The organism is Streptomyces sp. NPDC047061, from assembly GCF_040643955.1.
Lineage (GTDB): Bacteria > Actinomycetota > Actinomycetes > Streptomycetales > Streptomycetaceae > Streptomyces.
Map to the genome: position 1 here is coordinate 1 of NZ_JBEYVI010000020.1, position 188,028 is coordinate 188,028.

Annotated in this window: 162 protein-coding genes, 2 pseudogenes and 1 riboswitch; of the genes and pseudogenes, 70 read left to right on the forward strand and 94 right to left on the reverse strand. The window is 71.9% G+C overall.

Going from position 1 to position 188,028, the window contains the following annotated elements:
• The first annotated feature begins 107 nt into the window (after positions 1–107).
• Positions 108–821, forward strand: coding sequence for a hypothetical protein (locus ABZ887_RS26405; protein ID WP_361293735.1), 714 nt, complete (start codon positions 108–110; stop codon positions 819–821).
• A 190-nt stretch (positions 822–1,011) separates the two neighbouring features.
• On the opposite strand, the gene ABZ887_RS26410 is transcribed toward ABZ887_RS26405, so the two are convergent.
• Positions 1,012–2,400 carry a glycoside hydrolase family 43 protein gene (locus tag ABZ887_RS26410; RefSeq protein WP_361293738.1) on the reverse strand — a complete coding sequence of 463 codons (1,389 nt, stop codon included), beginning with the start codon at positions 2,398–2,400 and terminating at the stop codon, positions 1,012–1,014.
• Positions 2,401–2,624: 224 nt separating this feature from the next.
• On the opposite strand from ABZ887_RS26410, the gene ABZ887_RS26415 reads away from it, so the two are divergent.
• The 3 genes from ABZ887_RS26415 to ABZ887_RS26425 all read left to right on the forward strand — a co-directional run bounded on the left by ABZ887_RS26415 (position 2,625) and on the right by ABZ887_RS26425 (position 5,939).
• Positions 2,625–4,049 (forward strand): amidase, encoded by a 1,425-nt coding sequence (locus tag ABZ887_RS26415; RefSeq protein WP_361293741.1) that lies wholly within the window; start codon positions 2,625–2,627, stop codon positions 4,047–4,049.
• A 47-nt stretch (positions 4,050–4,096) separates the two neighbouring features.
• Positions 4,097–4,315, forward strand: a complete 219-nt coding sequence (locus ABZ887_RS26420) for a hypothetical protein (protein ID WP_189268410.1) — start codon at positions 4,097–4,099, stop codon at positions 4,313–4,315.
• Positions 4,316–4,448: 133 nt separating this feature from the next.
• Positions 4,449–5,939: an SPFH domain-containing protein gene (locus ABZ887_RS26425; RefSeq protein ID WP_361293745.1), complete on the forward strand. Its 1,491-nt coding sequence runs from the start codon at positions 4,449–4,451 to the stop codon at positions 5,937–5,939.
• A 51-nt stretch (positions 5,940–5,990) separates the two neighbouring features.
• On the opposite strand, the gene ABZ887_RS26430 is transcribed toward ABZ887_RS26425, so the two are convergent.
• Positions 5,991–6,404 carry a MarR family winged helix-turn-helix transcriptional regulator gene (locus ABZ887_RS26430; RefSeq protein WP_361293748.1) on the reverse strand — a complete coding sequence of 138 codons (414 nt, stop codon included), beginning with the start codon at positions 6,402–6,404 and terminating at the stop codon, positions 5,991–5,993.
• Positions 6,405–6,465: 61 nt separating this feature from the next.
• On the opposite strand from ABZ887_RS26430, the gene ABZ887_RS26435 reads away from it, so the two are divergent.
• Together ABZ887_RS26435 and ABZ887_RS26440 are read left to right on the forward strand one after the other, a co-directional pair.
• Positions 6,466–7,266 carry an alpha/beta hydrolase gene (locus ABZ887_RS26435; RefSeq protein ID WP_361293751.1) on the forward strand — a complete coding sequence of 267 codons (801 nt, stop codon included), beginning with the start codon at positions 6,466–6,468 and terminating at the stop codon, positions 7,264–7,266.
• Between the two features lie 19 nt (positions 7,267–7,285).
• Positions 7,286–7,735 (forward strand): type II toxin-antitoxin system PemK/MazF family toxin, encoded by a 450-nt coding sequence (locus tag ABZ887_RS26440; protein ID WP_361293754.1) that lies wholly within the window; start codon positions 7,286–7,288, stop codon positions 7,733–7,735.
• A gap of 85 nt (positions 7,736–7,820) precedes the next feature.
• Here ABZ887_RS26440 and ABZ887_RS26445 read toward each other — a convergent pair whose 3' ends face one another.
• On the reverse strand, positions 7,821–8,651 hold the full coding sequence (locus ABZ887_RS26445) for a TIGR02452 family protein (protein ID WP_361293757.1): 831 nt from the start codon (positions 8,649–8,651) through the stop codon (positions 7,821–7,823).
• A 278-nt stretch (positions 8,652–8,929) separates the two neighbouring features.
• On the opposite strand from ABZ887_RS26445, the gene egtA reads away from it, so the two are divergent.
• From egtA to egtD, 4 genes are read left to right on the forward strand one after another with little or no spacing between them, the layout of a single operon-like run.
• The gene (gene egtA / locus ABZ887_RS26450) at positions 8,930–10,267 is read left to right on the forward strand and encodes an ergothioneine biosynthesis glutamate--cysteine ligase EgtA (RefSeq protein ID WP_361293760.1); all 1,338 of its coding nucleotides are present in this window, start codon (positions 8,930–8,932) and stop codon (positions 10,265–10,267) included.
• A complete protein-coding gene (egtB, locus tag ABZ887_RS26455) occupies positions 10,264–11,589 on the forward strand; it encodes an ergothioneine biosynthesis protein EgtB (protein ID WP_361293763.1) in 1,326 nt (441 codons plus the stop codon). The genes egtA and egtB overlap by 4 nt, the downstream gene beginning before the upstream one ends.
• The gene (egtC, locus tag ABZ887_RS26460; protein WP_361293766.1) at positions 11,589–12,380 is read left to right on the forward strand and encodes an ergothioneine biosynthesis protein EgtC; all 792 of its coding nucleotides are present in this window, start codon (positions 11,589–11,591) and stop codon (positions 12,378–12,380) included. Before egtB ends, egtC begins: the two co-directional genes overlap by 1 nt.
• Positions 12,377–13,339 (forward strand): L-histidine N(alpha)-methyltransferase, encoded by a 963-nt coding sequence (gene egtD, locus ABZ887_RS26465; protein ID WP_361293769.1) that lies wholly within the window; start codon positions 12,377–12,379, stop codon positions 13,337–13,339. The genes egtC and egtD overlap by 4 nt, the downstream gene beginning before the upstream one ends.
• A gap of 47 nt (positions 13,340–13,386) precedes the next feature.
• On the opposite strand, the gene ABZ887_RS26470 is transcribed toward egtD, so the two are convergent.
• On the reverse strand, positions 13,387–14,616 hold the full coding sequence (locus ABZ887_RS26470; protein WP_361294168.1) for an extracellular solute-binding protein: 1,230 nt from the start codon (positions 14,614–14,616) through the stop codon (positions 13,387–13,389).
• Between the two features lie 231 nt (positions 14,617–14,847).
• Here ABZ887_RS26470 and ABZ887_RS26475 point away from each other — a divergent pair, with 231 nt between their 5' ends.
• Positions 14,848–15,063: a dodecin gene (locus ABZ887_RS26475; RefSeq protein ID WP_361293772.1), complete on the forward strand. Its 216-nt coding sequence runs from the start codon at positions 14,848–14,850 to the stop codon at positions 15,061–15,063.
• 23 nt (positions 15,064–15,086) lie between these two features.
• Here the strand turns inward: ABZ887_RS26475 and ABZ887_RS26480 are convergent, their stop codons facing one another.
• On the reverse strand, positions 15,087–15,578 hold the full coding sequence (locus ABZ887_RS26480; protein ID WP_361293775.1) for a hypothetical protein: 492 nt from the start codon (positions 15,576–15,578) through the stop codon (positions 15,087–15,089).
• Between the two features lie 88 nt (positions 15,579–15,666).
• On the opposite strand from ABZ887_RS26480, the gene ABZ887_RS26485 reads away from it, so the two are divergent.
• Positions 15,667–16,665, forward strand: a complete 999-nt coding sequence (locus ABZ887_RS26485; RefSeq protein ID WP_361293778.1) for an LLM class flavin-dependent oxidoreductase — start codon at positions 15,667–15,669, stop codon at positions 16,663–16,665.
• Between the two features lie 27 nt (positions 16,666–16,692).
• Here ABZ887_RS26485 and ABZ887_RS26490 read toward each other — a convergent pair whose 3' ends face one another.
• Positions 16,693–19,164 (reverse strand): ATP-dependent Clp protease ATP-binding subunit, encoded by a 2,472-nt coding sequence (locus ABZ887_RS26490; RefSeq protein WP_361293781.1) that lies wholly within the window; start codon positions 19,162–19,164, stop codon positions 16,693–16,695.
• A 210-nt stretch (positions 19,165–19,374) separates the two neighbouring features.
• On the opposite strand from ABZ887_RS26490, the gene ABZ887_RS26495 reads away from it, so the two are divergent.
• Both ABZ887_RS26495 and ABZ887_RS26500 read left to right on the forward strand, forming a co-directional pair.
• Entirely contained in the window at positions 19,375–19,566 is a 192-nt protein-coding gene (locus ABZ887_RS26495; protein WP_361293784.1) for an antitoxin, read from the forward strand.
• Between the two features lie 230 nt (positions 19,567–19,796).
• Positions 19,797–21,188 (forward strand): DUF3500 domain-containing protein, encoded by a 1,392-nt coding sequence (locus ABZ887_RS26500; protein ID WP_361293787.1) that lies wholly within the window; start codon positions 19,797–19,799, stop codon positions 21,186–21,188.
• Here ABZ887_RS26500 and ABZ887_RS26505 read toward each other — a convergent pair.
• The 5 genes from ABZ887_RS26505 to ABZ887_RS26525 form a co-directional block, all read right to left on the reverse strand.
• The gene (locus tag ABZ887_RS26505) at positions 21,143–22,006 is read right to left on the reverse strand and encodes a lysophospholipid acyltransferase family protein (protein WP_361293790.1); all 864 of its coding nucleotides are present in this window, start codon (positions 22,004–22,006) and stop codon (positions 21,143–21,145) included. The genes ABZ887_RS26500 and ABZ887_RS26505 overlap by 46 nt on opposite strands.
• Positions 22,006–22,779 carry a GNAT family N-acyltransferase gene (locus tag ABZ887_RS26510; RefSeq protein WP_361293793.1) on the reverse strand — a complete coding sequence of 258 codons (774 nt, stop codon included), beginning with the start codon at positions 22,777–22,779 and terminating at the stop codon, positions 22,006–22,008. Before ABZ887_RS26510 ends, ABZ887_RS26505 begins: the two co-directional genes overlap by 1 nt.
• A gap of 368 nt (positions 22,780–23,147) precedes the next feature.
• The gene (locus tag ABZ887_RS26515) at positions 23,148–23,897 is read right to left on the reverse strand and encodes a succinate dehydrogenase/fumarate reductase iron-sulfur subunit (protein WP_361293796.1); all 750 of its coding nucleotides are present in this window, start codon (positions 23,895–23,897) and stop codon (positions 23,148–23,150) included.
• Positions 23,894–25,843, reverse strand: coding sequence for a fumarate reductase/succinate dehydrogenase flavoprotein subunit (locus ABZ887_RS26520; RefSeq protein WP_361293799.1), 1,950 nt, complete (start codon positions 25,841–25,843; stop codon positions 23,894–23,896). The genes ABZ887_RS26515 and ABZ887_RS26520 overlap by 4 nt, the downstream gene beginning before the upstream one ends.
• Before the next feature lies 1 nt (position 25,844).
• The gene (locus tag ABZ887_RS26525) at positions 25,845–26,516 is read right to left on the reverse strand and encodes a succinate dehydrogenase (protein WP_361294171.1); all 672 of its coding nucleotides are present in this window, start codon (positions 26,514–26,516) and stop codon (positions 25,845–25,847) included.
• Positions 26,517–26,635: 119 nt separating this feature from the next.
• On the opposite strand from ABZ887_RS26525, the gene ABZ887_RS26530 reads away from it, so the two are divergent.
• Positions 26,636–27,520 (forward strand): LysR substrate-binding domain-containing protein, encoded by an 885-nt coding sequence (locus tag ABZ887_RS26530; RefSeq protein WP_361293802.1) that lies wholly within the window; start codon positions 26,636–26,638, stop codon positions 27,518–27,520.
• A 75-nt stretch (positions 27,521–27,595) separates the two neighbouring features.
• On the opposite strand, the gene ABZ887_RS26535 is transcribed toward ABZ887_RS26530, so the two are convergent.
• From ABZ887_RS26535 to ABZ887_RS26560, 6 genes are all read right to left on the reverse strand, one after another.
• Positions 27,596–28,516 (reverse strand): carbohydrate ABC transporter permease, encoded by a 921-nt coding sequence (locus tag ABZ887_RS26535; RefSeq protein ID WP_361293805.1) that lies wholly within the window; start codon positions 28,514–28,516, stop codon positions 27,596–27,598.
• Positions 28,513–29,445, reverse strand: a complete 933-nt coding sequence (locus ABZ887_RS26540; protein WP_361293808.1) for a sugar ABC transporter permease — start codon at positions 29,443–29,445, stop codon at positions 28,513–28,515. Before ABZ887_RS26540 ends, ABZ887_RS26535 begins: the two co-directional genes overlap by 4 nt.
• A complete protein-coding gene (locus ABZ887_RS26545; RefSeq protein WP_361293811.1) occupies positions 29,442–29,606 on the reverse strand; it encodes a hypothetical protein in 165 nt (54 codons plus the stop codon). The genes ABZ887_RS26540 and ABZ887_RS26545 overlap by 4 nt, the downstream gene beginning before the upstream one ends.
• Positions 29,537–30,262: a hypothetical protein gene (locus ABZ887_RS26550; RefSeq protein WP_361293814.1), complete on the reverse strand. Its 726-nt coding sequence runs from the start codon at positions 30,260–30,262 to the stop codon at positions 29,537–29,539. Before ABZ887_RS26550 ends, ABZ887_RS26545 begins: the two co-directional genes overlap by 70 nt.
• Positions 30,156–31,466, reverse strand: coding sequence for a hypothetical protein (locus tag ABZ887_RS26555; protein ID WP_361293817.1), 1,311 nt, complete (start codon positions 31,464–31,466; stop codon positions 30,156–30,158). The genes ABZ887_RS26550 and ABZ887_RS26555 overlap by 107 nt, the downstream gene beginning before the upstream one ends.
• A 242-nt stretch (positions 31,467–31,708) precedes the next feature.
• Positions 31,709–32,527, reverse strand: coding sequence for an FCD domain-containing protein (locus ABZ887_RS26560; protein WP_361293820.1), 819 nt, complete (start codon positions 32,525–32,527; stop codon positions 31,709–31,711).
• 247 nt (positions 32,528–32,774) lie between these two features.
• On the opposite strand from ABZ887_RS26560, the gene ABZ887_RS26565 reads away from it, so the two are divergent.
• Positions 32,775–33,098, forward strand: a complete 324-nt coding sequence (locus tag ABZ887_RS26565; RefSeq protein ID WP_361294174.1) for an L-rhamnose mutarotase — start codon at positions 32,775–32,777, stop codon at positions 33,096–33,098.
• Positions 33,099–33,119: 21 nt separating this feature from the next.
• On the opposite strand, the gene ABZ887_RS26570 is transcribed toward ABZ887_RS26565, so the two are convergent.
• From ABZ887_RS26570 to ABZ887_RS26580, 3 genes are all read right to left on the reverse strand, one after another.
• Positions 33,120–35,264, reverse strand: a complete 2,145-nt coding sequence (locus ABZ887_RS26570) for an EAL domain-containing protein (RefSeq protein ID WP_361293823.1) — start codon at positions 35,262–35,264, stop codon at positions 33,120–33,122.
• The gene (locus tag ABZ887_RS26575; RefSeq protein WP_361293826.1) at positions 35,261–36,073 is read right to left on the reverse strand and encodes an SAM-dependent methyltransferase; all 813 of its coding nucleotides are present in this window, start codon (positions 36,071–36,073) and stop codon (positions 35,261–35,263) included. The genes ABZ887_RS26570 and ABZ887_RS26575 overlap by 4 nt, the downstream gene beginning before the upstream one ends.
• Before the next feature lie 333 nt (positions 36,074–36,406).
• Positions 36,407–37,375 carry an SCO0930 family lipoprotein gene (locus tag ABZ887_RS26580; RefSeq protein WP_361293829.1) on the reverse strand — a complete coding sequence of 323 codons (969 nt, stop codon included), beginning with the start codon at positions 37,373–37,375 and terminating at the stop codon, positions 36,407–36,409.
• A gap of 757 nt (positions 37,376–38,132) precedes the next feature.
• On the opposite strand from ABZ887_RS26580, the gene ABZ887_RS26585 reads away from it, so the two are divergent.
• The 3 genes from ABZ887_RS26585 to ABZ887_RS26595 all read left to right on the forward strand — a co-directional run bounded on the left by ABZ887_RS26585 (position 38,133) and on the right by ABZ887_RS26595 (position 40,032).
• Entirely contained in the window at positions 38,133–38,261 is a 129-nt protein-coding gene (locus tag ABZ887_RS26585; protein ID WP_361293832.1) for a hypothetical protein, read from the forward strand.
• 31 nt (positions 38,262–38,292) lie between these two features.
• Positions 38,293–39,057, forward strand: a complete 765-nt coding sequence (locus ABZ887_RS26590) for a DUF4239 domain-containing protein (protein ID WP_361293835.1) — start codon at positions 38,293–38,295, stop codon at positions 39,055–39,057.
• Positions 39,058–39,264: 207 nt separating this feature from the next.
• Positions 39,265–40,032 carry a hypothetical protein gene (locus ABZ887_RS26595; RefSeq protein ID WP_361293837.1) on the forward strand — a complete coding sequence of 256 codons (768 nt, stop codon included), beginning with the start codon at positions 39,265–39,267 and terminating at the stop codon, positions 40,030–40,032.
• A gap of 65 nt (positions 40,033–40,097) precedes the next feature.
• Here ABZ887_RS26595 and ABZ887_RS26600 read toward each other — a convergent pair whose 3' ends face one another.
• Positions 40,098–40,925, reverse strand: coding sequence for a hypothetical protein (locus ABZ887_RS26600; protein WP_361293840.1), 828 nt, complete (start codon positions 40,923–40,925; stop codon positions 40,098–40,100).
• A 335-nt stretch (positions 40,926–41,260) separates the two neighbouring features.
• On the opposite strand from ABZ887_RS26600, the gene ABZ887_RS26605 reads away from it, so the two are divergent.
• Complete coding sequence (locus ABZ887_RS26605; RefSeq protein ID WP_361293843.1) at positions 41,261–41,935, forward strand: class F sortase; 675 nt, start codon at positions 41,261–41,263, stop codon at positions 41,933–41,935.
• A 28-nt stretch (positions 41,936–41,963) separates the two neighbouring features.
• Here the strand turns inward: ABZ887_RS26605 and ABZ887_RS26610 are convergent, their stop codons facing one another.
• Together ABZ887_RS26610 and lysX are read right to left on the reverse strand one after the other, a co-directional pair.
• Entirely contained in the window at positions 41,964–42,797 is an 834-nt protein-coding gene (locus ABZ887_RS26610) for a polysaccharide deacetylase family protein (protein WP_361293846.1), read from the reverse strand.
• Positions 42,798–42,913: 116 nt separating this feature from the next.
• On the reverse strand, positions 42,914–46,189 hold the full coding sequence (lysX, locus tag ABZ887_RS26615; protein ID WP_361293849.1) for a bifunctional lysylphosphatidylglycerol synthetase/lysine--tRNA ligase LysX: 3,276 nt from the start codon (positions 46,187–46,189) through the stop codon (positions 42,914–42,916).
• A gap of 241 nt (positions 46,190–46,430) precedes the next feature.
• Here lysX and ABZ887_RS26620 point away from each other — a divergent pair, with 241 nt between their 5' ends.
• The gene (locus ABZ887_RS26620) at positions 46,431–46,886 is read left to right on the forward strand and encodes a universal stress protein (RefSeq protein ID WP_361293852.1); all 456 of its coding nucleotides are present in this window, start codon (positions 46,431–46,433) and stop codon (positions 46,884–46,886) included.
• On the opposite strand, the gene ABZ887_RS26625 is transcribed toward ABZ887_RS26620, so the two are convergent.
• Positions 46,822–48,069 (reverse strand): MFS transporter, encoded by a 1,248-nt coding sequence (locus tag ABZ887_RS26625; protein WP_361293855.1) that lies wholly within the window; start codon positions 48,067–48,069, stop codon positions 46,822–46,824. The genes ABZ887_RS26620 and ABZ887_RS26625 overlap by 65 nt on opposite strands.
• A 102-nt stretch (positions 48,070–48,171) precedes the next feature.
• On the opposite strand from ABZ887_RS26625, the gene ABZ887_RS26630 reads away from it, so the two are divergent.
• Both ABZ887_RS26630 and ABZ887_RS26635 read left to right on the forward strand, forming a co-directional pair.
• Positions 48,172–49,122, forward strand: a complete 951-nt coding sequence (locus tag ABZ887_RS26630; protein WP_361294177.1) for a LysR family transcriptional regulator — start codon at positions 48,172–48,174, stop codon at positions 49,120–49,122.
• Between the two features lie 60 nt (positions 49,123–49,182).
• Positions 49,183–50,595, forward strand: a complete 1,413-nt coding sequence (locus tag ABZ887_RS26635) for an amino acid permease (protein ID WP_361293858.1) — start codon at positions 49,183–49,185, stop codon at positions 50,593–50,595.
• Here the strand turns inward: ABZ887_RS26635 and ABZ887_RS26640 are convergent.
• On the reverse strand, positions 50,592–51,407 hold the full coding sequence (locus tag ABZ887_RS26640; protein ID WP_361293861.1) for an alpha/beta hydrolase: 816 nt from the start codon (positions 51,405–51,407) through the stop codon (positions 50,592–50,594). The genes ABZ887_RS26635 and ABZ887_RS26640 overlap by 4 nt on opposite strands.
• 98 nt (positions 51,408–51,505) lie before the next feature.
• On the opposite strand from ABZ887_RS26640, the gene ABZ887_RS26645 reads away from it, so the two are divergent.
• A complete protein-coding gene (locus ABZ887_RS26645) occupies positions 51,506–51,979 on the forward strand; it encodes a MarR family transcriptional regulator (RefSeq protein ID WP_361293864.1) in 474 nt (157 codons plus the stop codon).
• Positions 51,980–52,001: 22 nt separating this feature from the next.
• Here the strand turns inward: ABZ887_RS26645 and ABZ887_RS26650 are convergent, their stop codons facing one another.
• The gene (locus ABZ887_RS26650; RefSeq protein ID WP_361293867.1) at positions 52,002–53,156 is read right to left on the reverse strand and encodes a CapA family protein; all 1,155 of its coding nucleotides are present in this window, start codon (positions 53,154–53,156) and stop codon (positions 52,002–52,004) included.
• Between the two features lie 221 nt (positions 53,157–53,377).
• On the opposite strand from ABZ887_RS26650, the gene ABZ887_RS26655 reads away from it, so the two are divergent.
• The 3 genes from ABZ887_RS26655 (at position 53,378) to ABZ887_RS26665 (ending at position 55,392) form a co-directional block, all read left to right on the forward strand.
• The gene (locus tag ABZ887_RS26655; RefSeq protein ID WP_361293870.1) at positions 53,378–53,926 is read left to right on the forward strand and encodes a sigma-70 family RNA polymerase sigma factor; all 549 of its coding nucleotides are present in this window, start codon (positions 53,378–53,380) and stop codon (positions 53,924–53,926) included.
• Positions 53,927–54,070: 144 nt separating this feature from the next.
• Positions 54,071–54,586, forward strand: a complete 516-nt coding sequence (locus ABZ887_RS26660; protein WP_361293873.1) for a hypothetical protein — start codon at positions 54,071–54,073, stop codon at positions 54,584–54,586.
• 149 nt (positions 54,587–54,735) lie between these two features.
• Complete coding sequence (locus tag ABZ887_RS26665) at positions 54,736–55,392, forward strand: zf-HC2 domain-containing protein (protein WP_361293876.1); 657 nt, start codon at positions 54,736–54,738, stop codon at positions 55,390–55,392.
• Between the two features lie 7 nt (positions 55,393–55,399).
• Here ABZ887_RS26665 and ABZ887_RS26670 read toward each other — a convergent pair whose 3' ends face one another.
• Both ABZ887_RS26670 and ABZ887_RS26675 read right to left on the reverse strand, forming a co-directional pair.
• The gene (locus ABZ887_RS26670) at positions 55,400–56,263 is read right to left on the reverse strand and encodes a DNA-formamidopyrimidine glycosylase family protein (RefSeq protein ID WP_361293879.1); all 864 of its coding nucleotides are present in this window, start codon (positions 56,261–56,263) and stop codon (positions 55,400–55,402) included.
• A gap of 105 nt (positions 56,264–56,368) precedes the next feature.
• Entirely contained in the window at positions 56,369–58,474 is a 2,106-nt protein-coding gene (locus tag ABZ887_RS26675; protein WP_361293882.1) for a SpoIIE family protein phosphatase, read from the reverse strand.
• Positions 58,475–58,631: 157 nt separating this feature from the next.
• Between ABZ887_RS26675 and ABZ887_RS26680 the strand changes: the two genes are divergently transcribed.
• On the forward strand, positions 58,632–60,053 hold the full coding sequence (locus ABZ887_RS26680; protein ID WP_361293885.1) for a lipase maturation factor family protein: 1,422 nt from the start codon (positions 58,632–58,634) through the stop codon (positions 60,051–60,053).
• On the opposite strand, the gene ABZ887_RS26685 is transcribed toward ABZ887_RS26680, so the two are convergent.
• The 8 genes from ABZ887_RS26685 to ABZ887_RS26720 are packed head-to-tail and all read right to left on the reverse strand — an operon-like array spanning position 60,041 to position 67,895.
• On the reverse strand, positions 60,041–60,871 hold the full coding sequence (locus ABZ887_RS26685) for an amidohydrolase family protein (protein WP_361293888.1): 831 nt from the start codon (positions 60,869–60,871) through the stop codon (positions 60,041–60,043). The two genes, ABZ887_RS26680 and ABZ887_RS26685, sit on opposite strands and share 13 nt — an antisense overlap.
• Positions 60,868–61,182 (reverse strand): L-rhamnose mutarotase, encoded by a 315-nt coding sequence (locus tag ABZ887_RS26690; RefSeq protein ID WP_361293891.1) that lies wholly within the window; start codon positions 61,180–61,182, stop codon positions 60,868–60,870. The genes ABZ887_RS26685 and ABZ887_RS26690 overlap by 4 nt, the downstream gene beginning before the upstream one ends.
• Positions 61,179–62,165, reverse strand: a complete 987-nt coding sequence (locus ABZ887_RS26695; RefSeq protein ID WP_361293894.1) for an aldo/keto reductase — start codon at positions 62,163–62,165, stop codon at positions 61,179–61,181. The genes ABZ887_RS26690 and ABZ887_RS26695 overlap by 4 nt, the downstream gene beginning before the upstream one ends.
• Positions 62,162–62,917: an SDR family oxidoreductase gene (locus ABZ887_RS26700; RefSeq protein ID WP_361293897.1), complete on the reverse strand. Its 756-nt coding sequence runs from the start codon at positions 62,915–62,917 to the stop codon at positions 62,162–62,164. Before ABZ887_RS26700 ends, ABZ887_RS26695 begins: the two co-directional genes overlap by 4 nt.
• Positions 62,914–64,254: an L-fuconate dehydratase gene (locus ABZ887_RS26705; protein ID WP_361293900.1), complete on the reverse strand. Its 1,341-nt coding sequence runs from the start codon at positions 64,252–64,254 to the stop codon at positions 62,914–62,916. Before ABZ887_RS26705 ends, ABZ887_RS26700 begins: the two co-directional genes overlap by 4 nt.
• A 41-nt stretch (positions 64,255–64,295) precedes the next feature.
• Positions 64,296–65,321, reverse strand: coding sequence for an ABC transporter permease (locus ABZ887_RS26710; RefSeq protein WP_361293903.1), 1,026 nt, complete (start codon positions 65,319–65,321; stop codon positions 64,296–64,298).
• Positions 65,314–66,828 (reverse strand): sugar ABC transporter ATP-binding protein, encoded by a 1,515-nt coding sequence (locus tag ABZ887_RS26715; protein WP_361293906.1) that lies wholly within the window; start codon positions 66,826–66,828, stop codon positions 65,314–65,316. The genes ABZ887_RS26710 and ABZ887_RS26715 overlap by 8 nt, the downstream gene beginning before the upstream one ends.
• The gene (locus tag ABZ887_RS26720; protein WP_361293909.1) at positions 66,825–67,895 is read right to left on the reverse strand and encodes a sugar ABC transporter substrate-binding protein; all 1,071 of its coding nucleotides are present in this window, start codon (positions 67,893–67,895) and stop codon (positions 66,825–66,827) included. The genes ABZ887_RS26715 and ABZ887_RS26720 overlap by 4 nt, the downstream gene beginning before the upstream one ends.
• Positions 67,896–68,070: 175 nt before the next feature.
• Between ABZ887_RS26720 and ABZ887_RS26725 the strand changes: the two genes are divergently transcribed.
• The 4 genes from ABZ887_RS26725 to ABZ887_RS26740 all read left to right on the forward strand — a co-directional run bounded on the left by ABZ887_RS26725 (position 68,071) and on the right by ABZ887_RS26740 (position 72,746).
• Positions 68,071–68,796 carry a FadR/GntR family transcriptional regulator gene (locus ABZ887_RS26725; RefSeq protein WP_361293912.1) on the forward strand — a complete coding sequence of 242 codons (726 nt, stop codon included), beginning with the start codon at positions 68,071–68,073 and terminating at the stop codon, positions 68,794–68,796.
• 254 nt (positions 68,797–69,050) lie between these two features.
• On the forward strand, positions 69,051–70,166 hold the full coding sequence (locus ABZ887_RS26730; RefSeq protein ID WP_361293915.1) for an NAD(P)-dependent alcohol dehydrogenase: 1,116 nt from the start codon (positions 69,051–69,053) through the stop codon (positions 70,164–70,166).
• Between the two features lie 105 nt (positions 70,167–70,271).
• Complete coding sequence (locus ABZ887_RS26735) at positions 70,272–71,255, forward strand: macro domain-containing protein (RefSeq protein ID WP_361293918.1); 984 nt, start codon at positions 70,272–70,274, stop codon at positions 71,253–71,255.
• Positions 71,256–71,285: 30 nt separating this feature from the next.
• Positions 71,286–72,746 carry an aldehyde dehydrogenase family protein gene (locus ABZ887_RS26740; protein WP_361293921.1) on the forward strand — a complete coding sequence of 487 codons (1,461 nt, stop codon included), beginning with the start codon at positions 71,286–71,288 and terminating at the stop codon, positions 72,744–72,746.
• On the opposite strand, the gene ABZ887_RS26745 is transcribed toward ABZ887_RS26740, so the two are convergent.
• Entirely contained in the window at positions 72,734–73,660 is a 927-nt protein-coding gene (locus ABZ887_RS26745; protein ID WP_361293924.1) for an AraC family transcriptional regulator, read from the reverse strand. The two genes, ABZ887_RS26740 and ABZ887_RS26745, sit on opposite strands and share 13 nt — an antisense overlap.
• A 35-nt stretch (positions 73,661–73,695) precedes the next feature.
• Here ABZ887_RS26745 and ABZ887_RS26750 point away from each other — a divergent pair, with 35 nt between their 5' ends.
• The gene (locus ABZ887_RS26750) at positions 73,696–74,562 is read left to right on the forward strand and encodes an NAD-dependent protein deacetylase of SIR2 family (protein ID WP_361293927.1); all 867 of its coding nucleotides are present in this window, start codon (positions 73,696–73,698) and stop codon (positions 74,560–74,562) included.
• A 16-nt stretch (positions 74,563–74,578) separates the two neighbouring features.
• Here ABZ887_RS26750 and ABZ887_RS26755 read toward each other — a convergent pair whose 3' ends face one another.
• Genes ABZ887_RS26755 through ABZ887_RS26780 form a run of 6 tightly spaced genes read right to left on the reverse strand, consistent with a single transcriptional unit; the run spans position 74,579 to position 84,015 of the window.
• Positions 74,579–77,596 carry a glycoside hydrolase family 38 C-terminal domain-containing protein gene (locus ABZ887_RS26755; protein WP_361293930.1) on the reverse strand — a complete coding sequence of 1,006 codons (3,018 nt, stop codon included), beginning with the start codon at positions 77,594–77,596 and terminating at the stop codon, positions 74,579–74,581.
• Positions 77,597–77,624: 28 nt separating this feature from the next.
• The gene (locus tag ABZ887_RS26760; protein WP_361293933.1) at positions 77,625–79,634 is read right to left on the reverse strand and encodes an endo-beta-N-acetylglucosaminidase; all 2,010 of its coding nucleotides are present in this window, start codon (positions 79,632–79,634) and stop codon (positions 77,625–77,627) included.
• The gene (locus ABZ887_RS26765) at positions 79,631–80,878 is read right to left on the reverse strand and encodes a glycosyl hydrolase (protein WP_361293936.1); all 1,248 of its coding nucleotides are present in this window, start codon (positions 80,876–80,878) and stop codon (positions 79,631–79,633) included. The genes ABZ887_RS26760 and ABZ887_RS26765 overlap by 4 nt, the downstream gene beginning before the upstream one ends.
• A 29-nt stretch (positions 80,879–80,907) precedes the next feature.
• A complete protein-coding gene (locus tag ABZ887_RS26770) occupies positions 80,908–81,813 on the reverse strand; it encodes a carbohydrate ABC transporter permease (RefSeq protein ID WP_361294180.1) in 906 nt (301 codons plus the stop codon).
• A gap of 14 nt (positions 81,814–81,827) precedes the next feature.
• Positions 81,828–82,715 (reverse strand): sugar ABC transporter permease, encoded by an 888-nt coding sequence (locus tag ABZ887_RS26775; protein WP_361293939.1) that lies wholly within the window; start codon positions 82,713–82,715, stop codon positions 81,828–81,830.
• A 7-nt stretch (positions 82,716–82,722) separates the two neighbouring features.
• Complete coding sequence (locus tag ABZ887_RS26780; protein ID WP_361293942.1) at positions 82,723–84,015, reverse strand: extracellular solute-binding protein; 1,293 nt, start codon at positions 84,013–84,015, stop codon at positions 82,723–82,725.
• 264 nt (positions 84,016–84,279) lie between these two features.
• Between ABZ887_RS26780 and ABZ887_RS26785 the strand changes: the two genes are divergently transcribed.
• Positions 84,280–85,287 (forward strand): LacI family DNA-binding transcriptional regulator, encoded by a 1,008-nt coding sequence (locus ABZ887_RS26785; RefSeq protein WP_361294183.1) that lies wholly within the window; start codon positions 84,280–84,282, stop codon positions 85,285–85,287.
• Positions 85,288–85,399: 112 nt separating this feature from the next.
• Here the strand turns inward: ABZ887_RS26785 and ABZ887_RS26790 are convergent, their stop codons facing one another.
• Genes ABZ887_RS26790 through ABZ887_RS26800 form a run of 3 tightly spaced genes read right to left on the reverse strand, consistent with a single transcriptional unit; the run spans position 85,400 to position 91,212 of the window.
• Positions 85,400–86,944 (reverse strand): alpha-L-fucosidase, encoded by a 1,545-nt coding sequence (locus ABZ887_RS26790; protein ID WP_361293944.1) that lies wholly within the window; start codon positions 86,942–86,944, stop codon positions 85,400–85,402.
• 16 nt (positions 86,945–86,960) lie between these two features.
• Positions 86,961–88,832 carry a beta-N-acetylhexosaminidase gene (locus ABZ887_RS26795; RefSeq protein ID WP_361293947.1) on the reverse strand — a complete coding sequence of 624 codons (1,872 nt, stop codon included), beginning with the start codon at positions 88,830–88,832 and terminating at the stop codon, positions 86,961–86,963.
• Positions 88,825–91,212: an alpha-L-fucosidase gene (locus ABZ887_RS26800; protein WP_361294186.1), complete on the reverse strand. Its 2,388-nt coding sequence runs from the start codon at positions 91,210–91,212 to the stop codon at positions 88,825–88,827. Before ABZ887_RS26800 ends, ABZ887_RS26795 begins: the two co-directional genes overlap by 8 nt.
• Positions 91,213–91,467: 255 nt before the next feature.
• Between ABZ887_RS26800 and ABZ887_RS26805 the strand changes: the two genes are divergently transcribed.
• Positions 91,468–92,811 carry an amidase family protein gene (locus ABZ887_RS26805; protein WP_361293950.1) on the forward strand — a complete coding sequence of 448 codons (1,344 nt, stop codon included), beginning with the start codon at positions 91,468–91,470 and terminating at the stop codon, positions 92,809–92,811.
• A 79-nt stretch (positions 92,812–92,890) separates the two neighbouring features.
• Here ABZ887_RS26805 and ABZ887_RS26810 read toward each other — a convergent pair whose 3' ends face one another.
• Together ABZ887_RS26810 and ABZ887_RS26815 are read right to left on the reverse strand one after the other, a co-directional pair.
• Entirely contained in the window at positions 92,891–93,049 is a 159-nt protein-coding gene (locus tag ABZ887_RS26810) for a hypothetical protein (RefSeq protein WP_361293953.1), read from the reverse strand.
• A gap of 16 nt (positions 93,050–93,065) precedes the next feature.
• Positions 93,066–93,647, reverse strand: coding sequence for a TetR family transcriptional regulator (locus tag ABZ887_RS26815; protein WP_361293956.1), 582 nt, complete (start codon positions 93,645–93,647; stop codon positions 93,066–93,068).
• Between the two features lie 127 nt (positions 93,648–93,774).
• Here ABZ887_RS26815 and ABZ887_RS26820 point away from each other — a divergent pair, with 127 nt between their 5' ends.
• Complete coding sequence (locus ABZ887_RS26820) at positions 93,775–94,758, forward strand: aldo/keto reductase (RefSeq protein ID WP_361293959.1); 984 nt, start codon at positions 93,775–93,777, stop codon at positions 94,756–94,758.
• Between the two features lie 88 nt (positions 94,759–94,846).
• A complete protein-coding gene (locus ABZ887_RS26825; RefSeq protein ID WP_361293962.1) occupies positions 94,847–95,803 on the forward strand; it encodes an SDR family NAD(P)-dependent oxidoreductase in 957 nt (318 codons plus the stop codon).
• A 22-nt stretch (positions 95,804–95,825) separates the two neighbouring features.
• Here the strand turns inward: ABZ887_RS26825 and ABZ887_RS26830 are convergent, their stop codons facing one another.
• Both ABZ887_RS26830 and ABZ887_RS26835 read right to left on the reverse strand, forming a co-directional pair.
• Entirely contained in the window at positions 95,826–96,308 is a 483-nt protein-coding gene (locus tag ABZ887_RS26830; protein WP_361293965.1) for a GNAT family N-acetyltransferase, read from the reverse strand.
• A 58-nt stretch (positions 96,309–96,366) separates the two neighbouring features.
• The gene (locus tag ABZ887_RS26835; RefSeq protein ID WP_107436349.1) at positions 96,367–96,540 is read right to left on the reverse strand and encodes a hypothetical protein; all 174 of its coding nucleotides are present in this window, start codon (positions 96,538–96,540) and stop codon (positions 96,367–96,369) included.
• A 485-nt stretch (positions 96,541–97,025) separates the two neighbouring features.
• Between ABZ887_RS26835 and ABZ887_RS26840 the strand changes: the two genes are divergently transcribed.
• Both ABZ887_RS26840 and ABZ887_RS26845 read left to right on the forward strand, forming a co-directional pair.
• A complete protein-coding gene (locus tag ABZ887_RS26840) occupies positions 97,026–97,403 on the forward strand; it encodes a hypothetical protein (RefSeq protein WP_361293969.1) in 378 nt (125 codons plus the stop codon).
• 25 nt (positions 97,404–97,428) lie between these two features.
• Positions 97,429–98,199, forward strand: coding sequence for an SDR family oxidoreductase (locus ABZ887_RS26845; protein WP_361293972.1), 771 nt, complete (start codon positions 97,429–97,431; stop codon positions 98,197–98,199).
• Positions 98,200–98,323: 124 nt separating this feature from the next.
• Here the strand turns inward: ABZ887_RS26845 and ABZ887_RS26850 are convergent, their stop codons facing one another.
• The 8 genes from ABZ887_RS26850 to ABZ887_RS26885 all read right to left on the reverse strand — a co-directional run bounded on the left by ABZ887_RS26850 (position 98,324) and on the right by ABZ887_RS26885 (position 109,070).
• Positions 98,324–99,850 carry an SDR family NAD(P)-dependent oxidoreductase gene (locus tag ABZ887_RS26850; RefSeq protein WP_361294189.1) on the reverse strand — a complete coding sequence of 509 codons (1,527 nt, stop codon included), beginning with the start codon at positions 99,848–99,850 and terminating at the stop codon, positions 98,324–98,326.
• 103 nt (positions 99,851–99,953) lie between these two features.
• Positions 99,954–101,279 carry a wax ester/triacylglycerol synthase family O-acyltransferase gene (locus tag ABZ887_RS26855; RefSeq protein WP_361294192.1) on the reverse strand — a complete coding sequence of 442 codons (1,326 nt, stop codon included), beginning with the start codon at positions 101,277–101,279 and terminating at the stop codon, positions 99,954–99,956.
• A gap of 155 nt (positions 101,280–101,434) precedes the next feature.
• Positions 101,435–103,768 (reverse strand): GH92 family glycosyl hydrolase, encoded by a 2,334-nt coding sequence (locus tag ABZ887_RS26860; RefSeq protein ID WP_361293975.1) that lies wholly within the window; start codon positions 103,766–103,768, stop codon positions 101,435–101,437.
• 198 nt (positions 103,769–103,966) lie between these two features.
• Positions 103,967–104,731, reverse strand: a complete 765-nt coding sequence (locus tag ABZ887_RS26865) for an SDR family oxidoreductase (RefSeq protein WP_361293978.1) — start codon at positions 104,729–104,731, stop codon at positions 103,967–103,969.
• Positions 104,732–104,744: 13 nt separating this feature from the next.
• Entirely contained in the window at positions 104,745–105,656 is a 912-nt protein-coding gene (locus ABZ887_RS26870) for an aminoglycoside phosphotransferase family protein (protein WP_361293981.1), read from the reverse strand.
• A gap of 89 nt (positions 105,657–105,745) precedes the next feature.
• On the reverse strand, positions 105,746–106,966 hold the full coding sequence (gene glgC / locus ABZ887_RS26875; RefSeq protein ID WP_361293984.1) for a glucose-1-phosphate adenylyltransferase: 1,221 nt from the start codon (positions 106,964–106,966) through the stop codon (positions 105,746–105,748).
• 104 nt (positions 106,967–107,070) lie between these two features.
• On the reverse strand, positions 107,071–108,222 hold the full coding sequence (gene glgA / locus ABZ887_RS26880; RefSeq protein ID WP_361294195.1) for a glycogen synthase: 1,152 nt from the start codon (positions 108,220–108,222) through the stop codon (positions 107,071–107,073).
• Positions 108,223–108,260: 38 nt separating this feature from the next.
• Positions 108,261–109,070 carry a (2Fe-2S)-binding protein gene (locus ABZ887_RS26885; RefSeq protein ID WP_361294198.1) on the reverse strand — a complete coding sequence of 270 codons (810 nt, stop codon included), beginning with the start codon at positions 109,068–109,070 and terminating at the stop codon, positions 108,261–108,263.
• A gap of 210 nt (positions 109,071–109,280) precedes the next feature.
• Between ABZ887_RS26885 and ABZ887_RS26890 the strand changes: the two genes are divergently transcribed.
• Positions 109,281–110,468: a DMT family transporter gene (locus tag ABZ887_RS26890; protein WP_361293987.1), complete on the forward strand. Its 1,188-nt coding sequence runs from the start codon at positions 109,281–109,283 to the stop codon at positions 110,466–110,468.
• Here ABZ887_RS26890 and ABZ887_RS26895 read toward each other — a convergent pair.
• Positions 110,458–111,675, reverse strand: coding sequence for a transglycosylase family protein (locus ABZ887_RS26895; protein WP_361293990.1), 1,218 nt, complete (start codon positions 111,673–111,675; stop codon positions 110,458–110,460). The two genes, ABZ887_RS26890 and ABZ887_RS26895, sit on opposite strands and share 11 nt — an antisense overlap.
• 328 nt (positions 111,676–112,003) lie before the next feature.
• Here ABZ887_RS26895 and gndA point away from each other — a divergent pair, with 328 nt between their 5' ends.
• Entirely contained in the window at positions 112,004–113,443 is a 1,440-nt protein-coding gene (gndA, locus tag ABZ887_RS26900; protein WP_361293993.1) for an NADP-dependent phosphogluconate dehydrogenase, read from the forward strand.
• 396 nt (positions 113,444–113,839) lie between these two features.
• Here the strand turns inward: gndA and ABZ887_RS26905 are convergent, their stop codons facing one another.
• The 3 genes from ABZ887_RS26905 to panD are packed head-to-tail and all read right to left on the reverse strand — an operon-like array spanning position 113,840 to position 115,307.
• A complete protein-coding gene (locus ABZ887_RS26905) occupies positions 113,840–114,511 on the reverse strand; it encodes an aspartate/glutamate racemase family protein (protein WP_361293996.1) in 672 nt (223 codons plus the stop codon).
• Positions 114,512–114,521: 10 nt separating this feature from the next.
• Positions 114,522–114,866, reverse strand: a complete 345-nt coding sequence (locus ABZ887_RS26910; RefSeq protein ID WP_361293999.1) for an N-acetyltransferase — start codon at positions 114,864–114,866, stop codon at positions 114,522–114,524.
• Positions 114,867–114,887: 21 nt separating this feature from the next.
• Positions 114,888–115,307 (reverse strand): aspartate 1-decarboxylase, encoded by a 420-nt coding sequence (panD, locus tag ABZ887_RS26915; RefSeq protein ID WP_093506059.1) that lies wholly within the window; start codon positions 115,305–115,307, stop codon positions 114,888–114,890.
• 172 nt (positions 115,308–115,479) lie between these two features.
• Between panD and ABZ887_RS26920 the strand changes: the two genes are divergently transcribed.
• Entirely contained in the window at positions 115,480–115,947 is a 468-nt protein-coding gene (locus ABZ887_RS26920) for a MarR family transcriptional regulator (protein WP_361294003.1), read from the forward strand.
• A 23-nt stretch (positions 115,948–115,970) separates the two neighbouring features.
• The gene (locus ABZ887_RS26925) at positions 115,971–117,722 is read left to right on the forward strand and encodes an MFS transporter (RefSeq protein ID WP_361294201.1); all 1,752 of its coding nucleotides are present in this window, start codon (positions 115,971–115,973) and stop codon (positions 117,720–117,722) included.
• A gap of 87 nt (positions 117,723–117,809) precedes the next feature.
• Here ABZ887_RS26925 and ABZ887_RS26930 read toward each other — a convergent pair whose 3' ends face one another.
• The 3 genes from ABZ887_RS26930 to ABZ887_RS26940 form a co-directional block, all read right to left on the reverse strand.
• The gene (locus ABZ887_RS26930) at positions 117,810–119,996 is read right to left on the reverse strand and encodes an RICIN domain-containing protein (RefSeq protein ID WP_361294006.1); all 2,187 of its coding nucleotides are present in this window, start codon (positions 119,994–119,996) and stop codon (positions 117,810–117,812) included.
• Positions 119,997–120,028: 32 nt separating this feature from the next.
• Entirely contained in the window at positions 120,029–121,390 is a 1,362-nt protein-coding gene (locus tag ABZ887_RS26935; protein WP_361294009.1) for a ricin-type beta-trefoil lectin domain protein, read from the reverse strand.
• A 194-nt stretch (positions 121,391–121,584) separates the two neighbouring features.
• The gene (locus tag ABZ887_RS26940; protein WP_361294012.1) at positions 121,585–123,456 is read right to left on the reverse strand and encodes an ABC transporter ATP-binding protein; all 1,872 of its coding nucleotides are present in this window, start codon (positions 123,454–123,456) and stop codon (positions 121,585–121,587) included.
• Between the two features lie 207 nt (positions 123,457–123,663).
• Here ABZ887_RS26940 and ABZ887_RS26945 point away from each other — a divergent pair, with 207 nt between their 5' ends.
• Positions 123,664–124,647: a lysylphosphatidylglycerol synthase transmembrane domain-containing protein gene (locus ABZ887_RS26945; protein ID WP_361294015.1), complete on the forward strand. Its 984-nt coding sequence runs from the start codon at positions 123,664–123,666 to the stop codon at positions 124,645–124,647.
• A gap of 46 nt (positions 124,648–124,693) precedes the next feature.
• Positions 124,694–125,458, forward strand: a complete 765-nt coding sequence (locus ABZ887_RS26950; protein WP_361294018.1) for a crotonase/enoyl-CoA hydratase family protein — start codon at positions 124,694–124,696, stop codon at positions 125,456–125,458.
• On the opposite strand, the pseudogene ABZ887_RS26955 reads toward ABZ887_RS26950, so the two are convergent.
• The 3 genes and pseudogenes from ABZ887_RS26955 to ABZ887_RS26965 form a co-directional block, all read right to left on the reverse strand.
• Positions 125,445–125,786: pseudogene (locus ABZ887_RS26955) on the reverse strand (oxidoreductase); the annotation flags it as partial. The gene ABZ887_RS26950 and the pseudogene ABZ887_RS26955 overlap by 14 nt on opposite strands.
• A gap of 78 nt (positions 125,787–125,864) precedes the next feature.
• On the reverse strand, positions 125,865–127,247 hold the full coding sequence (locus ABZ887_RS26960) for an FAD-dependent oxidoreductase (protein ID WP_361294021.1): 1,383 nt from the start codon (positions 127,245–127,247) through the stop codon (positions 125,865–125,867).
• A complete protein-coding gene (locus tag ABZ887_RS26965; RefSeq protein ID WP_361294024.1) occupies positions 127,244–128,689 on the reverse strand; it encodes an FGGY family carbohydrate kinase in 1,446 nt (481 codons plus the stop codon). The genes ABZ887_RS26960 and ABZ887_RS26965 overlap by 4 nt, the downstream gene beginning before the upstream one ends.
• 141 nt (positions 128,690–128,830) lie before the next feature.
• Here ABZ887_RS26965 and ABZ887_RS26970 point away from each other — a divergent pair, with 141 nt between their 5' ends.
• Positions 128,831–129,907 carry a mechanosensitive ion channel family protein gene (locus ABZ887_RS26970; RefSeq protein WP_361294027.1) on the forward strand — a complete coding sequence of 359 codons (1,077 nt, stop codon included), beginning with the start codon at positions 128,831–128,833 and terminating at the stop codon, positions 129,905–129,907.
• 17 nt (positions 129,908–129,924) lie between these two features.
• On the opposite strand, the gene ABZ887_RS26975 is transcribed toward ABZ887_RS26970, so the two are convergent.
• Both ABZ887_RS26975 and ABZ887_RS26980 read right to left on the reverse strand, forming a co-directional pair.
• Entirely contained in the window at positions 129,925–130,461 is a 537-nt protein-coding gene (locus ABZ887_RS26975; protein WP_361294204.1) for a M1 family aminopeptidase, read from the reverse strand.
• 174 nt (positions 130,462–130,635) lie between these two features.
• The gene (locus ABZ887_RS26980) at positions 130,636–131,463 is read right to left on the reverse strand and encodes a hypothetical protein (protein ID WP_361294030.1); all 828 of its coding nucleotides are present in this window, start codon (positions 131,461–131,463) and stop codon (positions 130,636–130,638) included.
• A 255-nt stretch (positions 131,464–131,718) separates the two neighbouring features.
• Here ABZ887_RS26980 and ABZ887_RS26985 point away from each other — a divergent pair, with 255 nt between their 5' ends.
• Positions 131,719–133,935 carry an NADP-dependent isocitrate dehydrogenase gene (locus ABZ887_RS26985; RefSeq protein ID WP_361294033.1) on the forward strand — a complete coding sequence of 739 codons (2,217 nt, stop codon included), beginning with the start codon at positions 131,719–131,721 and terminating at the stop codon, positions 133,933–133,935.
• Positions 133,936–134,014: 79 nt separating this feature from the next.
• Here the strand turns inward: ABZ887_RS26985 and ABZ887_RS26990 are convergent, their stop codons facing one another.
• Together ABZ887_RS26990 and ABZ887_RS26995 are read right to left on the reverse strand one after the other, a co-directional pair.
• Positions 134,015–134,227: a hypothetical protein gene (locus ABZ887_RS26990; protein WP_361294036.1), complete on the reverse strand. Its 213-nt coding sequence runs from the start codon at positions 134,225–134,227 to the stop codon at positions 134,015–134,017.
• A 109-nt stretch (positions 134,228–134,336) separates the two neighbouring features.
• Positions 134,337–135,218 (reverse strand): SDR family oxidoreductase, encoded by an 882-nt coding sequence (locus tag ABZ887_RS26995; RefSeq protein ID WP_361294039.1) that lies wholly within the window; start codon positions 135,216–135,218, stop codon positions 134,337–134,339.
• A gap of 194 nt (positions 135,219–135,412) precedes the next feature.
• Here ABZ887_RS26995 and ABZ887_RS27000 point away from each other — a divergent pair, with 194 nt between their 5' ends.
• A complete protein-coding gene (locus ABZ887_RS27000; RefSeq protein WP_361294042.1) occupies positions 135,413–135,973 on the forward strand; it encodes a helix-turn-helix domain-containing protein in 561 nt (186 codons plus the stop codon).
• Between the two features lie 91 nt (positions 135,974–136,064).
• Positions 136,065–136,364: a hypothetical protein gene (locus tag ABZ887_RS27005; protein ID WP_361294045.1), complete on the forward strand. Its 300-nt coding sequence runs from the start codon at positions 136,065–136,067 to the stop codon at positions 136,362–136,364.
• On the opposite strand, the gene ABZ887_RS27010 is transcribed toward ABZ887_RS27005, so the two are convergent.
• Positions 136,337–136,831: a hypothetical protein gene (locus tag ABZ887_RS27010; RefSeq protein ID WP_361294048.1), complete on the reverse strand. Its 495-nt coding sequence runs from the start codon at positions 136,829–136,831 to the stop codon at positions 136,337–136,339. The genes ABZ887_RS27005 and ABZ887_RS27010 overlap by 28 nt on opposite strands.
• 491 nt (positions 136,832–137,322) lie before the next feature.
• Here ABZ887_RS27010 and ABZ887_RS27015 point away from each other — a divergent pair, with 491 nt between their 5' ends.
• The 4 genes from ABZ887_RS27015 (at position 137,323) to ABZ887_RS27030 (ending at position 142,041) form a co-directional block, all read left to right on the forward strand.
• Positions 137,323–138,687, forward strand: coding sequence for a bifunctional o-acetylhomoserine/o-acetylserine sulfhydrylase (locus ABZ887_RS27015; protein WP_361294051.1), 1,365 nt, complete (start codon positions 137,323–137,325; stop codon positions 138,685–138,687).
• Complete coding sequence (locus ABZ887_RS27020; RefSeq protein WP_361294207.1) at positions 138,684–139,841, forward strand: homoserine O-acetyltransferase; 1,158 nt, start codon at positions 138,684–138,686, stop codon at positions 139,839–139,841. Before ABZ887_RS27015 ends, ABZ887_RS27020 begins: the two co-directional genes overlap by 4 nt.
• Positions 139,842–139,916: 75 nt before the next feature.
• The gene (locus ABZ887_RS27025; protein WP_361294054.1) at positions 139,917–140,708 is read left to right on the forward strand and encodes an N-formylglutamate amidohydrolase; all 792 of its coding nucleotides are present in this window, start codon (positions 139,917–139,919) and stop codon (positions 140,706–140,708) included.
• A gap of 58 nt (positions 140,709–140,766) precedes the next feature.
• On the forward strand, positions 140,767–142,041 hold the full coding sequence (locus ABZ887_RS27030; RefSeq protein WP_361294056.1) for a cytochrome P450: 1,275 nt from the start codon (positions 140,767–140,769) through the stop codon (positions 142,039–142,041).
• Between the two features lie 53 nt (positions 142,042–142,094).
• On the opposite strand, the gene ABZ887_RS27035 is transcribed toward ABZ887_RS27030, so the two are convergent.
• The 3 genes from ABZ887_RS27035 to ABZ887_RS27045 are packed head-to-tail and all read right to left on the reverse strand — an operon-like array spanning position 142,095 to position 144,672.
• A complete protein-coding gene (locus ABZ887_RS27035) occupies positions 142,095–142,586 on the reverse strand; it encodes a hypothetical protein (protein WP_361294059.1) in 492 nt (163 codons plus the stop codon).
• Positions 142,583–143,182 (reverse strand): sigma-70 family RNA polymerase sigma factor, encoded by a 600-nt coding sequence (locus ABZ887_RS27040; protein ID WP_361294062.1) that lies wholly within the window; start codon positions 143,180–143,182, stop codon positions 142,583–142,585. The genes ABZ887_RS27035 and ABZ887_RS27040 overlap by 4 nt, the downstream gene beginning before the upstream one ends.
• 47 nt (positions 143,183–143,229) lie before the next feature.
• Positions 143,230–144,672: a S8/S53 family peptidase gene (locus ABZ887_RS27045; RefSeq protein ID WP_361294065.1), complete on the reverse strand. Its 1,443-nt coding sequence runs from the start codon at positions 144,670–144,672 to the stop codon at positions 143,230–143,232.
• Positions 144,673–144,821: 149 nt separating this feature from the next.
• Between ABZ887_RS27045 and ABZ887_RS27050 the strand changes: the two genes are divergently transcribed.
• Positions 144,822–147,392, forward strand: a complete 2,571-nt coding sequence (locus ABZ887_RS27050) for a CHAT domain-containing tetratricopeptide repeat protein (RefSeq protein ID WP_361294210.1) — start codon at positions 144,822–144,824, stop codon at positions 147,390–147,392.
• 128 nt (positions 147,393–147,520) lie between these two features.
• Here the strand turns inward: ABZ887_RS27050 and ABZ887_RS27055 are convergent, their stop codons facing one another.
• On the reverse strand, positions 147,521–149,257 hold the full coding sequence (locus tag ABZ887_RS27055) for a LuxR C-terminal-related transcriptional regulator (RefSeq protein WP_361294068.1): 1,737 nt from the start codon (positions 149,255–149,257) through the stop codon (positions 147,521–147,523).
• 94 nt (positions 149,258–149,351) lie between these two features.
• Between ABZ887_RS27055 and ABZ887_RS27060 the strand changes: the two genes are divergently transcribed.
• Positions 149,352–150,431: a hypothetical protein gene (locus ABZ887_RS27060; RefSeq protein ID WP_361294071.1), complete on the forward strand. Its 1,080-nt coding sequence runs from the start codon at positions 149,352–149,354 to the stop codon at positions 150,429–150,431.
• Between the two features lie 225 nt (positions 150,432–150,656).
• On the opposite strand, the gene ABZ887_RS27065 is transcribed toward ABZ887_RS27060, so the two are convergent.
• Positions 150,657–151,505 (reverse strand): rhodanese-like domain-containing protein, encoded by an 849-nt coding sequence (locus tag ABZ887_RS27065; protein WP_361294074.1) that lies wholly within the window; start codon positions 151,503–151,505, stop codon positions 150,657–150,659.
• A gap of 403 nt (positions 151,506–151,908) precedes the next feature.
• On the opposite strand from ABZ887_RS27065, the gene ABZ887_RS27070 reads away from it, so the two are divergent.
• The 5 genes from ABZ887_RS27070 to ABZ887_RS27090 all read left to right on the forward strand — a co-directional run bounded on the left by ABZ887_RS27070 (position 151,909) and on the right by ABZ887_RS27090 (position 156,567).
• On the forward strand, positions 151,909–152,829 hold the full coding sequence (locus tag ABZ887_RS27070; RefSeq protein WP_361294077.1) for an ABC transporter substrate-binding protein: 921 nt from the start codon (positions 151,909–151,911) through the stop codon (positions 152,827–152,829).
• A 117-nt stretch (positions 152,830–152,946) separates the two neighbouring features.
• A complete protein-coding gene (locus tag ABZ887_RS27075) occupies positions 152,947–153,984 on the forward strand; it encodes an ABC transporter substrate-binding protein (RefSeq protein WP_361294080.1) in 1,038 nt (345 codons plus the stop codon).
• Complete coding sequence (locus tag ABZ887_RS27080; protein WP_361294083.1) at positions 153,981–154,742, forward strand: ABC transporter permease; 762 nt, start codon at positions 153,981–153,983, stop codon at positions 154,740–154,742. The genes ABZ887_RS27075 and ABZ887_RS27080 overlap by 4 nt, the downstream gene beginning before the upstream one ends.
• Positions 154,739–155,500 carry an ABC transporter ATP-binding protein gene (locus ABZ887_RS27085; RefSeq protein ID WP_361294086.1) on the forward strand — a complete coding sequence of 254 codons (762 nt, stop codon included), beginning with the start codon at positions 154,739–154,741 and terminating at the stop codon, positions 155,498–155,500. Before ABZ887_RS27080 ends, ABZ887_RS27085 begins: the two co-directional genes overlap by 4 nt.
• On the forward strand, positions 155,497–156,567 hold the full coding sequence (locus ABZ887_RS27090) for a phosphotransferase (RefSeq protein ID WP_361294089.1): 1,071 nt from the start codon (positions 155,497–155,499) through the stop codon (positions 156,565–156,567). The genes ABZ887_RS27085 and ABZ887_RS27090 overlap by 4 nt, the downstream gene beginning before the upstream one ends.
• 3 nt (positions 156,568–156,570) lie before the next feature.
• Here ABZ887_RS27090 and ABZ887_RS27095 read toward each other — a convergent pair whose 3' ends face one another.
• The 11 genes and pseudogenes from ABZ887_RS27095 to ABZ887_RS27145 all read right to left on the reverse strand — a co-directional run bounded on the left by ABZ887_RS27095 (position 156,571) and on the right by ABZ887_RS27145 (position 166,647).
• On the reverse strand, positions 156,571–157,695 hold the full coding sequence (locus tag ABZ887_RS27095; RefSeq protein ID WP_361294092.1) for an MsnO8 family LLM class oxidoreductase: 1,125 nt from the start codon (positions 157,693–157,695) through the stop codon (positions 156,571–156,573).
• Positions 157,688–158,770 carry an LLM class flavin-dependent oxidoreductase gene (locus tag ABZ887_RS27100; protein ID WP_361294095.1) on the reverse strand — a complete coding sequence of 361 codons (1,083 nt, stop codon included), beginning with the start codon at positions 158,768–158,770 and terminating at the stop codon, positions 157,688–157,690. Before ABZ887_RS27100 ends, ABZ887_RS27095 begins: the two co-directional genes overlap by 8 nt.
• Positions 158,767–160,140 (reverse strand): NtaA/DmoA family FMN-dependent monooxygenase, encoded by a 1,374-nt coding sequence (locus ABZ887_RS27105; protein WP_361294098.1) that lies wholly within the window; start codon positions 160,138–160,140, stop codon positions 158,767–158,769. The genes ABZ887_RS27100 and ABZ887_RS27105 overlap by 4 nt, the downstream gene beginning before the upstream one ends.
• A gap of 21 nt (positions 160,141–160,161) precedes the next feature.
• On the reverse strand, positions 160,162–161,379 hold the full coding sequence (locus ABZ887_RS27110; protein WP_361294101.1) for an LLM class flavin-dependent oxidoreductase: 1,218 nt from the start codon (positions 161,377–161,379) through the stop codon (positions 160,162–160,164).
• 66 nt (positions 161,380–161,445) lie between these two features.
• Complete coding sequence (locus tag ABZ887_RS27115) at positions 161,446–161,550, reverse strand: putative leader peptide (protein ID WP_361294104.1); 105 nt, start codon at positions 161,548–161,550, stop codon at positions 161,446–161,448.
• Between the two features lie 43 nt (positions 161,551–161,593).
• Positions 161,594–161,854: pseudogene (locus tag ABZ887_RS27120) on the reverse strand (GNAT family N-acetyltransferase); the annotation flags it as partial.
• Between the two features lie 200 nt (positions 161,855–162,054).
• A complete protein-coding gene (locus ABZ887_RS27125; protein ID WP_361294107.1) occupies positions 162,055–163,080 on the reverse strand; it encodes an ABC transporter substrate-binding protein in 1,026 nt (341 codons plus the stop codon).
• Between the two features lie 63 nt (positions 163,081–163,143).
• Entirely contained in the window at positions 163,144–163,932 is a 789-nt protein-coding gene (locus ABZ887_RS27130; protein WP_361294110.1) for an amino acid ABC transporter ATP-binding protein, read from the reverse strand.
• Positions 163,929–164,912 (reverse strand): amino acid ABC transporter permease, encoded by a 984-nt coding sequence (locus ABZ887_RS27135; RefSeq protein WP_361294113.1) that lies wholly within the window; start codon positions 164,910–164,912, stop codon positions 163,929–163,931. Before ABZ887_RS27135 ends, ABZ887_RS27130 begins: the two co-directional genes overlap by 4 nt.
• Positions 164,913–165,299: 387 nt before the next feature.
• A riboswitch (SAM riboswitch) is annotated at positions 165,300–165,423 on the reverse strand.
• 77 nt (positions 165,424–165,500) lie between these two features.
• Complete coding sequence (locus tag ABZ887_RS27140; RefSeq protein ID WP_361294116.1) at positions 165,501–166,373, reverse strand: glutathione S-transferase C-terminal domain-containing protein; 873 nt, start codon at positions 166,371–166,373, stop codon at positions 165,501–165,503.
• Between the two features lie 142 nt (positions 166,374–166,515).
• The gene (locus tag ABZ887_RS27145; protein WP_361294119.1) at positions 166,516–166,647 is read right to left on the reverse strand and encodes a hypothetical protein; all 132 of its coding nucleotides are present in this window, start codon (positions 166,645–166,647) and stop codon (positions 166,516–166,518) included.
• A 171-nt stretch (positions 166,648–166,818) separates the two neighbouring features.
• On the opposite strand from ABZ887_RS27145, the gene ABZ887_RS27150 reads away from it, so the two are divergent.
• Both ABZ887_RS27150 and ABZ887_RS27155 read left to right on the forward strand, forming a co-directional pair.
• Entirely contained in the window at positions 166,819–167,070 is a 252-nt protein-coding gene (locus tag ABZ887_RS27150) for a hypothetical protein (RefSeq protein WP_361294122.1), read from the forward strand.
• 96 nt (positions 167,071–167,166) lie between these two features.
• Positions 167,167–167,979 carry a hypothetical protein gene (locus ABZ887_RS27155; RefSeq protein WP_361294125.1) on the forward strand — a complete coding sequence of 271 codons (813 nt, stop codon included), beginning with the start codon at positions 167,167–167,169 and terminating at the stop codon, positions 167,977–167,979.
• Between the two features lie 13 nt (positions 167,980–167,992).
• Here ABZ887_RS27155 and ABZ887_RS27160 read toward each other — a convergent pair whose 3' ends face one another.
• Positions 167,993–168,892 carry an aminoglycoside phosphotransferase family protein gene (locus tag ABZ887_RS27160; RefSeq protein ID WP_361294128.1) on the reverse strand — a complete coding sequence of 300 codons (900 nt, stop codon included), beginning with the start codon at positions 168,890–168,892 and terminating at the stop codon, positions 167,993–167,995.
• 54 nt (positions 168,893–168,946) lie between these two features.
• A complete protein-coding gene (locus ABZ887_RS27165) occupies positions 168,947–169,285 on the reverse strand; it encodes a DUF2218 domain-containing protein (protein WP_361294131.1) in 339 nt (112 codons plus the stop codon).
• Between the two features lie 272 nt (positions 169,286–169,557).
• Here ABZ887_RS27165 and ABZ887_RS27170 point away from each other — a divergent pair, with 272 nt between their 5' ends.
• From ABZ887_RS27170 to ABZ887_RS27180, 3 genes are read left to right on the forward strand one after another with little or no spacing between them, the layout of a single operon-like run.
• Positions 169,558–173,340 (forward strand): hypothetical protein, encoded by a 3,783-nt coding sequence (locus tag ABZ887_RS27170; RefSeq protein ID WP_361294134.1) that lies wholly within the window; start codon positions 169,558–169,560, stop codon positions 173,338–173,340.
• Positions 173,337–177,542, forward strand: a complete 4,206-nt coding sequence (locus ABZ887_RS27175) for a hypothetical protein (RefSeq protein WP_361294137.1) — start codon at positions 173,337–173,339, stop codon at positions 177,540–177,542. Before ABZ887_RS27170 ends, ABZ887_RS27175 begins: the two co-directional genes overlap by 4 nt.
• A gap of 14 nt (positions 177,543–177,556) precedes the next feature.
• The gene (locus ABZ887_RS27180; RefSeq protein ID WP_361294140.1) at positions 177,557–178,405 is read left to right on the forward strand and encodes a trypsin-like serine protease; all 849 of its coding nucleotides are present in this window, start codon (positions 177,557–177,559) and stop codon (positions 178,403–178,405) included.
• 20 nt (positions 178,406–178,425) lie between these two features.
• Here the strand turns inward: ABZ887_RS27180 and ABZ887_RS27185 are convergent, their stop codons facing one another.
• From ABZ887_RS27185 to ABZ887_RS27195, 3 genes are all read right to left on the reverse strand, one after another.
• Positions 178,426–179,793 carry an MFS transporter gene (locus ABZ887_RS27185; RefSeq protein ID WP_361294143.1) on the reverse strand — a complete coding sequence of 456 codons (1,368 nt, stop codon included), beginning with the start codon at positions 179,791–179,793 and terminating at the stop codon, positions 178,426–178,428.
• Between the two features lie 93 nt (positions 179,794–179,886).
• The gene (locus tag ABZ887_RS27190; RefSeq protein ID WP_361294146.1) at positions 179,887–181,362 is read right to left on the reverse strand and encodes an NAD-dependent succinate-semialdehyde dehydrogenase; all 1,476 of its coding nucleotides are present in this window, start codon (positions 181,360–181,362) and stop codon (positions 179,887–179,889) included.
• A gap of 189 nt (positions 181,363–181,551) precedes the next feature.
• Positions 181,552–182,340 carry an IclR family transcriptional regulator gene (locus ABZ887_RS27195; protein WP_361294149.1) on the reverse strand — a complete coding sequence of 263 codons (789 nt, stop codon included), beginning with the start codon at positions 182,338–182,340 and terminating at the stop codon, positions 181,552–181,554.
• Between the two features lie 228 nt (positions 182,341–182,568).
• On the opposite strand from ABZ887_RS27195, the gene fae reads away from it, so the two are divergent.
• The 5 genes from fae to ABZ887_RS27220 are packed head-to-tail and all read left to right on the forward strand — an operon-like array spanning position 182,569 to position 187,937.
• The gene (gene fae / locus ABZ887_RS27200) at positions 182,569–183,132 is read left to right on the forward strand and encodes a formaldehyde-activating enzyme (protein WP_361294153.1); all 564 of its coding nucleotides are present in this window, start codon (positions 182,569–182,571) and stop codon (positions 183,130–183,132) included.
• Positions 183,129–184,241: a mandelate racemase/muconate lactonizing enzyme family protein gene (locus tag ABZ887_RS27205; protein WP_361294156.1), complete on the forward strand. Its 1,113-nt coding sequence runs from the start codon at positions 183,129–183,131 to the stop codon at positions 184,239–184,241. The genes fae and ABZ887_RS27205 overlap by 4 nt, the downstream gene beginning before the upstream one ends.
• A complete protein-coding gene (locus ABZ887_RS27210) occupies positions 184,238–185,758 on the forward strand; it encodes an aldehyde dehydrogenase (RefSeq protein WP_361294159.1) in 1,521 nt (506 codons plus the stop codon). Before ABZ887_RS27205 ends, ABZ887_RS27210 begins: the two co-directional genes overlap by 4 nt.
• A gap of 43 nt (positions 185,759–185,801) precedes the next feature.
• Positions 185,802–186,731, forward strand: a complete 930-nt coding sequence (locus tag ABZ887_RS27215) for an NAD(P)-dependent oxidoreductase (protein ID WP_361294162.1) — start codon at positions 185,802–185,804, stop codon at positions 186,729–186,731.
• Positions 186,732–186,776: 45 nt separating this feature from the next.
• The gene (locus tag ABZ887_RS27220) at positions 186,777–187,937 is read left to right on the forward strand and encodes an iron-containing alcohol dehydrogenase (protein ID WP_361294165.1); all 1,161 of its coding nucleotides are present in this window, start codon (positions 186,777–186,779) and stop codon (positions 187,935–187,937) included.
• Positions 187,938–188,028: the final 91 nt, after the last annotated feature.

A 188,028-nucleotide genomic window follows, 5' to 3' on the forward strand; every position in this document is an offset into this window, starting at 1 on the left:
GTGAACAGGGATGGTCCACAAGGGGAAGGTCACCGGACGGACCGGTTAACGAACGGGGGTCGGGGCTGCTTCCGGGCCGGTGACCAGCGACGTACCGGGTGTACAGCGTGCTGGCCGAGCCCACCAAGCTGCTCGCCTCGGTCTCGGGAGCGGCGCAGGCCCCGGCGCCGTGGACCGCGCTGGCCCCGACCCGCTGGGAGCGCACGAACCTGCCGTCGGTCGTCGAGGGCGACCCCTCTGCCGACCTGGGCCTGGCCATGCCGCACCTGGCCCGGGTCGGGGTGGGCGAGCGGGATGCGCAGGTCATGGTCGACCTCGGGCAGATCAACGGCGCGCTGAGCGTCTGCGGTGACCTCACGGTCGCCCAGGACACCGTGGCCGCACTGGTCAGGGGGCTGCTGGAACTGCCCCGGCAGCGCACCGTGGTGGTCTCGGTGGACCCGAGCGCGAGCGCCCTGCCGGGGCTCAACGGTCTGGTGCGGGTGCGTTCGGTGACGGATGTGAAGGGCAAGGCGCCCGACGAAGTCCTGAACTCCGCCCAGGAGTTGGGCGTCGGTCTGGTGCGGGGTGCGGCCCGCACCGGCGAGGTCACCGGGTTCGTCGTCCTGCTGGACGCGCCGACGGCCGAGGAGGCGCGGGTGCTGACGGACCTGTCGGCACCCGACGGCGGCGGCTGGATCGTGCTCACGGTCGGCGATGTGCCCGGGGCGCACTGGCGGTGGTACGCCGAGTCCGACGGCAGCGTCGATCTGGGCGTGCTGGGTCTGAGCGTGATCGTGCCGACGCAGACTCTCGCCGGAGCCGGCACAGGACGCGTCTGACGCCCATGGCGTGGAGCCTCCCAAGTCCCCGAGCACCTCGGCGAATCGGGAGGCCCCACGACGACAGCCCGGTCGAACACGGGCCCTGCTCTCCGCCCCGGCAGCCGGCCGGCCTCCTCCCCGGCGGCCGGGGCGGACCCGGCACCGGTCCCGAACGACTCGGGTGTCCGGCCCGCCACCGCACTGCAGATCAGGCCCAGGCCGTCACCGGCACGAACGAGCTGTCCTGCCGGAACAGGTCGGTGCCGTTCGAGATGTCCACGCGGAGTTGGTAGTTGTAGTGGCGCAGGTAGTAACCGGGATAGTTGTACGACTCGAAGCGGACCGAGCCGGTGGTCGTGCCCGTGCGGGCGATGAACGTGGCGTCCTGGGCGAACGTCGTCGTGCCGTCGTTGGCGTCGAAGCGGCCCCGGAAGTCGTAGTGGCGCAGGTAGTTGCCGGCGGCGTCACGGAAGGAGTAGCCGTTGGAGTCGGCGAGCCCCGCCACCACCGTGAAGGTGGCCGCCTGCTTGTCGGCGGTGGCGCTGGAGCTGGTCACCACCGGGAGGTTGAGGAGGGAGGACACCTCCTCCCAGTACCTCGTCGTGTAGTTGACCGACTGGAAGGAGCGGGTCGCGTTCTTCGTCACCGAGGCGCCGCCGGACACCGTCTCCTTGATCACCGTGAAGTGCCGGGCCGTGCCGGAGAGCGTGGCCAGGGCGGTGGGGGTGCTCCAGGTCGCGAACGTGTCGTAGCTGTCGCTGTAGTAGTAGTTGCCGTCGCCGTAGCCGTCGAAGAAGATCCGCCAGCCGCCGTTGTCGAGCTGGATCACCGAGGGGCCCTCGCGGTAGCTCCCCCAGCCGGCCCAGTCGCCGGTCCTGGAGATCGTGTAGGGGCCCTTGAGGCTGGTGGCCGTGCCGTACTCGATGTACTTCGCCGTCTCGTTCTTCGTGAACGCGTGGTACGTCGAGCCGACCTTCACGATGTACGTGTCGATGTGGTTGGAGCCGATGCCGGAGAGAGCGGTCGGTGAAGTCCACGCCGTCAGGGCCGAGTTGGTCGCGGTCAGGACGTACGGGGTGAAGATCCACTCGTCGTCCGTCGTCGAGCAGGACACGATGACGTTGACGCTGCCGTCGCTGTCAACGAACCACTCGGGCGCCCAGGCCCGGGACAGGTCGGTGATGGGGATCGTGTAGTCGTACAGAAACGTCCAGTTGACCCGGTCTGCGCTGCGGGCGAAGCCGATCGTGGTGCTCTCGTCCTCCCAGGTGTGGGTGGTGTAGGTGATGTAGTAGTAGCCGTCCGTGTGCTTGAAGATGCTCGCGTCGCGGATGCGGTTGCTGGGCGGGGTGTAGGCCGAGGACTGGAGGAGGCGGAAGTCCGTGGCGTCGTCGGACTGGTAGACGTTCACCGTCCCGTCGTCGCTGTTGAGGAACGGCACGATGGTGTAGCGGGTGGCGTAGCCGCTCGCGGGGGCGGCGGCCTCGGCCGCGCCGAGCAGGCCGGGCAGTTCGCCCAGGGCCAGGGCCGTCGCGGGCAGGGCGGCCAGCGCGCGCAGCAGGGTTCGGCGGGAGGGGGTGGGGGGACGTGTGGTCACGGCGGCTCTCCGGGTGCTCGTGCAGACGCGGACGCAGCGGCGCGTCCGGTATTTCGAACTGGGTTCGACAAGTCGCGCAGAAACTAAGAGTCGCGACAGGTTCACGTCAATGCTTTCTGCAGGACTGGGGCACAGCTGGACGCCGGCTGTGCGAAACCTGTCCGCCAAGGCCCGGATCGACGTTACTCTCCGGTAAACGCTGTGCCCCGGAGGTGGGTCCCCGTATGCCGTACGACCGTTCCGCAGGCCTCGCCGAGTCCGTACGCGCCCTGGCCGCTGGCACGTTGACGTCCCGTCAACTCACAGAGGAGTGTCTCGCGCGCATCGAGGCCACCCAGGACTCCCTCAACGCCTTCCGGATCGTGCGCCGTACGGCGGCCCTCGCCGAAGCGGACGCCGCCGACCGGGAGTTGGCCGACGGAGTGCGCCGGCCGCTGCTCGGGGTGCCGGTCGCGGTGAAGGACGACACGGACGTGGCCGGCGAGCCGACCGCCTTCGGCTGCCGGGGCGAGTTCCCGGCAGCGCAGGAGGACTCGGAGGCGGTACGGCGGCTGCGCGCGGCCGGGGCCGTGATCATCGGCAAGACCAACACCTGCGAGCTGGGGCAGTGGCCGTTCACCGAGGGTCCGGCCTTCGGCGCCACCCGCAACCCGTGGCAGCCCCGGCACACTCCGGGCGGGTCCTCGGGCGGGTCGGCGGCCGCCGTCGCGGCGGGCCTGGTGCCGGCCGCGCTCGGCTCGGACGGCGCCGGCTCGGTACGGATCCCGGCCGCCTGGACCCACCTCGTCGGCATCAAACCGCAGCGCGGCCGCATCTCCACCTGGCCGCGCGGCGAGGCGTTCCAGGGCATCACGGTGAACGGCACGCTGGCCCGCACGGTCGCCGACGCGGCCCTGCTGCTGGACGCGGCGAGCGGGAACCATCCGCAGGACCCGCATCGGCCGGGCCAGTTGACACTCACGGATGCGGTCGGCCGCGACCCCGGGCGGCTGCGCATCGCGCTCTCCCTCAAGCCGCCGTTCACCGCACTGCCGGCCCGGCTGCAGCCGGAGGTACGCACCCGCGTCCTCGAACTCGCCCAGCACCTGGCCGCGTCGGGGCACACCGTCGAGGAGGCCGACCCGCCCTACGGGCAGATCGGGCTCACCTTCGTCCCACGCGCCACGGTCGGGATAGCCGAACGCGTCCGCGAGGCACCGCATCCGGACCTCCTCGACCGGCGCACCCTGGAGGCGGCCCGCCTGGGCCGCCTGCTGGACGGGGCCCCGCTGCGGGCCGCCCGGCGCGCGGAGGCCACCCTGCGGGGCCGGATCGGCTCCTTCCTCACGTCGTACGACCTGATCCTCGCGCCGACCACCGCCGCTCCCCCGCCCCGCGTCGGAGCTCTGCTCGGGCTCGGTCAGTTCGCCACCGACCGGGCGATGATCGCCGCCTGCCCCTACGCGTGGCCGTGGAACGTGCTGGGGTGGCCGGGGGTGAACGTGCCCGCCGGGTTCACCGGGGACGGGCTGCCCGTGGGTGCCCAGTTGCTCGGACCGGCGGACAGCGAGCCGCTGCTGGTCTCCGTCGCCGCCCAGCTGGAGTCCGAACTGCGCTGGCACGAGCTCTGGCCGCCGCACGCCGTGGCCGCGGACTCCCCCGCTGCGTGACGGCCCGCTGCTTCTCTGCCGCCTTCGCCTCCCCGTACCCTCTGGCCATGGACGATGCGTCGATGGTGGGGCTGATGGGTCGGGTCACCGGAACGATCGGGCCCGGGCTCGTCGGCGAGGTGATCGTCCGGGTGCGCGGGGGCGCCGAGCACTTCCTCGCGTACGCCGCCGACGGCACGGGCCGCTTCGAGCGGGGAACGGTGGTCATGGTGGTCGAGTACCTGGCGCCGCGGACGGTCTACGTCACGCCCGCGTACGAGAGTTGAGTCCCCTCAGCCCCAGGTGAGGGGCTTGTGCGCCAAGATGGCAACAAGGGTCCGCCGATGTCTTCAATCGGGGCCCCCGCGAGCGCACACTCCCCTCGTTCGGTGCCGAAAGGGCACCATTCAAAGGGGGCGAATGCCGATGATTGTCGGCGTCGTTGCGGGGGCGGCGGTTGCCGCCGTACTCGCGCTGATCGGTGTGTTCAAGATGATGTGGCGGGTCGCCGAGCCGAACGAGGCGCTCATCATCTCCGGTTCGAATCATCGGACCGAGGGGCTCGAAGAGGGCATGGGCTTCCGGATCGTCACGGGGCGCGGCACGCTGGTGATGCCGGGCGTGCAGGCGGTGCGCAAGCTCTCCCTCGACCTCAAGGAGACCGAGCTGTCGGTGGACTGCGTGACCTTCCAGGGCATTCCGCTGAAGGTGCGGGGTGTGGTCATCTTCAAGGTCGGCGACGACTTCGTGTCGATCGCCAACGCGGGCCGCCGTTTCCTGGACCAGCAGAAGCTGGTGTCCGAGCGGGTGCACAACGTGTTCGCCGGTCATCTGCGATCCATTGTGGGCGGGTTGACGGTCGAGGACATGATCCGCGACCGCGACAAGCTCACCGGGCAGACCCGGGCCGCCTGCGGCACGGAGATGGAGAAGCTGGGGCTCATCGTGGACTCCCTGCAGATCCATGAGATCGACGACCCGACCGGGTACATCAAGAACCTGGCCATGCCGCACGCGGCCGCCGTCCAGCGGGACGCGCGGATCGCCCAGGCGGAGGCCAACCGTCTCGCCACCGAGGCGGAACAGCAGTCGCTCGCCCGGATGGCGGAGGCCACCCGGGACAGCGAGATCCTGCAGGCCGGTTACCAGGCCGAGCGCGACAAGGCGGGGGCCGAGGCACGCCAGGCCGGTCCGCTCGCCGACGCGGCCGCCCGGCAGGAGGTCGTCGTCCAGGAGACGCGGGTCGCCGAACTGGAGGCGTACCGGCGCGAACAGCAGCTCCAGGCGGACGTCCGCAAGCCGGCCGACGCCATGGCCTACGAGAAGCGCACGCTGGCCGAGGGCGAGCGTGACGCACGCATCTCGGCGGCCGAGGCCCAGGCGAGGGAGACGGAGCTGGCGGCGGTGGCCGAGGCGACCCGGGTCAAGACGGCCGCGGGTGCCGAGGCCGAGGCGACCAGGGCCCGGGGTGAGGCGAACGCGGCCGCGACCCGGGCCACCGGCGAGGCCGAGGCGGCGGCCGCCCAGGCCAGGGGGCTGGCGGCGGCCGAGGCGGCCAGGGCCAAGGGACTCGCCGAGGCCGCGGCCATCCAGGCCCGTGCGGCCGCGCTCGCCGAGAACCAGGAGGCGGTCGTCGCCCAGCAACTCGCCGAGAACTGGCCGGAGATCGTCCAGGCCGGCGCGTCCGCCTTCGGCAACGTCGACAACATGGTGCTGCTCAACGGCGCCGACGGCATGGCCGAGCTGTTCGCGAAGGCGCTGACGATGGGCGGCACGGGGCTGGGTCTGGCCCGCCAGCTCCTTGCCTCGATGAACCAGAACGGGCAGGCACCGGGCGGGACTTCACCGGCCCTCGACGGGACCGCGGCCCCGAAGACGGAGAAGGTGCCGGTGGAGCAGGACGGCGGGTGACGGAGAACAGAGCGAAGGTGCCTCCGGTCCGGCCGGGGGCGCCCGTTCGGTTCACTCCTGCGCGTTGAGCCGCCGCAGCAGCTCCAGCAGCGTCGCCCGCTCCGCCGCCGTCAGCCCGGCGAAGCAGTCGGCGAGCACCTCGCCGGCCACCCCGTGTCCCGCCGCCAGCGTCCGCTCCCCGTCGGGGGTCAGATGGTGCTCGATGCGCCGGCCGCGGCCCGGCCGCCGTTCCACCAGGCCCTGCGCGGCCAGCCGGCCGACCAGCGTGCCGAAGGCCTGCTCGCTCTGGAAGGTGGCCGCGGCCAGCTCCCGCGCCGAGGCGCCCGGCGACCGGTCGACGGCGCGCAGCGCGTCCCACTGCGCGAGGGTGGTGCCGACGGCGGCAAGCGCGCTGTCCAGCGCCCGGTGCTGCCGGTACTGGGCCTGTTTCACCGCTCTTCCGAGAACCTGCAGGTCATCGTGCATGGCTCCACTGTAACCGATGACTAAGCTTGTTTATATAAACATCCTTAGTTAGATTGTCGGCATGACGACGAACCGCATCGCCCAGGTGTATCCGGACCTCTCCATCGCGCTGACCGAGGCCGGTTCCGGCCGCCCGGTGCTCGTACTCCACGGAGGCGGCGGCCCGGCCACGGTCGCCGGCCTCGCCGCCCGCCTCGCCGGGTCGGCCCGCACCCTCACCCCCGTCCACCCCGGCTGGGACGGCACACCCCGCCCCGGCTGGCTGACGAGCGTCGACGACCTCGCCGTCGCCTACCTCCACCTGCTCCAGGACGCCGAGTCGAGCGACGTCCTGGTCATCGGCTCCTCGCTGGGCGGCCAACTCGCCGCCGAGATGGCCGTACGCGACACGGCGGGGCTGATCACCGGGCTGGTCCTGGTCAACGCGGTCGGCGCGGACATCGAGGGCGAGCCGGTCACGGACTTCTTCGCGCTGGATCCGCGCGCCCAGGCCGAGCACTCCTGGCACGACCCGGACCGCTTCTACGTCGACCCGGCCACCCTGCCCGCCGCCGAACTCGCCCGCCGCCAGGCCAACATGGCGACCATGCGGGCGCTCACCGACGGCGGCCGGATGACCGACCCGAAGCTGCTGCCCCGGCTGGGGCGGGTGCGGCAGCCCGCGCTGCTGATCTGGGGAGAGAGCGACCGTATCGTCACGCCCGCGTACGGAGCCGCCTACGCGAAGGCGTTCCCGCAGGGCCGGTTCGCGCCGGTCCCCGAGGCCGGCCACCTTCCGCACCTCGAACGCCCCGACGTGACGGCCGCGTTGATCGAGGCCGAGCTGCACCGCACCGCCACCCCGCCTGTCCTCGCAGGCTGAGGCCCCTTAGGGTGCCCTCGTGACTGCGTATATCGACGACGAGAACATCCCCGGCCGGTTCGGCCCCACCGCGACCACCGAGGCCGACCCGCACGAGGTCGGCAAGGTGCGCACCGAGTACTCCCCCGCCCACGACGGCGACCCGGACCCCGGTGAGATCGTGTGGACCTGGGTGCCCTTCGAGGAGAACGACGGGCGCGGCAAGGACCGGCCGGTGCTGGTCGTCGCCCGGGAGCCGGCCGGCACCCTGCTCGCCGTCCAGCTGTCCAGCAAGCGGCACGACAACGACCGCGAGTGGGTGGCGATCGGCAGCGGGCCGTGGGACCGCTCCGGGCGCGACTCCTGGGTGGACGTGGACCGCGTGCTGCGGCTGCACGAGGACGGCATGCGCCGCGAGGCCTGCGCCCTCGACCGGGGCCGCTTCAACCTCGTCCGCAACCGGCTGCACGAGCGGTACGGCTGGAACTGAGCGGGGCGCTCCGCTGGAATTGCCGGCGATATGCCGTCTGCCGTCCGCGGCTCCGTCGTGGCTGGTCGCGCAGTTCCCCGCGCCCCTACGGGGCGCACTCCTCGGCGGTTCTGAACGTCTCCGCGAAGGCGGCCCGGACCACGGATCCCGGCGTGCGGTCCAGGATCCCGAACACCACGTGTTCGAAGGTCCGCTCGAATCGTCCGCCGGGGCCGAGGAGCCCCCGGAAGGCGCCCGCGACCTGTGCGGGGTCGTTCTGGAACACCCCGCAGCCCCAGGCGCCGAGGACCAGCCGCCGGTAGCCGTGCGCGGCGGCGACCTCCAGCACCCGTTCGGCCCGTACGGCGAGGGCGCCGGGCAGTTCGCCGGCCCGCTCCGGAGCCGTACGGCGGATCACGCCGGCGTTGGGCGCGGCGGCCGTGAGGAACCCGGCGAGGTAGGGCTCGGCGAGGAGGCTGCCGCGGTCGTCGCGGAAGACCGGGACGGCCGGGGAGTGGATCACACGGTCCGTGTAGAACGTGTCGCGGTGGGCGCGGTGGTGGTCGTAGTACGCGGCGGCCTCACGCACACACGTGTACAGCGCGGAGGCGCGGCACAGGGCCTCCTCCTGTGCCTGGGCGCCGTTCAGGTAGCCGCCGCCCGGGTTGCGGGCCGAGGCGAAGTTCAGGACGGCCATCGGGGCGTCGGCGAGGCGGCGGGCGGCCTCCAGGCTGCTCTCCCCGGTGACCTCGAAGACGGTGTCCAGGTCCGGGGCGGGCGGGACCGGCACCGGCTCCGGCCCGTACAGCCGCGTCCCCGCTCGTGCGGCGGCGATGTCGGCCGCCAGGACGACCTCCCGGCCGTCGGGCGCACGGTAGCTCCCCGTCGCCACGATCTGTTCGGTCTGCTGGGCGACACCGCGCAGGCGCGCGCTCATGGCGCCACCCCCGTGGACGCCATGACCGCGGCCCGCGCGGCCTCCCCCGTCGTGCTCATGCAGGCATCCTGGGCGATGCTGGTGATGCCGTGCAACGGAGTTTCCATGGCCCGAAACAGTCGGAAACTCGCAAGGAAGCAGAGGTTACCGATCTCGAACGTCCCCATAGGTGCCCTTGTGCGAATGGACGCGACGGTCTTGGGTGGAACGGACGATGCCGCCCCGGACGCATCCGCGGCCGGGGCGGTGGCATGGTGGAATCTCAGGAGGATCCCGACATGTCCGACTCGATATCCGACGGCGGCGACTGTACCGAGGGGTCTGTGAAGACCGACTTCTCGGACGACCGCACCGCTGTCACCGAGGCGGAGGTAGAAGCCCTGGTCAAGGGCATCTGCTTCAAGACCGGCCCACCCTGCACCCTCGGGGTCGAAGTGGAATGGCTGGTCCACGAGCTGCGCAGACCGCAGCTCCCCGTAACACCCGAACGGCTCGAAGCGGCCTACGCCGCACTGCGAACGGTGCCCCTGGGCTCGGCGCTCACCGTCGAACCCGGCGGCCAGCTGGAGCTCAGCTCGCCGCCCGCCGCCTCCCTGATGGAGTGCATCGGCACCGTCTCCGCCGACCTGGACGCCGTCCGCAAGGTCCTCGCCGAACAGGACCTCGGACTCGTGGGCGTCGGTCACGATCCCTGGCACGCACCCCGCCGCTTCCTGCGCGAACCGCGCTACGACGCGATGGAGAGCTGCCTGGACCGTACCGGCACGGCCGGCCGCCACATGATGTGCTCCTCGGCCTCCGTACAGGTCTGCCTGGACGCCGGCCACGAGGAGCCCGGCCCGCTCGGCTACACCCGGCGCTGGTGGCTGGCCCATCAGCTGGGCCCGGTGCTGGTGGCCGCGTTCGCGAACTCCCCGCTGGTCGGGCACCGGCCCACCGGCTGGGTCTCCACCCGGCAGCTGCTCTGGATGGAGATCGGCGCGGGCCGCGCGGGCGCGCCCGCGCTGGACGGCGACCCGCGCACCGCCTGGGCCCGGCACGTCCTCGACGCGCCGGTGATGTGCGTACGGCGGGACGGCGGCCCCTGGGAGGTCCCCGAGGGCCTGACCTTCCGGACCTGGACCCGGTCGGGGACGCCCACCCCGCCCACCGGCGCGGATCTGGCGTACCACCTCACCACGCTGTTCCCGCCGGTCAGGCCGCGCGGCCATCTGGAGCTGCGGATGATCGACGCACAGCCCGGCGACGACGGCTGGATCGTGCCGCTGGCGGTGACAACGGCACTGTTCGACGACCCGGAGGCCGCCGAGACCGCGTACCGGACGGTGAAACCGCTGGCCGAGCGCGCGGGCCCGCAGCCCGCCCCGCACAACCCGCTCTGGCTCGACGCGGCCCGCACCGGGCTCCGCGACCCGGAGCTGCACGAGGCCGCCGTCGCCTGCTTCACGGCGGCGCTGGAGGCTCTGCCGAGGATCGGCGCGGCCCCCGAAGTCATGGACGCTGTGGCGACGTACCGGGACCGGTACGTGCTGCGGGGCCGCTGCCCGGCCGACGACCTGCTGGACCGACTGCGCGGCACGGCCGTTCGCGCCCCTGGGAAGGACATCAGCGCATGACCGAGACCGACGTCGACATCGATATCGAGACCCTGCGGGACCGGGCGCTGAAGTCCCTGACCACCGCCCGGGACCGCACCACGCTGCTGACCAGCTGCGTGGAAGGGCCCGACCTCACCGCCCAGCACTCCCCGCTGATGTCCCCGCTGGTCTGGGACCTGGCGCACATCGGCAACCAGGAGGAGCTCTGGCTGCTGCGCAACGTCGGCGGCCGGGAGGCGATGCGCCCCGAGATCGACAGTCTCTACGACGCCTTCGAGCATCCGCGCTCCGAGCGGCCCTCGCTGCCGCTGCTGCCGCCCGCCGAGGCCCGGCAGTACGCGGCGGAGGTGCGCGGCCGGGCGCTGGACCTGCTGGACAGCGCGGCGTTCAGCGGCACCCGGCTGACCGAGGCGGGGTTCGCGTTCGGGATGATCGCGCAGCACGAACAGCAGCACGACGAGACGATGCTGATCACCCATCAGCTCCGCAGGGGCCCGCAGGCCCTGACCGCCCCGGACCCGGACCCGGCGCCGCCGTTCACCGGCCCGTCCGAAGTCCTGGTCCCCGGCGGCCCGTTCACCATGGGCACCTCCACCGAGCCCTGGGCGCTGGACAACGAACGGCCCGCACACCGGCGGGAGGTGGCGCCCTACTGGATCGACACCACCCCGGTGACCAACGGCCGGTACCTGGCGTTCATCGAGGACGGCGGCTACGAACAGGAGCGCTGGTGGACGCCGGAGGGCTGGGCGCACATCCGGCAGCACTCCATCGTCGCCCCGCAGTTCTGGCACCGGGACGGCGGCCAGTGGCTGCGGCGCCGGTTCGGGATCACGGAGGTGGTCCCGCCCGAGGAGCCGGTGCTGCACGTGTGCTGGTACGAGGCGGACGCCTACGCCCGCTGGGCCGGGCGCCGGCTGCCGACCGAGGCCGAATGGGAGAAGGCCGCCCGGCACCACCCCGGTGAGAACCGGTCCCGGCGCTACCCGTGGGGCGACGCCGACCCGGCCCCCGCCCACGCCAACCTGGGCCAGCGGCACCTGCGCCCGGCCCCGGCGGGCAGCTACCCGGAGGGCGAGTCCCCGCTGGGCGTACGGCAGTTGATCGGTGACGTGTGGGAGTGGACGTCCAGCGACCTCGAGCCGTACCCGGGCTTCGCCGCCTTCCCGTACAAGGAGTACTCGGAGGTGTTCTTCGGCCCCGAGTACAAGGTGCTGCGCGGCGGTTCGTTCGCCGTGGACCAGGTGGCCTGCCGGGGGACGTTCCGCAACTGGGACTACCCGATCCGGCGGCAGATCTTCTCCGGCTTCCGCACCGCGCGCTCGGCGGAGACCGCCTGATGTGCCGTCACCTGGCCTTTCTGGGACCCGAGGAGCCGCTCGGCCGGCTCCTCGTGGAGCCCGAGCACTCCCTCTACCGGCAGTCGTGGGCACCCCGGCGGCAGCGGTACGGGACGGTCAACGCGGACGGGTTCGGGGTGGGCTGGTACGCCCCGGACGATCCGCAGCCGGCCCGCTACCGGCGGGCCGGGCCGATCTGGGCCGACCCGTCCTTCGCCGACCTGGCCCGGGTCGTGCGCACCGGCGCGCTGCTGGCCGCCGTACGGGACGCGACCCTGGCGGGCGCGGACGGGGAGGCCGCGGCGGCGCCGTTCGCCGCGGGCCGCTGGCTGTTCAGCCACAACGGGGCGATCCCGGGCTGGCCGGGGTCCATGGCACCCCTGGTCCCGCTGCTGCCCCCGGCCGACCTGCTGTCGATGGAGGCCCGCACCGACTCGGCGTTCGTCTGGGCGCTGGCCCTGCACCGGCTGCGGTCCGGTACGGAGCCGGGCCCGGCCCTTGCCGAAACGGTTCGGCAGGTGGCCGAGGCGGCCCCCGCGGCCCGGCTCAACCTCCTCCTCACCGACGGCGAGACCATCACCGCCACCGCCTGGGGCGACAGCCTCCACTACCTCGCGGAACCCGGCCTGCGCACCGTCGTCGCCTCCGAGCCGTACGACGACGACCCGCGCTGGCGCGAGGTCCCCGACCGCACGCTGCTCACCGTTAGCCGCGCGGGCGTCGTACTCACGCCCGTCGAGAACCCGGTCGAGGACCTGGCGTCGGTACCCCCTAAGGAGCCCTGTACGTGAGTCCCTTCCGTGTCACCCGCACCCTTCCCGAGGACGCGACGGACGCCGCGCTGCGCGCCGACGTCCTGACCGGCCTCACCGCCACCCCCAAGACGCTGCCGCCGAAGTGGTTCTACGACGCCCGGGGCAGCGAGCTGTTCGAGCAGATCACCGAGCTGCCCGAGTACTACCCGACCCGGGCCGAGCGGGAGATCCTGCGCACCCGGTCCGGCGAGATCGCCGCCGCCTGCGGCGCCCGCACCCTGGTGGAGCTGGGCTCGGGCTCCTCCGAGAAGACCCGCCTGCTCATCGACGCGCTCACCGGTCTCGAGGTGTACGTCCCGGTCGACGTCAGCGAGAGCGCGCTCACACAGGCCGGCCAGGCGCTCGTCGCGGAGCGGCCGGGGCTGACCGTGCACGCCCTGATCGCCGACTTCACCGGCCAGCTGGAGCTGCCCGAGACGCCGGAGCCGCGGCTGGTGGCGTTCCTCGGCGGCACGATCGGCAACCTGCTGCCCGCCGAGCGGGCCGGGTTCCTGGCCTCGGTGCGGCGGCTGCTCGCGCCCGGTGACGCGCTGCTGCTCGGCACCGACCTGGTCAAGGACGAGGGGGTACTGGTCCGGGCGTACGACGACGCGGCCGGGGTGACGGCCGAGTTCAACAAGAACGTCCTCGCCGTCGTCGACCGCGAACTGGACGCCGACTTCGACCCGGAGGCCTTCGACCACGTCGCCCTGTGGGACGCGGAGAACGAGTGGATCGAGATGCGGCTGCGCTCCCGCGTGGCGCAGACCGTGAAGGTGCCCGCGCTCGATCTGGCCGTGGACTTCACGGCGGGCGAGGAGCTGCGCACGGAGGTTTCGGCGAAGTTCCGGCGGGACGGCGTGACCGCGGAACTGGCCCGCGCCGGGCTTGAGTTGACCGACTGGTGGACCGACTCGGAAGGACGCTTCGCGCTGTCCCTGAGCTTCGCGCGCTGAGCGTTCGGCGGACCTGTCGTGTGTCGTCCGCGCCCCTATAGGGGCGCTCACCCGAAGTCCGGTGCGAGGAGTTCGGTGATCCGTCGGGAGGCGCGGCGGGCCTCGGTCGCGGGGTCCGCTCCGCCGAGCACCTTGGTCATGTAGCCCTTGATCGGGTTGTCGGCCTCGACGGCCGGCCAGTCCGGGGAGTGGGGCGTCGCCCGCCCTCGCGCGGCACCCGCCGCCATCGCGGCGACCCCCTCCTCCCCGGCCACGGCGCCCGCCAGCGTGGTCTTGTTGGGCACGTAGTTCATGGTGCGGGCCAGCTCGGTGTCCCACTTGGCGCCGGCCAGCGCGCCGACGACGGCGGTCGCGTCGTAGGGCCGGTCGGTGTTCTGCGGTACGACGAGGTCGGAGCCGCCGGTGAAGACGGCGCCGGGGTGGGCCGCGGTGAGACCCGGCACCGGGAAGTAGCCGATCTCGTCCTTGAGTTCGGGGTTCTCCTGCACGATGGACTGGGCCAGGCCGGGCACGGCGATGATCTGCGCGACCTGTCCGCCCGCGAACACCTGTGCCTGGGGCGGGTGTTCCTCGTCGGCGTCGACGGGCCCCTTGCCGAGGGCCTGGAGTTGCCGGTAGAAGTCCATCCCGCGCAGCGCGGCCGGGCTGTCGAGGGTGCCCTTCCAGCCGGCGTCCGTCTCCTCGGCGAGGTCGCCGCCCTCGTCCCAGACGAACCCGGAGAGGGTGTACCAGTCCTGTCCGGCGAGGTAGATCCCTTGGTTCCCGCCGGAGTTGAGCTTGCCGGTGTCGGCCAGCCACTCCTCGCGGGTCTTCGGCGGGGAGGTGATCCCGGCCTTCCTGAACAGGTCCTTGCGGTAGATGACGACCCGGTTGGCGGCGTACCAGGGGATGCCGTACTGGCGGGAGTCGTCCCGGCCGGGCTCGGCGAGGCCGGGCAGCCAGTGCTCCTTGCCCCAGTCGCGCATCGACTCCAGGGTGAGGTCGGTGAGGCGGCCGCCCTCGACGTACTGCGGGACCTGGGTGTTGCCGACCTCGATGACGTCGGGCGCGTCGGCGGAGTCGCTCTTCAGGGCCGTCTGCACCTTGTCCACGATGCCGGTCCACTCCTGGATGCGGATGTCCAGGCGGATGTCCTTGTGGGTGCGCTCGAAGTCCGCGGTGAAGCGGCGCAGGAAGTCCGCGGAGGCGCTGTTGCGCATCAGCCACACCGTCACCGTGTGCCGGTCGCCGCCTTGGCCCGGCAGGACTCCACAGGCGCTCAGCAGGGCGGCGGACACACAGACGAGGGCGAGCGGGCGGCGATGTCTCACGAGGGGGTCCTGTTCTGTCTGGCGGACAGCCGAAGAGGCCCGACGTGGGGGAACGAGCACCAGGGGCTCGTGCGGGTGTAGGGGATTTTGGTATGGACCAATACGGAGGGTCAAGGGCTGTCGGCATTTCGGAACCGACGCCTCGCGCTCCGCTTCCGGATACGGCACGGTGGAGTGACGACGAGAGGAGCTCCCCCGATGGCGAATCACACCTACCGCGTCACCGAGATCGTCGGCACCTCGCACGAGGGCATCGACCAGGCCATCCGCAACGGTGTCGCACGCGCCAACCAGACCCTGCGCAACCTGGACTGGTTCGAGGTGACGCAGGTCAGGGGCCAGATCGAGAACGGGCAGATCGAGCACTACCAGGTCGGCCTGAAGGTGGGCTTCCGCATCGACGACGAAGGCTGAGACGAGGGCCGACGGTCCTGCCGTCAGGTCCGTCCCTCCCCCTCCTGGGCCTGCTCCAGGGCCGCCGAGCGCTCGGCCCAGCGGGCCCGCACGACGGTGAACCCGGCCCGTTCGGCGGCGTCGCACACCAGCTCGTCGTCGTCGGCCAGGAAGCGGACCTGACGTCCTTCCGCGAGCCGCCGCAGGATCTCCAGCTTGGTGTGCCGGGCGGGCCTGCGGTCGGCGTTGCGCCGCATGTGCACCCGTCCCTCGGGCAGCCCGTGGGCGGCGAGCCAGTCCAGCGTGTCGCGCCGGCAGCGCTCGGGCCGCCCGGTGAGATAGACGATCTCGCACTCCTCGGCGGTCGCCACGGCCAGCGCGATCCCCTCGGCGATCGGCGGATCGTGCGGCGCCGCCGCGAAGAACGCGTCCCAGTCCCTCGGCTTGCGCTCCAGGAACCGCTGCCGGTGCGCGGTGTCCGCGAGCGTGTTGTCGATGTCGAACACGGCGATCGGACGCTTGCTGCTCTCTGTCACGCGGCAACCCTAGAGCGGCAGCCCCGGAACAGGCGGCGGCCGCGTGTGACGGCGGGAATCCTGGGGCCGCCCGGCTGTTGAACCCCTTGTGAACGCAACCATCGCCCGGACCCGGTTCTCCGTCCTCGACCGCTCGCGCACCCGGGAGGGGCATGCGCCGGGCGAGGCGCTGCGGGACACCGTGGCGCTGGCGCGGGAGGTGGAGGCGCTCGGGTACCACCGCTTCTGGTTGTCGGAGCACCACGGGGTGCCCGGCGTCGCCGGTTCCGCGCCGACCGTGCTGGCCGCCGCCGTGGCCGCCGCCACCCGGAGCATCCGGGTCGGGACGGGCGGGGTCATGCTGCCCAACCACCGGCCGCTGGTCGTGGCCGAGCAGTTCGGGGTGCTGGAGTCCCTGTATCCGGGGCGGATCGACATGGGGCTCGGCCGGTCGGTGGGCTTCACCGACGGCGTGCGCAGGGCCCTGGGACGGGACAAGGACGACGCCGAGGACTTCGCGGCGCAGCTCGGCGAGCTGCTGGGCTGGTTCGAGGGCACCTCGCCGACGGGGGTGCGGGCCCGCCCGGCGGAGGGGCTGGGTGTGCCGCCGTTCGTGCTGGCGATGGGTGAGGGCGCGGACATCGCGGCCCGCGCCGGGCTGCCGATGGTCATCGGCGACCTGCGCAACCGCGAGAAGATGCGGCGCGGCATCGACCACTACCGCGACCGGTTCCGCCCCTCCCCCTGGGCCGCCGAACCGTACGTCGTGATCTCCGGGACGATCGCCGTCGCCGACACCCCGGAGGCGGCGCGCCGGCTGCTCGTCCCGGAGGCCTGGTCGATGGCGTACTCCCGCACCCACGGCACGTTCCCGCCGCTGCCCCCGGCCGAGGCCGTCGAGGCCCGGACGATGACCGCGAAGGAACGCGGCTTCTACGAGTCCGGGCTCACCGGACACCTCGCCGGCACCGAGGACCAGGTGGCCCACGAACTGGAGACGGTCCTGAAGGAGACCGCCGCCGACGAGGTGCTGGTCACCACGAGCACGTACGACCGCACGGCCCTGCTGGACTCGTACCGGCGGCTGGCCGGGATCGTGACCTCCTGATCAGACCGGTCGGACCGGTCAGACCGGTCAGACCGTGGCCGGCTTGTCGGACCTGATCACGATCTCGCCGTTCGCCGCGTCCACCACCGCCCGCTCGCCTGCCACCAGCTGGCCGGAGAGGAGCAGGTCGGCGAGGCGGTCGTCGACCTCGCGCTGGATGGTGCGGCGCAGGGGGCGGGCGCCGAAGTCGGGCTCGTGGCCGAGGTTGGCGAGCAGCTCCGCGGCCGTGTCGGTGACTTCGAGGCTGACGTCCTGGGCGTGCAGGCGGCGCCGGGTGTGCTCCAGCAACAGGTCGACGATCTCACGCAGTTGGGTGCGGTCCAGGCCGCGGAAGACGATGATCTCGTCGATGCGGTTGAGGAACTCCGGCCGGAAGTGCTGCTGGAGGGCCGGCATGACCGCCTCGCGGACCTTGGTGTAGTCCTCGGTGCCGGCGGCCAGGATGCGGTCGGCACCGATGTTCGACGTCATGATGACGACGGTGTTCTTGAAGTCGACGGTACGGCCCTGGGCGTCGGTGAGGCGGCCGTCGTCCAGCAGCTGGAGCAGGGTGTTGAAGACGTCCGGGTGCGCCTTCTCCACCTCGTCGAGGAGCAGCACGGCGTACGGCTGCCTGCGCACCGCCTCGGTGAGCTGGCCGGCCTCCTCGTGGCCGACGTATCCGGGCGGGGCGCCGACCAGCCGGGAGACCGTGTGGCGCTCCTGGAACTCGCTCATGTCGAGACGGATCATCCGGGTCTCGTCCCCGAAGAGGGCGGCGGCCAGGGCGCGGGCCAGTTCGGTCTTGCCGACGCCGGTCGGGCCGAGGAAGAGGAAGCTGCCGACCGGACGGTTGGGGTCGCTCATGCCGGCGCGGGCGCGGCGGACCGCGCGGGCGACGGCGGTGATCGCCTCGTCCTGGCCGACGACCCGCTCGTGCAGGTGCTCCTCCAGCTTCATCAGCCGTTCCCGCTCCTCCTCGGTGAGCTCGGCGACCGGGATGCCGGTGGTGCGGGAGACGACCTCGGCGATGTCCTCGGCGGTGACCTTGGGCGCGTGTTCCTCGGCGGTGCCGGCCCGCGCCAGCTCGGCCTCGGTCTCCTTGATGCGGTCGCGGACCTCCTTGGCCCGCTCGTACTCCTCGTCGGCGACGGCCTGGTCCTTCTCGCGGTTCAGGGCGGCGATCCGGTCCTCGATGTCCCGGGTGTCGGTGGGCGGGGTCTTCGAGCGCAGCCGCACCCGCGCGGCCGCCTGGTCCATCAGGTCGATCGCCTTGTCGGGCAGGAACCGGGAGGTGATGTACCGGTCGGACAGCTCGGCCGCGGCCACCACCGCCTCGTCGGTGATGCGGACCTGGTGGTGGGCCTCGTAGCGGTCGCGCAGGCCGCGCAGGATCTCGATGGTGTCGTCGACGGTGGGCTCGCCGACCAGGATGGGCGCGAACCGGCGCTCCAGGGCCGCGTCCTTCTCGATGTGCTTGCGGTACTCGTCGATGGTGGTCGCGCCGATGAGGTGCAACTCGCCGCGGGCGAGGGCGGGTTTGAGGATGTTGCCGGCGTCGAGGGCGCCGTCGCCCCCGCCGCCCGCGCCCACCACGGTGTGCAACTCGTCCAGGAACAGCACCAGTCCGTCGCTGTGCTCGCGGACCTCGTCGAGGAGCTTCTTCAGGCGTTCCTCGAACTCGCCCCGGTACTTGGTGCCGGCCACCATCCCGGCCAGGTCGAGGGAGACCAGCCGCTTGCCTTCGAGGGTCCTGGGCACGTCACCGGCGACGATCCGCTGCGCGATGCCCTCCACGATGGCGGTCTTCCCGACGCCGGGGTCACCGATCAGGACCGGGTTGTTCTTGCTGCGCCGGGAGAGCACCTCGATGGTCTGTTCGACCTCCTCGTCCCGCCCGATCACCGGGTCCAGGCGCCCGGCCCGGGCGTCCTCGGTGAGATCACGGCCGTACTCGTCGACGGTCGGCGTGGTGCTGGGCTTCTTGCGCTCCGCCGCGCCCTCGGCCGGCATCCTGGTCGGCTCCCAGCCGCTGTCGCCGAGCACCCGCCCGGCCGCCGACTCCGGGTTCGCGGCGAGCGCGCGCAGCAGGTGCTCGGGGCCGATGTAGGAGGCGCCCTCGGCGCGGGAGATCTGGTAGGCGTCGAGCAGGGCGCGCTTGGCGGCCGGGGTGAGGGCGGTGGGCTCGGTCTTCTCGCCGCCGCCGTGGCCCGCGGTGAGCCGCGCGCGGAGCTGGTCGGGGTCCGCGCCCGCCTCGGTGAGCAGCCGCCGGGTGGAGTCATGGGTGGTGGCGGCGGCCAGCAGGTGCCGGGCGTCCAGTTCCTCGCTGCCCTCGAAGGCGGCGAGGTCCCGGGCCTCGGCGACCAGTTCCCGGGCCCGCTCGGACAGCAGGCTGCCGATGTCCACGCGCTGCGGGCGACGGGGCTGGGCGCCCGCACCCGCGCCGCCGAAGAAGCGGGACATCAGCTCGTCGAACTCCTCGAAGGGACTGCGTCCGAATCCGAAACCGGGAGTGCTCATGGGGCCGGGCCTTTCTGCGGACGGCTGTGCGGGCGGCGCTGCGGGGCGGCTGCGCGAGAGCCCCTGCCCAGGGCTCCGCGATCGGCGGCATTCCGCGCCTTCCAAGCTCGCACAGGCTCGCCGGGCCCGCACGGGGACGCCCGCCGAGATGCGGACGGCGCCCCGGCCGGTGACGCTGGGGGTGGAACGCAACCAGCGAGGAGGGCTGCCATGTCCATGCTGGACAAGCTCAAGGGGATGCTCAAGGGCCACGAGGACCAGGCCAAGAAGGGCGTCGAAAAGGGCGGCGACATGATCGACCAGCGGACCGGGAACAAGTACCAGTCCCAGGTCGACATGGCCCAGAAGCAGGCCGACGACTACATCGAGCGGGAGCGGAGGCAGGGCAACCCTCCGCAGTAGCGAACGTCCGCACAGTAACGAACTACCGCGCAGGAGCGAACGACCGCGCACCAGCAAACGACTGCGCCGGCCGGCCTCGCGGGGTCTGTCCCTGCCCCGCGAGCCGCCCGTCGCGGGGTGTCCGCCCGCGGCACACCCGCCCACGCCCCGGACGTCGGTGTCCGCGGGCGCGTTCCCCTGTCCTCCGGGGTCTTCAGGAACGCTTCAGGTTGCCCCGGGACCTTGGGCCCATGCACGGACACCACCCCCGCACCCCCGAAGCCGAGCGCAGCCGCCGCTGGTTCATGAACAAGGCGCTGCTCGCCGGCGGTGTCGCCGCGCTGGCGACCATGACCGGCTGCTCCAACGGCTTGTCCAACGCGTCGAGTTCACCCTCCTCCGGGGCTCCGAACGGCGGCATGCCCTCGGGCGGCCCCGGCGGAGCCGGCGGCATGGGTCCCGGCCAGACCGAGGTCAAGTACAAGGACTTCACGGGCCTCACCACGGACGGCAAGGTCGTCGACGACCTGTACTCGATCCACTCCACGGACGTCTCCACGGACAAGGTCGTCAAGGCCGCGCAGACGTTCCTGGACGGGCTCAGCGCGAAGGAGCGCACGTCCTGCACGTTCGACGTGGACGACGACGAGTGGCTGGCCTGGAGCAACGTCGACGGCTACGAGCGCAAGGGCGTCCGGATGGGTGACATCACGGACAAGAAGCGGGAGCTGGGCTTCGCGCTGCTCGGCACCGCGCTCTCCGCGAAGGGTCTCACCCAGACCCGCAACATCATGAAGCTCAACCAGTTCCTGGGCGACTACAACGGCGGCAACCGGGACACCCTGACCGAGGGCGCCTACTTCTTCACCTTCATGGGCACCCCGTCCACCACCAAGCCGTGGGGCTTCCAGTACGAGGGCCACCATGTGGCGATCAACTACTTCGTGCTCGGCGACCAGGTCGTGATGACGCCCACCTTCATGGGCTCCGAGCCGACGTCGGCCACCTACAACGGCGAGAAGATCACCCTCTTCAAGCCGGAGACCAAGGCCGGTCTGGCGCTGCTGCGCTCGCTCACCTCGGCCCAGCGCGCCAAGGTGATCGACTCCAAGGTGAGCAAGTCCGGCACCGACATGAAGGCGGGCGCCGGCTCCGACAACCTGAAGCTCGCCTACCAGGGCCTGCCCGGCTCCGAGCTCACCTCGGCCCAGCAGGACAAGCTCCTCGACCTGGTCCGGGTGTACGTCGGCTACATGGACGACGGGCACGCGGGGGTGAAGATGACCGAGGTGGAGAAGCACCTGGACCAGACGTACTTCTACTGGCTGGGCGGGACCAAGGACACCTCGGCCTTCTACTACCGGGTGCACAGCCCGGTCGTCCTCATCGAGTACGACGCCCAGTCGCCGCTCGCCTACGGGACGAAGACCGGCACCGGCGGCGGCCAGCCCTCGGGCCAGCCCACCGGTCAGACGACCGGTCAGCCCACCGGCGGTATGCCCTCCGGCGGGCCGGGCGGCGGTGGCATGGGCGGCCCCAACGGCACGCCCACCCAGCAGCACATCCACACCATCATCCGCACGCCCAACGGCGGCGACTACGGGGTGGACCTGCTCAAGCTCCACTTGGAGACCGACCACTGAGCAGCCCGCTCGGGGCTCACCAGAGCCGCGTGCGTCCAGGCGGGTTCGTGGGTCCCCGGCTGGGCGGCGCGGGCGAGGGTACGACGGTCCGCGTGGCTGCCGGCCGCTATCAGCGGCCGCACGTCCACCTCGGCCACCAGGCCGCGGGTCGTCACCACTCGCCAGAGGGAGGCCAGCAGCGTGTCCTCGCCGACATAGGCGGGCACGGTGCTGGCCGCCCCCGCTTCCAGCCGGTAGTGCAGCCGCACCGGCTGGACGGGTGCGCCGGCGTCCAGCGCGGCCTGGAACACGGCCCGCCTGAAGCGTCCCTGGGCCCGGCCGCACCAGGTGCTGCCCTCCGGGAAGGCGACCACCGCGGCCCCCTCCCGCAGTGCCCCCGCGATCCGGCCGACGGTGTCGGGCAGCGCGCGCAGCCGGTCCCGGTCGATGAACAGCGCCCCGGCCCCGGCCACCAGCGCGCCGGCCACCGGCCACTCGCGGATCTCCTTCTTGGCGAGCATCCGCGCCGGCCGTACGGCGGCCAGCAGCGGGATGTCCATCCAGGAGATGTGGTTCGCGACGAGGAGCACCCCGCCGGTGCTCGGCGCACTGCCGGTGATCCGGACCTGGACCCCGGCGGCCCGGACGAGCGTCCGGGAGAACCGCCGCACCCACTCGGCGGGGATCCGCCCGCCGAGCGGCAGCAGCGCGATGGCGACGAGCATCAGGGCCACGACCGCGGCGAACCGCAGCACGGCCCGGGGCAGGGCCGTGACGGACCCGGCGCGCTCCACACAGGCGCCCGGAGTGCAGGGCGCGCTGGGCAGCCAGACGCTCATCAGGCCGGGACGAGCGAGAGGAAGTGCCGCAGATAGCGCGCGTTGACCCGGCGCATCGACAGCAGCACGTACATGTCGGCGACCCCGAAGTCCGGGTCGTGCGCGGGCTCGCCGCACACCCAGGCGCCGAGGCGGAGGTAGCCGCGCAGCAGGGCGGGCAGCTCGGTGCGTCCCTCGGGGGCGGGTCCGGTGGGCACCCAGGGGTTGAGGGGCCGTACCCGGAACTCCTCCGGCGCGAGGTGCTTGGCCTGGACCTTGTCCCAGGTGGCGGTGGCGAGGGCACCGCCGTCGGCGAGCGGGACGGAGCAGCAGCCGGCCAGCCACTCGTGGCCGCGGTCCACCATGTACCGGGCTATGCCGGCCCAGATCAGACCGATCACGGCGCCGTCGCGGTGGGCGGGGTGCACGCAGGAGCGGCCGACCTCGACCAGGCCGGAGCGGATCCCGGCCAGCGGGCCGAGGTCGAACTCGCCCTCGGAGTACAGGCGGCCGGCGATCGTGGCGCGCTCCGGCGGCAGCAGCCGGTAGGTGCCGACGACCTCGCCGGTGAGGGCCTCGCGGATGAGGAGGTGGTCGCAGTACGCGTCGAGGGCGTCCACGTCCAGACCCGGCTCCGGCCCGTCGAGCCGGGCGCCCATCTCTCCGGCGAACACCTGGTAGCGCAGCCGCTGTGCGGCCCGGACGTCGTCCTCGTCACGGGCGAGCTGCACCAGATAGCCGGAGTCCCCGGGCGGGGCGGCGAGAGCGGGGGGTGAGGCGGGCATGGCGGTCATGGAGGTCTCCTGCGCCGAGCGGAAGCTGAGGAAATCTGCACCTGCTTTCTTCCGTGGCAGGCTGGACTCGGCGTGACGTGCGCGGGACCCGTGGATGTGGGACTGCTGAATGCCGGGGGTCGAAGGGCGCACGGTCACTGAGGGACGCGCCGGGGTAACGCTACCGTGATCCCACGGCCACCCTAAAACGCGAGACGGGGCCGGTGAGCACCACACCGACCCCGCCCGTCCGCACCTTTCGGCGAACGTCTTTCACTTGTCAGCGCCCTCGCAGGAGCGCCCCTTCAGGGGCGCGGGGCTGCATTTGATTTGCGGCTACCGCCGCGCGGGCGCGACCAGCCCCCACGGCGCCGCACCCCGCAACGGCGCTACCGCTTCCCCGCCTTCCGGGTAGCCCGCAACCACTCCCTGTTCATGCTCGTAATGGAGACCAGCGGAATCCCCTTGGGGCAAGCAGTCGCGCACTCCCCCGTCAGCGTGCAGCCACCGAACCCCTCCTCGTCCATCTGCGCCACCATGTCCAGCACCCGCGTCTCCCGCTCGGGCGCCCCCTGCGGCAGGACGTTCAGGTGATTCACCTTGGCGGAGGTGAACAGCATCGCCGCCCCGTTCGGGCAGGCGGCGACACACGCCCCGCACCCGATGCACTCCGCGTGCTCGAACGCGAAGTCGGCGTCGGGCTTCGGCACCGCCGTGGCATGCGCCTCCGGCGCGGCCCCGGTCGGCGCCGTGATGTATCCGCCGGCCTGGATGATCCGGTCGAACGCCGACCGGTCCACCACCAGGTCCTTGATCACCGGGAACGCCGACGCCCGCCACGGCTCGATGTCGATCGTGTCGCCGTCCTTGAAGGACCGCATGTGCAGCTGGCAGGTGGTGGTGCGCTCCGGCCCGTGCGCGGCCCCGTTGATCACGAGGGAACACGCGCCGCAGATGCCCTCGCGGCAGTCGTGGTCGAAGGCGACGGGGTCCTCGCCGCGCAGGATGAGTTCCTCGTTGAGGGTGTCGAGCATCTCCAGGAAGGACATGTCGGAGGAGATGCCGTCCACCTCGTACGTGGACATCGCACCGTCGGCGTCGGCGTTCCGCTGCCGCCAGACGCGCAGGGTGAGCTTCATGCGTAGCTCCGCTGGGTGGGGTGGACGTACTCGAAGACCAGGTCTTCCTTGTGCAGGACCGGGGCGTCCCCGGTGCCGGTGAACTCCCAGGCGGCCGCGTACGCGAACGCGTCGTCCTTGCGGGCGGCCTCGCCGTCCGGCGTCTGGGACTCCTCCCGGAAGTGGCCGCCGCAGGACTCGGCGCGGTGCAGCGCGTCGAGGCACATCAGCTCGGCCAGTTCCAGGTAGTCGACGATGCGGTTGGCCTTCTCCAGGGACTGGTTGAACTCCTCGCCGGTCCCCGGCACCTTGATCCGCCGCCAGAACTCCTCACGGATCTGCGGGATGCGCTCAAGTGCCTTGCGAAGCCCGGCGTCCGTGCGGGCCATCCCGCAGAACTCCCACATCAGTTCGCCGAGTTCGCGGTGGAAGGAGTCGGGGGTACGGTCGCCGTCGACGGACAGCAGCAGGTTCAGCCGGTCCTCCGTCTCGGCCAGCACCTCCTGGACCACCGGGTGTTCGACCGTGACCGCCTCCTGGTGGGGGTTGCGGGCGAGGTAGTCGTTGATGGTGGCGGGGAGCACGAAGTAGCCGTCGGCCAGGCCCTGCATCAGCGCGCTCGCGCCCAGCCGGTTGGCGCCGTGGTCGGAGAAGTTGGCCTCGCCGACCGCGAACAGGCCGGGGACGGTGGTCTGGAGGTCGTAGTCGACCCACAGCCCGCCCATCGTGTAGTGCACGGCGGGATAGATCCGCATCGGCACCTGGTACGGATCCTCGTCGGTGATCCGCTGGTACATGTCGAAGAGGTTGCCGTACTTGGCCTCGACGGCCGCCCGACCCATCCGCCTGACGGCGTCGGCGAAGTCGAGGTAGACGCCCTGCCCGCCGGGACCGACGCCCCGCCCCTCGTCGCAGACGTTCTTCGCGGCGCGGGAGGCGATGTCGCGCGGGACCAGGTTGCCGAAGGACGGGTAGATGCGCTCCAGGTAGTAGTCGCGCTCGTCCTCGGGGATCTGGTTGGCGGGCCGGGTGTCGCCCTTGGCCTTGGGCACCCAGATCCGGCCGTCGTTGCGCAGCGACTCGCTCATCAGGGTGAGCTTGGACTGGTGGTCGCCGGTGCGCGGGATGCAGGTGGGGTGGATCTGCGTGAAGCACGGGTTGGCGAAGTAGGCGCCGCGCCGGTGCGCCCGCCAGACGGCGGTGGCGTTGGAGTTCATGGCGTTCGTCGACAGGTAGAAGACGTTGCCGTAGCCGCCGCTGGCGAGGACGACGGCGTCCGCGAAGTACGTGTCGATCTTCCCGGTGATCAGGTCCCGGGCGACGATCCCGCGCGCCCGCCCGTCGACGACGATCACGTCGAGCATCTCGGTGCGCGGGTGCATCTCCACGTTCCCGGCGGCGATCTGCCGGCTCAGCGCCTGGTAGGCGCCGAGGAGCAGCTGCTGCCCGGTCTGACCGCGGGCGTAGAAGGTCCGCGACACCTGCACGCCGCCGAAGGACCGGGTGTCGAGCAGACCGCCGTACTCGCGCGCGAACGGCACGCCCTGCGCCACGCACTGGTCGATGATCTCGACGGAGATCTGCGCGAGGCGGTGGACGTTGGACTCCCGCGCCCGGAAGTCGCCGCCCTTGACGGTGTCGTAGAACAGCCGGTGGACGGAGTCGCCGTCGTTGCGGTAGTTCTTCGCCGCGTTGATCCCGCCCTGTGCGGCGATGGAGTGGGCCCGGCGGGGGGAGTCCTGGTAGCAGAACTGGACGACGTGGTACCCCTGTTCGGCGAGGGTGGCGCCGGCGGAGCCGCCGGCGAGGCCGGTGCCGACGACGATCACCGTGTGCTTGCGCCGGTTGGCCGGGTTGACCAGCTTGGCCTCGAAACGGCGCCTGTCCCAGCGTTCGTTGATCGGGCCGTCGGGGGCCTTGCCGTCGGAGACGGGTGCGCCGGTCGGGTAGTTCACGTAGTCGGTCATGTCAGCTCACCACTCCGGTCATGACGCCCACGGGTACGGCGATGAAGCCGGCCGTGAGCAGCAGCGCGAGAACGTCGGCCGTGATCTTGAGGGCGCGGTCGCGGGTGCGGCTGCCGGCGCCGAGGGTCTGGGCGGCGCTCCAGAAGCCGTGCCGGACGTGCAGGCCGAGCGCGAGCATCGCGACGATGTAGATCACGTCGCCGTACCATGTGGAGAAGGTGTCCACGACGTTCTGGTACGGGTGGCCCTCCTGGAAGCCGCCGGAGTGCACGGTGCCGGTGGTCAGGTCGAGGATGTGCCAGACGATGAAGAGGCCGAGGATGATCCCGCCCCAGCGCATCGTGCGGGTGGCGTAGGAGGCCCGCGGCTTCCTGTGCACGTACTTGCTCGGGCGTGCCCGGATGTCGCGGCGGCTGAGCTGGTACGCGGACGTGGCGTGCGCGACCACCGCGACGACCAGGACGATCCGGATGAGCCAGAGCGTCCACTCGTAGTGCATGAACGGTTCGCCGACGGTGCGCAGCCAGTGGGCGTAGTGGTTGAACTCGCCCGCCCCGAAGTAGATCTTCAGGTTCCCGATCATGTGCGCCACCAGGTAGAGCAGCATGATCAGGCCGCTGACGGCCATCACGGTCTTCTTGCCGACGGAGCTGTCCCACATCGTGCGCGCCATGGACGGCCGTCGGTCCGTCCGCGTTGCCAGAGCCATGTGCAGGACGGTAGAGCCGAACGGCCCCATCGGTCCAAGACATGGTCCGGCTTGATTCGATAGGCTGACGCTATCGTGTCACCATGCAGTTCCAGCAGCTTCAGTACTTCGTCGCCGTGGCGGAGACCCGGCACTTCACCCGGGCCGCCGAGCTGGTGCATGTCGCCCAGCCGTCGCTGTCCCAGCAGATCAGGGCGCTGGAGCGGGAGCTGGGGGCGGACCTGTTCCTGCGGGCGCGGGGCAACATCACCCTCACCGACGCGGGCGAGGCGCTGCTGCCGCTGGCCCGGCGGATCCTCGCCGACGCGGACACCGCCCGGTACGAGGTGCAGGAGCTGGTGCAGCTGCGCAGCGGCCGGGTGCGGCTGGGGGCGACGCCGAGTCTGTGCACGGGGTTGCTGCCGGACGTGCTGCGGGCGTTCCACGACCGGTATCCGGGGATCCAGCTGCTGATCGAGGAGAGCGGGTCCCATGATCTCGTACGGGAGCTGGCGCGCGGGGCGCTGGACCTGGCACTGATCGTGCTGCCGCTGCCGCCGGGATCACCTGCCCTGACCACCGTGGAGCTGCTGCGGGAGGACCTGGTGGTGGTCTCCTCGCCCGAGGCGACGGTGCCCGGGCGCGGGCGGGGTGGAGTCAAGATCTCTGATCTGGAGGGGGAGCGGCTGGTGATGTTCCGGCACGGGTACGACCTGCGGGAGCTGACCGTCGCGGCGTGTCGCTCCGCCGGGTTCGAGCCGGGGTTCGCTGTCGAGGGGGGCGAGATGGACGCGGTGCTGGGGTTTGTGCGGGCGGGGTTGGGGGTGGCCGTGGTGCCGCGGATGGTGGCGGCGCGGTCGGGGCGGGGGCTGCGGGTCACTCCGTTGGCTCGGCCGGGGTTGCACCGGACGATCGCGTTGGCGCACCGGAGTGATGTGGCGCCGCCTCGGGCTGCTCGGGAGTTGCAGAGGATGCTTTTGGAGAGGTGACGGAGCGTGATTGGGTGCGGGCCGGTGGGGGCTGGTCGCGCAGTTCCCCGCGCCCCTAAAGGGGCGCTGCATGGCTCACTCCTTCGTCGATCCCGCCAGCATCCCCGACACCAACGTTCGCTGGGAGAAGAGGAACAGGACCAGGACCGGCAGGATCGCGATGATGATCGCCAATGCCAGTTCGGGGATGGTGATGTTCAGGCCTGCGCCTGCCACGGGGTTGAAGGACGGGGTGGAGGTGAGGAGTTGGTTGAGGCCCACCTGGACCGGGAACTCGTTGCTGTTCGGGAGGACCAGGTAGGGGAGGAAGAAGTTGTTCCAGTTGCCCACGAAGCTGAAGAAGGCGACCAGGCCGATCACCGGCTTGGCCAGGGGCAGGGCGATGCGGGAGAAGAGCTGCCATTCGGTGCAGCCGTCGATACGGGCCGCCGACAGCAGGTCCCTGGGCAGGCTGCTGCCGAAGTAGATGTACACGAGGTACACGCCGAACGGGTAGAAGGAGAAGGGCAGGATCACCGACCAGACCGTGCCGATCAGGTGGAAGCGGTTGAGCTCCAGGAAGACCGGCAGGACGAGGGTGGCCTGCGGCATGATCATGGTGACCAGGGTGATCACGAGGAGCGTCTTGCGGCCTTTGAACTTCGTCAGGGCGAGGGCGTAGCCGGCCGGGACGCTGACGGCGAGGGTCAGGACGAGGGAACCGCCGGAGTAGATCGCCGAGTTCTTCAGCCAGGTGAGCATCGCGCCGTCCTGGAAGGCGAAGAGATGCCGCCAGGCCGCGCCGATCTGGCCGAACGAGCCGAAGGAGAGCGGGTTGTCGCGGACCACCTCGCCGGCCGTCTTGGAGGGGGCGAGCAGCAGCCAGATCACCGGCAGGACGAAGAACACCAGCAGGAAGGCCAGGAGGAGGGCCACGATCAGGAAGGAGAGGGCCCTCGATGCCGACGGCCTGACGCGTCGGATCGGCGCTGCCGGAGCGAGAGTTGATTGCGTCATGACTCATCCAACCTGAACAGGTTCGAGCGGGCGACGAGCAGGCCCGCGGCCAGGAGTCCCACGGCGAGCAGGACGACGGAGATGGCGGCGGCGCCGTTGAAGTCGCCCTGCTGGAAGGCGTACACGTACGCGAGCTGGTTGGGCGACCAGGTGGGACTGACCCGGCCGAGGCTGGCCGTCTGGAGCAGCTGGGGCTCGACGAACAGCTGGGTGCCGGTCGCGAACGCCATGATGGTCATGTAGACGATCCACTGCCGGATCATCGGGATCTGGATGTGCCAGGCGGTCCGCCAGGGGCCCGCCCCGTCCATCCGGGCGGCTTCGATGACCTCGTCGGGGATGTTGTTGAGCGCCCCGTACATCACCACCATCCAGCCGCCGGCGCCGGTCCAGAAGGCGATGAGCATGAGGATCAGCGGGAGGTTGGAGGGGGCGAGGACGGCCGCGAAGGTCTGCATGCCCATGCTCTTCAGCAGCCAGGACACCGGGCTGACGTCGGGATCCAGCATGAACAGCCAGACCAGGACGCTGGCCACGCCGGCCAGGGCGCCGGGGATGTAGTAGAGGAAGCGGAAGAGGGCGGAGGTGCCGGGGCGGACCCGGCTGCGCAGGATCACCGCGACCAGGACGACCAGGACCACCAGGGCGGCCAGCCACAGCAGCAGGTAGACCAGCATGTGACCGAAGGCGGGCCCGAAGCGGTAGTCCCGGACCACCTTGACGAACTGGTTCAGGCCGGTGAACTGCCCCTGGTCGTTGGTGAACGCCAGGTAGAAGGAGTACGCGGTCGGGACGATGCCGAACGCGAGCAGGAGCAGTGCGTAGGCGGCGACGAACCAGTAGCCCGCACGGCCGCGGGCCCTGCGCCGCGGCGGGGTGCCGCGGCGCAGGGCGGAGACGGCGACGTGCTCGGTCTCCAGCAGGGTCACTTGTTCTCCACCTGGTATCCGTGCGCCTTCGCCTCGTTGCTGATCTCCTTCTGCCAGGCGGGCAGCGTGTCGGTCAGGCTCTTCCCGGCGGTCAGCGCGGGCAGGACGACACTGGACCAGGCGGTGGAGTCGGAGAACTGGTGTTCGACCAGCCGGTCCACACCTCGTTCGCGGCCTGCTGGAACGCGGTGCTGACGTCATTGGCGAAGTAGCCGCTGTTGGCAGGGTTCTTGAGCCAGGCCTGCGCGGCCTTGGTGTAGGCGGGGTAAGTGGGCGCGGTCGCCTGGTTCTCGTCGGACGTGGTCAGCCAGGTGACCAGGTCCGTGGAGGCCTTGAGGTTGGCGCTGTGCGAGGACACCATCCAGACCCCGCCGCCGACGTTGCCCGTGGCCGCCTTCGACTCGCCCTCCCAGGTGAGCGGGGGTGCCGCGGCGATCTGCTTGGCCGGGGCGTTGAAGGCCGCCTTGAAGAGGTACTGGCCGTACCAGGACGGGCCGTACGCCATCAGGACCTTGTTGCCGCTCTCCTTGGCGAAGCCCTGGCTGAAGAAGCCCTTGGTGGTGACGGCCTTGGCGTCGATCAGGCCGTCCAGGAGCTTCGCCGTGCGGGTGCAGTTCTGGTCCTGCAGGTCGGTGCGCAGGGTGTCCGGCTTGACCAGGTCGAAGGCCGGGCACTGGCCGGACCAGAAGTACGACTCGTGGGAGTTGGTGTCACCGACCGAGCCGACGAGGTAGCCGGGGTGTTCCTTGGCGACCTGCTTGCCGAGCGCCTCGTACTGCTCCCAGGTGGTGGGGACCTGGTAACCCCACTTGTCCATCAGGGACTTGTTGTACCAGAGGACGACCTGCGCGATGTCGTTGGCGGAAGACGTTGCCGGTGATGGTGGTGTGCTGGGTGCCGGTGTTCAGGTTCAGGCCGACGGCGCCGAGGTGGGTGAAGGTGTTGCCGGTGAACTCGACGCCCTGCCCGTGGCTGACGTTGACGGCTCCCGGGGTCTTCTTCCAGTTCAGGCGCGTGGAGTCGAAGGTCGGGTTGTCCTCGCCGACCATCCGGAAGCCGGCCTGGCCCTCGATGAGGCCGTCGGACGAACTCGGTTCCAGCCAGGTGGAGTAGGAGAAGGTGATGCCCTGGAAGGACACGTTCGCGACGGGGTGGTCACGGGTGCCGTTCAGGTCGACCAGGTCCTGGACGACGGGCACGGTGACGTCCGCGGTCCTCATGTTCTCGCCCGGCTCGGGCATGTAGTAGACCTCGCCGGCGCTCTTGTCGAGGTACCACTCCCCCGGGCTGTCCAGCAGCTCGCGGGCGTTCTCCAGCCAGGTCGGGTTCTGGATCTCCTGCCCCTGCTGGAGGTTGGCGTTGTGCCAGCACGGCTGCTGCATCGTCATCGTGTTGCCGGAGACCGACTCGACCGGGCAGCGCATCAGCTTCCAGCCCCAGGAGCTGACGACTTCGAGGTCCGAGGGGTTCTTGTAGCCGCTGATGCTGCTGTCGGTGAAGGTGTAGCCGGTGGACGTCTTGCTGAAGCCCGAGGGGTTCTTCCCGCTGCGGGCCCGGGTCCTCAACTCGCCGTTCACGTACAGCTGGCGGGTGTCGAGGCCGGTCAACCTGGCCTTGTAGACCTTGCCGTCGGCGTCGGCCTTCGTCCAGCCGGTGACCTGCCTGCCGCCGCTGATCACCGGGTGCGCGCCGGGTGCGGCCTCGTAGACGATCCGCTGCCCGGCCCTGCCGGAGTCCTCGGCGGTGAGGGCGAAGGTGCGGCTGAGCCGGTAGGTGCCGGACAGCAGCCGGACGTGGACGTCGCCGTCGGCCTTGCTCTTGGCGTCGCGCACGTAGTCCCGTGCGTGTTCCAGGGTCCTGAAGGGGTGGTCGGCGGTGCCGCGGCCGGTGTCCTTGCCGGTCGGGGAGACGTAGACGGTGAGACCGGAGGCCTTCGGGGCCGCCTGGGCCGGGGTGACGGCCAGCGTGGCCGTCGCGAGGGCGAGGGGCAGGGCGGCTATGAGGGTTCTCGGCAGGGGCACGGCTCTGCCCCTGCGCACAGACAGAAGAGACACGGAGATCCAATCGCCTGATGGGATGAAGCATCGGAACCGGGTCGTCCGCCCGGTTCCCGGGGTGCCGGTCTGCGGTGTACGGGTGCGGGTCGTGGGTGGTTGCTCGCGCAGTTCCCCGCGCCCCTGAAGGGGCGCCAAGTGCACGCCCCTGAAAGGGGCACGGGGAACTGCGCGACCAGCCCCCACCGGCCCGCACCGTGCCGACCGGCCTACGACACCGACGTCTGCGGCGGAAGGCCGGAGTCCCCGGGACCGCTGTCCGTCGTCGGCCGCGCGGGCGCAGCCCGTTCGCCGAGGTTGAACAGCCGGTCGCGGATCTTCCGCTCGAACTGGCTCTGCGTGGTGGCGATGTGCTCCACCATCAGCTCGCTCGCGAGATCGGCCTCCCCCGCGGCGACCGCCTCTGCGATGGCGAGATGCTGCCGTGCGGCGACCTCCAGCGAGCCGGGGGCGTCGCCGTGGAAGAGCAGCACGTCGGACTGGGACGCGAGGCGCCGTACGCCGGCGACGCTCGACCGCAGGAACACGTTGTGCGAGGCCGCGCCCACCGCGTCGTGGAAGGCCTCGTCGGCCCGTGCGAAGGCGTGCGCGTCGTTCTGCTGGGCAGCCGTCAGGGAACCCTGCGCGCCCTCCCGGATGGTGCGGACCTGGATCGGGGTGGCGAGGCCCGCGGCCCGGCGGGCCGTCTCCGACTCGATCACCGTGCGGTAGTCCAGCAGCATCAGGACGTCTTCCATGCTCGTCGGCCGGAAGTGCGCCAGGTGGTCGTCCACCAGCCCGCCGGACGCCTCCGCGACGAAGATTCCGGCACCCCGGCGCACGCTCAGCCGGCCGATGGCGGCCAGCACCTTGACGGCCTCACGCGTGACGTTGCGGGACGCCCCCAGGATCTCGGCCAGACCCGCCTCCGTGGGGAGCCGGTCGCCCGGCCGCAGGTTCTGCTCGGCGATGTACTCCAGCAGCTGTTCGGCGACCAGCTCGTACCCCGGCCGGTAGGGACCGCCGGATGCCGCTGACGGATCGGCCACGGTGTACCCCCTCCTCCACGTTCGGATTAATCAGGTTCATCGGCGGTGGTCACTATGACACCCGCGTTACGGGGAGGGAAGTCGTCGAACGGATCTGGTTTCAAGTGCCCGATGACGCCGGGCAGATCCCTCCCGTAAGCGACATCCCTCCGGGCCATTGCGCAGGAAGGATCTGATCCTTAGTGTCCTGCCCGTCGGATGAAACAGATTCTTTGCCGTTCGTCCCTGAGAGGGAGAGGTGAGCAAGGTGCAGCGCTTCGCCGCCGTCATCCGGCTGCGCCCGGAGAAGGAGTCCGAGTACCGCGCACTGCACGCGGCCGCCTGGCCGGGTGTGCTGGCGGCCCTCAAGCGGGCCCGCATCGGCAACTACTCGATCTTCCTGCGGGACGGGCTGCTGTTCAGCTACCTCGAGTACTCGGGGAGCGACTACGCCGCCGACACCGCGGAGATCGCGGCCGACCCGGTGACCCGCGCGTGGTGGGCCCTCACGGACCCCTGCCAGCAGCCGCTGGACACCGCCGCCGAGAACGAGCGGTGGGCCCCCGCCGAGGAGGTCTTCCACCTCGACTGAGGGCCCCGAGGGGACGCCGGGTCAGCCCGTGGCGTCCACCAGCGCCAGCTCGTGCAGGCGCTCCGGCGGGCCCGGACGGGCGTAGTACCAGCCCTGGGCCGTGTCGCAGCCCAGTATCCGGAGTTGTTCCGCCTGGGCGCCCGTCTCCACGCCCTCCACCGTGACCGCCAGGTCCAGGCTGTGGGCCAGGGTGACGATGCCCTCCACGATCTTGAGGTCGACCGGGTCCGCCGGGAACTGCTGCATGCTCTGGGTGAAGGAGCGGTCCAGCTTGAGGATGCTCACCGGCAGGCGGCGCAGGTTCGCGAGGTTCGAGTAACCGGTGCCGAAGTCGTCCAGCGCGATGTCCACGCCCATCTCGGCGAGGCGCCGCAGGGGCTTGAGGAGGTCGTCGTCGGCGCCGATGAGCGCCGACTCGGTGACCTCCAGGCAGAGGGCGTCCGGGGCCACCCCGGTGCGCTCCAGGATGTCCACCGTGTCCTGGACCAGGCCGGGGTGGCTGAGCTGGCACGGGGAGAGGTTCACGTTGATCCGCAGCGGACCGGCCTCCGTGTCCTCGCCGTAGCGTTCTCGCCACTCGCGGGCCTGACGGATCGACTCCTCCAGGACCCAGCGGCCCAACGGGACGATGAGACCCGTGTGTTCGGCGAGCGGGATGAACCGGTCGGGGCCGAGGACGCCGTGCTGCGGGTGCAGCCAGCGGACCAGGGCCTCGGCACCGCGGACGCTGCCGTCACCGAGGTGGACCAGCGGCTGGTACTCGATGAAGAACTCGTTCCGGTCCAGGGCGGCGGGCAGTGCCGTGGTCAGGCCGTGGCGGGTGATCGCGCGGGCGTCCGCCTCCGGGTCGGCGAGTTCGGAGCGGTTGCCGCCCGCCGACTTGGCCCGGTACATCGTGATGTCGGCGCTGCGCAGCACCTCGGCCGGGGTGCGCTCGCCCGCCGGGCCCTCGACGATGCCGATGGAGCCGCGGACCATGAGGTCACGGCCGTCGATGCTGATCGGGGTGACCAGGGCGTTCATGATGCGGTCGGCCAGGTCGTCGACCTCGCGCTGGGTGGCCGGGCCGGTGGTCAGCGCCACGAACTCGTCGCCGCCGAGCCGGGCGACCATCTCGCCGGGCGCGGTCGCGCAGGACTGCAGCCGGTCGGCGACCTCGACGAGCAGCCGGTCGCCGGCCGAGTGGCCGAGGCTGTCGTTGACGGTCTTGAAGCCGTCCAGGTCGAGGTAGCACAGCCCGAACCGCTGGCCCTCGCCGGCCGCCAGGGCCTTCTCCAGGCGCTCGAAGAACAGCGTGCGGTTGGGCAGGCCGGTGAGCGCGTCGTGGGTGGCCTCGTAGCGCAGCCGGAGGTTGAGCAGGCGGCGCTCGGTGGTGTCCTCCATGAGGGCCAGCTGGTACTGCGGTTCGCCGTCCGCGTCCCGCAGCAGGGAGACGGTCAGGTTGGTCCACAGGACCGTTCCGTCGGAGCGGTTGAAGGCCTTCTCGACGTGGTAGTGCTCGCGTTCGCCGCGGACCAGTTCCTCGTAGAGCCGCCAGGTCTGGGGCGCGTCCTCGGGGTGCGCCCACTCCAGGACGTTGCGGCTGCGCAGGGTCTGCTCGGAGCCGCCGAACATGCGCAGCAGCGCGCCGTTGACCTGGAGGACGTTGCCTTCGAGGTCGGCGATGCCGATTCCTATCGCCGCGCCCTCGAAGACGGCCCGGAAGCGGGCCTCGCTGGCGTGCAGCGCCTGGGCGACCACGCCCTGGGCACGCAACGCGGCCTGGGCGATGGCCTCCTGCTCGGCCAGCGTGCGTTCGCGCAGCGCCTGGGCGAACCCGGCGGCCATCGCGTGCTGGATCCGCGAGGAGCGCATCCGCAGCTCCTCCTGGGGGCCGTCCTCGCCGCAGTACAGGACCAGGTAGGCGTCGACGCAGTCGAGGGTGCGGGTCAGCGCCTCGGGGTCGGTGCAGTGCGCGTCGATCAGCGCGGCGCCCACCTGCCGGGCCTCGTCGGCGTCGAAGCCGTGCGCCAGCAGGATCTCGCTCAGCCGGCGGGCCAGCGGCAGCAGTTGCTCCTCGAACTCCGGGCGGGTCAGGGACGTCGAGGTGACCGGGAAGACCGCCCGGCTCCAGATCGTCGCGAACCTGTGCAGTCTGTCCTCCGGGCCGCCCGGCTCCGCGGTCACGCCGCGATCCCCACGCCGGCGAATCCGGAGAAGGCGTACGGATCCTCGTCCTCCGGTGCCGACTCCGGCCGCCAGTGAGGCATCGGCACCAGTCCGGGTTCCACCATGTCGTACCCCTCGAAGAACCGCGCGACCTCGTCGCGCGAGCGCATGATCAGCGGGTTGCGAATGTCCTTGTATACGTCCACCGCGCCCTCGGCCCGCTCGGCCGGCAACGGGATTCCCTCGTACGAGGCATGCGTGAGAACAAGCAGGCTGCCGGGCGCGAGTGCGTCGCGCAGCTGTGCCACTGCCCCGTACGGGTCGTCCGCGTCTTCCACGAAGTGCAGTATGGCAACGAGAAGCAACGCCACTGGCCGATTCAGGTCGATGAGGCGCTCCACCTGAGGGCTGGAGAGGATCTCCTGGGGCTTGCGGAGGTCGGCCGCCACGACGTCCGCGTCCTCGTTGCCGTCGAGGACGGCGTTGCTGTGGGCCACGGCCACCGGGTCGTGGTCGACGTACACCACGCGGGCGCCGGGGTGCGCCGCCTGCGCGACCTCGTGGACGTTGCCGAAGGTGGGGATGCCGGAACCGATGTCCAGGAACTGGTCGATGCCGGTGCCCACCGCGTGGCGTACGGCGCGGCGCATGAAGGCGCGGTTGGCCTGCATGATCTTCGGCAGGCCGGGCAGGTGCGTCATCGCCTTGCGGGCCGCTTCCCGGTCGACCTCGAAATTGTGCGAACCGCCCAGGTAGTAGTCGTAGATACGCGAAACGCTCGGCACCGTGATGTCGATGCTTCGTGGGGCCCAGGCGGGACGCTCCATGTATCTCTCCAAGGCTGAGGCGATCCGGTGTTCGAGCAGAGGCTACTGATCGTCTGCGAACAGGGCGAGCCGAAACGGAAATTGACCGTCCGTTCCCGGTCATGACCTGCGGAATGACCGTTGCAATTTGGGGGCGTTCGGGCTTTCCGTCGGGTGCGGGTCGTTCGTGGTTGCTCGCGCAGTTCCCCGCGCCCCTTTGGGGCGCGTCGCGGCGGGCGCCAATAGAACCTGGAGACGCCAAGAAGCCCGCCCCCTCCGTGCGGTGTGGAGGGGGCGGGCGGTCGTGCGCCGTTGTGTTGTCGTGCGGGGCGGTCGACCCTGGGGAGGTGATCCCTAGCTGGCCGGCGCGCCGACCAGCTTTCCTTCGGGCGAGACGGCGTACCACGTGCCGCCGACGCCCTGGCCGTTGGTGTCACCGGCCTTCGCGTCGCCGGAGAAGGTGTAGATCGGCCAGCAGTTGACCGTCTGCTGCTTCTCGCCGTTGTCGGGCCGGGTGAAGCCCATCAGGCCCTTCTTCACGACGCCCTTGGTGTCGCTGGAGGCGACCTCCGCGACGGCCGGCCACTTCGCCAGGCAGTCACCGGTGCAGTTCGAGACGACCTTGGGCCACGCCTTGTCCTTGATGAAGCGGTAGACCGTCATGCCGTTCTTGTCGACGATGATGTCGCCGAGCTTGGCGTCCTTGCGGACCGAAAGGCCGGGCAGCGAGGCCAGCGTGGCCTTCTTGCCGTCGGGGGCCAGCGCGAACCACTTGCCGCCCACACCCTGGCCGTTGACGTCACCGGCGTTGACGTCCTTGGCGTAGCGGTACACCGGCCAGCCGGCGACGGTCAGCTGCTTGGTGCCGTCGGAGCGGGTGACCTCGCCGAGCAGGGACTTGTCGATGCCCTCACCGGCCGTGGCGTCGTTGGCGGGCACCGGCGGCCAGGTGGTGGCGCAGTCGCCGTCGCAGTTCGACTTGGGGGGATTGGCGGTGTCGGCATCGAAACGGTAGAGGGTGAGGCCGCTGCCGTCGGTCAGCACCTTGCCCAGGTCGGGGTTGCTGGCCACGGTCAGCTTGCCGGCGGGCGCGACCGCGGCCGGGGAGCTGGAGGCCTGGCTGCCGTCGGCGCCGTAGCCGTTGCCCGCGCCGGTCGAAGCGGAGGGGTCGGTGATGCTGCCGATGCCGGCCGGGGCCGTGGCACCGACGTTCTGGGCCGCCGAGGACGGAGTGGTCGTGTTGTCCTGACCGCACGCCGTCGCGAACACCATCACCCCCGCGGCCGTGGCCACCAGCGAGGCGCTCCTCCACGAGGTCTTCATCGTCAACTCCATATAATCGCCTGGTTATTGCAGCGCCTCTGCGCCGCCGCACGACACCAGGTACGGATGCCGGGGGCCGGAGTGTTCAACGGGCGCAGAAATTTCTTTCGGCGCACTGTGACCGCGGACCGCGTCCCGCACGGGCGTACGCTTCGAGCCATTCGCGGGACGGTGTGATTCAAACCGGTTTACGGCGCATGTCCCCCGTTCGGGCCAATCGCCCGGTACTCCGGCGTGCGACGGCGCCCGACGCTCCATGATCTCCGTCGTGCATGCACCCGATGCGACCAGACTCGCGCCCGTCCCAAGGGTGTTGGCCCTGCTGACGCTGACGTGGACCCTGGTGGGCTGCCCGGTCGGCACGGCGTCGGCCGACGCCTGCGCCTCCGCCTCGACGGGCCCCGACGGCATCCACGCGGTGGCCGTCGCCGGGGGCTCCTGGCCCACTCCCCCACCGTGTCCGGAGCCCACCCCGCCGCCCTGTCCCACGCCCACCCCGACGCCCAGTCCGACGCCCACCCCCACCCCGAAGCCGACGCCGAAGCCAACACCGAAGCCCTCACCGACGCCGAAGCCGACGCACAGCAAGCCGCCGGCACCGCGCCCGGCCCCACCGCCACCACCCCGGCGGGCGCCGGCCCCGAAACCCACGCCCACGCCCACTCCCACCCCGCCACCGGCTCCCCGGCCCCGGCCGAAGCCGACCCCGACCCCGACCCCGTCGCCGAAGCCCACCCCGCGGCCCTCGCCGACCCCGGTGACCTATCCGCCCTACCACGTCCGGTCGACCGGCGCCGCGGCCCCGAACCGCACCTCCCCGGTCACCTACGTCCTGCTCATCGCCGTACCCGCGATCATCGCCGTCGCCGCGTTCCGCGCGCGCTGACGGCCGGCCCACCGAATCCTGGAGGCTTCCGTTGCCGGATTGGCTTGTTCTCGTCCTCGCGATGCTCGCGGCCGTCGCCGTGGTCGTGATCATCACCCTCGTCCGCGACAAGAGGGCGGCGGAGGACGAGGATCCCTCCGAGACGCCGGACGTCATCGAGTACATGACCATGTGGATCGGCGTCATCTACGCCATCGTCCTCGGTCTGGCGGTGGCCGGGGTGTGGGAGGCCCGCAGCGCCGCCCAGGACCATGTGCAGGCGGAGGCGCAGGCGCTGCACGAGATCTACGAACGGGTGCGGGTGTACCCGCCCGACGCGCGTGACCGGATCCGGGCGGACGTGGACGCCTACGCGGCCCAGGTCGTCGACAAGGAGTGGAAGGAGATGGCCGACCACGGCCGGCTCTCGCAGCGCGGTGCCGACCTGCTCGCGCAGATCCGCCAGGACGTCACCGACTACGAGCCGAAGACCGACTTCCAGGCGCAGGCCTACCAGCCGCTGGTGGACCAGGTGGCCGCTCTGGACCAGGCGCGCAGCGCCCGGGCCGACTCGACCGGGGCGACCATGCCGAACGTGGTGTGGATCGGGCTGCTGGCCGGGGCGGCGATCACCATCGGCATGGTCTTCGCGCTGCAGATCAGGCGCACCCCGCGCGAGCTGGTCCTCGCCGGCCTGTTCTCCGCGACCATCACCTTCATGCTGTTCCTGATCTGGGACTTCGACGAACCGTACAGCCGCGGGATCACGGCGACGGCACAGCCGTTCCTGAACCTCTTCCCGCACATCAAGGGGTAGCAAGGGGGAGCAAGGTTCAGGAGGTGCCCCCGGGGGACGCCGCGCCACGCCGCCGGCGTCCCTCGTACGGCCCAGGCATCTCCCCCGTTCGCGCTACTGCGTTCGCGCGCGTGTGCGGATGTTCCTAGCGTTCCGATCATCGAGGTGCATTCCCGGCACTGGCGGAACAGGTCCGCATGCTGCTCCTCGGGGACCGGAGGAACCACCATGCGCGCGATACGCGTTGCTTCGGCCGCACTGCTGGGTGTCGGTGCTCTCGCCCTCTCCGCTCCGGCCATCCTGGCGAGCGACAGCGGTGACGGGGGCGGGGACGGCACGCCCTTCGGCTTCCGGGTGACGCCCTCCACCGTGACGGCGGGCGGCCGGGTGAGTCTGCGCCTGGACCGCGACAGCGGCTGCCGGGGCGCCGCGACGGTCACTTCGGGTGTGTTCGACACGGTCCGCATCCCGTCGGAGCGGGACTCGGTGACGGCCACGGTCGACCGGAACGCGAAGTCGCAGGCGTCGTACCGGGTGACGTTCACCTGCGACGGGGCCAGCGCGACGACGGAACTGGCCATCGCGAGCGGCACCTCGGCCGGGCACGGCGACGGACACACGGACGGACGCACCGACGGGGACGGCAACGGGCGCGCCGACGACGAGAGCGGCGCGAGCGACGGCGGACGCACGGACGGGGGCACCGCCGGCACCACGGGCGGGCACGGCGACGACGCCACCCACGTGAGCACGGGCGCCGCCACGGACGGCCGCGCCGACGCCGGTACCGACGGGCGCGCGGACGGGGGTTCCGGCAGCGGCGAGTCGCTCAACCCGCAGCCCATTCCGCCCGGGCGAGGTGTCCAGGCCGGTGAGGGCGGCAGCATCGGGGGGCTCGACCTCGAGGAGATCGGCCTCGGCGCGGCGCTCGTCCTGGGCTCGGTCGGTACGGCGTACCGGCTCTCGCGCAGGCCCGCCGGCGAGGACGGCGCCTGATCGTGACGCGGCCGTCCCTGCCCGTGCCCCGGTCCGCCGAGGGACCGGGGCGCAGGCCCGCCGGGTCAGATCCGCTTCTCGCTCCGACGGCGCACCCAGATCCCGCAGCCGGCGAGCACGGCCGCGCCCACCAGGCCGCCGCCGATCGCCATGTCGGTCGGGGTGGCCCCGGTGGAGACACTGCCGCCGAGTCCGCCGCGCACCCCGCCGAGCACGAAGAACGCGGCCGGCCGGAGCAGGGTGCGTCCGTCGCAGCGGACGGTGAGGTCGTAGGGGCCCGGGCTGGCGTTCCGGTCGATGGTGGCGACACCGCGCGCCATGTCGCCGCCGAACGGGAAGAGCGGCGTCGTACGGAAGGCACGGGAGGTCATGACTCCGCTGCGGCAGTTGTTGACGGTGACGGTGAGCCGCTGGCCGGTGGCGATCGACCGGGGCTGGGCGACGATGTCGCGCGCACCGTCGAAGTTGTCGAAACGCCCGTCACCCCGGCCGTCGAAGTCGTCGAACCGCCCGTCCCCGCCCCGCCCGTCTCCGCCCCGCCCGTCGCGCCCGCCGAAGCCGTTGTTGAAACGCCCGTCTCCGAACCCGCCCACCCCGTATCCGGGGACCACGACTCCGGGGACCGCGATCCCGGGAGCCACTCCGACACTGCCGACACCGGGGGCCACACCGACACCGCCGACACCGGTCCCCGGGGCGACGCCCACCCCTCCGACTCCTCCGACCCCGCCGACTCCGGTCCCGGGGGCGACGCCCGTCCCCCCGACGACCGGGGCCTGGGTGTTGGCCGGGCCGCCGGGGTTGCCCAGGCCGTCGGCGACGGCCACGGGGGCGGCGGCGCCGAGAACGGCGACCACAGTGCACGCGGCCGCCAGCGCACGTGAGTTTCGCATCTCTTCCTCCGCGGAAGGCGCCCCGGGAACGGTCCCCGGTGGATCGGCGAGAAAGCACCTCCCGAATAGACCCTCAGATGCCCGGAACACGCCCGCATTTCGAGAATGGGCCGTCCTGGTGAGGAGACACGCCGAACGAAAAGCGCACAATCGGATATTGCCGCAGGTCACGGACTGTCAGAAAAATCCTGAGAACGGCAACTCGGATGGCTCACCGGAATACCCGCGGGCCACCCGTTCGCCCGTCGCCCCGTCGCCGCACGTGCGCGGGGGACTTAGCTTTTTCCCATGCGCGATACGGACCTGAAGGCGGCCGCGTCGAGAGGGGTTGGCGAATGTCTGCGTCCGAACTTTCCGAGCTGGCCGAAGAGGAGGAGCGGCGGAGGAAGCGTGCCCCCTGGGGCGTGATAGCGCTTGTTCTGCTGACCGGTCTGGCACTCATTCGGAACGGTTCGGGAGAGTTCGACGTCGGTCCGCCGCAACCGGCCTCGGCCGCCGCCCCCGACACCCGTACCACGGTCCCTGGCACCTTCGCCACGGCGCCCGCCCCGCTGCCGTTCGCCACGGCGGACCGCATCAGGATCCCGGCGATCCGGGTCGACGCACCGGTGATGCCGGTGGGTCTGGACACGGACGGCTGGATCGCGGCACCGCCGCCGGACGACCCGAATCTGGCCGGGTGGTTCACCGGGGGTGTCTCGCCCGGGGAGAACGGCACGTCCGTCGTCGTGGGCCATGTCGACAACACGAAGGGCCCGGCGGTCTTCTACGGACTCGGCTCCCTGAAGAAGGGAAACCGGATCGAGGTCGACCGCCAGGACGGCAGGACGGCTGTGTTCGAGATCTACGGAATCGAGGTGTTCGCGAAGGCCGGTTTCCCGGGCGACCGGGTCTACGGCTCCAAGGGCACCCCGGAGCTGCGGGTCATCACCTGCGGCGGCGGTTTCTCGAAGCAGAACGGCTACGACGGGAACGTCGTGGTCTTCGCCCGCCTGGTCGAGGCCCGCTGAGGCCACCACCGGGCGGGCGCGGGCCCGTTCACGTACGGCGGCGCGGCACGGTCAGGTGGTAGCCGTTGTCCAGCAGATAGGGCAGGTACTCGCGCAGGGCCTGGACACTCTGCGAGCGGTCGCCCCCGGCGTCGTGGGAGAGGACCACGACACCGGGGGCGGCGCCGTTCTCGATCGTGTCGACGATGGTGCGGGTGCCCGGGACGGTCCAGTCGGTGCTGTCCACGGTCCAGGCCATCGGCTCCATGCCCATCTCGGCGCCTAGCTGGAAGGCCGCGCGGTTCCAGGCGCCGTAGGGTGCGCGGAACCACTGCGGGCGTTCGCCGTAGGTGTCCTCGATGGCGTCGCTGGTGCTCGTCATCTCGTCGCGGATCTCACTGCGGTTCAGGGTGGTCAGCAGCGGATGCGTCCAGGTGTGGTTGCCCACGACATGCCCCTCGTCGGCCATCCGCGCGACCAGTTCCCTGTTCACGACGATGCACTCCCCGCACAGGAAGAACATCGCCCGCACGTCGTACTTGGCGAGGGTGTCCAGGATGTGCGGGGTGTAGTTCGGGTTGGGGCCGTCGTCGAAGGTGAGCATCATGCGTCTGCCGCTGCGGGAGATCTCCGTGATGGGTTCCTTGCGGACCTTCAGCCTGCCCGGCCGGTTGGGCGGCGGGCCGTATCCGGTGAGCGGCTGGAGCCGGAAGGCGGAGGACTTGAGCGCCGGGCGGGCCTGCGCCCCCGCGGCCGGGGCGACCCCGCCGGCCGCCTCCTCGGCGCTGCTCGCCAGCACGATTCCCGCGGTCCCCGCGGCTCCCAGAGCAGCGCCGCCGGCGAGCAGCAGCCGGCGTCGGGTGAACAACTGATCCTTCTCCATGACTCATCAGTCGCCCGGCGGGGCTCCGGCGCACCACTACGACACCGGTGCGGCGGCGGGAAAGCACCCGCACGGACCAGCAGCTGGAGGTTTCGGTAAGAAAAGACCAAAAAACATCAACGATGGCGGACCAGCGGGAAAGGAAGCGTCTCGCGGATGGTCAGGCCGGTGAGGAACATGACCAGCCGGTCGACGCCGATGCCGAGCCCGCCGGTGGGCGGCATCGCGTATTCGAGGGCGTCCAGGAAGTCCTCGTCGAGTTCCATCGCCTCGGGGTCGCCGCCGGCGGCGAGCAGCGACTGGGCGGTGAGCCGGCGGCGCTGTTCGAGGGGGTCGGTCAGTTCGGAGTAGGCGGTGCCGAGTTCGGTGCCGAAGGCGACCAGGTCCCAGCGCTCGGCGAGCCGCGGGTCGGTGCGGTGCTGCCGGGTGAGCGGGGAGACCTCGGTCGGGAAGTCCTTGTAGAAGGTGGGCAGCTGGGTGCGTTCCTCCACCAGGCGCTCGTACATCTCGAGGACCACGTCGGCGGGCCCGTCGTCGGCGGTGTACGGCACGCCGAGGCGGTCGCAGTGCCGGTGCAGCCGCAGCAGCTCGGTGCCGGGGCCGATCTCCTCCCCCAGCACCTCCGAGATCGCCCCGTACACGGTCCTGACGGGCCAGCTGCCCGAGATGTCGTACTCCTGCCCGTCCCTGCGGGCCACGGGTGCGCCGTGGGCGGCGGTCGCGGCGCCCTGGACCAGTTCGCGGGCGAGGTCGAGCATCACGTCGTAGTCGGCGTACGCCTGGTAGGCCTCCAGCATCGTGAACTCGGGGTTGTGCTTGTGGGAGACGCCCTCGTTGCGGAAGGTCCGGCCGAGTTCGAAGACCTTCTCCAGACCGCCGACGCAGAGCCGCTTGAGGTACAGCTCGGGGGCGATGCGCAGGTACAGGTCGAGGTCGTAGGCGTTGATGTGGGTGGTGAAGGGGCGGGCGTTGGCGCCGCCGTGGATCTGCTGGAGGATCGGGGTCTCGACCTCCAGGTAGCCGCGGTCCAGGAGGCCCTGGCGCAGTGCCTGCACGGCGGTGGAGCGGGTGCGGACCACGGCGCGGGCGGCGGGGCCGGTGGCGAGGTCGAGGTAGCGGCGGCGCACCCTGGCCTCGGGGTCGGCGAGGCCGCGGTGTTTGTCGGGCAGCGGGCGCAGGCACTTGGCGGTGAGCTGCCAGTCGGTGGTGAAGAGGGTCGGTTCGCCCGTGTCGCTGACGCCTATGCGGCCGGTGGCGGTGATCTGGTCGCCGATGTCGGTGTCGGCGGTGAAGCGGTCCAGGGCGGGTCCCGACCCGTCGCGGGTGAGTGCCAGTTGGCGGTCGCCGGACCAGTCGCGCAGCGTCACGAAGACGAGGCCGCCGAAGTCGCGGACCAGCATGATCCGCCCGGCGACGGTGACCGTCTCGCCGTCGCGGACGCCCGCGAGGGCGCGGGGCGGTGGGCCGGTGGCCACCGGGTAGGGGTCGACGCCCGCCGCCCGCAGCCGGTCCAGCTTGCGGCGCCGGACCCGGAACTGGTCCGGCAGGCCGGCGTCGGGTGCGGCGGGCCCGGCCTCGTCCGCTCCGACTGCACCGGGCACCGGCGCGGACGGCGGCGCCGCCTCGACGAGCGGCGGTCCGGTCCGCGGGTGCCCCTTTCCCCAGAGTGTGCGCAGGGACGGTACGGAGACGAAGCCTTCGGCGATTCCGGAGGCGAGGCCGATCCGGGCCAGGGAACCGGCGTCGCCGTAGCAGAGGAAGCGCGGGTACCACTCGGGGCGGTACTTGGCGTTGGAGCGGTACAGGGCCTCCAGCTGCCACCAGCGGGAGAGGAACAGCAGCAGCCGGCGCCACAGCCGCAGCACCGGTCCGGCGCCGATCCGGGCGCCCTCCTCGAAGACCGAGCGGAAGACGGCGAAGTTCAGCGAGATGCGGTGCACGCCGAGTTTGGGGGCGGCCGCGCACAGGTCGGCGACCATGAACTCCATGACGCCGTTGGGGGCGGTACGGTCACGGCGCATCAGGTCGAGGGAGATGCCGTCGGCGCCCCAGGGCACGAAGGAGAGCAGGGCGAGCAGTCTGCCGTCCTCGGCCATGGCCTCGACGAGCAGGCAGTCGCCGTCGGCGGGGTCGCCGAGCCGGTCCAGGGCCATGGAGAAGCCGCGCTCGGTCTCGGTGTCGCGCCAGGCGTCGGCCCGGTCGACGACCTCTTCCATCTCGGTCTCGGTGAGGTCGGCGTGGCGGTGGATGCGGCAGCCGGCGCCGGTGCGCCGGACGCGGTTGACGGCCTGCCGGGTGACCCGCATCTCCCGGCCGCCCAGGTCGAAGTCGGCCACGTGCAGGATCGCCTCGTCGCCGAGCTGGAGGGCGCCGAGGCCGGCGCGGACGTAGGCTCTGGCGCCGTCCTCGGAGGCGCCCATCACCGCGGGCGCCCAGGCGTGCCGGCGGGCCGTGTCCAGCCAGGCGGCGATGGCGTGCGGCCAGGCCTCGGGATCGCCGACGGGGTCGCCGCTGGCCAGGCAGACGCCGGCCTCGACCCGGTAGGTGACGGCGGCCTTGCCGCTGGGCGAGAAGACGACGGCCTTGTCCCGGCGGGTGGCGAAGTAGCCGAGGGAGTCCCGGTCGCCGTAGGCCTTGAGGAGGGCGCGGATGCGGGTCTCCTCGTCGCCGTGCAGGGCCGCTTCCAGGCGCTGCGAACGGAACAGGGTGGCGGCGGCGTTGAGCAGGGCGAGGGCACCGAAGAGACCGAGCAGGAAGGCGACGAAGCGGGGCGGGCGGCCGCCGTAGCTGCGGACGGAGACCAGGCCGCCGCAGACCCGGTCGGCCGCCCAGGCCAGGTGCTGGCCGTGCGGGAGCGAGCCGGGGAAGAGCGAGACCAGGCCCCAGCCGGCCAGGATCGCCACCAGCAGGCCGATCAGCAGGACGCCGAGGGCCCGGCGTACGGCGGCTCTTCGGGAGGCGGCGTAGAACTCCCGGCGGGCCACGATCAGCAGGGCCAGGGCGAGTCCGCAGACCACCAGTGAGCTGAACGAGTACCAGTCGAAGCCGAAGGCGACGGTGAGGACGTCGGCCAGCACCAGCAGGCCGAGGTAGATCACCACCAGCCACCAGGCGACCTTCTTGCGGGCGGCGGTGGCGCCGCCGAGCAGGAACAGGAAGACCGCGTAGGCCAGGTTGGGGCTGACGGGCACCACGACGGCGTCGACGAAGTGCACGACCGGGTGGAGCAGTACGCGCAGCGGGGCGACGAAGGAGAGCAGGGCGCACAGCAGGGCGAGGGTGCCGAAGAAGGTCCCGAAGGCCTCCGGCACCCAGGTCAGCCGCCCGCCGCCGGGCGGGCGTATCGGCCCCGCCGGATCCCTGCCCGCGGCGGGCTCCACGGCGGCACTCATGTCTCCGACTGTAGGAAGCGTCCGCCCGGCCCGCCCGTCGAGCGACCTCGGACCGGCCGACGTTCGGCTGCGGGCCGGTGGGGGCTGGTCGCGCAGTTCCCCGCGCCCCTTACGGGGCGCCGTGCAGCCCCCTGCTTTCAGGGGCGCGGGGAACTGCGCGAGCAACCACCCACGGCCCGCAGCCGAACGTCGGCCCGTCCCGGACCCTCACCGGACCTGCGGATTCCGATAGCCTCGGATCGTGGCGGAACAACATCAGTTCGAGCGGGGCACGGACGGCCCCAAGGTCATCGTCGTCGGCATGGACGGCTCGGACTCCTCGTGGCGTGCGACCTCCTATGCGGCGGGTCTGGCCCGGCGGCAGCACGCGCTGCTCGCTGTCGTGTACGTCCAGCCCGTCCTGGCGGCCGGCGCGGCGCTCGGGGCACCGGTGGCGGAGACCACCGACGAGATCGCGGAGGACCTGATCACGCAGATCCGGGACGCGGCCGAGCGGCTCAAGGGGATATTCGAGGTGCGCTGGGAGTTCCACACCTTCCGCGGCGACGCCTACGGCGGACTGGTGAAGGCGGCCGACGAGCTGAAGGCCGACGCGGTCGTGGTGGGCGCCTCCGAGCAGGCCGGCCACCGGTTCATCGGCTCGGTCGCGATCCGTCTGGTGAAGGCGGGACGGTGGCCGGTGACGGTCGTGCCGTAGCGGTCTCCCGCAGGAGCAGCAGCGGGGTCGCCAGGAGCAGGATCCCGGCGAGGGCGATCGCGGTGCGCGGGCCGGTGAGGCTCGCCAGCAGGCCCCACAGGGCGGTCATGGCGGCCGTGGTGGCCTTGCCGGTGACCGACCAGGCGGACAGGGTGCGGGCGACCCGGTCGTCGGGGGTGTGCTCCAGACGGCGGGTGGCGTACATGGGGCTGTAGACGGCCGAGCAGGTGATCACCCCGAACTCCAGGACCATCACCAGCAGCAGTCCGGGCAGCCCGGGCATCACGAAGGCCAGCCCGAGCGGCCAGACGGCACGCAGGGCGCTCGCGGTGCGCAGCACCCGCCACTGCCCGTACCGGGCGACCAGCGGGCGGGCCAGCCGGGCGCCGAGGAGGCCGCCCAGGCAGGGCACGGCGAAGGCGAGGCCGTACTGCCAGGGGGCGAAGCCGAGCCGGCCGAGCATGAGGACGGCCAGCGGTGGCGCGGCGACCATGATCAGGGCGTTGCCCGCCAGGCTGTTGAAGAAGAGGGGCCGCAGGGTCGGGCTGCCGAGGATGTACCGCCAGCCGTCGAGCAGGTCGGCGGCGCGCAGGCGCTTCGTGTCCCTGGGGGCGGGGCGGGGCTCGCCGCCGCCGACGGCCCGGATGCCGAGCGCCGACAGCAGGAAGCTGACCGCGTTCGCCGCGACGGTCGTCACCGGTCCGAACAGGCCGATCGCGGCGCCGCCGAGGGGCGGGCCGAGGACCAGTGCGGTCCAGTTGGTGGACTCGAAGCGGGCGTTCGCGGTGAGCAGCCGGTCGGCCGGGACGAGGGACTTCAGGAAGGCGCCGGAGGCCGCGCCGAAGGTGATGTCGGCGGCCGCGACGACCACCGAGACCAGCAGCAGCTGGCCGAGGCCCAGGGCGCCGAGGGCGTAGGCGGCCGGGACGGTGAGCAACGCGGCGAACCTGACCAGGTCCATCGCCACCATCACCGGCCGCTTGCGCCGGAACTCCACCCACGGCCCGAGCGGCACCGCCGCCACCGCGCCCACGGCGGGCCCGATCGCCGCGATCAGCGCCACCTCGGCGGACCCCGCGTGCAGCGCGATGACCGCGATCACGGAGAACGCGTCGAAGGCGAGATACGTGCCGAGCGCACTCACCGAGTACGCGGCCCACAGCCACCCGAACCGCCGATCCATGCACAACCTCCCGTTGACCCGGGACATGAAAACGTGCAGGTGGCCGCCGAATCAAACAACTTCCGAGCCCGCTGCCACAACCAGCGGTTGTACGGTGTGGACGTGGACCTCACCGCCGTACGCACCTTCGTCACCGTCGCCGACTGCGGGCAGTTCCAGGAGGCCGCGGCCGTGCTTGCGGTCACCCAGCAGGCGGTGTCCAAGCGGATCGCGGCGCTGGAGAAGGAGCTCGGGGTACGGCTGTTCACCCGGACCGCCCGGGGCGCCGAGCCGACCGTCGACGGCCGGACCTTCCTGCCGTACGCCCGGGAGCTGCTGCTGGCCGAGGAGCGGGCGGCCGCCTCCGTGCGGCGCGGGCGGCGCCCCCTGCGGGTCGACGTGGTCGGCGCCCGGCTCGCCCCGGCGGCGCTGCTGCGCGGGTTCCACGAGGCGCACCCGGACCTCCCCCTGGACGTCGTCACCCTCTTCGACGTGGACTCGGCGCTGGCCGCGCTGCGCTCCGGTGCGATCGACGCGTCCTTCCGGGCCGTCGCCATGCCCGGCCGGCCGCTGCCCAGGGGCGTCGAGGCCGCCCGGGTGTACGACGAGCCGGTCCAGCTGCTCACCGGCCCGGGGCACGCCCTGGCCGGCCGGACCTCGGTCGCGCCCCGGGAGCTGGCCGGGCACCGGATCTGGATCCCGGGGATCGTGGACGGCACCGAGTGGGCCGCGTACTACGCCTCCCTCGCCGCCGAGTTCGGGCTCGCCATCGACTCCTCGGGCCCCAACTTCAGCGGGGCGCTGCAGGACACGCTCGCGGGCTCCGACACCCTGGCGACCCTCGTCAGCGAGCAGACGGGGCTGACCTGGCCGGACGGCCACGACCTGCGCCGGATCCCGCTGCTCGACCCGACCCCCCGCTACCCGCACTCGCTGCTGTGGGCCGCCGCCAACCCGCACCCGGCGCTGAGCGCGCTGCGCACCCATCTCGCCGCCACCCGCCCGCCGCGCAGCACCGCCGGCACCTGGACGCCGGGCTGGGCCGAGACCGTGCGTGGCGTCTTCCGTCCCTGACGCCCCTGAGCCATCATGATCGGCCGTCAGCCGTTCGCGATCGGCGAAGAGGTGAGGCACATGGCCAAGCTACGCGCGGGTGAAGGAATTCTCCGTCGCAAACCCATCGAACACTTCGAGGAGACCGAGGTCGGCGAGGGACCCGGGCTGGACCGGTCGCTGGGGCTGTGGCAGCTGACCGCGATCGGCGTGGGCGGCATCATCGGCGCGGGAATCTTCACCCTCGCGGGCACGGTCGCCAACGAGACGGCCGGGCCCGCCGTGCTGGTCTCGTTCCTCGTCGCCGGTCTGGCGAGTGCCTGCGCCGCGCTGTCGTACGCCGAGTTCGCCGGACTGATCCCGAAGGCGGGGTCGGCGTACACGTACGGCTATGCGGTGCTCGGCGAGTTCGCGGGCTGGTTCATCGGCTGGGACCTGCTCCTGGAGTACACGGCGATCGTGGCGGTGGTCGCGATCGGCATCTCCGGGTACTTCGGCTTCCTGGTCGAGGAGATGGGCGCGAACCTGCCGGACTGGATGCTCGGCGCCCCCGGCACCGGGTCCGGCCACCGGGTCGACCTGTTCGCCGCGGTCCTCTGCCTCCTGATCGCCTACCTGCTCAACCTCGGTATCCGCAGCGCGGCCCGCTTCGAGACGGTCGTGGTGGCGCTCAAGGTGCTGGTGGTCCTGCTGGTGATCGGTGTCGGCGTCTTCCACATCAGCTCGGCGAACTACCACCCCTTCTTCCCGTTCGGCATCAGCGGCGCGTTCACCGGGGCCGCGACGGTGTTCTTCGCGGTCTTCGGGTACGACGCGATGTCGACGGCGGCCGAGGAGTCGAAGGACGCGCAGCACCACATGCCGAGGGCGATCATCTACTCCCTCGCCATCTCCATGGTGCTGTACGTGGCGGCCTGTCTGGTCCTGACGGGCATGCAGAACTACCACGACATCGACCCGGAGAGCGGCTTCTCGACGGCGTTCAAGTCGGTGGGGCTGAGCGGTCTCGCGGACGTGATCGCGGTGGGCGCGATCATCGGCATCCTCACCGTCATGTTCACGTTCATGCTGGGCGTGACCCGTGTGTGGTTCTCCATGTCGCGGGACGGGCTGCTGCCCGCCTGGTTCGCGAAGACGCACCCGACGCGGCACGTGCCGACCCGGGTGACGTGGATCGTCGGGGTGGCCTCGGCTCTCCTCGCCGGGTTCGTGCCGATCGGCGAGGCGGCCGAGCTCACCAACATCGGCATCCTGCTGGCGTTCGTGGTGGTGTGCGCGGCGGTGATCGTGCTGCGCTACCGGCAGCCGGACCTGCCGCGCACCTTCCGTACGCCGTGGATGCCGTTCGTGCCGGCGCTGGGCGTCGTCTTCTCGGTCTGGCTGATCACGTTCCTGAACTGGGAGACCTGGGTGAGGTTCGCGGTGTGGTTCGTGGTCGGGTGCGTGATCTACTTCGGCTACTCGTACAAGAGGTCGCGGCTGGCCGGGCGTTAGAGGCCACGGAGGAAGCCGAGCAGGAGGGCGTTGAACTCCTCGGGCTTCTCCAGGTTCGGGTAGTGGCCGACCCCTTCGACGACCTCCGCGCGGCCGTTGTGGACCTCGCGGGCGAGGCGTTCGGCGGCGGTGAGCAGGTCGGCGGGTTCCAGGCTGCCGTTGATCGTGAGTACCGGCACGTCGATCTTGGGTACCCGGGGCCAGGAGTCGGTCACCGGGACATGCCAGTCCGGCTCGCCGGGGGTGTGCTTGGAGATCGTGCACAGGGCCATCTCCCGCAGTCGGCGCGGGATGTCCGGGGCGAGGTCGGCGACGGCACGGTGCTCGCCGGCCACGCCCCGCAGGAAGGCGTCGAGCCAGCCGTCGATGTCGCCGGCGCCGAGTGTGCGGGCGTACTCGGACTGGAGTCCCTTGTGCCAGCAGTCGGTGTACCGGAAGTCGCCGGTCACCGCACCGCAGGTGACCACCGCGCGGACCAGCTCGGGGTGTTCCAGCACCGTGTCGGTGGCGATCACCCCGCCCATGGACAGGCCGACGAGGACGGCGGGCCCCGCATCCAGACGGCGCAGCAGCTCCGCCAGATCGTCGGCCCAGCGGAAGCGCCTGCTCGCGTTGGCGGAGGAGCCGTGGCCGCGTACGTCCGGGGCGATCACCCGGTACTCGGCGGCCAGCACCGGGATCTGCCGGTACCAGAAACGGTGGTCGACGTACCCGGAGTGGAGCAGGACCACCGGGTCGCCGGAGCCGGTGTCGAGGTAGGCGAGGTCGCCGTCGGAGGACGGGAGGAAGCGGACGTCCGCAGCAGCATTCATGACAACCAAGGTGTCATCCTGACCGGACTTTGACAACCAGGTTGTCATGATGGGTTTGACACCTCGGGTGTCATGGCGGCGCGGTGCATGATGGCCGGGTGAACGACATCGACAAGCCCCTCGCCCCCGACGAACTCGGCGAGCGCATCACCGAGGTGTTCGATCTGATCGGCCCGCTCTACCGGCGCGCCTTCCGCAAGATCGAGCAGGGCGAGCAGATCGAGGGGGCCTCGGTCGGGGTGCGCTCGGTGCTGGACCTGCTGCGCCGGTACGAGCCCATGACGGTGCCCCAGATGGGCCGGATCATGGCGCTGAGCCGGCAGTTCGTGCAGCGCATGGTGAACGACGCGGTGGCGCGCGGCTGGGCCGAGGTCACCCCCAACCCGGCGCACCAGCGCTCCTCGCTGATCCGGCTCACGGACGAGGGCCGGGCGACCGTCACCGCCGTCCTCGCCCGCGAGCACGCCCTGAACCGGCAGGTCGGCGGCGACCTGACCGACGCCGAGATCACGGCGTGCGTGCGGGTGCTGAAGCAGCTGCTGGAGACGTTCGACCACGTCGACGTGGAGTGACCGTCGCCCGGAGTGCCCACCACTACTCCCCCATGACCAGCCCGTCCTTCGCGGCCCCGCGGCTGAGCACGACGTCCCGGACGGCGTCCCGGGCGGCGGTGAAGTCGGCGCCCTGGCCGATGGCCGCGTTGAGGTTCACGACCCGGCCGGCGTCGAGGTCGTACAGCTGCGGGATGAACTCGGCCTTGGCCACCTCCCAGCGCCCGCCCGGCCGGGCGGGCGGGGTGAAGGTGAAGCGGGCGAGGGTGGACTGGTTGCCGCGCGGGTCCTGTTGGCCCTGGCTGTTGAGCATCTCGCCGGCCAGCTGGTCGCCCAGGCTGTAGACCACCCAGGTGCCGTTGACCTTCTCGTACGCCTGCGGGATGTGCGCGTGGGTGCCGAGGAGCAGGTCGATGTCGGGGCGGCCGCCGGTGCGCGCGGCGGTGAGCCGCTTGGCCAGGGTGACCTGCTGCTGGTCGGGGGCGTCGGTCCCCTCGGTGCCCCAGTGCACGGAGACGACGACCACGTCGGCACCGGCCTGCCGGGCGGCGCGGGCGTCGGTGAGGATGCGGTTCTCGTCGAGGAGGCCGACCGCCCAGGGCTGGCCGGGCGGCAGGGCGTTGCCGTTGACGTCGTAGGTGTAGGAGAGCTGGGCGACCCGGGCCCGGCCCGCGTTCATCAGGGTGAGGGTGCCTGCCTCGGCGTCCGTGCGGGCGGTGCCGGAGTGCCGCAGGCCCACCCGGTCCAGCGCGTCGAGGGTGCGCTGGATGCCCGCGGCGCCGTCGTCGAGGGCGCGGTCCGAGGCGGTGGAGCAGCCGTCGTAGCCGGTGGCCGCGAGGGCCTCGGCGAGTTGCGGCGGGGAGGTGAGGCCGCCGGCGCGGGCGCCGTCCGTGCCGGTGACGGTCGCCAGGTGACAGAGCGCCAGGTCGGCGCGGGAGACGACGGGTTCGACGCCGGCGAGCATCGGGCGGAAGTCGTAGCCGTTGCCGCCCGCGTCGAAGTTCGCGTGGTCGACCGCGGACTTCTGCGGCATGACGTCACCCGCGGCGACGAGCGTGAAGCCGCCGGTGGCGGGCACCGCCGGTGCCGGGTGGCCGGGCGGGACGGCCCGCTCCTCCCGCACGTGGTTCTGGCAGGCGGCCGCGGCGGCGAGCAGGGCGGTCAGGGCCAGGGCCGCCTGGCGTCTGCGATTGATCATCAGGAGCACCCCAGAGTCGCAAGCCTTGTCCGATTTACAGATCAATGGGTACGAAGGTGAGGGCGACCGCAAACAACTCAGGCGTCCCGATTGACCCATCCGGGTCGGGTAAGGGGTGTGACGGACCGTTCGTCGCACCGTTCGCCGACGCGTTCGACCGTCCGCCGCACATCCCTGTGCACCCCCTGTCCCCCGGCCGGGCCCTGCGATGCCATACGGCCATGACGGCCGGAACCACCCTTCCCCACGGGACGACGACCGCCGAGCACGAGCTCGTCGCACTCCAGCGCGACCACGGCCGGCCGCTCTTCGCGCTGCTGCTGCGGCTCAGCGACGGGGACCGGCAGCGGGCCGAGGACCTCGTCCAGGAGACCCTGGTACGCGCCTGGCAGCATCCCGAGGCGCTGCGCGCCGACGCCTTCGACTCCGTGCTGCCGTGGCTGCTGACGGTCGGCCGGCGGCTCGCCATCGACGCGCGGCGGGCCCGGCAGGCACGGCCCGCCGAGGTGCACGACGCCGTCCTGGAGAACACCCGGGCCGCCGGCGACCACGCCGAGCGCGCCGCCGCGGCGCTCGACGTCCGGGAGGCTGTGAAGACTCTCACTCCCGAGCACCGTGAAGTCCTGGTGCTGGTGTATTTCCAAGGGGCGAGTGTTGCGGAGGCCGCCGAGATCCTGGGGATTCCACCCGGTACCGTGAAATCACGGGCGTACTACGCGCTGCGCGCCCTGCGCCGGGTTCTGCCCGGTTATGCACCCGACCTGCGATGAAACCGTAAGCCAGGTCAAACCTCGGTAAAGCGCCTTGCTGAGGACCGTGTTTGAGCAATCAGCTGTCTTCATCCGTGTTCCGCACCGGGAGAGGGACGGACCCGGGGTCGGGGCCACGCGCGCACCGGAGGAAGGCAGGACGGGATGCTGCACAGAGGTCAAGAGAGCACGGGCGGGGCCGGGAGCGGGGAACTGGCGGTCCCGATGGCCTGGTTGTACGCCGAGTACATCGCCGACGAGCTGCTGCGCACCGGCGATCTCATGCCACCGACGTCCTTCGAGTTCCGGGCCGGCCGTGACGCGCTGGCGCTGACCATCTTCCTCTCCGACACGGACGGCGAACTGTCGGGCATCCGGGTCGTGTCCCAGTTGGAGAACTGGCTTTCGCTCACGGCGTACGACCAGCAGTGGCAGGACTGGGTCGGCGAACGTATGGCTGTGGTGACGGCCGAGACCGCCGAGTCGGGCGGGCCGTCACCGGACCTGGATCTGGCCGCGGCCGCCTGGCGCTGGCTGGAGGAGACCGAGCTGCTCGCGCCCGACCTGGACGCGGTGCCGGGCGGCGCCTCGGTGTTCGGAGAGGACGACGGACCGAAGGTGTGGACCCCCGCCTGGCGGCTCGGTCTGCCCCTCGGACATCTCGCGATCCATCTTTTTTGATTCAGGACCAATCCGCGGGCCCGGCCGCTCCGAATCCGTTGATTACGATTCTGTACGTGGCTTGAGTGAAACGGCTGCCGACTGCGTACGGGTGGGAGCAAGGAACAACGAGTAACCCCCACCCGCACCCATCGGCACGAGGATTCGGCATGAGGTCCCTGGAAAGGCATCGCGACGTCGGCGCGTACGCGCTCGGCGTGCTGGACGAGGCGGAGGCCTTCCGCTTCGAGGACCATCTCATGGAGTGCCCCAGCTGTACGGCACACGTGACCGAGTTCGGCCCCGCGGCACGGCAGTTGATGCTGTACCGCCGGGCCACGCCGCGCTTCGTGCATCCCATGGCGCAGCCCGGTCCCCGGCTCCTGGACCGGCTGCTCGCCGAGGTCGCGACCCGGCACCGGGCCAAGCGCCGCAAGCTGCTGTACGGCCTCGCCGCCTCGGTGGTGTTCGCGGTCGCCGGCCCCGGCATCGCGACCTATGTCGGCCACGACGCCGCCCCGGCCGTGCAGGTCACCGCGGCCACCGACGCCCAGTCCGGCATCTGGGCGCAGGTGAAGTCGCAGGACACGGACTCCGGCAGCACGATCGAGCTGGAGGTGAAGGACCCGGACGGGCCGCGCTCCTGCCGCCTGATCGCCGTCGGCGAGGACGGTTCCGAGCAGGTCGTGACCACCTGGGCGGAGCGGGACCGCGACGACCGGGTGAGCACCATGACGGGCGGCTCCTCGATGCACCCGGACGAGATCGACCGCTACGAGGTGCGCGACGCGGACGGGCAGCGCCTGGTGACCCTGGACCCCAAGTGACCGCCGGCTACCTGAGCAGCCGGGACATCCGGCGGTCCGCGAGCGGCTTGCCGCCCGTCTGGCAGGTCGGGCAGTACTGCAGCGAGGAGTCGCTGAAGGAGACCTCGCGGATGGTGTCGCCGCAGACCGGGCAGGGTTCGCCGGTCCGGCCGTGGACCCGCAGCCCGCTCTTCTTCTCTGCCTTGAGCCGCCCTGCCGCCAGGCCGTGGGAGCGCTCCACCGCCTCGGTGAGGGTGGTGCGCAGCGCCTCGTACAGCCGGTGCGTCTCCTCCGGGGTCAGGGACGCGGCCAGCTTGAACGGGGACATCTTCGCCGCGTGCAGGATCTCGTCGCTGTAGGCGTTGCCCACCCCGGCGATCAGGCTCTGGTCGCGCAGGGCGCCCTTCAGCTGCCGTCGCTCGTCGGCCAGCAGGGCCGCCAGGCGGGCCTCGTCGAAGTCCGCGGCGAGCGGGTCCGGGCCGAGCCGCGCGATACCGGGGACGTCCTGCGGGTCCCGGACGATGTACACGGCCAGCTTCTTCTGGGTGCCGGCCTCCGTGAGGTCGAAGCCCGCGCCGGTCTCCAGGGCCGCCCTGAGCGCCAGCGGGCCCTTCCCCGGGCGGGGCAGCCCGTCCGGCAGCCGGTCCTTCCACTGGAGCCAGCCCGCCCGGGCCAGGTGGGTGACGAACCGCAGCCCGCGGTCGCCCTCGACGTCCAGGAACTTGCCGTGCCGGTGCACGGCGACGACCTCGCTGCCCTCGAAGGCGCCGACCGGCGGGTCGTACGTCTTCAGCACGCTGATGGCGACCGGCAGCACACGCACGACCTCGCGGCCGACCAGGTTCTCGGTCAGGAATTCCCTGAGCGCTTCGACCTCGGGCAGTTCGGGCATGCGTCCAGGGTGCCATCCGCTGCGCTGGGCTCCGCCGGAAGTGCCGCATCGGGTCGACTTGCGGCTGCGGCGCGGTGGGGGCTGGTCGCGCAGTTCCTCGCGCCCCTACGGGGCGCTGCCGTCGTCCTTTTCCGGCATGCGGAACTCGCACCAGACCGCCTTGCCGCCGCCGCGGGCCTCCACGCCCCACACGTCGGCGATCTCGTCGACGAGCAGCAGGCCCCGCCCGGAGACCCCGTCCTCGCCTGCCTCGCGGCGGCGCGGCAGGGCGCTGGAGGAGTCCTCGACCTCGACGCGCAGCCGGCGGTCGCTGCCGCCGAGGACCCTGAGGGTGACGATCGCGGAGCCCTCGGTGTGCATCAGCGCGTTGGTGATCAGTTCGTCGGCGACCAGCTCGATCTCGTCGGCGCGGTCCCCTGCGCCCCAGGCGCGGACGGCGGCCCGCACCATGTGCCGGGCCAGGGCGAGCGCCTCGGGGTCGCCGGAGGCCACGTGCTGCTGGAGGCGGCCGACGGCCTGTGCGGTGTCGGAGCCGCAGCGGCGCAGCAGGAGCAGGGCCACGTCGTCGTCGCCGCCCCGTTCGTCGGCGATCTCGATCAGCAGGTCGGCGAGGTCGCGCACGTCCTCCGGCCCCTTGACGACCTGCTCGGCCAGGGCCCGCATGCCGTCCCCGAGGTCGGCGCCGGGCTGTTCGACGAGCCCGTCGGTGCACAGCAGCAGCGTCTCGCCGGGGTCGAGCTCCAGGGTGGAGACCGGGTACTCCAGGCTCTGGAACTCGGCGGACAGGCCGAGCGGCAGCCCGCCCTCGACGGGGACCCGGCGGCAGCCGCCGTCGGCGGCGCGGACCAGGGGGTCGATGTGCCCGGCGCGGACCACCTGGACGACGCCGGTGGCCAGGTCGGCCTCGGCGTACAGGCAGGTGGCGAAGCGGTCGGTGTCGAGCTCGTCGAGGAAGACGGAGGCGCGGGCCATCACGGTGGCCGGGGCGTGGCCCTCGGCGGCGTAGGCGCGCAGCACGATGCGCAGCTGGCCCATGACGGCCGCCGCGTGCGTGTCGTGCCCCTGGACGTCGCCGATGACCGCGCCGACCCGGCCGCCGGGCAGCGGGATCAGGTCGTACCAGTCGCCGCCGATGTCCCGGCCCAGGGAGCCGCCGGCGCTCGCCGAGCGGTAGCGGACGGCGACTTCGGCGCCGCGCACGCTGGGGATGGTGCGCGGCAGCATCGCCTGCTGGAGGCCTTGGGCGAGGTCCTTCTCCTGCTCGAAGAGCATGGCCCGCTGCAGGCTCTGCGCGATGCTGCTGCCGAGGGCGACCAGGACGGCGCGTTCCTCGCTGGAGAAGCCGAGCCGGTCGTTGTAGAGCAGGCCCATGGCGCCGATCGGGCGGGCCTGGGCGATCAGCGGCAGGTAGGCGGCGGAGGTGATGTGCAGGTCGGTGATGTGCGGCCACAGTATGGGGTAGCCCTCGGCGAACTCCTCCGGCGACTCGATGAAGCAGGGGCTGAGGGTCCGCACCACCTCGCCCATCGGGTAGGGCTCCTCTATCCGGGTGATCCGGGTGCCGGGCACGAAGCTGCCGGCCGGCCCCTCGGCGACCAGCCGGATCCGGCCGGCCTCGACCAGGCCCATCACCAGGCTGGTCGCGCCCAGGTTGGGGATGCCGTGGGTGTCCTTGAGGACGTCGATGACCTCCTGGACGCTGCTGGCGTGCGCGAGCGCCGCGGTGACCACCTGGACGACGCCGGTCTGCCGGCGCAGCGCCTGGCCCTGGGCCTCCCGCAGGTTCCGGGCCTCGCTGTCCTCCAGCTCCTGGGTGGCGTCCCGGACGATCCCGACGACGCGGCGCGGGCGGCCGGTCCCGTCGCGCCGGATGTAGCCCTGGGTGTGGGTCCAGCGCGGGGTGCCGTCGCGGCGCCGGATGCGGAAGTACGTCCCGTAGTTCTCGCTGCCGTCCTTGATGGCCTGGGACACCACCGCGTCCAGCCTGCTGGACTCGGCCGGGGGCACCCGGGCGGCGAGGGTCTCGGGGCGGCCGTCGTACTCCTCGGGGGTCAGGTCGAACACCTGGTACGCCTGGGCGTCCATGTGGAAGAGGCCGGCGTCGAGGTCCCAGTCGAAGGTGCCCATGTGGTTGAGCGCCAGGATCGGGTGGTCCGGGTGGGCGGGCCAGTCCTCCGGGAGTGACGGAGCGCTCGCTCCCCGATCAGCCATGGAGCCACCATGCCAGGGGAACCCCATATGGGCAATTTCTCCCCTATTGTCTGCTTCACTCGGTCGGGTTACGCAAGCGGGGAGGCGCGGTACACAGGGTGACAGGCCCCCGCCGATCCGGGGGCCGCACAATGGAGAGAGGCAGGAGCGCACGGCCGTGGACTGGTTCACCGCACCCGGGTACTGGTTGAGCCGGCTGGTCTTCCAGCGGGCTCTGGCCGGCGTGTACCTCGTCGCGTTCCTGACGGCGGCGCTCCAGTTCCGGGCTCTGATGGGCGAGCGCGGGATGCTGCCGATCCCGCGGTTCCTCGCCCGGGTCCCCTTCCGGCGGGCGCCGAGCCTCTTCCATCTGCGCTACTCGGACCGCTTCTTCGCGGCCTGCGCCTGGGCGGGCTGCGCGGTGTCGGCGGCGCTGCTGGCGGGGGCGGACTCCGAACTCCCGCTGTGGGCCGGGATGGTGCTGTGGCTGATCCCCTGGGCGCTGTACCTGTCGATCGTCAACGTCGGCCAGACCTGGTACGCGTTCGGCTGGGAGTCGCTGCTCCTGGAGACCGGCTTCCTCGCCGTCTTCCTGGGCAACGACGAGGTGGCCCCGCCGGTCGTCGTGCTCTTCCTGCTGCGCTGGATCCTGTTCCGGGTGGAGTTCGGGGCGGGCCTGATCAAGATGCGCGGGGACGCCTGCTGGCGCAAGCTGACCTGCCTGCACTACCACCACGAGACCCAGCCGATGCCGGGCCCGCTGAGCTGGTTCTTCCACCACCTGCCGGGGCCGGTGCACAAGGCGGAGGTGGCCGCGAACCACGTCACCCAGCTGCTGGTCCCCGTCCTGCTGTTCACCCCGCAGCCGATCGCGACGGCGGCCGCGTCCCTGATGATCCTCACCCAGCTGTGGCTGGTGGTCTCCGGCAACTTCTCCTGGCTGAACTGGATCACCATCGTGCTGGCCCTGTCGGCCCTGCGCCTGCCCACGAACCGCACGACCGCGCCGCCCACGCCGCTCTGGTACGAGGTGGTCGTCCTCGCCGTGACCGCGCTGCTCCTCTACCTGAGCTACCACCCGGTGCTGAACATGGTCTCCCGCCGCCAGGTCATGAACCGCTCCTTCGACCCGCTGCACCTGGTCAACACCTACGGCGCCTTCGGCAGTGTCAGCCGGATCCGGTACGAGGTGGTGGTCGAGGGCACCCTGGACGCCGTGCCGCACGAGGACTCGGACTGGCGGGAGTACGAGTTCAAGGGCAAGCCCGGCGATCCCCGGTACTGGCCGCGCCAGTTCGCGCCCTACCACCTCCGCCTGGACTGGCTGATGTGGTTCGCCGCCCTCTCCCCCGCGTACGCCGGCGACTGGTTCGGCGGCCTGGTGGAACGCCTCCTGGAGAACGACCGCGACACCCTGCGCCTCCTGCGCCGCTCCCCCTTCCCGCCCGACGAACCCCCGCACTTCGTCCGCGCCCGCCTCTTCCGCTACCGCTACACCACCTGGCGGGAGCTTCGGGAGACGGGCGCGTGCTGGGAGCGGACGTACGTACGGGAGTTCCTGCCGCCGACGCGGCTGGCCGGGGCCGCTCAGAGGCCGTAGACGCGGGTGGCGGTGGTCTCGAAGACGGCGGTGCGGTCGGCCGGTGCGATCAGCTCGGTCGCCGCGTCGAAGACTTCGCCGTAGCTCCCGGCCAGGACGCACACCGGCCAGTCCGAGCCGAACATCAGGCGGTCCGGGCCGAAGGCGTCCAGGACCGTGTCGGCGTACGGGCGCAGGTCGTCGACGGTCCAGGAGGCGGGGTCGGCCTCCGTGACCATGCCGGAGAGCTTGCAGACGGTGTGGGGCAGGGCGGCGAGGGCGCGGACGGCGGAGGCCCAGGGTTCGCGGGTGCCGGCGGCGATGGGGGGCTTGCCCAGATGGTCCAGGACGAAGGTGAGCCGGGGGTGGGTCTCGGCGGCCTTGACGGCGGCCGGGAGCTGCTGGGGCTGGACGATGAGGTCGTAGACCAGGCCCGCGTCCGCGAGCGCGGTCAGGCCCCGGCCGACGTCCGGGCGCAGCAGCCACTCCGGGTCGGGTTCGCCCTGGACCTGGTGGCGGATGCCCTTCAGGTAGGAGCCGCCGGGGAGTTCGCGCAGGCGGGCGAGTTCCTCGGCGACGTCGGGGCGGGTGAGGTCGGTCCAGCCGACGACTCCGGCGACCAGGTCGTGGGCGTCGGCGAGGGCGAGGAACTCGGGGGTCTCCTCGGGGACCGTGATCGTCTGGACGAGGACCGTGCGGGTGACCCCGGCCGCCGCCGCCTCGGGTTCCAGGTCCTCGACGGTGAAGTTCCTTCTGAGCGGCTGGAGTTCGGGCCCGGCGATCCAGTCCTGGTCGCGTACCGAGAGGTCCCAGACGTGGTGGTGGGCGTCGATCGTCATGGCAGCTCCCATACGACGGGCAGGCCGGCCTCCGAGCCCGCCTCGGAGTAGTCATGGACGACGTCGAGAAGCCCGGCCATCCGGGCCTGCCAGGCCACGTTGACCGGGAGCTTCTCCAACTCGGCGAGGAGGCGGCCGTAGTCGGCGCAGTCCAGGACGTGGAACAGGTCGGTGCCGCTGCGCCAGATGGTCCAGGAGGTGGCGCCGGCGGCCCGGATGGCGTCGGTGAGTTCGGCGGGCACCTCGCGGTGGGCGGCCTCGTACTCGGGGATGCGGTCGGCCCGGACCCTGGTGTGCAGGGCGACTCTCATGGCCGGTCCTCCGCGGGTACGGGGACGTCGGCGGGCAGCAGGCCGGTGGCGTGCAGCTCCTGCCAGAAGGCGGCGGGGACGTGGGTGGCGAACTGCGCGGCCCCGTCCGCGATCTCGGCCGCCGAGCGGGCGCCGACCAGGACGCTCGCCACGGCCGGGTGGGCCGCGCAGAAGGCGAGGGCGGCGGCGCGCAGGGTGGTGCCGTGTTCCTCCGCGAGCGCCTTGAGGCGCAGGGCGCGGGAGAGCAACTCGGCTGACGCCTGGGCGTAGTTGTAGGTGGCGTCCGGCTTCGGGTCGGCCAGCAGGCCGGAGTTGAAGGCGCCGCCGATCACCACCGAGGTGCCGCGCTCCTCGGCGGCCGGGAGCAGGTCGGCGAGGGCGCTCTGGTCGAGGAGGGTGTAGCGGCCCGCGCACAGCACCACGTCGACGTCGGTGTCGCGGACGAACCGGGTGAGCATGGCCGTCTGGTTCATGCCGGCGCCGATCGCCCCGACGATCCCCTCGGCGCGGAGCTTCTCCAGGGCGGGGTAGCCCTCGTGGAAGGCCTGTTCGGCGTGCTCGTCGGGGTCGTGCAGGTAGACGACGTCGACCCGGTCGAGACCGAGCCGCTCCAGGCTGGACTCCAGGGTGCGGCGGATGCCGTCCTCGGTGAAGTCCCAGACCCGGCGGAGGGTGTCGGGCACGGCGAAGCCCTGGGCGAGGTCGTCGCCGTCCCCGGGCCCCGGCTCCAGCCGGCGGCCGACCTTGGTGGAGAGGGTGTACGAGTCCCGGTCGTACTGGCGCAGGGCGGCGCCCAGCCGCCGCTCCGACAGCCCCAGGCCGTAGTGCGGGGCGGTGTCGAAGTAGCGGATGCCCTGCTGCCAGGCGGCGGTGACGGTCTCGTACGCCTGCTGGTCGGGGAGTTCGGTGTAGAGGTTGCCGATCACGGCGGCGCCGAGGCCCAGCGGGCTGACCCGGACGCCGCTGCGGCCGAGGGCGTTCACTGGCCCACCGGCCGCAGCCTGAGGCCCTGCATGCCGCCGTCGACGGCGAGGGAGGTACCGGTGGTGGCGCCGGACAGCGGGCTCGCCAGGTAGGCGATGGCACCGGCGACCTCGGCGGCCGAGACCAGGCGGCCGGCGGGCTGGCGGGCCTCCAGGGCGGCGCGCTCGGCGGCCGGGTCGGACGCCCTGTCGAGCAGCCTGCCGATCCACGGGGTGTCCGCCGTACCGGGGTTGACGCAGTTGACCCGGACGCCCTCACGGACGTGGTCGGCGGCCATGGCCAGGGTGAGGGAGTACACGGCGCCCTTGGTGGCGCTGTACAGGGCGCGCTGCGGCAGGCCCGCGGTGGCGGCGATGGAGCAGGTGTTGACGATCGCCGCGTGCTCCGAGCGGCGCAGGTGCGGCAGGGCGGCGCGGGCGGCGCGGACCATGCCAAGGACGTTGACGTCGAAGACGCGCTGCCATTCGGCGTCGTCGTTGTCCTCGACGGTGCCCTGGGCACCGATGCCGGCGTTGTTGATCAGCACGTCGAGGCCGCCGAGGGCCTCGACGGCGCTCTCCACGGCCGCCCGCACGGAGGCGTCGTCGGTGACGTCGGCCTGGAAGCCGAGCAGCGGCTTCTCGACGGAGGACGGGTCGAGGTCGAGGACGGCGACCTGGGCACCGCGCTCGGCGAGCAGCTCGGCGGTGGCCCGCCCGATCCCGGAGGCGCCGCCGGTGACCAGGGCCCTCAGACCCTCGAAGTCGGTCATGCCGCCCGTCCCTTCTGTGTTTCGGGGTCGGCAGCCCAGAAGGTGCCGCCGGGATAGGTGTACTCCGTGATGGACTCCGGTCGCATGGCGGCCGAGAAGCCCGGTGCGGTGGGTGCCGCGTAATGACCTTCGCGGATCACCACCGGATCGCGGAAGTGGTCGTGCAGATGATCGACGTATTCGATGACCCGGTCCTCGGTGGTGCCGGAGACGGCCAGGTAGTCGAACATCGAGAGGTGCTGGACGAGTTCGCACAGTCCGACGCCGCCCGCGTGCGGGCAGACCGGGACGCCGAACTTGGCCGCGAGGAGCAGGATGGCGAGGTTCTCGTTGACGCCGGCGACCCGGGCCGCGTCGATCTGGACGATGTCGAGGGCGCCGGCCTGGAGCAGCTGCTTGAAGACGATCCGGTTCTGGACGTGTTCGCCGGTGGCGACCTTGACCGGGGCGACCGCCCGGCGGATCGCCGCGTGGCCGAGGATGTCGTCGGGGCTGGTGGGCTCCTCGATCCAGTACGGGTCGAACCCGGCGAGGGCCTTGGTCCAGCGGATCGCCTCGTCGACGTTCCAGCGCTGGTTGGCGTCGATGGCCATCCGGATGTCAGGGCCGACGACCTGGCGGGCGACCCGGCAGCGCCGGATGTCGTCCTCCAGGTCGGCGCCGACCTTCAGCTTGATCTGCCGGAAGCCGTCGGCGACCGCCTGGGCGGCGAGCCGGGTGAGCTTCTCGTCGTCGTAGCCGAGCCAGCCCGCGGAGGTGGTGTAGGCGGGGAAGCCGCGATCGAGGAGCCGGGCCCGGCGTTCGTCCACGCCCTCACGGCCCCGGCGCAGGATGGCGAGGGCCTCCTCGGGGGTGAGGGCGTCCGTGAGGTACCGGAAGTCGATCTGGCGGACGATCCACTCGGGTTCGGCGTCGGCGAGCAGCTGCCAGAGCGGCTTTCCGGCGCGGCGGGCGGCGAGGTCCCAGACGGCGTTGACCACCGCGCCGATCGCCATGTGCATCACGCCCTTCTCGGGACCGAGCCAGCGCAGCTGGCTGTCGCCGATCAGGTCCCGGTGGACGGATCCCGGGTCGTCGCAGATCTCGTCGACCGGGCGGCCGAGCACATGGTTGCGCAGCGCGTCGATCGCGGCGACCTGGACGTCGTTGCCCCGCCCGATGGTGAACGTGAACCCGTGCCCCTCGTGCCCGTCGCCCGCGTCCGTGCGCAGCACGACATAGGCCGCCGAGTAGTCGGGGTCCGGGTTCATCGCGTCGGAGCCGTCGAGCTCGCGCGAGGTGGGGAAGCGGATGTCGTAGGTGTCGACCGCGGTCACGCGGGCCGGGCTCGGGGACACGGATTGCCTTTCCGTCGGGGGGAGTGCGGGACGCGGGCCGGTCAGTCCTGGGCCCGTCCCGTGGTGACACGGGCGATCATGAGGGCGACCAGGATGATGCCGCCGTAGATGGCCTGGATCCAGAACGACGGCACCTGCGCCAGGGTGAGCAGGTTCTGTACGACACCCAGAAGGAGTACGCCGGTCAGGGCGCCGAACATGGTGCCCTTGCCGCCGTCCAGGCTGATGCCGCCGATCACCGCCGCCGCGAACACCGTGAAGATCATGTTGTTGCCCTGGTTGGCGCTGATCGCGCCCACGTAACCGGTCTGCATGATTCCGCCGACGGAGGCGAGGACACCGGCGACCACGAACACGCCGAGCATCACCCGGTCGACACGGATGCCGGCGGCGCGGGCGGCGTCGGCGTTGCCGCCGATGGCGTAGAGGGCGCGGCCGACCCGGTGGTACTTCAGCACGAGCCCGGTGACCGCGAAGGCGACCGCGGCCAGCCACACCGACATGGGGACGCTGAGGAAGGTGGAGGTGGCCAGGGTGAAGAAGCTGTCGGGCATCCCGAACAGGGTCTTGCCCTTGGTTGCGCCGACCAGCACACCGCGCAGCACGATCAGCATCGCGAGCGTCACGATGAACGCGTTGAGCTTGAACTTGACGACGAGAATCCCGTTGAAGGCGCCGACGGCCGCGCCGACCACCAGGATCGCCACCATGGCGAGGGCGGCGGGGAGTTCGGTGCCCCAGCCGGACTCGGCCGACGGCAGCACGAGCAGCGCGCCGACGGCGGGGGCGATGCCGACGACCGACTCCAGGGAGAGGTCGAACTTGCCGGTGATCAGGACCAGCGACTCGGCGAGCACCACCATCGCGAGGGCGGCGGAGGCGCCGAGGATGGAGATCAGGTTTCGCTCGGTGAGGAACGAGTCGTTGACCACCGCGCCGAGCACCATGAGCAGCAACAGGGCTGGGACGAGGGCGAGTTCACGGGCGCGGCGCAGGAGGACGGTACGGGCCGCGCGCGGGTCCGGGGAGCGTACCGGGGTGAGCGGCGGGGCCTTGGTCTCAGCCATGGTCCACTCCTTCGGGCATGGAGTCCACTCCTTCTATGGAGGCGATCAGCTCGTGGTCGTGCCAGCCGGCCGGGTGTTCGGCGACGATCCGGCCGTGGAAGAGGACGAGGACGCGGTCGCAGCGGCGCAGGTCGTCCAGTTCGTCGGAGACGACCAGTACGGCGGTGCCGTCCTCACGGGCGCTGTCCACGCGGGCCAGCAGGGACTCCTTGGACTTCACGTCGACGCCCGCGGTGGGGTTGACCAGGACGAGCAGCCGGGGGTCGGAGGCGAGGGCGCGGGCCATGACGACCTTCTGCGCGTTGCCGCCGGAGAGGTCGGAGACGGGCTGTTCGGGGCCCTCGGCGTGGATGTCGAGGCGTTCGATCAGCCCGGTGGCGAAGCCGCGCTTGCGGTCGGTGCCGACGAACCCGTAGCGGCCGAGCCGGTCGAGGACGGTCATGGTGGCGTTGTCGCCGATGCTCATGCCGGGGACGAGTCCCTGGTCGTGCCGGTCGCGGGGCACGAACCCGACGCCGGCCCGCAGCGCGGCCCGCACATCACCGAACGGCAGTTGCCTCTCCTGCAGTCGGGCGGTCCCGCCGGTCGGGGTGCGCAACCCGGCGATGGTCTCGGCGAGTTCGATCTTGCCGCTGCCGCTGGTGCCGGCGAGGCCGACGACCTCGCCGCTGCGGACCGTGAGGTCGATACGCTCGTACGACTCGGAGGTGAGCCCGCTGGTGCTGAGGACCACGGGTGCTTCGACGGCCACCGCGTCCCGCGGCCGCTGTTCCTGCCCGGTCACCGCCTCCCCCGCCATCGCCTCCACCAGGGCGGCCCTGGGCAGGTCGGCGACGGGGGCGGTGATGATCCAGCGGGCGTCGCGGAGCACGGTGACGGTCTGGCAGACCTCGTAGACCTCCTGGAGGTGGTGCGAGATGAACAGGAAGGTCACGCCCGAGTCCTGGAGCGCCCGCATCCGGCTGAACAACCGCTCGATCTCCCGGTTGTCGAGCTGGGCGGTCGGCTCGTCGAGGACGATGAACCGGGCGCCGAAGCTCAACGCCCGTGCGATCTCGACCATCTGGCGGTCCTCGACCTTGAGGTCGGCGGTGCGCGCCTCGGGGTCGACGTGGACGTCCCAGGTGTCGAGGAGCGCGGCGGCTTCCCTGCGGAGTCGCCGCCAGCTGATGAAACCCCGGTGGAGGGGCTGCCGGTTGATGAAGAGGTTCTCGGCGACCGTGAGCTCCGGCACGACCGTGGGCTTCTGGTAGACGCAGGCGACCCTGCGCCGCCAGGCGTCCCGGTCGGCGAGCGGGGGCGCCGGTTCGCCGTCGAAGCGGACCGTGCCCTCGTCCGGGGCCTGCAGGCCGGTGAGGACGTTGACCAGGGTGGACTTGCCGGCGCCGTTGCGGCCGACGAGGGCGTGGGACTCGCCCGGCAGCACGGTGAGCCGGCCGTCGGCGAGGGCGACGGTGGGGCCGTACCGCTTGACGATGTCCCGGGCCTCAACGAGTGGCGTGATCATTTGACCGTGTTGCCCCACAGCTTCGGGTCGTCCACGTTGTCCTTGGTCACCAGGGGCGCCGGAAGCTGGTCCTCCAGAATGCCGCTGGACAGCTTGACGATGGTGGAGTCGTGGTCGGTCGGGCCGGGCTTGAACGTCTTCCCCGCCATCGCCGCCTTGATGTAGTACATGCCGTACTTGGCGTAGGCGTCAGCGGGCTGGGAGACGGTCGCGTCGATCTGGCCCTTGCGGATGGCGTCGTACTCCTGCGGGATGCCGTCGTTGGAGACGATCACTATGTGCCCGCTCTGCCCGGCCGTCTTGAGCATGCCCTTGGACTTGAGGGTCTGCAGGGTCGGGGCGAGGTAGACGCCGCCGGCCTGCATGTAGATGCCCTTGATGTCGGGGTTGGCGTTGAGGAGGGTGCTCAGCTGGGCGGCGGCCGTGTCGGACTCCCACTTGGCGGGGATCTCCAGGACCTTGAGCTTCGGGTACTTCTTCTTCACGCAGTCACGGAACGCCTCGGAGCGGTCCCGGCCGTTGACCGAGGCCAGGTCGCCCATGATCTGCACGACCTTGCCGCTGGTGACGTGCTGGCCGAGGTAGTCGCAGGCCTTGGTGCCGTAGGCGACGTTGTCGGCGCGCACCACCATGGCGACCTTGCCCTTGTCGGGCGCCACGTCCACGGCGACGACCGGCACGCCCTTGCGCTCGGCCTGGTCGAGTCCGGCCTCGATGGCGGCGCTGTCCAGCGGCGCGACGACGAGACCCTTCACGCCCTGGTTGAGCTCGTTGTTGATGTCGGTGATCTGCTGCGAGGGGTCGCTGTTCGAGTTGACCGTCTTCAGCGCGTCCACGCCTTCGGACTTCGCCATCTTGGGCACGTAGTCGTTGTACGACTGCCAGAACGGCGAGGTCAGCAGGGGCAGGATCACCCCGACCTTGCCGGTGCCACCGCCTCCGGCACTGCCGCTGCCGGTGTCCTTCGTGCTGCCGCAGGCGGCGAGCAGGAGCGAGGCTCCGACGGCCACGGCCGTCGCACCGATGATCCTGGACCTGTTCCGCTTCCTCAGTGTTCTGCCGGGCATCTGGGCAGCTCCTCATCGAGCGTGTTCGAGCAGATGACCGCATACTTATCAGACCACTCGACGGATTCAACACCCTGCAGACGCTATTTTTCCGTCGATGAGCGGTCGAACGAGCCATAGTGGTCCGACCACCTCACTGGTTAGACTTCGGCGCACCGGCGACAGGAGGAGTGGCGTGACGGACACCGGGGAAGCAGAGAACGGCGTTGCTGCTCCGCAGAAGGGCACGGTGACGCAGCGCGCCATCGAGCGGATCAAGGCGATGATCGCGGAGGGCCGGCTGGAGCCGGGGCAGCGGCTGCCGACGGAACGGGACCTCGCCGCCCAGCTGGGCATGTCCCGCAGCTCCATGCGCGAGGCGATCCGCGCGCTCACGGTCCTCGGCGTCCTGGAGGCCCGGCACGGCTCCGGCATCTACGTCACCCAGCTGGAGGCGGGCGACCTGCTGGAGACGTTCGGTGTGGTCGCCGATCTGTCCCGCGGGCCGCAGCTGGTGGAGCTGCTGGAGGTGCGGCGGGTACTGGAGTCGACGGCGACGGCGCTTGCCGCGGCGCGGATCACGCCCGACCAGCTGGCCGAGGTGGAGAAGCACCTCACGGCGATGAACGCGACGGACGATCCCGAGGAGATCCTCGCGCACGACCTCGCGTTCCACCGGGTGATCGCGGGCGCCGCCGGGAACGACACGATGGCCGCGATCCTGGAGGGTCTCTCGTCGCGGACCTTCCGGGCCCGGGTGTGGCGGGGGTACGAGGAGGAGGGGGCGTTCGCAAGGACGCGCCGCGAGCACGCCGCCATCCACCGGGCCCTCGTCGCCCGGGATCCGGAGGCGGCGAGGGCGGCGGCGGCCGCGCATGTGGGCGAGGTGGAGGAATGGCTGCGGAGTCAGCTGGGCGCCTGAGGGGGCGTCCCGTGCGGTGTGGCCGTGCAGTTTGACGGTGCGGTGTGGCCGTGCGGCGTGACGGTGCGGTGTGGCCGGCCGGCATCCGCCGCTTCGGCCGACCGTCCCCGGCCGCCGATGCTGTCGGATTCTGACCATAGGGCGTCACGATTGCGTCAGCTCTTTCGCCGACCTGGCTCCTAGGTTGGGAGCGCGGCGCGGCGCCCGGGGTGATGCGCCGCCTCCCACGCATTCACCGGCAGGAAGGCGCGACCATGACCGAGACGCGAGCAGCGGTGGTCCATCCCGGCTCGGGCAGGTTCGTCTGGCAGCGGGTCCGGCTGGAGGACCCCCGGCCGGACGAGGTCCTCGTGCGTGTCGTGGCCGCGGGAATCTGCCATACCGACCTCGCCGTCCGGGACGAGAAGCTCCACACCCCGCTGCCCGCCGTCCTCGGCCACGAGGGGGCCGGTGTCGTGGCGGCCGTCGGCTCCGGAGTCACCCGGGTCGGCGTCGGTGACAAGGTGCTGCTCTCCTTCAGTTCCTGCGGCCGCTGCGGTGCCTGCGCACACGGCCGTCCCGGCTACTGCGAGACGTTCATCCCGCGCAATTTCGCCGGTGCCCGGCCCGACGGCAGCACGCCGATCCGCGCCGCCGACGGCACCCCGCTGGGCGGGCGCTTCTTCGGCCAGTCCTCCTTCGCCCGCCATTGCGTGGTCGACGAGCGCAGTGTCGTACCGGTCGAGGCCGCCGACGAGGACGAGTTGGCGCTGCTCGCGCCCATCGGCTGCGGTGTGCAGACCGGCGCGGGTGCCGTGCTCAACGAACTGCGTCCCGGCCCCGGAGACACGGTCGCCGTCTTCGGCGCGGGGGCGGTGGGGCTGTCCGCGGTCATGGCGGCCGCGCTGACCCCGGCCGCCCGGGTCATCGCCGTCGACATCGTGCCCTCGCGCCTCGACCTCGCCCGGGAGCTGGGGGCGACCGATGTCGTCGACGGCGCGGAGGAGGACGTTCCCGCGCGGCTGCGGGAGATCACGGCGGGCCGGGGCGTGACCCACGCGCTGGAGAGCAGCGGCGTTCCCGCCCTGCTGCGGCAGGCCACCGACTCGCTCGCCGTCCGGGGAACCGTGGCCGTGGTCGGGGCTCCGCCGGTCGGCACCGACGGCACCTTCGACGTCAACTTCCTGCTCAACGGGCGGGTCGTGCGGGGCGTCACCGAGGGCGACAGCGACCTGCTCGGCTTCGTCCCGTCCCTCGTGGGCCTGTACCGGGCGGGGCGCCTGCCCTACGACCGGATGATCCGCTTCTACTCGCCCGACGAGATCAACGACGCCGCCGCCGACGCGGCGAGCGGAAAGGTCGTCAAGCCGGTGCTGCGCATCCCCGCCTGACGTCGGCGCGCGCCGCCCTGCCGTCCCCTCGCCCCCCGCCAGATGCGTCGTGCCGACGTCGCCCCCGTCAGATGCGTCGTGCCGACGTCCGTTCCGGAGCCTGCCATGCCCCTCTCCCCGTTCCCGCCCGACGGCCTTGCCGAGCCGAGCGCCCCTCACCGGGTGCTCCCCCTCTCCGCCTACCGGGAGGCGATAGGCCTCGACGAGCCGTTCCGGCCGGCGGCGGCCCCGGCACCCGCCGACCGGCTGGACGACCACGTGCGTACCGTGCTGCGCCTGCTGGGCGGCGCCCCGGCCGTGTCACGCCTCGGGCCGCGCGCCCACTCCCTGCTCGATCCCGGCGCGGCCGACGCGACCATCGCCCGGCGGCTCCTGCGCACCCTGCTCACGGTCCGTCCTCCCGGTCCGCTGCCCGGCGGCGCCGCCGAGCTGATCGACGCCGTACTCGGTGCGGAACGCCGGCTGCGGCCCGCCGTCGCCGTCCGGCAGCAACTCCCCTCGATCGCCGAGGAGTTCCCCCGAGCCCCGTACCGGGCGGCGCGGCACACCGCGCTGTGGCGGGGCGACATCACCACGCTCGCGGCGGACGCGATCGTCAACGCAGCGAACAGCGCCCTGCTCGGCTGCTTCCGGCCGCTCCATCCCTGTATCGACAACGCCATCCACAGCGCCGCCGGTCCTCGGCTGCGGGACGACTGCGCGACCGTCATGACGCTCCAGGGCACCTCCGAGCCCACCGGAACCGCCAAGATCACCCGGGGCCACCACCTGCCGGCGCGCTACGTCCTGCACACCGTCGGCCCGATCACCGACGGCAGGCCCGGTACCGGGGACGCGGCGGCACTGGCCGCCTCCTACCGGGCCTGCCTCGACCTCGCCGCCGAGGTGCCGGCGATCCGCACCCTGGCCTTGTGCGCCGTGAGCACCGGCGTCTTCGGATACCCCAAGGACGAGGCCGCCGGGGTCGCCCTGCGCACCGTCGCCGACTGGCTCGCCGCACACCCCGGCCGGTTCGACCGGATCGTGTTCACCGTGTTCACGGCCGACGACGAGACGGCCTACCGCGGAGCCCTTGGCACAGCCGCCTGACCCACACCCCCGTAGCGAAGGAAACCCACCATGCCCGTCACCCGTGACATGCTGATCGACGGCAAGGACGTGCCCGCGCTCTCCGGCCGTAACACCCAGGACATCAACCCCTACACCGGCGAGGTCTACGCGACCGTTCCGGCGGCCGGCCCGGAGGACGTGACGCGGGCGGTGGACGCCGCGGACGCGGCCTTCGCGCAGTGGGCGGCCATCACCCCGTTCGCCCGCAGGGCGGTCTTCCTCAAGGCCGCCGACCTGCTGGACGCCAGGACGGAGCAGGTCGTCGAGACCATGGCCGGCGAGGCGGGCGGAACGCGCCCCTGGGCGCACTTCAACGCGCGCCTCGGGGCCGACATCCTGCGCGAGGCGGCGGCCGCGGTCACCGCGCCGCGGGGTGAGGTGCTCAGTTCCCAGGAGGAGGGGGTGCTGGGACTGGCCGTGCGTGAACCGCTGGGCGTGGTGGCGGCGTTCGCCCCGTGGAACGCTCCGGTCATCCTCGGTGTGCGGGCCGTCGCGGGTCCGCTGGCGGCGGGCAACACGGTGGTCGTCAAGCCGAGCGAGGACGCGCCCATTGCCTGCGGGCTGCTCGTCGCCGACGTGCTGCGCGAAGCGGGTCTGCCCGACGGGGTGCTCAACGTGGTCACGAACGACCGCGAGGACGCCCCCCGGATCGCGGAGACGCTGATCGCGGATCCCCGGGTGCGTGCCGTGAACTTCACCGGCTCCACGAACGTCGGCCGCGTCATCGGCATGCACGCGGCCGACCACGTGAAGCCGGCCGTCCTCGAACTGGGCGGCAAGAACGCGGTGATCGTCCTCGCCGACGCCGACGTGGACTACGCCGTCGACGCCGCGACGTTCAGCGTGTTCATGAACTCGGGCCAGATCTGCATGTCGGCCGACCGCATCCTCGTGCACGCCTCGCTCGCCGAGGAGTTCAAGGAGAAGTTCACCGCGAAGGCCGCCGCGCTCCGGGCCGGTGACCCCGGCCACCCGCAGACGGTCGTGGGCCCGCTGGTCAGCCCGTCCGCGGCGAGGCGCGTCGCGGGTCTGGTCCGGGACGCGGTCGCCGAGGGTGCCACCGTGCTCACGGGCGGCGGCCGCCCGGAGGGCGCCGTGCATCCGGCGACCGTGCTGACCGATGTGCCCAGGAGCGCCGAGCTCTACCACGCGGAGGCCTTCGGCCCGGTGTGCGTCGTCGAGACGTTCGCCGACGACGACACCGCGATCGCGCTCGCCAACGACACCGAGAACGGCCTGACCTGCGGCATCATCACCGAGAACGCGACGCACGGCCTGGCCGTCGCGCGCCGCGTCCGCACCGGGATCGTGCACATCAACGACCAGTCCGTGGCGGACGAGCCGCACGCGCCCTTCGGCGGCGTCAAGGCTTCGGGCTACGGCCGGTTCGGCGGGCGGTGGGGCATCGAGGCGTTCTCCAACACCCGTTGGGTGACCGTCGCGGACCGGCACGCCCGCTACCCGTTCTGAGCGCCCGTCGGCTCATGAGCGGCCCGGCGGCCACGGACCGTGTCGCGGAAGTCGATCGGGGACCGGCCGACCCGGTGCAGGAAGTACTTGCTGAACTGGGAGGGGTTCACGAAGCCGAGCTGGTCCGAGATCTGGGCGGCGGTCCGGTCGCTGTGCGCCAGCAGCCGCTTGGCCTCCAGTACGACACGGCGGTCGACGAACTCCTTCGCGCTCAGCCCGGCGCCGTTCAGCGTGGCCCGGGCCAGTGTGCGTGCCGAATAGCCGAGGATCCGGGCGTAGTCCTCCACCCGCCGGGTGCGGGTGAAGTTCCGCTCGACGACGTCACGGAAGCGGAGATAGATCTCGTCGGGCTCCGGTGCGGGGCCGCCGGCCGGAACCGTCAGATGGGCCAGCCGCAGCACCAGCACCGCCAGCAGGTGGCGCAGGGCCGCCATGTGCGCCTCCAGCGGCAGCTGCCCCAGCGCCCGGAACTCGTACCGCAGATGCTCGGCGGCCAGCTCCAGCGCCGGTGCGTCGCCGGTGCCCGGGGTGCAGACGACGGGCGCGTACATGTCGTCGACCCGGGCGGCCACCGCGGTGGCGGCGTCCAGCATGTCCTGCCGGAACAGGATCAGCGCGCCGTCCGCGTGCGTGAGGTCCCCCCACTGCTGCACCCGCCCGGGCCGGACCCACAGCCAGGAACCCGGCCGCAGGGTGTAGCCCGTGAAGTCCACGGTCTGACGGTGTTCGCCCGAGGTGAGGGTGAGCAGCTGGTGGAAGTCGGGACGCTGGGGCCGGGCGAGGGCGGGCGGTGGCACGCGGCTCCGCAGCTCGGCCAGCGACATGACCTCGGCACCCGCGGGGGTGCCCACAGGTGCGGCGAACGGAAGCTCGGGGATCTCCCGCGGGGCGGCGTGTCGCTTTTTGACCATCATCAGCCATCAGGCTAACCGGAAGGAACCGAGGAATCGTGAGTTCCACGAGCAACACCCACACCTCCACGCCGCACGCGGTCGAGACACTGCGTTCCTGGCTGGGCGAGGCCGACCGGGTCCTGGTCGCCGCGGGCGCCGGGCTCAGCGCGGCCGCCGGCTACGACTACGGGGACGCCGACCGCTTCAGGGAGCTGCTGCCGGCGCTGCACCGGCTGGGACTGCGGTCCCGCTACCTGCTGGGCGCCCCGCTGCCGGCCGACATGATGTGGGGCTACTGGGCCGTCCACATCGACGACATCCGCCACGGTCCGGGCCCCAACGACCTCTACCAGCGGCTGCGGGCACTGGTCGGCGACCGCGACCACTGGGTCATGACGTCGAACGTCGACGCCCTCTTCGCCCGCAACGGCTTCGCCGCGGACCGCGTCTTCACTCCCCAGGGCGACTACGGCCGCCTGCAGTGCACGGTTCCCTGCACACGCGAGACCTGGCCCAGCAAGCCGTACTTCGACCGGATCCTCGCGGTGTACGACCGTGAGAGCGGCCGGGTGACCGACCCGGCCGCGCTGCCGGAGTGCCCACGCTGCGGTGCCGCCGTCTTTCCCAATGTCCGGGTCGGCCCCGAATTCGTCGACGACCCCTACCTTCCCGCGGGGCAACGGCTCTCCCAGTGGCTCGGCCCGGCGCCCGCGGACAGCAGCCTGCTGGTCCTGGAGATGGGCGCCGGATTCAACACCCCCGGCGTGATCCGGCTGCCGATGGAGAACCTGGTGCGCCGTACCCCGCGGGCCCGGCTCGTGCGGGTGAACCCCGATCATCCCGACGTGCCGTCCGACCTCGGCGACCGGGCGCTGTCCCTGCCTTGCGGGGCAGGCCCGGTCCTCGACGCACTCGTCCCCTGAGGGGCGCTCCGTCGCCTCAGGCCCGCCGGAACCGCAGAGTCACCAGTTCGAAGGGCCGCAGCCGCAGCGACACCGCGTCACCCGCCCGGTCCGGCGCCGGTGCGCCCGACGGCCGCTCCAGCAGGTCGGTCACCGTCACGTCCGCCACCTCGAAGCCCGCCGTCAGCGTGGCGCGCGCCCGGCCGCCGTGGGCCTCGTGGAAGCGGACCACCACGTCGCCGCTCCCGTCGTCCGCCAGCTTCACCGCCGTGACGACCACCGCGTCGTCGTCGACCGTCACCAGCGGGGCGACGTCGCGGGCGCCGAGGATCCGGCGCTCCGGCAGGTTGATCCGCCAGCCTTCCCGCACCGCGTCCGCGATGCCCGCGCCCGGCACCAGGGCGTGCCGGAAGCGATGGATGCCCTGGTCGGTCTCGGGGTCGGGGAAGCGGGGCGCGCGCAGCAGCGAGACCCGGACGGTGGTCGTCGTACCGTGGTCGCCGTCCGTGCGGACGCTGCGGGTCACGTCGTGGCCGTACGTGGAGTCGTTGACGACCGCCACGCCCCAGCCCGGTTCCTCCAGTTGGACGAAGCGGTGGTTGCAGGCCTCGAACTTGGCCGCCTCCCAGGAGGTGTTGGTGTGGGTCGGGCGGTGGAAGTGCCCGAACTGGGTCTCGGACGCGTACCGTTCGGCGTGCAGGTCGAGCGGGAAGGCCAGCTTCAGGAACTTCTCCGTCTCGTGCCAGTCGACCTCCGTGTCGATCAGCAGGCGGCGCTCCCCGGGCGGCAGCGACAGCACCTGCGTGACCCGGGAGGAGCCGAAGGACCGAACGACCCGGACGGACCGGCCGTCCTCGCCGGCCGTCAGCTCGTCGGTGTCCGTGAGGTCGGTGACCGCGTTGCGGTAGAAGGCGTCGACGTCCCAGGCGTCCCACTGGTTGGGGAAGTCCGGGTGGAGCTGGAGCAGGTTGGCGGCGGTGCCGGGGGCGACGGTCTCGCGGTCGGCGTCGAGGTCGTGGGCGGACACGACGAGACCGCGGGCGTCGATCTCGACGCGCAGGACGCCGTTGGCGAGGACGTGTCCGCCGTCGGGCCGGTCCGAGACCGTCACCTCTCCGGTCGGCTGTTCCGGCCCCGCTCCCCCGGCGGGGACGCCACTTCTGCCGTGCGGCGCCGCGTTGAAGAGCAGCGGCCGGTCGCCCTCCCCCGCCAGGGCGCGCTGGGCCGCGCCGATGATCCCGTCGAGTTCGGCGGCGATCCGCTGGTACGTGGCCCTGGCCTCGCGGTGCACCCAGGCGATCGACGAGCCGGGCAGGATGTCGTGGAACTGGTGGAGCAGGACCGTCTTCCAGATCCGGTCCAACTCCTCGTAGGGGTAGGCGAATCCGGCGCGGACCGCGGCCGTCGCCGCCCACAGCTCGGCCTCCCTCAGGAGGTGTTCGCTGCGCCGGTTGCCCTGTTTGGTCTTCGCCTGACTGGTGAGGGTGGCGCGGTGCAGTTCGAGGTAGAGCTCACCCACCCACACCGGTGGGTCGGGGTATTCGGCCTCGGCCTTGGCGAAGAAGTCGGCCGGGGTCTCCCAGACGACGGCCGCCGAGCCCTCCAGGCTGCGCAGCCGGGCCGCCTTGGCGACCATCTCGCGGGTCGTGCCGCCGCCCCCGTCGCCCCAGCCGGTGGGTGCGAGGGAGTGCCGGGCGCGGCCCTTGTCCTTGAAGTTGCGGGCCGCGTGGGCGAGTTCGCTGCCCTTCATGGAGCAGTTGTAGGTGTCGACGGGCGGGAAGTGGGTGAAGATCCGGGTGCCGTCGATGCCCTCCCACTGGAAGGTGTGGTGCGGGAACGTGTTCGTCCGGGACCAGGAGATCTTCTGGGTGAGCAGCCGGGTCGAGCCCGCCGCCCTGATGATCTGCGGCAGGCCCGCCGCGAAGCCGAAGGTGTCCGGCAGCCAGGCCTCGTCGTTCTCGATGCCGAACTCGTCCAGGAAGAACCGCTTGCCGTGCACGAACTGACGGGCCATCGCCTCCGAGCCCGGCATGTTGGTGTCCGACTCCACCCACATCCCGCCCGTCGGCACGAACCGCCCCTCCGCCACCGCCTTCTTCACCCGCGCCCACACCTCCGGCCGGTGCTCCTTCACCCACGCCCACTGCTGCGCCTGGGACATCGCGAACACGAACTCCGGCTCGTCCTCGATCAGGGCCGTCATGTTGGCGGTCGTACGGGCCACCTTGCGCACCGTCTCCCGCAACGGCCACAGCCACGCCGAATCGATGTGCGCGTGCCCCACCGCGCTGATCCGGTGCGCGGAAGGCGCCGCAGGCACGGCAAGGACCCCGGTGAGACACGAACGCGCCCGCTCCGCCGTACCGTTCACGTCCTGCAGGTCCACGGCGTCCAGCGCCCGCTCGACCGCACGCAGGATCTCGTACCGACGTGCCCCGTCGGCCGGCAGTTCGGCCATCAGCTCGCCGAGCACCTCCAGGTCGGTCACCAGGTTCCACACGGTCTCGTCGAAGACCGCGAGGTCCATCCGGGTGAGCGTGTACTGCGGTTCGTGCCCGGCGGTGTCCTTGTCACCGAGCCAGGTGGGCCGGAAGGGGTGGTAGTCGAGGATCACGGGGTTGGAGGCGGCCTCGACGTGCAGCCGCACCTCCTCGCCGCCCGCCACGGGGGCGCCGACGCGGACCCACTGGTTGCGCGGGTTGAGGCCCTTCACCGGGGTGCCGTCGGGCCGGTAGGCGAGACCCTCGCACTGGAAGCCGGGCATGTTCTCGTCGAAGCCGAGGTCGAGCAGGGCCTCCACGGTCCGCCCTGCCCACGCCTCGGGCACGGTCCCGGTCACCCGGAACCAGCTGGTGCCCCACGGAGCACCCCACCGGGCGCCCACCGCGATCGGCTCGGGCTCGGCCGCGAGACCCTCGGCGACCGGTACGGGCTCGCCGGGCGCGTGCCACACCGCGACGTCGAGCGGCACGGACTCGGGGTACACGGCGGGACGGATGCGCTCGTCGAGGACGCGCCTCAGGCGGGCTTCGACCAGGCTGCGGTCGTCATGCATGTGGGGTGCTCCGTTTGTTGGTTACCGGTTACCAGGTGTGCGTGACGGTCACGGGATCCGACGAGGTGTACAGCTCCCCTACGGCACGCACTTCGAACCGTGCCGTCGTCTCGCCCTGCTCCGGCTGGAGGCCGGTCAGGAAATAGGCCCGCTGGCCGGTGGCGCCGAGGAAGCGCCGGGTGCCGTCGGGGAGGAGCCGGTGCAGGGTGTACTGCCGGACGGCCCCGGGCGCGGCGTCCCAGGCGAGCCGCAGGCTGCCGCCGTCGGCCGCGGTGACCTGCGCGGCGGCGGGAGCGGCGGGGGTGCTCGGCGCCTCCCGTACGGCGATCGCGCCGAGCCGCCACTGGACCGGCCCGGTGGTCGCGGTGAGGCGGACACCGAGGGCGTGGACGGTGCCGGAGAGACCGGTCAGCGGTACGGTCGCGGTCAACCAGCCGTCGCCCGGGTCCACCGGCAGATAGGTGTACGGCGGCGCGGCACCGGCGCTGCCCGGTTCGGCAGTGGCGATGGCGAGCTCGACGTCCACGCCTCCGGAGTCGGTCCGGTAGGTCAGCTCGACAACCGTCTGTGCCGTGATCGGGAGCTGGGTCGCGTAGAGGTCCAGGACCACCGGCTGGTCCAGCGCGCCGTTCACCAGCACGCTGCTGCCGCCCCGCCAGGCGTCCGCGAAGTCGAAGGTCACGGCCGGCCCGGTGCCCGCCGTCCGGACCGCCCAGCGCCGCGACGGCAGCCGGTCCTGCAGGCCGAGGTGGTTCCAGGGCGCGTCCGAAACGACCTCGCCGTCCTCGTACCAGCGCAGTCCGTGCCCGGTGTTGAAGACGCTCGCGAACGGCACCGCCGACACGGTCGACCGGTCCGCCACCGACACCGCGGGCGCCCGCCAGGGATCGGTGCTGTCGGGCCGGGAGGGGTCCAGTGACCGTCCGGTCCAGAACCGGTCGTCGGCGGCGTGGAAGTCGCCGGGGGTACGGCTCGCGGGCAGGTGGTTGCGGGTCCACTCGGGCCGGTAGAAGCCGACGGACGTGATGTGCGCCGAGCTGCTGGGCACCATCGCGTTCCAGTTCACGGAGGTGTTGGAGCCGTTGGACTCGACGTCGACCCCGGCCCACAGCTCGTAGCGGCTGCGGCCGAGCTGCACGGCGTTGGTGCCCGACGAGGCGAGCGTCGAGGTGCTCCACCGGAAGTCGACGAACATGTCGTCGGCCGCCTGGAAGAACGACTGGTTCTGGCTGTTCAGCGCGCCCTGCCAGCTGACCGTGCCGTTGACGGTCATCGCGTCGTACCAGGTGACCCGCTGTCCCCGGGCCGCGGCGAGGGACTTGAGCTCCCTGACGAAGCCGAGCATGGCGGTGCCGAGGGCGGTGTTGCCGCCGCTGGTCTCGGCGTTCACGAACCAGCCGTCGAAGCCGTAGGCGGCGGCCAGGGCGACGAGCTGGGCCGCGAGGGGGTAGTGCCCGGTGGTGTCCGTCTGGACCAGGTCGCGGGTCCACTGGAGCTGGCCGCCGTAGGCGGTGGGCGGCAGGAAGATGTTGCCGAGGACGGGCACGCCGTGCCGGTGGGCCGCGTCGACGATCGGCGCGTTCGGGGCGAGGATCAGGCCCTCGCCCGCCGAGCCGCCCCAGAAGACCAGCTCGTCGAGGTAGGCCCAGTGGGTGAGGGCGTAGTAGTCGGCGGTGGCCGAGCCCTGGGACGGGTTGCCGGACGTGGGCCCGAAGGAGACCAGCGACTGGATGCGGGCCTGTCCGGAGCGGGCGGTGGTGTTGGCGGGGGTCGGGGTGAAGCGGGTGGCGAGCGGCACGGAGGCGGCGTTGAAGGCGAGGTCGGGGTCGCCGGCCGCCGTCCAGGTCTTCAGGCTGCGCCAGGTGATGCCGGTGCCCGGGCTGCCGGAGGGGAACGAGTCCGGGTAGAAGTACGACGCGTAGGGCGGGGTGGCCGTGGTGGCAGCCGCGGTGGCCTTCGGGGTGGCGGCCCTGGCGGGGGTGGGTAAAAAGGCCGCCGCGGTGGCGGCGACGAGGACGGTGCGTCTGGTGGGGTTCACGAGCGGGTGCCTCCTTGTGGGGTGGGGAGAACCTGGTCGGGAGTGACGACTTCGGTGATGCCGCGCGCGACGAGATGCTCCTGGTCCCTCGCGCGCGTGTCGAGGACGGTGGTGGGGCGGGCGCCGTCGGCGGCCAGCCGGAACCAGGCGTCGAAGACGGGTCCGCCGGGCGCGCACCGGGAGCGCAGGGCCGGTTCCGCGGGCACGACGAGCGCGGTGGAACGCGTCGCCGCCGCCCTGGACTCGGCCGCCGCGAGGACGTGGGCGATGTCCTTGGGCTTGCGGTCGTTGGCCAACAGGCCTAGACCATATTCGAGTTCGGGGAAGTCGGCGAGGCTCCGGCTGACGTCGTGGGAGCACCACCAGGTGATGCCCCACAGGTCGGGGCAGTCCAGTACGGCGGTGATCGTCGCCTCGGCGAAGGCGGCCGCGTGCTCGGCGGGGATCAGCGGGGCGGGCGCGCCCACCTCCTGGAGCCAGACGGGCCGGTGTGCGTCCTCGGCCCAGGCCTTGCTCAACTCGACCAGATACGCCGCGTGTTGCTCGGTCTGGAGGCCGGTCCGGCCGTGCCGCTGGGCGGTGCCGTCGAACACCCAGGAGTGCACGGCGGTGACCTCGCCGAGGCGGGCCGAGTGGGCGGGGGTGAAGGGCTGGTCGTCCTGGTACCAGGCGGCGTCGTAGGAGGCGTGCAGATGGAGCCGGCCGGGGGCGCCCTCGGCGCAGGCGGCCAGCAGCCTTACGAGCCACTGCTCCGCCTCCGCCGCGCTGATCCGGTCCGGATCGGGATGCGGTCCCGCGGCGAACTGGTTGACCTCGTTGCCGATGGTCATCCCGATGAAGTTGGGCCGGTCCGCGAGGGCGGCTGCGAGGGTGCGCAGGTAGGCGGCCTCGCCCTCGACGACCTGCGGGTCGGTGAAGAGGTTGCGCCGGTGCCAGGTACGGGTCCAGGCGGGCAGGAAGTCGAAGCTGCTCAGGTGCCCCTGCAGACCGTCGACGTTGACGTCCAGGCCGCGTTCGGCCGCCGCGTCGGCGAGGGCGAGGAGCTGCTCGACGGCGTGCGGGCGGATCAGCGTGCGGTTGGGCTGGAAGTAGGGCCACAGCGGGAAGACCCTGATGTGGTCCAGGCCGAGCGCGGCGATCGAGTCGAGGTCGGCGCGTACGGAGTCGAGGTCGAAGTCGAGCCAGTGGTGGAACCACCCTTCGCTGGGGGTGTAGTTGACGCCGAAGCGCACGGCAGGAGGCATGCGTATTCCTTGCTGGCGGTTGACGGGGGTCAGCCCTTGACGGCTCCCTCGCCGACGCCCCGGAAGAAGTACCGCTGGAGGCAGGCGAACAGGGCGATGAGCGGGGCCACGGCGATCACGGTGCCGGCGGCGACGAGGCGTTCGTCGTTGGCGAAGGTGCCGTGCAGGTAGTTGAGGCCGATGGTGAGCGTGAACCTGGAGGGGTCGCTGAGCACGATGAGCGGCCACAGGAAGTCGTCCCAGGCGCCCATGAAGGCGAAGATCGCGACGACGGCGAGGGTGCCCTTCACCGACGGCAGGGCGATCCGCAGGAACCGCTGCCAGGCGTTGGCGCCGTCGACGTAGGCCGCCTCCTCGATCTCGTAGGGGAGGTTGAGGAAGGCGTTGCGCATCAGCAGCACGTTCATGGCGCCGATCGAGCCGGGCAGGACGACGCCGATCAGGGTGTTGTTGAGGCCGAGTTCACGCATGGTGGTGAACTGGGCGATGATGATGCCCTCCACCGGCACCAGCATCGCGAGGATGAACACGAGGGTGGCGATCCGGCGGCCGCGGTAGCGCAGCCGGGCCAGGGCGTAGCCGGCGAGTGCCGAGCCGACGCAGTTGGTCACCACGCTCGCGCTCGCGACCTTCAGGGAGTTGAGGGCGTAGTCCCAGACGGGGATGGTGTCGGCGACCCGCCGGTAGTTGTGGAGGGTGGGGTGTTCGGGCAGGAAGCTGGGCGGTGAGGCGAAGATGTCCTCGGTCGGGCCCTTGAGCGAGGTGGACAGCTGCCACAGGAACGGGCCGATCGTGAGGGCGAGAACGACCAGCAGCAGCGCGTACCGCAGGACCAGTTCGCCGATCCGGATGCGGCGCCCGTGTTCGTCGGTGACCCGGGGCTCCTTGACGGGGCGTACGGGCGGCGCGCTGCTCGTGGGTGCGTCGGTGCTCATGGGCGGCGCGGTGCTCACGGGCGCTCCCTGCGGTCGGCGCGCAGCACGAGGAGCATCAGCGCGACGGTGACGACGAAGACGACGACGGACAGCGCCGAGGCGTAGCCGACCCGGCCGGTGAGTCCGGTGCCGGTCTGCTGGACGAGCATGACGAGGGTGGTGTCCTCGCCGGCCGGGCCGCCGTCCGGTCCTGCCAGCAGGTAGACCTCGGAGAACGTCTTGAAGGCGGCGACCGAGGAGAGCGCGGCGACCAAAACCATGGTGGAGCGTACGGCGGGCACGGTGACGGTGAGGAAGCGCCGGACCGCTCCGGCGCCGTCCACGGCGGCGGCCTCGTGCAGCTCGCGCGGCACGTCGGCGAGCGCGGCCAGATAGATGATCATGTAGTAGCCGAGGCCCTTCCAGACCGTGACCGCCATCGCGCTCAGCAGGAGCAGCCACTGGTCGCTGAGGAAGCCGACCCGGCCGATCCCGACGGTCTCCAGCAGCGAGTTGACCAGGCCGCGTTCGTCCAGGAGCCACACCCAGATGAGTCCGACCACGACGATCGAGGCGACGACCGGGGTGTAGAAGGCGGACCGGAAGAAGGTGATGCCGGGGATGTTCTTCTGCACCAGCAGGGCGAGCAGCAGGGGCAGGACGACGAGGGCGGGCACCACCCCGACGATGTACAGGCAGCTGTTGCGCAGCCCGGTCCAGAACATGTCGTCGTGGATGAGCTCACGGAAGTTGGCGAGACCGACGAAGCGGCCCGGGATCAGGGTGCGGCGGTCCGTGAAGGAGTTGACCACCGTCGAGACGAACGGATAAAGCACGAAGGCACCGACGACCAGCAGCCCGGGGGCGGCGAACAACCAGGGGCTGGTGGGCAGTTGGCGCCGCACGCGAGTCACGCCGGCCATCGGGTCCTCAGCCCTCCTGCTGGAGCAGCCGGTCGCAGGCCTTGACAGCGTTGTCGAGGGCCGTCTTGGGGCTCTCCTTGCCCTGCAGCGTCTTGGCGACCTCGTTGCGCAGGGCGGTCTTCATCTGGTCGCTGAACAGCACGGGCGTGTAGTTGACCGCGTTCTTCAGCGACTTGGCGGCGGCGATGCGCACCCGGGTCTCGTCCGTGCCGTCCTCCTTGGTGAAGTACGGGTCGTCGAGGGAGCCGGCGGTGCTCGGGAAGATGGCGACCTTCTTGGCGAAGGACATCTGGTTCTGCGCGTCGGTCACGAAGTGCGCGAAGGCGACGGCGGCCGCCGTGTGCTTGGTCTTCGAGTTGACCATCACGCCCATCACGTACATGTTGACGTGCCCGGTGCTGGTGATCTGGTCGGTGATGCCGATGTTCTTGTACAGGCTCGGCGCCTGCTTCTTGAAGTTGGCGAGGTCGAGGGCGCTGCCGGGGTTCATGGCGACGGCCCCGGTGAGGAACTTCTTGCCGGTGGACTCGGGAGTGGCGGTCAGCGCCTGCGGGTCGAGCGCCTTCGCGTCGTACAACTCCTTGTACTTGGTGAGCAGTTCGACGCCCTTGGCGTCGTTGAAGGCGAACCCGGTCCCCGCCTCGTTCATCAGCTGCGAGCCGTACCGCCCGAAGTCCTCGATGGTCGGCACGTTGGCGAGGGTGGCGACCTTGCCGTCGCTCTGCTGCGCCATCTTCAGGGCGTCGGCGAAGAGTTCGTCGTACGTCTTCGGCGGCTGCTCCGGATCGAGTCCGGCCTGCTTGAACAGGGTCTTGTTGTAGAAGAGCGGTCCGGTGTTCAGGTACCAGGGGAAGGCGTACGTCCCGCTCGTCCCCGGTATCTGATGGCTGGCCCAGGCGCCCGCCAGATACTCGGGCTTGTACTTGGCCGCCGCCTTGTCGAGGTCGAGGGCGAGGCCCGCCTTGGCGAGCGGGGCGACGAGGTCCGGGGAGACGTTGACGACGTCCGGGAGCGTGCCGCCGGCCGCGTCCGCGCTGATCTTGTCGGCGTAGCCCTCGGCCGGCTGGTCGATCCACTTCACATGGGTGCCGGGGTACTTCTTCTCGAAGTCCGAGACCAAGCCGTCGAAGTACGACTTGAAGTTGGCGCGCAGGTTCCAGGTCTGGAAGGTGATGTCGCCCTCGACCTTGCCCGAGGCGTCGGTGGAACCGCCGTCGTCCCCGCCGGAACCGCAGGCGCTCAGCGGCAGGGCGAGGACGGCGGCAGCGGCGAGGGCGAAGGCTCTGCGGGAGATACGCATGGTTCCGTTGCTCCTTTGCAGCGGGGTCGGCCGGAGGTGCCGGGCCAGACCTTGCACGCCGTTTTGGCACCGCGTCAATGGATTCGGCGGAGCTAAAGTCATTAGTGGCTCAAATCCCCAGTTCAGCAAGGTGTTACAAGCGCATTGCGGTCGATCACTAATACGCTTTAGGGTGTTGGGACTCAAGCGCATTAGCAGATCGCCGTCCCGACCGAATGAGGAAGTGAGTTGGCGGAGAAACGCGTCCCCGCGCGCCGGCCGACGATGAAGGACATCGCGCGCCGCGCCGGAGTCTCCGAGAGCGCGGTCTCCTTCGCGCTCAACGGCCGCCCTGGGGTCTCCGAGACGACCCGGGCCCGGGTCCACCGGGTCGCCGAGCAGCTCGGCTGGCGCCCCAGCACGGCCGCCCGCGCCCTGTCCGGCGAGGGCGCGGCCACGGTCGGCTTCGTCCTCGCCCGCCCCGCACACTCCCTGGGTGTGGACTCCTTCTTCCTCCAACTGGTCTCGGGCATCCAGGAGGTGCTCGCCGAACGCCATCTCGGTCTGCTCTTCCAGATGGCGGAGGACGTGGCCGACGAGTGTGCGGTCTACCGCCGCTGGTGGGCGGAGCACCGCGTCGACGGGATCCTGGTCGTCGACCCGCGCGCCGACGACCCGCGCCCCGACCTCCTGGACGAACTCGGCCTGCCCGCCGTGGTGATCGGCGGCGCACCCGACGACCGGCACCCGGGTCTGTCCACGGTGTGGGCGGACGACGCGGCCGCGATGGCGTCGGTGGTCGACGAGCTGACCGGTCTCGGCCACCGACGCATCGTCCACATCGCCGGCCTGCCCGGCCTCGCGCACACCCAGCGCCGCATCCGCACCCTGCGCGCCGAGGCCGACCGGCGCGGCCTGGGCGAGGTCCACTCGGTCACTACCGACTACTCCGACGCCGAGGGCGCGGCCGTCACCCGCCGCGTCCTGCGCGCGACCCCGCCCCCGACAGCCCTCATCTACGACAACGACGTGATGGCGGTGGCCGGCGTCGCGGCAGCGGCGGAGCTCGGTTACTCGGTCCCCGACGACGTCTCCGTCGTCTCCTGGGAGGACTCGGCCCTGTGCCGCATGGTCAAGCCCTGGCTCTCCGCCCTCTCCCGCGACAGCACGGAGTTCGGCCGCACGGCGGCCCGGGAGCTGACGGCCCTGCTGGACGGGGGTACGGCGCGGGCGGTGCGGGTGCCGGTGCCCCGGCTGACGGTACGGGGCAGCACGGCACCCGCTCGTGGGTGACGCTCCGCTGGTCAGGCAGTTCGTTCGCCGCGGGCGGGTGGGGGCTGGTCGCGCCCACGCGGCGAAGCCGCATGTCGGATACAGCCCCGCGCCCCTATGGGGCGCGCTCTGTTCAGAGCGACGACCGGAACAGCGCGAACTCCGCCAGTCGCACCATCCCCCGGGTGGCCGTGACCCGGACTCGCCAGCGCCGTGCCCGTACCGGCTCGGCGAGCCGCAGGATCCTGTTCGCACCGACCGTTCCGGCCGTGGCCACCTGGGTCCAGGAGCCCGCCGTGTACGCCTCGACCACGAACCCCTCCACCTGCTGCCCGTACCGGATGTCCTCGGCCAGCCGGACCCGGTCCACCTCCACCTCCACCTCCCGGCCGAGATCTACGGTCACGCCGCCCGGTGTCACCGACCGCCGTGCGCCCCTCGCCAGGTCCTCGGGCAGTTCCCGGTCCACGCGCTCGCGGAACTCGCGCAGCCGGACCACGTCCGTGGCGTGCAGCAACCCGTCCGTGTCCGGTGGGACGTTGAGCAGCAGGACCGCGTTGCGGCCGACCGAGCCGAAGTAGATGTCGGTCAGCTCGTCGACGGATTTCGGCAGTTGGTCCGGGTGGTAGAACCAGCCGTCCCTGATCGACACGTCGCACTCGGCCGGCCACCACTGGAGGTAGTCGGTCCTCGGCTGTGCCGCGACCAGTGCGGTCCGGCTGCCCTCGTCGGCGGTGTCGTAGGACAGGGCCCAGTCCGTGCGCCCGTACTGGTTCTCCTTGACCGGGATGACGCTCCACTCGTCCTCGCGCGCCAGCCCGCCCTCGTTGCCGACCCAGCGCAGGTCGGGGCCGGTGACCGCGATCGCCGCGTCCGGGGCGAGCGAGCGGACCAGCGTGTACCAGCTGTCCCAGTCGTAGTCCTCCACCTTGTCCGGCGGGATGTGGCCCTGCGCGCCGTCGAACCAGACCTCGTCCACCGGGCCGTACTCGGTGAGCACCTCGTAGAGGGTGTTGAGCATGTGGGCGCCGTAGTCGGTGGCATCGAGGGTGAAGGAGCGGGCCGGGGAACGGTCGTCGCCCGGCACCGGGGTCGGGATCGTCCGGGCGGTCCGCGCGCTGCCGTTGGCGTAGACGCCGTGCAGGTACTGGTTCTCGTCGGCCGGGGAGATGTAGACGCCGACCTTCAGGCCGTGGCCGCGCATGGAGTCCGCGAAGGAGCGCAGGACGTCGCCCCGGCCGTCGCGCCAACTGCTGCTCGCCACCGTGTGGCCGGTGTACCGGGACGGGTAGAGGACGAAGCCGTCGTGGTGCTTGACGGTGAGGATGGCGAGGCGAAAGCCGCCGTCGCTCAGGGCGCGGGCCCACTGGTCGGTGTCGAGACCGGTGGGCTGGAAGACGTCCGGGTCCTCGTCGCCGGTACCCCACTCCAGGCCGGTGAAGGTGTTGACGCCGAAGTGCAGGAAGGCGGTGCGTTCCAGGGCCTGCCAGGCGATCTGCCGTGCCGTGGGGCGGACCTGGGAGGCCTTGCGGACCAGGTCCGCCTCGGTGTCGTCGGGGCCGACCGGAATGCGGGAGCGGTCGGTGCCCGCGGTGGCGGCGGCCGGGAGGGCCGGAAGTCCGGCCGTCACCGCCAGGGCCGCCGCCGAGGTGACGAAGACGCGTCGTGAGAGATCCATGGGCGTGCTCCTCGGGTCAGGAGAGGTGCCAGAGGGCGGGGGCGCGCTGGTCGGGCGGGTACTGGACCACCCGGCCGTCGTCCGTCACGGTCAGCGCCATGCGCGTGATCGCGTCGATCAGGTGGTAGCCGCCCGCCGTCGGCTCCAACTCCCAGCGCTGCAGGGTGTTTTCGCCGTCGCAGGGCTCCCAGGTCGCCGCCACCCCGGGCTGGAGCGGGGCGTTGAGCGTGAGCTTGCCGCCGCGTATCTCCAGGCAGCCGTCGGCGCCGCGCAGGGTGGCGTAGCCGTCGGCGGTGCGGAGGACCTCCGCCCGGTACGACACCCCGTCCGCCCGGAGGGTGTACGTCCCGTCCGGTACCGGCACCTCCGTCAGGTCCCGCAGGCCGGGTGCGTGCCCGACGGCCGTGCCGCGCGCGGTGAACTCCGCGTACGTGGCGTCGGGGTGCGGGTCGCCCCAGGTGGCCTGGGCGATGTGGCGCAGGGCGGGCCACAGTTCGGCGGCCACCTCGTTCTCGGTCTCACCGCTGCCGTTGTCCGGCCAGAGGCTGATCTTCGCGCCGGTGATGCCGTCGGCGGAGGCGAGTTGCTCGCCCTCGAAGGAGCGCGGCTCCCAACTCTGGTCGTACAGGGCCTCGGTGTCGCTGTGGAAGCCGCCGCGGACGAGGTAGAGGGAGTAGGACGCGTTCATCACCGCATAGCCCTGGGCGATGAGCCGGCTCGGTTTCACGGCCACGTTCAGCCAGTGTTCGACGGTGGTTCCGGCGGCCACGGGGACGGTGTTGGCGCCGGTGAGGCCGTCGTTCCAGATGCGCAGGTGCCGGCCCTTGCTCTCCGCGTAGGCCTGGACGCGGTTGACGAAGTCGACGTAGGCGTCCTGCGGAGTGGCGTTCGGACCGTACTTGTCCTGCGCGTACTTCAGCATCTGGGGGTACTTGGCGTAGTCGGAGCCGAGCATGTACTCGTCGGCGCCCATGTGCCAGGACTTCGCGGTGAAGACCTGGGCGTACTCGTCCATCAGGCTCGTGTAGTAGTCGAAGGCGGCCTGCCGGGTGACGTCGAGGCGGGCGGGCTGCCTGGCGCCGTCGGAGTCGGTGAGCTGGAGGTCGGGGCGGTTCTCGATCCACGGGTCCATGTGGCCCGGGGAGTTGATCTCCGGGATGATCTCGACGTGGTAGCGGTCGCCGAGGGCGACGAGGCGGCGTATCTCGTCCTTGGTGTAGTAGCCCCAGGTGTCGGCCTCGGGATGGGCGTCGCTCTTCACCTTCAGCTCCAGGAGCAGCTGGTTGAGCTTGTGGTACGCCATCTCCCGGACCAGGTTCTCCAGCCAGGGCAGGGAGACGTGGATGTAGCAGGCGCAGACGCCGACGCCCCGCTCCCGGTAGCGCGGTACGTCGGTGGTGTGCCCGGCGGGGATCCGGTCGCCCTGGGCGAGCAGCTGGAGCAGGGTGCGGGTGCCGTAGAAGGCGCCGGTCTCCGTCGCGCCGGTGATCGACAGTCGTCGGCCGGAGGTGAGTTCGTAGCCCTCGGTGCCCAGCGTGGGCCGTGCCGAGGGGCGGACGTCGATGACGATGTCGCCGGGGCGGGAGGCGCCCCCGACGACCGGGACCACGCCGCGCCCGGCGGCCCTGAGGTCGTCGGCGAGGGTGTCGGCGACCTTGCGCCCGGCCGCGTCGGAGGCGACGAGCCGCGTGCCGGAGCCGAACGTGTAACTCCCGGGCGCCGGAGCCCAGTCGGTCAGCGCGGGCACGGTGACCGGGGCGGCCGCCTGCCGCTCCCGTGCCACCGCCGCGGTCGGTGCCGCCGTCGGCAGGGCCAGTACGGCCGCCAGCAGGGTCAGCGCCGCCGCGGCCCCGAGGAGCCGCGGCAGCCGTCGTCCGGCCTCACGCATGCCACTCCACCTTGAACACCCACGCGTGCTGTCCCGCCCTGCGGGCCGCCTCGGGCACGTCGATGACCAGGGCCCCGTTGGCGACGGTCCAGGTCAGCGGTCGGCCGTGGCCGAGCATGGTCACCCTGTCGCCGGCGCGGACCGGCACCGGGGCCTCGACGGTGAGCTTTGCGCCCGGCCGGGTCAGGGAGTGGATGTAGAAGGCCTCGTCCGGGCGGACCGTGAACCGCAGGTCGTCGCCGAGCTGGGCCATGCGCGACCAGTACGTGGTGGCGTAGATCGCCTCGCCGTTGACGGCCAGCCAGGCGCCCGTCTCGCGCAGCCGGGTCTGCATGATCTCCGGGATGGTGCCGTCGGCGCGCGGGCCGATGTCGAGCAGGAAGTTGCCGTTCTTGGAGACGATGTCGACGAGGCTGTGCACGACCTCCTCGGCGGTCATGTAGGAGCCGTCCGGGGTCGCCTGGTTGTAGCCGTAACTGCGCGGGTCGAGGCCGCGGCTGGCCTCCCACTTGGCGACGACCGTGTCGGCGTACGTCGTGTACTCCGGCGTCGTGTAGTCGTGGAAGCCGATGCCCGAACGGTCGTTGACGGTCACGTCGATCGGACGGGCCCGGTTCTTGGCGTGGTTGAAGTACTCGGCGAGGACATGGACGCTGTCGTTGTCGCCGCCGATGTCGCACCAGATGATCTCCGGGTCGTAGCCGTGGACCAGTTCCAGCATCTGCGGTGCCTGGTAGTCCCGCACGAAGTCCTTGCCCGGGGTGTAGCCGGTGTACGGCAGCGGGTCCAGGGTGTAGGGGTTGCGCGGGGCGTGGCCCATCCAGGGGCTGTCGGGGTTGAACCACTCGGGCATGGAGAAGTAGAGGCCGCGGTGGAGTTCGGGGGTGTGCCGGCGGGACGCCTCGAACAACTCCTTGACCACGTCCCGTTTCGGGCCCATCTTCACCGCGTTGCGGTCGGAGACCTTGGTGTCCCACAGGGCGAAGCCCTCGTGGTGCTTGGAGGTCAGGACGTGGTACTGGGCACCGGCGTCCCGGAACAGCTCCACCCAGGCGCGCGGGTCGAACTTCTCCGCGGTGAAGCGCGGGATGAAGTCGTCGTAGGCGAAGTCCGTGCCGTAGGTGTCCCGGTGATAGGCGTACGTCGGGTTGTTCGGGTCCTGCATCTGGTCCCAGTACCACTCGGCGTACTGCACCCCGACCGGCGCCCACGCGGGCACCGCGTAGACGCCCCAGTGGATGAAGATGCCGAACTTGGCGTCGTTGAACCAGTACGGGGCCCGGTGGCCGGCCAAGGAGGTCTCGGTGGGCTGGTAGTCGGCGGTGCCCAGGGTCAACGTGCTCGTGCTCGCGGTGACTTGAGTGCCGCGGCCGTGGACGCTCACCGAGCCGTCCTGCGCGGTGCCCGGGGCGGTGCCGGTGCGATTGCGGATACCGACGTGGACGCGGGCCTGTTCGCCGGGGTCGAGGCGACGGATGCGGGCGGGCTCGACGGTGCGGGCGCCGGGGACGTCGACCCGCACGGACACCGCGTCGCCCGCCAGGATCGCCACGGTGCCCGCGTTGACGACGGTGGCCTCGACGCTCTGGGCGCCGGAGGCGTCGAGCAGGGAGCTGGTGGAGCGGGCGTCGCGCAGGGCAAGGGCCCGTCCCTGGGCCACGGGCTGGAGGGAGAGCGCGAAGACGTGCAGAGCGGTCCTGCCGGCCTCGGCCGGGTTGGTGACCGGCAGGGTGAGGGCGACGGCCTCGCGCTGCGGGTCGATCCACACCTCCGAGGTGCCGATGCCGACACTGTGCGCGTCCTTGCCGCCGTCGGGCTGGTAGCGGTACGGCGCCGACAGCGATCCGCCCACCGCGTACCAGTCGCCGCCGCTCAGGCCGGCGGTACTGGTCGTGCCGTCGGCGTAGTGGACGGTGGCCGTGCCGGCGGCGTTGCCGTAGCTGCCGGAGGTGAGGAAGACGGCCGACAGGTAGCGGCCCTGCGGAAGGCCGACGCGCTGGCCCAGCGCGACAACGTTGTTCTTGGCTCCCGCCGTCGCGGCGGGGAAGTCGAAGGGGACGCCGTCGACCTCGATCCGGCCGGCCGGGAGTTCCTCGCCCGGGAACGTGTAGCCGGAGCCGTCGAAGTCACCGCCCCGGGCGGCGGCGGTGTCGATGCCGTCGTTGTCGAACAGGGCGTCGAGCGGTACCGGGACCGGCACCGGGACCGGAACCCAGGACGACGCGGCCGCCGCCCCGGCGGTTCGTCCGCCGGCCGCCTCGGCGGCGGGGGCCCCGGTCGTCGCGGCATGTGCCTCGGCCGCCGCGGCGAGGGGCAGAGCGGCCGCCGCGACGGCCCCCGCCGCGACCTCGAGAACCTGACGTCTTGGGTAGGGAGACATGCTCATGAGCGGCTCCATTCATCGGATGTCTGATGATTGAGCGGGCCCAGGGGCCTGTCAATGGGGCGTGCACAGACGGGAGTTGAGCCAGTCGTCGGATGACCTGCGAGGTCGGCACTGACCTGGGCGAGCGGCCCGCAGCGCACCGGATCACCGTCTCCGGACGCGTGGACTCTCGACGCGAAGCCCGCGGCGGGGCAGAGTGCCCTTTCGTACCGACGAGTAAGCAGCTTTTCCGCACCCCGAGGAGCGCCCGTGACCAACTGGGCCGGCCGGACCGCCGCCGAGATCGCCGCCGCCGTACGCGAGAAGCGGGTCACCCCCCGGGAGGTGGTCGCCGCGCATCTGGAGCGGATCACCCGCCTGGACGGGCGGATCGGCGCGTTCCGCAAGGTCCGGGCGGAGGCGGCACTGGCGGAGGCGGACGAGCTCTCGGCCCGCGCCGACCTAGCCGAACTCCCCCTCGCCGGGGTGCCGTTGGCGGTCAAGGACAACCTGCCGGTACGCGGGGAGGCGCACCTGGACGGTTCGGCCGCGACGCCGGACACGCCCGCCGACGCGGACCATGTCACCGTGGCGCGGCTGCGGGCGGCGGGCGCGGTGGTCATCGGGCTGACGAACGTGCCCGAGCTGTGCGTCTTCGGCACCACCGAGGGGATCAGCGGCATCACCCGCAACCCCTGGGACACCGGGCGCAGCGCGGGCGGCTCCTCGGGCGGCAGCGCGGCCGCGGTCGCCGCCGGGCTGGCTCCGATCGCCCTCGGCAACGACGGCATGGGCTCGCTGCGGATCCCGGCGGCCAACTGCGGTCTGGTCACCATCAAGCCGGGGTTCGGCGTGGTGCCGGCCGGGATCGGCAACGGCGACTGGTTCGGCATGTCGGAGAACGGGCCGCTGGCGACCACCGTGGCGGACGCCCGGCTGGTGCTCTCGGTGCTGGCGGAGCAGGAGTTCGAGGGCGCCGGGCAGCGCACATCGCGGAGGATCGCCGTCTCGCTGCGCAGCCCGCTGGTCGGCGTGACCGTCAGCAGGCCGTATACGAACGCGGTGACGGAGGCGGCCGGGCTGCTGGCGGGCACCGGGCACGAGCTGCGGCGCGCCGAACCGCCGTACCCGGCGTCGATCGGTGTCACCGCGCTCCGGCACTGGACCGCCGGGACGGCCGTGGACGCGGCCGGGCTGGACCCCGCGCTGCTCGCCCGGCGGACCCGGGTGCACGCGGCCATCGGGCGCCGCTTCCTGCGCGGGGTCCAGGCGGGCGACGCCCGTGAGCGGCTGCGTGCCCGGCTCGCCCCGTTCTTCGCCGAGCACGACGTGCTGCTGACCCCGGCCCTGGCCCGGCGCTCCCCGCGGGCGGTCCCCTGGCACGAGCGGGGCTGGCTGCGCAACGCCCTGGCCGGTTCCAACTACTCCCCGCTGACCCCGGCGTGGAACCTCACCGGCTGGCCGGCGATGTCGGTCCCGTTCGGCACGCTGCCCTCGGGCGCCCCCTGCGCCGTACAGCTGGTCGGCCGGCCCGGCTCGGAGGCGGTCCTGCTGGAGGTGGCCCAGCAGCTGGAGACGCTGCGGCCCTGGCAGCGGACGGCGCCTGTCGACTGAGCACTCACGTGGCAGCGCCGTCGTTCGTCTGCTGCGCCGTCGTGGCTGGTCGCGCAGTTCCCCGCGCCCCTTTGGGGCGCTACGCCACCCGACCCCACTGCGTGAGCAGTTCCTCGAACGCACCCGAGCGGATCAGGTCCAGCACGGCCGCGATGTCCGCGTCCATCCGCCCGTCCGTGCCGACGAACGGCGCGCGGGCCCGGATCAGCTCGTACGCGGCCCGGGTCCGGGAAGCCATGAGCTAGGCCCCGCGGCTACGGCTTCTTCGGCTCGGTCAGGCTGCGGGCCGCCTCGACCACCGCCGCACGGTGCAGGGCCAGCCGCTCCGCGGGCCAGGACTCGCTCGCCTCCTTGGGGTCGACGCCCTCGGCGGCCCAGAACCAGGCCTGGGCCGCGGCGAGCACCATGGTGAGGAGGTCGTCGGGGGCCATGGCCGGGTCGAGGTCGCCGCGCTGCTGCGCCTCGGCCACCAGGGCCGCCTTGTTCCGGAAAGCGTCCTGTTCGAGTCCGGTGGCAAAGGGCCGCTCCAGCAGCTTCCACAGGCGCAGGCGCATCAGGTCCGGGCGTGCGACCAGGTGGTCGAAGATCGCGCCGGCGTATCCGGGCAGGTTCCCGACGTCGAAGGGCACGGACTCGGCGCCCGCCGTCATCGCCCGTTGCAGCACGGCGTCGAAGAGCTGTTCCTTGTTGCCGAAGTAGACGTAGATCAGTCGCTTGTTCGCCCCTGCGGCCTCGGCGATCCGGTCCACCCGGGCACCGGCGATGCCGTAGGCGGCGAACTCGCTGAAGGCCGCGTCGAGCAGCCGGGCCTTGGTGGCGCTGGAATCCCGTGACATGACCACCACCCTAGCAAGTAACTATCCAGTTATTGACATCACTGACGAGCGGACCTACGGTCAAGGTATCTATCCAGTTAGTTATGGATTCCGGGCACGGAAACCGAACGCGGAAACGAGGAACCTCATGGAACAGCGCGCACTGGGCGGCCAGGGCCTGACCGTCGGCGTCCAGGGCCTCGGCCTCATGGGTATGAGCGCCTTCTACGGCGCCACCGACGAGACCGAGTCGCTGGCCACCGTCGACCGGGCGCTGGAGCTCGGCGTCACCCTGCTGGACACCGCCGAGAGCTACGGCCCCTTCGTCAACGAGCAGCTGCTCGGCAAGGCGCTGGCCGGGCGCCGGGAGGCCGCCGTGGTCGCCACCAAGACCGGTGTGGAGATCACCGACGAGGGTCAGGTGGTCGGCCTGAACAGCACGCCGGAGTACGTGCGCCACGCACTCGACCGGTCGCTGCGCCACCTCGGCACCGACCACGTCGACCTCTACTACCTGCACCGCATCGACCCCAAGGTGCCGATCGAGGAGACCGTCGGCGCCCTGGCCGAGCTGGTCGACGAGGGCAAGATCGGGCACATCGGTCTCTCCGAGGCCTCCGCGCAGACCATCCGGCGGGCCCACGCGGTCCACCCGGTGGCCGCCCTGCAGATCGAGTACTCCCTCTTCGAGCGCGGCATCGAGCACGACGGCGTCCTGGACACCCTCCGGGAGCTGAACATCGGCCTGGTCGCCTACTCCCCGCTGGGGCGCGGCTTCCTGTCCGGTGCGATCACCAGCCCCGACGACTTCGCCGCGGACGACTGGCGCCGTACCGACCCGCGCTTCCAGGGCGAGAACTTCCGGCGCAACCTCGACGTGGTCCGCGAGGTCCGCCGGCTCGCCGCCGACAAGGGCGTCACCCCCTCCCAGCTGGCCCTCTCCTGGGTCCAGCAGCAGGGCGCGGTCGCCATCCCCGGCACCAAGCGCCGTCGCTACCTGGAGGAGAACATCGCCGCCACCGAGGTCACCCTCACCGCGGAGGACCTCGCCGCCATCGAGGCGGTCGCCCCGCACGGCGCGGTCACCGGCGAACGCTACGCGCCGGAGCACATGGGAACCCTGAACGGCTGACGACTGACGGCCGCCGGCTGACGGCCAGAGCCTCCCGCCGGGGCGAGCCCCGGCCACGCCCCCCACTCATCCACAGGAGAAACCCCTCATGTCCCTACCCCAGAACCCCGCCGCCCTCGGAGCCGCCACCACCGCCGCCGAGGTCGTCGACGGCGTCGACCTGCACGGCCGCCGGGCCGTGGTGACCGGAGCAAGCTCCGGCATCGGTGTGGAGACGGCCCGCGCGCTCGCCTCGGCCGGCGCCGACGTCACCCTGGCCGTGCGCAACACCGAGGCGGGCGACCGCGTCGTCGCCCGCCTGGAGGCCGAACTTCCGGCCGGCTCGGGCGAGTTGACCGTGGGGCGGCTGGACCTGGCCGACCGGTCGACGGTCGCTGCCTTCGTGGCCGACTGGCAGGGCCCGCTGCACATCCTGGTCAACAACGCCGGTGTGATGGCCCCGCAGGAGATCACCCGCACCTCCGACGGCCGCGAGCAGCAGTTCGGCGTCAACCACCTGGGCCACTTCGCCCTGACCACCGGCCTCCACCGGGCGCTCGCGGCGGCGGACGGCGCCCGGATCGTCTCGGTCAGCTCCACCGGTCACCTCTTCTCCCCCGTCGTCTTCGACGACCTGGACTACCGGTTCCGCCCCTACGACCCGTGGACCTCCTACGGCCAGTCGAAGACCGCCACCATCCTGTTCGCCGTCGCCGCAGCGGAACGCTGGGCCGACGACGGCATCACGGCGAACGCCCTGATGCCGGGCAACATCGCGGACACCAACCTGGCCCGGCACCTGGACCTGCAGGACATCGCCGACTTCATCGCCTCGGGCGCCATCGCGCTCCCGCCGCAGAAGACCGTGGAGCAGGGCGCCGCGACCTCGGTGCTGCTGGCCGCCTCGCCGACGGTGGCGGGCGTCAGCGGCCGCTACTTCGAGGACTGCGCGGAGGCGAAGCCGGTCACCGAGCGCGGCACCAACGTCGGCGGAGTCGCACCGTACGCCCTCGACCGGGACAACGCGGCCCGGCTGTGGCACGTGTCCGAGGCGCTGATCGGCTAGGCCGCAGGGGACGGCAGTCGGGTCACAGGGCGCGGTACATGATGTGCAGGCCGACCGGTCCGTGTTTCGGGTGGTCGAAGGCCCCCGGGACCGTGCCGAGGATCGTGAAGCCGAGGGAGGTCCACAGGGCCACGGCGGGGTTGGTCTCGACGACGGCGTTGAAGACCATCGCCCGGTAGCCGTGCGCCCGGGCCTCGGCGAGGACGTGCTCGGCGAGCGCGCGTCCGATGCCCTGGCCGCCCCGGTCGGGGTCGACCATGAAGCCGGCGTTGGCGACGCCTGCGGCGGGGCCCCCGTAGTTGGGGGTCAGGTAGGCGGAACCGACGACGGCTCCGGTGGGGTCCTCGGCGACGTAGACACGTTTCGCCGGGCTCATCCACAGAGCGCGGGCCGCCTCCTGAGAGGTCTCGGGGTCCCAGCCGTAGGTCTCGGCGGCGGCGACGATCCGGTGCCAGAAGGGCCAGATCTGCGGCCAGTCGGCCGCGGTGGCTTCTCTGATCAGCATGGGCGTGAGTCTCGCACGCCCATGCGCGTCGGCGATCGCGACGGGACTGACCGACCGGTCAGTCCACGCTCGGCAGGATGTGGGGCTCCGCGAGGTCCTCCTCGTAACCCGCGAGGCGGATCGGGGCGGACCGGGCCCACACGTCGAGGCTGCCGAGCTGTCCGGGCCGCGTGCCCGCGCGCTCCGTGCGTTCCTTGGGGCGCTGCTCGCGATTCGTCTTCTCAGGTGTCACCGCGCACTCCTTATGTCTCGGTCACCCTCGGGGCGTGCCGGACGGTCTGCGTTCCGGTGCCGGGCGCCCGCTCGGGTCTGGATGGAAGGCCAGTTCGGACGCGGTGGCGCCGGTGATTCTCAAGAGAGCAGGCCGTTGTCTACCGGCTTGTCCCGGGACGGACCGTGGGTGTGGGTGGGACCCCTAGGTGCTGTCCGTCCTCTATAGATTAACCAAATGAGCAGGGGTCCGCTCGATAGGGAGTGCAAACAAGGTGTAACTATCGCGAGTCGTTGCGCACTTCGGAGACCCGGAAATGCACCCGTTCGTAACATGATGCCCCGTTTACGACCCACCCGCTCGGCCTATCCATCCGAACACATCTTCGATCACGCAACCGTCCGCTCCCTTCACAGGCTGTGCAGTTCAGGTTGCGTTGGCCGGGTCGAAAACTCGACATGATCCGATGGCGCAGGACAACGGCTGTCTCGCGGAAGGACTGACGCATGGAGCTGCGCAGCGTCGAGGAGCTGATGGATCTGCTGTACGCCTGCCGGCACCAGCGCGCCCTGCGCACCGCGGCCCTGCTGCGCCGCGGCCGCCCCGCCGACAAGGAACTCCAGGTGGCGGGCCTGGTGCACGGCGTCGGGGAACTGCTGGGCCCCGCCGACGGCGCCGCGCACGCGGTACGCCACCTGCTCGGGGAACGCGTCTACCACCTCGTCCGCGGGGACGGTGCCGCCACCGACGAGGACGTGCTGCGACTGCGCCAGGCCGACGAGGAGAGCCGCACCGCGAGCTTCGACGCAGGCGTCCTGGAGGACTGGCGGACCGTCCTGGAACTGGTCGCGGCCCGCAACTCCCGCCTGGGGGCTGTCGACTGACGTTCCGTCATGAGACGGTACGGCGATGACGTCATCGTACGGGCCGTCGTACGGGCTCAGGGGCCGGGCGGCCGTCGTCACCGGCGGCACCCGCGGCATCGGGCGTGCGGTCGCCGAGGCGCTCGCGGCGGCCGGAGCGCTGGTGTGTGTGAGCGCGCGGGACCCGGACGAGGTACGGCGTACCGCCGCGGAGCTGGGCGGGATCGGCCTGGCCGGCAGCGTCGCCGAGCCGGAGCACGCCCGGGAGCTGACCCGGCTGGCGCTCACCGAGTTCGGGCGGCTGGACGTCCTCGTCAACAACGCGGCGACCAACCGCCCGTACGGCCCGCTGATGGACGCCGACCTGGGCCTGTGGCGGGAGGCGTTCACGGTGAACGTGGAGGCACCGCTGCGGCTGACCCAGTGCGCGTGGCGCGGCTGGATGCGGGAGCACGGCGGCTCGGTGGTCAACGTCTGCACGGAGGGCGCGACCCATGTCGGCCCCCACGTGGGTGCCTACGGCACCAGCAAGGCCGCGCTCCTGCACCTGACCCAGCAGCTGGCGGGCGAACTGGCACCCCGGGTGCGGGTGAACTCGGTCTCACCGGGCCTGGTGCGCACGGAGATGGCCCGCTTCATGTGGGAACCCCGCGAACGGGAGATCGCCGACGGCCTGCCGCTCGGGCGGATCGGAGAACCGGAGGACGTGGCGGGGGCGGTGCTGTGGCTGGCCTCGGACGCGGCGGAGTGGGTGACCGGAGCGGACCTGGTGGTGGACGGCGGTACGAGGGTGAGAGCGGCGCGTATCTCTACGTGAACGCGGGGCCGTCCCGATGTGCCTCAGGCACACCCCCAGGGGCGCGGGGCGGTAGCGATATGCGGCTCCGCCGCGTGGGCGCGACCAGCCCCCACTCACCCGCACCCGCGCGACCAGCCGAAACTCACCACTTACCCGGCGCGTAGTCCTTGAGGAAGACCCCGTACACGTCCTCGCCCTGCTCCCCGAGCACGATCGGGTCGTAGACGCGGGCCGCCCCGTCGACCAGGTCGAGCGGTGCGTGGAAGCCCTCCTCGGCCAGCCGCAGCTTGTCGAAGTGCGGCCGTTCGTCGGTGATCCACCCCGTGTCGACGGAGGTCATGAGGATGCCGTCGGTCTGGAACATCTCCGCCGCGCTGGTCCGCGTGACCATGTTCATGGCCGCCTTGGCCGCGTTGGTGTTGGGGTGCCCGGCGCCCTTGTAGCCGCGGCCGAAGACGCCCTCCATCGCCGAGACGTTGACGACGTACGACCGGCCGCGCGCCGCCTTCTTCGCGGCCACCGCCATGGCCGGCCGGAGCGCGCTGATCAGGATGAACGGCGACGTGTAGTTGCAGAGCTGGGTCTCCAGGAGCTCCACCGGGGAGATCTGGTCGATGGTCTGCACCCAGGTGTTGGTGTCGACGACGTCCGGGACGAGGCCGCCCGCGTCGATGGCGGTGCCGTCGAGGTGCCGGGCCACGCTGGCGTTGCCCGCGACCAGGGCGAGGTCGGCGACCTTCTGGGCGTCGAGGCCGCTGGTGCCCAGCGGCAGCGCGGCGAGGCCGTCGACGGCTCCGGAGTTGAAGGCGCCGATGACGTGGTGGGCGGGGAGCTCGCCGGCGGGCAGCGGAGCGCTCTCGCCCTCGACCAGGGCCGCGTAGGCGGCCGGCAGCCGGCGCACGGTCTGGGTGGCGTTGTTGATCAGGATGTCGAGCGGGCCGTCCGCGCTGACCTGCTCCGCCAGGGCGACGGCCTGCGCCGGGTCGCGCAGGTCGATGCCGACGACCTCCAGGCGGTGCAGCCAGTCCGCCGAGTCCTCCATCGCCTTGAACCGGCGGATGGCGTCCTTCGGGAAGCGCGTGGTGATGGCCGTGTGGGCGCCGTCCCGCAGCAGCCGCAGCGCGATGTACATGCCGATCTTGGCGCGGCCGCCGGTGAGCAGGGCACGCTTGCCGGTCAGGTCGGCGCGGGCGTCGCGCTTGGCGCGGTTCAGCCGGGCGCAGTCCGGACAGAGCTGGTGGTAGAAGTAGTCGACCTCGACATAGCGGGTCTTGCAGGTGTAGCAGGACCGCGGGCGCTGGAGTATCCCGGCGACCCGGCCCTCCTCGGTCCGGGACGAGGGCAGCAGGCCCTCGGTCTCGTCGTCGATGCGCTCGGCGGAGCCGGTCGCGGTGGCCTCGGTGACCGACCTGTCGTGGGCGGTCTTGGCGGCCCGGCGCTCCTGGCGGCGGCGCTGTTTGACCGTGCGGTAGACGCCGGCCGTGGCCCGGCGCACCGCGATGGCGTCCGGGTGGTCGACCTCCAGCTCGTCCAGTTCCGCGAGCACGCCGAGGCAGACGGCGAGCCGCTCGGGGTCGATGCCGGGGCCGTGGACCACGGCCCCGTCCGCGGCCTCGTCCACGGCCCGCACCGCGTCCTCGGCCGCCGGGCCGTCCTGTGTCACCGTCATCGCGCTGCCGCTTCCCTGGTCCACCAGCGGCGCTCCGTATCGCGCCCGCTTTCGAACCGGGAATTTTACGGAGCGCCAGGCAATACCTCCAAACCCGACCGGATCATGGATCGCAGACCGCGATCAGCGAGTCCACCTCGTCGGTGACCGCGCGGGCCAGCACGTCGAGGTCGGGGACGGCGCTCGCGTCGGCGACCAGGCCGTAGTGGACGCGGTTGCGGTAGGTGGAGATGGCGACGGCCAGGGACTGGCCGGGCGCGAGCGGGGCCAGCGGGTAGACGGCGGTGAGCGGGTGGCCGCCGAGGCGCAGGCCGACGCCGGGCAGCGGCACGCTGGTGACCAGGATGTCGAACCAGAGCCGGGCGGCCTGGCCGACGAGCGGCCCGCCGAGCCGGTGGCCGAGCGCGGGCACGTGGTCGGCGAGCAGGGCGACGGCACCGGCGCCCCGGTTGGGGCCGGCGTCCTTGTTGCGGACCATCGCCGTGCGGACGCGGTCGAGGCGGGCGATCGGGTCGGGGTTGTCGACCGGGAGCCGTATCAGGTACCCGGAGAGCCGGTTGCCCTGGGGGGCCACGGTGCGCGGGCGGCGCTTGGAGACGGGGATCAGGGCGCGCGGGGCGACGCCCTCGGTGCCGTCGCCGCGCTCGACCAGCCAGCGGCGCAGGGCGCCGGCGACGACGGCGATCAGCACGTCGTTGACGGTGCCGCCGACGGCCTTGCGGACCCGGTGCACGTCGTCGATGTCGAGGTCCACCCCGGCGATGCTCCGGGTGCTGGTGGGCTCGGACGTCAGCGCGGCCGAGGAGCTCACCCCGAGGGCGGACAGGGCGACGGAGGCGCCGATGTCCAGCGCCCGGCCCACGTCCGAGAGGGCGCCGCGCACCAGCTCGGGCAGCCTGCGCACGTCGGGCAGTGCCAGCATCGGGCGCGGCGGTTCGATCGAGCGGGGGGCGCGCACGGGCAGGTCGAGCGGGTCCATGACGCCGGCGGCCAGCTTGAGGGCGCGCAGCCCGTCGGCGAGGGCGTGGTGGAACTTGAACAGCACCGCGAAGGACACCCCGTCCTCGCCGGGCAGCACATGCGCCTCCCACGGCGGCCGGTCGCGCTCCAGCGGACGCTCCATCAGCCGGCCCGCCACGGCATGGAAGTCCGAGGTCGGGGCGTGCAGCCGGACGTGGTTGAGGGGGTCGAAGTCCGGGTCGGTCTCGCGGGCGGCGCCGCCGAACCCGAGCGGCTGCCAGACGTCGCGGATGCGCATGCGCAGTCCGGGCACGGCGGCGGCGCGGGCGGCGAGCAGGTCGGCGGCGTGTGCGCCGGCGGTCGGCGAGTGCGCCGAGAAGACGCCGAGCGCGCCGAGGTGCATCGGGTGCTGGTCGGACTCGATGTTCCAGAACGCCAGATCGAGAGGGGCGAGCAGGTCAGCATGCACAGTCTTCAAAGGGGGTGCCTCGCGTCGACGGAGGGTGGATCAGCAGTCAAACGCCGACTCATGATTACGGTCAAGTACGATCACGCTACGCTCAGTTAACAGCAGATTAAGTCCCGCCTCCTCCGAAAGAGGCGGGGCTCATGGGACACCTGAGGTCACTTCAGCGCCGGTGGCGCCGCCTCGGGTGACGTACCCCACTCCGACGGGCGCGGGCCGACCGTGAACGCCAGTGACCGCAGGGAGCGCAGCGTACCGGTCGTCAGATACGTACGGCCGTAGTCGGTACCGTCGGCGCGGGCCTTCTGGATGTACCGGTGGTCGGCGGAGGTGCCCGGCGCGGTCACCGTGAACCCGCCGCTCGGCCAGTAGCGGCGGTCCAGGCGGACGTCGGCCCGGTCGAAGACGGGCGTGGACAGGCCCCAGGTGCCGTAGCCGGGCTGCACCGGGAAGAGGCCGAGGGACGACAGGACGTTCCAGGCGGACATGGTGCCGAGGTCGTCGTTGCCGGTCATCCCGGTCGGGCCGTCGGTGAACAGGGTCAGCGCCGCGTGCACCACGTCGGTGGTCTTCCAGGGCTGGCCGGTGGAGAGGTAGGTGTACGGGGCGGCCAGGTCGGGCTCGTTCATGGGGTTGTAGACGGCCGCGTTGTAGTAGGCGTACGCGTTGCCGTGCACCCACACCTCCCGTGCGGTCTTCGCCGGGTCGGCGAGCAGCCTGTCGTAGGCGAAGAACGAGTCGAGCCGGGCGTTGGTGGCGCGCGCGCCGCCGATCAGGGAGATCACGCCGGGCAGGTCCTGCGGGACGAGCCACTGGTACTGCCAGGCGGTGCCCTCGTGGAAGCCGATGCCGCGGGCCGGGTCGGGGTCGCCGGTGAAGGCGCCGGAGGCGTCGCGGGCCCGGAAGAAGCCGGTGGAGGGGTCGAAGACGTTGCGGTAGTTCTGCGCCCGGGTGGCATAGCGGGCCGCGTCCGCGCCGTGGCCGAGGTCCCGGGCCATCTGCCCGAGCATCGCGTCCGACAGCGCGTACTCCAGGGTGACGGAGGCGCCGTGGTCGTAGTCGGAGTCGCCCACCTTGGTGTGCGGGCGGCCCTTGAGGTACGGCGCGAAACCGTCGGCGAGGTACTCGGCGTTGGCCTCGCGGCCGACCCCGGCGTTGGCGGCCGGCGGCACCCCGTCGGCGTTCCGCTTCAGCGCCCGGTAGGCCCGCTCCTCGTACCCCTTGAGCAGGCCCAGCTGGTACGCGGTGGTCAGGAAGGGGGTGACCGGGTCGCCGGACATGATGTTCGTCTCGACCGTGCCGTAGCCCCACTTGGGCAGCCAGCCGCCCTCCTCGTCGACCTTCAGCACCGACAGGGCCATGTCCCGGGCCTCGCGCGGGGCGAGCAGGGCGAGCGCCTGGGCCTGGGTGCGGTAGGTGTCCCAGAGCGACCAGTTCTGGTAGTAGGTGAACCCCTGCGCGCGGTGGATCCGGCGGTCCCAGCCGGTGTAGCGGCCGTCGGCGTCTCCGCCGACGTTGGGCGCGAGGAAGGTGCGGTACAGGGACGAGTAGAAGGTACGGCGCAGGTTCGGGGAGCCGCCCTGGACGCGGATGCCGCCCAGCCGCCGCTCCCAGGCGTCCCGGGCCTGCCGCCGTACCGTGTCGAACGAACGGCCGCCCTCGGCGCGCAGATTGACCTCGGCGCCCTGCGCGTCGACGTACGACAGGGCGGTGGTCGCCTCGACCGTGCGGTCCCGGGTGGTGTCGAAGCGGACGTAGGCGCCGTCGGCTCCGGTGCGGGCGCCGGGGGTGACCGTGCTGCCGTTCCAGGTGCCGTACGCGGTGAAGGGACGGCTGAAGCGGGTGACCGTGTAGACGGTGTACGGGGCGGTCTCGCGGCAGAAGCCGTGGCCGGTGATCCGGGTGCGGACGGTGTGGTCGTCGAGGATCTCGACGTCGCTGCTCACCGGCTTGTGCAGTGCCTGGTGCGCGTTGAACAGGACGTTCGCCCGGTCGGTGGCCGGGAAGGTGTAGCGCTGGACGCCGGTGCGGGCGGTCGCGGTCAGCTCGGCGGTCACACCCGAGTCGAGGCCGGCCCGGTAGTAGCCGGGGCTCGCCGCCTCGTCGGCGTGGCTGAACCCGGCGGCGTACCTGGCGTAGTCCGTCTGCGTGACGTCCCCGGTGGTGGGCAGCACGGGCAGGTCGCCGCCGATGGCGCAGCCGACGCCGGAGAGGTGGACCAGGGAGAAGCCGCGGATCCGGTGCTGGGAGTAGCCGTAGCCGGTGCTGTGCCCGGTGTCCGGGGAGAGCTGCACCATCCCGAAGGGCACGGCCGCGCCGGGGAACGTGTTGCCCTCGTCCTGACTGCCGATGAAGGGGTTCACCAGGTCGGCGAGGTGGCCGTCGGTCGGCTCGGCGGCCCCTGCGGCGGGGGCGGCGAGCAGCGCGGACGCTGTCAGCACCCCGGCGAGGCACAACCGTGTGCGCCGGAGAGCCGCGGTGGTATGTGACATACCACTGGTCCCTCTCATGTCGGATGACCTCCGAAGTTCGACATTGCTGTCTGCATCGTGAGGGGAGAGGTCCGCAAAGTCCGGCAAATGACGGTTTTTCACTCGCAGCGCGTCGCGCCCGAGTTCAGGTGTGCGCAGGTGGTTCCCAGGAACGGCTCGGTCTCGGCCCGCCGGTGTGACCTCGGTGGCCGACGGGCGTCACAGGGCCGAGCCGCCGGACACGTCGATGCACTGCCCCGTCACCCAGCGGGAGTCCGAGGAGGCGAGGAAGGCCACGACGTCCGCGACGTCCGCGGGTTGCCCCATCCTGCCGAACACGGAGAACGCGGCGTGCTGGGCCTCGGCCTCGGGCGTTGCCCAGCGCCTCCGGTTCAGGTCCGTCTTGACGAAGCCCGGTGCCACACAGTTCACCGTGATCTGCCTGGCTCCCAGCTCCTTGGCGAGTGTGTGCGTCAGAGCCTCGAGGGCGGCCTTGGCCATGGTGTAGGCGAGTGAGGACGGGAGGGCGACGCGGGTGGCCGCCGAACTGATGTTGATGATGCGGCCGCCCTCGCGCAGTATCGGAAGTGCTTCCTGCACGAGAAAGAGCGGCGCCCTGGCGTGGACGGCCATGAGCCGGTCGAAGTCCTGCGGGGTCACCTCGCGGACACCGCCGCCGATGTTGAAGCCGGCGTTGTTGACCAGGATGTCCAGGGCGGTCGGCTCGCCCAGTGCGCGCAGGCCGGCGTCGAGCCGCTCGTACACCGTTCGGATGTCGTCGGCCGCGTCGAGCGGTCCATGCACGGGAAAGGCGCGCCCGCCGGTCTCGGTGATCAGTGCGACGGTCTCCCGGGCCGAGGACTCGTCACTGCCGTAGTGCACGGCGACGAGCGCACCGTCCGCCGCGAGACGGCGGGCGATGGCCCGGCCGATCCCCCGCCCGGCGCCGGTGACCAGGGCCGTTCTGCCGTTCAGCGTACCCATCGTCACTCCGTACCTAGGCCGACGCGCCTTGCAGGACATGGTCGAGCGCCGCCCGGCCCGCGGGTCCCCAGGCCGGCTTGCCGCCGGGAAGGCCGCGGTCGCCGTTCTGGCCCATGAGGATGAGGAAGAGGCTCTTCATGGCGGCCAGCCCGCGGGCGCGCCGGATCGTCGCCTCGTCCGCATGCGCGTACACCTCGAAGAACCGTGAGCCCGCGCCCGCGGGAAGCAGCAGCCACGCGGCCGCGAGGTCCCACGCCGGATCGCCGGCGAACATCGCGTCGAAGTCGATCACGCCCGAGAGCGTCCCGTCCGCGACGACGACGTTCGCGGGATGGAGGTCGCCGTGCAGCCATACCGGCGGGCCTTCCCACTCGGGGGCCGCGACGGCGTCGTCCCAGACGGCACGGACGGCACGGACGTCGGCGGAAAGGCCGCCGGGGGCGATGGCACGCAGGAACTCCTCGAAGCCGCCCGTGCACTCCTTGGGGTGAGCGCCGCGGTCCGCACTGGCCGGCGCCTCGGCGGGCGCCTCCACATGGAGCGCCCTGAGGAAGCCCGCCAGGGTGTCTGCCGCGTGGTCGCCGCGACGGATCGAGGTGTGGTCCAGCGGCTCGCCGTGAACCCACGTCATGATGCTCCAGGGCCGCGGGAAGCGCGCGGACGGTTCGCCGATCCGCACGGGTGTCGGCACCGGGAGCGGAAGACGCGGGGCCAGGACGGGCAGCCACCGGCACTCCTTGCGCAGGAGATCCGGGGCACCTTCCATGCGCGGCATGCGCACGGCCAACTCGTCTCCGAGGCGCCACATCTGGTTGCCCCAGCCGCCCGCCACCTCGCGGACGGGCAGCCCCGCAAGGTCCGGATGCTGGTCTTCGAGAAGATCGTGCACCAGCTCTGCGGTGATCTCGATCCCGGAGTCGGTCATACGAAGGCACACTACCTAGTCCGGCGCCGACTCCGGCAGTTCGAGGCCTCGAGCAGCAAGGCCTCAAGCAGCAAGGCCTCGAACAGCCCCTACGTGACCAGTTGCCCCTTCCCGAGGCCGATGACCCCGCCCTTGGAGACGGTGTACAGCTCCGTGTCCCGGTCGGGGTTGACGCCTATCGTCGCGCCCGGCGGGACCTCGACGTTCTTGTCCAGGACCGCGTTGCGCACCACCGCGCCGCGGCCCACGATGACGTTGTCGTGCAGCACCGACCCCTGGACCACCGCGCCCGGGTCGACCCGCACACCGGGTGACAGCACGGACCGGGTGACCTGGCCCCGGATCAGGCAGCCGGCGCTGATGATGGACTCGCTCGCCATGCCGCCCGAGTTGAAGCGGGCCGGGGAGAGCTGGTTGGAGTGGGTGTAGATGGGCCAGCTGCGGTTGAAGAGGTTGAAGGCGGGCCGCTCGGCGATCAGGTCCATGTGGGCGTCGTAGTACGCGTCGAGGGTGCCGACGTCCCGCCAGTAGCCGCGGTCGCTCCTGGTCTCGCCGGGGACGTGGTTGGTGCCGAAGTCGTAGAGCTGGGCCTCGCCGCGGGCGGTGAGCTGGGGCAGGATCGAGCCGCCCATGTCGTGTACCGACTCGTCGTCCTCGGCGTCCCGGTGCAGGGCCTCCACCAGGGTCTTGGTCGTGAAGATGTAGTTGCCCATGGAGGCGAAGACGCAGTCCGGGGCGCCCGGCAGGCCCGGCGGGTCGGCGGGCTTCTCCAGGAAGGTCTCTATCGTCTGCCCGTCCGAGCCCGGGGTGATCACGCCGAACGCCGAGGACTCCGCACGCGGGATGCGGATGCCCGCGACCGTGACGCCGGCGCCGCCCTCGATGTGCTGCTGGAGCATCTGCCGGGGGTCCATGCGGTAGACGTGGTCGGCGCCGAACACCGCGACGTAGTCGGGCTGTTCGTCGTGGACGAGGTTGAGGGACTGCAGGATGGCGTCGGCGCTGCCCAGGTACCAGCGCGGGCCGAGGCGCTGCTGCGCCGGGACCGGGGTGATGTAGTTGCCGAGCAGGCTGGACATCCGCCAGGTGGTGGTGATGTGCCGGTCCAGCGAGTGCGACTTGTACTGCGTCAGCACGCAGATGCGCAGCACGTCCGCGTTGACCAGGTTGGACAGCACGAAGTCGACCAGGCGGTAGGTACCGCCGAAGGTGACAGCTGGTTTGGCCCGGTCGGCTGTGAGCGGCATCAGGCGTTTGCCCTCTCCGCCGGCCAGCACGATCCCGAGTACCGAAGGCCCACCACGACGCATGGCCGCTCCCCTCACCCTGGTGCTCCATGCTTGCCCTGGGAGCACACCCGCTAAGCCTGCACCGGGATCGCGTCGAACAGGCGGCCTGTTCGTTACGCCTGTCATTACGCCTGCTTGAGGATCTCCTCGTAGAGGCGGACCGTGCGCCGGGCCACCGCGTCCCAGCCGAACTCCCCCACGGCCCGCTCCCGTCCGGCCTCGCCCATCCGCCGCGCCGTCTCCCGGTCCCCGACGACGGCGTCCAGCGCCCGCGTCAGGCCCTCCTCGAAGTCGTCGTCCAGGTCGACGAGCAGGCCCGTCTTGCCGTCCTCGACGACCTCGGGGATGCCGCCGACCCGGGACGCCACCACGGGCGTGCCGCAGGCCATCGCCTCCAGGTTGACGATGCCGAGCGGTTCGTAGACCGAGGGGCAGGCGAAGACGGCCGCGTGGGTGAGGAGTTGGATGACGTCGGCGCGCGGCAGCATCTGCGGGATCCAGTGCACGCCCTCGCGGACCCGGCTCAGCTCGGCGAACAGCTCGCGGAACTCCCGGTCGATCTCCGGAGTGTCGGGCGCCCCCGCGCACAGCACGACCTGCGCCGCCGGGTCGATGTCCCGTACCGCGCGCAGCAGGTGGGGGACGCCCTTCTGGCGGGTGATCCGGCCGACGAACAGCACGTACGGGCGGCCGGGGTCGATGCCGATCCGGGCGAGGACGTCGGTGCCGCCGTCCGGGCGGTAGAGGGCGGTGTCGATGCCGTTGTGCACGACGTGGACCTTCGCCGGGTCCAGGGCGGGGTAGCAGTCGAGGATGTCCGTGCGCATCGCCCCGGACACCGCGATCACGCCGTCGGCGGCCTCGATGGCGCTGCGCTCGGCCCAGCTCGACAGGGCGTAGCCGCCGCCGAGTTGCTCGGCCTTCCAGGGGCGCAGCGGTTCCAGCGAGTGGGCGGTCACCACGTGCGGGACGCCGTACAGCATCTTGGCCACATGGCCGGCGAGGTTGGCGTACCAGGTGTGGGAGTGGACGAGTTCGCGGCCTTCGAGGCCCGCGGCCATGGCCAGGTCGACGGAGAAGGTACGCAGCGCGTCGTTGGCGGTGTCCAGGGCGGACCAGGGGCGGTGCCGGACGACGCCGACCCCGCGGCCCTCGCCCCAGCAGTGCACTTCCAGGTCGACCAGGGGCCGCAACTCACGGGCGAGGAACTCCACGTGAACACCCGCGCCGCCGTAGACGTCCGGGGGGTACTCCCGGGTCAGCAGTCCGACTCGCACCCGCAACCCCTCGCTCTCCACGGCCGGTTGTTCCATGGTCACCCAGATGCGGCGCGCGGGGAAGAGCGCGGTGGTTGTGTGAAACAACAGTCACCGCAGACCCCGCCCCCCGGTACCCGGTAGTAGAGACAGCAGCTGCGGCGCCGGAAGGCCGGGCCGGTGCGGGTGCCGGAGGCGTGCAGCAGGGGGTGTGCGAAGAGGGCGTCGGTGAGGGTACGGGTCCGGGCGGCCACGTCCGCACGGTTGTTCGCGCGCGCCCAGCGGTCCAGTTCCCGTGCCGCACCGGCCAGCGCGGAGCCCGCGTTGCCCCACAGCAGACCGGCGGCGACGCCGTAGCGGCCCCTAAGGGCCTCCCCCAGGGGTTCGAGATGGCCGGGTACGACGGCTTGCACGACGGTGTCGGCGAGCGCGGCCGGGTCGGCGCCGCCGGGCAGCGCGCGCACCTCGGTGAGCCAGAGGTCGTCGGGTGCGGTGGCGGCGGGGTCCCAGCGGAGCAGGTCCGGGGCGAGGTCGGGGAGGCGGCCGTGCCGGACGGCGCAGCCGAGGGCGACGGACCAGAGCCGCGCGGCCAGCGCCTGGTGGGCGATGGAGGCGGCGACCCGGGGTTCGGAGACCCCGAGACGCCCCGAAACGGCGTCAATACGGAAAGTCAGGGAGTTTTCGTAAACATCCGATGTGGGTTTTTCATAGGCCTTTGCCAGCGTCGTCAGCTCGTCGGCGCGCGCCGCGCCGGGGTCTGTGACCTGCGATCGGACCGTCCGCAGGACGAAGAACCCGCCGAGCGGGCGGAGCGCGGCGAGATCGGGGTCCAGGTCGACGAACGGGTCCACGAACAGCAGTACTACCAGGGTTCCCGGGACCCCTGCGCACGCCTCCTCCACCCGGCGGCCCCCACCCTGGGGATGATCGGGATCCCTTCGTACTCCATCGGTAGTAGGACCCATTGGGTGCTCAGGTACGACGACGGGAAGCAGCCGGACCGGCAGAGTGTTGCTCATGGAAGCCGACCGATCACCGCGTGGGGCCGCACGGTCCCGCCTGACGCAGAGGAGCCGAGTATGAGTGCCCTCGCGTTGTCCGTGTTGCTTTCCTTCGTCTCCGCCGTCGCCTACGCCGGCGGAGCGATCGTGCAGGAGCAGGTGGCGGTCTCCTCCCCCGACGAGCAGTACGCGCCGCTGCGCCGCCCGAGCTGGTGGGGGGCGATGGCGCTCAACGGCCTCGGCGGCCTGCTGCACGTGGTGGCGCTGGCCTACGGGCCGTTGAGCCTGGTCCAGCCGCTGGGCGCGCTCACCATCGTGTTCGCGCTGCCCATGGCGGCCCTCTTCGTCGGCCGCAGGGCCGGGACGACCGCCTGGCGGGGCGCGATCATGGCCACCGTCGGTCTGGCGGGTCTGCTCTCCCTGGTCGGCTCCTCCGACTCGCACACCCTGGCCTCCGCCGGGCGGATCGGGGTCGCGGTGGTCACCGGCTCGGCGGTCGTCGCCCTGATGATCGCGGGCCGGGCCGCGCACCGGCACCCGGCGGTGCGCAGCGTGCTGCTCGCCACCGCGTCCGGCATAGCCTTCGGCATGTCCTCGGTGTTCACCAAGGTCGTGGCGATCGACTGGGACGGCGGGATCGCCACGGCCGACCTGCTCTGGCTGTCCGTGATCGGCGCCTACGCCGTCGCGGGCGTCCTGATCTCCCAGGCCGCCTACCGGGGCGGCGGTCTCGCCGCGCCGCTGGCCACGCTGACCGTGGTCAACCCGGTGCTGGCCGCCGCGGTCGGCATCACGATGTTCGGCGAGACGTTCCGCTACGGCGCGACGGGCACCCTGCTGGCGCTGGGCTGCGGTGTGGTGGCGGCGGGCGGCCTGATCCTGCTGACGACCGAGCGCATCGAGCGCGCCCCGCACCCGGACGGGCCGGTGCCGGAGCCCGCCGTGGCCGAGGTGTCGCCCGAACCGCTGGTCGAGGCGCTGGTGGAACTGGCCGAGGCGGGCCTGGCGCAGTCCGGTGCGGCGCGCGCCGACGCGGCGCGGGCGGAGACGGCGGCGACGGTGGGGGCCGGGTCCGCGGAGGTGCGTTCGGCGGGCGACGGCTCCACGCGTCCCGCGCCGGCACCACTGATCGAGATGCCCCAGCAGCGGTCGGGTTCCGCGGTGCCGGACGTGGTGGTCCCGGACGTGCCCGACGTCCTGCTGCCCGCCGCCGACTACGTGCACGGTCCGTTTCTCGACCGGCGCCGTACGCGGGTCACATACTGACGCCGCCGGCCCGGAGATAGGCGACCGGGTCGATGTCCGTGCCGAATCCGGGCCCCGTCCGCACCTCGAAGTGCAGATGCGGGCCCGTGGCGTTTCCGGTGGAGCCCGAGCGGCCGATCCGCTGGCCGGTGGAGACGCTCTGCCCGGCCCGCACGGAGATCGCCGACAGATGGGCGTACTGCGTGTAGCGGCCGTCGGCGTGCCGGATCACCACCTGGTAGCCGTACGAGCCGCCCCAGCCGGCGGTGACGACCTGCCCGGCCTCGACCGCCTTGACGGAGGTGCCGGTGGGCGCGAGGAAGTCGACGCCGGTGTGGTAGCCCTTCGACCAGTGCGAGCCGGACGCGTGGTAGGGGGTGCCGATCGGGGCGTCGACGGGGGCGACGAGGGAGTGACCGGTACGGGTGGCGGTCTTCGTCGTCTCTGCCGTCGTCTTGGTTCTGCCCTTGCTCTTGGCCTGCGTGTGAGGCTTGGTCCTGGTCTCGGCCTTCGTCTGCGGCTCGGCCTTGGTGGCCTGGCCCGTGAGGCTCAGCCGCTGTCCCGGCAGGATCAGGTCGGGGTCGGACCCGACCGTCGTACGGTTCGCCGCGTACAGCCGGGGCCAGCCCCCGGCCACGTCGTGGTCCTCGGCTATCCCGGAGAGCGTGTCGCCGCGCACCACGGTGTACATCTCGGCCTGGCCGGCCCGGGACTGCGGCGTGGTCTGCGGCTGTACGTCCCGTACGGAACTCTTCGCCGAGCCCTTCGCGGCGCCCTTCGTGGAACTCTTCGCGGAGTTCGCCGCGGGGCGGGTGGCGGCGCTCTCGGTGTGCACGTCGGGGGTGTCGCCGCCGCGGGTGAGCCCGGCCCGGACCGAGCAGACCGGCCAGGCGCCCGGCCCCTGGCCGTCGAGGACCTTCTCGGCGACCGCTATCTGCTGGTCCTTGGTGGCGAGGTCGGCGCGCGGCGCGTATCTCGTGCCCCCGTAGGCCTCCCAGGTGGACTGGGTGAACTGGAGCCCGCCGTAGAAGCCGTTGCCGGTGTTGATGCCCCAGTCTCCGCTGGACTCGCAGGCGGCGACCTTGTCCCAGGTGGACACGGAGGCCGCGTCGGCGCTCGTGGCGGCGGCGAGCGGGAGCGCGAGGCCGGCGCCGCCCGCCGTGACGGTGAGCGAGGCCCGGTTGATCCTGTTCGGCTGGTACCGGCGGTGCCGACCGCGTTCGGCCATGTCTGAAGCCCCCCTCGCCACACGCGTCAGGAAGGCCAAAAGTAAGCGGCCCGAACAGGCCATGACAAGACGGCAATCAGCCGCCTCTTCCGAAGGAACGCGGAGCGGGAACACATTGACGTGCCGTCAGCCCCATACCTCCCACGGCAGCCGGGAGAAGCGTTTCACGAGGTTACTGAGCCGTTGGGCCCGTGTGATCCGTATCTGCGTGTGCGGCCGGTCGGACGGCGGGTCAGGATGGCCTTTGGGCAATACTGGCGGGCATGAGCGGCGGCAGCATCCCTTGCACGTTCTATGGGATCGACTTGATTCTTGAGGAGCAGGCGGTATGAGCACTTCGGCGCAGATCGGCGTCACGGGTCTCGCGGTCATGGGCCGCAACCTCGCCCGGAACTTCGCGCGCAACGGCTACACGGTGGCGTTGCACAACCGCACGGTGTCGAAGACACGCGAGCTGGTGGAGAACTTCGGGGACGAGGGCGACTTCATCGCGGCCGAGACCGCCAAGGAGTTCGTCGAGGCGCTGGAACGGCCGCGCCGGTTGGTCATCATGGTGAAGGCGGGCGGTCCGACGGACGCGGTGATCGAGGAGTTCGCACCGCTCCTGGAGCCCGGTGACATGATCATCGACGGCGGCAACGCGCACTTCGCGGACACCCGGCGCCGCGAGAAGGCGCTGCGCGAGCAGGGCATCCACTTCGTGGGCATGGGCGTGTCCGGTGGCGAGGAGGGCGCGCTGCACGGGCCGAGCATCATGCCGGGCGGGCCGAAGGAGTCGTACGACTCGCTGGGCCCGATGCTGGAGAAGATCTCGGCGAAGGCGGCCGACGGTGCGCCCTGCGTGACGCACGTGGGTCCCGACGGGGCCGGGCACTTCGTGAAGATGGTGCACAACGGCATCGAGTACGCCGACATGCAGCTGATCGGTGAGGCGTACCAGCTGCTGCGGGACGTCGCCGGGTACTCCCCCGCGCAGATCGCGGACATCTTCCGTACCTGGAACACGGGCCGGCTGGACTCCTACCTGATCGAGATCACGGCGGAGGTGCTGGCGCACGTGGACGCCGCGACCGGGAAGCCGTTCGTGGACGTGGTCGTGGACCAGGCCGAGCAGAAGGGCACCGGCCGCTGGACGGTGCAGATCGCGCTCGACCTGGGTGTGCCGGTGTCGGGCATCGCCGAGGCGGTGTTCGCGCGCTCGCTGTCCGGTCACGCCGACCTGCGGGCCGCCTCGCGCGGGCTGGCCGGTCCGAAGCCGACGGCGCTGTCCGAGGCGGAGGCGGCGGCGTTCGCGGACCGGGTGGAGCAGGCGCTGTACGCGTCGAAGATCGTGTCGTACACGCAGGGCTTCCACGAGATCCAGGCGGGCAGCGACGAGTACGACTGGAACATCGACCTCGGGGCGGTGTCCTCGATCTGGCGGGGCGGCTGCATCATCCGGGCGGCGTTCCTGGACCGGATCCGTGCGGCGTACGACACGCGGGCGGACCTGCCGAGCCTGCTGTCGGACGAGACGTTCGCGGGAGAGATCGCGGCCGCGCAGGACGACTGGCGTGAGGTGATCATCGCGGCGACGCGGGAGGGGGTCGCCGTGCCCGGGTTCTCGGCGGCGCTGGCGTACTACGACGCGCTGCGTGCCGAGCGGTTGCCTGCGGCGCTCACGCAGGGGCAGCGGGACTTCTTCGGAGCGCACACGTACCGGAGGGTGGACCGGGAGGGGTCGTTCCACACGCTGTGGGGCGGGGACCGCTCGGAGGTCACGGCGTAGGGCCGGTCGTTGCTGTGGGGTGCGGGCGGGCTGCGGTTTCGCGCAGTTCCCCGCGCCCCAGGGGGGTGGGATGGGGCCGGGCTTGGTGGTCGAGTGCGGGCTCGTTGTGGTTTTTGCGCAGTTCCCCGCGCGCCTGAGGGTGGCTGAGCTTGGCGGTTGGGTGTCGGTCAGGTGAGGGGTGGGCCTGGTTCTGGGGTGGGGGTGGGGTCTGGGATCGGGGTGGGGGGTGGTGGGGGCGGGGGTGGTGGGGTCGGCGCGGGGGCCGGGGGTGGTTCGGGGGTGGGGACCGGGCTGGGGTAGGGGTCCGGAGGGTGGGGGGCTGGAGCGGGGTCGGGGTTCGGGACTGGGTTTGTCATGGTGTCCTCCGGCCAGTGGCTCGATGTCGCCTCTGGGGGTCTACTGCCCCGTGTACCCGACCGGCGCTCGCGCACTCCCCCGGCCGACCGCTGCCGCACCCGCCGCGAGGCCCGGGCGTGGGCTGGACAAGATCGGGACCGTGGTGGTGGTGAGGTTCGCGGCCGAGGTCATGGAGGCCTGGGCCAGGACGATCACGTCGGCGTCGCGCACGGAGTCCGCCGCCGCTGCCACCAGGCGGGCGCAGCCCTCGATGTCGCCGGCGCCGAAGCGGGTCCAGGCGTCCGGTACGAGCTCGGCGCGGGCCCGGATCGGGCGGTCCGCACGGCGGGCCTCGTCGTCCAGCAGGGCCAGGGTGGGCGGCAGGGTGCTCTCGACCGTCGCGAGTACCGCGATGCGGGGGCCCGCCGCCACTGCCGCGGCCGCCATCGGCCGGTCTCCGCGGATGACCGGTACGCCGACCCGGGCGGCCGCCCGCTCGGCCACCTCGCCGATCGTGGAGCAGGTGCAGAGCACGGCCTGTACGCCGGGGGCCGCTGCCTGCCGCAGGGCCGCGGTGACGTCCTCGGCCACCGCTTCCGGGCCCTCCAGGCGGGCCCGGGACAGGAGGTCCGGGATCACGGAGTGGCGCAGCTCCAGACCCGGGTGGTGCGCGTCGCGCAGGGCGTCGAAGACGGGGACGTGGAGCGGTGAGGTGTGGAGGAGGGCGAGCATCGGCGGGCGCTCAGAACCGACCCGGGTGGGCGACCAGCCATTCCTTCGCCGCGCGCAGCAGCTCGGGGTCCGGCGTCGGTGCCACGTCGGGGTGGCGCTCGGCCCACACGACGACGTACGGGCAGAGCGGGGCGACCGGGGTCTTCTCGCGCTCGGAGATCGCGTACAGCTCGCGGGCGAGGGAGCCCGCGATGCCCTTCCCCTCGTGCTCGGGCTCCACGATGGTGTGGACGGGCACGAGGGCCCGGGAGGGCGACTCCAGGACGAAGTACTCGATGTGGCCGACGACTTCGTCGCCGGCGACCGCCTCCAGACGCCCGGCCGCCCGGTCGTCGCGGATCTCGATGTCGCTCATGTCGCCCTCCTGGTCCGCCGGTCAGGCCGAAACGGCCTGCGGGCTGCGCTCCTGGTCCGAGCCCGGTACCGGCTCGGACGGGTCGGCGCCGAGGGCCACGACCCGGTTGCCGTGGTCGACGTGCACGACCCGCGGCCGAAGCGTACGCGCCTCGGCGTCGGTGACCTGAGCGTAGCTGATGATGATCACCAGGTCGCCGGGATGCACGAGATGGGCCGCCGCCCCGTTGATCCCGACGACACCGGAGCCCCGCTCGCCCTCGATGACGTACGTCTCCAGCCGGGCGCCGTTGGTGATGTCGACGATGTGGACCAGCTCGCCGGGGAGCAGGTCGGCGGCGTCGAGGAGGTCGGCGTCGATGGTCACCGATCCCACGTAGTGCAGGTCGGCCTGGGTGACGGTGGCCCGGTGGATCTTGGACTTGAACATGGTGCGCAGCATTGAGTGCTCCAAAGGTTCGGCTCCCTGCCTGCGTTTATGCAGGTCAAGGGCTCTGTGGAGAGCAGCCTACGCAACCGGCGGGGAGTGTGTTCGTGACTGTCGTCACGCCGATCCCTCGGATTTACTAATGAAAGGTTGAGCAGTCCAGACTGATAAACCTAATGTTAGTACTGTGAAGACAGACATGGCCGCCGATGGCGGCGGCATACGCGATCTGAGCGACGCCACCCGGCTCGCGTCCGAGCTCCGGCTCGCCGTGGGCCGTGTGACGCGGCGGCTGCGGCAGGCGCACGCCGTGGGGGACGTGTCCCTGTCGGGGGTGTCCGTCCTCGCGCGGCTCGCGGGCGAGGGCCCGGACTCCCCGACCGCCCTCGCCGAGACGGAACGGGTACGGCCGCAGGCCATGGCCAGCACCCTCGCCCAGCTCGAACAGCGCGGTCTGGTCCGCCGTACCCCCGACGCCACGGACGGGCGGCGGAGCATCGTGGCCGTCACCGAGGAGGGGCGGGCCGTGCTCGCCGAGCGGCGCTCCGAGTCGGTGCAGCGGCTCGCGGCCGTCCTCGACACGTTCTCCGACCAGGAGCGCGCGACGCTCGGGGCGGCCCTGCCGCTCCTCGACCGGCTGGCGGAGCGGCTGTGAGCGGCCGCGGGTGGTCCGCCGCCCTGCGCTCGGCCCGCCACCAGGACACCCCGGCCGGGCCCGGCTACAAGTGGGTCGCGCTGTCGAACACCACGCTCGGCGTGCTGATCGCCACGATGGACGCGTCGATCGTGATCATCTCGCTGCCGGCGATCTTCCGCGGTATCGGGCTCGACCCGCTGGCGCCGGGCAACATCGGCTACCTGCTCTGGATGATCCTCGGCTATCTGCTGGTCTCCGCCGTCCTGGTCGTCGTGCTCGGACGGCTCGGCGACATGTTCGGGCGGGTGAAGATCTACAACCTCGGGTTCCTGATCTTCGCGTGTGCCTCGGTCGCGCTGTCGCTCGACCCGTTCCGCGCCGGGGCCGGCGCCCTGTGGCTGATCCTGTGGCGGATCGTGCAGGCCTTCGGCGGGTCCATGCTCACCGCCAACTCGGCGGCCATCCTCACCGACGCCTTCCCGGCCCGGCAGCGCGGCATGGCGCTCGGCATCAACCAGATCACCGCGCTCGCCGGCCAGTTCCTCGGGCTGCTCGCGGGCGGGCTGCTCGCCGTCGTCGACTGGCGTGCCGTGTTCTGGGTGAGCGTCCCCGTCAGCATCACCGGCACGATCTGGTCGTACCTGAGCCTGCGCGAGACCTCGGCGGGCCGCCCCGGCCGGATCGACTGGCTGGGCAACCTCACCTTCGCGGCCGGCGCCGGCATCCTGCTGGCCGGGATCACCTACGGGATCCAGCCCTACGGCGACAGCGCCACCGGCTGGGGCAACCCGTGGGTGCTGGCCGGCCTGATCGGGGGCATCGCCCTGCTGCTGGCGTTCTGTGTCGTCGAGACGCGGGTCGCCGAGCCCATGTTCGACCTGGCGCTCTTCAGGAACCGGGCGTTCGCCGCGGGCAACGTGGCCGCCCTGCTGACCTCGATCGCGCGCGGCGGCCTGCAGTTCATGCTGATCATCTGGCTGCAGGGCATCTGGCTGCCGCTGCACGGCTACGACTTCGAGGACACCCCGCTGTGGGCCGGCATCTTCATGCTCCCGCTGACGCTGGGGTTCCTGATCGCGGGGCCGGTGTCCGGGTACCTGTCGGACCGGTTCGGCGCCCGGTTCTTCTCCACCGCGGGGCTGCTGGTCGTGATGGCGTCCTTCTTCGGCCTGCTCGCGCTGCCCGTCGACTTCGACTACGGGCTGTTCGCCGCGCTGCTGCTGCTCAACGGCCTCGGCCAGGGCATGTTCTCGGCGCCCAACACCTCGTCGATCATGGGCAGCGTGCCGGCCGAGTACCGGGGTGTCGCCTCGGGGATGCGGTCCACCTTCCAGAACTCGGGCACCGCCCTGTCCATCGGGGTGTTCTTCTCCCTGATGGTCTCGGGGCTCGCCTCCTCCCTCCCGGCCACGCTGAAGAGCGGCCTCGTGGCACACGGCGTGCCGGCCGCCTCCGCCGCGCACGCCGCGGCGCTGCCGCCGGTGAGCACGCTGTTCGCGACGTTCCTCGGCAACAACCCGATCGAGCACCTGCTCGCCTCGGAGGGCGTCCTCGACCATGTCACCCACGCCCAGCGGTCCGTCCTCACCGGGCACACCTTCTTCCCGCAGCTGGTCTCCGGGCCCTTCCACCACGGCCTGGCCATCGTCTTCGGCGTGGCCGCCGGCATGGCCCTGGTCTCCGCGGTGGCCTCCGCACTGCGCGGCGGCCACCGGCCGGCACCGGACCAGCAGGAGCCGAAGGACCGGCCCGCGGCGCGTGCGGCGCAGTCCCGGCACAACGCGCCGTCGTGACAGAAGGCGTGACAGAGGACGTGACAGAAGGCGGGTGCCCCGGCGGAGATCCGCCGGGGCACCCGTTGTCCGCTCACCGGGCCACGGTCACGGATACGAGGTGAGGTTCGCGACGTTGGTCGACGAGTTCGACGGTCCTCCGCTGTTGTTGATGACATGGGTGATGGTGCCGGTGCCGCCGAGGGAGACCGTCACCATGCTGGTGAACCTGACGTTCGAGTTGGTCGGCGCCTCGATCGCGTGATCGGCGACGACGCTCGAGTTGGTGCTGAAGTAGCAGTAGCTGCCGAGGCCGTACGCCTGGTGGCTGGTGACCGAGTCGGCGACCTTGTAGGCCGCGTAGCCCTTGGTCGAGCCGTTCATCCAGGACGACTGGTTCGGCGGGTCGTACGGCATCTCGTTCTGGTAGAAGTACGTCTTGCCGCCGTTGCCGTTCCAGATGGTCTGGTACTTCTGGAAGTGCTCGACGAACAGGCCGTACATCGTCACGTTGTCGCCGTTGACCACCAGGCCGGTGTCCGCGGTGTTGGTGGTCCAGCCGACTCCGGTGCCGTGGTCGGCGCGCCAGATCCACATGTGGTCGCCGATGACGTTGTCGCTGTTGACGACCAGGCTGGTGGTGGCCTTGCCGACGCCCGCGCCGCCGACGCGGAAGTACACGTCGTGCAGCGAGGTCGGGTCGCCGGCGTGCGAGGCCGAGGAGCCGCTCGGGCCGACCTCCACCAGGGTGGCGGAGTTGGTGGTGCCGGCGTCGAAGAGCAGGCCCGCGATGTTGACGCCGTCGACGTCGGCGACCTTCATGGCGGTGATGCCGTTGTCCGGGACGAAGGTGGCGAGGCCGAGGCCGAGGACGACGGTGTCGGCGCGGTTGATCTGCAGGGTCTGGTCGAGGTGGTAGACACCCGGGGTGACCAGGAGGTTCTTGCCCGCCGTGAGGGCCGCGTTGATCTGCGACGCGGTGGCGCCCGGCTTGACGATGTAGAAGCTGTCCAGCGACAGCGACGAACCGGCCGCAGTGCCGGAACTCCAGCTGGTGCCGGAGGTGTTGGTGCGCGCGGACGGCACGAACACCTGGTAGTTGCCGGAGCCGTCGACGTACAGGAACGGCTTCTCACGGGTGGTCGGGCTCTGCGCGACCGTGGTGTCCGGCGGGCTCGGGAAGGTGGTGGACGGCACGCCCGTGCTGCCCACGAAGACCATGTTCCAGTTGGAGCCGGTCCAGCTGCCGAGCTGCGAGTTACGGGTCAGCCACTGTTGCTGGGTACCGGAGTTGACCTGGCCGTTGATCTGGCTGTCGGCGATCAGGCCACCGCTGGACCAGCCGCCGTCGTCCAGCGCGAGGCCGCCGCGCAGATGCACCCGGCGGTAGGCGGACGCCTGCGAGACCGCCCACCGGTCGCTGCCGCTGGTCGGGTTGACGGAGAGGTTCTCGGCACCGCGCCAGAAGTTCTGGGTGGCGTTGCCCGAGAACCAGTCCGCCTCGGCGTGCACCGCGCCGTTGATGGAGACCGCGTCGGGCGACAGGCCGAGGCCGAGGACCTGGGTGTAGAAGCCCACGTTCACGTCCGCGCTGTAGGCGCCGGGCTTGAACATGACGGCGTACCGCTGGGAGCCGAACTGGTTGGTCTGCTGCGCCTGGAAGATCGAGTCCAGCTTGCTCTGGATGGTCGACGCGGACATCGACGGGTCGAAGACGACCACGTTGGAGCCGAGGTCCGGGTTGCTCGACTGGGTCACCGGGACGACCTGGAAGCGCTGGGCCTGCGTGCCGTTGCAGGTGTACTGCACGAACTGCACGCTGTCGGCGGTCGAGGCGGAGGGGTCGTCGAGGCACTTGCCGCTGTTGCGGTTGACGAAGTGGTAGGCGCCGCCGCCGTCGTCGACCGGCAGCCACTGCTGGTTGGTGCCGCCGCCGTAGGTCCACATCTGGACGGCCGCGTTGTCGGCCGTGGAGACGCCGGTGACGTCCAGGACCTCGTTGGCGTTGTTGCCGTTGTTGATCCGGACGTAGCCGTCGCTGGTGGAGGTGAAACTCCACTGCTGGGCGGTGGTGTTGTTGCAGGTGTACTGCTGGACGACGGTGCCGTCGGCGGTGGCGGCCGCCTTGGCGTCCACGCACTTGCCGCTGGCCGCGTTGAGCAGGGTGGTGTTGCCGGTGGGCAGCGTGGCGGCGGACGCGGGCGAGGAGGCGCCCGCCGCGGTGAGCAGGGAGGCGGCGACGACGGCCACCGCTGCGGCGGCCGTCGATCTGCGGCGCCGGGGAAGGGAAGGCACTGGTTCTCCTTGAAGGCGGCTTGGGCGGGGGGTCAGCCGGTGTATCCGGCGAAGACGCGCATGTAGTCCCAGTTGGACTGGCTCACGCCGGAGCAGCTGTCGGCGGAGCCGCCGGTGCAGGGCCGGTCGCGGTTGGCGGACCAGAAGGTGAGCCGGGCCAGGTGGTGCTGCTGGGCGTAGGCCAGGATGGTGCGGAAGTCGGCCACCGTGACGGTCTCGCCGTTGTCGGTGATGCCGTTCATCGACGAGATGCCCATGTCCCGGTAGGCGGTGTCGTCGCTGTAGCCGTACGCGTTCTTCAGCGCGTTCTTGAGCCCCTCGGCCGCCTGGGTGGTGAGGTTGCCCATGTTCTGGCCCGCGCCGCCGAAGTCGAACGGCATGATGGCCCAGGCGTCGACGGTCAGTCCGGAGGACGCGGCCCGGTTGATCAGGCTGGTGTCGGGGCCGCTCTGGTTGGTGCCGATGGTGATGTACACCTTCAGGCCGGAGTTGTCGGCCTTCACGGTCTTCAGCGCGTCCACGACCCGTTGCTGCACGGTCCCGTTGCTGTAGGCGTCGGCCTCCAGGTCGATGTCTATGGCTCTGAGCCCGCCATAGGCGTTGATGACCTTCTGGTACGCCGCCGCCAGCTCGCTCGCGCTGGAGCAGGAGCTCTCCAGCTTGTTGCCGCTGTAGCCGCCGAAGGACGGGATGACGTCACCGCCGTTGGCGCGGACGGTGTTGACGGTGCTCTGGTCGACGCCGCCGGTCAGCGCCCGGCTGCCGTCCCACTGCGGGTTGCAGTAGCCGTTGCTGAGGACGAAGGCCAGCGTGTAGTACTTCACGCCGGTCGCGTTGGTGATCGTGGTCGGGCTCGGCGGGTCGCCCCAGCCGTTGTAGAGGTACGGCGCCACGGCCATCGGCGAGGAGGGGGTGGTGCCGCCGTCGGCCGCCGGGGCGGTCCACTTCTGGTTGGCGGTGCCCGCGCAGGTCCAGATCTGTATCCGGGTGCCGTTGGCGGAGGTGTTGCCGGTGACGTCCATGCACTTGTTCGCCTGCGGATTGACGATGTCGTTCGCGGACGACACGGTCCACTGCTGGTTCGCACCGCCACTGCAGGTCCACAGCTGCAGCTTGGCGCCGTCGGCGGTCGAATTGCCGGTCACGTCGAGACACTTGCCGAGGGCGCGGAGGGTGCCGTCGCTGCCGCGGGTCCACTGCTGGGCGGAGGTCCCGTTGCAGTCGTAGAGCTGGACGGCGGTGCCGTCGGCGGAGTTGGCGCCGGCGACGTCGAGGCACTTGCCGGCGAGGCCGGTGACGGTGCCGGTGGCGGCCTGTGCGGGAGCGGCGGTGAGCAGGCCTGCGGAGAGCGTCAGCGCGGCTATGGAGACAGCCGTGGGGAGGGTTCTGGCCATATGCGGGGGGTGGCCTTTCACGCGGGGGGTGGCAGCACGGTGTGGCCCAACACCCTTTGGTCAGGTGGGTGTTGGCTACACGCGTGAGGCTTTGTTTAAGGCGTGAAGCTAAAGGTCCGGACCACGGTCGTCAAGTAGGGGAGCGCTCCCCTCCCCTACTCACAGGAAAATGTGACGGCGATGTGAACGCTCCGTCAGGGCGCGGTCACCTCCGCGAACTGGGTGCGGTGCAGTTCGGCGTACCGCCCGTCCGCCAGCAGGAGTTCCTCGTGGGTGCCGCGCTCCACGATTTCTCCCGCTTCGACCACCAGGATCTGGTCGGCGGACCGGACCGTGGACAGCCGGTGCGCGATGACGACGGCGGTGCGTCCCGCCAGCGCCTCGGCGAGGGCCTCCTGGACCGCCGCCTCGGAGGTGTTGTCGAGATGGGCGGTGGCCTCGTCGAGGATGACCACGCGCTGGCGGGCCAGCAGCAGCCGGGCGATGGTCATCCGCTGCCGCTCGCCGCCGGAGAGGCGGTAACCGCGCTCGCCGACCACCGTGTCCAGGCCGTCGGGCAGCGACCGGACGACCTCGCCGAGGCGGGCGCGGCCGAGGGCGTCCCACAACTCCTCGTCCGTGGCCGAGGGCCGGGCCAGCAGCAGGTTGGCGCGGACGGTGTCGTGGAAGAGGTGGCCGTCCTGGGTGACCATGCCGAGGGTGGCGCGCAGCGAGCGGGCACTCAGGTCACGGACGTCGGCGCCGCCGATGCGGACGGTGCCCTCGTCGACGTCGTACAGGCGCGGCAGCAGCTGGGCGATGGTGGACTTGCCGGCGCCGGAGGAGCCGACGAGGGCGACGGTCTGGCCGGGTTCGGCGCGGAACGAGATACCGTGCAGGACCTCGCTGCCGCCGCGCGAGTCGAGGACCGCGACCTCCTCGAGGGAGGCGAGGGAGACCTGGTCGGCGGCCGGGTAGGCGAAGCGGACGTCCTCGAACTCGACGGCCACCGGGCCCTCGGGGACCTCGCGGGCGTCCGGTTTCTCCTCGATCAGGGGCTTCAGGTCGAGGACTTCGAAGACCCGCTCGAAGCTGACCAGCGCGCTCATCACCTCGACGCGGGCGCCGGCGAGGGCGGTGAGCGGGGCGTACAGGCGGGTCAGCAGCAGGGCGAGGGAGACCACCGCGCCCGGCTCCAGGCTGCCGCGCAGCGCGAACCAGCCGCCGAGGCCGTAGACCAGGGCGAGCGCCAGCGAGGAGACCAGGGTCAGCGCGGTCATGAACACCGACTGGGAGGTGGCGGTGCGCACCCCGATGTCCCGGACCCGGGCGGCTCGGGCGGTGAACTCCGCCGACTCCTCCTCGGGGCGGCCGAAGAGCTTGATCAGCGTGGCGCCCGGCGCGGAGAACCGCTCGGTCATCCGGGTGCCCATGTCCGCGTTGAGTGCGGCGGCCTCCCGCTGCATCCGGGCCATCCTGCCGCCCATCCGGCGGGCGGGCACCACGAACACCGGCAGCAGCACCAGCGCGAGCAGGGTGATCTGCCAGGACAGGGTGAGCATGACGGCGAGGGTGAGGACCAGCGTGACCAGGTTGCTCACCACACCGGAGAGCGTCCCGGCGAAGGCCCGCTGGGCGCCGATCACGTCGTTGTTGAGACGGCTGACCAGCGCTCCCGTACGGGTACGCGTGAAGAACGCGACGGGCATGCGCTGCACATGATCGAACACAGCCGTGCGCAGGTCGAGGATGAGGCCCTCCCCGAGCGCCGCCGAGAGCCGCCGCCCGAGCACCCCGAGCGCCGCCTCCACGACCGCGACCAGCGCGATCAGCAGCGACAGCCGGACGACCGTGCCGGTGTCGTGCCCCGACACGATCGCGTCGACCACATGGCCGGCCAGCACCGGGGTCGCGACGGCGAGCAGGGCGGTGACCACCCCGAGCAGGACGAAACGGACTATGCCGCCCCGGTACGGGCGGGCGAAGGCGGCGATGCGGCGCAGCGTGGCCCGGTCGAACGGGCGCCGCTCCTGCTGGGCGGTCATCACGCTGTGCAGCTGCATCCAGGCGGTGGTCTCCATACTCATGAGGGAGAACGTAGGACCTCAAGCTTCGTTGAGGTCAATGCCCGCGCGCCGTCCCCCCGTACGAAGGACCCGATGAGCCCTCCCCGAGCTCCGGCCGGCTCCGCGAAGCCCCAGGTGGGCCTCCCCCCTCAGCCGCTTCCCGGCCGTCATCCGGTGTCTCCTCTTCCGCCACCCGCAGTTGGGGCGGCGCGGAAAACCTCTCCGGGTGTGACAGCGGTAAGAATCCCCGACTTCCGTGAGAGCCGTCTCCCCCGGCTCGCCCGCCGCATCCCCTGGCGGCACGTCCTCACCCTGATTCCGCTCGTGCTGGTCGCGGTCATCGCGGTGCAGCACTGGCCGGTCCTCGTCGAGGGCTTCGGCCATCTGCGCCACGCCTCCTGGCCCTGGCTGCTGGCGGCCGGCGGGGCCACCTGCCTGACCTGGGTGGCCGCCGCCTTCACCCGGCAGGGTGCGGTCGTCCAGCCGCTGCCCCGCTGGCGGCTGCTGGCCACCCAGCTGGCGGCGGGCTCGGCCAACCACCTGCTGCCGACGGGTCTCGGCTCGGGCGCGGTCAACCTGCGGTTCATGACCGTGTGCGGGGTGCCGCTCGCCACCTCCTCCGCCGCGCTGGCCCTCTACCTGCTCGCCGAGTCGATCGCCCGCGTGGGCCTGATGGCCGTGTTCTTCGTCGCCTTCCCCGACGCGCTGCGGCTCGACGGCCTGCTCCCCGACGGGGACGTCGGACCGGTGCTCGCCGTCGCCGGCGCGCTGGTGGCCGTGGCCCTGGCCGCGCTGTTCCTCGTCCGGCGGGTGCGTGAGCCGGTGTTCCGCTTCGTGCGCAGCGCCCTGGGCGAGGCCCGCTCGGTGCACACGCGTCCGTCCCGGGCGCTGGCACTGTGGGGCGGCTCGCTGGCCTTCCCCGCGCTCCAGGCGGCCGGTCTGGTAGCGGTGGGGCAGGCCCTGGGCCTCGACGTGCCGCCCGCGCACATGGCGCTGGCGTACCTGGCGGCCACGGTCGCCGTCGCCCTCATCCCCACGCCGGGCGGCCTGGGTTCGGTGGAGGCGGCGCTGATCGTGGCGCTGGTGGCGGCCGGCGGCCCGGTGGCGGTGGCCACGGCCGTCGTCCTCGCGTACCGGATCATCACCGTGTGGGTGCCGTTGCTGCCGGGAGCCCTGACACTGGGAGCGCTGGTACGACTCAAGGTCATCTGACGAAGGTCATCTGACGCGGGGTGGCCTTCCCCAGGGAGGGAAACGCATGCCGGTCCGCCTCGAACGCAAGGGTCATGTCACCACGGTCGTGCTCTCCCGGCCCGAGGTGCGCAACGCCGTGGACGGGCCGACGGCGGCCGGACTGGCCGCAGCCTTCCGGGAGTTCGAGGCGGACGACGAGGCCCGGGTGGCGGTGCTGTGGGGCGAGGGCGGCACGTTCTGCGCGGGCGCGGACCTCAAGGCGATGGCCGGCGAGCACCGCAACCGGGTGGCGGAGGACGGCGACGGCCCGATGGGCCCGACCCGGCTGCGCCTGTCCAAGCCGGTCATCGCGGCGATCGCCGGGCACGCGGTCGCCGGGGGCCTGGAGCTGGCCCTGTGGTGCGATCTGCGGGTCGCCGAGGAGGACGCGGTGTTCGGCGTCTTCTGCCGCCGCTGGGGCGTGCCCCTGATCGACGGCGGCACGGTACGGCTGCCCCGGCTGATCGGCACGAGCCGGGCGATGGACCTGATCCTCACCGGCCGCCCGGTCCCGGCCCCCGAGGCGCATGAGATGGGGCTGGCCAACCGGGTCGTCCCCGTCGGCCGCGCCCGCGAGGCGGCCGAGGAACTCGCCGCGTCCCTCGCGGACTTCCCGCAGGCCTGCCTGCGCAGCGACCGGGCCTCCGTGCTGGACCAGGAGGGGCTGGAGGAGACGGCGGCGATGGGCGCCGAGATCCGTCACGGCATGGGCGTGCTGACGGCAGGCCTGGAAGGGGCCGCGCGGTTCGCGTCGGGGGCGGGCCGGCACGGGTCCTTCACCGGCGACTGACCAGCCACTCCAGCGCCGCCCGCGCCGCCTCGGCCCCCTCCCGGGTCGCGGTCCGGGCGTCCGCTCCCGGGTGCCGCAGGCCGCCGGCCGCGAAGACACCCGGGCGGTCGGTGTACGGCCCGTGGGCGAGGGCGATCCGGGCCCGCCGGGCGAGTTCGTCCTCGGCGGCGAAGTCCCCGGTGAGGACGACGGTGTCGCAGGCGAGGACGCCGGTACGGCCGTCGAGGTGCCGGATCCGCACACCGGACAGCCTCCCGTGCCCGAGGAGTTCGGTGACCGTGGTGCCGGTGAGCAGCGGGACGCGCGAGCGGAGCCGGGCGTCCAGGGCGCGGACGGATCCGGCGCGCGGCCGCGAGACCGGCGGGGCCGGCGCCGACGACGAGGACGTCCACGTGGCGCTCCGCGGTCATGGTCTGCCCGCCTTCTCGAACAGCTCCCGGACCGTCGCCCCGCAGTGGAAGCCCTGGCAGCGGCCCGCCCCGGCCCGGGTGCGGCGGCGCAGGCCCGGCAGGGCGCGCGGCGGGATCGTGGCGGCGAGGGCGTCCCGGATCTCGCCGAGGGTGACGTGCTCGCAGTGGCAGACGATGGTGTCACCCCTCTGCTGGTAGGGGCGGGGGAAGGCGGCACCGAGGTTCGGCATGCTCACCGGTTCCAGGTCGACGGGGTTCCTCAGGTCCAGCCCCGCGTCCCCCAGCAGCCCGGTGACATGGGCGGCGATGGCGAGCGATGCGGTGAGGCCCGTGGAGCGGATGCCGCCGACGGTGACGTACGCCTGGCCGGGGTGGGCGGAGATGCGGTAGTCGTCGTGTTCGGTGGCGGCGCGCAGGCCCGCGTAGACGGCGGTGACCTCCTCGTCGAGGAGCGCGGGCAGGATCCGGCGGCCCTTCTCGCGGAGCAGTGCCAGTCCCTGCGCGGTGGACTGGGTGGCGGTCCTGTCGTCCAGGTCCTCGGCGGTGGGGCCGAGGAGAACGTTGCCGTAGACGGTGGGTGCGACCAGGACGCCCTTGCCGAGGGCGGTGGGGACCGGCAGCAGGATGTGCCGGACGAGGGTGCGGGCGAGCCGGTCGTAGACGATCAGCTGGCCGCGGCGCGGGGTGACGGTGAAGGCGTGGTGGCCGAGGAGGCGGTCGAGGGTGTCGGCGTGCAGGCCGGCCGCGTTGACCAGGTGCCGGGTGTGGAGGGGGCCGCGCGAGGTGGTGAGGGTGTGCACGCCGTCGCGTCGGCTCGCCGCCGTGACACGGGCATTGAGGTGGAGGTCGGCGCCGCCGCGGACCGCCTGGGTGGCGTACGCCAGGGTGGTGCTCCAGGGGCAGACGATGCTCTCGCCGGGCACGTGCAGGGCGCCGAGCGCGCCGGGGCCGAGGTGGGGTTCGCGGGCGTACAGCTCCTCGGCGCCCAACTGCGCCGTGTCGTGGCAGTCGTTGCGTACGGCCTTGCGGGCGAGGTCCGGCAGGGCGGCCAGTTGCTCCCGGTCCCAGGCGACCAGCAGCGCGCCGACCGGCTCGACCGGGATGCCGGACTCGGCGGCGTACGCGGCGAGGAGGCGGGAGCCCTCGCGGACGAGGCGGGCCTCCAGGGTGCCGGGGGTGGCGTCGAAACCGGTGTGCAGGATGGCGGTGTTGGCCTTCGAGGTGCCCTGGCCGACGTCGTCCTGCGCCTCCACCAGGGCGATCCTGAGGTGCGGGTGGCGGGCGAGTTCGCGGGCGATCGCACTGCCGACGACCCCGGCGCCGACGACTGTCACGTCGTACGGCGCGGCGGGCGGCGGTCCCCCGGCGGTGACCGTCATGCGGGCGCTCCGGATCCGGCCGGCGGCCCGTCGAGCAGGGTGGCGACGGCGGCCCGGAAGACGCCCAGGCGGTCGGCGGCCTCGGCGGCGGAGATGCGCGGCTCGTAGACGGCGGAGGGGCCGTCGTCCGGCAGGAAGTCGACAGGGTCGCTGCCGAGGTGGGCGAGCGCGCCCACGCCCAGGGCGGTGGCGTCGGGCAGCGTGGACACCTCGACGGGGCGTTGCAGCAGGTCGGCCTGGGTCTGCATGAGCAGCGCCGAGCGGGTCAGGCCGCCGTCGACGCGCAGCGCGGTCAGCGGGGTGCCGAGGTCGGTCCCGGCGGCTTCGGCGAGCTCAGCCACCTGGGCGGCGAGGCCCTCGCACAGGGCCCGCGCCAGATGTCCGGGGCCGGTGTCGAGGCCGAGCCCGGTGAGGGAGCCGCGCAGGTCGCCGCGCCACCAGGGGGCGGCGAGCCCGGCCAGCGCGGGGACGAAGGTGACCCCGCCGGTGTCGGGGACGGTGCCGCCCACCCGGTCCAGGTCGGCGGGGCCCGAGATCACGCCGAGGTCGGTGAGCCAGCGCACCGCGGAGGCGGCGGTGTACACCTGGCCGTCCAGGCAGTAGCCGGGCTCTCCGGCGAGGCGCCAGGCGACACAGCTGACGAGGCCGGAGGTGCTGTGCCGGGGTGTCTCACCGGTGTGCGCGAGCAGGAAGGCCCCGGTGCCGTAGGTGCACTTGGCGCCGCCGGGCCCGGTGATGCGCTGGGCGAGGAGGGCGGCCTGCTGGTCAGTGGCGAGGCCGGTGAGCGGGATCTTCTCCCCGAACTCCTTCGTGGTGCCGACGAGTTGGGCGTTGTCGACGATCTCGGGAAGGCGTTCGGCGGACAGCCCGTAGAGGTCGAGGGCGCGGGAGGACCACTGCACCCGGTCCAGGTCGAGGAGATGGGTACGGCCGGCGGTGGCGGCGTCGGTGACGTAGGCGCCGGTGAGCCGGTGGACCAGCCAGGCGTCGGTGGTGGTGACGACTCCCTCGGTGGTCAGGTGCCGGCGGATCCAGGCCATCTTGGGTGCGGCGAAGTAGGGGTCGAGCGGCAGGCCGGTGAGGGCGCGTAACTCCTCCGCGTGCTCGGCGAGTCCGCCGCAGACGGACTCGGCCCGGCGGTCCTGCCAGACGATGGCGTCGGTGAGCGGGCGCCCGGTGCCGGGGTCCCAGGCGAGGACGGTCTCGCCCTGGTTGGCCAGGCCGAGCGCGGTCACCGGTTCACCGGCCTCGGCGAGCGCCCGGCGGCCGGCGACGAGCACCGAGTCGTAGAGCTCCAAGGGGTCGGCCTCCACCAGGCCGCCGGGCAGGTGCCGGGTCCGTACGGCGGCGAATCCGGTGCCGATGACGCCCCGTTCGGGGCAGATCACCAGGGCCTTGGTGCCGGACGTGCCCTGGTCGACCGCGAGCACCGGACCTGTCATCGAGCCTCCCCTGACGATCACTGCGCGACAGCCTGCCGCAGTGGTGAGGGGCAGCACAAGCGCACCCCGATGCGGTTGGTACGAACCTCCGTGCGGATACGGCAGGATGAGCGGTTGCACGAAACGAATGGGAGGTGACCGGTGGACCGAGCGCTCACCGTCGATGACCTGGTCCTGGCGGGAATCGCCCTCGCGGCGGGTCTGTTGCTGGCCTTTCTGTCGCGCGGGTTGCTGCGCTGGCTGGCCAGGCACGCGAAGCGGACCCGCTGGAGCGGTGACGACGTCCTCGTGGACGCGCTGCGCGCGGTGCTCCCGTGGGCGGCGATCGCGGGCGGCGCGGCGGCCGCGGCGGCGGTGCTGCCGCTGACGAGGACGGTCCAGCACCACACGAACCAGTGCCTGAAGGTGCTCCTCATCTTCGCCGTGACGGTGTCGGTGGCGCGGGTGGTCGCCGGGTTGGTGCAGTCGGTCACCCAGTCCCGCTCCGGGGTCGCCGGTTCGGCCACGATCTTCGTGAACATCACCCGGGTGCTGGTCCTGGCGATCGGCTTCCTGGTGATGCTCCAGACGCTGGGCATCTCCATAGCACCCCTGCTCACCGCCCTCGGCGTGGGCGGTCTCGCGGTCGCGCTGGCCCTCCAGGACACCCTGGCCAACCTCTTCGCGGGCATCCACATCCTCGCCTCCAAGACCGTCCAGCCGGGTGACTACATCCAGCTGAGCAGCGGCGAGGAGGGTTATGTCGTGGACATCAACTGGCGCCAGACGACCGTCCGCCAGCTCTCCAACAACCTGGTGGTCATCCCCAACGGCCAGCTGGCGAAGACCAACATGACCAACTACACGCGCCCCGAGCAGCAGTTGACGGTCCTGGTGCAGGTGGGAGTGGGCTACGACAGCGATCTGGACCACGTCGAGCGGGTCACGCACGAGGTCATCGCGGAGACCATGACCGAGATCACCGGGGCGGTCCCGGAGCACGAGCCCGCGATCCGCTTCCACACCTTCGGGGACTCGCGGATCGGCTTCACGGTGATCCTGGGCGTCGGCGAGTTCAGCGACCAGTTCCGGATCAAGCACGAGTTCATCAAGCGCCTGCACCGCCGCTACCGCGAGGAGGGCATCCGCATCCCGGCTCCGGCGCGCACGGTGGCGCTCCAGCAGGGGGCCGTGGTGATCCCGCAGCAGCGCACCGCGGAAGTACCGGTCACCGACTAGCCCCCTGCGGGCCGCGACTACAGCGTGGCCGAGTTCTCGTGGTGGTGGCCGCCGCGCAGGCTGTGCGGGGTGGCCAGGGACGGCGTCACCGGGGTGACCGTCCAGTCGGGGTGGCCGGGCATGCGCGGGGTCGTCGTGCCGTAGAGCCAGTCACGGAGGAATCCCGACTGGTCCTGACGGGTGACCTCGGTGGCCACCGCGATGTAGTCCTCCGTCGAGGCCGAGCGGCGCCGGAAGCGGTTCAGGAAGGTGCGCTCGACGGCGTGGAAGGCGTCCTCGCCGACCAGCTCGCGGAGGGCGTGCAGGACCAGGACGCCGCCGAGGTAGCGCTGGTTGTCGAAGAGGTTGACCGCGTTCGGGGCGGCCACCGGGCCGGATTCGAGGCGCCACTGGTCGCCGCAAGCGTAGGTGTCCTTCATCCGGGTCTCCAGGGAGGTCAGGCCCAGGGAGTCCGGCCAGCCGCGTTCGTAGCGGTAGAGCAGCCTGTAGAAGTCGGCGTGGCCCTCGTTGAGCCACAGGTCGGCCCAGGTGGCCGGGGCTGACCTGTGGCTCAGCGAGGGCCACTGTGTACATCACCTACGAGCCGATGTTGTTTCCCGATGGTGCAGGAAGTTCGGCTTTTGGAGCTCTCTCCCGGGTGGCCCCGCGAGACTCCCGCTTGGATCGCTCCAGCGGGTTTGACGGCGCTTACGTCCGTCCGACGACGATCCTCCCGACCGCCGAGCAGGTCAACGACCCACCTGACCCGACGACTTGGCTGTAGCCGCTGGGTGTTTCCACCGTATCGGGCGAATAGCCGGTTCCGCAGTACAACGACAGAAGTCGCTCCTAGCCCCGGCCCCACAGCAGTAACGCTCGAAGTCCGTGGCGATCGGGGAACGGGAGCGGTACGAGTACGCCGTACGGTCGCCCGGGAGGTTCTCGGTGCGGGTGAGCAGGCCGTTCGCGACACCGCGGACGCCGTCCGGGACGGTGATGCGGAAGGTGAAGTCCGCCTTGTCCGAGGGGTGGTCGTTGCACGGGAAGACCGTGTGCGCGGAGTTCGGCTGCGGGCAGATCGCGAAGCCGTCCGGGGTGGGCACCCAGGCGGTGTGCGGGAGGGTGCGGCGCGGGTCGGCCGTGTAGGTCACGCACACGGTGACGTCGTCCCGCTCGCGCAGCGGCCGGGCGGGGGTGATCCGCAGCTTCTCCTCCGCCTGTTCGAAGGCGGCGTCGCAGCCGTCGACACGCACCGCGGATATGTCGAGGCCGAGGGCGTCCAGGGAGAAGCGGGACAGGTCCTGGGTGGTGCGGACGCGCAGGGTCGCGGTGGCGTCGACCAGCAGGGTCGTGGCGTCGTACGCGAGGTCGAGGTCGTAGGCGAGGACCCGGTAGCCGTCGTTGCCGAGGGCCGGGTAGACGGGGTCGCCGAGGGTCTCCGGGCCCGGGGCCGGTGTGCTGCCCCCGGCCCTCGCGGCGCCGCTTTTCTCCCCCGTGGAGAAGGGACGCGCGAGGGCCGGGGTCCCCGTGGCCAGGGCGGTCGCCGTGCCGAGCAGGGCGACCGCAGGGGCCGTCACTCTGGTGCGATTTCTCATGGTCCGCTTTCGCTCGGGCAGGCCGGGTGGTCGGTCCGGCCGCCGGGTCGGTGGTGGCTCGCGTGGTGGCTCATGTGGTGGCTCGTTTGTCATGACCACCCTTTTGACCGATCCGGTTGCCCGTCGTATGACAACCGGACAACCGGATCTTCCGAGTCGCGGACCCCTGTCGAGCATGGGTCGATCACGAGATATCTTGATGTCGAGCAATGTTGCAGACGTGGAGCGGAGCACCCGGTGACTGACTCGACCATCATCTACACCTACACAGACGAGGCCCCGGCCCTCGCGACGCACTCGTTCCTGCCGGTGATCCAGGCGTACGCCTCGCAGGCCGGTGTCGCCGTGGACACCCGCGACATCTCGCTGGCCGGGCGCATCATCGCCCACTTCCCGGAGTACCTGAACGAGGACCAGCGCATCCCTGACGCCCTGGCCGAGCTGGGCGACCTGGCCAAGACGCCCGAGGCCAACATCGTCAAGCTGCCGAACATCTCGGCGTCGATCCCGCAGCTGAAGGCCGCCGTCGCCGAGCTCCAGGGCAAGGGCTACGCGCTGCCGGACTACCCGGACGACCCGAAGACCGACGAGGAGCGCGACATCCGCGCCCGCTACGACAAGGTGAAGGGTTCCGCCGTGAACCCGGTCCTGCGTGAGGGCAACTCGGACCGCCGCGCCCCCGCCTCGGTCAAGAACTACGCCAAGACCCACCCGCACCGCATGGGCGCCTGGACCTCCGAGTCCAAGACCAACACGGTGACCATGGGCGAGAACGACTTCCGCTCCACCGAGAAGTCCGCCGTGATCTCCGAGGCCGGCAAGCTGAGGATCGAGCTGGTCGCCGAGGACGGCACCACCACGGTGCTCAAGGAGTCCGTACCGGTCCTCGCGGGCGAGGTCGTCGACGCCTCCGTGCTGCACGTCGCGCAGCTCAACGACTTCCTGGCCGCGCAGATCGCGCGCGCCAAGCAGGAGGGCGTCCTGTTCTCCGTGCACCTGAAGGCCACGATGATGAAGGTCTCCGACCCGATCATCTTCGGTCACGTGGTGCGCGTCTTCTTCCCGAAGACGTTCGCGAAGTACGGCGAGACGCTCAAGGCGGCCGGTCTGTCTCCGAACGACGGTCTGGGCGGCATCCTCAAGGGCCTGGAGAACCTGCCCGAGGGCGCCGAGATCAAGGCCTCCTTCGACGCCGAGATCGCCGAGGGCCCGGCCCTGGCGATGGTCGACTCCGACAAGGGCATCACCAACCTGCACGTGCCGTCCGACGTCATCATCGACGCCTCTATGCCGGCCATGATCCGCACCTCCGGCCACATGTGGGGGCCGGACGGCCAGGAGGCCGACACCCTCGCGGTGATCCCGGACTCCTCCTACGCCGGTGTCTACCAGGCCGTGATCGAGGACTGCCGGGCCCACGGCGCCTTCGACCCGTCCACCATGGGCTCGGTCCCGAACGTGGGCCTGATGGCGCAGAAGGCCGAGGAGTACGGCTCCCACGACAAGACCTTCGAGATCGCCACCGCCGGTACGGTCCGCCTGGTCGACGCGGCGGGCAACGTCGTGATCGAGCAGCCGGTCGCCGCCGGTGACATCTTCCGCGCCTGCCAGACGAAGGACGCGCCGATCAAGGACTGGGTGAAGCTGGCCGTCGGCCGCGCCCGCGCCACCGGCGACCCGGCCGTCTTCTGGCTGGACGAGGGCCGTGCGCACGACGCGCAGCTGATCGCCAAGGTCGAGCAGTACCTGGCGGAGCACGACACCGAGGGCCTGGACATCCGGATCCTCTCCCCCGTCGAGGCCACCAAGCTGTCCGTGGAGCGCATCCGCCGCGGCGAGAACACCATCTCCGTCACCGGCAACGTGCTCCGTGACTACCTGACCGACCTCTTCCCGATCCTGGAGCTGGGCACCAGCGCCAAGATGCTGTCGGTCGTCCCGCTGATGGCGGGCGGCGGTCTGTTCGAGACGGGCGCCGGCGGCTCCGCGCCGAAGCACGTGCAGCAGCTGGTCAAGGAGAACTACCTGCGCTGGGACTCCCTCGGCGAGTTCTTCGCCCTGGTCCCGTCCTTCGAGCAGTACGCCGACTTCACCGGCAACGCCCGCGCCAAGGTCCTCGCCGACACCCTCGACCGCGCCACGGCGACCTTCCTCAACGAGGACAAGTCCCCGACCCGTCGCGTCGGCGGCATCGACAACCGCGGCAGCCACTTCTACCTGTCCCTGTACTGGGCGCAGGAGCTGGCCGCGCAGACCGACGACGCCGACCTGGCGAAGGCGTTCGCGCCGTTCGCCGAGTCGCTCGCCGCCGACGAGCAGAAGATCGTCGACGAACTGCTCGCCGTGCAGGGCTCCCCGGCCGACATCGGCGGCTACTACCAGCCCGAGAAGGCCAAGGCGGACGCGGTCATGCGCCCGTCGGCCACCTGGAACGCGGCGCTCGCGGCGCTCTGAGCGACGCCGACGCCCCCCTTTCGAAGGCTCCGCCCCGGCAGGCACCCCGCCTGCCGGGGCGGAGCCCTGTCCGGCCCGGTCAGCCGGGCAGCACCGGCTCCAGCTCCAGCCAGCTCGCCAGGTCCTCGATCTCCCGGCCGATCCCGGCGCTCATGTCCTTGGTGAACGGCACGTCCTGGTGGACGGCGTCGACCCGCAGCCGCCCGGCGGTCCGGTCAGCGGTGGCGTCGAGGAGCTGGGCCCGGACGGCGATACGGCGGGCGTCGGCACGCGAGAGCTGGTGGGCGGTCATGGTGGCGAGACCAGACGCAGGGTCTGACAGCGAGTCTGCGCGCCGCATCGCTCGGGGACCCTGCTCCGGGTCTGGATCCGGGTCCGGCCGGGGCTTCGGCCCGGGTTGGTCAGATGAAGTAGTGGCCTTGTTCGATGTCCTCGACGAGGCCGGCGTGGGTGGGCTTCCAGCCGAGGAGCTCCTGGGTGAGGGCGCTGGAGGCGGGCATGTCGGTGCCGAGCAGGTACACGTGCATGCCCTGGTACTCCGTGGCAGGCAGCGACCTGGCCGGCAGGTCCAGCTGCCGACCGATGACCTCGGCGATCTCGCGGACGGGCACGCCCTCGTCGCCGACGGCGTTGAGCACCGCACCGGCGGGCGCCTGCTCGACAGCCAGCCGGTAGAGGCTCGCGGCGTCCTTCACGTGGACGGCGGGCCACCGGCCGGCCCCGTCGCCGAGGTAGCCCGAGACCCCCTTGGCGCGGGCCATGGCGATGAGCTGGGGGACGAACCCGTGACGTTCCCCCTCGCCGTGCACCGAGCGGGGCAGCATGACCAGGCAGGAGCGCACGCCCCTGTCCGCGGCGGCCAGCGCGGCCCGCATGGTGGTGATGCGGGCCGCGATCGGCCCGGCGGGGACGAGTTCGTCGCGTTCGGTCGCGGGCCGACCGGGCCTGACGAGCGTGGCACCGGAGACCACCAGGGGCTTGCCGGAGCCGGCAAGGGCGGCGGCGAACGTCTCGACGGCCCTCGCGTCGGTCCGCGTCGCGACCTCGGTCACGCTGGGTACGACGAAGGCCAGGTGGATGACGCCGTCGCTGTCGAGGGCACCCGCGCGCAGCACCTCGATGTCGTTCAGGTCGCCGCGCACCACCTCGGCGCCCATGTCGGCGACGGCTCGGGCGGCGGTGTCCGAGCGGGCCAGGCCGAGGACCTGGTGGCCGGCGCCGATGAGTTCGGGGACGACGGCCGAGCCGATCCAGCCGGAGGCACCGGTGACGAAGATGCGCATGGGGATTCTCCTTGGTCGTGCCTGTGTGAGGAGGATGCGCGGCGCGCACGCCGCGGCCGGACCACTGATGCGATCCGGTCGCATCAACGCTACACGAGGATGCGACTGCGTCGCATCACATCCAGGCGATGCGACCCCGTCGCCTCGCCTATGCTGTGCCGGTGAGCAGATGGGCACCGGACGCGCGTGAGCGCTTGGAGACCGCCGCGCTGGACCTGTTCGTGGAGAACGGGTACGAGGAGACGACCGTCGCGCAGATCGCGGATCGCGCCGGTCTGAACCGCGCCACGTTCTTCCGGCACTTCGCCGACAAGCGCGAAGTCTTGTTCGGCGGTGAGGACCTGCTGGCCGGGCTGTTCGGCGACGCCATCCGCGGCGCCTCACCGGATGCGACGCCCGCCGAGTGCCTGCAGGCCGCCTTCACGGCCGCCGAGGCCACGATGACCCCGCAGCAGCGGGCCAAGGCCGCCCAGCGGGTGCGGGTGGCCGCGGCCAACACCGAAGTGCAGGAGCGGGGGCTGCTCAAGCACGCCAGGATCGCCGCGTCGATCAGCACCGCCCTGCGCACACGCGGCACGGACGAGCTGACCGCCCGGCTGGGGGCGGAAGTGGGGATGCTCGCCTTCAGAATCGCCGTCGAGCGCTGGCTGACGTCGCACGCCGGCGAACCGTTCGCGCACCATGCCGTAGCGGCCTTGAACGAACTACGGACACGCGCGACCGAGCTCGACTCCCGGCATCACCCTTCAGCCTGACGTCGCACCCGTTCCGGAACGGCCCCGATCAGCCTCGATCAGCAAGATCAGGTTCTGGTTTCGAGCGCCGGCCATGGAGTTGAATCGGCCGATGGACATGTCCTCCCGAGAGATCCGCGTACCCCTCGCCGAAGTCGTCGCAGTGCTGCGGGACCTGAACGAGTTCGTCGTTTCCCTGGACCGGCTCGGATCCCGCCAGGCGTCGGGAACCGCCGACGAACACACCGTCGGCAGATTCATCGCCGACTGGGACGTCGCTCGGCGACTGGCCCGTGCCCGACACGTCCTCGGCGTCGCACTGGACGCACAACTGAGCGAGGAGGAGAGCGCCGAGATCGACGCCCTGTGCGACCAGGGCCGCTTCTACGGCGCGATCCGCGGTGAGGAATAGAGGAACTGGTTCTTGCCCAGGGGTTGTTCCTCGACCTGGCCACGCCACAGGAGTACGCCGTGGCGCCGCTCCCAGAAGAACGCGTACACGCCCGTCACGATCCGCTCCGGCACGAGGAGGACCACCGCGCAACCGCTGGCCGCGAGACCCCAGATCAGGCCGAAAACGAGGGACATCAGTCCGATGAGGACGACAAAGGCTCCGTCGAAGCTGCGGCGCAGGGACTCGCGCGGGGTGGGGAGTATCTCCTCGGGGTCGGCCAGGGGTACTGCGCTCTCGAAATCGCGCTTCTCTCCGCCCAGCCACCGTGACCGGGTCGAAACCGCCAGCAGGCTGAAGACCACGCCGCCCCCCGCCCAGCACAGCAGGAAAACCACGATGTCGCTGTCGCCCTGCGACAGCCCGCGCACGCCGAAGACCACAGGCGCGGTCAGGGCCAGGGCGACCCCCGCCTGCGCGACGGTCATCAATTGATGGTGAACGTAACGCACCACGGCTTCCCCCTCCGCATGCGCCCGGCCGGGACGGACGCAGCATTCACTATCCACGCCATGCGCGCCTCGGCAAGCCGCCCACCCCGTCGGCCCGATACCGACACCCTCCGTGTGCTGCCCGTTCGCACGGCATTGGCGGAACCGTGACGTCAGCGTCGGGCCCTGGGTCACCCGGGCGCGCGGCATGACGCACGTATGTCGTTCGTGAAGTCTGCGTGTCACGCGTGGCGCGTGGCTGGTCCGCCGTGAGGCGCTGTGGTTCGCTCGAACCATGACGGTGCTTGTGACCCGACGTCATGTCGACCACGCGCGTGTCACCACCACAGGGTGTCGCGCCGAGAGCTGACGCCCCGCTCCGGCCCTTCCCGCGCCCTGCCGCGCTCTTTCCCCCCGTTCTGACCTGTTCTGCCGACGCGTGCCCGTACGCGCACGCCGTCATGCCGTCCCGCACGAGGAGCAGCACCATGAGCCAGCCCATCGACTCCGTCACCGCCGGTCACACGCCCGAGGAGGCGCCCGCCGGGCCCGACGCCTCGGCCTGGTCGTTCGAGACCCGGCAGATCCACGCCGGGGCCGCGCCGGACCCGACGACCGGTGCCCGGGCGACGCCGATCTACCAGACGACGTCGTTCGTGTTCCGGGACACCCAGCACGCCGCCGACCTGTTCTCGCTCGCCGAGCCCGGGAACATCTACACCCGCATCCACAACCCCACCCAGGACGTCTTCGAGCAGCGGATCGCCGCCCTGGAGGGCGGGGTCGCGGCGGTCGCGCTGGCGTCCGGGCAGGCCGCCGAGACGCTCGCGATCCTGACGCTGGCCGGCGCGGGCGACCACATCGTGTCGAGCACGTCGCTGTACGGCGGCACCTACAACCTGTTCCGGCACACGCTGCCGAAGTTCGGCATCGAGGTGTCCTTCGTCGACGACCCGGACGACGCCGAGGCCTGGCGGGCGGCCGTCCGGCCGAACACCAAGGCGCTGTTCGCGGAGACCCTGGGCAACCCGCGCGGCAACGTGCTCGACGTGCGGGCGGTCGCGGACGTGGCGCACGCGGCGGGCGTGCCGCTGATCGTGGACAACACGGTCCCGACGCCGTACCTGCTGCGGCCCCTCGAGCACGGCGCGGACATCGTCGTCCACTCGGCGACCAAGTTCCTCGGCGGGCACGGCACGGCGATCGCGGGCGTGGTCGTCGACGGCGGCAGCTTCGACTTCGGCTCGCACTCCGACCGCTTCCCCGACTTCACCGAGCCCGACCCCAGCTATCACGGTCTGCGCTACTGGCCGGCGCTCGGCCCGGGCGCCTACGCGATCAAGCTGCGGGTGCAGCTGCTCCGTGACCTCGGCCCGGCGCTCTCCCCGCACTCGGCGTTCCTGCTGCTGCAGGGCGTGGAGACGCTGAGCCTGCGGCTGGAGCGGCACTCCGCCAACACCCAGGCGCTGGCCGAATGGCTGGAGCAGCGCGACGAGGTCGCCGCCGTCCACTATCCGGGCCTGCCGTCCAGCCGCTGGTACGAGGCCGGGCAGAAGTACCTTCCGCGCGGCGCCGGCGCGATCGTCTCCTTCGAGCTGCGGGACGGGATCGAGGCGGGCAAGCGGTTCGTGGACGCGGTCGAGCTCTTCAGCCACCTCGCCAACATCGGTGACGTCCGCAGCCTGATCATCCACCCGGCGTCCACCACCCACAGCCAGCTGGACGAGGAGCAGCTGGCGGCGACCGGGACCACGCCGGGCCTGGTGCGCCTGTCGGTCGGCATCGAGAACCTCGCCGATCTCCGGGCCGACCTGGAGGCCGGGTTCCGCGCGGCCAAGGGCGCGGCGTCCTGAACGCCGTACCGCATCCCGAGGTTCCGGATTCCCTCCCCCTTCCGCCGGTCCGCGGGGCCTGGCGGGAGGGGGATCCGCCGGGCCGTCGGCGGTGGTACGCGGCGGAGAAGCCGCTGCCGCTGGAGGCGGGCGGTGAACTTCCCGGCGTACGGCTGGCGTTCGAGACCTGGGGGCGGCTCGCCCCGGACGCCGGCAACGCCGTGCTCGTGCTGCACGCGCTCACCGGGGACAGCCATGTCGCCGGGCCCGCCGGTCCGGGGCATCCGACCCCGGGCTGGTGGGAGGGCCTGGTCGGGCCGGGGCTGGCGCTGGACACCGACCGCTGGTTCGTCGTCGCACCGAACGTCCTGGGCGGCTGCCAGGGCAGCACCGGACCGGCCGTGGAGCGAGCCGACGGGCGCGGGTACTGGGGCGGTGCGTTCCCCTTCCTGACCCAGCGCGACCAGGTCGCCGCCGAGGCCGGGCTGGCCGACGCCCTGGGCATCGGGCGGTGGGCGCTGGTCCTCGGTGGTTCGATGGGCGGGATGCGTGCCTTGGAGTGGGCGGTGTCGTACCCGGAGCGGGTGGCGGCCCTGCTGCTGCTCGCCACGACGGCGGCGGCGAGCGCGGAGCAGATCGCGTGGTCGGCCGTCCAGCTCACCGCGATCCGCACCGACCCCGACTGGCAGGGCGGCGACTACCACGGCACCGGACGCGCCCCGCACACCGGCCTGGGCCTGGCCCGCCGGATCGCCCATGTCACCTACCGCAGCGAACCCGAGCTGGCGATCCGCTTCGGCCGGACCCCGCAGGACGCCGAGAACCCCTTCGACGGCGGCCGCTACCAGGTCGAGTCCTACCTCGACCACCATACCGCCAAGCTGGTACGGCGGTTCGACGCGGGCAGTTACGTGGTGTTGTCGGAGGCGATGAACGCCCATGACGTCGGCCGCGACCGGGGCGGGGTGCGTGCGGCCCTCGGCCGGGTCACGGCCCGCGCCCTGGTGGCGGGCGTGGACTCCGACCGCCTCTATCCCCCGCCCCAGCAGGCCGAGTTGGCGGCGCTGATCCCGGCCGCGGACCGGCTCCGGGTGATCGAGTCGCCGTACGGCCACGACGGCTTCCTGATCGAGACGGAACAGGTGGGCGCGCTGGTGCGGGAGCTGCTGGGCTGAGGGCTCACCGTCTCCGTCGCCGATGTGACACCGTGATCCCGCACCCCGCCACCGCACACACCCCGGGAGCCGCCCGTGTCCCAGCCGTCGTACGCGCTCGTGCCCGGCGCCGCCGAGTCGCCCGTGATCCTGCACGTGCCGCACTCGGCGCGGGCGATCCCGGCCGGGGTACGGGCCGGGATCGTGCTCGACGACGCCGCGCTGGAGCGGGAGCTGGACCACATCACGGACGCCCACACGGCGGAGCTCGCGCAGGCGGCGGCCGCGCTGGCCGGGGTGACTCCTTGGCGGTTCGTCAACCGGCTGTCCCGGCTGGTCGTCGATCCCGAGCGGTTCCCGGACGAGCGGGAGGAGATGCGCGCCGTCGGGATGGGGGCCGTGTACACGCGGACCACGCACCGGGGTGTGCTGCGGGACGAGTCGTGCGACCACGGGCCGTTGGTCGAGCGGTACTTCCGGCCGTACGCCCGGGCGATGACGGAGGCCGTCGCCGGACGGCTGGCGGCGACCGGGCGGGCCGTGGTGATCGACGTGCACTCGTATCCGAGCCGTCCGCTGCCCTACGAACTGCACGGGGCGGGGCCGCGGCCGCCGGTCTGCCTGGGCACGGACGCCTTCCACACGCCGCCCGGGCTGGCGGAGGCGGCCCGTGAGGCCTTCGCGGGGTGCGGGGAGACGGGGCTGGACAGCCCGTTCGCCGGGACCTATGTGCCGCTGGAGTTCTACGGGACGGACGCGCGGGTCGGTGCGCTCATGGTGGAGATCCGGCGGGACCTCTACATGACCGAGCCCGGCGGTCCGGCGGGGGCGGGCGCGGACCGGCTCGCCGCCGCCCTCGCCGCGCTCGTGGACGCCGCCGGCCGCTGACCCTCCGGCTGGAGCATTCCCGCAGGACACGGGGTGGGGGCCGTACGACCGTGGAGACATGACCACGGAGATGACCGCGCCCACCACCGCGGAGACGACCGCGCCCGCGACGACGGAGCCGCTCCCGCCCGTCTGCGAGGCCGCGCCGCCGGTGCGGGACTGGCCCGCGCTCGAACTGGAGGGCACGGACTTCGACCCGGTTCTCGCCGCCCTGATGACGGAAGGGCCGGTGACCCGGATCCGGCTGCCGTACGGCGAGGGCTGGGCGTGGCTCGCGACCCGGTACGAGGACGTCAGGACCGTCACCAACGACCCACGGTTCAGCCGCGCCGAGGTCACCCGGCGCCAGGTGACCCGGCTGGCCCCGCACTTCAAGCCCCGGCCGGGCTCACTGGCCTGGGCGGACCAGCCCGACCACAACCGGCTGCGCAAGCCGCTCGCCGGTGCCTTCACGGTCGGCGCGATGAAGCGGCTGCGGCCCCGGGCGCAGGAGATCCTCGACGAACTGGTCGACGGGGTCGTACGGGACGGGCCGCCCGCCGATCTGGCCGAGCGGGTGCTGGAACCGTTCCCGATCACCGTGGTCAGCGAGGTGATGGGGGTGCCGGAGGCGGACCGGGAGCGGGTGCACGCCTGGACCCGGCAGATCATCTCCACCGCGGGCGGGGTCGAGGCCGCCGAGACTGCCAAGCAGGGGCTGTACGGGTGGATCACCGAGGCGGTACGCGCGCGGGCCGACAGTCCGGGAGACGACGTGTACTCGCTGCTCGGGGTCGCGGTGGCCCGCGGCGAGATCGGCGAGGAGGAGGCCGTCGGGCTGGCCGGTCCACTGCAGATCGGCGGCGAGGCGGTCACCCACAACTGCGGGCAGATGCTGTTCCTGATGCTGACGCGGCCGGAGCTGATGGCGCGGATGCGGGAACGCCCGGCGGAGCGCGGGCCGGTCCTGGACGAGCTGCTGCGCTGGATCCCGCACCGCAGCACGGTCGGGCTCGCCCGGATCGCCCTGGAGGACGTCGAGCTGGGCGACGGCACCCGGATCGCGGCCGGCGATCCGGTGTACGTCTCCTACCTGGCCGCCAACCGCGACCCGGCCGTCTTCCCCGACCCGGACCGCATCGACCCGGACCGCGAACCCCACGCGCACCTCGCCTTCGGCCACGGTGCGCACTACTGCACGGGCGCGGTCCTGGCCCGGCTGCAGACCGAACTGCTGGTCGACACCCTCCTCGACCGACTGCCGGGGCTGCGGCTCGCGATGCCGGCCGAGGGGGTGGAGTGGCGCCGCAAGACGATGATCAGGGGGCCGCGGACGCTTCCGGCCGCCTGGTGACCTTTCGGTCGCCCGAGGGGGCGGCAGGGCGATATGTGACATAGCACCCTGTCTCAGGCCCGCAGCCACTCCGTGACGATCACGTCCCCGCCCCTGCGCAGCCGCAGCGCGAACGGCCCGGCGGGTGGGGTGTCGCTGGCGAAGCGGCCCATGTCGTCGACGGTGAGCGGGCGGGCCGCCGCGGGACCGTCGAGCACCTCGATCCGCGCGGACTGCGGGGGCAGCAGCTGGCCGAGCAGCCCGTCGCCGGTGACCTCGACGTCCACGGTCAGCTCGCCCGCCCGGAAGGTCAGCATCCGGGGCGGGTCCTCGACGCCTCTGACGGGGATGGCGTCCACCAGGGAGTCGAAGGTCAGCTCGGCGACCCGGGCCTCCAGGTCGTGCAGCACGTAGGCGTCCATGGCCAGTTGGAGCAGTTCGGCCGGGAGCGGGTCGAGGACGGCGGCCGCGCTCCGCAGCTCCTCCTCCAGGAGGTCCGCGTCGAACTCGGCATCGAACTCGGCGCCGTCGAAGCCCTCGTCGGCCGGGAAGTCGTCGTCGCTCATACCGCACCCCTCGCGTCGAGCCGGGCCCGCAGCCGGCGCAGACAGCGCTGGCGCAGCGGGCCGATGCTGCCCACGGCGATACCCAGCGCGACGGACACCTCGACATAGCTGGGCGGCGGCGAGGCCATCAGGACCCGCAGCAACTGCCTGCAGCGGTCGCCGAGTTCCTCGAACTCCTGCCAGACGAGACGGATCCGCTCCGCCTCGTCCGCCTCGTCCTCCGCGTCGATCAGGGACTGTTCGGGCGTACGGTCCTCGCTGACCCGGTCCAGGACCTGGGGATCGTCGGTCGGCAGCAGCCGGGTCAGTCCCCGGATCACCTTCAGGCACTCGTTGCGCGCGGTGCTGGCCAGCCAGGAACCCGCCTTGTCGGGCTCCCGGATCCGGCCCAGGTGCTGGGCGAACCGGAACCAGACGGTCTGGTACACCTCGTGCCCGTCGGCGTCGGAGAGCCGGTGCGCGCGCACCACGGACCACACCAGTGGGCTCAGCCCCTCCACGAGCGCCTTCCAGGCCGCCGCGTCACCGTCGACGGCGGACTGGACCAACGCGCCGACCTCTGCTCGGTCCACGGCCCCACCCCTCGTGTACGGCAAGTCATGGTACGCCGTGGAGGGGAGTGTTCCGGAACCCGGGCCGGAACTCAGGCCGTGGTGGCCAGCCTGACGACCGGTACCGGTTGCCAGCTCGCCGGGCGGAGCACCGGTACGGCGGCACCGCGCACCTCGGCGTACTCCGCGATGCCCGCCAGGAGCTGGGTGCGTGCCGTGCGCGCGTCCGGCTCCTTGTGCGTGGTCATCCGGTCGGCGACGAGGCCGGCGGCGATGGGGGTGGCGAACGATGTTCCGCTCCACTGTGCGAACCCTTCGAACATCACTTGGTCCGGTTTGCCGGGGCCGGTCGTCCCGGTGCTGGTCAACACGCCGGTGTGGCGCGGGTACTGGCAGGTGCAGGCGTAGGTGAAGCCGAACCGGCAGGCGTCGTAGGTGGTGTGCTGGTACACGTACGGCACGGGTGCGTCGAACCCGGCCATGGCGCCGATGAGTTGCTCGCCGGGGGCGTAGACCTTGACCCAGCTGCCGTGGTTGGTGAAGCAGGCGCCGTACTCGCCGTCGCTGCGCAGCGCGCCGACCGAGAGGACCGTGTCCTCGTAGCCGGACAGGTCGGCGCAGGCGGCGGGCCAGAAGTTGGTGGCGCTGCCGTTGTTGCCGGCGGCGGCGACGAGCAGGGTGGACTGGTCGCGCAGGGCGTCCATGAAGGCCTCGACGGCGAGCAGTCCGTCGGCGCTGCCGTTCGAGGTGCCGGCGGAGAGGCTGATGATGTCCGGCCAGCCGTGCTGGTCGACCGCCTCGAACAGCTTGGCGCCGAACTCGGACTCCAGGATGGCGCCCGCGTCGTTGAGGGTGTTGGTGACGGTGATGTCCGTGTTCGGGGCGAGGGCGGCGATGAGACCGGCGATGAACGTGCCGTGGCCGACGTACTGCTGGAGGACGCCGGCGGCGTCGGTCTCGGTGACCTGCAGGTCGCCCTGGACGCGGTCGAGGAGCGGGTAGGAGCGGTAGTCGTGCACCAGGCCGGTGTCCATCACCAGCACGCTGACCGCGGTGTCCGGGTCGTAACTCCCGGCCACGGGCTGCGGGTTGGGGATCTGGGTGAGCAGCGCGGGGAGGGGTTCGCAGGGGTTGCAGGAGTTGGCGTTCCCCGTGGTGGACACGACGTGGTTGCGGCTGACCAGGCGGCGGCCGGCGCGGCCCTCGGCCTCTCGGAGGGCGCGCAGCGCGTGGCCGACGGCACGGTCGCCGGTGCGGTCGCCGTGGCTCGGGTCGCCGACCTGGATGCGGGTGACGCCGGTGCGGTTGGTCTCCGGTGCCGCCCTGCGCACCTGGTCGGCGATCAGGCCGGTGGTGGCGGTGAAGTGGGCGCGCACGGTGTCCTCGACGACCCGTGCCTCCTCGCCGTCGCGGGCGAGGACGACCCCCTTCTCGTACAGGAACTCGGCGGCGTCGTCCGGCCCCATCGCCAGCGGAACGTCCGGCATGGAACGCTGGATCTGTTCGAACTGCTCATGGAATCGCTGAGGTGCCATGGCCTGTCCTCCCCCGGTAACGGCGTTCTTCAGTCAGAGTCGCGGGTCCGCCGCCTGATACAGCGCCAAACCTGTGGGGCATGTATGCCCAGGCCACTACCATCCGAGGGGTGACTGCGCGAAGCGATTCGGTTACGGAACTCCTGCCGATGGTGTTCGCCGCCCCCGGCGAGGCCCTGGCGCGTGCGGAACAGGTCCTTCGGTCCGATCCGACGCCACTGGACGCGTCCGTCGCCCACCAGGTCATCGGCATCTGGCAGCGGGACTTCGGGGACCTCGCCCTGGCCCTCGACCATCTGCGGCGCGCCCGGGACTTCGCTGCCCGGGCGGACTCGGCGGACCGGGAGGCGGACGTCCTCGCCGCCCTCGGAGTCGCCCTGGTGCACGCGGGGCGCACCCGGCAGGGACTGGCCGCGCTGGACCGCGGGGTGGCCCGGGGCAACGGGCACACCCGGGCCCGGGTGCTGTACCGGCGCGCGTTCGCCTCCTGGGTGCTGGGCCGGCACAAGGAGGCCCTGGAGGACCTGCGGCGGGCGATACCGGTGCTGCGCCAGGCCGACGACGTCATCTGGACCGCGCGGGCGCTGAGCGTGCGGGCGACCGTGCATCTGGCGATGGGCGCGGTGGAGCGGGCGGACGCGGACTTCACGGCGGCGGAGCGGCTGTGGGAGACGACGGGCCAGGAGCACGACAAGGCGGTCGCCGTGGAGAACCGGGGCCTGGCCGCCTACCGGTCCGGTGACATCCCGGCGGCGCTGCGGCTGCTGGCCGAGGCCAAGGAGCGGTACGACGAGCTGGGCACCCCGCCCTTCATGCTGTACATCGCGCGCTGCGACGTGCTGATGGCGGCCGGTCTTGCCCCGGAGGCGCTGGCCGAGGCGGACGGGGCGATCGCCGCCCTGGACCGGATCGGCGGGCAGTCCACCCGCAAGGCCGAACTGCTGCTGACCGCCGCCCGCTCCGCGTTGTCGACGGGGGACGCGCAGACCGCGATCGCCCGGGCCGCCGTCGCCGTCCGGCTGTTCTCGGGGCAGCGGCGGAGCTGGTGGGAGACGCATGCGCGGCTGGTGCTGATCGAGGCGCGGGTGGCGGGCGGGGCCGCGTCCGGGCGGCTGGTGCAGGACGCGGCGGCGGTCGCCGAGCAGCTGGCGTCCTTCGGTGCGCCGGCCGCGCCGGAGGCCTCGCTGCTCGCCGGGCGGATCGCGCTGGCGCTGGGCTGGACGGCGGACGCGGAGCGGCATCTCGCGGTGGCCGCGCGCAGCAGGAACGCCGGTCCGCCGCTGACCCGGATGACCGGATGGGCCGCGCAGGCGCTGCGGGCCCGTGCGGCCGGCTCGGGCCGGGGTGTCCTGGAGGCGTGCCGGCGCGGCCTCGATGTCCTGGACGACCACCGGATGACGCTGGGCGCCTCGGAGCTGCGGGCCCGGGCCACCGCGCAGGGCGCCGAACTGGCCGCGCTGGCCCAGCAGGCGAGCCTCGCGCACGGCGGGCCGCGCCGCCTGCTGGAGTGGAGCGAGCGCTGGCGGGCCACGGTGCTGTCCACTCCCCCGACCCGGCCGCCCGCGGACCCGGCCCTGCTCGCCTCGCTCACCGCGTTCCGGGAGATCGCCTCGCGCGCGGAGGAGGCCCGCCGCCGGGAGGGGGGCCGTCCGGTGCCCGCCCTGGAGCGTGAACAGCGGCGCCTGGAACGGGAGATCCGCTCCCGGACCCATCACACCCGGGGGGACGCGCCCGGCGAAGGCGACCGCTTCGACCCGGCCCGGCTCCTGGACCGGCTCGGTGACGCCCGGCTGGTCGAACTCGCCGTCGTGGACGGCCGGGTGCACATCCTGCTGTGCGGACAGGGCCGGGTACGGCGCTTCGCGGGCGGCCTGCTGGCCGAGGCGGTCGCCGAGGCGGAGCATGTCCAGGCGGGGCTGCGACGGCTCGCGCACCCGGGGGCGGAGGCGCGGCTGCCGGTGGTGGAGGCCGCCGGGAAGCGGTTGGAGGAGCTGCTGCTGGGCGCGGCGGCGGACCAGCTCGGCTCCGGCCCTGTGGTGATCGTCCCGCCGGGCGCGCTGCACCGGGTGCCCTGGGCGCTGCTCCCCTCGCTCCGGGAGCGGGTGCTCAGCGTGTCACCGTCGGCGGGGAGCTGGCTGCGGGCCCGGGAGACCGAGCCGCCGCCGGGCGGCCGCCATGTGCTGGTCCGGGGGCCCGGGCTGGCGACCGAGGGCGCGGAGGTGCCCGAAGTGGCGGGCCGCTACGCGACGGCACGGATCCTGGAGCACGACGACGCCCAGGTCCCGCGTGTCCTGGCCGAGTTGGACGGAGCCGCGCTCGCCCACATCGCCGCGCACGGCACGTTCCGCGCGGACAGCCCGCTCTTCTCCGCGCTGCGGATGGCCGACGGCCCGCTGATCGTGCACGACTTCGAACGCCTCGCCCGCAGCCCCTACCGGATCATCCTCTCCAGCTGTGACACGGCCCGCCTCGCCTCGGTCGGTGCTGATGAACTCCTCGGCCTGGTCACGGCGTTGCTGCCGCTGGGCACGGCCGGGGTGGTGGCGAGCAGCGCACCCGTCAACGACGCGGCCGTGGTCCCGCTGATGCTGGCCCTGCACAAGGGGCTGGGCGCCGGCCTGTCGCTGGCGGAAGCCCTGCGCGACGCCCGGGCCGCCCTGCCGGGCGACGCGCTCCACCAGGCGACGGGCTGGGCGTTCGCGGCGTTCGGTGCGGCCTGAGAGACAGCCCGCGCCCCCGAAGGGGCGCTGGGGGTACCCCCGGCCGAAGGCTGGGGGAGGAACTGCGCGACAAGCCACGACGGCGCCGCAGTCGACACACGACGCATCGCGGCACTTCCAGCGGAGCGCTACGCCGACTGCCGGTCCGGCTGTTCCACCAGCCACGGCAGGGCCGCGCGGTCGCTCGCGCCGAGGCGGGTGTAGGCGCTGTAGAGGTGGTTGCCCACCGTCCGTACGGACAGGGTCAGTTGCTCGGCGATCTGCCGGTTGCTGAGGCCCGAGGCGGCGAGGGTGACGATCTGGCGCTGGCGGGCGGTGAGTTCGCCGAGGACCAGCCCGGCAAGGGCCGGGGTGCGGGCGCCCTGGCAGCGGCGGGCGAGGGCGACCGCGCGGGTGCGGGCCGTCCGGGCGGCACGCGGGTCGCGGTGGGCGCGGACGGCCTGGGCGTGGGCCTCCGCCGCGAACAGCAGCAGACCGCGCTCCGCCAGCGCCGTGGCCACCCGGTCGAGGGCGGGTCCGTCGCCGCGGGCGAGGGCCTCGGCGTGCCGCGCGAGCACGCCGTACAGCCGCCCCGCGGCCCGCACCGCCTCCTCGGGCTCCCCGAGCCGTACGGTGCCGTAGTGCGCGAGACCCCCGTCCCCGCGCACTACGGCGCCTTCCCCCGACTCGGCAGCGGCACGGGCGAGTTCGGTACGGCAGGAGGCGTCGCCCGGCGCCGTCCGCAGTCCCTCCCTCGCCCACGCCGCCGCCTCTCGCAGCTCCCCCCGAAGCCACGAGTACCGGGCACGCACGGCCGCGTACCCGGCTGGTACGGGCAGGCCTCCCGACGCCAGCCACTCCCCCACCGGGGCCGGCACCTCCCGTACGTCCAACTGCTCGATGCGTTCTTCCAGTTGCTCCTGTTCGTCCTTCAGGGCGGGCTCGCACTGGCCGGGGGTGCGGGCCAGCCGCCGGGCCCGCAGCCGGCCCGTCGTGGCGCGCAGCGCGGGGCCGTGCAGGGGGTGGGCGAGGCGGACCGCGCCCCGTTCGTCGACGTGGATCAGGCCCTCGGTCTCCAGCCGTTCGAGAACGGCCAGGTCGAGTCCGTCGTCGAGGAGGAGCGGCAACGGCTCGGCGAAGGCGAGGCGTTCGAGGGTGTCGTGTTCTCCCGGGCCCCGCCGGTCCAGCAGGGGCGCGATGCGGTCCCGTACGGTCGCGGTGAGCGGCAGCGGGCCACGCCAGGCCCACTCGCCGGTGTCCGGGACCCGGGTCAGCGAGCCGGACTCGCGCAGCGCGCCGAGCAGGTCGCGCAGCAGCCGCAGATCGCCCTGGCAGAGCCGGTGCAGCCGGCGCACGGTGAGCGGGTCCAGGCCGCCCCCGTCGAGCAGCGTGGCGGTCTCGTCGTACGGCAGGGGTTCCAGGGCGAGGTGGGTGAGGAGTTCCCCGGTCCAGAGCCGGGAGACGGCGCCGGGCAGGGCTGCCGGGGTGGCGGCGGCCACCACGAGCCGGGTGCGGCGGTGCACGGCGAGCTGGTGGACGAGGGCGGCCGAGGCCTCGTCGAGAAGGTGGGCGTCGTCGACGACGAGGAGCCGTACGCCGGACAGGTGCCGGACCGCGCCGGGCAGCGAGACGTGGTCGGAGAGCAGGTGCGCGAACGCCGCGAACGGGAGGGCGCTGGTCTCGGGGGTGCCGGTGACCCGGGCGCAGTCGGTGCCCCGGACGGCCTCGGTGATCAGCCGGGTCTTGCCGATGCCGGCCGGGCCGGTCACCACGACACCCTGCCGTCCTGCCACCGACGACCGCCTGACCAGCTCCAGTTCGTCCTCCCGGCCGGTGAACGGCCAGGGCAGTTCGAGGGTTCGCGCATCCCGTTCGTAAGTCGTCACGTGAGTATGAGTCGCGATACTCAGCTCTGATACAGGGGGACTTGAGTAGCTTCCGACTCAGGCGTCCGGCCGGGTCGAACGGCAGTCTGGGCGCATGACCCGACGCTACTGCTCGCTTCCGCAGCAGTCGGCCCCGGCGTTCGCGCCGGGACTGGCCGCCGAGCGGCTCGGCGCGCTCGTCGGCGGGCGGCGGATGTGGGTCAACGGCACTGCTCTGCACTACTACTTCTTCGACGCCGACACCGACGCCTCGGTGATCCCGGTCCCGGGGACCGGGGAGACCCGCCGGGTGCCGTGGGCCGGTGCCAAGGAGCAGCGGGACGTGGTGCGCGAGTGCTTCCGTGAGTGGCAGGACCTCGGCATCGGGGTCATGTTCGCCGAGGTCTTCGACCGGCGCGAGGCGGAGCTGCGGATCGGCTTCCAGCTGGGGGACGGATCCTGGTCCGCGGTGGGCCGGGACGCGCTCTCGATGGGCGCCAACGACCGCACGATGAACCTGGGGTGGGACCTGACGGAGGCGGGCGGGCGCTGGACGGCCCTGCACGGGATCGGGCACGCGCTAGGAATGCAGCACGAGCACCAGAGCCCGTTCGCGGGCGTCCACTGGGACGACGAGGCGGTCTACGCCGATCTCGCCGGACCGCCGAACCACTGGAGCCGGGACCGGACGCACTTCAACATCCTGCGCAAGCTCGACGCCGCCGAGGCCAACGGCTCGGTGTGGGACCCGCAGTCCGTGATGCAGTTCGCCTTCGGTCCGGGGCTGGTCCTGGAGCCGGAGCACTACCACAGCGGCCTCTACCCGCCGGGGTCTCTGTCCCCGGCCGACAAGGAGTTCGTGCTCCGCTGGTACCCGCCCGCGGATCCGCCGGCCGTGCTGGTGCCGTTCCGCTCGGCACCGCTCAGCCTGGGTCCCGGCGGGCAGGCCGACTTCGCCGTGGAGCCGCCGGAGACCCGCGTCTACAGCGTGGCCACCTTCGGGGAGAGCGACTCCGTCGTCGTGGTCTTCGAGGAGCGCGACGGGGAACCGCGCTACCTCGCCGGCCACGACGACGGGGGCACCCCGCACAACACCAGGATCAGGGTCCGGCTCGTCAAGGGCCGCCGCTACTTCGTCCGCGTCCGTCTCCACTCCACATGGGGGTCGGGGGAGACAGCTGTCATGTGCTGGTGACACCGGCACACGACCGCGACGCGGAGGTCGGACCACTGTCCGGCGCCGGGGGAAGCGGTCGCGGCACGTAACCTTCGGGGGAGGGATACGTGCCGCGACCAAACCGGAAACGCTGCGCATACCCACCCAGGGGCGCGGGGCCCCTGTCGATGTGCGGCTCCGCCGCGTGGGCGCGACCGGCCACGACGCACCCGCACCCGGCAGCGCACCGCCCCACCCCACCCCTCAGCCGCCCAACTCCAGCGGCCGCGAAGGGTCCTTGGACCACTCCTCAAGTGAACCGTCGTACACCGACACGTCCTCCCGGCCCAGCAGCGTGAGCGCAAGCGCCGCCCCCGCCGCCGAGATCCCCCCACCGCAGTAGAGGACGACGGGCGAAGCGTCACCCAACTCCCGCACGCTCTCTTGGAGTTCGGCTGGCGGCAGCCCCCGTCCCGGCAGGCTGACGCTCCCCGGAATGTGCCCCCGCCGGCTGTACCGCGTCGGCACCGACCCGGCGAACCCCCCGGAGGGCAGCGCACAGACGAGTACCCCCGGCCGCTCCCCCCTGCTGATCGCCGCCACCTCCTCGATGTCCGACCAGAGCCCGGGCCGCGGCACCGGCGTCACCGGCACGGCGGCGGGTCCGGGGACCTCGTCCCCCGTGGCCACCGGCCGCCCCGCCGCCTCCCACGCCGCCAGGCCGCCGTCCAGCACCGCGGCCGGTACCGAGATCGCGCGCAGCATCCACCACACCCGGGCGGCCCAGATCCCGCCCCCGGTGTCGTAGACGACGGCCTCGCTGCCCTCCCCCACACCGAGCCGGGCCAGTACGGCGGCGAGCTTGTCCGGCGCCGGGACGGCGAAGTGGTACGGCGCCTCGGGGTCGGAGAGATCACCGGTGAGGTCGGCGTGGCGGGAGCCGGGGACGTGGCGCTCGGCCCAGCCGGCCCGGCCGGAGGCGGCGCGGTGGTCGCCGTCGTGGCGGGGCGAGGGCAGCAGCGCGGTGGCGTCGAGGACGGCCAGCCGGGGGTCGTCCAGGTGGGTCGCGAGCCAGGTCTCGTCGACCAGGGGGCCGGGCAGCAGGGTGGTCATGGCGGGCGATCGTACGCCCGCGACCTGGACGTCTCACCGATCGGGCATCCGCATCCCATATCGCGGACGCGGCTTGCACAGCGGGCGGGAGCTGCGGTTATGGTTTCGGCCATCTACGCGGGAGCCCCTCCCCGACCGGGCTGAGAGGGCGTCTGGGATCCGTGTGCCGCAGCGGCGGACACGGTCCCCATGGGGACGCCGACCGCACCAGCAGCGCCATGCGCCCCGCGTAGGAGTTCACGTGTCCACAGCAGTCGAGCCGCGGCCCCCGGTGTTCCACCACGCTGCCCGCTCCTGTTGTTGTCGCGCGTGCTGTCGCCGGTCCTTCTGACCGCCGCCTCCCTCACCTCCATCACCCCGCTCATCCCCGCGCGCCCCCGCGCGCCGCTTTCGGAGTACTCCCATGCCGCACATCCGGGTCATGCTCGACTATTTCCATCCATGGCCGAATTCTGCCGGTCTGTACGTGGCCCGTGCCCGCGACGGGTACGCGGCCGCGGGACTGGACGTCGAGCTGGTGGTGCAGGACCCGGGGCGCGGGGACACCCTGGAGTACCTGGCCCGGGGCGAGGTGGACTTCGGGATCTTCCCGCCGAACCGGCTGCTCGCCCGCCGGGCGGCCCTCGGCCAGCCACTGGTGGCCGTCGCCGCGGTCAACCACCGTGGTCTGGAGGCGATCCAGACCACGACCTCGACCGGCATCACCCGCCCCCGCGATCTGGCTGGCCGGCGTCTCGCCTACAACCCGACCCCGCGCGGGCGGGCCATGGTCCGCCACCTGGTGGCGGCGGACGGCGGCGACCCGGACGCGGTGATCACCCTCGACGCGGGCTCCCGCGAGCTCACGGTGGACGACATCGAGGCCGGCGAGGCGGACGCCACCTTCGGCAACTACTGGTCCTGGGACGCCCTGCGCGGCGACCTGCCCGAGCACAGCCGGCTGACCTGGCCGGTCGACGAGATAGGCGCGCCCCGCTACCACAGCTACCTGCTGGGCACGAGCGAGCGGCTGCTCGACGAACAGCCCTCCCTGGTAAGGGACTTCCTGGCCGTGACGGCCCGCGGATACGCCACCTCCGCCGACGAGCCCGACGCCACGCTGGAGATGCTGGAGCGGGTCATCCCGTACTTCCCGCGTCCGCTCATCGCCCGCTCCCTCGCCCTGATCGCGCCCACGTGGACGGACCCGCAGGGCCGTTGGGGTGTGATCGACGAGGGCCGGATGGGCCCCTACGCGCACTGGCTCGCCGAGAACGGCGCCATCGCCCACGACCACGACTGGGACCGGTCGTTCACCAACAGCCTGCTGGACGTGACCGCATGACCCTGCTCACCCGGCGGCTCGCCGTCGACTTCAAGCGGACGGACAGCGCGCTGTGTCGGGCCTGACCGCCCCGCACCGCCGCCCGACTGCCCTCCCCCGTACGAAGGACCCTCCACCATGCTCCGCCGCACCGCGCTGCCGGCCCTCGCCGCCCTGGCACTCCTCGCCGTCACCACCGCCTGCTCGGCCGACGCCGACTCCACGGCGGCCGCCAAGGACGGCACCACCACCGTCACCCTGGCCCTGGACTGGACCCCCAACACCAACCACACCGGCATCTACGTCGCCCAGACCAAGGGCTGGTTCAAGGACGCCGGGATCGACCTGAAGATCGTGCCCTACGGCTCGACCGCACCCGAGACGCTGATAGCGAGCCACAAGGCCGACTTCGGCATCTCCTACCAGGAGGGCGTCACCACGGCCCGCGCGGCCGGTCAGGACATCACCTCCGTCTACGCCGTCACGCAGAAGACGGACGTGACGGTCTCGGTGCGCGCCGACCGCACCGACATCACCTCGCCCAAGGACCTGGACGGCAGGACGTACGCCGGGTTCGGCGCCCCCTACGAGAAGCCGCTGCTCCAGAAGGTCATCAAGAACGCGGGCGGCACGGGCGACTTCAAGCAGGTCACCCTCAACACCTCGGCGTACGCGGCGCTGTACGCCGGCAAGGCGGACTTCGCGATGCCGATGCCGACCTGGGAGGGCCTGGAGGCGAAGCTCAGCGGGAAGCCGCTGAAGGACTTCCAGCTCTCCGACTACGGTTTCCCGGCGATCTACTCCACACTGATCGCGTCCTCCGACCAGTTCCTGAAGAAGAACCCGGCGGTGGCGAAGAAGTTCCTGGCGGCCGTCGACAAGGGCTACCGCTACGCGGCCGGGAATCCCGACCAGGCCGCCGACCTGCTCATCGCCGCCAACAAGAGCGTGCTCACCAACACCACGCTGGTGAAGGAGAGTTCGCAGCTGCTGGCCAAGGAGTACTACAAGGGCGCCGACGGCTCGATCGGCACCCAGAGCGCCGCCCGCTGGAAGGCCTTCGCCGACTTCGAGTACGACGCCGGGCTGCTCGTGGACGCGAACGGCAAGAAGCTCACCACGGCGCCGGACACCTCGGCCTTCTTCACCAACGCCTACCTCCCGGACACCAAGTGAGGTCCGTACTGCGGTCGTTGTGGCCGCCCCTGCTGGTGCTCGCGGTGGTCGTCGGTGGCTGGCAGCTGTACGTGACGGCGGCCGGGGTCGACCCGACCACCCTGCCCTCCCCCGCCCGGGTGGCGGAGCAGGGCTGGGCGAACCGGCAGGACCTGTGGGACCAGACGCTGCCCACGCTCCAGGAGACGCTGCTCGGCTTCGCCCTGTCGTTCGCGGCGGCCTGGCTGGTGGCGGTGGTGCTGGACTTCTCCGCCGCCGCCCGCCGGGGCCTCTACCCGCTCCTGGTCGCCTCGCAGACGATCCCGATCGTGGCCGTGGCGCCCCTGCTGATCATCTGGTTCGGGTTCGGGCTGCTGCCCAAGATGCTGGTGGTGACGCTGACGACGTTCTTCCCACTGGCCGCCAACCTCGCCGCCGGGTTCGCGGCGACCGACCGGGAGGCCATGCGGCTGCTGCGCTCGCTCGGCGCCGGACGGTGGCGGGCGTTCCGGCTGGTGCGGGTGCCGAGCGCGATGCCGTACTTCTTCGCGGGGCTGCGGGTGAGCATCACCTACGCCGTGGTCGGCGCGGTGTTCGCCGAGTACGCGGGCGCCGAGTCGGGGCTCGGGATCTACATGCAGGCCCAGAAGAGCGCGTTCCGGACCGACCTGGTGTTCGCGGCGGTCGCGGTGACGGCAGCGCTGAGCATCGCGCTGTTCGGGGCCACTTGTCTGCTGCAGCGGCTGGTGCTGCCCTGGGAACGGAAGGCCGGGAAATGAGCAGTCTGCGCATCGCGGGCGTGGGCAGGTCCTTCGGTTCGCTGGAGGTCCTGCGGGATCTCGAACTCACAGTGGAGCAGGGTGAGTTCGCCGCCGTCATCGGTCCCAGCGGCAGCGGCAAGAGCACCCTGTTCAACCTGGTGTCCGGCTTGGACCGGCCGACCGCGGGACAGGTGCTGGTGGAGGGCGAACCGGCCGGGGTGGCGTCCGGCAAGGTCGCCTACATGCCGCAGAAGGACCTGCTGTTCCCCTGGCGGACGGTCCTCGACAACACCGCACTGGGCCTGGAGGCGCAGGGCGTGCGGAAGAAGGAGGCACGGGCGCGGGCCGACGCGCTGTTCGCCGACTTCGGCCTCGACGGCTTCCAGAAGGCGTATCCCTCGCAGCTCAGCGGAGGCATGCGGCAGCGGGCCGCGCTGCTGCGCACGGTGGTCCTGGAGCGGCCGGTGCTGCTCCTGGACGAGCCGTTCGGCGCGCTGGACTCGCTGACCCGCACGGAGATGCAGCTATGGCTGGCCGGCATGTGGCAGCGGCACCGCTGGACGGTCGTCCTGGTCACCCATGACATCCGGGAGGCGGTGCTGCTCGCCGACACCGTCCACGTCCTGTCCCCGCGCCCGGCCACGGTGGTGGACCGAGTCGAGGTCCCGCTGCCCCGGCCGCGCGGCGCCGACGACTTCACGGCGCCGGAGTTCGCGGCGACGGAACACCGAATCCTGGACGCCCTGCGCGGCACAACGGCGGTGCGGACGCCATGAGTTCGCATCTCGCCCACGGCCTGGGCACCGAGCCGGTCGAACCGGACTGGCCACCGCTGACCGACGCCGAGGCAACCGCCGTGACCGGTCCGGCCCGGGTGGTGTGGCGCAGTCCGCGCCCGCTGTCGGCGGCGGCCGTCGTGGAACGGGACGGACGGCGACTGTTCGTGAAACGGCACCACGTCTCCGTACGCACCCCGCGGGGTCTGGCGGAGGAGCACGCGTTTCTCCGTCACCTGCGGGAGCGAGGGGCACCCGTGGTGGAGGTACTGGACCTGGTGGAGCGCGGCGAGTGGACGTACGAGGTCCACTCGACAGGCACCGGCACCGACCTGTACCGGGACGCGCTGTCCTGGTCACCGTTCCTCGGTACGGCCCATGCCCGGGCGGCCGGCGAGGCGCTGGCCCGGCTGCACCTGGCGGCCGAGGGCTTCGACGCACCGCGCCGTTCGCCGCAGCCCCTGGTCGCCTCCTTCACGGTGTTCGCGGATCCGGACCCGTGGGCCGCGCTGAACACGTACCTGTCCGAACGTCCGCGGCTGGCACGAGCGTTGGCGGACTGCCCCTGGCACGAGGACACCCACCGCGTGCTGCTCCCGCTCCATGAGCGACTGGCACCGCACCTCCCGGGTCTCACCCCCCTGTGGACCCACAACGACTGGCACGCCTCCAACCTCCTCTGGGACGAGGCCGGCGAGGTCGCCACGGTCCTGGACTTCGGCATGAGCGACCGCACCACCGCCGTGCACGACCTGGCCACCGCCCTGGAACGCAACACCGTGCAGTGGCTGGCCCCTGACCGCCCGGTCCAGGAGAAGCACGCGGTCGAACTGCTCCGGGGATATCAGTCGGTACGCCCGCTCACCGCCGCCGAGTCGGCTGCCCTGCCCGCCCTTCTCCCCCTGGTCCACGCCGAGTTCGCCCTGTCCGAGCTGGACTACTTCCACGGCGTCACCCGGTCACGGGAGAACGCCCGGCTGGCTTACGCGTACTACGTCGGCCACGCCGAGTGGTTTGCGGGAACGGTCGGCCACCGGCTCCTTGAGCTGGTGGCCGCGCAGGTGTGAGTCTCAGCGCCGGCGCCACTCCGCCGCGAGGAGTTCGTACGAGCGGACTCGGTCGGCCTGGTCGTGGGTGATGGTGGTGATGAGCAACTCGTCGGCGCCGGTGGCCTCCTGGAGCTGCTCCAGGCGGTCGGCGACGTGTTGCGGAGATCCCACGAACTGGGTGTCGAGGCGGTCCTGGACCAGCTCCTGGTCCTCGTCCGTCCAGACGTGCGCCCGGGCCTCCTCGGGGGTGGGGAAGGGGATGGCGCCCTCGGCGGTACGGATGCTGCGGACCCAGGGGCCGTAGCCGGTGGCGAGTTCGCGGGCGGTGGCGTCGTCCTCGGCGACCACGACGTCGGCGGAGACGCTGACGTACGGCTTGTCGAGGACGTCCGAGGGCTGGAAGTACGCGCGGTAGCCGTCCACCGCCTCCAGGACCGTGGCCGGGCTGACGTGGTAGTTGGCGGCGAAGCGCAGCCCCCGTTCGCCCGCGACCTGTGCGCTCTCGCCACCGCTGCTGCCCAGGATCCACACCTCGACCTCGGCACCCTCGCCCGGGACGACGTGGGCCTCGACGCCGTCCTCGGTGCGGTAGGTCCCGGCGAGCAGCGCGAGGATGTCGTCGATCTGTTCGGCGTAGTCCTGGGACTCGGCGTTCGGCAGCAGGAGCAGTTTGCGGTGGAGCGCGAACCGGGGCGAGCGGAGGAGGTGGGCGAAGGAGAAGCGGGGCGGGACGACCAGGCCGTTGGGGGCCCGGCCGTCGACCACCGGGGTCGCCGTCGGCGCGGCTGCCTTCTCGCCCGGCGGGCGGCCGCCGGAGCGGCCCAGGCCCAGGTCGAGGCGGCCCGGGTGGACGGCGTCCAGGAGGCCGAACTCCTCGACTGTGGACAGCGCGGTGCGGTGTCCGAGCTGTACGGCGCCGGAGCCGAGCCGGATCGTGGAGGTCGCGGCGGCGGTCAGCGCCAGGACCACCGCGGGGGAGGTGCCGGCCACCCCGGGGTTGAGGTGGTGCTCGGCGAACCAGTAGCGGGCGTAGCCGAACTCCTCGGTACGCCGCGCGAGTTCGACGGAGTTGCGCAGGGCGTCGGCGGCGGTGGCACCGCTCGGTATCGGCACCAGGTCGAGGACGCCGAGCGGGATGTCAGACATGGGCGGGCTCCTCGGCGGCCGGGTGTACGGGTGCCCACGGGAACGGTGGGTCGGGGATGTCCCTGCGCAGGACCGGGGCCACCGCCGACTGGAACAGCTCCAGCGAGTCGCGGTGCTGAGCGTCCGTCAGTCCGCTGGCGTCGGCGTGCAGATGCAGGACGGTGTGGCCCAACTGCTCGTGGTAGCGGTGGACTTTCTCGATAACCTGTTGCGGGCTGCCGATGAGCGCGGAGCTGCGCTCGACGAAGTCCTCCAGGGTCTCGAAGACGACCGGCAGCCCGGCCCGGCGGAAGAAGGCCAGGTTCGCCTCGAACACCGGGCGGTAGGCGGCCAGCGCCTGCTGGCTGGTGGGCGCCACCAGGAGGCCCGCCGAACCCGCGCCGACCGCGATGTCCGCCGGGTCGTGGCCGTAGTGCTCCCAGCGCTCCCGGTAGTACCGGACCAACTCGCCGTACGGCTCGACGGGGTTGGTGACGTTCGCGGAGAACAGCGGGTCGCCGTAGCGGGCGGCGAGGTCGACGGACTCCTTGCTGGTGGCGCTGCCGTGCCAGACCCGGACCGGCCGCTGGTAGGGGCGCGGCCAGACCTCGGCGTCGGTCAGCTCCGGCCGGAACCGGGTCTTCGCGGTCACCTTGTCCTGCCGCCACAGCTGCCGGAACACCTCGTAGCTCTCGGCGTTGCGGTCCCACTGGTCCTCGGGTGTGACATGGAACAGCTCGCGCTGGGCGGAGCCGTTGCCCTTGCCGATGATCAGGTCGAGGCGGCCCTCGGAGAGGTGGTCGAGGGTCGCGTAGTCCTCGTACGCACGGACGGGGTCCAGCAGGCTCAGGGTGGTGACCGCGGTGAAGAGCCGGATGCGGCGGGTGAGCGCGGCGACGTGGCTGAGCACGACCGTCGGGGAGGAGGAGATGAACGGACGCTCGTGCCGCTCCCCCACCCCGAAGCCGTCGAAGCCCAACTCCTCGGCCAGTACGGCGTTGTCGAGGACCTCGCGGAACCGGTCGTGGGTGGACTTCTGTCGCCCCGTGACCGGATCCGGGCGGTGCACGATCAGGGTGATCGCGAGGAACCTCACGACGCCACCCGCTCGCCCCGGGGCTCGTCGGGGTGGGCGAGGCCGAGGTGGTCGCGCAGGGTGGTGCCCTCGTACTCGGTGCGGAAGACGCCCTGCTCCTGGAGGAGCGGCACGACCGTGTCGGCGAAGGTGTCCAGGCCGCCGGGGGTGATGTGCGGGACCAGGATGAAGCCGTCGGAGACGTCGGCCTGCACGAAGTCGTTGATGGTGCGGGCGACGGTGGCCGGGGAGCCGACGAAGGTCTGCCGGTTGCCGGTGTTGATCACGAGGTCGCGGATGGACCACTTGTTGGCCTCGGCGAGCTCACGCCATTCGCGGGCGATGGCGACCGGGTCGCGGTACATCCGGACCTGCGCGCGGCCCCGGGAGATGTGGTCCTCGCCGACCAGCGGGTCGACGTCGGGCAGCGGGCCCTCCGGGTCGTACGACGACAGGTCCCGGTTCCAGACGAACTCCAGGTGCCTGAGGGCGGTCGCCCCGCTGACCTGCTGGCGGCGCACCTGGTGGGCGATCTCCTCGGCCTCCTCGTCGGTGTCGCCGAGGACGAAGCTGGCGGCGGGCAGGATCAGCAGCTCGTCGGGGCGGCGGCCGTACTTGGCGAGGCGGGACTTCACGTCGGTGTAGAAGGCCTGGCCGGCGTCGAGGGTGGCGTACCGGCTGAAGATCGCGTCGGCACCGGACGCGGCGAACTCGCGGCCTTCGTCCGACTCGCCTGCCTGGAAGATCACCGGGCGGCCCTGCGGGGAACGTGGCACGTTGAACTGGCCGTGGATGTCGAACTGGGCGCCCTTGTGCACGAAGGAGCCGGCCCTGGCGTCGCTCAGGAAGGTGCCGGTGGCCTGGTCGGCGAGGATCTCGTCGCCGTGCCAGGAGTCGAAGAGCTCGTGGGTGGTGGCGAGGAACTCCTTGGCGCGGGAGTAGCGCTCGTCCTGCGGCAGGAAGCCGCCGCGCCGGAAGTTCTCGCCGGTGAAGGCGTCCCAGGACGTGACCACGTTCCAGGCGGCCCGGCCGCCGGAGAGGTGGTCGAGGCTGGCGAACTGGCGGGCCACCTCGTAGGGCTCGTTGAAGGTGGAGTTGATGGTGCCGGTGAGACCGAGGTGGTCGGTGACGGCGGCCAGCGCGGCGAGGACGGTGAAGGTGTCGGGGCGGCCGACGACGTCCAAGTCGTAGATCTTCCCGCCCTGTTCGCGCAGTCGCAGGCCCTCGGCGAGGAACAGGAAGTCGAACTTGGCGCGTTCGGCCGTCTTCGCGAAGTGCGCGAAGGAGCTGAACTCGATGTGGCTGCCGGCGGCCGGGTCGCTCCACACGGTGGTGTTGTTGACGCCCGGGAAGTGCGCGGCCAGGTGGATCTGCTTCAGCGGCTTGCTCATGTCGGGTGCGGTCCTTCCGGCTCAGGCGGTGGCAGCGGCGGCGTAGCGGTTGGCGGGGCGGGCGAGCCCGAGCAGGCCGCGCAGGGTGTCCGCCTCGTAGGCGGTGCGGAAGCGGCCGCGGCGCTGGAGTTCGGGGACCAGGTCCGCGGTGATGCGCGGCAGGTCGTGGCCGAGGACGGCGGGGCGGAGCCGGAAACCGGTGAGGCCCTCGGCGGCGAACTCTTCGAGGAGATCGGCGAGTTGGGCCGCCGTGCCGGTGAAGATGCGGGCGTCGCTGGTGTACGCGCCGCCGTCGAGGGCGTCGAGGCGTTCCTTGCGGGCGACAGCCGTGGCCTGGTCGTCGTCGAGGAGGACCACCAGGTCGCCGAAGACGTGCACGGTGTCCCCGGCCCGGCCGGCGGCCTCCTGCTCGGTGCGGATCTCGGCGACGATGGCGCGGGCGTCGGCGGCGTCCTGCGGGGTGACGTAGCCGACGTCGGCCTGGCGGGCGATCAGCCGGTAGGGGACGGTCTGGTGGCCGAGGGCGGTGACGAGCGGCTGGCCCTGCGGCGGGCGCGGGGTGATGGAGGGGCCCTTGACGCTGAAGTGGCGGCCCTCGAAGTCGATGTAGTGCAGCTTGTCGCGGTCGATGAAGCGGCCGGTGGCGGCGTCCCGGATCTCGGCGTCGTCCTCCCAGCTGTCCCAGAGCCGGCGCACGGCCTCGACGTGGTCGGCGGCCTCGTCGAAGTGCTCGGTGAGCCGCTCCTGCCCGGCGGGGGACCGTAGTTCCGCCAGGTCGATCGGCGGGAAGGCGCGCCGGCCGAAGTGGTCCGCCTCGTGCGGGCGGGCGGATATCTGCACCCGCAGCCCGGCGCGGCCGGTGCTGACGTAGTCCAGGGTGGCGATCGCCTTGGAGATGTGGAACGGCTCGGTGTGGGTGGCGATCACCGTCGGCACCAGGCCGATGTGGCTGGACAGGGGCGCGATCCGGGCTGCGATCAGGACGGCGTCCAGGCGGCCGCGGACCTGGTCGGTGCGGCCGTCGAGCTCGCCGTAGTGCGAGGACTGCAGGCCGAGGCCGTCCTCGAAGGTGACGAAGTCGACGAGGCCGCGCTCGGCCTCGGCGACCAGGTCGGCCCAGTAGCCCGCGGTGAACAGGTCGCGGGGGCGGGCGACCGGCTCGCGCCAGGACGCCGGGTGCCAGCCGGTGCCGTCCAGGGCGACGGCGAGGTGCAGGTGGGAAGCGGGAGATGAGGACACAGGGGTGCCTTCCTGAGGGTCCGTACGAGGGCGCGCCGGAGGGAGGGGCGCAGCTGGGACAGCAGGTCAGGAACAACAGAGCGCGCCGGCCACGCGCTGGAGGTCGATGTGCGGCCGTGAGTGCAGGACGGTACGGCGGCTGGGGCTGGGGACACGTGTCACGGCCCGCACCTCCCAGATCTTCCGGCCTGCTCCGCGTACATCTCGTCGTGAGTCACAACCGACCGGTTTCCGTGGTTGTTCCCGGGCTGCGCACCAGCAGGGTGCGGCCGCGCAGCCGCTCGGTGAAGCCGATCGACTCGTAGAGCCGGATCGCGTTGGCGTTGCCCGGGGCCGCATGCAGGAACGGGGTGTCGCCGCGTTCCCGGATCCCGGCGGCGACCGCGCGGATCAGCCGGGTGGCCAGTCCCCGGCCCCGGTGCTCCGGGTCGGTGCAGACGGCGCTGATCTCCGTCCAGCCGGGCGGCCGCAGCCTCCCCCAGCCTTCGGCCGGGGGGACCCCCATCTCGCTGCGCTCGGCGAGGTGGGCGTGCGGGCCGGCGAGGGCCGACCAGGCGGCGTTGTCGAGCGGGGACGTGCGCGGAGCGGGAGGGGCTCCGCCTCCGCGAAGGCCGGTGTGGAGAGTCACGGAGGCGAAGTCCTTTCTCAACCAGCGGGTTTGCTCTTCGACAGGGATCAGGAGTTGTCGAGGGGCAGTCCGGGCGGGTTCACCTCGGACTTGGCGACGGCCTCGTTGGAGAGGTTGTAGGCCTTGAGCCACTGGGCGTACTGGCCGTGCTCGATCAGGTAGTTGATGGCGTCGGCGAGGGGCTTGGCGAGGCCGCTGTCCTTCTTCGCGGTGGCCGCGATCAGGCCCTGGAGGCTGGCGCCCGCGCCGGAGTAGGTGCCCGCGGTGCGGGTGGCGTTGGGCGTGTTCTCGGTCTGCTTGTTGTGGTAGGCGATGCCGGGGTTGGGGCCGAGGTAGGCGTCGATCTTGCCGCTGGACAGGGCCAGGTAGACGCTGTTGCTGTCCTGGAAGTACTTGACGGTGAGCTTCTTGCCCTCCCTCTCCAGCTTCTTCTTCCACTCCAGGAGGATCTTCTCCTGGTTGGTGCCGGCGCTCACGGAGACGGTCTTGCCGGCGAGGTTCTCGTAGTCGCCGTCGAAGTTCCAGGTGCTCTTCTTCGGGACGGTGAAGGCGAGGTTGTCCTGCCGGTAGGAGGCGAACTCGTACTTCTTCTTGCGCTCCTCGGTGTCGGTGACGTTGGAGAAGGCCACGTCGACCTTGCCGCTGTCGATGCCGACGAACATGTTCTCCCAGGTGGCGTTCTGGATCTCGGACTTGAGGCCGAAGACCGCGGCGACCAGGCGGCCGAGGTCGGGCTCGGAGCCGGTGAGGGTCTTCTGGTCGCTGCCGACGTAGGCCAGCGGCGGGAACCCGGCGGGCAGGGCGCCCTCGCCGATGACGAGCTTGCCGCTCTTCCTGACGGAGTCGGGCAGTTCGGCGCTGATGGACTTGACCTCGGAGACCTTGATCGTGGTCTGGGTTGCGGCGCCGTTGGAGACCTGTCCTACGACGACCTCGCCGGTCTTGGCGGCTGAGGTGGTGGTGGCCGCGTCGCTGTCGCCCCCGCAGGCGGCGAGCCCGGTGGCGAGGGAGGCGACCGCGGTCGCCGCGATGATGCCGCGTATCAGGCTGCGTCGGGTGAAGTGGGCAGGCATGGTCGTCCTTTGTGACTGGGTGAGATGAGAGAGACGTGGGGGGAGATCTGGGGGTACGGCGGTTCAGAGGACCTTGCTGAGGAAGTCCCTGGTCCGCTCGTGCTGCGGCTTGTCGAGCACCTGGGAGGGCGGGCCCTGCTCGACGATCCGGCCGCCGTCGATGAAGACGACCCGGTCGGCGATCTCGCGGGCGAAGCCGATCTCGTGGGTGACGATGACGAGGGTGGTGCCGCTGGTCGCCAGGTCCTTGATGACGGCGAGGACCTCACCGACGAGTTCGGGGTCCAGGGCGGAGGTCGGCTCGTCGAAGAGGATCACGCCGGGGCGCAGGGCGAGGGCGCGGGCGATGGCCACCCGCTGCTGCTGGCCGCCGGAGAGCTGGCGGGGGTAGGCGCCGATGCGCTCGCCGAGACCGACCCGCTCCAGGAGTTCCTTGGCCAGGGCCTGGGCCTCCGGCTTGCTGAGCTTTCCGGTGGCGACCGGGGCGGCAGCCACGTTCTCCAGCACGGTGAGGTGCGGGAAGAGGTTGAAGTTCTGGAAGACGAAGCCGATCCGGCCGCGCTGGGCCAGGATGGCGCGCTCGCTCAGCTCCTTCAGCCGGTCGCCCTGCCGCTTCACGCCGATCGGCTCGCCGTTGATGCTGACATGGCCGATCTCGGGCTTCTCCAGGTGGTTGACGACCCTCAGGAGAGTGGACTTGCCGGAGCCGGACGGGCCGAGGACGACGGTGACCTCGCCGGGGCGGATGGTCAGGTCGATGCCGTCCAGGACGCGGTGGGTGCCGTACCACTTGTGGACGCCGTTGATCTCCAGGGCGGCCGGGGCCGTCTCCAGGGTGTCGGTGATGGTCATACCGCGGCCTCCCGGCGGATGCGGGCGCGCAGGTCGGTGAGACCGGTGCGCAGTTTCTGCAGGGGGGTCGGCGGCAGCGTGCGGGTGGCGCCCCGGGCGTAGTACCGCTCGACGTAGAACTGGATCACGGAGACGACGCTGGTCAGGATCAGGTACCAGACGGTCACCACCAGGAGCAGCGGCACGATGTCGCCGGGATAGGTGGAGCCCATGCTCTGCGCGGAGCCGAACAGGTCGAGCAGGGAGACGTAGAAGACCAGCGAGGTGCTCTTGATCAAGCCGATCAGCTGGTTGACGTAGTTCGGGGTGATCGACCTGAGCGCCTGCGGGAACACGATCTTCCGGAACTGGTAGCCCTTGGGCAGGCCGAGCGCGGCGGCCGCCTCGTGCTGGCCCTGGTCCACGGAGAGGATGCCGCCGCGGACCACCTCGGCGGCGTAGGCGGCCTCGTTGAGGCTGAGGCCGATGACGGCGACGACCATGTCGGTGGCGAGCTTCGACTCGTCGAAGGAGAAGAAGGCCGGCCCGAAGGGGACGCCGATGCTCAACGTCTTGTACAGGGCGCTGAAGTTGTAGAGGAAGAGCAGGACCACGATGAGCGGTATGGAGCGCAGCGCCCAGACGTACGTCCAGCTGACCGCGCGCAGCACCGGGCTCCTGGAGAGCCGGGCCAGGGCGAGCAGGATGCCGCCGAGGAGGCCCAACACCGCGCTGTAGGCGGTGACTTCGAGGGTGATGACCAGTCCGTCGAGGATGGTCGGCCGCAGGAACCAGTAGCCGAAGCGGTCCCACTGGTAGAAGGGGTTGGTCGCCAGTCCGTGGGCGAACTGGACGACGAGGACCAGGACGACGGCGGTGGCTATCCATCGTCCGGGCCTGCGCAGCGGAAGAACTCGCTGTGCGGCGAGGGGTTTTGACGGTTCGTCGGCTGCGGGGGGCGCCTCGGGGGCGGCGATCGTGGCGCCTGGGGGTTCACTCATGGCGGGCTCCGGCGGAGTCGGACGCCCACGTGTCCCACGGCGGAGGCCGCGCACCGGGCCGTGTTCGGGCACGGCACGGTGCGCGGAGGCGCGCGGGCACGGGGGCTGGGCGGACGGCGGCACACCGGGCGGCCGGTGTCTCGACGGGGACGCTGGGGTGCGAAGCTGCGGGAAACCGGCGGAAAGGCCTGGTCAGACCCGACAGCGGGCACAGCCCGGTGCGGTACACGCGCTACACAGGGCGCTGTTGACACGGAGCAGGTCGACGGCGCGGTCGGCGACGAGCGGGCTCGGGTACGGGCGTACGCAGCCCTCGGCGCGGCGCTGGGCCGTCCTGGAAGCTGCGTACATGTCCGTCACCTGTCACTGTCGTGCCGGCCCCGGGGGGCCTCGCGCTTACCGAATCGTCGCTTGCCGAAACGTCGTCGGTCCGGTCGTCACCTGGGGCACCCCACCGCGATGCGAGGGTTGCCGGTCAGCAAGCCAGGGCTTGACGCTGACGCTCTTGACCGTTCTGGTGCGTAAGTAACGCAGTTGCCCGAACGAATGTCAACGCCTGTCCGACTGGCGAAACGGTTCGGGCCGCTCTCACCTGCGCGAAACGCCGGGAGCGTCCGCCGCGTGACCCGCCCAGTCCAGGATCTGGACAGCCGCGCCGGCGGCCTCCAGGCCCTGGCAACGGCCGTGGTGGCGGCGGGCGATGCCGTCGAGGTCGAGGTGGACGCCGAAGGCCGGGTGGGCGGCCAGCCGCCGGGCGTAGGCCCACAGCACCGGGTGGCCGGCGATGGCGTGCACGGCGGCGGCGTCCAGGTGGTTGCGGTGCACGGTGTCGAGTTGCACCAGGGTCACCCACAACTCGATGTCTGCGGCCGTGAGTTGACCACCGACCAGGAACTCCACGCCGGTCAGCCGGCGCTCGAGACCGTCCAGGGCGGTGAGCAGCACCTCAAGCGCCTCCGGGTCGCCGCCCTCGCGGCCGGCCCGCTGTGCGGCCTGCTCGATGTCCTCGGCACAGAGCCGCTCGACGGCCTCGATCTCGGCCTCGGCACCGCACGGGTAGAGCCGGGCGACGCCGTCGCCGAAGTGCTGGTCCAGGTCGCGCAGGATGTCCCGGCTGTGGGTACTGACGATCCGTCCGGACCAGTCGTCACTGAACACCGGCGCGAGTGCCGGTCCCGAGTAGTGGTGGGCGCTGGCCTCGTACAGCGGGCGCAGCGCCGGATGGCTGCCGTCGGGACAGTCCGGGACGGCGGGCAGGAAGGTGACCGGACAACAGTCGTCCAGGGCCAGCAGGCTGTGGCCGACGGCGATCCGGAGGCCGTCCGGACAGGCGGTGGAGAGGTGGAGCCGATAGCGGCGCGGCACGGCGTAGTGGCCGCTGCGCGCATCCCGGCCGATGCGGCCCCGGAAGGCGGGGGCGGTGCGGACGGAGGGCAGGGCGGTGAGTGGAGCGATGGACATGCGTCTCCCCAGGGGCGGGCGCGCGGACGTACGCGCGGCGGAAGCGTTCGGCGGTGGGTTCAGTGGGATCTGAGTGGGTTCCGGTGCGTCCTGGTGAGTCCAGGCGGGCGGGCGCTCGGCCCGTACGGCCGGGATCGGGTGCTCAGCCTCTGCGGCCGGTGGCGCCGCACACCCGCAGCAGGTCGATGTGGCGGCGGGAGGTGAGCAGGGGGCCGGCCCAGGGCGCGGGGCTCTCGCGGCGGTGTCTGCCGGTGAGCGTGCGCAGGCGACCCATCTTTCCCTACCTTTTCACTAGGATTCCCATCTGGAGTGTCGATCGGCCTCCGCCCGGCGTCAAGGGGGCGTCCACGCCTGGGACACCCGGCCCCGACTTGCCTCCCGACGGGCGGGGCGGTGCGCTGGGTGTCGGAGGCCGACGGAGGCCTAGTGACAGGAGCCGGAACCGATGACCGAGCCCCCGGGTCCCGGGCCCGTGCCCGGCGCCGTGCCCGAGACCTTCGCGTTCCACTGCGGGCGGTGCGGACACGGCTGGGAGGCCACCTTCCAGGCGGTGTTCTTCACCGACCCGGTCGCCGACCCCGACCTGCAGAGCACCCTGGAGTACGTCGACGAGGCCGGCCGGGCCGTACCGTCGCCGCTCACGGACGCGGTGTGCCCGCGCTGCGGCAGCCGGCGGGTACGGATCGCGGCGGCCTGATCATGACACTCACCCGAATGGCACGCGCGAGTGGTCGGCACTCACGGGCGGTGGTGGCGTGGAGGGACCTACCGCGTTCCCGAGGAGGCAGTCGCGATGAACCGTCCGTCCCGACCCGCGCGTGTTCTCGCCACGGCCCTGACGGCGGGGACGCTGTTCGCCACGGCGGCGGCCTGTTCGGGCGACAGCGGCTCCCCCGAGGCCGCGGCCGTCTCCCCCGCCGCCGAGCGTCCGGCCTCCCCGTCGGCGACCCCCGCCCTCACCGGAGCGGGCGCGCAGGCCGCGCTGATCACGCCGGCCGACATCGAGGACGACTGGCAGCTGGCCAACGACGCCGCCACCTGGCGCAACCAGCTGCTGGTCGGCAAGGTCGACGTCGCCGACTTCCTGACCGGCAAGGCCGACGCCGCCGACTGCCAGCGGCTGCTGGACAGCCTCTACTCCGACACCCTGCTGGGCCGCGCCACCGGCGCCTCCGGACTGCGCGGCTTCACCTCGGACGACTCCCGGATGCTGTACCAGGTCGGGGACTACGGCCAGGCCCAGATGGACGCCACCATCGACTGGCTGAAGGGGCTCCCGGAGAAGTGCAACCAGTTCACGGCCACCGGATCGGACGGCAGCAAGCGGACCGTTCAGGTCGTCGAGTACAAGGAACCGCCCAAGGTGGCCGACGCGCTGGCGGCGCTCACGGTCACCGTCCAGGGCACCTCGAACGGGCAGCCCGCCACGACCACCCTGGACGTCGTGGCGTTCCGCGTCGGCGCCTCAGGGGCTGCGGTCACCAACGGCGGCCTCTCCGGCGTCGACCACGACAGCACCGCCCTGGCCGTCCAGAACGGCGACCAGCGCCTCGAGCAAGTCCTGTCCGGCAAGACCCCGGCACCGCTGCCGAGCCAGTTCGACTAGGGGCTGTCCGGCCTCAGCCCTCTGCCAGCACCGTCCGGATCACGTGCCGGGCGTTGGCGGCCATCGCCGGGTTCGTCCTCCGGTAGTACGGCAGCGCGATCAGCGCCTGCGAGAGCGTCCGCCCACGGCCGCGGATCCAGGTCGCGTCGTCCACGTCCAGCGCCTCGCGGAAGGCTTCCCTCGCGTCGGCCGGCAGCAGGTTCCACGCCGGGAACAGGTCACAGGCCGGATCGCCCACCCCCACGCACCCGAAGTCGATGACCGAGGTCAGCCTGCCACCGTCCACCAGCAGGTTGCCCGGCATGAGATCGGCGTGCAGCCACACGGGCGGCCCGTCCCAGTCCGGGGCCCCGAGCGCCTCCTTCCACACGGTGGCGGCGGCATCGCAGTCGACGCCCTCCTCCGGGATTCCGCGCAGTTCCTCGATCGCGGCCCGCGTCTGCGCGTCGAGCGAGGCGATCGGCCCGCCACGATGGGCCTGCGGCGCACCTGGCAGGGTGACGCTCCGCATCGCCGCCACGAACGCGGCCAGATCCTCGGCCAGCAGCACCGGCTCGTTCAGGGCTCCCGCCCGGGGGTTCTCCCCCGCCAGCCACCGGTACACCGACCACGGCCACGGATACCCTTCGCCGGGCTCCCCGTTCCCGAGCACCTCGGGGATGGACGTGGGCAGTTGCGGCGCGAGTCCGGGCAGCCAGGTCCGCTCCCTCGACACGTCCCCGGCCCCACCCTGCACCAGCGGCAGCCGTACGACCATGTCGTCCCCCAGCCGGAACATGGCGTTGACCGTGCCACCGGACGCGATCCGCTCGACGGCCGAACCCGCCCACTGGGGGAACTGCCCGGCGATCAGCCGCCGTACGAGGTCGTCGTCGATGGGATGCGTACCGGGATGCATCTGCTCTGTGTTCATCGACGTCATCCGACCGCCTGCCGCCGACGAGCGTCAAACCCGTTTCCGGTCGGCTCAGTGGGGCATCGGGTCACCGGGGTTGCTCTGGGTGGTGCCCGGCTCCCCGTTGTCGCGGTGCCAGGCGACGACGAGTTCGTCACGGGTACCGAAGCGGACCAGGTGCCGGCCGACCACGCCCTCCAGGAGTTCGAGGTTCTCGGGGTCCGTCTCCACGGTGAGCAACAGGGCGCCCTCGGTCGCGGTGAGGGTGCCGGTGCCGTTCTGGAAGACGATGCCGCCGGTGCCGGTCTCCTCGTCCCAGGTGGTCTGCGAGCGGCGGCCGAGATGCGAGGCGAGCTGCTTGGCATAGCGGGCGGGGCGGTCGGTGGGGACGCGGGCTTCGGAGCGGGCCATCTGGGACTCCCGGTGCTGCTGCGAGGACGGGCATGGGTGACGGGCTCACGCTACGTCCGGACGGGGGGTGCGGCGCCGTACCGGACACCGCAAGCTTTGCATTCGGGTCGCGTCACCGAGACTGTCAAGACCCATGGACCTCATTCACTCATCCGGATGCACATCACCACACGATCACCCTTACGGGTGAATTTACACATTGATCTACATGTCGGACCGAGGCTACGGTCATCGCCCGGGGCGGACTCCCTTCACCTGGGCAGGAGCGGCTGGTGACCTCAACGAATCCCACTCCAGCACCCATCAGGCTGTTACGTACGGACGATCTGCTGGATCTGCGATTCAGCTTCCCGGGGCTGCGCCTGGACGCCTCCCCGTTCGGCAGGCGAACACTCCAGCGAGCCGATCCGGCGGTCGAGGGCCGGCTGGTGGTCGACTTCGGACCGCAGCACCTCACCGAGCAGGCGTTCTTCGAGGCCGCCCCCGGACTGCCGGCCGAGGACGAACCGGGAACGGGTGAACCCCACCCGGCCCCGCCCGTGCTCGCGCGGATCGCCGGGCGCAGCACGCTGGTCTTCGTGGTCGGCGCACAGGACCGGATCGACTACTCCGCCACCGGCCTGCTGACCGCGATGCGCACCCTGCCGTTGCGCGTGGTCGACGCCGCGGTGGCACCGGCCGCGCCCACCGCCGCCACCGCCCGGCTCGCCGAGGCGCTCGCGGGCCGGCCCGCCGAGCACGTCCTGCGGGCGGTCCGCGCGCTGGCCGAACTCACCGCACGGTACGGCGAGGAGACCGCGCTGGCCGCGCTGACCGGCCCCCTCGGCACACCGCACCCCGCCCCAGTGCCGTCGGCCCACGCCGGCCCGCCGCGGTCGGCGCACTCCGGCCCGCCACAGCCACCGCCGGGCCCGCAGAACCCCTTCGCCGACCCCGCCGACCCGCGCACCGGCATCGAACTGCCGTACCGGCTGCTGCTGTCCCCCACCCAGGACGCGCGCTGGACGCACACCACCGCGCTCGGCCCGGCGCAGCCGCAGGAGCGCATCGCCCTCTGGTACACCCGGCTGCGGCAGGAGACCGCGAGGGCCGTGTGGACCCGGGACCCCGACTTCGTACCGGGCCGGATCAGCCTGCCCCCGCCCGGCCGGTACGAGTTCCGGATGCCGCTGGACTCCCGCGACCGCCACCAACTGGTCCACCTCACCTCGGACTTCGCGCTCACCGGCGACCGCCCGCCCGAGCCGGTGGACGTCCGCGGCCTGACCCTGTCCACCCTCGGCGGCGGCCTCGACTCGCTCGGCCGCTGGCCGAAACCGCCGGCCGGGCTGGACGTCACCCAGTGGCGGCACCGCGCGGCACTCGGCCGGGACCACTACGTACGGGTCATGTACGCCGGGCGGCTGTGCCCCTTCGGACACCGGGCCGAGCTGGTCAAGGTCACCGAGCGCAAGTTCGACCCCGGCCGTCCGGACCACGGCGCCTATCTCTGCCAGCGGATGTTCGTCGTCGTACGGGAGCCGGTCGTCACCTACGACCGGGAGGTGCTCGGCCCCGGTGCCGAGCCCCGGGACCGGCTGCATCTGCTGTTCCCCTTCACCAGCGTGCAGTTGCTCACCCAGGTGACCCCGGATCTCGCCGAACCCGTCAACCTCGACGGCATCCTGCCGGGCGAGCACGCCTTCTTCCCGGTCGCGAGCGGCAAGAACCCGGCGCGCCCCGAGGACGCCTTCCGGTTCGCCGTCAGCGCCGTAGACCGGGACGGCAGGCTCGTCGAGTTCCAGGTCCCGCTGCTGTTCCTGGGGAAGACGGCACACGAGTCCCCCGACGCCGTGACCGCCGTCGCCGACCACTACAACCGCCAGGACACCGGCCCCACCTCGGGCCCACCGGACGAGACCACGACCGTCGGACGCGTGACCGCGGCCCTGCGCGGCCAGTCGGTGGCGATGGCACCGAGCACCTCGCCGGGCGACACCGCGCTCGAACTCGCCGAGTCCGTCTGGGGCATGGAGACCACCGGCGAACTGCTGGCCGGGGACAGCGAGGAGGCCCCCCGTTTCGTCCCCCGGCTGCGCTGGGCGCGCGCGGTGCTGCCGCAGGTGCGGTCGCTGAGCGGATTCCGGTCCGCGCTGCCCCTGCGCTACCCGGCCCCGTACGCGAAGCACGCGTTCGAGGACGGCAACCGCGGCGAGCTGTTCGCCGAACTCGTCCTCTACACCGCGCCCCTGTCCTTCCACCACGCCGCCGACCGGTCCGGGGCCCTGGTGACACCGAGTTTCGACGTGGCCGGCGTCTCCCGGCTGACCGGACCGGTCGCCGCGCCCCAACTGCCCCGCGTGGCGGGCGCAGACGCGACAGACGCAGACTCGGCGGGCGCCGACGCGGCGGACGTCCTGGAGCACGACTGGTCCGCGATCGCGGATGGCCGCTTCGAACCGACGGCGTTCTTCGGCCAACTGCTCGGCGCCAACGCCCGGTTGTTCGGGGTCATCCCGTTGGTGGACCTGCTGGAGGCGACCGGCCTGGACAACCTCCAGGCGCCCAACTTCTTCTCCGAGACGGTCGACGCCGTCACCGGGTTCCTGGGCGACCTGCGCCGGGTGCGCGGGCTCACCTCGGCGCTGGAGCGGCAGTTCCCGGAGATCGCCGATCGGGTGATCAGGACGACCGACGCGGCGGCGATCTTCGCCGACACGCTGGTGGAGTTCGTCGTCGGCGCGCTCAAGGGCGACGACCAGGCACCGGGGCTGGAGGACGTCGAGAACGCGTTCCACGTCTTCTCGTCGGCGCTGACCGACCTCCGCACCGTGCTGCCCGCCGCCACGGACCCCGGTGTCCGGGCCGTCCTGGAACGGGTCCAGCAGCAGGTGGCGACCTGGGACGACACGGTCGGCGGTGCCCTGGCCCTCAAGGACGCGGTCCAGCTCGCCGCCAGGGGCGCCAAGCTCGCCGAGGTGGTGAACGCGAGGATGGAATGGGCCCCGGACCTCAAGGACTGGCCGGACGCCCCGAACACCCTCTTCCGGCTCTCCGACGAGCAGGCCGCGGGACACCTCACCCTCGTGGTGGACCGGCGCGGCGCGCTGAGCGAGGGCGTCCCGCAGGGCGCCGACGTGACCTGCACGCTGTCCGACTTCGATCTGCTCCTGGTGCCCGGTGTGCTCCAGGGCCTGGAACTCCACTTCGAGCTGATCCGTTTCACCATGCGGATCGGCAGGAAGCCGGACATCGAGGTGAAGTTCGGGCACGTCCGGTTCGTGGGCGAGCTGTCGTTCGTGGAGACCCTGCGGCAGCTGATCCCGCTGGACGGCTTCAGCGATCCGCCGGCCGTCGAGGTGACCTCCTCGGGCATCACGGCGAACTACTCGATGCCGCTGCCGAACCTGGCCGTCGGCGTCTTCAGCCTGGAGAACCTCGCGCTCGGCGCCTCCCTCCAGGTGCCGTTCCTCGGCAGCGCGCTGGAGGTCGGATTCGCGTTCTGCCGCCGGGAGGCGCCGTTCCGGCTGACCGTGTCCATGCTGGGCGGCGGCGGGTACTTCGGCATCGTGCTCTCCGCCCAGGAGATCACCGTGCTGGAGGCGGCCCTGGAGTTCGGCGCCGCGGTGTCCATGAACTTCGGGGTGGCCAGCGGAAGTCTCTCGGTGATGGCCGGGGTGTACTTCCGGCTGGACACCGCGAAGGGCGTGAAGCTGGTCGGCTATCTGCGGGCCCGCGGCGAGGTCGACGTGCTCGGCCTGGTCTCCGCCTCCATCGAGCTGTATCTGGAGCTCGGTTACAGCGACGGCTACGCGGTCGGCCGGGCCACCCTGTCGATCAGCATCGAGATCGGGTTCTTCTCCGCGTCGGTGGAGATCACCTGCGAGAAGCGGTTCGCGGGCTCGGGCACGGCTCCCGCACCCCTGGCCGGGGGGTTCGTCCCGGCCACCGATCCCCCACCGCTCGTCCCGCCCTCGTTCGCCGACCTGATGTCCCTCTACCCCGACCCGGTGACCGGAGCGGACCGGGATCCCGTGTCCGAGTACTGCACCGCCTTCGCGAAGGTGACCCCGTGACCGCACAACGCGCCCTGCGCTGGACCGTGCTCCCCGACGGCATCGCCGGCCAGGACCCGGCCGGGCACGACCTCCTGCGGGTCTCCGTCCTGGTCACCCCGCTGCTCACCGGGTCCGCGCGGCTCGGTGACTACGAGGGGATGCGCGACTGGCCGACCGCACTGCACGGCCTCGTCAACCACCTGTCCCTCGACTTCTACGGCAGTCCGGGCAGTCCGGGCGGCCCGGTGATCGCCACGGCCGGTTCCGTCGCCCGCACCGACCGGTTCCCGCCCGCGGACAGCGGGGCCTGGACCGCGCTGTTCCGCGACAGCACCCCGGTACGGCCGCCGGGGCAGCAGACCACCGGGGCCGCCGCCGGTCCGGGTGGCCCGGTCGGTCCGGTTCAGCAGACCCTCCGCTCCTATCCGGCGGCCGCGGTGCACACCGAGGTCACCGGCCTGTACCGGGAGGTCGCGGTCGCCACCACCGCCCAGCGCCTGCGCCTGGAGGCCGCCGCACAGGAGCTGAGCGAGTGCGGCCCGCCGGACCCGGATCTCGACCAGGGCTGGAAGTTCCCGGCGCCCGGCGCGGTCCTGGACCTGATCGGACCGGGCGTGCGGGACTTCGCGCTCGACCCCGGCGAGGCCTATCGCGCCCTCGACACCCTGCTCGGCGCCGGGAGCGCCGGGAGCGCCGAGGCGGCCGCGGGCTCGTCGCCGTACACCCCGCGCGTCATGCGCCGCACCGGCAACCCGGACTACGAGGCGCAGGCCAGGACCTTCGCGTTCGCCGAGGCCCACCGCTTCTTCGATCGCACCCCGGCCCCGGCGGCGCGGACGGCCGCCCCGCAGCCCGCACCGGAGCCGCACCGCGTCGACTTCCACGAGGCGTGCACCCTCCTCGCCGACTACCCCGAGCTGCAGCGCAGGTTCGGACTCGTCCTGGACCTGGTCTTCACCGCACCGCCCGGACTGGCCGACGAGGGCGCGGTCCAGGTCTCCTTCGCCGGGCACCCCGACCGGGACCGGCTGCACGCCCCCGGACTGCGTCCGGCGACCAGGCTGCGCTACCGGGCGGGGAGCCGGTTCGAGCCCCTGTCCGCCGACGAGGGCGTCCTGCGCGGCCGGACGCTCGACCTCGGCTCCGACGCCTTCCGGGTCACCGACCTCGATGTGGACGGCGCGGCGCTCAAGCACGTCGACTACGCCCGGGCGCTCGACGCGCTGGACCAGGGCCCGCTCGACGACACGGCACCGGCCCGCAAACAGCTGGGCACCGGCACCCCGGCCGCCCGCGGCAGCGGCCTCACCGTGCTGTGCGCCGACGGCGACCACCGGCTGGCCGGCCGGATCGGCGCCGACGGCGAGCGCACCGCAGGCACCGCCGACCCCGTCCTGCACGCCGAGGACCTGGTACGCGGCTACCGGGTGGACGTCGGTGTCGCCGACCCGACCGGAGAGGTGCACAGCTGGCACTCCCTGTGCCGGCGCCAGGGCACCTACACCGTCCGCCGCCCCGGTGAGGCGCCCGTGCCGCTCGCCGTCCGGCCCGACGAGGGCCACGTGAAGACCAGCGCGGTGACCAGGCAGTCGCCCGGGGCCGACGAACTCTACGGCCACCAGGCGCTGTTCGGCTGGGAGGGCTGGAGCCTGGTCGCCGCCCGCCCGGGCCGCACGATCGGCCTCAGCGACCGGCCGGAGGCGGTGGCCCCCGAGGTCTCCCCGGACGTACCGCTGGAGACCCGGTTCACCGCCCAGCCCGGCAGCCTGCCCGCGCTGCGCTACGGCCGGACCTACCGGCTGCGGGCACGCGCCGTCGACCTGGCCGGCAACAGCCTCGACCACACCGCCGAGACCCCCGCGGAGACGGCCACCCCGGCGGTCACCTACCGGCGCTGGGAGCCAGTGCCGCAGCCGGTGGTCGTACCGTCGAAGCCCTTCAACGAAGGCGAGTCGGCAGAGCGGCTGGTAATCAGGAGCACCGTCGAGGACGACGGCACGGAGGTCTCCGCGCTCGCGTACAGCGTGCGGCGCTCGGACGTCCCGGACCACGGCATCGACACCGGCGTCGACCACCTGGACCGCAGTTACGGCTACCGCGACGAGCGGCACATCGCACCGCCCAAGTGCGCGCTGCGGATGGCCGAGGAACACGGCTGCTACGACGCGGCGTTCGGCCCGGACGTCACCGAGGAGGTGCGCCGGCGCTACTTCGCCTCCGCCGCCCGGGAGTCCGGGTCGTTCCTGGACACCGTGGTCAGCGACCCGGACGACCCCGACTCCAGCACCGACCTGCTGCGGTTCCGGGAGATCCGGGTGGCCAAGCACAGCGTCCATGACACCGAGCCGCTCACCGCGTTGCCGCTGGCCCACCGGGGTGCGGGCCTGAAGACCGGCGAGTTCGTGATCCACGACCGCGATCAGCTGCTGCTGCCCTACCTGCCGGACCCGCTCGCCCGCGGCGTCTGTCTGCGCGGACTGCCGGGCACCACCGGCGACCACCTCTTCCCCTTCACCGGCCCCTGGCCGCAGGCCAGGCCGTTCGTGCTGCGCATCGAGGAGGGCGACGACGAACCACGGGTCGAGGACAACCCGCTGTGGCGCCGGCTGACCGTGTATCTCACGAAGGGCGAGACCGCCCGCGTCTACGTCAGCTGCTACCTCGACCCCGCCGACCTGCCGCTGTTCAACCTGTGGGCGCTGCTGACCCGTTCCGACTACTGGGCGGGACTCCCGCAGCGCGACCGGGACCTGGTCGCGCGGCTCAGCGCTGCGGGCGAGAACTGGCTGCTCACGCCGTGGGTGCGGCTGGACCTGGTGCACGCGGTGGAGAAGCCGCTGCGCCCGCCGGAGCTGGACCGGCCGCGCGTGGACCGGGGTCCGGAGCAGACGTCCGCGCTGCTGGCGAGCACCCTGCTGGTGCACGTGGAGAGCACCGCGACGGTGGCCGTGGAGGGCGCCTGGAGCGAGTGGGTCGACGACGTCACGCAGGCGGGCCCGCAGCGCTTCACCCACCTCGCCCACCTGGAGGACACCACGATCCCGGCGGACGCCGACTTCGGATTCGCCTCCGTCTCCCACGAGTTCGGCGACACCCGGCACCGGAACCTCACCTACACGCCGACGGCGATGACCCGGTTCCGCGAGTACTTCCACCCGACCATCACCGACGACCCGAAACTCGTCACCCGCACCGGTCCGGGCGTCGCGGTGCCCGTGCCCAGCTCACGGCGCCCGGAGCCGCCCGACGTCAGCCATCTGGTGCCCACGTTCCGCTGGTCCACCGCGGTCGACCGGGACACCCGTACGGTGACCAGGACCCGGCACCTCGCGGGCCTGCGGCTCTACCTGAACCGCCCGTGGTACTCCTCCGGCGACGACGAACTCCTCGCCGTACTCCTGGATCCGGCCGGCACGCTGCCCGACGAGTACGCCACCCGCTGGGGCATCGACCCGGTGTGGGCGGACACCACGCCCCTGCCCCCGCCGTCGGCCGCCGTCTTCCCGAACCCGACGGTCACGGCCACCGGCCTGCCGCTCGCCGAGTCCACCGGCACCACCCCGGTGACGGTGTCCGTCGCCGCGTACACACCGGTGTACGACACCGACCGGCGCCTCTGGTACGTCGACATCGACGTGGACCCGGGCGCGGCCGGGGGCACCGCCTACTTCCCGTTCCTGCGGCCGGCGGTCGCCCGCTACCAGCCCTTCGCCCTGCCCGGTCTCGAGCTGTCGAAGGCCGTGGTCGCCGAGTTCGGCCAGCTGCCGCCGCCCCGGTCCGTGACCGCCGGCACGGCCGACAACCGTGCCCGGCTGCGCCTGTCCGGCCCGACCACCTGGAACGACCTCGGCCGGCGGATCGGCACGGGGCCGGCCGCGGTGGCCGGGAGCCGGCGGGTCCGGGCCACCCTGCAGAAGCTGACCGCAGGCGACGAACTCGACTGGACGCCGGTCGGCGACCCGGTCGAGCTCACCTGCCGGGCCGACGGCACCGGCTTCGCCTGGTCGGTCGACTTCCCCGACCGGCCCACCGAACTGCTCGCCCGCTACCGGTTCCTGGTCGAGGAACACGAGCTCCACCAGAGCGACCCGGACACCGCCACGGAGACCGTGACCGTGGGCGGCACGCCCGTCCCGGTGGCCCGCCGGCTGGTGCACGCCGACTACGTGCCCGCGAGGCGCGGTCTGCTCGGCGGCATCGTCATCGACATCGAACTGTGAGGCGGCCCATGCGGATGCGGACACCCACCGGTTATGCTGTCGCCCTTGCCGCCGTGGGCTGTCTCAGCCTGGTGCCGTCGGCGCTCCACGCCCCACGCCCGCTGGCCGAACCGGCGCCGTACGGCCGGGCCAACGACGTACAACCGCACTTCGGCGGTGCAGCCCTCTCCGTCTTCCCGACCGTGAAGGAGAGCGACTACCACTGCACCTCGGGATTCGCCGTGCGGTTCAACGCCGACCCCGGGAAGAAGGGCATGGTGACCGCCGGGCACTGCTTCAAGAAGGACACCGACCTCGGTTCCGGCCACGACCGGTCCGGCGGAGCCATCGACTTCGGCACGGTCACGGTCGTGAGATTCGAGGACGGTGTTCCCGACGGACACCACGACATGGAGCTGATCACCGGTGTGCGCGGGCAGTCCGGACCGCAGACGTACGCGGCCACGATCTGGGTCGATCCCCAGGTCCCCAGCGCGGTCCGGGTGGTCGGCAAGGGCTCCGTCGCGCAAGGGGACATGGTCTGCTACAGCGGGATGGTCACCAAGGTGAACTGCGGGTTCGAGGTCCGGACCCCGGATCACGGCACGTTGTGCAGTGAGGAACCGGGGCACACCCACGACTGCACCGTCGGCCTCGCGGCCGCCACCAAGCAGGTCTCGTCCGGCCCCCTGAAGGGTGACTCCGGCTCGCCGGTGTACCGGCTCGACGACAAGGGCAACGCCGTCCTGCTGGGCATGCTCGTCGGCGGAGGCCCCAACAAGGAAGAGCCCCAGCACAAGGACGCGGTGATGTACTTCCACAGGCTCCCGCAGATCGAGTCGGCCGACGGACTCGGCGTCACCGTACTCACGCAGAAGCCGTAGCCGCGTCACGTCGGGAGAGGTCAGCCGCCCGCCGGCCCACGGGCCGACCGTGCCGCCTTCGCGAGGTCCAGGTCCGTGGTCTCGGGGGCCAGGAACTGGGAGACCAGACCGCCGAGCGCGAGCACCCCGGCGCCGACGAGCAGGACGAACTCCACTCCGAACCGGTCGAGGCCCATCGGCAGCAGGAAGGTGCCGACGGCCGCGCCGACCCTGCTCATCGCGGTGGCGAAGCCGACGCCGGTAGCACGCAGGGAGGTGGGGAAGACCTCCAGCGGGTAGACGGCGGTGAGTGCGCTGGAGGCCGCGTTGAGGAAGATGAAGAAGAGGAAGCCGCCCACGATGACGGGCGTCGAGTGCGGCCAGACCGCGACCAGGGCCAGACAGGCCGCGGTGATCCAGAACGGCGGGATCAGCAGCCTGCGGCGGCCGATGCGGTCCACGACCAGGCAGCCGGCCGTGACCCCGGCGACCGCGGTGAACGAGTAGACGAGCAGCGCCGCGACCGCGTTGTCACCCATGTGCAGGGCGTCGAAGACCTGCGTCCAGAACGTGCCGATGGCGAAGTACGGCAGTACCAGGGCCGCCCAGAAGACGCTCGCGAACACCGTGCTGCGCAGGTGGTCCTTGCTGAACAGCGCCCAGAACCCGGCCTGTCCGGTCGTGCTGCGCGCGTCGAGTTCCGCGTCGACGTCGATCTCGATGCCGTACCTCTCGATCAGCGCCTCGGCCTCCTCCCGGCGCCCCCTGCTCAGCAGCCAGCGGGCCGACTCCGGGATGCCGCCGCGCAGCGACACGCACACGACGGCGATGACCGCGCTGCTGGCCAGGGACCAGCGCCAGCCGCCGTCGACGTCCGCGAACAGGGCGCCGACGACCGTGGCGAGCGCGTAGCCGACGTACCAGCTGATCTCCAGGCTGGCCAGCAGCCGGCCGCGCCCCTGTCTGGGGGCGTACTCGGAGAGCAGCGGGGCGCCGATGGCGTACTCGCCGCCGATCGCCACGCCCATCAGCAGGCGGATCAGGAAGAGCTGCAGCCCGTCGGTGACGAAGAACTGGAGCACCGAGCCGACCAGGAAGATCAGCATGTCGGCGAGGAACACCGGACGGCGGCCGAAGCGGTCGGCGAGGCGGCCGAAGAGCGGGCCGCCGACGAAGATGCCGATCAGCGGGGACGCCCCGACCAGGCCCTCCATGAGGGTGGAGAGGTGCAGATCGGCGGTGAGGGCGGTCATCGCCATGCCGATGCCGCCGATGATGTAGCCGTCGATGCCCTCGCCTATCTGGGTGGCGAGCTTCAGCTTCGTGTGCAGGCGGCGGCGTTCACGGGCGCGGTCGGCGGGCACTTCCGGGGTGCCGGGCGGTTGCTGGGTCGCAGGCGTCATTGCCATGAGCGGTCCTTGGGGTGAGCGGGTGCGGGGACGGGCACGGGGACGGACAGAGGTTCAGGACACGGACGGACAGAGGTTCAAAGGGGCAGAGGCTCAGACGGGCCAGTCGAGGGCGATGTACTGCGTCTCCAGGAAGGCCTCGATGCCCTCGCGGCCGCCCTCCCGGCCGAGGCCGGACTGCTTGACGCCGCCGAAGGGCGCGGCGGGGTCGGAGAGCAGGCCGCGGTTGACGCCGACCATCCCGGCCTCCAGGCGTTCGGCGAGGCGCAGGGCGCGGCCGACGTCACGGGAGTAGACGTACGACGCCAGGCCGTGGACGGTGGCGTTGGCGCGGGCCAGCATCTCGTCCTCGTCGGTGAAGGTGGTGAGCGGCGCGACGGGCCCGAAGACCTCCTCGTGCAGGATGCGGGCGTCGTCGGGGACGTCGGCGAGGACGGTCGCAGGGTGGAAGTGGCCGGGTCCGTCGGGCACTTCGCCCTGTGCGGCGATGCGCGCGCCGCGCGCCAGGGCGTCGGCGACCAGGTCGCGGATCCTGTCCACGGCTGGCTGGTTGATCATCGGGCCGAGGGTGACGCCCTCCGCCAGGCCGGATCCGGCGCGTACGGCGACCATGGCGGCACCGAACTTCTCGGTGAACTCCGCGGCGACGTCGGCGTGGACGTAGAACCGGTTGGCGGCGATGCAGACCTCGCCGCCGCCGCGCATCTTGGCGTCCATCGCGCCCCGTACGGCGGCGTCGACGTCGGCGTCGGCGCAGACCACGAAGGGGGCGTTGCCGCCCAGTTCCATGGTCACGTTGACGACGTTGGCGGCGGCCTGCTCCAGCAGGAGTCTGCCGGTGGCGGTGGAGCCGGTGAAGGAGAACTTGCGGACCCGTTCGTCGCCGAGCCAGGCGGAGCCGACCTCGGCGGCGCGGTCGGTGGGCAGGACGTTCAACAGGCCTTCGGGCAGGCCGGCTTCGGTGAGCAGTGCGGCCACCGCCAGGGCGGTGAGCGGGGTCTCCGGGGCGGGCTTGAGCAGTACCGGACAGCCGGCCGCGAGCGCCGGGGCGATCTTGCGGGTGGCCATGGCGGCCGGGAAGTTCCAGGGGGTCACGAACGCGGTGACGCCGACGGGGTGCCTGCGGACGACGTGCCGGTAGCCGCCGGCCGGGGCGTCGCCGAAGGAGGAGTCGATCCGGACCGCCTCCTCGGCGAACCAGCGGAAGAACTCGGCGGCGTACCCGACCTCAGCCGCCGCGTCCCGGTAGGCCTTGCCGTTCTCCAGCACGATGAGCCGGGCGAGGGCGTCGGTGTGCTCGCGCATCAGCTCGAACGTGTCGTGCAGGATCTCCGAACGGCGCCGGGGCGGTGTCGCGCGCCAGCCGGCCGCGGCCGACCCGGCGGCCCCGATCGCCGTGCGGGCGTCCTCCTCGCCCGCCGCGGAGACCTGGCGGATCAGTTCGCCGGTGGCCGGGTCGTACACGGGGTAGGTGCGTCCGTCGGCGGCCTCGGTCCAGCGGCCGCCGAGGAACACATCGCCCTCCGCGAACGGCGCCTTGGCCAGGAGGTCGATGCCGGCGAGGTTCATGAGCTGCTCTTTTCTCCGTTCCGGACGAGGCTCGTCCGATGGGCGGTGAATTTACGAGCGCGTCATGGGGCCGACAAGGCACCCCCTGCGGATCGCAACGGTGGTTGCTGTGAGGGCAACTCGCCGATCACGCGGGGAGGCCGGCCGAGCACCGCCGTCAGGTGCGGGGAGGCCGCCCGAGCACCGCCGTCAGGTGAGCCGGGTCCGGGCCGGCGCGGCACGCCGGGGCTCCCAGCCCAGCAGCGCGGACACCCGGGTCGCGGCCCGTGCCGTGGTGCGCCCCGCCTCGTCGAGCCGGTCGCCGAACCGGGACTTCGGGGCGGAGATGTTGATGGCGGCGACGACCCGGCCCCGGAAGTCCCGGATGGGCGCCGACACCCCGACCAGCCCCTCCTCGAACTCCTCGCTGACCCGCGCGTAGCCCTGCCGCCGGGCGTCCTGGACGAGCGCCCACAGGTCCTGCACCGGCATCTCGCCGCTGGTGCCGAAGCGGACGTACAGCTCGTCCGGGGTCGCGTCGGAGAGCAGCACGCGTCCCGCCGACAGCCGCCAGGCGGGCACTCCGCGCCCTTCCCAGCCGTGCACGCGGAAGGAGTGCCCCGAGACGGACAGCAGGGTGAGGACGTCGCGGTCGCTGAGCACGCACAGGTGACTGGTCTCCTCCAGGTCCGCCGACAGCGCGTGCATGACCGGCTCGGCCACCCGCACCAGCCGGCTCTCGGAGGTACGGGCGACCAGGGAGAAGAGCCGCCAGCCGAGGCGGTACTCCAGGGTGTCGGGGTCGCGCTCGACGATGCCCTCGGCGGCCAGTGCCTTCAGGGCCCGGGAGATCTGGGTCTTCTCCCGGCCGACCAGCTGGGCGAGGCGTACCACGCCGAGGCCTCCGGCGTTCTGGGCCTCGTCGGAGGCGAGCGCTTCGAGGAGGTCGATGTCGCGGCGGAGGCCGTGGCCGCGGGAGGCCGCGGAGGAGTCGGTCACGGAGTCATCGTAGGCAGGGATTCGGAGAGCGGAACCCCAGGTCAGAGTCAGGGTTGTCAGCAGAGCAACCGGCATTTCGATTCCCGCCGGCGCCTTGCGAGGGGGTGGCCGCCGACCTAGATTCGCCGCATCGGGCCGGATGAACTGCACCGAATACGAGGTTCGTCCTTGTACGGGGTTCGTCCTTCTGCGCCCGGTGAAGCACACTTCCCAGGCCCAGGAGATCCGATGCCCACGCCGGTTTCCCCCACCCGCCCGCCCGGCTTCGCGGCGACCGCGCTGATCGGCGAGTCGTTCGTCGGCGACGGCGTCGACGCCGCGCACACGAACATCGTGATCGGACGCAAGGGCGGTCCCGTCGAGACCGCATGGGCCACGGCGCTGGCCACCCCGAGCGCCGGGCACGTCCCGTTCCTGACGGTCGTCCGGCCGTCGGTGCCGGTGAAGCCGCTGACGCTGTTCGTGACCAAGGCCGCCGCCGCGGGCGAGCTGCACGAGCGGGCGACCTGGGGTTCCGCCCAGGCCGGCCTCGCGCAGGGGGTCGCGGACGCGGTCGAGGAGGGGCTGATCCCGGCGGCGGAGGCGGACGACCTGCTGATCATCGCCGCGGTGTGGGTCAACCCGGCGGTCGGCGACCTGGACGCCTCCTTCCGCAACCAGCGCGCCGCCGCGTACGGCGCGGTCCGGGCCGCCGTGACCGGCACGCCGACGGTGTCCGACGTGCTGGCGGCCGCCAAGGATGGCCCGGCCAACCCGTTCTACACGCCGACCGCCGAGGTGCTCGCCCGATGAAGATCACCGACATCGTCCTGGACCGGCTGCGGCTGGAGCTGGACCCGCCGTTCCGTGCCGCCTGGGACCCGGAGCCGCGCCATGTCTTCGACGCGACGATCGTGCGCGTCCACACCGACGAGGGCGTCACCGGCATCGGCTCCGGGGACCTGATGGACGGCTTCGAGACGTACAAGCACCTGTTCGTCGGCGAGGACCCGCTCGACATCACCCGGCATGTGCGGGCGATCGAGACCGCCAACTTCCACGGCGCCCACTACTGGCCGCTGGAGGCCGCGCTGTGGGACGTCATCGGCAAGGTGCACGGCCGCCCGGTGTCGGAGCTCTTCGGCAACGCGGCGAAGAAGCTGCCGGCCTACGCCTCCTCCGGCGAGCTCAAGTCCCCCAAGGAGCGGGTCGAGACCGCCCTGAAGGTGCGCGAGGCCGGTTTCCGCGCCATGAAGATCCGCGTCGACCGCAACCGCATCGACGAGGGCATCGCGGCGGTCCGTGCCGTCCGGGAGGAACTCGGTCCGGGCTTCGAGATCATGGTCGACCTCAACCAGTCCTGGCGGATGGCCGGTGACACCGCGAACGCCTCCGATCTCGCCAGGACCCGCAAGACCGTCGCCCGGCTCGCCGAACTGGACGTGTTCTGGGTGGAGGAGCCGCTGCCGTACGCGGACCTGAACGGCTTCCGGCAGCTGCGCGCCGAGAACCCGGGGGTGCGGATCGCCGCCGGGGAGATGCACCACTCCCCCACCGAGCTGCTGCGCTACCTCGAGGAGGACGCCCTCGACATCTACCAGATGGACGTGGTGCTGGCGATCGGCATGCACCGCGCCCGCACCCTGGCCGAGCTGGCCCAGCTGAAGCACCGTCAGTTCACCCCGCACAGCTGGACCAACGGCATCGGCGTGCTCGCCAACCTCCATGTGGCGGCGGGCGTCGGCGGCGGCCCGTTCTTCGAGTTCCCGTACGACCCGCCCGGCTGGACCCCCGAACGCCGTGACTTCATGCTCGCCGAGCCGGTGCGGGTGAACGCCGAGGGCGATCTGGAGGTCCCGGACCTGCCCGGTCTCGGCGTCGAACTGGACGAGGACGCGATCGACCGCTGGAGGATCAAGTGACGTACACCATCGACGAGTTGCTTGGCCGCTCGTACGACGACTGGCTGGCCGCGGCGGACAAACTCGCCTTCGAGACACGCCCGTTCATCGACGGTGCCTTCACCGACGCCACCTCCGGCGACTCCTTCACCAGCGTCTCGCCGCGGGACGGCGCGGTGCTGGCCCAGGTGCCGGCGGCCGGGGCCGAGGACGTCGACCGGGCGGTTCGGTCCGCGCGGGCCGCCTTCGAGGACGGCCGCTGGCGTGATCTCGCACCGAAGGAGCGCAAGCGGATCCTGCTGCGCTGGGCCGGACTGATCCTTGCGAACGCCGAGGAACTGGCCCTGCTGGACACCCTGGAGATGGGCAAGCCCATCACCGAGTCGGTGCGCATCGACGTGGCCAAGGCGGCGGAGACCATCGCCTGGTACGCCGAGACGATCGACAAGACGTACGACGAGGTGGCCCCGACCCCCGGCGACGCGCTGGCACTGATCACCCGCGAGCCGCTGGGCGTGGTCGGCGCGGTCGTGCCGTGGAACTACGCGCTGCTGATCGCCAGTTGGAAGCTGGGCCCGGCACTCGCCACCGGCAACAGCGTGGTCCTCAAGCCGGCCGAGCAGACCTCGCTCGCCGCGCTCCGCCTCGCGGCCCTCGCCACGGAAGCGGGGCTGCCCGACGGCGTGTTCAACGTGGTCCCCGGTCGGGGCGAGGTCGCCGGTCAGGCGCTCGGCCGCCACCCGGACGTCGACAAGATCGCCTTCACCGGCTCGGCCGAGGTCGCCCGCCTCTTCCAGGTGTACGCGGGCGAGTCCAACGGCAAGCAGGTCGCCGTGGAGGCGGGCGGCAAGTCACCCCAACTGGTCCTGGCCGACGCCGACATCGAGGCCGCCGCGTCCGCCGTGGCGTGGGGGATCTTCTACAACGCGGGCCAGACCTGCAACGCCGGTTCCCGGGTCGTCGTGCACGCCTCCGTCAGGGACCGGCTCCTGGACGCCGTACGGCGGATCACCGCCGAGACCTTCCGCGTCGGCGACCCACTCGACCCGGCCACCGTCATGGGACCCGTCGTGGACGAGGTCCAACTCGCCAGGATCCTGGGCTACATCGAGCGCGGCAAGGCGGATGGCGCGCGGGTCCTGCTGGGCGGCGGGCGCACGCTCACCGGCACCGGCGGCAGCTTCGTCGAGCCGACCGTGCTCGACGGCGTGGCGAACACGTCCGTCGTCGGCCAGGAGGAGATTTTCGGCCCGGTGCTCGCCGTCGTGTCGTACGACGGCGACGTCGACGAGGGCGTACGGCTCGCGAACGAGAGCGACTTCGGGCTGGTCGCCGCCGTCTGGACCCGGGACGTGACGGTCGCCCACCGCACCGCGAAGCGGCTGCGGGCCGGCACGGTCTGGATCAACACCTTCGACGCGAGTGACGTCATCACCCCGTTCGGCGGTTTCAAGGCCACCGGCACGGGACGCGACAAGTCCCTGCACGCGCTGGACGCGTACACGGCGCTGAAGACCACCTGGATCAACCTGGCCTGAGCGGCCCCTCCCCGTACTTCACCATCACCTAGCGAGGACAACGATGAGGATCGGTTTCATCGGCCTGGGCAACATGGGACGCCACATGGCCCGCCACCTGATCCGGGCGGGACACACGGTCACCGTGCACGACAGTCGGCCCGAGGCCGCCGCCGGACACCTGGCGCTCGGCGCGAGCTGGGCCGACACCCCTGCCGCATGCGCGGCCGACGCCGAACTGCTCGTCACCATGCTGCCGAACCCGCGCATCGTCGAGGAGGTGCTGCTGCGCGGCGGGGCCGCCGAGGCACTGCCCGAGGGCGCCCTGTGGATCGACATGTCGACCTCCACCCCGGCCGTCGCGGACCGGATCGCCGCCGACGTCCTGGACCGGCGCGGGGTACGCCGGCTGGACGCGCCCGTGAGCGGGATGGCGCGCGGTGCCGAGGCGGGGCGGCTGCAGATATTCGTCGGCGGCGAGACGGGCGACTTCCGGACCTGCCTGCCGGTCTTCGAGGCCATGGGCGACCCCGGCAAGGTGCTGCACGTGGGCCCGCTGGGAGCCGGCTACACGGTCAAGCTGATGATCAACCTGCTCTGGTTCACCCACCTCGTGGCCACCTCCGAGGTGCTGGCCATGGGCACGAAGGCGGGCGTCGACCTGGGCGTGCTGCGCGGTTCGCTGCTGGCCAGCCCGGCCGCCTCGCACTTCCTGGAGCAGGACCTGCTGTCCGTGCTGGTCGACGGCGACTACGACGACTCGTTCGCGATGGTCCTCGCCTGCAAGGACCTGGGCCTGGCCGTGGACCTCGGCCGCGACCTGGGCGTCGCCACGGAGCTGTCCGCGCTGGTGGAGCAGATCTACCGCCGCTCCAAGGCACAACACGGCGACCTGGCCGGGGAGATGAGTCCGGTGCGGCTCTACGAGGCCCTGGCCGGACGGGAGTTCCGGCTGCCGCGGCCTCAGGAGGCCCTGCTGAGCACGCCCGCCTGAGCAGCCCCGTCCCCCCTTCCCCCGCGTCCTCAGGAGCCGTACGCCATGGGCGAGTCCCTCACCAGCCAGCTGACCGTCGACCCCACCTGCCGTATCGAGTTCGGCCCCGGCCGCCTCGCGCACCTCCCGGACCTGGTCTCCGCCCTCGGCATGAGCCGCGCGTTCGTGGTCACCGACCGCGGGCTGCGGGCCGCCGGGATCGCCGGCCAGGTGCTCAAGGTGCTGGACGCGGCGGGCGTCGAGCACGGGGTGTACGACGGGGTCGGCGCCAACCCCTCCACCGGCAACGTCGACGAAGGCGCCGCCCGGGCGCGGGAGTTCGGCCCGGCGGTGGTCGTCGCCCTCGGCGGGGGCTCGGTCCTCGACGCGGCGAAGGGCATCTCGCTTCTGGTCGGCAACGCGGACGCGGCGGCGGCCGACGCGGACGCGCTGTGGGAGGCGCTGGACGGGCTGCCGCTGATCGCGATCCCGACCACCTCGGGCACGGGTGCGGAGACCAACGGCTTCGGCGTCATCGAGGACACCGGAGCCCGCCGCAAGGTCTACCTCGGCCACCCCTCGGTGAAGCCGCGGATCGCGCTGCTCGACCCGGAGCTGACGCTCGGCCTGCCCGCCCCGATCACGGCGGCCACCGGCATCGACGCCCTCGTACACGGCATCGAGTCGCTGGCCTCGCGGGGTGCGAATCCGGTCTCGGTGGCGTACGCGACGCAGGCGGTGGCGATGGTCGGCCGCTGGCTGCCCGTCGCCCATGCCGACGGCTCGGACCTGGAGGCGCGGGCGGGGCTGATGCTCGGCGCCCACCTGGCGGGCCAGGCTCTGACGATCTCGGGGCTCGGACTCGTCCACGGCATCGGGCACGCCCTCACCGCCCACACCGGCACCCCGCACGGGGTCGCGCTCGCCGCCGTCCTGGAGGAGGTCCTGGAGTTCGGCGCCCCGGTCGCCCGGGAGGCGTACGAACAGGCCGCCCGCGCGCTCCGCCTCGCCCCGCCCACCGACGGCGACTGGGCCCGCGCCGCGATCGACGCCGTCCGCGGGATCTCCGGCACGCTCGGCATCAAGCGGCCCCTGCGGGACCTGGGCGCCCGCCCGGACCTGCTGCGCCCCATCGCCGCGGGCGCCCTCGCGGACGCGGTCACCCGCAACGCGCCCCGGCAGCCCACCGAGGAACAGATCCTCGGGATCCTCGAGGCGGTGTACTAGAAGGTCGATGAAGATCTTGGGTTCTGGTCCTGCCGCGTGAGCGGCGGGACCAGACTTGTCTTGTGGCGATGGGTGAGTGGGTCGGCGAGAT

Bases quoted from the DNA above. Each gene is read 5' to 3' on its own strand.
- ABZ887_RS26500 (WP_361293787.1), top strand. From the start codon at position 19,797: ATGCACGGACACCACCCCCGCACCCCCGAAGCCGAGCGCAGCCGCCGC.
- ABZ887_RS27220 (WP_361294165.1), top strand. From the start codon at position 186,777: ATGGGCGAGTCCCTCACCAGCCAGCTGACCGTCGACCCCACCTGCCGT.
- ABZ887_RS26605 (WP_361293843.1), top strand. From the start codon at position 41,261: ATGTCTGCGTCCGAACTTTCCGAGCTGGCCGAAGAGGAGGAGCGGCGG.
- ABZ887_RS26425 (WP_361293745.1), top strand. From the start codon at position 4,449: ATGCCGATGATTGTCGGCGTCGTTGCGGGGGCGGCGGTTGCCGCCGTA.
- ABZ887_RS27135 (WP_361294113.1), bottom strand. From the start codon at position 164,912: ATGAGTGAACCCCCAGGCGCCACGATCGCCGCCCCCGAGGCGCCCCCC.
- ABZ887_RS26860 (WP_361293975.1), bottom strand. From the start codon at position 103,768: ATGTCACATACCACCGCGGCTCTCCGGCGCACACGGTTGTGCCTCGCC.
- ABZ887_RS27070 (WP_361294077.1), top strand. From the start codon at position 151,909: ATGCCGCACATCCGGGTCATGCTCGACTATTTCCATCCATGGCCGAAT.
- ABZ887_RS26730 (WP_361293915.1), top strand. From the start codon at position 69,051: ATGACCGAGACGCGAGCAGCGGTGGTCCATCCCGGCTCGGGCAGGTTC.
- lysX (WP_361293849.1), bottom strand. From the start codon at position 46,189: ATGAGTGCCGCCGTGGAGCCCGCCGCGGGCAGGGATCCGGCGGGGCCG.
- ABZ887_RS26770 (WP_361294180.1), bottom strand. From the start codon at position 81,813: ATGAGCACCGACGCACCCACGAGCAGCGCGCCGCCCGTACGCCCCGTC.
- ABZ887_RS26490 (WP_361293781.1), bottom strand. From the start codon at position 19,164: ATGAGCACTCCCGGTTTCGGATTCGGACGCAGTCCCTTCGAGGAGTTC.
- ABZ887_RS26670 (WP_361293879.1), bottom strand. From the start codon at position 56,263: ATGCCCGAACTGCCCGAGGTCGAAGCGCTCAGGGAATTCCTGACCGAG.
- ABZ887_RS27205 (WP_361294156.1), top strand. From the start codon at position 183,129: ATGAAGATCACCGACATCGTCCTGGACCGGCTGCGGCTGGAGCTGGAC.
- gndA (WP_361293993.1), top strand. From the start codon at position 112,004: ATGAGCACTTCGGCGCAGATCGGCGTCACGGGTCTCGCGGTCATGGGC.
- ABZ887_RS26700 (WP_361293897.1), bottom strand. From the start codon at position 62,917: ATGACCGACTTCGAGGGTCTGAGGGCCCTGGTCACCGGCGGCGCCTCC.
- ABZ887_RS27035 (WP_361294059.1), bottom strand. From the start codon at position 142,586: ATGAGCGACGACGACTTCCCGGCCGACGAGGGCTTCGACGGCGCCGAG.
- ABZ887_RS27130 (WP_361294110.1), bottom strand. From the start codon at position 163,932: ATGACCATCACCGACACCCTGGAGACGGCCCCGGCCGCCCTGGAGATC.
- ABZ887_RS26550 (WP_361293814.1), bottom strand. From the start codon at position 30,262: ATGGACAAGTGGGGTTACCAGGTCCCCACCACCTGGGAGCAGTACGAG.
- ABZ887_RS27215 (WP_361294162.1), top strand. From the start codon at position 185,802: ATGAGGATCGGTTTCATCGGCCTGGGCAACATGGGACGCCACATGGCC.
- ABZ887_RS27015 (WP_361294051.1), top strand. From the start codon at position 137,323: ATGAGCCAGCCCATCGACTCCGTCACCGCCGGTCACACGCCCGAGGAG.
- ABZ887_RS26575 (WP_361293826.1), bottom strand. From the start codon at position 36,073: ATGGAGCGTCCCGCCTGGGCCCCACGAAGCATCGACATCACGGTGCCG.
- ABZ887_RS26675 (WP_361293882.1), bottom strand. From the start codon at position 58,474: ATGGCTGATCGGGGAGCGAGCGCTCCGTCACTCCCGGAGGACTGGCCC.
- ABZ887_RS26640 (WP_361293861.1), bottom strand. From the start codon at position 51,407: ATGAATGCTGCTGCGGACGTCCGCTTCCTCCCGTCCTCCGACGGCGAC.
- ABZ887_RS26535 (WP_361293805.1), bottom strand. From the start codon at position 28,516: ATGACGCAATCAACTCTCGCTCCGGCAGCGCCGATCCGACGCGTCAGG.
- ABZ887_RS27185 (WP_361294143.1), bottom strand. From the start codon at position 179,793: ATGGCAATGACGCCTGCGACCCAGCAACCGCCCGGCACCCCGGAAGTG.
- ABZ887_RS26960 (WP_361294021.1), bottom strand. From the start codon at position 127,247: ATGACGGTCACCGCCGGGGGACCGCCGCCCGCCGCGCCGTACGACGTG.
- ABZ887_RS26715 (WP_361293906.1), bottom strand. From the start codon at position 66,828: ATGATCACGCCACTCGTTGAGGCCCGGGACATCGTCAAGCGGTACGGC.
- ABZ887_RS26865 (WP_361293978.1), bottom strand. From the start codon at position 104,731: ATGGGTACGCTGAACGGCAGAACGGCCCTGGTCACCGGCGCCGGGCGG.
- egtC (WP_361293766.1), top strand. From the start codon at position 11,589: ATGTGCCGTCACCTGGCCTTTCTGGGACCCGAGGAGCCGCTCGGCCGG.
- ABZ887_RS26420 (WP_189268410.1), top strand. From the start codon at position 4,097: ATGGACGATGCGTCGATGGTGGGGCTGATGGGTCGGGTCACCGGAACG.
- ABZ887_RS26530 (WP_361293802.1), top strand. From the start codon at position 26,636: ATGCAGTTCCAGCAGCTTCAGTACTTCGTCGCCGTGGCGGAGACCCGG.
- ABZ887_RS26415 (WP_361293741.1), top strand. From the start codon at position 2,625: ATGCCGTACGACCGTTCCGCAGGCCTCGCCGAGTCCGTACGCGCCCTG.
- ABZ887_RS26830 (WP_361293965.1), bottom strand. From the start codon at position 96,308: ATGCTGATCAGAGAAGCCACCGCGGCCGACTGGCCGCAGATCTGGCCC.
- ABZ887_RS26745 (WP_361293924.1), bottom strand. From the start codon at position 73,660: ATGATGGTCAAAAAGCGACACGCCGCCCCGCGGGAGATCCCCGAGCTT.
- ABZ887_RS27050 (WP_361294210.1), top strand. From the start codon at position 144,822: ATGGTGTTCGCCGCCCCCGGCGAGGCCCTGGCGCGTGCGGAACAGGTC.
- ABZ887_RS26690 (WP_361293891.1), bottom strand. From the start codon at position 61,182: ATGAGAGTCGCCCTGCACACCAGGGTCCGGGCCGACCGCATCCCCGAG.
- ABZ887_RS26625 (WP_361293855.1), bottom strand. From the start codon at position 48,069: ATGGATCGGCGGTTCGGGTGGCTGTGGGCCGCGTACTCGGTGAGTGCG.
- ABZ887_RS26790 (WP_361293944.1), bottom strand. From the start codon at position 86,944: ATGGATCTCTCACGACGCGTCTTCGTCACCTCGGCGGCGGCCCTGGCG.
- ABZ887_RS27060 (WP_361294071.1), top strand. From the start codon at position 149,352: ATGACCCGACGCTACTGCTCGCTTCCGCAGCAGTCGGCCCCGGCGTTC.
- ABZ887_RS27155 (WP_361294125.1), top strand. From the start codon at position 167,167: ATGAACCGTCCGTCCCGACCCGCGCGTGTTCTCGCCACGGCCCTGACG.
- ABZ887_RS26895 (WP_361293990.1), bottom strand. From the start codon at position 111,675: ATGGCCGAACGCGGTCGGCACCGCCGGTACCAGCCGAACAGGATCAAC.
- ABZ887_RS27140 (WP_361294116.1), bottom strand. From the start codon at position 166,373: ATGTCCATCGCTCCACTCACCGCCCTGCCCTCCGTCCGCACCGCCCCC.
- ABZ887_RS26495 (WP_361293784.1), top strand. From the start codon at position 19,375: ATGTCCATGCTGGACAAGCTCAAGGGGATGCTCAAGGGCCACGAGGAC.
- ABZ887_RS26810 (WP_361293953.1), bottom strand. From the start codon at position 93,049: ATGGCTTCCCGGACCCGGGCCGCGTACGAGCTGATCCGGGCCCGCGCG.
- ABZ887_RS27045 (WP_361294065.1), bottom strand. From the start codon at position 144,672: ATGGCACCTCAGCGATTCCATGAGCAGTTCGAACAGATCCAGCGTTCC.
- ABZ887_RS26445 (WP_361293757.1), bottom strand. From the start codon at position 8,651: ATGAGCGCGCGCCTGCGCGGTGTCGCCCAGCAGACCGAACAGATCGTG.
- ABZ887_RS26910 (WP_361293999.1), bottom strand. From the start codon at position 114,866: ATGAGCGACATCGAGATCCGCGACGACCGGGCGGCCGGGCGTCTGGAG.
- ABZ887_RS26520 (WP_361293799.1), bottom strand. From the start codon at position 25,843: ATGACCGACTACGTGAACTACCCGACCGGCGCACCCGTCTCCGACGGC.
- ABZ887_RS26660 (WP_361293873.1), top strand. From the start codon at position 54,071: ATGCTGCACAGAGGTCAAGAGAGCACGGGCGGGGCCGGGAGCGGGGAA.
- ABZ887_RS27095 (WP_361294092.1), bottom strand. From the start codon at position 157,695: ATGTCTGACATCCCGCTCGGCGTCCTCGACCTGGTGCCGATACCGAGC.
- ABZ887_RS26435 (WP_361293751.1), top strand. From the start codon at position 6,466: ATGACGACGAACCGCATCGCCCAGGTGTATCCGGACCTCTCCATCGCG.
- ABZ887_RS26710 (WP_361293903.1), bottom strand. From the start codon at position 65,321: ATGGCTGAGACCAAGGCCCCGCCGCTCACCCCGGTACGCTCCCCGGAC.
- ABZ887_RS27010 (WP_361294048.1), bottom strand. From the start codon at position 136,831: ATGACCGTCGCGCAGGCGGGGGTCGCCCTGGCCCTGACCGCGCCTGTG.
- ABZ887_RS26665 (WP_361293876.1), top strand. From the start codon at position 54,736: ATGAGGTCCCTGGAAAGGCATCGCGACGTCGGCGCGTACGCGCTCGGC.
- ABZ887_RS26580 (WP_361293829.1), bottom strand. From the start codon at position 37,375: ATGAAGACCTCGTGGAGGAGCGCCTCGCTGGTGGCCACGGCCGCGGGG.
- ABZ887_RS26950 (WP_361294018.1), top strand. From the start codon at position 124,694: ATGCCGGTCCGCCTCGAACGCAAGGGTCATGTCACCACGGTCGTGCTC.
- ABZ887_RS26815 (WP_361293956.1), bottom strand. From the start codon at position 93,647: ATGTCACGGGATTCCAGCGCCACCAAGGCCCGGCTGCTCGACGCGGCC.
- ABZ887_RS27005 (WP_361294045.1), top strand. From the start codon at position 136,065: ATGGACATGTCCTCCCGAGAGATCCGCGTACCCCTCGCCGAAGTCGTC.
- ABZ887_RS26935 (WP_361294009.1), bottom strand. From the start codon at position 121,390: ATGGCCAGAACCCTCCCCACGGCTGTCTCCATAGCCGCGCTGACGCTC.
- ABZ887_RS26685 (WP_361293888.1), bottom strand. From the start codon at position 60,871: ATGACGATCGACGCCCACCACCACGTCTGGGACCTCTCGGTACGCGAC.
- ABZ887_RS26870 (WP_361293981.1), bottom strand. From the start codon at position 105,656: ATGACCGACTCCGGGATCGAGATCACCGCAGAGCTGGTGCACGATCTT.
- ABZ887_RS27160 (WP_361294128.1), bottom strand. From the start codon at position 168,892: ATGAACACAGAGCAGATGCATCCCGGTACGCATCCCATCGACGACGAC.
- egtA (WP_361293760.1), top strand. From the start codon at position 8,930: ATGTCCGACTCGATATCCGACGGCGGCGACTGTACCGAGGGGTCTGTG.
- ABZ887_RS26510 (WP_361293793.1), bottom strand. From the start codon at position 22,779: ATGACCGCCATGCCCGCCTCACCCCCCGCTCTCGCCGCCCCGCCCGGG.
- ABZ887_RS26825 (WP_361293962.1), top strand. From the start codon at position 94,847: ATGTCCCTACCCCAGAACCCCGCCGCCCTCGGAGCCGCCACCACCGCC.
- ABZ887_RS26740 (WP_361293921.1), top strand. From the start codon at position 71,286: ATGCCCGTCACCCGTGACATGCTGATCGACGGCAAGGACGTGCCCGCG.
- ABZ887_RS26765 (WP_361293936.1), bottom strand. From the start codon at position 80,878: ATGCCTCCTGCCGTGCGCTTCGGCGTCAACTACACCCCCAGCGAAGGG.
- ABZ887_RS27145 (WP_361294119.1), bottom strand. From the start codon at position 166,647: ATGGGTCGCCTGCGCACGCTCACCGGCAGACACCGCCGCGAGAGCCCC.
- ABZ887_RS26735 (WP_361293918.1), top strand. From the start codon at position 70,272: ATGCCCCTCTCCCCGTTCCCGCCCGACGGCCTTGCCGAGCCGAGCGCC.
- ABZ887_RS26610 (WP_361293846.1), bottom strand. From the start codon at position 42,797: ATGGAGAAGGATCAGTTGTTCACCCGACGCCGGCTGCTGCTCGCCGGC.
- ABZ887_RS27085 (WP_361294086.1), top strand. From the start codon at position 154,739: ATGAGCAGTCTGCGCATCGCGGGCGTGGGCAGGTCCTTCGGTTCGCTG.
- ABZ887_RS26820 (WP_361293959.1), top strand. From the start codon at position 93,775: ATGGAACAGCGCGCACTGGGCGGCCAGGGCCTGACCGTCGGCGTCCAG.
- ABZ887_RS26430 (WP_361293748.1), bottom strand. From the start codon at position 6,404: ATGCACGATGACCTGCAGGTTCTCGGAAGAGCGGTGAAACAGGCCCAG.
- ABZ887_RS26940 (WP_361294012.1), bottom strand. From the start codon at position 123,456: ATGAGTATGGAGACCACCGCCTGGATGCAGCTGCACAGCGTGATGACC.
- fae (WP_361294153.1), top strand. From the start codon at position 182,569: ATGCCCACGCCGGTTTCCCCCACCCGCCCGCCCGGCTTCGCGGCGACC.
- ABZ887_RS26845 (WP_361293972.1), top strand. From the start codon at position 97,429: ATGACGTCATCGTACGGGCCGTCGTACGGGCTCAGGGGCCGGGCGGCC.
- ABZ887_RS26775 (WP_361293939.1), bottom strand. From the start codon at position 82,715: ATGGCCGGCGTGACTCGCGTGCGGCGCCAACTGCCCACCAGCCCCTGG.
- ABZ887_RS27190 (WP_361294146.1), bottom strand. From the start codon at position 181,362: ATGAACCTCGCCGGCATCGACCTCCTGGCCAAGGCGCCGTTCGCGGAG.
- ABZ887_RS26635 (WP_361293858.1), top strand. From the start codon at position 49,183: ATGGCCAAGCTACGCGCGGGTGAAGGAATTCTCCGTCGCAAACCCATC.
- ABZ887_RS26595 (WP_361293837.1), top strand. From the start codon at position 39,265: ATGCGCGCGATACGCGTTGCTTCGGCCGCACTGCTGGGTGTCGGTGCT.
- egtB (WP_361293763.1), top strand. From the start codon at position 10,264: ATGACCGAGACCGACGTCGACATCGATATCGAGACCCTGCGGGACCGG.
- ABZ887_RS26780 (WP_361293942.1), bottom strand. From the start codon at position 84,015: ATGCGTATCTCCCGCAGAGCCTTCGCCCTCGCCGCTGCCGCCGTCCTC.
- ABZ887_RS26990 (WP_361294036.1), bottom strand. From the start codon at position 134,227: ATGACCGCCCACCAGCTCTCGCGTGCCGACGCCCGCCGTATCGCCGTC.
- ABZ887_RS26600 (WP_361293840.1), bottom strand. From the start codon at position 40,925: ATGCGAAACTCACGTGCGCTGGCGGCCGCGTGCACTGTGGTCGCCGTT.
- ABZ887_RS26905 (WP_361293996.1), bottom strand. From the start codon at position 114,511: ATGCTCGCCCTCCTCCACACCTCACCGCTCCACGTCCCCGTCTTCGAC.
- ABZ887_RS26475 (WP_361293772.1), top strand. From the start codon at position 14,848: ATGGCGAATCACACCTACCGCGTCACCGAGATCGTCGGCACCTCGCAC.
- ABZ887_RS26890 (WP_361293987.1), top strand. From the start codon at position 109,281: ATGAGTGCCCTCGCGTTGTCCGTGTTGCTTTCCTTCGTCTCCGCCGTC.
- ABZ887_RS27075 (WP_361294080.1), top strand. From the start codon at position 152,947: ATGCTCCGCCGCACCGCGCTGCCGGCCCTCGCCGCCCTGGCACTCCTC.
- ABZ887_RS26720 (WP_361293909.1), bottom strand. From the start codon at position 67,895: ATGCCCGGCAGAACACTGAGGAAGCGGAACAGGTCCAGGATCATCGGT.
- ABZ887_RS26795 (WP_361293947.1), bottom strand. From the start codon at position 88,832: ATGCGTGAGGCCGGACGACGGCTGCCGCGGCTCCTCGGGGCCGCGGCG.
- ABZ887_RS26965 (WP_361294024.1), bottom strand. From the start codon at position 128,689: ATGACAGGTCCGGTGCTCGCGGTCGACCAGGGCACGTCCGGCACCAAG.
- ABZ887_RS27180 (WP_361294140.1), top strand. From the start codon at position 177,557: ATGCGGACACCCACCGGTTATGCTGTCGCCCTTGCCGCCGTGGGCTGT.
- ABZ887_RS26515 (WP_361293796.1), bottom strand. From the start codon at position 23,897: ATGAAGCTCACCCTGCGCGTCTGGCGGCAGCGGAACGCCGACGCCGAC.
- ABZ887_RS26650 (WP_361293867.1), bottom strand. From the start codon at position 53,156: ATGATCAATCGCAGACGCCAGGCGGCCCTGGCCCTGACCGCCCTGCTC.
- ABZ887_RS26505 (WP_361293790.1), bottom strand. From the start codon at position 22,006: ATGAGCGTCTGGCTGCCCAGCGCGCCCTGCACTCCGGGCGCCTGTGTG.
- ABZ887_RS27105 (WP_361294098.1), bottom strand. From the start codon at position 160,140: ATGAGCAAGCCGCTGAAGCAGATCCACCTGGCCGCGCACTTCCCGGGC.
- ABZ887_RS27065 (WP_361294074.1), bottom strand. From the start codon at position 151,505: ATGACCACCCTGCTGCCCGGCCCCCTGGTCGACGAGACCTGGCTCGCG.
- ABZ887_RS26995 (WP_361294039.1), bottom strand. From the start codon at position 135,218: ATGCGCATCTTCGTCACCGGTGCCTCCGGCTGGATCGGCTCGGCCGTC.
- ABZ887_RS27125 (WP_361294107.1), bottom strand. From the start codon at position 163,080: ATGCCTGCCCACTTCACCCGACGCAGCCTGATACGCGGCATCATCGCG.
- glgC (WP_361293984.1), bottom strand. From the start codon at position 106,966: ATGCGTCGTGGTGGGCCTTCGGTACTCGGGATCGTGCTGGCCGGCGGA.
- ABZ887_RS26525 (WP_361294171.1), bottom strand. From the start codon at position 26,516: ATGGCGCGCACGATGTGGGACAGCTCCGTCGGCAAGAAGACCGTGATG.
- ABZ887_RS26755 (WP_361293930.1), bottom strand. From the start codon at position 77,596: ATGCATGACGACCGCAGCCTGGTCGAAGCCCGCCTGAGGCGCGTCCTC.
- ABZ887_RS27090 (WP_361294089.1), top strand. From the start codon at position 155,497: ATGAGTTCGCATCTCGCCCACGGCCTGGGCACCGAGCCGGTCGAACCG.
- ABZ887_RS26840 (WP_361293969.1), top strand. From the start codon at position 97,026: ATGGAGCTGCGCAGCGTCGAGGAGCTGATGGATCTGCTGTACGCCTGC.
- ABZ887_RS26655 (WP_361293870.1), top strand. From the start codon at position 53,378: ATGACGGCCGGAACCACCCTTCCCCACGGGACGACGACCGCCGAGCAC.
- ABZ887_RS27165 (WP_361294131.1), bottom strand. From the start codon at position 169,285: ATGGCCCGCTCCGAAGCCCGCGTCCCCACCGACCGCCCCGCCCGCTAT.
- panD (WP_093506059.1), bottom strand. From the start codon at position 115,307: ATGCTGCGCACCATGTTCAAGTCCAAGATCCACCGGGCCACCGTCACC.
- ABZ887_RS26785 (WP_361294183.1), top strand. From the start codon at position 84,280: ATGAAGGACATCGCGCGCCGCGCCGGAGTCTCCGAGAGCGCGGTCTCC.
- ABZ887_RS27030 (WP_361294056.1), top strand. From the start codon at position 140,767: ATGACCACGGAGATGACCGCGCCCACCACCGCGGAGACGACCGCGCCC.
- ABZ887_RS26800 (WP_361294186.1), bottom strand. From the start codon at position 91,212: ATGTCTCCCTACCCAAGACGTCAGGTTCTCGAGGTCGCGGCGGGGGCC.
- ABZ887_RS27150 (WP_361294122.1), top strand. From the start codon at position 166,819: ATGACCGAGCCCCCGGGTCCCGGGCCCGTGCCCGGCGCCGTGCCCGAG.
- ABZ887_RS26850 (WP_361294189.1), bottom strand. From the start codon at position 99,850: ATGACGGTGACACAGGACGGCCCGGCGGCCGAGGACGCGGTGCGGGCC.